This is a genomic window from Pseudomonas sp. PF05 (genome assembly GCF_056521845.1).
This window is the reverse complement of record NZ_JBWLPW010000001.1, coordinates 691255-921940: the sequence shown is the minus strand read 5'-3', so window position 1 is coordinate 921940 and position 230686 is coordinate 691255. Positions and strand designations below refer to the sequence as shown.

General features: G+C 56.6%; 210 protein-coding genes and 8 pseudogenes (1 of these 218 cut by a window edge). 88 read left to right on the top strand and 130 right to left on the bottom strand.

Features of this window, described 5'->3' with window-relative positions; all coding sequences use genetic code 11:
* Positions 1–175: 175 nt before the first annotated feature.
* Together AC09SL_RS04110 and AC09SL_RS04105 are read right to left on the bottom strand one after the other, a co-directional pair.
* The gene (locus AC09SL_RS04110; protein WP_231139223.1) at positions 176–592 is read right to left on the bottom strand and encodes a P-loop nucleotide/nucleoside kinase family protein; all 417 of its coding nucleotides are present in this window, start codon (positions 590–592) and stop codon (positions 176–178) included.
* A 133-nt stretch (positions 593–725) separates the two neighbouring features.
* Positions 726–1502, bottom strand: coding sequence for an EAL domain-containing protein (locus tag AC09SL_RS04105; RefSeq protein ID WP_058542107.1), 777 nt, complete (start codon positions 1500–1502; stop codon positions 726–728).
* Positions 1503–1699: 197 nt separating this feature from the next.
* Here AC09SL_RS04105 and AC09SL_RS04100 point away from each other — a divergent pair, with 197 nt between their 5' ends.
* Positions 1700–2437, top strand: a complete 738-nt coding sequence (locus AC09SL_RS04100) for an NAD-dependent epimerase/dehydratase family protein (protein WP_058542106.1) — start codon at positions 1700–1702, stop codon at positions 2435–2437.
* A gap of 37 nt (positions 2438–2474) precedes the next feature.
* Here the strand turns inward: AC09SL_RS04100 and AC09SL_RS04095 are convergent, their stop codons facing one another.
* From AC09SL_RS04095 to AC09SL_RS04085, 3 genes are read right to left on the bottom strand one after another with little or no spacing between them, the layout of a single operon-like run.
* Positions 2475–3341: an efflux RND transporter periplasmic adaptor subunit gene (locus AC09SL_RS04095; RefSeq protein WP_058542105.1), complete on the bottom strand. Its 867-nt coding sequence runs from the start codon at positions 3339–3341 to the stop codon at positions 2475–2477.
* The gene (locus AC09SL_RS04090) at positions 3338–3553 is read right to left on the bottom strand and encodes a DUF1656 domain-containing protein (protein ID WP_058542104.1); all 216 of its coding nucleotides are present in this window, start codon (positions 3551–3553) and stop codon (positions 3338–3340) included. The genes AC09SL_RS04095 and AC09SL_RS04090 overlap by 4 nt, the downstream gene beginning before the upstream one ends.
* Positions 3543–5552: an FUSC family protein gene (locus AC09SL_RS04085; RefSeq protein WP_479571938.1), complete on the bottom strand. Its 2010-nt coding sequence runs from the start codon at positions 5550–5552 to the stop codon at positions 3543–3545. The genes AC09SL_RS04090 and AC09SL_RS04085 overlap by 11 nt, the downstream gene beginning before the upstream one ends.
* Positions 5553–5731: 179 nt before the next feature.
* On the opposite strand from AC09SL_RS04085, the gene AC09SL_RS04080 reads away from it, so the two are divergent.
* Positions 5732–6634, top strand: a complete 903-nt coding sequence (locus tag AC09SL_RS04080) for an AraC family transcriptional regulator (protein ID WP_081264397.1) — start codon at positions 5732–5734, stop codon at positions 6632–6634.
* Here the strand turns inward: AC09SL_RS04080 and AC09SL_RS04075 are convergent.
* On the bottom strand, positions 6551–7159 hold the full coding sequence (locus AC09SL_RS04075) for a LysE family translocator (protein ID WP_058542101.1): 609 nt from the start codon (positions 7157–7159) through the stop codon (positions 6551–6553). The genes AC09SL_RS04080 and AC09SL_RS04075 overlap by 84 nt on opposite strands.
* Positions 7160–7270: 111 nt before the next feature.
* Here AC09SL_RS04075 and AC09SL_RS04070 point away from each other — a divergent pair, with 111 nt between their 5' ends.
* A complete protein-coding gene (locus AC09SL_RS04070) occupies positions 7271–8134 on the top strand; it encodes a LysR family transcriptional regulator (protein WP_058542100.1) in 864 nt (287 codons plus the stop codon).
* A gap of 132 nt (positions 8135–8266) precedes the next feature.
* Here the strand turns inward: AC09SL_RS04070 and AC09SL_RS04065 are convergent, their stop codons facing one another.
* Together AC09SL_RS04065 and AC09SL_RS04060 are read right to left on the bottom strand one after the other, a co-directional pair.
* Complete coding sequence (locus AC09SL_RS04065) at positions 8267–9376, bottom strand: Acg family FMN-binding oxidoreductase (RefSeq protein ID WP_081264396.1); 1110 nt, start codon at positions 9374–9376, stop codon at positions 8267–8269.
* A 374-nt stretch (positions 9377–9750) separates the two neighbouring features.
* The gene (locus tag AC09SL_RS04060; protein WP_058542099.1) at positions 9751–10206 is read right to left on the bottom strand and encodes a hypothetical protein; all 456 of its coding nucleotides are present in this window, start codon (positions 10204–10206) and stop codon (positions 9751–9753) included.
* A 702-nt stretch (positions 10207–10908) separates the two neighbouring features.
* On the opposite strand from AC09SL_RS04060, the gene AC09SL_RS04055 reads away from it, so the two are divergent.
* Positions 10909–11418, top strand: a complete 510-nt coding sequence (locus AC09SL_RS04055) for a hypothetical protein (RefSeq protein ID WP_196764442.1) — start codon at positions 10909–10911, stop codon at positions 11416–11418.
* A 943-nt stretch (positions 11419–12361) separates the two neighbouring features.
* Here the strand turns inward: AC09SL_RS04055 and AC09SL_RS04050 are convergent.
* The 22 genes from AC09SL_RS04050 to AC09SL_RS03945 all read right to left on the bottom strand — a co-directional run bounded on the left by AC09SL_RS04050 (position 12362) and on the right by AC09SL_RS03945 (position 38796).
* On the bottom strand, positions 12362–13354 hold the full coding sequence (locus tag AC09SL_RS04050; RefSeq protein ID WP_058542097.1) for an SDR family oxidoreductase: 993 nt from the start codon (positions 13352–13354) through the stop codon (positions 12362–12364).
* Between the two features lie 34 nt (positions 13355–13388).
* Positions 13389–14975, bottom strand: a complete 1587-nt coding sequence (locus AC09SL_RS04045) for a vitamin K epoxide reductase family protein (protein ID WP_231139222.1) — start codon at positions 14973–14975, stop codon at positions 13389–13391.
* 43 nt (positions 14976–15018) lie between these two features.
* The gene (locus AC09SL_RS04040; RefSeq protein ID WP_058542096.1) at positions 15019–16812 is read right to left on the bottom strand and encodes a glycoside hydrolase family 15 protein; all 1794 of its coding nucleotides are present in this window, start codon (positions 16810–16812) and stop codon (positions 15019–15021) included.
* Positions 16813–16814: 2 nt separating this feature from the next.
* Complete coding sequence (locus AC09SL_RS04035) at positions 16815–18470, bottom strand: GMC family oxidoreductase (protein ID WP_058542095.1); 1656 nt, start codon at positions 18468–18470, stop codon at positions 16815–16817.
* Complete coding sequence (locus AC09SL_RS04030; RefSeq protein ID WP_064106792.1) at positions 18460–19101, bottom strand: gluconate 2-dehydrogenase subunit 3 family protein; 642 nt, start codon at positions 19099–19101, stop codon at positions 18460–18462. The genes AC09SL_RS04035 and AC09SL_RS04030 overlap by 11 nt, the downstream gene beginning before the upstream one ends.
* A complete protein-coding gene (locus AC09SL_RS04025) occupies positions 19098–20078 on the bottom strand; it encodes a hypothetical protein (RefSeq protein WP_081264395.1) in 981 nt (326 codons plus the stop codon). The genes AC09SL_RS04030 and AC09SL_RS04025 overlap by 4 nt, the downstream gene beginning before the upstream one ends.
* Position 20079: 1 nt before the next feature.
* Positions 20080–21204: an enolase C-terminal domain-like protein gene (locus tag AC09SL_RS04020; RefSeq protein ID WP_058545220.1), complete on the bottom strand. Its 1125-nt coding sequence runs from the start codon at positions 21202–21204 to the stop codon at positions 20080–20082.
* Positions 21201–21413, bottom strand: coding sequence for a hypothetical protein (locus AC09SL_RS04015; RefSeq protein WP_058545219.1), 213 nt, complete (start codon positions 21411–21413; stop codon positions 21201–21203). The genes AC09SL_RS04020 and AC09SL_RS04015 overlap by 4 nt, the downstream gene beginning before the upstream one ends.
* Before the next feature lie 568 nt (positions 21414–21981).
* Positions 21982–22629 carry a cytochrome c oxidase subunit 3 gene (locus tag AC09SL_RS04010; RefSeq protein WP_058545217.1) on the bottom strand — a complete coding sequence of 216 codons (648 nt, stop codon included), beginning with the start codon at positions 22627–22629 and terminating at the stop codon, positions 21982–21984.
* The gene (locus tag AC09SL_RS04005) at positions 22616–24244 is read right to left on the bottom strand and encodes a cytochrome c oxidase subunit I (protein ID WP_058545216.1); all 1629 of its coding nucleotides are present in this window, start codon (positions 24242–24244) and stop codon (positions 22616–22618) included. Before AC09SL_RS04005 ends, AC09SL_RS04010 begins: the two co-directional genes overlap by 14 nt.
* The gene (gene coxB, locus AC09SL_RS04000) at positions 24241–25209 is read right to left on the bottom strand and encodes a cytochrome c oxidase subunit II (RefSeq protein ID WP_058545215.1); all 969 of its coding nucleotides are present in this window, start codon (positions 25207–25209) and stop codon (positions 24241–24243) included. Before coxB ends, AC09SL_RS04005 begins: the two co-directional genes overlap by 4 nt.
* Complete coding sequence (locus tag AC09SL_RS03995) at positions 25206–26033, bottom strand: SCO family protein (RefSeq protein WP_231139221.1); 828 nt, start codon at positions 26031–26033, stop codon at positions 25206–25208. The genes coxB and AC09SL_RS03995 overlap by 4 nt, the downstream gene beginning before the upstream one ends.
* On the bottom strand, positions 26030–26470 hold the full coding sequence (locus AC09SL_RS03990) for a hypothetical protein (RefSeq protein ID WP_058545214.1): 441 nt from the start codon (positions 26468–26470) through the stop codon (positions 26030–26032). The genes AC09SL_RS03995 and AC09SL_RS03990 overlap by 4 nt, the downstream gene beginning before the upstream one ends.
* Complete coding sequence (locus AC09SL_RS03985) at positions 26460–27359, bottom strand: hypothetical protein (RefSeq protein ID WP_155742061.1); 900 nt, start codon at positions 27357–27359, stop codon at positions 26460–26462. Before AC09SL_RS03985 ends, AC09SL_RS03990 begins: the two co-directional genes overlap by 11 nt.
* Before the next feature lie 104 nt (positions 27360–27463).
* Positions 27464–27937, bottom strand: coding sequence for a c-type cytochrome (locus AC09SL_RS03980; protein ID WP_058545212.1), 474 nt, complete (start codon positions 27935–27937; stop codon positions 27464–27466).
* Positions 27938–27999: 62 nt separating this feature from the next.
* Positions 28000–28530, bottom strand: a complete 531-nt coding sequence (locus AC09SL_RS03975; RefSeq protein ID WP_058545211.1) for a DUF3341 domain-containing protein — start codon at positions 28528–28530, stop codon at positions 28000–28002.
* Positions 28523–29878, bottom strand: a complete 1356-nt coding sequence (nrfD, locus tag AC09SL_RS03970) for an NrfD/PsrC family molybdoenzyme membrane anchor subunit (RefSeq protein WP_058545210.1) — start codon at positions 29876–29878, stop codon at positions 28523–28525. Before nrfD ends, AC09SL_RS03975 begins: the two co-directional genes overlap by 8 nt.
* Positions 29879–29930: 52 nt before the next feature.
* Positions 29931–32849 carry a TAT-variant-translocated molybdopterin oxidoreductase gene (locus AC09SL_RS03965; RefSeq protein WP_058545209.1) on the bottom strand — a complete coding sequence of 973 codons (2919 nt, stop codon included), beginning with the start codon at positions 32847–32849 and terminating at the stop codon, positions 29931–29933.
* A 4-nt stretch (positions 32850–32853) separates the two neighbouring features.
* Positions 32854–33510 (bottom strand): cytochrome c3 family protein, encoded by a 657-nt coding sequence (locus AC09SL_RS03960; protein ID WP_058545208.1) that lies wholly within the window; start codon positions 33508–33510, stop codon positions 32854–32856.
* Positions 33511–33580: 70 nt separating this feature from the next.
* Positions 33581–34063 (bottom strand): helical membrane plugin domain-containing protein, encoded by a 483-nt coding sequence (locus tag AC09SL_RS03955; RefSeq protein WP_058545207.1) that lies wholly within the window; start codon positions 34061–34063, stop codon positions 33581–33583.
* Entirely contained in the window at positions 34063–37095 is a 3033-nt protein-coding gene (gene fdhF / locus AC09SL_RS03950; protein WP_231139220.1) for a formate dehydrogenase subunit alpha, read from the bottom strand. The genes AC09SL_RS03955 and fdhF overlap by 1 nt, the downstream gene beginning before the upstream one ends.
* Positions 37096–37554: 459 nt before the next feature.
* Positions 37555–38796 carry a cation:proton antiporter gene (locus AC09SL_RS03945; protein WP_058545206.1) on the bottom strand — a complete coding sequence of 414 codons (1242 nt, stop codon included), beginning with the start codon at positions 38794–38796 and terminating at the stop codon, positions 37555–37557.
* Between the two features lie 1025 nt (positions 38797–39821).
* Here AC09SL_RS03945 and AC09SL_RS03940 point away from each other — a divergent pair.
* Positions 39822–43964: a CheR family methyltransferase gene (locus AC09SL_RS03940; RefSeq protein WP_058545205.1), complete on the top strand. Its 4143-nt coding sequence runs from the start codon at positions 39822–39824 to the stop codon at positions 43962–43964.
* 685 nt (positions 43965–44649) lie between these two features.
* Positions 44650–44952, top strand: a complete 303-nt coding sequence (locus AC09SL_RS03935; protein WP_064106790.1) for a hypothetical protein — start codon at positions 44650–44652, stop codon at positions 44950–44952.
* Positions 44953–46446: 1494 nt separating this feature from the next.
* Here the strand turns inward: AC09SL_RS03935 and AC09SL_RS03930 are convergent.
* The 3 genes from AC09SL_RS03930 to AC09SL_RS03920 form a co-directional block, all read right to left on the bottom strand.
* A complete protein-coding gene (locus tag AC09SL_RS03930; protein WP_058545203.1) occupies positions 46447–46956 on the bottom strand; it encodes a ferritin-like domain-containing protein in 510 nt (169 codons plus the stop codon).
* 79 nt (positions 46957–47035) lie between these two features.
* Entirely contained in the window at positions 47036–47920 is an 885-nt protein-coding gene (locus AC09SL_RS03925) for a manganese catalase family protein (RefSeq protein ID WP_058545202.1), read from the bottom strand.
* A gap of 221 nt (positions 47921–48141) precedes the next feature.
* Entirely contained in the window at positions 48142–48330 is a 189-nt protein-coding gene (locus tag AC09SL_RS03920; protein WP_155742060.1) for a hypothetical protein, read from the bottom strand.
* 156 nt (positions 48331–48486) lie between these two features.
* Here AC09SL_RS03920 and AC09SL_RS03915 point away from each other — a divergent pair, with 156 nt between their 5' ends.
* Positions 48487–48741, top strand: coding sequence for a hypothetical protein (locus AC09SL_RS03915; RefSeq protein WP_058545201.1), 255 nt, complete (start codon positions 48487–48489; stop codon positions 48739–48741).
* Positions 48742–49264: 523 nt separating this feature from the next.
* On the opposite strand, the gene AC09SL_RS03910 is transcribed toward AC09SL_RS03915, so the two are convergent.
* Positions 49265–49435 carry a general stress protein gene (locus AC09SL_RS03910; protein WP_155742059.1) on the bottom strand — a complete coding sequence of 57 codons (171 nt, stop codon included), beginning with the start codon at positions 49433–49435 and terminating at the stop codon, positions 49265–49267.
* A gap of 355 nt (positions 49436–49790) precedes the next feature.
* Between AC09SL_RS03910 and AC09SL_RS03905 the strand changes: the two are divergent.
* The 8 genes and pseudogenes from AC09SL_RS03905 to AC09SL_RS03870 all read left to right on the top strand — a co-directional run.
* Positions 49791–49958: pseudogene (locus tag AC09SL_RS03905) on the top strand (con-10 family general stress protein); the annotation flags it as partial.
* 261 nt (positions 49959–50219) lie between these two features.
* Positions 50220–50573, top strand: a complete 354-nt coding sequence (locus AC09SL_RS03900) for a con-10 family general stress protein (RefSeq protein WP_058545200.1) — start codon at positions 50220–50222, stop codon at positions 50571–50573.
* 147 nt (positions 50574–50720) lie between these two features.
* The gene (locus AC09SL_RS03895; RefSeq protein WP_081264393.1) at positions 50721–50981 is read left to right on the top strand and encodes a metallothionein; all 261 of its coding nucleotides are present in this window, start codon (positions 50721–50723) and stop codon (positions 50979–50981) included.
* 97 nt (positions 50982–51078) lie between these two features.
* Positions 51079–52422, top strand: coding sequence for an SDR family oxidoreductase (locus AC09SL_RS03890; protein ID WP_058545235.1), 1344 nt, complete (start codon positions 51079–51081; stop codon positions 52420–52422).
* 32 nt (positions 52423–52454) lie between these two features.
* Positions 52455–53756, top strand: a complete 1302-nt coding sequence (locus tag AC09SL_RS03885) for an erythromycin esterase family protein (RefSeq protein WP_058545199.1) — start codon at positions 52455–52457, stop codon at positions 53754–53756.
* Between the two features lie 225 nt (positions 53757–53981).
* A complete protein-coding gene (locus tag AC09SL_RS03880; RefSeq protein WP_058545198.1) occupies positions 53982–54206 on the top strand; it encodes a hypothetical protein in 225 nt (74 codons plus the stop codon).
* 471 nt (positions 54207–54677) lie between these two features.
* Positions 54678–54941 (top strand): hypothetical protein, encoded by a 264-nt coding sequence (locus AC09SL_RS03875; RefSeq protein ID WP_155742058.1) that lies wholly within the window; start codon positions 54678–54680, stop codon positions 54939–54941.
* 93 nt (positions 54942–55034) lie between these two features.
* Positions 55035–55586 (top strand): ATP-dependent Clp protease proteolytic subunit, encoded by a 552-nt coding sequence (locus tag AC09SL_RS03870; protein ID WP_058545197.1) that lies wholly within the window; start codon positions 55035–55037, stop codon positions 55584–55586.
* Positions 55587–55924: 338 nt separating this feature from the next.
* On the opposite strand, the gene AC09SL_RS03865 is transcribed toward AC09SL_RS03870, so the two are convergent.
* Complete coding sequence (locus AC09SL_RS03865) at positions 55925–56356, bottom strand: HhH-GDP family DNA glycosylase (protein ID WP_058545196.1); 432 nt, start codon at positions 56354–56356, stop codon at positions 55925–55927.
* Between the two features lie 3 nt (positions 56357–56359).
* A complete protein-coding gene (locus AC09SL_RS03860; RefSeq protein ID WP_058545195.1) occupies positions 56360–57532 on the bottom strand; it encodes a zinc-dependent alcohol dehydrogenase in 1173 nt (390 codons plus the stop codon).
* A gap of 1311 nt (positions 57533–58843) precedes the next feature.
* On the opposite strand from AC09SL_RS03860, the gene AC09SL_RS03855 reads away from it, so the two are divergent.
* The gene (locus AC09SL_RS03855) at positions 58844–58984 is read left to right on the top strand and encodes a hypothetical protein (RefSeq protein WP_155742057.1); all 141 of its coding nucleotides are present in this window, start codon (positions 58844–58846) and stop codon (positions 58982–58984) included.
* Positions 58985–59021: 37 nt separating this feature from the next.
* Here the strand turns inward: AC09SL_RS03855 and AC09SL_RS03850 are convergent, their stop codons facing one another.
* From AC09SL_RS03850 to AC09SL_RS03840, 3 genes are read right to left on the bottom strand one after another with little or no spacing between them, the layout of a single operon-like run.
* A complete protein-coding gene (locus AC09SL_RS03850) occupies positions 59022–59168 on the bottom strand; it encodes a hypothetical protein (protein WP_196764440.1) in 147 nt (48 codons plus the stop codon).
* Between the two features lie 59 nt (positions 59169–59227).
* Positions 59228–61021 carry a thiamine pyrophosphate-requiring protein gene (locus tag AC09SL_RS03845; RefSeq protein ID WP_058545193.1) on the bottom strand — a complete coding sequence of 598 codons (1794 nt, stop codon included), beginning with the start codon at positions 61019–61021 and terminating at the stop codon, positions 59228–59230.
* 17 nt (positions 61022–61038) lie between these two features.
* On the bottom strand, positions 61039–61896 hold the full coding sequence (locus AC09SL_RS03840; RefSeq protein WP_058545192.1) for an SDR family oxidoreductase: 858 nt from the start codon (positions 61894–61896) through the stop codon (positions 61039–61041).
* A 180-nt stretch (positions 61897–62076) separates the two neighbouring features.
* On the opposite strand from AC09SL_RS03840, the pseudogene AC09SL_RS03835 reads away from it, so the two are divergent.
* A pseudogene (locus AC09SL_RS03835) lies at positions 62077–62631 on the top strand (CheR family methyltransferase); the annotation flags it as partial.
* A gap of 182 nt (positions 62632–62813) precedes the next feature.
* On the opposite strand, the pseudogene AC09SL_RS03830 reads toward AC09SL_RS03835, so the two are convergent.
* The 3 genes and pseudogenes from AC09SL_RS03830 to AC09SL_RS03820 all read right to left on the bottom strand — a co-directional run bounded on the left by AC09SL_RS03830 (position 62814) and on the right by AC09SL_RS03820 (position 63991).
* Positions 62814–63258 (bottom strand): annotated as a pseudogene (locus tag AC09SL_RS03830) (DUF421 domain-containing protein).
* A gap of 8 nt (positions 63259–63266) precedes the next feature.
* Positions 63267–63776, bottom strand: coding sequence for a hypothetical protein (locus AC09SL_RS03825; protein ID WP_058545191.1), 510 nt, complete (start codon positions 63774–63776; stop codon positions 63267–63269).
* Between the two features lie 14 nt (positions 63777–63790).
* On the bottom strand, positions 63791–63991 hold the full coding sequence (locus AC09SL_RS03820; RefSeq protein WP_231139230.1) for a PLDc N-terminal domain-containing protein: 201 nt from the start codon (positions 63989–63991) through the stop codon (positions 63791–63793).
* A 327-nt stretch (positions 63992–64318) separates the two neighbouring features.
* On the opposite strand from AC09SL_RS03820, the pseudogene AC09SL_RS03815 reads away from it, so the two are divergent.
* Both AC09SL_RS03815 and AC09SL_RS03810 read left to right on the top strand, forming a co-directional pair.
* Positions 64319–64494: pseudogene (locus tag AC09SL_RS03815) on the top strand (con-10 family general stress protein).
* Positions 64495–64575: 81 nt separating this feature from the next.
* Positions 64576–64788, top strand: coding sequence for a hypothetical protein (locus tag AC09SL_RS03810; protein ID WP_058545190.1), 213 nt, complete (start codon positions 64576–64578; stop codon positions 64786–64788).
* 134 nt (positions 64789–64922) lie between these two features.
* Here the strand turns inward: AC09SL_RS03810 and AC09SL_RS03805 are convergent, their stop codons facing one another.
* The 5 genes from AC09SL_RS03805 to AC09SL_RS03785 form a co-directional block, all read right to left on the bottom strand.
* Positions 64923–65171, bottom strand: coding sequence for a hypothetical protein (locus AC09SL_RS03805; RefSeq protein ID WP_058545189.1), 249 nt, complete (start codon positions 65169–65171; stop codon positions 64923–64925).
* A 247-nt stretch (positions 65172–65418) separates the two neighbouring features.
* A complete protein-coding gene (locus tag AC09SL_RS03800; protein WP_058545188.1) occupies positions 65419–66126 on the bottom strand; it encodes an RES family NAD+ phosphorylase in 708 nt (235 codons plus the stop codon).
* Positions 66119–66691, bottom strand: coding sequence for a hypothetical protein (locus tag AC09SL_RS03795; protein WP_231139217.1), 573 nt, complete (start codon positions 66689–66691; stop codon positions 66119–66121). Before AC09SL_RS03795 ends, AC09SL_RS03800 begins: the two co-directional genes overlap by 8 nt.
* Positions 66692–67168: 477 nt before the next feature.
* Positions 67169–67531, bottom strand: a complete 363-nt coding sequence (locus AC09SL_RS03790; protein ID WP_058545186.1) for a response regulator — start codon at positions 67529–67531, stop codon at positions 67169–67171.
* A gap of 21 nt (positions 67532–67552) precedes the next feature.
* Entirely contained in the window at positions 67553–68995 is a 1443-nt protein-coding gene (locus tag AC09SL_RS03785; protein ID WP_196764446.1) for an ATPase domain-containing protein, read from the bottom strand.
* A gap of 1087 nt (positions 68996–70082) precedes the next feature.
* On the opposite strand from AC09SL_RS03785, the gene AC09SL_RS03780 reads away from it, so the two are divergent.
* Positions 70083–70487, top strand: a complete 405-nt coding sequence (locus AC09SL_RS03780; RefSeq protein ID WP_058545184.1) for a helix-turn-helix domain-containing protein — start codon at positions 70083–70085, stop codon at positions 70485–70487.
* 184 nt (positions 70488–70671) lie between these two features.
* Here the strand turns inward: AC09SL_RS03780 and AC09SL_RS03775 are convergent, their stop codons facing one another.
* From AC09SL_RS03775 to AC09SL_RS03760, 4 genes are all read right to left on the bottom strand, one after another.
* Positions 70672–72240, bottom strand: coding sequence for an L-serine ammonia-lyase, iron-sulfur-dependent, subunit alpha (locus AC09SL_RS03775; RefSeq protein ID WP_058545183.1), 1569 nt, complete (start codon positions 72238–72240; stop codon positions 70672–70674).
* Positions 72237–73592, bottom strand: a complete 1356-nt coding sequence (locus AC09SL_RS03770; protein ID WP_058545182.1) for a spinster family MFS transporter — start codon at positions 73590–73592, stop codon at positions 72237–72239. Before AC09SL_RS03770 ends, AC09SL_RS03775 begins: the two co-directional genes overlap by 4 nt.
* 86 nt (positions 73593–73678) lie before the next feature.
* Positions 73679–74029 (bottom strand): RidA family protein, encoded by a 351-nt coding sequence (locus tag AC09SL_RS03765; protein ID WP_058545181.1) that lies wholly within the window; start codon positions 74027–74029, stop codon positions 73679–73681.
* Positions 74030–74241: 212 nt separating this feature from the next.
* A complete protein-coding gene (locus AC09SL_RS03760; protein WP_058545180.1) occupies positions 74242–74631 on the bottom strand; it encodes a cupin domain-containing protein in 390 nt (129 codons plus the stop codon).
* 433 nt (positions 74632–75064) lie between these two features.
* Between AC09SL_RS03760 and AC09SL_RS03755 the strand changes: the two genes are divergently transcribed.
* Complete coding sequence (locus AC09SL_RS03755) at positions 75065–75850, top strand: IclR family transcriptional regulator (RefSeq protein WP_058545179.1); 786 nt, start codon at positions 75065–75067, stop codon at positions 75848–75850.
* A gap of 126 nt (positions 75851–75976) precedes the next feature.
* Here AC09SL_RS03755 and AC09SL_RS03750 read toward each other — a convergent pair whose 3' ends face one another.
* The 3 genes from AC09SL_RS03750 to AC09SL_RS03740 all read right to left on the bottom strand — a co-directional run bounded on the left by AC09SL_RS03750 (position 75977) and on the right by AC09SL_RS03740 (position 79230).
* Positions 75977–77350, bottom strand: coding sequence for a spinster family MFS transporter (locus AC09SL_RS03750; RefSeq protein WP_058545178.1), 1374 nt, complete (start codon positions 77348–77350; stop codon positions 75977–75979).
* 247 nt (positions 77351–77597) lie between these two features.
* Positions 77598–77990 carry a cupin domain-containing protein gene (locus AC09SL_RS03745; protein ID WP_058545177.1) on the bottom strand — a complete coding sequence of 131 codons (393 nt, stop codon included), beginning with the start codon at positions 77988–77990 and terminating at the stop codon, positions 77598–77600.
* A 331-nt stretch (positions 77991–78321) separates the two neighbouring features.
* Positions 78322–79230, bottom strand: coding sequence for a LysR family transcriptional regulator (locus tag AC09SL_RS03740; protein WP_058545176.1), 909 nt, complete (start codon positions 79228–79230; stop codon positions 78322–78324).
* A gap of 105 nt (positions 79231–79335) precedes the next feature.
* On the opposite strand from AC09SL_RS03740, the gene epsC reads away from it, so the two are divergent.
* From epsC to AC09SL_RS03710, 6 genes are all read left to right on the top strand, one after another.
* Positions 79336–80100 carry a serine O-acetyltransferase EpsC gene (gene epsC / locus AC09SL_RS03735; protein ID WP_058545175.1) on the top strand — a complete coding sequence of 255 codons (765 nt, stop codon included), beginning with the start codon at positions 79336–79338 and terminating at the stop codon, positions 80098–80100.
* 15 nt (positions 80101–80115) lie between these two features.
* Entirely contained in the window at positions 80116–81006 is an 891-nt protein-coding gene (locus tag AC09SL_RS03730) for a VOC family protein (RefSeq protein ID WP_058545174.1), read from the top strand.
* A 14-nt stretch (positions 81007–81020) separates the two neighbouring features.
* Positions 81021–81917, top strand: a complete 897-nt coding sequence (locus AC09SL_RS03725) for an NAD(P)-dependent oxidoreductase (RefSeq protein ID WP_058545173.1) — start codon at positions 81021–81023, stop codon at positions 81915–81917.
* A complete protein-coding gene (locus AC09SL_RS03720; RefSeq protein ID WP_058545172.1) occupies positions 81914–83431 on the top strand; it encodes an aldehyde dehydrogenase family protein in 1518 nt (505 codons plus the stop codon). The genes AC09SL_RS03725 and AC09SL_RS03720 overlap by 4 nt, the downstream gene beginning before the upstream one ends.
* 5 nt (positions 83432–83436) lie before the next feature.
* Positions 83437–84594 carry a M20 aminoacylase family protein gene (locus AC09SL_RS03715; RefSeq protein WP_058545171.1) on the top strand — a complete coding sequence of 386 codons (1158 nt, stop codon included), beginning with the start codon at positions 83437–83439 and terminating at the stop codon, positions 84592–84594.
* 230 nt (positions 84595–84824) lie between these two features.
* Positions 84825–85865, top strand: a complete 1041-nt coding sequence (locus AC09SL_RS03710; protein ID WP_058545170.1) for an amino acid ABC transporter substrate-binding protein — start codon at positions 84825–84827, stop codon at positions 85863–85865.
* 191 nt (positions 85866–86056) lie between these two features.
* Here the strand turns inward: AC09SL_RS03710 and AC09SL_RS03705 are convergent, their stop codons facing one another.
* From AC09SL_RS03705 to AC09SL_RS03690, 4 genes are all read right to left on the bottom strand, one after another.
* Positions 86057–87346, bottom strand: coding sequence for a cation:dicarboxylate symporter family transporter (locus tag AC09SL_RS03705; RefSeq protein WP_058545169.1), 1290 nt, complete (start codon positions 87344–87346; stop codon positions 86057–86059).
* A gap of 72 nt (positions 87347–87418) precedes the next feature.
* A complete protein-coding gene (locus AC09SL_RS03700) occupies positions 87419–88627 on the bottom strand; it encodes an aminotransferase class I/II-fold pyridoxal phosphate-dependent enzyme (RefSeq protein WP_058545168.1) in 1209 nt (402 codons plus the stop codon).
* A gap of 12 nt (positions 88628–88639) precedes the next feature.
* Entirely contained in the window at positions 88640–89305 is a 666-nt protein-coding gene (locus AC09SL_RS03695; protein ID WP_058545167.1) for an RraA family protein, read from the bottom strand.
* A gap of 191 nt (positions 89306–89496) precedes the next feature.
* Positions 89497–90417 (bottom strand): LysR family transcriptional regulator, encoded by a 921-nt coding sequence (locus AC09SL_RS03690; protein ID WP_058545166.1) that lies wholly within the window; start codon positions 90415–90417, stop codon positions 89497–89499.
* 386 nt (positions 90418–90803) lie between these two features.
* Here AC09SL_RS03690 and AC09SL_RS03685 point away from each other — a divergent pair, with 386 nt between their 5' ends.
* The 5 genes from AC09SL_RS03685 (at position 90804) to AC09SL_RS03665 (ending at position 95120) form a co-directional block, all read left to right on the top strand.
* Complete coding sequence (locus AC09SL_RS03685; protein ID WP_064106788.1) at positions 90804–92141, top strand: MFS transporter; 1338 nt, start codon at positions 90804–90806, stop codon at positions 92139–92141.
* Positions 92142–92297: 156 nt separating this feature from the next.
* Positions 92298–92957 (top strand): 5-oxoprolinase subunit PxpB, encoded by a 660-nt coding sequence (gene pxpB / locus AC09SL_RS03680; protein ID WP_058545165.1) that lies wholly within the window; start codon positions 92298–92300, stop codon positions 92955–92957.
* Positions 92954–93898 (top strand): 5-oxoprolinase subunit C family protein, encoded by a 945-nt coding sequence (locus tag AC09SL_RS03675; RefSeq protein WP_058545164.1) that lies wholly within the window; start codon positions 92954–92956, stop codon positions 93896–93898. The genes pxpB and AC09SL_RS03675 overlap by 4 nt, the downstream gene beginning before the upstream one ends.
* Positions 93895–94338, top strand: coding sequence for an acetyl-CoA carboxylase biotin carboxyl carrier protein (locus AC09SL_RS03670; RefSeq protein WP_133247208.1), 444 nt, complete (start codon positions 93895–93897; stop codon positions 94336–94338). The genes AC09SL_RS03675 and AC09SL_RS03670 overlap by 4 nt, the downstream gene beginning before the upstream one ends.
* Positions 94335–95120 carry a LamB/YcsF family protein gene (locus tag AC09SL_RS03665; RefSeq protein WP_058545163.1) on the top strand — a complete coding sequence of 262 codons (786 nt, stop codon included), beginning with the start codon at positions 94335–94337 and terminating at the stop codon, positions 95118–95120. The genes AC09SL_RS03670 and AC09SL_RS03665 overlap by 4 nt, the downstream gene beginning before the upstream one ends.
* Positions 95121–95177: 57 nt before the next feature.
* Here AC09SL_RS03665 and AC09SL_RS03660 read toward each other — a convergent pair whose 3' ends face one another.
* The 6 genes from AC09SL_RS03660 to AC09SL_RS03635 are packed head-to-tail and all read right to left on the bottom strand — an operon-like array spanning position 95178 to position 99847.
* Positions 95178–95528 carry a RidA family protein gene (locus AC09SL_RS03660; protein WP_058545162.1) on the bottom strand — a complete coding sequence of 117 codons (351 nt, stop codon included), beginning with the start codon at positions 95526–95528 and terminating at the stop codon, positions 95178–95180.
* Between the two features lie 11 nt (positions 95529–95539).
* Positions 95540–96814 (bottom strand): NAD(P)/FAD-dependent oxidoreductase, encoded by a 1275-nt coding sequence (locus tag AC09SL_RS03655; protein ID WP_058545161.1) that lies wholly within the window; start codon positions 96812–96814, stop codon positions 95540–95542.
* 10 nt (positions 96815–96824) lie between these two features.
* The gene (locus tag AC09SL_RS03650; RefSeq protein WP_058545160.1) at positions 96825–97553 is read right to left on the bottom strand and encodes an amino acid ABC transporter ATP-binding protein; all 729 of its coding nucleotides are present in this window, start codon (positions 97551–97553) and stop codon (positions 96825–96827) included.
* Positions 97528–98265: an amino acid ABC transporter permease gene (locus AC09SL_RS03645; protein ID WP_058545159.1), complete on the bottom strand. Its 738-nt coding sequence runs from the start codon at positions 98263–98265 to the stop codon at positions 97528–97530. Before AC09SL_RS03645 ends, AC09SL_RS03650 begins: the two co-directional genes overlap by 26 nt.
* Before the next feature lie 2 nt (positions 98266–98267).
* A complete protein-coding gene (locus AC09SL_RS03640) occupies positions 98268–98969 on the bottom strand; it encodes an amino acid ABC transporter permease (RefSeq protein ID WP_081264390.1) in 702 nt (233 codons plus the stop codon).
* A 53-nt stretch (positions 98970–99022) separates the two neighbouring features.
* Complete coding sequence (locus AC09SL_RS03635) at positions 99023–99847, bottom strand: ABC transporter substrate-binding protein (protein WP_058545158.1); 825 nt, start codon at positions 99845–99847, stop codon at positions 99023–99025.
* 155 nt (positions 99848–100002) lie between these two features.
* Here AC09SL_RS03635 and AC09SL_RS03630 point away from each other — a divergent pair, with 155 nt between their 5' ends.
* Complete coding sequence (locus AC09SL_RS03630) at positions 100003–100935, top strand: LysR family transcriptional regulator (RefSeq protein WP_064106787.1); 933 nt, start codon at positions 100003–100005, stop codon at positions 100933–100935.
* Positions 100935–101810, top strand: coding sequence for a LysR family transcriptional regulator (locus tag AC09SL_RS03625; RefSeq protein WP_058545157.1), 876 nt, complete (start codon positions 100935–100937; stop codon positions 101808–101810). Before AC09SL_RS03630 ends, AC09SL_RS03625 begins: the two co-directional genes overlap by 1 nt.
* A 90-nt stretch (positions 101811–101900) precedes the next feature.
* Here the strand turns inward: AC09SL_RS03625 and AC09SL_RS03620 are convergent, their stop codons facing one another.
* The 6 genes and pseudogenes from AC09SL_RS03620 to AC09SL_RS03595 form a co-directional block, all read right to left on the bottom strand.
* Entirely contained in the window at positions 101901–103229 is a 1329-nt protein-coding gene (locus tag AC09SL_RS03620) for a DUF3100 domain-containing protein (RefSeq protein WP_058545156.1), read from the bottom strand.
* Between the two features lie 356 nt (positions 103230–103585).
* On the bottom strand, positions 103586–104992 hold the full coding sequence (locus AC09SL_RS03615) for a M20 family metallopeptidase (protein WP_058545155.1): 1407 nt from the start codon (positions 104990–104992) through the stop codon (positions 103586–103588).
* A 523-nt stretch (positions 104993–105515) separates the two neighbouring features.
* A pseudogene (locus tag AC09SL_RS03610) lies at positions 105516–106278 on the bottom strand (DUF3100 domain-containing protein); the annotation flags it as partial.
* Positions 106279–106437: 159 nt separating this feature from the next.
* Positions 106438–107304, bottom strand: a complete 867-nt coding sequence (locus AC09SL_RS03605) for an NAD(P)-dependent oxidoreductase (RefSeq protein WP_058545153.1) — start codon at positions 107302–107304, stop codon at positions 106438–106440.
* 34 nt (positions 107305–107338) lie between these two features.
* Positions 107339–108826 (bottom strand): aldehyde dehydrogenase family protein, encoded by a 1488-nt coding sequence (locus AC09SL_RS03600; protein WP_196764438.1) that lies wholly within the window; start codon positions 108824–108826, stop codon positions 107339–107341.
* Positions 108827–108878: 52 nt separating this feature from the next.
* Entirely contained in the window at positions 108879–109256 is a 378-nt protein-coding gene (locus tag AC09SL_RS03595) for a carboxymuconolactone decarboxylase family protein (RefSeq protein WP_058545151.1), read from the bottom strand.
* 131 nt (positions 109257–109387) lie between these two features.
* On the opposite strand from AC09SL_RS03595, the gene AC09SL_RS03590 reads away from it, so the two are divergent.
* Positions 109388–110317: a LysR family transcriptional regulator gene (locus AC09SL_RS03590; protein WP_058545150.1), complete on the top strand. Its 930-nt coding sequence runs from the start codon at positions 109388–109390 to the stop codon at positions 110315–110317.
* 310 nt (positions 110318–110627) lie between these two features.
* Complete coding sequence (locus tag AC09SL_RS03585) at positions 110628–111323, top strand: EthD domain-containing protein (protein WP_231139216.1); 696 nt, start codon at positions 110628–110630, stop codon at positions 111321–111323.
* Positions 111324–111369: 46 nt separating this feature from the next.
* Here AC09SL_RS03585 and AC09SL_RS03580 read toward each other — a convergent pair whose 3' ends face one another.
* From AC09SL_RS03580 to AC09SL_RS03485, 20 genes are all read right to left on the bottom strand, one after another.
* A complete protein-coding gene (locus AC09SL_RS03580) occupies positions 111370–112503 on the bottom strand; it encodes an FAD-dependent oxidoreductase (RefSeq protein WP_081264389.1) in 1134 nt (377 codons plus the stop codon).
* Between the two features lie 315 nt (positions 112504–112818).
* Positions 112819–114288, bottom strand: a complete 1470-nt coding sequence (locus AC09SL_RS03575; protein ID WP_058545148.1) for an NAD-dependent succinate-semialdehyde dehydrogenase — start codon at positions 114286–114288, stop codon at positions 112819–112821.
* Positions 114289–114304: 16 nt separating this feature from the next.
* Entirely contained in the window at positions 114305–115321 is a 1017-nt protein-coding gene (locus tag AC09SL_RS03570) for a dihydrodipicolinate synthase family protein (RefSeq protein ID WP_058545147.1), read from the bottom strand.
* Positions 115322–115349: 28 nt separating this feature from the next.
* Positions 115350–116360: an ornithine cyclodeaminase family protein gene (locus AC09SL_RS03565; protein WP_058545146.1), complete on the bottom strand. Its 1011-nt coding sequence runs from the start codon at positions 116358–116360 to the stop codon at positions 115350–115352.
* A 99-nt stretch (positions 116361–116459) separates the two neighbouring features.
* Positions 116460–117410 (bottom strand): LysR family transcriptional regulator, encoded by a 951-nt coding sequence (locus AC09SL_RS03560; protein ID WP_081264388.1) that lies wholly within the window; start codon positions 117408–117410, stop codon positions 116460–116462.
* On the bottom strand, positions 117407–118138 hold the full coding sequence (locus tag AC09SL_RS03555) for a FadR/GntR family transcriptional regulator (RefSeq protein ID WP_058545145.1): 732 nt from the start codon (positions 118136–118138) through the stop codon (positions 117407–117409). Before AC09SL_RS03555 ends, AC09SL_RS03560 begins: the two co-directional genes overlap by 4 nt.
* Positions 118135–118920 (bottom strand): cyclase family protein, encoded by a 786-nt coding sequence (locus AC09SL_RS03550; protein WP_058545144.1) that lies wholly within the window; start codon positions 118918–118920, stop codon positions 118135–118137. Before AC09SL_RS03550 ends, AC09SL_RS03555 begins: the two co-directional genes overlap by 4 nt.
* Positions 118907–119908: an NAD-dependent epimerase/dehydratase family protein gene (locus AC09SL_RS03545; protein WP_058545143.1), complete on the bottom strand. Its 1002-nt coding sequence runs from the start codon at positions 119906–119908 to the stop codon at positions 118907–118909. The genes AC09SL_RS03550 and AC09SL_RS03545 overlap by 14 nt, the downstream gene beginning before the upstream one ends.
* Positions 119899–120891, bottom strand: a complete 993-nt coding sequence (locus AC09SL_RS03540; RefSeq protein WP_058545142.1) for a fumarylacetoacetate hydrolase family protein — start codon at positions 120889–120891, stop codon at positions 119899–119901. Before AC09SL_RS03540 ends, AC09SL_RS03545 begins: the two co-directional genes overlap by 10 nt.
* On the bottom strand, positions 120888–121460 hold the full coding sequence (locus tag AC09SL_RS03535) for a cupin domain-containing protein (protein WP_058545141.1): 573 nt from the start codon (positions 121458–121460) through the stop codon (positions 120888–120890). Before AC09SL_RS03535 ends, AC09SL_RS03540 begins: the two co-directional genes overlap by 4 nt.
* A 63-nt stretch (positions 121461–121523) precedes the next feature.
* A complete protein-coding gene (locus tag AC09SL_RS03530) occupies positions 121524–122477 on the bottom strand; it encodes a PDR/VanB family oxidoreductase (RefSeq protein WP_058545140.1) in 954 nt (317 codons plus the stop codon).
* Positions 122474–123514, bottom strand: a complete 1041-nt coding sequence (locus AC09SL_RS03525; protein ID WP_058545139.1) for an aromatic ring-hydroxylating oxygenase subunit alpha — start codon at positions 123512–123514, stop codon at positions 122474–122476. Before AC09SL_RS03525 ends, AC09SL_RS03530 begins: the two co-directional genes overlap by 4 nt.
* 48 nt (positions 123515–123562) lie before the next feature.
* Complete coding sequence (locus AC09SL_RS03520; protein WP_058545138.1) at positions 123563–124765, bottom strand: MFS transporter; 1203 nt, start codon at positions 124763–124765, stop codon at positions 123563–123565.
* 126 nt (positions 124766–124891) lie between these two features.
* Positions 124892–127420, bottom strand: a complete 2529-nt coding sequence (locus AC09SL_RS03515) for an efflux RND transporter permease subunit (protein ID WP_058545137.1) — start codon at positions 127418–127420, stop codon at positions 124892–124894.
* A 4-nt stretch (positions 127421–127424) separates the two neighbouring features.
* Positions 127425–128528 carry a WD40/YVTN/BNR-like repeat-containing protein gene (locus AC09SL_RS03510; RefSeq protein ID WP_058545136.1) on the bottom strand — a complete coding sequence of 368 codons (1104 nt, stop codon included), beginning with the start codon at positions 128526–128528 and terminating at the stop codon, positions 127425–127427.
* 71 nt (positions 128529–128599) lie between these two features.
* Positions 128600–129964 carry a DUF1329 domain-containing protein gene (locus AC09SL_RS03505; protein WP_058545135.1) on the bottom strand — a complete coding sequence of 455 codons (1365 nt, stop codon included), beginning with the start codon at positions 129962–129964 and terminating at the stop codon, positions 128600–128602.
* A 12-nt stretch (positions 129965–129976) separates the two neighbouring features.
* On the bottom strand, positions 129977–131656 hold the full coding sequence (locus AC09SL_RS03500) for a DUF1302 domain-containing protein (RefSeq protein WP_058545134.1): 1680 nt from the start codon (positions 131654–131656) through the stop codon (positions 129977–129979).
* A 128-nt stretch (positions 131657–131784) separates the two neighbouring features.
* Positions 131785–132909, bottom strand: coding sequence for an FAD-dependent oxidoreductase (locus tag AC09SL_RS03495; RefSeq protein WP_058545133.1), 1125 nt, complete (start codon positions 132907–132909; stop codon positions 131785–131787).
* A gap of 179 nt (positions 132910–133088) precedes the next feature.
* Positions 133089–133451: a Rieske (2Fe-2S) protein gene (locus AC09SL_RS03490; protein ID WP_058545230.1), complete on the bottom strand. Its 363-nt coding sequence runs from the start codon at positions 133449–133451 to the stop codon at positions 133089–133091.
* 15 nt (positions 133452–133466) lie between these two features.
* A complete protein-coding gene (locus tag AC09SL_RS03485) occupies positions 133467–134405 on the bottom strand; it encodes a VOC family protein (RefSeq protein WP_058545132.1) in 939 nt (312 codons plus the stop codon).
* Between the two features lie 326 nt (positions 134406–134731).
* On the opposite strand from AC09SL_RS03485, the gene AC09SL_RS03480 reads away from it, so the two are divergent.
* Positions 134732–135643, top strand: coding sequence for a LysR family transcriptional regulator (locus tag AC09SL_RS03480; protein WP_058545131.1), 912 nt, complete (start codon positions 134732–134734; stop codon positions 135641–135643).
* A gap of 23 nt (positions 135644–135666) precedes the next feature.
* On the opposite strand, the gene AC09SL_RS03475 is transcribed toward AC09SL_RS03480, so the two are convergent.
* Both AC09SL_RS03475 and AC09SL_RS03470 read right to left on the bottom strand, forming a co-directional pair.
* Complete coding sequence (locus AC09SL_RS03475) at positions 135667–136467, bottom strand: methyl-accepting chemotaxis protein (RefSeq protein WP_419555123.1); 801 nt, start codon at positions 136465–136467, stop codon at positions 135667–135669.
* A 57-nt stretch (positions 136468–136524) separates the two neighbouring features.
* Positions 136525–136821: pseudogene (locus AC09SL_RS03470) on the bottom strand (HAMP domain-containing protein); the annotation flags it as partial.
* Between the two features lie 1202 nt (positions 136822–138023).
* On the opposite strand from AC09SL_RS03470, the gene AC09SL_RS03465 reads away from it, so the two are divergent.
* Positions 138024–139181 carry an alpha/beta hydrolase family protein gene (locus AC09SL_RS03465; protein ID WP_058545129.1) on the top strand — a complete coding sequence of 386 codons (1158 nt, stop codon included), beginning with the start codon at positions 138024–138026 and terminating at the stop codon, positions 139179–139181.
* A 946-nt stretch (positions 139182–140127) separates the two neighbouring features.
* Here AC09SL_RS03465 and AC09SL_RS03460 read toward each other — a convergent pair.
* The 9 genes and pseudogenes from AC09SL_RS03460 to AC09SL_RS03420 all read right to left on the bottom strand — a co-directional run bounded on the left by AC09SL_RS03460 (position 140128) and on the right by AC09SL_RS03420 (position 149003).
* Complete coding sequence (locus AC09SL_RS03460) at positions 140128–140349, bottom strand: hypothetical protein (protein ID WP_058545128.1); 222 nt, start codon at positions 140347–140349, stop codon at positions 140128–140130.
* Between the two features lie 319 nt (positions 140350–140668).
* Positions 140669–140876, bottom strand: a pseudogene (locus AC09SL_RS03455) (ATP-binding protein); the annotation flags it as partial.
* Positions 140877–141238: 362 nt separating this feature from the next.
* Positions 141239–142507, bottom strand: coding sequence for a lipase family protein (locus AC09SL_RS03450; RefSeq protein ID WP_058545127.1), 1269 nt, complete (start codon positions 142505–142507; stop codon positions 141239–141241).
* A complete protein-coding gene (locus AC09SL_RS03445) occupies positions 142504–143487 on the bottom strand; it encodes an alpha/beta hydrolase fold domain-containing protein (RefSeq protein WP_058545126.1) in 984 nt (327 codons plus the stop codon). The genes AC09SL_RS03450 and AC09SL_RS03445 overlap by 4 nt, the downstream gene beginning before the upstream one ends.
* Positions 143484–143810: a DUF4387 family protein gene (locus tag AC09SL_RS03440; protein WP_058545125.1), complete on the bottom strand. Its 327-nt coding sequence runs from the start codon at positions 143808–143810 to the stop codon at positions 143484–143486. The genes AC09SL_RS03445 and AC09SL_RS03440 overlap by 4 nt, the downstream gene beginning before the upstream one ends.
* A 1-nt stretch (position 143811) precedes the next feature.
* Positions 143812–145176: an acyclic terpene utilization AtuA family protein gene (locus AC09SL_RS03435; protein ID WP_058545124.1), complete on the bottom strand. Its 1365-nt coding sequence runs from the start codon at positions 145174–145176 to the stop codon at positions 143812–143814.
* Positions 145173–146201, bottom strand: a complete 1029-nt coding sequence (locus AC09SL_RS03430) for a phosphoglycerate dehydrogenase (protein WP_058545123.1) — start codon at positions 146199–146201, stop codon at positions 145173–145175. Before AC09SL_RS03430 ends, AC09SL_RS03435 begins: the two co-directional genes overlap by 4 nt.
* A gap of 30 nt (positions 146202–146231) precedes the next feature.
* Positions 146232–147629, bottom strand: coding sequence for an OprD family outer membrane porin (locus AC09SL_RS03425; RefSeq protein ID WP_058545122.1), 1398 nt, complete (start codon positions 147627–147629; stop codon positions 146232–146234).
* An 84-nt stretch (positions 147630–147713) separates the two neighbouring features.
* Positions 147714–149003 (bottom strand): CitMHS family transporter, encoded by a 1290-nt coding sequence (locus tag AC09SL_RS03420; RefSeq protein ID WP_058545229.1) that lies wholly within the window; start codon positions 149001–149003, stop codon positions 147714–147716.
* A gap of 259 nt (positions 149004–149262) precedes the next feature.
* Here AC09SL_RS03420 and AC09SL_RS03415 point away from each other — a divergent pair, with 259 nt between their 5' ends.
* Positions 149263–150468, top strand: coding sequence for a citrate synthase (locus tag AC09SL_RS03415; protein ID WP_058545121.1), 1206 nt, complete (start codon positions 149263–149265; stop codon positions 150466–150468).
* 49 nt (positions 150469–150517) lie between these two features.
* On the opposite strand, the gene AC09SL_RS03410 is transcribed toward AC09SL_RS03415, so the two are convergent.
* The 3 genes from AC09SL_RS03410 to AC09SL_RS03400 form a co-directional block, all read right to left on the bottom strand.
* Positions 150518–151891, bottom strand: coding sequence for an MmgE/PrpD family protein (locus AC09SL_RS03410; RefSeq protein ID WP_196764437.1), 1374 nt, complete (start codon positions 151889–151891; stop codon positions 150518–150520).
* Between the two features lie 79 nt (positions 151892–151970).
* Positions 151971–152279, bottom strand: a complete 309-nt coding sequence (locus tag AC09SL_RS03405; protein ID WP_058545120.1) for a DUF4387 domain-containing protein — start codon at positions 152277–152279, stop codon at positions 151971–151973.
* Positions 152276–153691 (bottom strand): acyclic terpene utilization AtuA family protein, encoded by a 1416-nt coding sequence (locus tag AC09SL_RS03400; RefSeq protein ID WP_058545119.1) that lies wholly within the window; start codon positions 153689–153691, stop codon positions 152276–152278. Before AC09SL_RS03400 ends, AC09SL_RS03405 begins: the two co-directional genes overlap by 4 nt.
* A 295-nt stretch (positions 153692–153986) precedes the next feature.
* Here AC09SL_RS03400 and AC09SL_RS03395 point away from each other — a divergent pair, with 295 nt between their 5' ends.
* On the top strand, positions 153987–154913 hold the full coding sequence (locus AC09SL_RS03395; protein WP_155742055.1) for a LysR substrate-binding domain-containing protein: 927 nt from the start codon (positions 153987–153989) through the stop codon (positions 154911–154913).
* A 38-nt stretch (positions 154914–154951) separates the two neighbouring features.
* Here the strand turns inward: AC09SL_RS03395 and leuD are convergent, their stop codons facing one another.
* From leuD to AC09SL_RS03350, 9 genes are all read right to left on the bottom strand, one after another.
* Positions 154952–155560: a 3-isopropylmalate dehydratase small subunit gene (gene leuD, locus AC09SL_RS03390; RefSeq protein ID WP_058545117.1), complete on the bottom strand. Its 609-nt coding sequence runs from the start codon at positions 155558–155560 to the stop codon at positions 154952–154954.
* 3 nt (positions 155561–155563) lie between these two features.
* A complete protein-coding gene (leuC, locus tag AC09SL_RS03385) occupies positions 155564–156985 on the bottom strand; it encodes a 3-isopropylmalate dehydratase large subunit (protein ID WP_058545116.1) in 1422 nt (473 codons plus the stop codon).
* A 361-nt stretch (positions 156986–157346) separates the two neighbouring features.
* A complete protein-coding gene (locus tag AC09SL_RS03380) occupies positions 157347–159647 on the bottom strand; it encodes an ammonia-forming cytochrome c nitrite reductase subunit c552 (protein WP_231139214.1) in 2301 nt (766 codons plus the stop codon).
* Positions 159648–159793: 146 nt separating this feature from the next.
* Complete coding sequence (locus AC09SL_RS03375) at positions 159794–161155, bottom strand: DUF1329 domain-containing protein (RefSeq protein WP_058545115.1); 1362 nt, start codon at positions 161153–161155, stop codon at positions 159794–159796.
* Positions 161156–161164: 9 nt separating this feature from the next.
* The gene (locus AC09SL_RS03370) at positions 161165–162994 is read right to left on the bottom strand and encodes a DUF1302 domain-containing protein (protein WP_058545114.1); all 1830 of its coding nucleotides are present in this window, start codon (positions 162992–162994) and stop codon (positions 161165–161167) included.
* 95 nt (positions 162995–163089) lie between these two features.
* Positions 163090–164991 carry an acyl-CoA synthetase gene (locus tag AC09SL_RS03365; RefSeq protein WP_058545113.1) on the bottom strand — a complete coding sequence of 634 codons (1902 nt, stop codon included), beginning with the start codon at positions 164989–164991 and terminating at the stop codon, positions 163090–163092.
* On the bottom strand, positions 164991–165950 hold the full coding sequence (locus AC09SL_RS03360) for a fumarylacetoacetate hydrolase family protein (protein ID WP_058545112.1): 960 nt from the start codon (positions 165948–165950) through the stop codon (positions 164991–164993). The genes AC09SL_RS03365 and AC09SL_RS03360 overlap by 1 nt, the downstream gene beginning before the upstream one ends.
* A gap of 157 nt (positions 165951–166107) precedes the next feature.
* A complete protein-coding gene (locus tag AC09SL_RS03355) occupies positions 166108–167199 on the bottom strand; it encodes a VOC family protein (RefSeq protein WP_058545111.1) in 1092 nt (363 codons plus the stop codon).
* A 79-nt stretch (positions 167200–167278) separates the two neighbouring features.
* A complete protein-coding gene (locus AC09SL_RS03350; protein WP_058545110.1) occupies positions 167279–167884 on the bottom strand; it encodes a TetR/AcrR family transcriptional regulator in 606 nt (201 codons plus the stop codon).
* Between the two features lie 218 nt (positions 167885–168102).
* Here AC09SL_RS03350 and AC09SL_RS03345 point away from each other — a divergent pair, with 218 nt between their 5' ends.
* Complete coding sequence (locus AC09SL_RS03345) at positions 168103–169695, top strand: bifunctional 3-(3-hydroxy-phenyl)propionate/3-hydroxycinnamic acid hydroxylase (RefSeq protein ID WP_081264385.1); 1593 nt, start codon at positions 168103–168105, stop codon at positions 169693–169695.
* A gap of 44 nt (positions 169696–169739) precedes the next feature.
* On the opposite strand, the gene AC09SL_RS03340 is transcribed toward AC09SL_RS03345, so the two are convergent.
* From AC09SL_RS03340 to AC09SL_RS03310, 7 genes are all read right to left on the bottom strand, one after another.
* Positions 169740–170972 (bottom strand): NADH:flavin oxidoreductase/NADH oxidase family protein, encoded by a 1233-nt coding sequence (locus AC09SL_RS03340; RefSeq protein ID WP_058545108.1) that lies wholly within the window; start codon positions 170970–170972, stop codon positions 169740–169742.
* A 5-nt stretch (positions 170973–170977) separates the two neighbouring features.
* On the bottom strand, positions 170978–172165 hold the full coding sequence (locus tag AC09SL_RS03335) for an amidohydrolase family protein (RefSeq protein ID WP_081264384.1): 1188 nt from the start codon (positions 172163–172165) through the stop codon (positions 170978–170980).
* Between the two features lie 24 nt (positions 172166–172189).
* Positions 172190–173251, bottom strand: a complete 1062-nt coding sequence (locus AC09SL_RS03330; protein ID WP_058545107.1) for an amidohydrolase family protein — start codon at positions 173249–173251, stop codon at positions 172190–172192.
* A gap of 136 nt (positions 173252–173387) precedes the next feature.
* Entirely contained in the window at positions 173388–175184 is a 1797-nt protein-coding gene (locus tag AC09SL_RS03325) for an arylsulfatase (protein WP_058545225.1), read from the bottom strand.
* 136 nt (positions 175185–175320) lie between these two features.
* Entirely contained in the window at positions 175321–175923 is a 603-nt protein-coding gene (locus tag AC09SL_RS03320) for a TetR/AcrR family transcriptional regulator (protein WP_058545106.1), read from the bottom strand.
* Complete coding sequence (locus AC09SL_RS03315) at positions 175920–176066, bottom strand: hypothetical protein (protein ID WP_479571937.1); 147 nt, start codon at positions 176064–176066, stop codon at positions 175920–175922. The genes AC09SL_RS03320 and AC09SL_RS03315 overlap by 4 nt, the downstream gene beginning before the upstream one ends.
* Positions 176053–178062: an arylsulfatase gene (locus AC09SL_RS03310; protein WP_058545105.1), complete on the bottom strand. Its 2010-nt coding sequence runs from the start codon at positions 178060–178062 to the stop codon at positions 176053–176055. Before AC09SL_RS03310 ends, AC09SL_RS03315 begins: the two co-directional genes overlap by 14 nt.
* Before the next feature lie 1010 nt (positions 178063–179072).
* On the opposite strand from AC09SL_RS03310, the gene AC09SL_RS03305 reads away from it, so the two are divergent.
* From AC09SL_RS03305 to AC09SL_RS03255, 11 genes are all read left to right on the top strand, one after another.
* Positions 179073–179822: a hypothetical protein gene (locus AC09SL_RS03305; protein WP_058545104.1), complete on the top strand. Its 750-nt coding sequence runs from the start codon at positions 179073–179075 to the stop codon at positions 179820–179822.
* Positions 179823–179937: 115 nt separating this feature from the next.
* Entirely contained in the window at positions 179938–180168 is a 231-nt protein-coding gene (locus AC09SL_RS03300) for an AlpA family phage regulatory protein (RefSeq protein ID WP_058545103.1), read from the top strand.
* 4 nt (positions 180169–180172) lie between these two features.
* Positions 180173–181015 (top strand): ParA family protein, encoded by an 843-nt coding sequence (locus AC09SL_RS03295; RefSeq protein WP_058545102.1) that lies wholly within the window; start codon positions 180173–180175, stop codon positions 181013–181015.
* Positions 181016–181099: 84 nt separating this feature from the next.
* Positions 181100–181309 carry a hypothetical protein gene (locus AC09SL_RS03290; RefSeq protein ID WP_058545101.1) on the top strand — a complete coding sequence of 70 codons (210 nt, stop codon included), beginning with the start codon at positions 181100–181102 and terminating at the stop codon, positions 181307–181309.
* Positions 181310–181323: 14 nt separating this feature from the next.
* On the top strand, positions 181324–182895 hold the full coding sequence (locus AC09SL_RS03285; protein WP_058545100.1) for a ParB family protein: 1572 nt from the start codon (positions 181324–181326) through the stop codon (positions 182893–182895).
* The gene (locus tag AC09SL_RS03280) at positions 182892–183440 is read left to right on the top strand and encodes a DUF2857 domain-containing protein (RefSeq protein WP_058545099.1); all 549 of its coding nucleotides are present in this window, start codon (positions 182892–182894) and stop codon (positions 183438–183440) included. Before AC09SL_RS03285 ends, AC09SL_RS03280 begins: the two co-directional genes overlap by 4 nt.
* Positions 183437–184624, top strand: coding sequence for an STY4528 family pathogenicity island replication protein (locus AC09SL_RS03275; RefSeq protein ID WP_058545098.1), 1188 nt, complete (start codon positions 183437–183439; stop codon positions 184622–184624). The genes AC09SL_RS03280 and AC09SL_RS03275 overlap by 4 nt, the downstream gene beginning before the upstream one ends.
* 144 nt (positions 184625–184768) lie before the next feature.
* Entirely contained in the window at positions 184769–185524 is a 756-nt protein-coding gene (locus AC09SL_RS03270; protein ID WP_058545224.1) for a PFL_4669 family integrating conjugative element protein, read from the top strand.
* A complete protein-coding gene (locus AC09SL_RS03265; RefSeq protein ID WP_058545097.1) occupies positions 185521–186039 on the top strand; it encodes a DUF3158 family protein in 519 nt (172 codons plus the stop codon). The genes AC09SL_RS03270 and AC09SL_RS03265 overlap by 4 nt, the downstream gene beginning before the upstream one ends.
* Positions 186036–186503 carry a single-stranded DNA-binding protein gene (locus AC09SL_RS03260; RefSeq protein WP_231139213.1) on the top strand — a complete coding sequence of 156 codons (468 nt, stop codon included), beginning with the start codon at positions 186036–186038 and terminating at the stop codon, positions 186501–186503. The genes AC09SL_RS03265 and AC09SL_RS03260 overlap by 4 nt, the downstream gene beginning before the upstream one ends.
* Positions 186504–186725: 222 nt before the next feature.
* Entirely contained in the window at positions 186726–188693 is a 1968-nt protein-coding gene (locus AC09SL_RS03255) for a DNA topoisomerase III (protein ID WP_058545096.1), read from the top strand.
* Positions 188694–188732: 39 nt separating this feature from the next.
* Here AC09SL_RS03255 and AC09SL_RS03250 read toward each other — a convergent pair whose 3' ends face one another.
* The gene (locus tag AC09SL_RS03250) at positions 188733–188990 is read right to left on the bottom strand and encodes a hypothetical protein (protein WP_058545095.1); all 258 of its coding nucleotides are present in this window, start codon (positions 188988–188990) and stop codon (positions 188733–188735) included.
* A gap of 208 nt (positions 188991–189198) precedes the next feature.
* On the opposite strand from AC09SL_RS03250, the gene AC09SL_RS03245 reads away from it, so the two are divergent.
* The 12 genes and pseudogenes from AC09SL_RS03245 to AC09SL_RS03190 all read left to right on the top strand — a co-directional run bounded on the left by AC09SL_RS03245 (position 189199) and on the right by AC09SL_RS03190 (position 198730).
* Positions 189199–189540 (top strand): helix-turn-helix domain-containing protein, encoded by a 342-nt coding sequence (locus tag AC09SL_RS03245; protein WP_027912505.1) that lies wholly within the window; start codon positions 189199–189201, stop codon positions 189538–189540.
* 867 nt (positions 189541–190407) lie between these two features.
* Entirely contained in the window at positions 190408–190989 is a 582-nt protein-coding gene (locus AC09SL_RS03240; RefSeq protein ID WP_058545094.1) for an STY4534 family ICE replication protein, read from the top strand.
* Positions 190990–191059: 70 nt separating this feature from the next.
* The gene (locus AC09SL_RS03235; RefSeq protein ID WP_058545093.1) at positions 191060–191317 is read left to right on the top strand and encodes a hypothetical protein; all 258 of its coding nucleotides are present in this window, start codon (positions 191060–191062) and stop codon (positions 191315–191317) included.
* Between the two features lie 100 nt (positions 191318–191417).
* The gene (gene radC, locus AC09SL_RS03230; RefSeq protein ID WP_058545092.1) at positions 191418–191912 is read left to right on the top strand and encodes a RadC family protein; all 495 of its coding nucleotides are present in this window, start codon (positions 191418–191420) and stop codon (positions 191910–191912) included.
* A 54-nt stretch (positions 191913–191966) separates the two neighbouring features.
* Positions 191967–192713, top strand: coding sequence for a DUF5983 family protein (locus tag AC09SL_RS03225; RefSeq protein ID WP_058545091.1), 747 nt, complete (start codon positions 191967–191969; stop codon positions 192711–192713).
* Between the two features lie 106 nt (positions 192714–192819).
* On the top strand, positions 192820–193362 hold the full coding sequence (pilL2, locus tag AC09SL_RS03220) for a PFGI-1 class ICE element type IV pilus protein PilL2 (protein ID WP_058545090.1): 543 nt from the start codon (positions 192820–192822) through the stop codon (positions 193360–193362).
* Positions 193359–194030 (top strand): chemotaxis protein, encoded by a 672-nt coding sequence (locus tag AC09SL_RS03215; protein WP_058545089.1) that lies wholly within the window; start codon positions 193359–193361, stop codon positions 194028–194030. The genes pilL2 and AC09SL_RS03215 overlap by 4 nt, the downstream gene beginning before the upstream one ends.
* Before the next feature lie 9 nt (positions 194031–194039).
* Positions 194040–194759: pseudogene (locus AC09SL_RS03210) on the top strand (TIGR03759 family integrating conjugative element protein).
* Positions 194741–195289 (top strand): lysozyme family protein, encoded by a 549-nt coding sequence (locus AC09SL_RS03205; protein ID WP_081264383.1) that lies wholly within the window; start codon positions 194741–194743, stop codon positions 195287–195289. The pseudogene AC09SL_RS03210 and the gene AC09SL_RS03205 overlap by 19 nt, the downstream one beginning before the upstream one ends.
* Positions 195286–195801 (top strand): integrating conjugative element protein, encoded by a 516-nt coding sequence (locus AC09SL_RS03200; RefSeq protein ID WP_058545087.1) that lies wholly within the window; start codon positions 195286–195288, stop codon positions 195799–195801. Before AC09SL_RS03205 ends, AC09SL_RS03200 begins: the two co-directional genes overlap by 4 nt.
* A gap of 9 nt (positions 195802–195810) precedes the next feature.
* Positions 195811–197916: a type IV conjugative transfer system coupling protein TraD gene (traD, locus tag AC09SL_RS03195; RefSeq protein WP_058545086.1), complete on the top strand. Its 2106-nt coding sequence runs from the start codon at positions 195811–195813 to the stop codon at positions 197914–197916.
* An 82-nt stretch (positions 197917–197998) separates the two neighbouring features.
* Complete coding sequence (locus AC09SL_RS03190; protein ID WP_027912516.1) at positions 197999–198730, top strand: TIGR03747 family integrating conjugative element membrane protein; 732 nt, start codon at positions 197999–198001, stop codon at positions 198728–198730.
* A 94-nt stretch (positions 198731–198824) separates the two neighbouring features.
* Here the strand turns inward: AC09SL_RS03190 and AC09SL_RS03185 are convergent, their stop codons facing one another.
* Positions 198825–199196: a histone-like nucleoid-structuring protein, MvaT/MvaU family gene (locus tag AC09SL_RS03185; protein WP_058545085.1), complete on the bottom strand. Its 372-nt coding sequence runs from the start codon at positions 199194–199196 to the stop codon at positions 198825–198827.
* A 304-nt stretch (positions 199197–199500) separates the two neighbouring features.
* Here AC09SL_RS03185 and AC09SL_RS03180 point away from each other — a divergent pair, with 304 nt between their 5' ends.
* Genes AC09SL_RS03180 through AC09SL_RS03140 form a run of 9 tightly spaced genes read left to right on the top strand, consistent with a single transcriptional unit; the run spans position 199501 to position 206959 of the window.
* Complete coding sequence (locus AC09SL_RS03180; protein WP_058545223.1) at positions 199501–199833, top strand: integrative conjugative element protein, RAQPRD family; 333 nt, start codon at positions 199501–199503, stop codon at positions 199831–199833.
* Positions 199830–200069 (top strand): TIGR03758 family integrating conjugative element protein, encoded by a 240-nt coding sequence (locus tag AC09SL_RS03175; RefSeq protein WP_058545084.1) that lies wholly within the window; start codon positions 199830–199832, stop codon positions 200067–200069. Before AC09SL_RS03180 ends, AC09SL_RS03175 begins: the two co-directional genes overlap by 4 nt.
* A 17-nt stretch (positions 200070–200086) precedes the next feature.
* The gene (locus tag AC09SL_RS03170) at positions 200087–200458 is read left to right on the top strand and encodes a TIGR03745 family integrating conjugative element membrane protein (RefSeq protein WP_046062015.1); all 372 of its coding nucleotides are present in this window, start codon (positions 200087–200089) and stop codon (positions 200456–200458) included.
* 7 nt (positions 200459–200465) lie between these two features.
* Positions 200466–200879 (top strand): TIGR03750 family conjugal transfer protein, encoded by a 414-nt coding sequence (locus AC09SL_RS03165; RefSeq protein ID WP_058545083.1) that lies wholly within the window; start codon positions 200466–200468, stop codon positions 200877–200879.
* Complete coding sequence (locus AC09SL_RS03160) at positions 200876–201517, top strand: PFL_4703 family integrating conjugative element protein (RefSeq protein ID WP_058545082.1); 642 nt, start codon at positions 200876–200878, stop codon at positions 201515–201517. The genes AC09SL_RS03165 and AC09SL_RS03160 overlap by 4 nt, the downstream gene beginning before the upstream one ends.
* Positions 201514–202326 (top strand): TIGR03749 family integrating conjugative element protein, encoded by an 813-nt coding sequence (locus tag AC09SL_RS03155; RefSeq protein ID WP_058545081.1) that lies wholly within the window; start codon positions 201514–201516, stop codon positions 202324–202326. The genes AC09SL_RS03160 and AC09SL_RS03155 overlap by 4 nt, the downstream gene beginning before the upstream one ends.
* Positions 202316–203833, top strand: coding sequence for a TIGR03752 family integrating conjugative element protein (locus tag AC09SL_RS03150; protein WP_058545080.1), 1518 nt, complete (start codon positions 202316–202318; stop codon positions 203831–203833). Before AC09SL_RS03155 ends, AC09SL_RS03150 begins: the two co-directional genes overlap by 11 nt.
* Positions 203796–204212, top strand: coding sequence for a TIGR03751 family conjugal transfer lipoprotein (locus tag AC09SL_RS03145; protein WP_058545079.1), 417 nt, complete (start codon positions 203796–203798; stop codon positions 204210–204212). Before AC09SL_RS03150 ends, AC09SL_RS03145 begins: the two co-directional genes overlap by 38 nt.
* Complete coding sequence (locus AC09SL_RS03140; RefSeq protein ID WP_058545078.1) at positions 204212–206959, top strand: conjugative transfer ATPase; 2748 nt, start codon at positions 204212–204214, stop codon at positions 206957–206959. The genes AC09SL_RS03145 and AC09SL_RS03140 overlap by 1 nt, the downstream gene beginning before the upstream one ends.
* 24 nt (positions 206960–206983) lie before the next feature.
* Here the strand turns inward: AC09SL_RS03140 and AC09SL_RS03135 are convergent, their stop codons facing one another.
* The 3 genes from AC09SL_RS03135 to AC09SL_RS03125 all read right to left on the bottom strand — a co-directional run bounded on the left by AC09SL_RS03135 (position 206984) and on the right by AC09SL_RS03125 (position 208418).
* Positions 206984–207730, bottom strand: coding sequence for an ATPase (locus AC09SL_RS03135; protein ID WP_025214491.1), 747 nt, complete (start codon positions 207728–207730; stop codon positions 206984–206986).
* The gene (locus AC09SL_RS03130; RefSeq protein WP_058545077.1) at positions 207727–207975 is read right to left on the bottom strand and encodes a hypothetical protein; all 249 of its coding nucleotides are present in this window, start codon (positions 207973–207975) and stop codon (positions 207727–207729) included. Before AC09SL_RS03130 ends, AC09SL_RS03135 begins: the two co-directional genes overlap by 4 nt.
* A gap of 185 nt (positions 207976–208160) precedes the next feature.
* Positions 208161–208418: a LasR-specific antiactivator QslA gene (locus tag AC09SL_RS03125; protein ID WP_081264382.1), complete on the bottom strand. Its 258-nt coding sequence runs from the start codon at positions 208416–208418 to the stop codon at positions 208161–208163.
* Positions 208419–208576: 158 nt separating this feature from the next.
* On the opposite strand from AC09SL_RS03125, the gene AC09SL_RS03120 reads away from it, so the two are divergent.
* From AC09SL_RS03120 to AC09SL_RS03100, 5 genes are all read left to right on the top strand, one after another.
* A complete protein-coding gene (locus tag AC09SL_RS03120; protein WP_005787013.1) occupies positions 208577–208831 on the top strand; it encodes a helix-turn-helix domain-containing protein in 255 nt (84 codons plus the stop codon).
* Positions 208832–208946: 115 nt separating this feature from the next.
* Positions 208947–209903, top strand: coding sequence for a TIGR03756 family integrating conjugative element protein (locus AC09SL_RS03115; RefSeq protein ID WP_058545076.1), 957 nt, complete (start codon positions 208947–208949; stop codon positions 209901–209903).
* Positions 209900–211282, top strand: coding sequence for an integrating conjugative element protein (locus AC09SL_RS03110; RefSeq protein WP_058545075.1), 1383 nt, complete (start codon positions 209900–209902; stop codon positions 211280–211282). The genes AC09SL_RS03115 and AC09SL_RS03110 overlap by 4 nt, the downstream gene beginning before the upstream one ends.
* 3 nt (positions 211283–211285) lie before the next feature.
* The gene (locus AC09SL_RS03105; protein ID WP_058545074.1) at positions 211286–211594 is read left to right on the top strand and encodes a hypothetical protein; all 309 of its coding nucleotides are present in this window, start codon (positions 211286–211288) and stop codon (positions 211592–211594) included.
* Positions 211595–211605: 11 nt separating this feature from the next.
* Positions 211606–213162: a conjugal transfer protein TraG N-terminal domain-containing protein gene (locus tag AC09SL_RS03100; RefSeq protein WP_058545073.1), complete on the top strand. Its 1557-nt coding sequence runs from the start codon at positions 211606–211608 to the stop codon at positions 213160–213162.
* Between the two features lie 9 nt (positions 213163–213171).
* Here AC09SL_RS03100 and AC09SL_RS03095 read toward each other — a convergent pair whose 3' ends face one another.
* Positions 213172–213537, bottom strand: coding sequence for a DUF3742 family protein (locus tag AC09SL_RS03095; protein ID WP_081264381.1), 366 nt, complete (start codon positions 213535–213537; stop codon positions 213172–213174).
* Between the two features lie 446 nt (positions 213538–213983).
* Here AC09SL_RS03095 and AC09SL_RS03090 point away from each other — a divergent pair, with 446 nt between their 5' ends.
* Together AC09SL_RS03090 and AC09SL_RS03085 are read left to right on the top strand one after the other, a co-directional pair.
* The gene (locus tag AC09SL_RS03090; RefSeq protein ID WP_058545072.1) at positions 213984–214313 is read left to right on the top strand and encodes a hypothetical protein; all 330 of its coding nucleotides are present in this window, start codon (positions 213984–213986) and stop codon (positions 214311–214313) included.
* A 113-nt stretch (positions 214314–214426) separates the two neighbouring features.
* A complete protein-coding gene (locus AC09SL_RS03085; RefSeq protein ID WP_058545071.1) occupies positions 214427–215389 on the top strand; it encodes an ArdC family protein in 963 nt (320 codons plus the stop codon).
* 134 nt (positions 215390–215523) lie between these two features.
* Here the strand turns inward: AC09SL_RS03085 and AC09SL_RS03080 are convergent, their stop codons facing one another.
* Positions 215524–215718 (bottom strand): DUF7740 domain-containing protein, encoded by a 195-nt coding sequence (locus AC09SL_RS03080; protein WP_025214500.1) that lies wholly within the window; start codon positions 215716–215718, stop codon positions 215524–215526.
* A 231-nt stretch (positions 215719–215949) separates the two neighbouring features.
* Here AC09SL_RS03080 and mobH point away from each other — a divergent pair, with 231 nt between their 5' ends.
* The 8 genes from mobH to AC09SL_RS03040 all read left to right on the top strand — a co-directional run bounded on the left by mobH (position 215950) and on the right by AC09SL_RS03040 (position 228100).
* The gene (gene mobH / locus AC09SL_RS03075) at positions 215950–217671 is read left to right on the top strand and encodes a MobH family relaxase (protein ID WP_058545070.1); all 1722 of its coding nucleotides are present in this window, start codon (positions 215950–215952) and stop codon (positions 217669–217671) included.
* 539 nt (positions 217672–218210) lie between these two features.
* Positions 218211–218420, top strand: coding sequence for a hypothetical protein (locus AC09SL_RS03070; protein ID WP_058545069.1), 210 nt, complete (start codon positions 218211–218213; stop codon positions 218418–218420).
* A gap of 758 nt (positions 218421–219178) precedes the next feature.
* A complete protein-coding gene (locus AC09SL_RS03065; protein WP_155742053.1) occupies positions 219179–221176 on the top strand; it encodes a ParB N-terminal domain-containing protein in 1998 nt (665 codons plus the stop codon).
* Positions 221163–222428 (top strand): hypothetical protein, encoded by a 1266-nt coding sequence (locus tag AC09SL_RS03060; protein ID WP_155742052.1) that lies wholly within the window; start codon positions 221163–221165, stop codon positions 222426–222428. Before AC09SL_RS03065 ends, AC09SL_RS03060 begins: the two co-directional genes overlap by 14 nt.
* 695 nt (positions 222429–223123) lie before the next feature.
* Positions 223124–224206 (top strand): DNA sulfur modification protein DndB, encoded by a 1083-nt coding sequence (gene dndB, locus AC09SL_RS03055; RefSeq protein WP_058545066.1) that lies wholly within the window; start codon positions 223124–223126, stop codon positions 224204–224206.
* Positions 224203–225729: a DNA phosphorothioation system sulfurtransferase DndC gene (gene dndC, locus AC09SL_RS03050; RefSeq protein ID WP_058545065.1), complete on the top strand. Its 1527-nt coding sequence runs from the start codon at positions 224203–224205 to the stop codon at positions 225727–225729. The genes dndB and dndC overlap by 4 nt, the downstream gene beginning before the upstream one ends.
* Positions 225726–227738 carry a DNA sulfur modification protein DndD gene (gene dndD, locus AC09SL_RS03045; RefSeq protein ID WP_058545064.1) on the top strand — a complete coding sequence of 671 codons (2013 nt, stop codon included), beginning with the start codon at positions 225726–225728 and terminating at the stop codon, positions 227736–227738. The genes dndC and dndD overlap by 4 nt, the downstream gene beginning before the upstream one ends.
* Positions 227735–228100 (top strand): DndE family protein, encoded by a 366-nt coding sequence (locus AC09SL_RS03040; protein WP_058545063.1) that lies wholly within the window; start codon positions 227735–227737, stop codon positions 228098–228100. The genes dndD and AC09SL_RS03040 overlap by 4 nt, the downstream gene beginning before the upstream one ends.
* Positions 228101–228209: 109 nt before the next feature.
* Here the strand turns inward: AC09SL_RS03040 and AC09SL_RS03035 are convergent, their stop codons facing one another.
* The 3 genes from AC09SL_RS03035 to AC09SL_RS03025 all read right to left on the bottom strand — a co-directional run.
* Complete coding sequence (locus tag AC09SL_RS03035) at positions 228210–228821, bottom strand: class I SAM-dependent methyltransferase (RefSeq protein ID WP_196764436.1); 612 nt, start codon at positions 228819–228821, stop codon at positions 228210–228212.
* On the bottom strand, positions 228802–229791 hold the full coding sequence (locus AC09SL_RS03030) for a hypothetical protein (protein ID WP_058545061.1): 990 nt from the start codon (positions 229789–229791) through the stop codon (positions 228802–228804). Before AC09SL_RS03030 ends, AC09SL_RS03035 begins: the two co-directional genes overlap by 20 nt.
* Before the next feature lie 809 nt (positions 229792–230600).
* Positions 230601–230686, bottom strand: partial view of a restriction endonuclease gene (locus AC09SL_RS03025; protein WP_081264379.1) — the final stretch only. Its footprint extends 775 nt past the window's final position; the window shows 86 of its 861 coding nt (coding positions 776–861); its start codon lies off the right edge, out of view; the stop codon is at positions 230601–230603.

Below are 230686 nucleotides of genomic sequence, written 5' to 3'. Positions count from 1 at the left end.
GGGCTTTTTGTTGTCTGAAATTCCCGCTGCCCAGCTCGCCACTTCTCGGATGGCGTCGATGAACATGCATGCAAGGTGATCCCGATTTTCAGCGCCCTTTTTAAATTCAATGGCCTGCGGCGGGATGATACCAATCTGCCTGTAGATTTTTTGAGCACCCGTTAAAACGCCCTGCCTACCTGGCTTCAGCGCAGTTATCCACAGACATACTCACGGATTTCTTGGATAACTGGATGGGATCGTGAAGCACTCCTGCCGTAGAACCTATGGATTCGATGCGGTGAGGGACTTTCGCAGTGTCAGCCAGGCTGCGCAGCCAATGACGATCTGCTGGGGTGTTGGCAGGAAAATCGAGAACCACGGGAGTCCCCGTCGAGAGCATGTCGATAACCAGCGGCCCCAGGACATCCCGGATCCGGCGCGCATGCAGGACGTAGTCCGCTACCGATTTGATCTGATCAGGGTAGAGCTTTGAAAGCCAGTGATCTTCGCTCAACAAAATGGCTGAATGTTCAGCCTTTAACGATCGGGCCAGCGTGGATTTTCCCGAAGCAATTTTACCGCACAACAGGTGGAGTACAGGCGTGGGCATGGGACGTGTCCTTATGTCGAGGCCCGATAATGGCCCATCGAATATCATGGACACAATGCGGTGAATGACGAATGGGCAACGGACTAGCAGTGTTCACACCCATCAGGAAACACGAATAAAGAGCTTGGACACATCAACCCAAGTCAAAGCATCCTGCCGGAAGATGACCGACCTCGGGCCTTGCATACAAATATCCCTGCATCAGCTCGATTCCCATGCCTAGAAGCGTCGAGCTTTCTTCACGGGTCTCGACACCTTCGGCGATGATCAGGATATCCAAGCGCCTGGCGACCAGGATGATACCTTCGACGATCGCTTGTTTGACCGGGTCTCGATCGATGCCTCGGGTCAGTGCCATGTCAATCTTCAGCACCTGCGGCTGGAACATGGCCAGCAGGTTCAGGCCCGAATAGCCCGCGCCAAAATCGTCGATGGCGGTAATGAAACCCTGGCGCTGGTACTCCACGAAAATCGATTTGAGGTGCCCAGGGTCGACCACCTTCTCGCCTTCGGTCACTTCGAACATGAGCCTTTCTGGCGGGAAATGCGTCAGGCGCGCCGCTTCCAGGGTGGCCCGGATGCACGTCTCTGGCCGGTATACGGCGTTGGGCAGGAAATTAATGCTCAGCAAGCAATCGGGAATGTCCAGCAGGCCCAGCCTCGCGGATTCCTCGATGGCTTTCACCCGGCAAGCCTGGTCGAATCGGTAGCGGTTGCTGTCGTTCACGAGCCCCAGGATGTAGCCAGCCGATTCGCCATTGACGCCTCTGACCAACGCCTCATAAGCAAACGCAGCGTGTGTCCGGACGTTGAAAATAGGCTGGAAGGCCATGGTGAAATCAAACCCCAACGCCTCGCGGTTGCGGCATTCAGCGCAGCCGAGCGATTGGAGCGGAGGGTGTTTCGTCATGATCAATATTCCGTGGCGGTCGTGATACATTCCTACGGCTACAAGGAACTGTAGCCGACACTACCTGAGTCGGCGCGGGCCGAAGTTTCTGAAATACTATCGGCCGCCCCCCACCGCTCACCTAGATCGGTGCGACATGTATCAGGCACTGCTGATCTCAAATGCTCAATGCAGCTTAACGGTAAGGACACAGACACATGAGCGCGCGAAAAATTTTAGTCACAGGAGCGGCGGGTCGGATTGGCACTGCTTTTTGGACAGCGCAAGCCGATAGATTGGATTTGCGTCTTGCTGATATAGATGTACAGAAATTTCCGAAATCCGCACAAAGTTTCTCTCTTGATGTCAGGGATCAGTCAAGCTGCCTTGAGGCCTGCGAAGGCATCGACACCGTGATTCATCTAGCTGCTGACCCGAGTCCAGACGCTAACTTCATGACTTCCCTCCTGCCTGTAAATATTGTTGGCACCTACAACATGCTGTTCGCCGCGAAGGCACAAGGTTGCAGGCGGTTCATATTTGCGAGCAGTGCCCAGGCCATTGAGGGTTACCCCAAAGACGTCCAGGTACATGAATATATGTCGCCCAGGCCAGGAAATCTTTATGGGGTCAGCAAAGCATTTGGGGAGGCTCTCGCATCGATGTATGCAAACGATGGTCAAATGACAACCATTGCAGTCCGCATTGCAAACGTAGCCGAGTTTCAGCATGGAGAGACCCACAGCCACAGAGATGTAGCTGCATTTATCAGCGAGAGGGATGTCGTAGCTTTACTTAGAAGTTGCGTGGATGCAGAGCTGAACGGGTTCCATGTGATTCATGGCGTATCAGACAATAGATACAAGCGCCTTTCCATTGATAAGACCCGAGAAGTTGTTGGTTACGCCCCCATTGACGACGGATTCGAGATTTTAGAGGGGCATGCCCTGCCCTGATTGATTGGCTGGCTGGCTGGCTGAAAAGCACAACGCCTCAAAGCGGGATGATCTCAACACTCGCGGTCATGCCTGCGACCAACTCAACGCCCGGTGGCACCCTATCGATATGGATACGAACCGGGATCCGCTGCGCGAGACGCACCCAGGTAAATGTCGCCGCCACATTTGGCAGGCCGAGATGACCTGGCGAATCGTTACTGTTCTCGATGCCGCGACCGATGCTTTCGACATGCCCCGATACAGGCTGATCAAAGCCCATCAGCATGATCTGCGCCGGGTTGCCGACGCGGATCTGCCGGATTTTCGTCTCCTCAAAATAACCAGTGATCCAGAAGCTCGCCGCGTCGAGGATAGCAACCGTTGTCGAACCGGCCGTCGCATAGTCACCAGGGCGCAACCTCAGGTTAGTGACATAGCCATCGACCGGCGAGCGGATAGTCGAGCGGGCGAGATTGAGTTTGGCGAGGTCCAGAGCCGCCAGCGCTGCTTGATAGGTGGCGCCCGCCACTGCAGCCGCGCCTCCTGTTTTCTGAATATCTTCTTGAGACACGATATCGCGGAGTTGGCCACGCCGCCGCGCCGCCGCCTGGCGAACGAGCCTATCCTGGCGCTTGGCTTCGACGTCGGCTTCGGCCGACGCCAATGCGAGCCGGTACCGCTGCGGGTCGATCACATAAAGAATGTCACCCCGATGGACATACTGGTTATCAACGATCGGGACGGCACTGACAGTGCCGGAGACTTCCGGTGCAATTTGCACGACATCGGCGCTCACTCGCCCGTCGCGAGTCCAGGGCGTTCGCTCGTGATGGTTCCACGCCCCCAGCGCAATGAGCGTGGCGCCAGCAACGAGGCAAAGAGTCAGGGCATAGCGGCTGAGCAAGGATAGAACAGGCTTCAAGATAAGTGTCCGATTGAGGGCAGGTGCTGCACGAGCAAACCGTAGATGAGCGCGAAAATGGCGAGTTCGACGAGCGGCCAGTGAACGAACAGGCGGTAGATGCCCACGACGCAGAGGACGCGGATTATCGCGATGGTGGCAAAAATGGCGACGAATACCAGCGCCAGTAACCCGGGGATGAGGACGCCACCGACGTCGAGATCAACGATCATGAGGCGCACTCGCCGTATGACTGAGACCTAGGGCAAACCTAAGGTCCATGAGCAGCTCGGCGATCCGCGAGCGGTCGTTGATCGAGCTGTCAGCGATCATCGCCTGCAAGGTCTCGATACGCTGGTCAAAACCGGTCGGATCAACATGATCCTTAAGGTCTCTGGCGCTGAAGCGTGCGGCGATCGCGAAAAGCAGCTCACCCAGTTTTTCGGCGATGTCGCCGTCGACCTGCGGGATGATCTTGCGAAGCGATTTAACAGCGTGGCCGACGCGCAGATGGTGCAAGGTATCGTCGAGAACATCTGAATAACCTTTGTTGGACACCCGTAACCTGGGTAGCAGCAGCGCCGTCCGATCGATCATAAGGTTCGTCCAATGCCGGTCATCGGGTACCTCACCCAGCGCTCGACGGCTGACGCCCCTGCGACTCAATCGAAGCAGCCGGCTGATCGCTGCGTCGACCGGGACGGTCTGGAACAAGGTCATACTGACCGCCCCGAATCCGACCGCCGCGAAGAGCGCAACAACGGTATTGAGGGATGCAGCGAAGTCGCCGGCGTAGGTGGCGCGCAACCCTGAAAGAATCGGAATGGTCAGGGTGATACCGAGCGCCATGAACGTTGTCGGCGGACGCGCTTGCAGTGAACCCGCGAACAGGAACGCCGGTGCCAGCACCGCAACAAGAAGAGCGAAGTCCGTGACCTGGGGAAGAATGACGAAGCTATAGGCAAAGCTGATGACCACTCCATAGATCGAGCCGAGCATATATTTGATGACGTTAGGGGCTGGCGCATCGACATTTCCGAACAGCGTGCAACATACGCCGAAAATCGATACGGCCGTCCCGCCCTCAGGCCAGGCCGACCAGATCCAGAAAGCGCAGCTGATCAGGATGCCGACGATGGCACCCAACGCGGCCCGGCCCGCCATCCAGCGATCGCGGTGATAGATGTAGCCCTTCGCGGGCTTGGGCCAATGAAGCATTGTCGTCTCGCGTGATTGCTCGGCAGTCACGATGTGGCGCCCCAGGTTGTCGCAGTCCTGGAGCAGGCCGATCATTTCGCCAAGATAACCGGCGAGATTAGCGGCGAGCCTGACGCCTGGCGTTGCGTCACCTACGCCGAGACGGTTGTTGATCGCCCGCGCGCGCGCGATTAGACATTTCGCGACGCGCTCCCGGTCGGTCGCCTCGACAGCGCAGGTCCACGTCGCGAGATCATCAAGCAAAGCGACCAGTTCATCGGGTGAGTTGTAGCCGCCCACCCCCAGGGAATGGATCCGGTCTTCGATCTCCGCAGCGAGCGCAAGCAATCGCGCGAGCCGGTCATGGATCAGTTGTACCGACTCGTGCCGCAGCGCAGGGGCCGGATCATAGGGCAGGTGCGAAGCAAGCCCCTGAAGGCCAAGAAGATCCACTGCAAGCTGGGTCCGATCGCGACGATTCTCACTCGGCGTTCCCCTCAAGGCATCGGCTGCCAATTGACGGGCGTCCCGCAGCGCTGCCAACAGCTTGCCAATGAACTGACCCGTCATACGTTTGGGCAGGATGTAGCGATGCACTAGAACGGCACACAGTATCCCGATGGAGATTTCCTGGACCCGCACGGAGGCCGTATCAAACACGGCGCCTGGATCAACGACGCTGGGAAATCCGATCAGGCTCGCGGTATAACCGGCAAGAACGAAAGCATAGGCTCTTGGCGTGCGATCAAGCAGCGAGAAATAAAGACACAAGCCGATCCAGCAGGCGAGCACCACGCTGCATACGATAGGGTCGTTCACGAAATTCGGAATGATTGCCACCGTCGCCGCCGCCCCGACAAGGGTCCCCACGAAGCGATAGACACCGCGACTGAGCGACGCACCCGCCGAGGTCTGCGAGACGATGTAGACGGTCACTATTGCCCAGTAAGGATTGGCAAGTCCTATACGCAGCGAAACATAGTAGGCCAACATCGCTGCGGCAAAGCTCTTCGCCGAAAACAGCACCGCATCCACATCTGCCCTCATGGCAGGAGTTTGCAGGAGAGACACTACCGCGTGCGCTATGCCGACGGCGGCGCGCCCAGGTGGTTTGTTCACAGCAGATAGGATGTTCATGCGAACCATTATTGCTGCGTTGCAAACGCAAATAAATTCAGTATTCTTCCAAAATATCCCTAAAAGCTGCCAACTTGATGCCGCCCACGCAATCAGCCGTTTCCGTCTTCGACCCCGACCTCACGGATCGGCCAGCGGTGGCCCGGCAGCTCGACTTTGCAGATCACCAGGCGGAAGTGCCAACGCATGTGCATCGCAAGGGCCAACTGATCCTTGCATTGCACGGGGCGGTCACTTGTACTGCCGACAACGAGATCTGGATCGTACCGCCCAACTGCGGTGTCTGGATTCCGGGCGGCGTGCCCCATAGCGCACGGGCGACAGCGAATGCCCGGCTCAATTATCTTTTCGTGAACCCCGGAGCGGCGAACCTACCCGAGGATTGCTGCACGCTGTCCATCTCCCCAATGATCCGGGAAATGGTTGATCGGCTGGCACAGGAGCCTGCCGATTATCCTTCGGTTGGCCATGCCGCCAGGCTTGCGAGAGTGATCCTCGACGAACTGGTCGAAATGCCGCGTGAGCGCTTCAACCTCCCCATCTCCAGCCATCCAAAAATTCGTGCGATAGCACATGCACTGACGCTCTCCCCTTCCGACCGCAGTACGTCAGCCGAGTGGGCCAAACGCGTGGCGATGAGCGACAGGTCGCTGTCTCGATTGATGATTCGTGAGACGGGCCTTACGTTTGGACGCTGGCGGCAACAGTTGCACCTTGTCGTGGCACTGCGAGAATTGGCCAGTGGTGCGAAGGTGCAGAACGTTGCAACCGAGCTGGGCTATAACTCGGTCAACGCCTTTATCACCATGTTCAAAAAGGCCCTGGGGAGCACGCCCGCACAGTATTTTGCACAACGCGGGGCGCTGCCGCCGTCGGCTCCAAAACGAAGCATGGCTTCAAGCATGGACGGGCAGAACCAACCCGAAAAGAACAAAAAAACCACCACAAACTTTATTGAATCGCCGCCCGGTTCGGGCTAACCATGGCCTGACCTGGTGTGCAGCGCTGGCCACTAGATACTCAACAACGAACTCCACCACGGCGTAAGTCAATGCGATGACGAACGTCTGCGCGATGATGCTTCTGTGAGGATCCAGGAATGGCGGGATAAATGCGGTGAATAGCAGCAGCGCCTTGGGATTTGAAATGGCCGATACCAACCCCTGGCGGAACAGAGACCGGCCTCGGAAGTTCTTGGTACCCGTCGCATCAAGACTGACGGGTGGGGAACGCCAAAGCCCGAAGCCCAACCAGATCAGATAAAGCCCGCCGATTATCTTCAACGCGGTGAACCAGGTGGCCGACGCCTGGATCAGCGCCCCCAATCCCAATGCGCAAAGTGAAAGCACGACGGCAAAGCCGAGAACGCCACCCGTGATAGTGAACAACGTTTTTCGGCTCCCATGAATGGCTCCATGGGTAAGCACTAAGAGCGCATTGGGTCCTGGCACTATCGCTATGCCGCAGCAGGTAAACAGATAGAGCAACCAAGTCTCAAATGGCATGATCCGATCCCAGTGTGTCGATTCTGATCAGCATCCTGCGAGTGAACAACCGCCATGAAAAGCGCATAATTTACGTCGTAGCCATTCGATTAACGAATAGAGGTGACAGCGATGCCTGCCAGCGATTTGCAGACCGATTGGCTCAAGTGTTTCGTGGCAGTGGTGGATGCAGGTTCGCTATCGGGTGCAGCCCACGAGGTCAATAGATCGCAATCAGCTGTCAGCATGCAGATGAAGAAGCTGGAGGCAGCCCTTGGACGGCCGCTATTGAGTCGTGGCCCGAGGCACCTACACCTGACCGCTGGCGGCCAGACGCTGCTGGGCTACGCCCGTCGCATACTTGCGCTCCACGCAGAAGCCCAAGCGGCATTTCACGGTGAAGAGTTAACCGGACGAATCCGCCTTGGCGTCGCGGAGGACTACGCGGCAAAGTATCTCACGCCCGTTCTGAAGCGCTTTTCGCCGCGCTACGCAGGCGTGGAAATAGAGTTGACCTGTGAACAGTCGACCACGCTGATACCACGTGTGCGAAGCGGCGATCTTGATCTTGCGCTGGTGTCCAGAGACACGCCTCAAAGCGGCACATTCCTCTTCAAAGAACCCATGGTCTGGGTGGGTTCACCCCAATTCGAACTATGGAGGCGAGACCCGGTGCCCATTGCAGTCTACGAAAGAGAGAGCCTGGCTCGACGCTATGCAGTGAACTCACTGACCCAGCAGGGACGTGAATTCAAGGTGGTATACAACAGCTCCAGTCTTGCTGGCCAGGTGGCCGCAGTCGAGGGAGGACTCGCTATCGCCGCGATCACTCAGTGCAGCGTGCAGCCATCGCTTCACGTCTTAAGCAACGAGCACGGCTTAGGAAACATTGAACCTATGGAAGTGTCGATTCTACGTAGCCGAACCTCTCGCGGGTCTAAAGCAGTCAATAGCCTTCATGCTTTTATCATCAGCGCGCTAAGACTTCAGGCGTAGTCAACCGGCTCTGGGGAGGTAATCAGGTGGAAAACCGGATCGCCACCATGCCGGTACCCTACAGCAAGGTGGTCCTGAAATAGGTTCACACCTGTTTCACCCCAACGTCCGCTGGAACGAATGGTCAGGCGTCTACAACAGTACGGTTTCAATTGGGCGCCTCAAGGATCTGGGCATCTGGGGTCCACGACCGAATCGAATGACAAGATCAGGCCTTTGACCCAAGATACCGATTGATTTGGCGAACTGCGGCCTGAGTGACGCGACTTCCACCGGCTGATTAAGGTGAGCGGTTCGAATATCCATCGCCGTTGCCTGCAAAGCAAACCGTTGAAAGGCACGCCCCACCTCGATCCAGTGATGCTTGTCCTCAAGCGCTGAAACAAATACCGCAATGCCGGAGGAGCTCCGAACATGTCGCGCGTACTTGTCATTCTCGGACTCTTCGGAAAAAAAGAAATCAAACATCAGGCCACCAAGCCAACTGGGGACCGTTGGGTTGCCGGAAGAACCTGTAAACAGTCCGTCGCCCTGCCTCGCGGCCTGTCCTCCGTTGAAACGCAACCATTCTTTGAGTTCGCGCACAAATGCCGGATCACGCATCTGTGCGGTGTTTCCCTGAACCACGAAGTCAAGGACATTCTCCATGTCCTGTTTATCCGTGAGCAACTGAACCCGAACGCCATTTCCCGAGCCGGCTATTTCCAGAAGCCGCAGTTCGTCGTTTGAAAGAGGCTTGGCATCAAATTCAGCCCTGGTCGACTGCCGACGCGGGATTGCCTCGAAAAGCGGAGTTCGGACCTGCGCTGCGCGCTCCAAGGAGATGTTCCATGATTCGTTTTTCCCGGTATTGAAAACGGCATCACCCCTAAAGCCCATCGCTGCCGCTGCCTGCACAAGGTTCTCGGCGGCGCAGCCGAGGCTGACAAAAAGGTGGTGATCGTCTGGATCGACAATCGGACATCTGCGTTGATAGTCAGGCCGGATTGAAATCGACTGATCGTCCAGCCCGAACTTCCAGCACTGGGTGTTGTGACTGGATGGCGCTAGGGTTGCGTAGCGCACAAGTTCGCGCAGTACTGCCGGAACGTTACTCGAATCGAGTTCGCTGTGACGCCATATCTGCTTCACGGCATGCTCATATTCCACACTGCCCTTGCTCGAGGTGTGGAACGCAAGGGCCCCTGCGGCACCCACCCCCGTTACTGCTGCAGTAGCGATGAACTTTCTTCTCGTCAACACTGAACTACGCCTCCCATCTTTGAACGCCTAACGTTTGGTTAATGGGCGGGCGTTAGCCCTGAGTGCCGTAGCGCTCTTGAGCTTCTTTATAACTCAACTCGTGTTTTTCGACAGGCACAAAAAAGCCACTCATCTGAGTGGCTTTTTTCTGAATCTTGGAGCGGGGAACGAGACTCGTATCTGGTGTCCGCCCCATTGAATTCTAAGGCTATGATAATACTCGGAACTCACCGAACCAAACACGCATGTGCGGTCTTGGATGAACTGCCTGGCCGGATATTCAATGACCAAGGCTGGGCGCGTCAGAGTGTCTCAGAAGCCATGACTACATAAACCCACCTGACACTTACTTCCAAGCGCCTCGTCGACAGGGCTTACCGTACCTGGTACAGCACCGCAGCCCCTGGCTTGGGTTCGAAAGCCGGCACAGTGCGCTGCTCAAGTGGCATACCCTTGGCATCCCAAACCAAAGTGTCCGAGGGGTACTCGTCCTTGCGGGTCATGGCGTCGATCTGCTTGGCGATCACCTCCGAACTTGCAGGCACTTCGGGGTTCCATCCAAACACGCCAACTCTACCGTAGAACACAGCCGGCGCGCCGACATCGAGGCGCCGATCGGGACACATGACCAAGCCGCGGTCAAGCATAACCCGCAACGCGCCGACAGGCACCGCCTTCACCGTGGGCGTGGTGCGCTCGGTGCTATGGCCTGGGCAGACATTGGCCGAGCGAGTAACCATGTCCTCGACCACTTGACGATCGGATTGGGCCTGCGCCGAAAAGGCAACGGCAGACAGGGCGAGCACTACAAGATTTGACTTCCAGGGCACGCGAAACCTCCTATGGAAAAAATACTCCAGCGTTGCGGACCGCCCCCATGTAAGAACCGTCCGTTGCCAGGGGCACATTTGAAGACTACCACGACATTAGTTTGTTCCACTTGCTGATAGTTGGGTCACCGCTCGGGACGTGCATCTATTGGATCGACTAGTACGTGACCCTGGAGACACCACACGAGCTGCCGATACGCTGACTCCTTCGATATTGATCAATACCCAACTTCCCAATTCTCGAACAAGCAACTCACTGGCTGGAAAGCCGGCTCGCCCAACGCCTGACATGTTCCTGTCAGCCTCCGGTCACTCTGACGTCAGATCCTTCCCCCTAAAGTACCCCCAATGACCGCCCCTACGGTGCCAGCGTTACAGGCACCAAGGACACATCGCTTTAGCTGGACCTCTTGCCATCAACCGGAAGGAGAAATGCAATGAGCCATCCTGATGCGCACGTCAGTGCTCTTGATCCATTCACTTGGCAATCGACCCTCGACAACAATCTGGACAGAAAAGGCCTGTTGCTCCGCCTGTTCGCCGAACAGCGACTCATGGCTGCGCAGGTGCGAGCCTGCAAGCTGGATCACAGGGACTATCTGCTTTCGCTGATTGATCCGGCATCGACAGTGGACGACGGCACTCGGCACTCGGCACTCGGCACTCGGCACTCGGCACTCATCAAGCATCGAGGGCCATCGAATGCGGAACGTCATCACCGAAGCGGCAAAGAAAGCTCATTGGGGCAAACTGCCAAGACATGGTCGGGCGCAAGGCATCGCTGCCCACTATGACGCGCAGACCTGCATGGCGGTCGTTCTCGATATCGAGGTGAGCGACGAAGGCCGCTTGATCATTCATGACGCGGTCGTTGTCGCGGACTTGGGCTTCTTGAAAAATCCTGGCCGCGTGCGCTCGCAGCTCGAAGGCGCTTGCCTGATAGGGATAGCGGTTGTGACATCCTGCGATTTTGATCCGACCACCGCAGATACCCAGCCCAAACCTGCCTATCGCACCCGTTGGCCACTCGTCTCATGGCTGCCAGGACAGATCGCGGTACACCTGATCAATCCCACCGGGGCTCCCGAAGCCGGCCAGCCCAGCCAGACCAGTTACGCACCTGTCGCCCGGGCCCTGTGCAATGCGATTGCCGCACGACAGTCGCGGGCATGCCGAACTGTCACTTCTGAGAGTGCAATCGCGAGTTCCTGAACAGAGTTAGGCCTAGATACTCATCTCGCGGTGCAAACTGCTCCAGCAACAAGCCGATTCAGTGCACGTCCGCATCCTGGACTCGATCCTGGACCTGAATGCACCGGATGGCGCCGAGTTTCGGTGCTTTCCGCCGGAAACGAAAAAAGGACCCGGAGGTCCTTTTTTCGTTCGCTGCATGATTCAGTTGAACTATGCAGCGCTATGTTTGGAGCGGGAAACGAGACTCGCATTTAGCGTCCGACCCTTTGAAATCTAAGGGGTTTATTTTCTTGCCAGAGCAGGAAAAGACTTAATTCTGGACTTGTTTTTAGGGTGTATCAAGAGCAAAAAAAGGGCATCGCGGCTTTGCTCCTTCTGCATGAATTAGGCCCCTTGAGAAGGACACGTGGCCGTTACCGCCCCTTCATCGAGTTCAACCTAATATTTCTGGGTCGCTTCGTCGGTTGGCTCAAGCCGATGCTCGCTTGCAGCAAGACCAACCTCTCAATCACGGTGTCAACCTGCTCCGTTCCGCGCTCATCCCGCTCCTCACTTACCAACGACCCCTTCCGGTAAATTGTTCAGTAAACGGCCGCGAAATAGAACAACCGCAAAGCGTCGGCGATCACGCCAAAAACGTATGGCCCCCGATGTAACTCATGATGGCCAGAACAAAAAACAAAAAGGCTATCGTCACGTAGTTGCTCAGCGCACCAAGAAATTTTGAAGGTGTGACTCTTCACTTCTGAGGTGCTGGATGTTCAGCGAAACTTAAGCTGCGCGACGAAGATGATGATGATGATCCAGGTCGTCATGTTCCCGGTAGCTGCAACTGCCGTTAGCCAGATGAACATCTTAGTGGGTGCCAGATAATTGAGGACCAGCCCAACAACGAGAATCGCTCTCGAACGTGTTCACGAAAGGGGCTAGTCGTCTACGTCGGCGAGCCCCAAGAGCAGGGTCAACCAACTGCCGTTGCGATGACCAAGCCTGTCACCATGACAACGAGCACAACCATGATACAAATCAGTTTACCGGCTGTCTCAGAACTAAGCCCCACAGCCTTGCCGCAGGCCCGCTCCGAGAAACGTCCCGAGGTACGAGCCAGGCCATTCACTGGTCCATAAAGATTGTCTGATCGGTCAGGGTCCTCCTTCTCGTCAGTGAGCTGACCATCCCACGCCCGTTTGGCCATGACCCGGTCAAGCAGACCGGGAAATAACATGCCGCCCAGAATTGCCTCGAATACTGCTTTGCCGAGCCAGAGTTCACGTGGAGCGTCGATGGCTGCGCGCAAAATCGACAGGGCGGCAACCTCCGGCGAGTAGATCGGGGGCACAGGCTTTGGCCGTTTTCCTAGAGTATTGCGGGCCCAGTCAAACTGCGGAGTGTTGTGTCCTGGTAACTGGACCATAGTCAGACGGATGCGGCTTTTATCGTGGATAAGTTCACTGCGCAGAGAGTCGGTGAACCCGCGGATGGCAAACTTGGCGCCGCAATAGGCTGCCTGCATAGGAATCGCGCGATAGGACAGTGCTGAGCCGACCTGGACAATGGTACCGCGGTCGCGTCCACGCATATAACGTAGTGCGGCGAGGGTTCCGTGAACGAACCCTAGATAGGTGACATTAGTCACTTGACCGATATCAGCCGCCTGGAGGGTCGATACGGGTCCAAAAAGCGTAACCATGGCGTTATTGACCCAGACCTCTATAGGCCCCAACTCTTGTTCGACGCGCTCGGCGGCACGATCCACCGCGGTGAAATCGGCCATGTCGCATTGGATCGTGAGTACCTTGGCGCCCATGTCCATCAGTTCATCTCGCGTGGCAGCAAGCCCCTGGCTTCCGCGTGCAAGCACTGCCACGCGATACCCGGCTCGGGCAAAAGCCACTGCGGTAGCGCGACCGACGCCAGCGGTCCCGCCGGTAATGACTGCCGTTGGCTCCTTCATGCAATCAACTCCTGCTTCATGACTCTGGTAAGGCTCAGCGGATGATCCGGTTCCAGCCACCAAAGCGGTGTCGAATCGGCCCCTTTGGTAGACTGAGGCCAATTACGAGTACGCCGACGATTAAACTCCCGACTGTCGAGGCCGTCGAACCGCCATCGAGAAACCAGGGCGCTGCCACAAGCCACAGTCCGATAGGCAGGTTCAGAAAGCGCAGCGACCTGGCTACCTCGGCCATAGCCAATACAGTGACGGTGAGCAGCAGCGAGCCCATCAGGTGATCACTGTTGGCCATAGCGCCTGCTGTGCCAAAAGTCAGCCGAGTGAACATCAGCCAGACGCTGAGTAAACAAAGCAGTAGCAGGTTCCATGGCACGTTGACACCGCGCAATCCCTGCTGCGCCATGTGCGATAGGCTACCGGTGAACTCGGGCGTGTCGTCTTGCCGGCAACCCTCCATCGCATCGCCTTTGAAGAAAGTCCGCCACATTGGCTTACCGCGGCGCTTGGCATCCTTGAGAAACTGCCCCATGGCAACCAGCTCATCGAGCGCATAGGGCATCATGACCAGCATCGCTAAGGCCTGGATAAGACACAGGGTGCACCACGTGCCAATAACGATCGGCTGAACGATGATGAAGAAGATGCTCACCGCGCCCAATGGCACCACCACTATACCGAATGCAGCGACCATCCACGGCATCGTGCGCCAGCGCCGGGCGTCACCCATCACCGCCATGGTCAACTCAATCATGTAGGCAAGCACGCCGACGCCAGCATCGGACACCGGCCAGGCACGCGACATGGGGGATGTAATGATGATCTCGGTGCCATTAGCCTTTACCGTAGGATCAGTGGAGGGCCCCCCAAAAAAAGGATCCCAGGCACTATTGGTATGACCGATCTGGTAGGCAGCGAGATAATGCGCAAGGAGAACCCCGATAAATGCCAGCAGGGCTATTGGCAGGCGTTGCAGCCAAGTCGAGGGATTGTAGTCCCAGCCCGGGGGCACGGAGCCTTTTTGCATCATCCCGCTCATGCTCATACCGGGCATCATTGGCACCAGCACAGAAAAAGCAATAATCAATCCGCCTACCAACAAAGCGTTCCCGTAGCTGGCGGGGGAAGGTGTCCAAAATACCAACGGCGCGCTGATCAACCAAAGCCCCATAACAGTATTGGCCCAATTGGCCCAGCCGACTCGCTTGAGTGAGAACAATGCGAACGTCACGATCAATATGCCACTAACGATATCATTCCAAGTCATCATCCAAGCGCGGGTGGCAACATCCGCAAGTTCTCGCTCGACAGCCAGACGAGGCAGATCAAGGGCGTCCGGCGCAATATTCAGGTAGCCGAAGGTGAAAGGTGCGCTGATTACCCAGAAGCCCAGCAACGCATTGAGGAGATGACACCACAACGTGGCTAAATGCCGACGCTCCATCATTTGCATGTGTTCGTCCATACTCTGGTCGGACTGCATCGCCCCCTGGCGCAAATATTTTCCTTGGTTTTCCATTGATCGAACCTCACTGGAATACGAAAGAAGACGGGCTGGCAGTGCAACAAGCCTACCCACAAATCGACCAAGTAAGCCGCTCGAGCCCAAATCCAAGCCGCTCATGGGCAGTTCTTATGGTCAGCTACTTAGGCCTGAGCGGCGTCCGCTACGGCCTGCTTACGCTGATAGCTGCCCTTATCAAGCCTACATGTGAGTACGCCTGCGGCAGGTTGCCACGCTGATCGCGGGTTGACGGGGCGATCACTTCGGCGAATAGGCCGAACTTACCCTGCAGGATGTGTAATCGCTCAAACAGGGCTTGGGCTTCAGCAAATGCGCCCAGCGCCGCAAGTGCCTCGACCAGCCAGCAACTACAGATAAAAAAGGCCCCCTCTCGGCCCTCCAACCCGTCCGGATCGCACAAGCGGTAGCGACGCAGAAGCCAAGGTTGACCTTCGATTGTCAAGGTCTTGCAGATGGCATGTACAGTGCCGCGATACAGCGCATGGTCGTATTTAATGAAACCGCTACGTGCGATCAAAAGCAGCGCCGCATCCAATTCCCGTTCGCCGTAAGCGCGAACGAAATGACGACCGTCCGCGCTGACGCCTTCTTGCAGCACCTGCTTGTGAATCGTCTCGGCCTCACGCTGCCAAGTCCGTACGTCGGCATTGAGTTGGTGTCGACGCTGCAACCATAGCGCACGCTGCAACCCGGTCCAGGCCATGACCTTCGAGTGCACGAACTGACGTGGCTCGCTCCGTATTTCCCAGATGCCTTGCCCAGGTTCGCGCCAGTGCGCAGCAATGAAATCAGCCACCGTGCGCATGTACGGCCAATGCGCGCGCAGTGCCGGCGCGTTCATTTCGTCACAAATGTACACACATTCGAGCAGCTCGCCGTAAATATCCAGCTGACGTTGCGTATCGGCGGCATTGCCGACCCGCACCGGTGCGGAGCCGCCATAGCCCTCGGCTTCTACGATGATCCGCTCCGTCGGCACAGGCTCGCCATCCACCGTGTAGAAGATCTTCAAGGGCATGCCCTGTCGCTCAACGGTGTCTTGCAGCCATTGCGCCCAGCGGTGTGCCTCTTCATGACAGCCAAGGGTAAATAATGCACCCAGCGTCTGCCCTGCATCGCGGAACCATGTGTAGCGATAGTCCCAGTTGCGCGTCCCCCCGAGTGCCTCGGGCAATGAAGTGGTGCCAGCGGCGATCACCGCCCCGGTCGGCTCGTAGATCAGCAGCTTAAGGGCTATGGCGCTACGCACGATTAACTCGCGATGAAGGACGGGACACTGCAGCCTGGCGCACCAAGCCCGCCAGGCATCAATTGTGGCATCCCGGCGCGCCCAGCATTGTTCCTGCGACAACGGCGTGGGCTGTGCTGAATCGAGCCCCGCGTACAGCGCCACTATAAAACGCTCTCCGACCTTGACCGAGCGCCGGCCGCGCCAGCCCTTGTCGGTGCGCTCCATCTGGAGCTTGGTGTCGAGTCGCAGCGGCGGGCTTTCAGTCTGCAACTGCCCCGACTCATTTGGTTCCCATGTTGCTAGCGACTGCCCGAAGCCTGACGCAGGCTCAAACACCAATTCGAAGTTCAGCTCCCCGGATACGCCTTCTACACACCAGAGCAGGCTCTGTTGCATGTTTTCTGCCGGCCATACCATAAACTGCGTGACGCGCGCCTCGCCTTCGGAATTTTCCCACCGCTGTTCAAGGACTGCGGTATTTTCCAAGTAGCGCATTCGCGGCTTGGCACCGCCGGTCGCTGAAAGATGCATCCGGCCGCCACGGGACCGGTCCAACAACCGCCAGATCACGGGATCAGCGTCAAAGCGGCACGGGCAGAACCATTGCAGCTCTCCATCCTGGCCGACCAGCGCTATCGAACGGCCGTCACCCAGAGCCGCCAACGAGTTGATAGAAGGATATCCATCGTACGCGCCATCGGTCATGGTTACAGTTCTCCGCGACTTGCCAACTGTTTGATTCGGTCAGCCGTACGGCAAGCAATGGCCTGAATAGTCAACGAAGGATTGACGCCCCCCACGGTGGGGAATACCGAGCCATCACAGATCCAAAGATTGGGGATATCCCAGCTGCGACAATCGGCATTGACCACGCTCTCTTCGCGACAGGATCCCATGCGCGCGGTGCCGTTGAGATGACAGGTGTCGTCCGTTTCTCGCCAGATGTCACGGCCTCCTGCCGCTTGCAATCCTTGCTCCATGAAATCCAACGAGTGGCGCACCAGACGCCTGTCGTTATCGCACAACGAAAAATCCAGCTTGGCGACGGGCAGGGACAAGCCATCCAGCCGATCGCTTAACGTTACCTGATTGCTCAATTGAGGCAGGGTTTCGCCAACGATTTTGAGTCCTGCAATGTGGTTGTAGCGCTGCATCTCACGGAGCAACGCTTCCCCCCAAAGCCCTCGTCCCGCTTGCACTGCAGCCCATGCCATCGGCAACGGTCCCTGACTCATGAAGCAGTAGCCACCATGGAAATCCTTGCCGCGATCCTCGTAATTCCAATGTTCGCAGAGGGCGAGAGAGGGTGGCCCCTTGTACGAGCGGACCTCTTCCGGCATCTCCCCCCACACCGCCTGGTTGAGTTGCACCATGAGGTATTTACCCACTAGGCCGGAACTGTTGGCCAAACCATCCGCAAACTTTGAATTGGCCGAGTTCAATAGCAGACGGGGCGTTTCAATTGCGCAACCTGCCACCACCACGTTGCGCGCCCGCTGGAAATGCCATCCCCCCTGACGATGGAAATGCACGCCCGAGGCCAGTCCGCGTGAGTCGGTTTCGATGCGCCCGACCATGGCCAGATCACGAATTTCGGCCCCGGCGTTGAGCGCTTTTGGAATCCAGGTATTGAGCACGCTCTGCTTGGCGTTGGTCGAACAGCCACTGACACAAAAACCGCGATAGACACACGGTGGCGCGTTTTCACGCGGTGCTGACAAAGTTGCCAATGGCGTCGGTGCCCAGGCGACCCCCATCGCTTCGCACGCCCGCGCCAAAACCAGCCCTGCTGCATTCACCTCATGATGACGATAGGGATACCGGGGACGCCGAGGCCCCCACGGGTAACGCACCGGCCCGGAAATTTTCAGCATCCGCTCGACTTCACCGTAGTAATGCCACATCTGCTGCCAGTCGATAGGCCAATCCGCTCCGTAACCTAGCAGCGATCGCGACTTAAACCACTCAGGGCGAAACCTGAGCGAAACCATCGCAAAATGCACCGTGCTGCCCCCGACCGCTCGCCCGCTGTTGTTCGAGCCCAGTTTCAAGGGATTGTTACCCGAGCAAAGGCGATCATCCAGCCAGAACAGTTTCTGTTGGTGCAGTTCATCCGATGCAAACTCTTCCAGCGGTCTCCACCAAGCTCCTGCATCGAACGCCACCACCGAAAAGCCCGCCTGGGCCAACCGACAGGCCAGGGTGCCGCCGCCAGCGCCTGTGCCGACAATGGCGAAGTCCACGGGCTGGTCCTGCGGATATTCGCGCATGGGCACCCATCCGCCCGCCCGGAATACATTCGGCGCCAGGCCATTCAATCCGCGCGGTGTGCGCAGCGCATCGAGCATATCGTTATCTAACATGGCGATTGACCTCAACGATCTGAAGTGCCTGGTCTTCCTTAGCCTCGGCGGGCTCCCAAGGGTCACGTCGATCAGGCCCCAGCCGCACGTAGCCGCGTGGACTGGCCGGGCCACCAAAGCCAATTTCGCTCCAAGCACTGGGATGGCTGTAATACGCTACGACCAGGTCATGCATCAGGCGTGATCGAAAAAGCAGTTGGCTTGGCAGATGGTCCCAACGAGGCGAAGTGACCGTGCCCTGCTCCACCGCGATAATCAATGCATGCTGTTGTTCGCAAGACAATTCATGGAAGGCCACGCCATGACATGACATGGCCTCCTCATCGATGGCGACCAATCCCTGACACCATGCCTCTGGCGCAGGTGGCAGGCGGGTATCGATATAGCCCTCGCGAATCGCATTGTGCAATTTGTGGTCGACCATGGCCGCCACAGGAATAGCAGGACGGTCAGCGGGTTGCGGCAAGACACAGGCGCAGAATGCCAGCAGGGTTCGCCATTGTGTGTCGTTGAAAAATCGAGGCAAGAGCGGCACCGCCAGACGTTGCTCGATAACAGTGCGGGTGGCTTCATTCCACGAGGGGCCACTTCGTTTATCCATTACGTCATAACCGGGATAACGCGTTTTCATGATCGATCTCGACGCAACTTGATATGCGTTTCGGCGTCGAGCAAGCGATGCGCTGCGAGCCCAGCCAGCGCCAGCCCCGTAAAGCCTGGTGGCGCGGGAATCGGGGGGCCGACCTGCAGATTCTGACGCCAGTTCTTCCACCCACCGAAATTGCGGCTCACGCCAAAGCCGTGGAAGCAGCTGCCCATCAGCCCCATGATCGCTGTCATGCGCAGCCCTAATCGAGACATCCAGCGCAGACGCGGTTGCGTTTCGCCTCCCAGTACGGTGGCTACCAGCAGACCAGCGGCCATCGGCGGCAAGCTGACCGGCAGGTACATGACGGGATTCTGAAACGCCCCCCTGAAATGTAACAGCCCAGCCTCCGCCACTGTTCCCAGCAAACCTGCTGCGGTCATCCAGGCGACCGCTTCACCGGCAGGCAGGCCGAATACTTTGGGCAACGTATCCTGGGCGGTATCACGAACCCGCTCACCGTAGACGCCGAGCAAGCCTGACAAAATCAGCGCTGCGGGAGCCCCGAGTGGTGCGGCATAAAACAGATTATCGGCATTGAAGCCACCGGGTTTACGGCTGATGTTGTAGAAGTGAAAAGCCGTGCCTACAAACCCCGTAATCACAGCACCGGTGTAGACGTAATCGCGCAGACGATGCGCTGCCGGCGACTGATCCTGCAAACCATGAGCGCTGGCCACCAGTGCCAGCGTGGAAGTCACCAGCGGCATGTACATGGCTCGATTATGAAAGGCTCCACGATAATGCTCCAGGGCGCTGTCCGCAGCGACGGATAGAGCGAGAATTCCCGCACCACGATTGAGGCGTCGAGCGGCGCAGATATGAGGCGAAGAAGCAGTGTGTGGCCCTTCGCAAGTGTCGTGACGCCGGCCACACTCAAGTTTCTGCCAGGCATACGCGCCCCCCCCAAGTACGCCCAGCGCACCGGCGGCCAGCAGTTTCAGCAAACGGCTTGAGGCCATGTCAACCCTCCCAGACTGCGCAGCATTCAACGTCCCTGTGTTTCAACTCCAGCCCAAGGCCCGGCCGATCCGTTCTCACGCGAATCTCACCTTGCTGAATAACCGGTGCTCCATCGAAAAACATCGATTCGATACGGGCGTGGTCGGCGAACCATTCAATGTGTTCAAGCCCTGTGGTCGTACATCCCAGATGCAGGTGCAGCGCGGGCGCGCAATGGGCCGAACAGACGCGGTGGGCGGCTTGTGTCAAGGCTGCGATACGGCGCCACCCCGTGACACCGCCACAGCGTGTGGCGTCAATTTGCAGCACGTCCACAGCCTCGGCTTGGAGCATCCGCATCGCGTCCTCAGGACACCAGATGTATTCCCCCGCCGCGATGTCGATGGGCAGTCCCGCCGCGCTCATCGCCTGACGCACCTGCGAGAGACCGGCAATATCATCAGAAGTGACCGGCTCTTCGAACCAACCCACGCCTTCATCTGCGACGGCATGGGCGAAGGTGATCGCCGTACGCACCGTATGCGCACCGTTGGCATCGATCATCAACTCAGCGACACCCACGGCCCTCCTTGCTTCCCGCACCCGCTCCAGATCCCGTGCGTGCTGGTTGCCGATCTTGATCTTGATCCGGCAACACCCGTCCCTCTGAGTCCAACCTTCCAGTTGCTCAATCAGCTCGGGCGTGTCGAACGAGGTAAAGCCGCCACTGCCATAGACCGGCACGCCATCACGCACCTTGCCCAGCAGGGTCGCAAGCGGCACGCCAATGGCGCGCGCCTTGAGATCCCAAAGTGCGATATCCACGGCTGAGAGCGCCATTGCCGCCAGCCCCGTACGACCAAGGTTGCGAACTTGCGCCTGAAGGCGATCGAACAGTGCCTCGACAGACCAGGCGTCGGCGCCCAACAGTCGCGGTTTGAGGGTCTCGATCACGAACCGGGCCATCAGCGGATCGGTATAGCTGTAGCCCAGCCCTTCGTGGCCACCTGCCTTTATCTGTACCACCACCATGCCGGTAGAGGACCAGCCAAGCGTGCCATCGGTCTCCGGCTCGTCAGTGGGGATTCTATAAGCCTTGGCAAGGACCGAAGTGATCGGTAGCGTTGGCGAAGCCTGAATACTCATGCGTCTTTCCCCAGGCCGGGCAGGAGTCTGCCGACGACCTGCCTGGCAGTCTGTTTGAGGATAGCTGCCTCGTCCGGATCGCCTTCGATCAGGATGCTGGCAAACTTTTTCGCCTGAACCCCGTTGATATCGTCCCAGGGGTAGCCAAAGATACGTGTCACGCTCCATTGACTGAGTCGCTCGATAAGAAAATCACTCACCGTCGCCATACGCTTTCTCCTTTGCGCCAAGCGTTTGAAAACGAAATTTCGCGAATGAAATTACGACTCGGCATCCGAAGAGGCGTTCAGAGAAATTCCATGAAACATTCAATGGAAAGCAACGAAGGGCTTGGCTCGGTCCCGGCCAGATAGCAGGTTTCGCTCAGGCATTTCGAGCACTGATCGCTGCGAAGCCATGCGCAAGAAAGGAGTGACTTACTGGGCGACTATTCGTCCCGCCATCACCTTTCATCGGGGTTCGAACCGGGTCCCGATCGACCGTAGGGTGGGAGCATCAAAGGGACCACCCTGCGTAAGCTGGCCTAACGAGTCATTATGTCAATGACGGGGCCGGCGAAAAGCAGCAATAGCCAGAACCCGCCCCCCAGCGCAAAAAGACGAACAAGAGCACTTTGGCTCTTGAGCTCGACGAAATACATCAGTATCAGGCACGCCTCGCCCAAGGCACATGTCAAGACGAGAGCGCCCCGATATGGAAAAGACGTCAGGGAACCGAGGATCGCAATGCCTAGCAAGACCAGTGCGCCCAGATAAACAGCGAACAATCGAGACGCAGTCATACGGGCCTCCCGATGAGATAGAGCGAAGGGTATAAAAAGATCCAGATGACATCCACGGTATGCCAGTAGAACGCAAACGTCTCGATTACAGTCACCCGCCCGGGCATCGGCAGGCGTCCCAGGCAAAGCCGCAGCCAAATGCCCAATCCCAGGACACTCGCGACCAGGATATGCAGCGCATGCAGCGCGGTGCTGATCAGATAAAGCCCCATGAACAAGCGTGCCGGCGGTTCTTCGAGGGGAGCCTGGGACGTGAGGACCGGCAATAGGCCTTCTGTGTATTCCCAGTGGTATTCGTAGCCCTTGAGCGCCAGGAAACCAATCGCCAATCCTACCGATACCAACAGCATCACTTTCAGGCGTGCCATTCTCGCCTCACGCGCCGCCAGGATGGCCAGGCTCATGGTAAAACTACTGGTCAGTAACAACGCGCTATTGACCCCACCCAACCCGTAATGCAAATGTTCGACCGCCTGACTGATCTGCGCCTCATAGGCGAAGCGGTAGTATCCGATGATGAACAGCAGGCCGCCGAACATCATGATCTCAGTACTCAGAAACAACCACATCCCCAGATACGCCCCCTCCCGCCGTTGCGCAGCGGTCTGGAACTGGTCGGTGATGGGGCTTCTAAGTCCGGCCATGGGTTGCCTCGGGGGGATAGTCATAGGCCTCGAAATCCACGACCGGAGTTTCCACGAAGTTATGCTTGGGCGGCGGTGAAGGCACGCTCCATTCGAGGCCTGCGGCAAGCCATGGATTGGCAACTGCCCGGGGGCCTTTGAACAGCGACCAGGTCAAATAGATGAACGGCAGCGTATACGCAACGCCGAGTACCGCCGCGCCGGCAGAAGACATGTCATTGAGAAATTGGTATTCGGGGCTGTAGCTATGATAACGGCGCGGCATACCCAGATAACCGAGAATGAACTGTGGAAAGAACGTCAGGTTAAAACCCGCGAACATCATGACCGCCGCCACGCGCGCCCAGAGTTCGGGATACAGCTTGCCAGTGATCTTGGGCCACCAGAAATGCAGCCCGCCGAAGTAGGCCGAGACCGCCGCCCCCACCATGATGTAATGAAAATGCGCCACGACGAAATAGGTGTCATGGACATGGACATCCGCAGCCAATAACGCGACGAACAATCCCGAAGTCCCGCCGAACAGGAACAGCGTCATGAATGTAAGGGTGTAGAGGAATATCGCGTTAATGGTCAGGCGGCTTTTGAAGTAAGTAGCCGTCCAGTTGTATGACTTGATCGCGGACGGGATGGCGATCAGAAAGCTCAACAGTGAGAACAGCATGCTGGCATACATCGACTGGCCCGCGACGAACATATGGTGCCCCCAGACCATGAAACCGAGGATCGCAATTGCCACGCTGGAAAATGCGACGAAGCTATAGCCGAAAATCCGCTTATGCGCCGAAGCGGTGACCAGTTCACTGATCACACCCATGCCCGGCAACAACATGATGTAAACCGCCGGATGGCTGTAGAACCAGAATAAGTGCTGAAACAGCAACGGATCCCCCCCCAGACGGGGGTCGAACACGCCGATGCCGAAAAAGCGCTCAGCAGCCAGCAGCACCAATGTGATTGCCAGCACCGGTGTAGCCAATACCAGGATCACCGAGGTGGCATAGAGAGACCACACGAACAATGGCAAGCGGAACCAGGTCATGCCGGGGGCCCGCAAGGTGTGGACCGTCACGATGATGTTGATGCCGGTGAATATCGACGAAAAACCGGTCACGAAGATGCCTATGATCACAGCAACCACATGACCGTGACTGAACATCGTCGACAATGGGGTATAGAAGGTCCAACCGGTGTCCACCCCGCCAGCAATCAGGGAACTCATGGTGAACAGACCTCCGCCGACCAGCAAATACCAGCTCGCGAGGTTCATGCGGGGCAAAGCCATGTCCTTGGCGCCAATCATCAAGGGGATCAGGAAGTTACCAAGCACCGACGGAATAGACGGAATCAGGAAAAACCAGACCATGATCACCCCGTGCAGCGTGAAGCTGCGGTTGTAGCCATCCGGCGTGAGGAAGTCGCCGGACGGCGTGATCAATTCGATGCGGATAGCGCCCGCCGCCAGGCTGCCCACGAAGAAGAAAAAGGTCACTGCGATCATGAAAAGAACCGCAATACGCTTGTGGTCGGTGGTCAAGAACCATGATTTCAGACCGTGTTCGATGTCCAGGTAACTTGGCTCGGTACTGGACACGTGGCGGATTCGAGAAATCATTGCGCGTCTCCGTTTTGCTGCGGCGTCGCCAGCGACTTGATATAGGCCACCAGGCGAAGCACAGCCTCTTCGTCCAGGACATTGGAAAAGGTCGGCATGATCGGCTCGTACCCGGCGGTGATCTGTTTTTGCGGCAACAGGATGGAGTCCCGAATGTAGCCGCTGTCCGCAATCACTTTGCCACCGTCGGCCAGCGCCACGGCGCGCCCATAAAGCCCCGACAGGGGGGGCGCGTGCACCAGGGCACCGTCGGGACGGTCAACGTGGCAACCGCTGCAACCAAACTGACGAAACAGCCCTTCCCCCTGTCGCGCCAGGCTTTTCGAAGTACCGGACTCCTCCAGCCAGCGCTCGTACTCCTCAGGTTTGAGCACCACCAGTTTGACCCGCATTGTCGAATGATCGGTGCCGCAATATTCCGCACATTTGCCCTCGAAGGTGCCGGGCTTATTGGCCTCGAACCACATGTGCGTATAAGTGCCTGGCAATGCGTCCTGTTTGTTGCGCATGACCGGGAAATAGAGGCTGTGGATCGCATCTTGAGAAATCAGGTTGAGTTTCACCGGCCGCCCCACAGGCACGTGCAGCGCATTGATTTCACGCTGGCCACCCGGGTGTTGGAACTTCCACATCCATTGCTTGGCCACCACATGGATTTCCATCGCGTCCGCCGGTGGTGTACGAGAGACGTAGTAAAGCCGGGAAGACAGGACGAAAAGCACCATGGCCCCCAGGAACGGCAGAGCTATCCAAGTGATCTCGATCTTATGGTTGCCGATGGAGCGATGGTCCCGGGGAACTTTTGTACCCTGGCGGTAGCGAAAGGAAAAGACCAGCAAACAGACAAATACAGGCAACACGAATAACAACATCATCCCGGTAAACGTTGCCACCAGCCAATCCACTTGCCCGGCGTAATGGGAGGCCTGTTCGGGCCAGAACTTGATGAACGTATTCTCGTTCATGGCGTTCTCCCCTTGCGTAGCCAATCGCGACGCAGCGCCCAGCCAATAAAACCGATCAGTAGCAATACCGTCATGACGCCTGCGATTTTCAGCGCGAGCATCACCACGCTGTCATATCCTCCGACTCGGGGGTTGTAGTGGTAGCAAAGCAAAAGCAATTGATCGCCCAACGACCCGACATTGCCCTGGCCCGCCTCGGTGATCGCCAGTCGCATGTCATTGGGTTGATAACCGAGGCCATAGAGCCAGCGAGCCAAGCGCCCTTGCGCCGTCAGCACGGCGATGGCCGACACATGAGCATACTGTTGCACCTTGGGATCGTAGCGATACCGGAAGCCGACCGCGTCGGACAGCGCTTTGGTCGCGACATCATCACCCACCAGGAAATACACACCCTTGGCATCAACCTGTTGTGGCCAACGCTGGCGCAGTTTGTTCATCTCTTTTTGCGCGTCAGCCACTGTTTCAGTTGGGTTGAAGCTATAGGCAATCAGATCGAAATCCTGGCCGACACGGTAATCCAGCGCCTCAAGAACGTTGAACAGACTCGCCAGTTGCGCTCCGCAGACATTCGCACAGGTGTAATACACCGGGGCCAGCACGACCGGCCGCTTGCCCAGCAGATCGCCCAACCGAACGGAACGTCCTCGTTGATCCGTCAATCGCGTCGCCAAAGGAACCGAGGCGCCTGGCTTTTGATCGATGCCGGCCGATCCAAAGGGGTCGAACAGCTCTGCCGCCTGGACATTCAGGCACCCGATGAACAGCACCGCACAGCCAAGCCACCATCGCGCCAGCCGTTTTGTAACGTTTGAGTCGATCACGGTGCACGCTCCTGCTGGCCCTGGCGCAACAGCGGGTAGCGCCGCTCCCCTGGCCGCCATTGCGCCCGGGTCGTCCAGCCTGTTCGCACCAACTCAGCCTTGGCCTGGGCAATCGGAATATGCGCGATGCCACGACGCGGATCGACCCAACCGCTGCCGGCCAGGCGCTCCCGGGCTTGCTGGATAATCCGCGCGCCGTGACTGGATGGATCGGATTCCAAATGGGGTTCAGGCACTGGCTCGCGCTGTGTTTCCAGAGGGGTCAGGGGCGGTTGACGGACCGACGCCCCATAAACGAAAAGGGTCAGCTTGACCACCGTCACACAGAGTGCCAATGCCACCACTAAGCCAATGCCTGTATAAACAATGGCTGCTACGTGAACGTCCCGTTGCTCGAAGCCCTTTTCTTTCGACAATTGTTCGGTATCAATGTCCATCGACCCTCCTTGGAGCCAGAATCGTCCCCACCAGGCCGCCAAACCCCAACCAAGCGGCCAACGCGAACACAAGCGCAATGACCGGGACCAAGCCTTCCAGCGCAGGCAACACCAGCCAAGCGCTTTCAAGCAGGCCCAAGGCCAGCGTGATAAGGCTCAGCGTGGCCAAGACGCCAGGCCGCTCACTCCACGGAAACAACAACGCTAGCGCGACTAACGCACCTTGCCCGAGGGCTATCACCCAAAGCATGTATGCCCAAACGCCAACCGCACGGACCTCATACCAATTGATTTCACGGGGCAAGTCGGCCGACCAGATCAACAGATATTGCATGAAGTGCAGGTACAACCAGGCGTGAACGGCGGCTGCCAACAAACCGCGCAGCACGCCAGGACGTGGTGCGTGCCGTGACAAGGCAAACAGAATCGCCAGCGCAATGCCCGAGAGCATGGACCGTCCAAGGTACAAGAGGCCAAAGATCGAAGAATGGAAATGCCGATCAAGTGTCATGATCCAGTCAATTCCGGCAGCCGAAACGGTCAGGACCATCAGGATGGCACCCACTGCTGCCAGTTCCGGCCGCAGGCGGACAAGAGGCAAGATCCACCGGGCCAGGGCAATCCAGGCCGATGCATACAGGACAGCCCTGAAAATGAAGGACCCAGGGGATAGCCAGGCACCTCGGAACCCTTCGAATTGCTCATGGCTCCAGGCAAAAAGTTGATCGAGCCCCACGAGCATCGGCAGCAACATCACAACGATCATCGGCACGGTTCGCGCGATCGCGGCGGCACCCGGCCAGAGCATGTCTCGCCAACTGCCCGAGACGAGGGCCAGGAGCATGGCCAACGTCAGGCCGCCTAGGGGTAAGGCCGCCACGCCGACCAATCCCACCAGGCAGCCGGCCAGGACTTCGCGATCAGCGAAAAAACTCCCCACAAGCAGGAGGAGTCCGCCCAATAGCACGGCTGAAACAGCCCAACGGCGGACTGTCATGGATGAGCCTGCGTGGCATGCCGCTGGTGAACCGTCAAACGATCCGCCTCGGCATGTCGGCTCAATTGAAGCGCACGAATATAGGCGACGATTGCCCAACGATCAGCCGGCTCCACCCGTGCCGCATAGCTGTACATCTGTCCGTAACCGTAGGTCATTACGTCGACCAAATGCCGGTCTGGCGCCTCGCGCAGCCGCTGCTCGGTAAAGTCCGGCGGTTTGGGAAACCCTCGGGCCACCACGGTCCCATTGCCATCACCCGCCAATCCGTGGCAAGGCGAACAGTAGATATCGAAGCGCTCCTGGCCTCGATCCAGCAACGCCTGGCTCATCGGTGGCCGTTTTTGCAGCACAGCCGCCCGTTCAAGGGCTCCACGGGCAATGGTTCCGGCCGGTGGGCTCTGGTTGACTTTACCGTCGGAAAAAAATTCGCTGCCCCCCTGGTCTTTGGCCTTGCGTTGGCGAGACATATCATCGCAGCCCCCCAGTGCCAGAAGCGCTGCGGCGAGCACCAAGCAACGCCACCTCGGGATCACATCGCCACCCGCGTCACGGAGACTGCGCGGTCGGCAAGCCAAAGTGCCGTCTCGACCCCATCGAAGCGGGGGTCATCGCTGCGTATGCAGAGGAGGAATCGATCATCCATCGCCCGTCTGAACACGTCGGCTTCAAACAGTGGATGGTGCAACCGTGGTAGTCGGCACAGCCAGTACAAACCGAACACCGAAAAAATCGCCCCGAACAGCACCGCCATCAGGAAGGTCACGATCATGAACGCCGGCAGGGCAATCAAGGGGCGCCCGCCGATGTCGATCGGGTAATCCAGACTGGCGTAGACCTGCAGGCCGAAGCCACACAGAGCCCCCAGCAAGGCGCCACCGATGCCGAACCACAGCACGCGACGGTCCTCGAGCCGAAACGGTTTTTCCAGCGCTGCGATGGGGAATGGGCTGTACGCCTCGAGCCGGGAATACCCCGCCGAACGCGCCGCCCTGGAGGCATCGACCAATGCCTGGGGTGTGGCAAAATCGGCCAGCAAGCCGTAGAGGCGTGTCTCATTCATGCTTGTCTCCTCGCGCGTGGAACAACGCTTCCTTTACTTCGAAACAAGACACCATTGGCACGAACCGGATGAACAGCGCGAACGGCATGAGAAACAAGCCAAAGGTCCCGATGAACAACGCCCATTCCCAAAAAGTCGGCCCGTAGGCATTGCTCCACATCGACGGCATGAAATCCCGCGTGACCGGGGTAATGACCAGCATGAATCGTTCAGCCCACATGCCGACCAGCACCGCCATGCTGGTAATGACCAGCAATGACGGACTGCAGCGCACCCGACGCCACCACAGAGCTTGCAGCATGACGACGTTGCAGAAGATCGCCAGCCAAAAGCTCCAGGCGTTCGGCCCGCAGAGTCGGGTCATGGTCACGTGCAGCTCCTGTGGCTCGCCGCTATAGAACGCCGTGAACAGATCGGCTATGTAACCGTACGAAGTGAGCCAGCCGGTTGCCAGAATCAGCCGGCCCAACTGGTCCAGATGCCGCAGGGTGATCAGACGCTCATACCCCAGGAACCTACGCAAGCCACAGGCAATCACTGCCACCAGGGCGAAACCGGAGAACACCGCCCCGGCCACGAAATACGGTGGAAAAACCGTCGAGTGCCAGCCCGGTTCAAGCGCCAGATCCAGCAAAAAGGAGTAACCGCTGGAAACCGAAAACACCAGGGGCACCGCGAGCAACGCGATGAGCCGATAAGCCCGGCGCCAATGCGCCCAATGCGACGCAGCTCCGCGCCAACCAAGCGCCAGGACGCCATAGAACAACTGCTGGCGGCGTGTCCTGGCCCGATCCCGGGCCGTGGCGAAATCCGGTACCGCACCGATATAGACGAACAACAAGGACACCACCAGGTAGGTGACTACTGCAAAAAAGTCCCAGGCGGTAGGGCTTTTGAACTGCGGCCACAGGCCCAGTGTGCTTGGGTACGGCGCGGTGTAGAAAAACAACCAGGGACGCCCCAGGTGCAAGATGGGATAGATGCCGGCACAGACAACTGCCATGACGGTCATCAGTTCCGCCAGCCGGTTCAACGAATTGCGCCAGGGACGGTCCAGCAACAACAGCAGCGCGGAGATGAACGTGCCGGCGTGGCCGATCCCCAGCCACCACATATAGTTGAGGATCGCGAAGGCCCAACTCACCGGAATATTGTTGCCCCATACCCCAACACCTTTGTAGAACAGAACGATGACCGAGACGCCGAACAACAAGAGCAAAGCCATACCGGCACCGAACAAAACCCACCATTGCTGCCGGTGACCAAACACCAGCGGCGTATCGATTATCTGCTCGGACACCCTGCCATAGGCCAGGTTCTTGGGCAGAAAATGCGGAGTGGCGGCCATCAGTGGCGCTCCATGGCCAAACGGCCAGCACGCTCGGTTCCAGGCAAAGATGTCATGTCTGCTCCTCGATATCGCTGTCCCGGATCGCGGCGAGGTAAGTGGTTTTGGGGCCGGTGTTGAGTTCTTGCAGCAACGCGTAGTGGCGAATGCTGTCTCGCGCCTTGTTGACGGCACTGTTCTGTTGGCTCAGGTCACCGAACAGGATGGCTTGCGTCGGACAGGTTTGCTGGCAGGCCGTGAGTACTTCTCCGTCGGCGATTTCACGGTGTTGTTTCTTGGCCTCGATACGTGCCTCGCTGATACGCTGTACGCAGTACGTGCATTTTTCCATGACCCCGCGCGCGCGCACCGTCACGTTGGGGTTGCGTTGGGCCTGGATGGAAGGTTCGTCCTCGGCTGTCCAGTCGTACCAATTGAAACGCCGTACCTTATAAGGGCAGTACGAGGCGCAGGTACGCGTTCCAATGCAGCGGTTGTAGATCATTTCGTTGAGTCCGTCGGGGCCATGGACAGTGGCATTGACCGGACAGCCGACCTCGCAGGGCGCCCGTTCACAATGCATGCAAGGCACCGGTAAGAAGGTCGATTTGGGCGACAGTGGCGAGCCTTCGTAATAATGGTCGACCCTGAGCCAATGCATGATGCGCCCTTTGGCTACCTGTTCCTTGCCAACGACCGCCACATTGTTTTCCGCTTGGCAGGCCACGACACAGGCGTTACAACCAATGCATTGATCGGTGTCTATCAACATGCCCCAGGAAGGATTATGGGTGGCATGTGGCGGATAAAGCGTAGGCTGCGCCTCCTGAAAAACCGCAGGGCCGATAGCCTCCGCGCGCGGCAGGTGCCGGATCAACTCGTGCCCGATCTGGTTGTGCTGCATTTGTGTAAAGGCCAGGTTGGCTTTTTCACCGGTCGGAGCCAGGCTTGCTCCGGTCAGCAGCCACGGTGAATCCCCCCGGCGCAGGGCAGCGTAGTCATAACCCAGGCCGGTGCCGACCCGCCCGTCGCGCTCACGCCCGTAGCCGGCAAACAACGTGATTACCGTCTGCGCCTGGCCCGGCATGACATAGGCCGGTCCTTCCACCCAGCGGTCATTGGCGGTCACCCGGACGATGTCGCCATTGCTCAGCCCTTGCTGCTCGGCGACAAATAATGGCACACCTATGACATTGTCCCAGGTCAGCTTAGTGATCGGCTTGGGCAGTTCCTGCAGCCAACCCAGATTGGAAAAACGTCCGTCCCAGACACAGGGATCCGGTCGAAACTGAACCTCCAGTCCCGTCTGGCCAGAAACCTGCCGGCTCGGTTCGTCAAACCAAACCGGACCGGCCTTTACCTGGACGCAAGGCAGCGCGCTGCCGTCGATGAAGCCCAGGGAAACCGCCTCGCGCCATTGCTGCGTTGATATCATTGACCAGGTTTCCCGGACTTGGCCTTGCGCATCAAGCACAGGATGGGCGGTGAGCATCGCCACAATCTCGCCAGACGAGCGAGTGCTGTAGAACGGCTGTACCAGAGGTTGTGCAATACAGACACTGCCGTCAGCAGCCCGGGCATCACTCCAATTGTCGAGGCGGTGGCTTAAAGGCAAATGCCAATGACTTCGAGCGCCGGTTTCGTCATAGTACAAACCGGCATGAATGCGCAGCGGAACACCTTCCATGGCCTCGCGAAAAGAGAGATCGCCTGGCGCGCTATAGGCTGGGTTGGCATCCAGCACAAGCAATGTCCTGACCTCGCCGGACTGCATCGCCCGGGTCAATGTACGAACGTCCCCCAGCGATTGCTCGCCAACGTCTGTCAGTAAAATTGGATCGGTGTACATCACGGTTCGTCCGACATTACCCAACCGTTCGTTCAGGCGATGCACCGCCGCCTGCAAATCCATGGGCAACTGCGCGCCGGCCATGATCAGGCAATCGCCTCGACGCGCTTGCAGGGCCTGAGCGAGCGAATCGATCCAGCGCTGCTCTTGCTCTGGCAAAGGCAGGGCACTGCCCTCACCCAGCGCGGCGGCCAGCGCTCGGACATATCCACGTAACTGCGAGGGCGCGATGGGGCGGGTTTGCGTGGCTTTGGCGCCGGTCAACGTGGGAGACGCCTGCACCATGACCAGACGAGACTCACCCTCACCCTTGGCTGCGGCCGATCGGCGCCCGGCCCAAGATAGGGCGTGAGCCGTCTGCTTGGGACCGGCCCCGAGGAAATCGTCTTCAAAGCTGAGGATCAACTGCGCCTTATCGAGCACATAGTGGGTCTCCACCGCGCGACCAAACGCACGTTGAGCGGCGCCGTAGCGCTGCCCTTCGAATGGCTCGAATTGATAAAACGCCGTATCGGGCCAGCGCCGTTGCATGAGCTTTAATTGCCGATGCAGCGTGGGCGAGCTGTTGGCACCCATCAGCACATGCATGCCCTTGCCCTTGGAGCGGTCAAGCTGCGGCTGCAGCTCGCTGACCATCCGCTCCACGGCGCTCCAGGTGCTGTTGCTCCCTTTGAAGCGAGGTCCTTTTGAGCGGTCCGGATCGTAGAGTTGCAAAATGGCAGCCTGGGTAAAAGCATCGCAACGCCCGCCGCTGGCCGGGTGTTGAGGGTTGCCCTCCAGCTTGGTCGGTCGTCCCACGTGGGTACGCCCCAGCACGGGTTGAGCGTACCCGGCGAACTCGACGGCCGTGGCGTAGTACAGCGACTTGCCAGGCACGATGATCTCCGGTTGCGCAACGTACGGCACAGCCGTTCCCGGTGTCGGCCCGCAAGCCGCTAATCCGCCCAGTGCCAACGAGGCGCCCATCAGTTGCAGAAAGCGACGCCGGTCCATCGGCTCCGCGCCGGCGGGAAATTCCGCGTCAAGCAAGGCCTGGAAGGTTGGGTCATTAGTCAGTTCTTCCAGGCTGTGCCAGTAATGCGCTCCCCGTTGTTCCTTGAGGTGACGGCGAATGGCGACATAATCGAGCGTTGGACGATCCATTGGCTCACCTATGGCAAATGTAGCAAGAGGTGAGGTCTGAAACGCCAATGTGCTGCTCTCGCATCAGGCGCTCCCCCAACTCTCGACGATTCAACGTTGTGGTCCAGGTCATGTCGGTGACGAACTGTCGGGGCCGCAATCGAGGCGCCGGATCGCGGTGACACTCCAGGCACCATCTCATCTGGAAAGGCTTGTCGCGGCGCATCAAAGCCATGGTTTGCACGGGGCCGTGGCACTCAACGCATCCGACTCCCGCCTGGACGTGGATGTCATGATGGAAATAAACGTAGTCCGGCAAACTGGCAACACGGTTCCACCGGATCGGCGAACGGTTGAGCAGACTCTGGCGGATAGGCTCCAGCACTTGGGCATCGGTCCATATCTGCGAATGGCACGTCATGCAGGTATGGGTAGGCGGAATCGATGCCAGGGCGCTGGTTTCGACTGAGTCGTGACAATAACGGCAATCGATCTTCAATCCGCCCACATGATGTTCGTGAGAGAAGGGGACGGGCTGATTGACTGTCCAGTTAACGCCCGTGACGTAATCGGAGCGCGCCAGCGCAAAGCATACGGCTACCAGCATTGTCGAGCCGCCAAAGATCGCCAGCAACGCCAGGCGAAACCAGGTATCAGCTGATCGCGGGAATATCTGGGGCATCGTAGGGTCGCCCTGGTGACTTTGACTTCACCTTTCGTCCTCATGGCCATTGATGATGACGACACAAGCGTCAGGCATTGCTTGGCTTGCCGCTGAACTCGGAGATGGGCTTGTCCACCTTCTTCCCCAAACCGTCTGCAAACACCTTGAGGACCTCGATCACAGGCATGACTGCCTGCCATAACGCTTCGTCATGAAGCATCTTGTAGGCGCCACTGAGGCCCGGGGCGTCGTTGCTGTCAGGCTGCGGCTCGTAGGCCCCGGCATGAACAAGCGCATCCTTCAAGGCGAACGCTACCTTGTAGAAATGCTCCGGTGGGATACGCGACAAGGCCATCGTAAGTATCGAAAGGTTTTGCAGCGTATTTAAAGTACCTTCCTTATTCAGCCCATCCACAAGCACCTTGGTGACAGGTATGTTGGCGGCGATCAAGTCGTTGGCGAAACGCAAGACTCCGTGTGCGTGCATCGTCTGGAGCAGGCGCTCCAATTCCTCATGGGCATCAGGACCGATCTTGGGTGGTTTGACCTCGTGCTGGATGCGTTCTGCCATTAGAATTTCTCCGGGTTAGGGGCTTGTTCGAGAGGCGGAACATAATCCTCCCTCGCCCACTTGACCTGAACGATCTGAGCGGGCACGCCGTCGATCGGGGTGCGCTTGCCGTGGCGGAAATTGCCGGGCGGTATCGGCTGGTAAAACGGTTCTCTGGACAATACTTCCAGCTTGACCGCCGTCTCCTTGTAAGCCGGTGTGTTGACATCCGGGTCGTGGTGCTCTCCGGTTAGCTTATTGAGACCCGGTTTACCTTGGTGAATAGGCATGAACAACACGTGGCCTTGCACCCGGTCGGTGATCACTACTGGAACCTCCAGCGAGCCACGGCGTGAAGAAAGACGTACCCACGTACCCTCCTCCAGCCCTCTTCGAGCGGCCAGCTCAGGGCTGACCTCAACGAACCCGTTCGGCGAAAGCGAGGTCGTGCGCTTGCCCTTGTCTGTCTGGTTCATGCTTTGGAAATGTTCGAGCATGCGGCCGTTGTCGAGCATCAGATCGAATTCTTCGTCGGTCTCTTCGACAGGCGTTTTCCAGGTCAACGGATACAACACGGCGTTGCCGTCGGGTGTGTGAAAACCATTGGTATAGAGCAAAGGCGTATCGGTGCCATCAGGGTTCATCGGCCAATGCAACGACTGCCACCCTTGCAGCCGCTCATAGCTGACGCCATTGAAGATCGTCGCGATGCTTGCCACTTCATCCATGATCTGTCCGGGATGGGTATACCCCCAGTCATGACCCATCCGGGCGGCAAGATCCGTCAGGATACGCCAGTCTGGACGGCTGTCCCCCAAGGGCGGCATCACCTCATAAAAGCGCTGGATGCGCCGTTCGGTATTGACGAAGGTGCCCTCTTTTTCAACGCTTGGGCATCCAGGCAAAACAACATCGGCAAACTCTGCCGTGCGGCTAAAAAAAATATCCTGGACTACCAGGAAATCCAGCTTGGTAAAGGCCTCATGAACGTTCTTTGAATCGGCATCTGAAAATGCTGTCTCCTCCCCAATGACATACATTGACTTGATCTTGCCCTCGTCGGCTTCCTTGACCATCAGGAAATTGTCCTGTCCAACTTTGTCGCTGAGATGCTGCGGCGGCACCCCCCATGCGTTGGCCCACTTGGCGCGGACCTGCAAGTCCGTCACTTTTTCGTAACCTGGATACATATTCTTCAAGCAACCGAAATCGCTGGCCCCCTGCACATTGTTATGACCACGCATGGGATAACCACCGGTTCCTGGCTTGCCATAGTTACCGGTCACCAGCAATAAATTGGAGAGTGCGGTACTCGTGTCGGCGCCATGGCTGTGCTGGGTAATGCCCATGGCCCAGCAAATGCTGACGGAGTTGGCATCGGCAATCATGTGCGCCGCCTCGACCAACTGCGCCTGGGCAATGCCCGTCATTTGCTCGGCAAACGCCAAGGTAAATGGCTCGAGTGAAAGACGATATTGCTCAACCTGGTTGACCTGACTGGCTAGGAAGGCATCGTCAACACGACCTTGCTCGAACAGGTAGCGAGCTATGGCAGAGGCCCAGATCAGATCGGTTCCAGGCTTTATTCTCAAAAACAGATCGGCGCGCTGGGCCATCTCATGGCATCGTGGATCGACCACCATCAATTTTTGCCCATGGTGTTTTTGAGCGGCTTTGAGCCTGGAAGCGATGACGGGGTGATTCTCAGCCATATTGCTGCCCACGAGGATCACCAGTTCGGCTTTTTGCAGGTCTTCAATGGTCCCTGAATCCCCACCATACCCTACCGTTCGGAACAAACCCTTGGTGGCCGGGTTCTGGCAATAACGAGAAGAGTTATCCACGTTGTTGGTACCGATAATGAGCCGGGCAATTTTCTGCGTCAGGTAGGCCTCTTCATTGCTGGCCTTACTGGAGCCGATAAATCCAATGCTGTCGGGACCATGAGTATCGCGAATGGCCAAAAGTCGACGGGCAATCAAATCCATGGCCTCGTCCCAACCGGCTTCACGGAAGCGTCCGTCTTCGCGGATAAGCGGCATCGTCAGCCGCTGGGGATCATTGACGAAATCCCAAGCGAACTTACCTTTAACGCATGTGGAGATACCGTTGACCGGTGCGTCGACCATCGGCTGGACCTTGAGAATCTGACGGTCACGTGTCCACATCTCAAAAGCACACCCTACCCCGCAATAAGTGCAGACCGTCTTGGTGCGCTTGATTTCTGGTTGGCGCCACTGAATATCCATGACTGAAATAGCGGAGATAGGCGTCGCGCCGATTGTATTCTCCAGGGTTTTGACGGCATTGATCAGGGGCCGCTTAAGCCCTTGCGCCATAGAAGTGAAGGGCCCGGCGTCCGGTTGCATGGTTTTTTCCAGCAGCGCGTTGCATGGACAAACCGTGACGCAATGCCCACAACTCACACAACTGGAACCCGAGATTACCTGCGCGCCATCCCACAGCACCCGCGGATGTTCAGCAGAAAAGTCAATGGACAACGTTTCGTTGACTTCAACGTTCTGACACGCTTCCACACAACGTCCACACAAGATGCACTGGTCCGGATCGTAGGTGTAAAACGGATTGGAGTGATCCTTAGCAAAAGGCTTGGGTCTATATTCATAGCGCTGGATGGGCAGATGCATGTCCACTACGGTGTTGTGCAACGTGCAATCGCCAGTATTGTGCTCGCACACCGTGCAATACAGTTCATGCTTGGCAAGGATGCGATCCACCCCCTCATGCCGCGCCTTGCGCGCCTGGCCCTGGCTGGTCAAGTTCATCGCGTCGGCGGTGCGCAGCGTACATCCACGCACCAGTTGGCCATTGTTTTCAACCCAGCATACGTCACACGTTTGCAAGGCGCCCAAGGAGGGGTGATAGCAGATATGGGGCAGTTGAATGCCATGCGCGGCGAGAAATTCAATCAGTGGGATATCAGCGCTGCCTGACAGTGACTGACCATCAAAGATAATTGTGCATTTGTTCACATGACTCATCAGCAATACCCCGTCATTGAAACGGTAGGACCCCGCCTGGCCTTCGACCATCGCTCTCCATGAGCAAATCCCCGGCCGCAACTTCGGGCACATAACCCGGTAGCGATTGTCAGGGCGCTACCCCCAGGCTGCCGTTATAGTTTTTTTACTGACGTACATCCCCAGCCAATCGTTCCAACAAATTCGCATTGGCTGACTAAAGGCATTCACCTGGCAGCTCAATACAAGCAGGTCGCAGTATTCCAGGCAGTTTCTCTACCTAGGGTTGAGGTAGGAGTTTCGGGCACTTGAGGCCATCCTGCACTCATGTTGGAGGAGTCCGATCTTATGTTCATCGGCTTGCTGGAACTCTGAGAACTCCGTTAAGCAGTGACCAGTTGGCTGGCCATAGCGGGCAAGATTTTGAGCCCGCCTTACCTGGTCCTACGCAGGGGATGAAGCATACGAGCTTAATCATCAGCCAAAGCGCCCCGAGAGAGCCGCCCCAAGGAACGACGGACGGTCGTTTGCTCATCTCCGCGAGCACGGTATTACTCGCTTTACCAAGTTTCCGATCGACATTCCTTGGATGAGGATAGAGAAAATCACGATCATATAAGTGAGTGAAACAACGACATCACGCGCATCACCCGCAGGTAACGACAATGCCAAAGCTACTGATATCCCGCCTCGAAGGCCTCCCCAGGTCAGAACAGCCCACGATCCACTTGGCAAACGAAAGCGTTTTCCAAGTACGGCAACCGGAACCCCGACAGTTAAGGATCGCGACAGCAAAGTCAAAACGATAACAACGAGCCCTGAGACAACCAGAATGCTCGAAAATTCGATCAAGATGACCTCCAGTCCGATAAGCACGAATAATACGGCATTGAGAATCTCGTCTATCAACTCCCAAAACATATTTATTTTTTTCTCCGTTCGCTCAGACATCGCGTACGAGCGACCTTGATTACCTACAATTAACCCCATAACCACCATGGCTAACGGACCGGATATATGCGCATGTATCGCAAGTGCATAGCCGCCAAGCACGGCCGCCAAAGTAATCAATACCTCCTCTTGGTAACTGTCGATGCTTTTTAGCATGAGATATATGAAGCCGCCGACAGCTGCTCCGAGAGCTATCCCTCCTCCTGCCTCTATGAGAAGAAGCTTTGACGCTTCCATGAAGGAAGGTGTTTCACCACTCGCTATCATCGCCAGAATCAAGGAAAACAAGACGACACTCACACCGTCATTGAAAAGTGACTCGCCGGAGATCACCAATTCAACGCTTCGAGGCGCTCCTGCTGACTTGAGGATACCCATCACGGCAATAGGGTCAGTTGGGGAAATCAACGCCCCAAATACCAAACAGTATGCCAGTGGTAGCTTTAGGGATGTCAAAGACAGAAGAGCCCACAATCCATAGCCAATAATCAACGTCGACGCTGTCGTTCCAATCACGGCTAGAGATGCTACCTGCCATCGGTAAGTTCGAAGCTCAAATAAATTGACATGCAAAGCGCCTGCAAATAACAGCAGAGACAGCATCCCCTGCATAAGCAATTCGGAAAAATCGATGGACTCGATCAACGATTGCTCAAGCGTATGCAGGGCATGTAGCCCCATTGCATCAAGCGCCATATTGAACAAAGACATGGTCAACGCGATTCCCATCACGCCTATAGCGGACGGCAACCCTACGAACTTGCGGTTGAGAAAAGCGAGAACTGCTGTGATACAAAGAAATACGGCAACAATATCGAGCATCAACCGAGTCACTCCAGCTGGGGGCATCTGATCTCTGGCAATGGGTCGCAACAGGCAGAAGGTGATCATGCTGCAAGACGGATGATCAGGCTGCAGCCGTTTCTTCATCGACTTACAAAAAGCTTAAAAGGTGCCAAATTTTTTTCGTGACGGGTAAATGGATGTTCGAATCACCACCTAAAAATCGGGTCTCAGTAGCAAAGCCTAGCTTGGCCATCACCTTAAGTGAGCCATCAGAAGGTATGTTGCCCCGGATGCTTAGTGCGCCAATTAAAGCTGGCGCAGGATAGTCGATGAGAGTTCGATACAGTAAGAAATGGCGAATCAACCAGCCCCGGAGTCATGCATGTTGCACCGTGAGGTGCAGGATGAGGCGTTGACAGGGCAAACCGATGGGCTAGCCATTGAGCCGCGAAATCAGAAATCCGGAATGCCGACGCTGTTAAGCGAAGCAGAAGGCATTACCGAGCATGGCGTTATACGCCTGTCATGCTCTGATCCCGCGCGGTCGGAGATCCGAGCCCTGCGGAGACGGTGGAGGAAAGGGGCGTAGCCAAGGGAAACACCGCTCCCCCCGGTACCCCGGACACTGAGCCGGGTCAGTTGCATGTCGATCGGACTTGAAGCTGCACGTGAAGCAGCCCAAAGAAACAAGGGTTCGCTGTTCACCGCTCTGCTATACCACATCACACCGCAGTTTTGGCGCAGAGTTCTATGCCCTGCGCCGCAGTGCCGCAGTGCCGCAGTGCCGCAGTGCCGCAGTGGGGCATAGACGGCATCATGTGGTGGAGAGAATATGACGAAGATCGAATGTTCAACCACTCGTCAAATCGAACAAACCTTAGCGGGGTTTCACGTCTCAACTGAAAGTGTACAGGTTCGCTGGATTTAGCCGGGTGGTATCGAAACATTCTGCCCCAAACACCTTTTCAGCTATATTTCGTCGTTCCGTCATTCTTTTTTTCCTCATCTTCGCTCGCAATCGTGCTTCATTCGTCTTGAGAAGTTAACCAAGGTTAGTGTTTATGAAATCTGCACCTCAGCGGTCCCCCAATGTTCCGCAACGCAAAGATCTGATCCCCAGCCACCTCGCTTTTCCGGTGGTCGGCATTGGTGCATCAGCGGGCGGGCTGCAGGCGGTGAGGTCGTTTTTCGAACACACGCCCCAAGACAGCGGCATGGCTTTTGTGGTGATACTGCACCTGTCGCCCGATCACGAGAGCGTGGCGGACAAGATCATCCAGCAGTCGACTCGCATGCCGGTGCTCCAGGTCAACGCCACCACGTCCATCGAAAAGAATCGGGTCTATGTAATCTCACCCGCCCAGCACTTGACGATGAATGATGGCTATCTGTCCGTCTCACCCTCCGTACGCCAAGGCGGCTCGCATATCGCCATTGATCTATTTTTCCGGGACCTGGCGGACACCCACAAAGATCGCGCGTTCTGCCTAATTTTATCTGGTACAGGCACCGACGGTGCGGTAGGGCTGTCGCGCATCAAGGAGCAAGGCGGCATCACTCTGGTACAAACGCCGGAAGATGCCGAGTTCGATGGCATGCCGCTCGCTGCGATCGAAACTCAGATGGTCGATCTGGTGCTGCCGGTGGTGGAGATGCCACAGAAGCTTTTAGATCTGTGGCGCAACGCTCAGTCGATTATCCTGCCCACGGCTAATGACCCCGAAATCAAAACCCTTTCCCCCGCCACCGAACGCGATGCGGCCGTGGCGGAACAACTACTGCTTGATATTCTGACCCAACTGCGTGCCACTACTGGGCACGACTTCAAGCATTACAAACGCGCCACCGTATTACGCCGCATTGAGCGACGCCTGCAAGTCACCGCCCAGCCGGACCTCACGGCCTACTACAATTACCTTCAAGACCACCCGGAAGAAACCAAGGCCTTGCTCGGCGATATGCTGATCGGGGTGACTAACTTCTTCCGCGACCGAGAGGCCTTCGAAGCGCTTGAGCGTGACGTTATTCCAAACTTGATAAAGTCACTGGAAGACGCAGTTCCACATCGCGAAGAGGTACGCGTATGGTCGGCTGGTTGCTCCACCGGTGAGGAGGCCTATAGCCTCGCAATGCTGGTGACGGATCAATTGGCACAGGATGCCAGCAGCGCAAAGATGCAGGTGTTTGCCACTGACATCGATGAACGCGCGATCTCCCACGGCCGCAACGGCGTATATCCTGAAGCGATCATCACAGACGTGCCACCGACTCGCTTGCGTCAGTACTTCGCTAAGGAAAAAAATCAACACTATCGGGTGCGCAAGGAGATTCGCGAAAAAGTTCTGTTCGCTAAACACAGTTTGTTGGCCGACCCGCCATTCTCGCAAATCGATCTGATCGTGTGCCGGAACCTGTTGATCTATCTGGATCGCGACGTGCAGCGCGATATCCTGCAGATGTTCCATTTTGCGTTGCGACCTGGTGGCTATTTGTTTCTGGGGTCATCGGAATCAGCGGACGGCTGCCTGGATTTATTTGTGCCGGTGGACAAGCGCAACCGCATTTTTCGTGTACGGGCCGGTTCGAGTGCCATGCGCCGAGCGCCCTCCATGCCCCGTAGCGGCTACGTTCGATCTAACGCCCTAACCGTTGCAGCTGAAACCAAGACACCAAACAAGATTTCGTTCGCGGATATTCATCTTCGTGCCTTGGAAAAAGCCGCGCCGCCCAGCGTGATTGTCGATGGCCATGGTGACATTTTGCACATAAGCGAAGGCGCGGGCTTCTTCCTGCGCTATGCGGCAGGGGAAATGACTCGAAGCTTGTTGGCCCTGGCGCACCCCGACTTGCGCCTCGATATCCGCACCACACTATTTCAGGCCCAGCAGTCGGGGGCTGCCGTGACGTCGCGAAAAGTGCGCATCACGCGCGAAGAAAGCCATTACCTGGTTGATATCACGGCCCTTCCTTACCACGATGAAGCGACCGAAAGCGACTATGCACTGATCATCTTCAAAGAGCGGCATATCGACCCGCAACCGCTTGATGACGAAAACACCAGCCATGCCGAAGTCCAAATAATGAGCCATCTGGAGCGCGAACTGCACCGCACCAAGCAGCACCTCCAGGAAACCATCGAGCAATCGGAACTCTCCAGCGAAGAACTCAAAGCCTCGAACGAGGAAATGCAAGCGGTCAACGAAGAGCTTCGCTCCGCTACTGAAGAGCTAGAGACCAGCAAGGAAGAGTTGCAGTCAATCAACGAAGAACTGCTGACAGTCAATTTCGAACTCAAAACCAAGGTTGAAGAGACCGACCAGATCAACGACTATCTGACTAACCTGATAGCCTCCACCGACATCGCCACCGTATTCGTCGATCGCAATATGCGCATTCGCTGGTTTACCCCGCGCGCCACGGACATCTTCAGCATGTTGCCGGTTGATACCGGGCGCTCGCTGATGGACATCACGCACCGTCTCAATTACTTGGAAATGGCCGAAGACGCCACGACGGTATTTGAATCGCTCAGCATGATCGAACGTGAAATCAGCAGCAAGGATGATCGCTGGTACATCGCACGCTTGCTGCCCTATCGCTCGAGCGAAGACCACATTGACGGCACCGTGCTGACATTTATCGACATCACCAAGCGACGCCAAGCCGAAGAAGAGTTGCGCCTGGGTGAAGAACGCATGCGTCTGGTCGCCGAGAGCACCCATGACTTTGCGATTATTATCCTAGATGAGCATGGTGTAATCACCGATTGGAACACCGGGGCCGAACTGATATTTGGCTACACCAAGCAAGAAGTGCTCGGCGCTTACTACGATTTGATTTTCTCTCCGGAAGACCGCGCCGGTGGGGTTCCTGAAAACGAGTTGCGCGCAGCCCGTGAGCATGGACGTGGCGAGGACGAACGTTGGCACGTACGCAAGGATGGAAGCCAGTTTTACTGCAGTGGTGAAGTCACCCAACTCAAGAGCAATAGTTTGCAAGGCTACGTCAAGATTGCCCGCGACCTCACTGGCCATAAGCGCACCCAGGATGAGCAGAACCAGCGGCTGATGGAAACCCAAACCAACAGCCATCTCAAGGATGAGTTTTTCGCGGTGATGTCGCACGAACTCAAACACCCGTTGAACCTGATCCAACTGAACGCTGAATTGCTGCGTCGCTTGCCAGCAACCAAGGCTACAGTCCCAGCGATCAAGGCCGTGAATACCATCTGCGACGCGGTTTCCAGCCAGGCGCGTATCATTGACGACCTGCTCGATGTGGCGCGTATGCGTACCGGCAAGCTCAAGCTGAAAAAACAGCCAGTCGACCTGACCAGCGCACTGCAGGAGATTTACAACGTTGTGCTTACAGCCGGTCACCATTGTCAGGTGACGCTGGAAATTCCAAAGCGCGTGCCGGTCATGGTGGATGCCGACCCCACACGCTTGGAACAGGTAATCTGGAACCTCGTTAACAACGCGCTAAAATTCACCCCTGCCGGAGGGTGCGTGCAATTGGTTGTCAGCCGTGTGGACGGGTATGCCCAATTTGACGTAATCGACAGCGGCACGGGCCTGACTGAAGAAAACATGGAGAAAATTTTCGATCTGTTCGGGCAGGCCGAAAACCAGCACCAGCCCCATCAACGTGAAGGCTTAGGTATCGGATTGTCCCTAGTTCGCCAGTTGGTGGAGGCGCACGGTGGTTCGGTCAGTGTCCGCTCCAAGGGCTTGGGTTATGGATGTACGTTTTCGGTGTTGCTGCCGCTCTGTGAATCCCAAAAACAAAATGAGACCGACAACTCGACAACGACCGCAGATGAGCGCTTGAACGGACTGAAGTTATTACTGGTGGATGACTCCAAAGATGTGCTTGAAGTGTTGCACATGCTGCTGGAGATGGAGGGCGCCGAGGTGAACGCCTTCGGCGATCCACGAGAAGCGCTCAATGCCGCCCGTACTAATGCCTATAACCTGATCATCTCGGACATAGGCATGCCCATTATGAATGGCCATCAATTGATGAAAAAAATTCGTGAGATGGATCATTTACAACAAACCCCGGCCATTGCGCTGACGGGTTATGGGGCCGAAAATCATCGTAATGAAACGGCCGAGTCAGGTTTCAATCACCATGTAAGCAAGCCCGTTTCTCATGATGCCCTGATTGAACTGATTGAGCGGCTATGCCGCTCGAGCGCATGACGCATTGGTGAAAATTCTAGGACGCCGAAAATCAGAATAATCGTCGACGCATTCGAGGTTTGAGACATGATCGATTCGTTCGTCGATCAAGGATCTCAGCGGCAAGGATAGGACGTTCGCTGTGACGCAAATTGCTTTGATAGGTGGACGCCTGCTCAAGCACACGTGCCCTTGGCGCCAGGGGATACGGCGGGCCTCCGCGACAATTTGGTGAGCAGACCGTCCAAGGCCATACCATCGAAGGGAAGAGTCTGAACCTTGCTTTGCAAAGCCGCATCCTCATGCACTGGCTGAACACGATTGTGCGCGTCACTATACTTTAGCTCTGCATATCCATTGTCCTTCCTCCTTGGCTATGTTCCGGCGATAACGGGCCTTGGGCTACACCGCGCGGGCCGTCGCCATTTACATATTGCCAGACTGACAAACGGCAAAAAGCCAACCAGTAGTTTTTTTGAAAGCTGAAACGACTCACCACTTCATGTCCGAGCGCCCATCTAAGAAAGAGATAATTTGCAGCCCTCGCGCTTCGAAAATTATCGATATTTCAAAGATAACAAGTTTGATACCCGTGCCGAGAGTAAGAGTCCCACCTTTATCGGGCTCGTTCCCGTTGCTGGTATCAGGTACAGCTCCCCTGCTGCCCTTGTTAATCCAAAGGAGCTACTCGATAAGGAAGGCCGTGATGCAATTCAAAAACACAGCTGAAAAATTGATGGCCTGCCGTCGCTTGGCGCTTGAGCAGAATGAAAGACTTTTTGATGAGGCGAACGCATACAGCCGACGCGCGTTCGATCTCTTGGAGCATCCCGACTTTGACTGCGAAATGTTTGAAGAGTACCTGCACATACGTCACAAGGCCGAGTCACTGTTTCGTGACGCAATTGAGCATCTCAGCGCCCTCAATGAACATTTCCCCCCACCTTCCTCGCGTTCCGCAACTGGGGTATCGAATAGCACAACAGTTGATAAGGAGATGGCGTGGTGACTAATTCACAGCGAGCCTGGGAACTGGCGATGGTTCTTGTCGCCAGCGGAAAAATCCCTTTCGATCCTGCGAACATAAGCGGCTCAATAAAAATCCTGGAGAGGCATCTAGAGGCCCTTGAAGAGGCGCTTCAGAGTGAGCCAAATCTATCCGAGCACGCGCAGCGCATCAGTAGCTTGCAGCGCCCTAGCAAGCCTCCCGAAGTTGCATAGACCTAATCGTTTTGTGGTCTGGTAGCGCCCGGCCCAAGCACGCAGTCCTTCCCGTTTGTTTTTCTAAGCTTTACTACCGGATGCGCAGGTCGCACCGAATTATTGGAGATCGATTCGCCACGTTCATAGTCACTTCTAGCATGGTCGCACTACTGGGCATGGCGGCTGGGCAAGCCTATGCTAAATCACCTTAATCAGCTGTCGAACATTGTCCATCCAGGTCGCCGACATCCGCTCGACTGAATGACACATTTCCCGCTTAGCGCCAAACTTCGCGGAGATCGAGGGCACCTTGAGTGCCTTCGATCATCTACAACAAATAATGTCGGCACCATTTGCAGGCCTGGCAATGCAGATTGTTCCGCAGGCGGCCCCTTACATACTGGCGCCTGATTCAGTACAGCCGTGTCGGCGAGGACAGTTCTACGGCATCGACCTACCGAATCCTCACCGATGCCTTCAAAGAGGACGGCATCTCTCCAAGGTCCGCAACGTTAGTTCCCGCAGAAGCAAAGCCCCAGCGTACACAACTCATAAATGAGCACCTAGATCTTGTTAAGCTGACGTGGCTGAAAGCTGCCATTTTGTCCCATAGGGCCTCGGCATGGTCTTTGAGTTTCTCGTAGTCCAAGCAGTCATCAGGATTTAGACAGCTGTATGGAGAAGCTAAAGATGACAGCCTCCCACAAATGTGCGGTGCCCCACCGCATGGCCTTGTCAGTGAGCGAACTGCGCGCCATATTTTGTCCGGGCGGAACCGGCCGCTGGACGTCATCCGCCGTTAGCCTTGCAGGAATGGTTGACGCTGAGTCTTATCTTGACCTCAATCCCATCCGACGTGCGAAGTCCATTTGCTTCCTGTGGAAACCCTCCGCGACTGGCACGACAGTAATGTTCAGGTGACGACCGTCGAGATGTCCCATTGCGTGCCGAGCCCCGGTCACGTGTTCATCGAATCGACCCTGCCCTCCGCCAGAATGAGCAACACCTGGTGGACGAAGGCATCGAACGCGGAGCACTCCGGGGCACCTTTCACAAATCATGAAGTCTCACAGGCCGGCCGATTGTTGCGTCGGCGCAAGTCCTTCGATCAAGGACGTTCACAGCGAAGCAGCAGCGCTTTGTCACGGTCGGTTGGCGCTTGCGCGAGATCTAAAACGCTATCATCTTGACCAGTTCAGCCGTTTGCAACCGGTGGCCACTGATCGCAAACAGCTTGATAAGACCCGCGCTTGAGAAAAAGTAGCGTCCGATCACTTGGCGAACGGACGCGCATTGATAGTTATTTCTTGGCTTCTTTGTCTGGGTCTGCCGAACGTGCAAGAAACGCTTCGGTGAGCTGCGGCAAGTGCTTGAGCAGCCAGTCGGCCATGGCGACTTCTTGCGGCAGGATCTTTTCGCAGGCCTGTCGGGTCTGCGTGTCACCGGCCGCTTCCGCCGCCGCGATCAGCACGGTGTAGCTGGCGATTTCCATGTTCTCGAACACATAACCTGCCATCGCGCCTTTGATCACCTCGTCACTCATCAATGACCCGCCGACGGCTTGACCGAACGCCATGAGCTTGCCGCCCAGATCTTTGAGGGTCGACGAATCGCCGCCCAGACGTCGCACACACTCATCGATAAGCTTCTGCTGGCCCAATGTCTCTTCAATGTGCTGATCGATGCGCGCTTTGAGCTGCGGATAATGCTCCAGGCGCTTGGATTGTGCCTTGAGCATCTGCTCGGCCTGTTGCTCCATGGCGTGGGCGTCACGCAGCCAGTCGAGCAGATTTTCCTGTGGAGTAGCCATTGTCGAATCCTCTTCTTGATGATTTCCAGTGATGGGCAAGGCGCGCCGACTACGCGTCGGCGCGTGCGGCTGTGCTTCGTCACGGACCAAGCTTGGCTTGCGCACCGGAGCCAAGGTCGGCACCGGTGACTGGCTCGCTGTTGGGGTCTGACATTGTGCGCATTTTCATGTTTTCCAGCCGCGCTTTGTCGGCGTTGTCCAGTTGCACCGTGGCCAGCCCATCGCCACCGTCGACGGCCGGCGATGGGCTTTCAACGAACTCCCAGTCGTCGCCCTGGTTCCAGGACCCGCGCATGCTTTCCGTGCCCTGCGACATGTTGAAGTAGACGTTGGTGAATTCAGGCATGCCGGGCAGCTTGCCTTGTGGAAAGTTTGGCTGAATCGCGTGCAGGGCTTTTTCGAAGGACAATTGGTGGGCGATTTCACGGGTCATCAGGAAGCCCAACGCTTCTTTTACGCCAGGATCATCTGTCACGTTCATGAGACGTTCGTAAACGATCTTCGCCCGCGCTTCTGCAGCGATGTTCGAGCGCATGTCGGCCGTGGGCTCACCGATGGTGTCGATGTACGCCGCAGTCCAGGGTACACCTGCCGAATTGGTCAGCGGCGAGCCAGCGCCATACAACAAGCTGGTGATGTGCGAATCATTGCCCGCGCCATTCAGCGAGCGGTAAAGCTCACCTTCCTGCTCGACGCCTTCGGCCATCTGTCCCTTTGCGCCTTTATTGAGCATGACGATGATCGAACCGACGATTTCCAGATGGCTGAGTTCTTCGGTGGCGATGTCCATCAACAAATCTTTGCGACCTGGATCGTCCTCGGAAAGAGCCTGAGTGAAGTAGCGCGACGCCGCCGCCAGCTCGCCTTGCGCACCGCCGAATTGCTCCAGTAAAAGGTTGGCTAGACCAGGGTTAGGTTGGGCAACACGCACGGTATATTGAAGTCGCTTGTTATGTAGAAACATCACCAATCTCCTCAGTCTCGATAAGCGCGGCGGCGTTCACGGGTTAAACACTGCCTACTCTTTTGGGAAAGACCGGCGGTGCAGAAATTTCAAAAAAAAATCGACTTTCAGGACAAATGGTTAAAATCGTTAAACAAGCGAAACGGCCAACAAATATTGGCGTGGAGGCTGACTTGCAAAGGCCCGCTTCGCCGACTCGATATTACGGCTTCAGATCCGGATCACGGTTCAAATGTCTCTGATCTATGGCGTCGATATCGGTCGACCGATTCGCCGCTTTCCAGCGGATGCTGCCAATCGGTCGTCGCGTTCGAGGCTTCGTCACGGCCGGCAGTGCGGGACATGGAACTGCCATCATTCGGCCCCAGATCGTTTTCGAGCAATTCGTCCGGGCAGGATGGCTTATTCATGTCTGGCCCAATTAGCGCAAATCGAACTTTTGGAATGGTGCTGAATTCCCGTGTGCGACGATAGAGCGAACGGCGTGCACATCATCTCGTCACTTCGTTTGAACCGCTTTCGACATACACGGCTCCCAGTGAAAACATACGTGGAAGCCAGATGCCATGGATGCTTTCAAGAACCTGCTGACCGTTGCAGAAGAAACCAGACTGCGCGCGCTCGATGTCTGGCACCAAACCTTCGAAAATCAGACGCTTCGCATGGAATGCCCCGACCGTTATCACGAAGAGCTGCTGCGCCAGTGCGATGAGATGGATCGCCGAGGGATCATCACTTGGAACGAATGGCGCGACTTGCGCATCAAGGCCGATCAGGCCTACCTGAACGCCGTAGCCGGCCACGATTATCACCGACACTGACTCCGTCAGCCTGCCTTGCGGGTCCAGTTATGACCCATCCTATGTGGGGTGGCGCGAACTGTGGATCCATGGGTCATAGCCAGGCGGCGTGCGACGAACCATCCATGGGCATGCCGCCGCTGTTCGTTGGCCGACTCGTAAGGATGAACACATCGCTTTGCTTATGCGCATCGTCGCGAACAGCCACGCTGCCGATGCTGGCGGGGCGTCCGGCTGTGGTGCGTTATCCGACTGGAGTTGCGCACGCCCGACGTCTGCCCGCGCATCAAGATGAGCTGACCTTGGCGGCGTGGTTCTGCGTCCTCGTTGCATACGCTCAATAACAATGACTGGCGCACACCGAGCAGCGCCGGCGAAACGGATCACAAGCTGCACATGCCAAAGGTGCTTGCGCGCGCCCGAAAATAATAACCAGCGGTCCCCGCGCCGACCGGCCAGCCTATAACCAAGCGCTGAACCAAAACCAGCGCACCTATTCGGGCTTCGTCTCTGGTGGCGTATATGTCGCTGCCGCAAACCCGCTTCAGCCCTCCTTGCCGGTGCGGGTTCCGCCATGACTGTGCTGTCCTCCCACCCGCGCCTTTTCCGCTCGATCGAGTTTGACGTCGACGGCATTACTGCCCTTCTTACCCGCACCCTTGATTTTCTGTGGATCGTCGGCAAAGGAATGCTCGCTTCGATGTTTCCCGGTCATAGTTCTACTCTCCACTATTGTGAGGTTTATCTTAATAGAGATGCCCAATAAGCTGCAGACACTCCCGAATAAACACTAGCAGTTAAAGTTCTACACACACTTCCCTGGGTGACAAAAGGGCAACTAAGCGAAGCGATTCGCGCGGCTATGGCAATCCAATTCGCCATCATAAACTTATACGAAGCGGCGCTCAATCCGGCCACCTGTATAACTTTTCGGGGGGTCGATGCCGTTCATCGGGTACGCAAAAAATTCTCCAAGCATTTTCCAACTGCGCGATATCGGAGTAAGTGTCCGTGGTGAAAATGGGCAACTAACGAAACTTAAAATGAATTGGAGACCTATCATGACTACAGGTAGTAAAAACCCGGGTAATTTTTCCAACGATCGCGAGAAAGCATCCGAGGCCGGACGAAAAGGTGGGCAGGCATCGGGTGGAAACTTTGCCAACGACCGCGAAAAAGCCTCGGAAGCAGGACGCAAAGGAGGCCAAAACAGCCATGGTGGCGGGCGTAAATCCTAACGATCACTAAGGCAGCCCTGCGGCTCTAAGTATTCGCCAGAGGCAATAGGCGGGATGCGATCATTGAAGGCCTACACCGATGATCCATGAAAGCGTCTCGCAGTTGCAAAACGGCGAGTGTTACTTGGCTGACAAGTGAACAGTAGGTGAAGAAGCAAATCGATACTAGATGAATTCATAGCTATTGCGAGGCTTGAGCATATTCAATATACGAATATGTTTGCCTGCGTGATCGCCTGTGTAAACACGAGGTAAATTGAAATGGCACAAGACAAACAAGGCGGCATGTCTGTAAACGAGGCGGGTAAAAAAGGTGGTGAAGCCACATCGGCTTCCCATGACAAAGAGTTCTATCAAGAGATTGGCAGCAAAGGTGGCCAAAACAGTAGTGGCAACTTTAAAAACGATCCCGAACGTGCAGCAGAGGCCGGAAGCAAGGGCGGCCAGAACAGCGGTGGCAACTTCAAAAACGATCCGCAAAGAGCCGCTGACGCCGGTAGCAAAGGTGGCCAGAACAGTGGCGGTAACTTTGCCAACGATCGGGAAAAGGCCTCTGAGGCTGGTCGCAAGGGTGGCGAAAGCAGCCACGGTGGTGGGCGTGATAGCAACAGCTGATGCGCCAGAGGCAGGGGAGCCTTGCTCCCCTGCCGTTTGTGCACCCGCGGCGACAAACTCTTTTTAACCTGACGTTTGTTTAACGCGATCTGATCACCCCTTAGAAACGACGCTTCCGAATGGAGGACGTCTTTTCCGGAGACATCCATGACGAACGCCAAACCGAACTTCCCGTGCGCATGCCCGGATTGCACCTGCAGTTTAGCCGCCGACAAGGAGGTCGAGCGCGACGGCAAACAGTATTGCAGCGACGCTTGCGCAGACCTTCACCCGAACGGAACACCCTGCCCTTCCTCCGATTGTCACTGCGAACGCAGCATGACGCTGGGAGACCGAAGCGTCAGTGATTCGAAACTGGACGAAGCGGTCGAAGAGACGTTCCCCGCCAGCGATCCGATATCACCCTGAGCGCCGCTTCGACAGGGGCATGCTGTCGTCTTTCTTCAGATGGAAACCCGGTATGCGCGCTGTTTTCTACCCAGAACCAACCGCGGAGGACTTCACCATGATCAACCCAGCAACCGGCATGAAACCGGGTGAGCGCTACGTCATTGAAAGCGTCGAGCGAGCCCCGCAGTTCCTTGGCTTTTTTCTGGATGGTAAATATTACCTGGGCCCCGAATTGCAGACTGCTGTGGGCTGGCTCGAGGAGCAAGATTTCATTTACGACCAGCTCGACCCGTCTGGCGAACCGACTTACCCCAATCGACGTGTCGGCAAAATTGAAAACCTGAAATTGATCCTCGACGACGGCTTGCGCCTCGAACTGACCGAGGTGCCCTTCTTGCCTGATAACGCCACGCCCAAGTCAATGGCCAGCGAGGCGAACTCAACGTCCTCCTCATCCGCCTCTTCATTCGCGCAGCGTCAGACGCGGTCATCGATAGCCGGCAAACTCGTTGTGATTACCGGTGCCTCCAGCGGCATCGGTCGGGCGACAGCACAAGCGTTCGCCAGTGAGGGTGCGCGGCTAGTGCTGGCTGCGCGCGATGACGTTGCGCTGGCCGAGGTCGTCGACGAATGCACTGATCGCGGTGCGGCTGCCGTGGCGGTGCGCACCGACGTCACCGACAGTGAGCAGATGCAAGCGCTGGCCGAGCAGGCCGCCAGCTTCGGTAACGGACGCATCGACGTCTGGATCAATAATGCCGGCGTCGGCGCAGTAGGCAGTTTTGAAGACACACCGCTCGAGATCCATGAGCAAGTGCTGCAAACGGATTTGCTCGGTTACCTGCGCGGCGCCTATGTCGTATGGCCATACTTTAAGGCGCAACGCAGTGGTATTTTGATTAATACACTGTCCCTCGGCAGTTGGGTGGCACAGCCCTATGCCGCAGCTTATTCGGCGAGCAAATATGGTTTACGCGGTTTGACCGAAGCACTGCGCGGCGAACTCGCAGGGTCGCCGAATATTCATGTCTGCGATATTTACCCGGCCGTCATCGACACCCCCGGGTTTCGCGACGGCGCCAATTTCACCGGGCACGCGCTTAAGCCACCGGCCCCCACGTATGATCCGCGCCGTGTTGCCAAGGCTATGGTCGCGTGCGCCATCAATCCCAAACCGACCACGAGCGTGGGGAGTGCCGCTACTGTCGCACGTGTGGCGCATTTTCTCATACCTGGTTTCCCGCAATTGTCTGGCTGGTTGACGCGTTTGGCACTCAAGCGCAGCCCCACGGCGCCAACATCCAGCGGCAATCTGTTCGCGCCACCCGATGGCGAGCGCCTGGTTGAAGGTGGCTGGCGCAAACCTGGGCCGAAATTCCCCGCATTGCTAGTGGCCGGCGCTGCGTTGCTGGTAGGTGGTTGCTTGCTAGCCGTCAATCGCTCGCGGGGAAGCCACTGATCGGCGCCCGAAGTTCGCCAGGAGAAACGACAATGGACAGGTTGATCGAGATTTTGAAGGAACATGCCGAGGCGTTTTCTGACCTCGACAGCACCGGATTTGCCACTCTGTTTGACCGCTATGGCGATGCGCAGGTCGTGTTGATCGGCGAGGCCAGCCACGGAACTCACGAGTTCTATCAGGCGCGTGCAGCGATCACGCGGCAACTGATCGCCCATCACGGTTTTACCGTGGTTGCGGTCGAGGCGGACTGGCCGGACGCCGACCAGATCGACCGTTGCGTCCGCGGGCGCGACAAAGGTCATTGGCATGAGGCTGCGTTCTCCCGGTTTCCGACTTGGATGTGGCGCAACACCGACGTACAGGCGTTCGCGCGCTGGCTGTTGGACTTCAACCAAACCCGGGCAGCCAATCAGCGTGTGGAGTTTCGCGGCCTCGACGTGTACAGCCTGCGTAATTCGATCCGCGAGGTGCTCGGCTATTTACAAGACACCGATCCGGCGATGGCCCGAGAAGCGCGTGAACGGTATGCCTGCCTGATGCCCTGGCACGATGAGCCGGCGCTGTACGGACATTTCACCGAAGTCGGCGGCATGACCACCTGTGAAAGTGCTGTGCTTGAGCAACTGCAGGCCATGCTCAACCGACGCCTGGGCCTCATAGAAAATGACGGTGAGGCATTGTTCAATGCTACCCAGAATGCGCGGGTGGTGCATGCCGCCGAGCAGTATTACCGAGCGATGTATCGCGGCAATCGCGAATCCTGGAACCTGCGCGACCAGCACATGTTCGAAACGCTGCAAGCGCTGCGCTCGCGACAGGAGCGCAACGCGAAAGTGATCGTCTGGGCGCACAACTCTCACGTCGGCGATGCCCGCGCGACCGAGATGGGTGACAGCGGTCAATTGACGCTGGGCCAGTTATGCCGCGAGGCGTTCGGTTCAGACGCGGTACTGATCGGCATGGGGACCGACCACGGCACGGTCGCGGCGGCCGACGGCTGGGATCAACCAATGCGCATCAAAGACGTCACCCCGGCGCTGCCACGCAGTTGGGAGCGCGCCTTTATCGAAGCAGGTATCCCGTGCACCTTTTATGACTGGCGTGATGCCAAGCGCGTCGTGCTGCGTGAGGCGCTGTCCCAGCGCCTGCAGGAGCGCGCCATCGGCGTCATTTACCAACCGCAGACCGAGCGCCAAAGTCATTACTTCGCCGCTACCCTGGGCGAACAATTTGACGCGTGGCTTTGGTTCGCCAATACCCATGCCATCACGGCGCTGAGCACGGTGCCGTCGACCAGCCACGAGGAAGACACCTTCCCCTTCGGCCTGTGACGACGCTGACGGGAAGCCCATCGCTGAACCGCATAACTGATCTTTCCTACAGTCTTGGAGGCACCTGCTGGTTGACATCAAGCTGTTTGTGATCACCACGCCTGTGGCGGTTTCAGCTGAAAATCCGGTGGCGCTCGGACTCATGGGCAATGATGCATTAAGCCGTCTGCCACAGGTCACCAGCCGTTTGCCCAATGGCAGCATCCGTTTCACATAAGGAGTTCCATGTCCACTGAACACCGCTACATCGTCAGTTTCATCGTAAACAATCAGCCGCAGAGCCGCACGCTCCTGCATGACCGGGAGACGCTGGAAACGGCGCTTGCGGCAACCCTGGTCAAGACGACATTTCCTGAACTCAACGATGCCGAGCTCAGCGATATCCAGGTGCAAAAACGCACCAAACCCGAGGAGGAAGACAACATTCCGGGACACTATCAGCAGCCGTGAACCGTCCTAACTGCGCATGGAGGTGCCGACCGAGAGCCGAGCGGCTCAGCCAGTCAAGACTCGGACGGGGCGACTGCCGACAGCGCCCCGTCGCCACTTTGTAGTTTTCGCTTCAGTTGAGCGCTGCCGCATCGCAACGAAAACCGGTGCCAGACCGCCTATCGGGCGACTGTCAAACAATCAAAACGATGTAAGTTTTTAGATTATCCGAGTAAGTGTCTGCTGTATTTAAGGGTATCAGTGAACCTTTATTAAGTGGTGGAGAGTTCTCATGACTAACAGTAATAAAATCACGGGACCTGATAAGGGTTCGTCTAGCGGGCCGCGGCCATGGCAGCGATTTCGCTAATGACCGCGAGAACGTTTGGAAGCCGGTCGCAACGGCGGGCAGTCAGGCCCTAGCGGTGGACGCAAATCTGAGATCCCTAGAGGGCGGCATCGCGGCCCTTCTCCAGGCGCCAGAGGTCGAACATGAAAAACATTGTCGAACACCAGTGCTGCGCGATGCACCCGGAAAAAGCTGAAGAACCAGCCCACGAAACCGAGTCGACGTCCCTACCAGGTGCTGCACTCAACGAGCGCCCAGTCGAGCACAGCATTCGTGCCCCCGAGCTGGGCCGCCACGAGTCCGTCGCCACCTCCAGCCGTTGCTACGAACACCGACAAGGCGTCGCTCAGACGGAGCGCAGTTCAGGAGCGTCGCATACTCGCCCGGTCTGTGAGCGTGGCGGATGACGAATTCGCGCCCCTCTTACATTCAGCTAGCCTTACCAAATCGCAACTCCATTCCATCCTAAGTGAGGCCCCATCCAATTTACGAGGTGACCCATGCCTATCCACGTCATCAATTTCACCGCCCCGATCACGTCGGCTACCTGCGCTCAACTAATCGAAAAAGCGTCGACTGCAGTGCAACAAGGTGCCAGCAGATTGATCGTCAATATCGCGACCATGGGTGGTGAATGCAGTTACGGTTTTACCATGTACAACTTTCTACTGTCCCTGCCTATTCCGGTGCACACCCATAATCTAGGTACTGTCGAATCGATGGGCAATATCGTGTTCTTAGCCGGCGAGCATCGCTCGGCCTGCATTCACAGCAAGTTCCTTTTCCATCCGTTTCACTGGCAGGTACAAGGTTCGGTCGATCATTCGCGCATGTCGGAATACGCCATGAGCCTGGATTACGATCTCATCCTATACGCGCGCATCGTCGCCGAACGCACGGTGGATGCTAGGGAAACACTGGAAACGGAAAAATATCTGACCGCCGCCTCGCGCATTCTCAACCCCCAACAAGCACTTGAGTGCGGGCTGATACAGGCCGTCAAACCGCCGCGAATCGATGCGCAGTCAGTGAGCTCGATCATTCATTCATGAATGGGCCTTCAAGTCATCAGCAGAGCCTCGCTCATTTCTATCGATGGGATTTGCCACCCCCATGCGCTGGATTTCCAGCCAATGACGGGTTCTGTTGATGTCAAAAATCTCACCTTCATAGACAATATCAACTCATCTGAGATCCGACAGCGCCCGCAGTCTGGGCAGTCGCGCTCCTCCCATGGCCCGGAGCATTGAATACGCTGCGCCGCGCGCACACAAATCAGACAATTCATTGCGATCTCTCTGTTCTTGTAATAAGCCTCGACCGCTTTGCACGGCCACTTTGTGTTCATCATACCGATGGTGACACTGCCAATTGGCCCTCGCACAGCCTGTTAAAAAAGGACGGCCGCGGCTTCGCGCATGAAGATTTCCACAGTCTTTGGCCCAATTCCATCAAACGTCTCAAGGCGCGTTTCGAACTCAGTACGATCATTGCTTGCCCGCGCGATGTTGCCGACCTTTCCCGCGTATTCGCCATTTAGCTTGCGCGCCAGAGCAAAAAGGCGTTCGGCGGTCGATTCGTCATAACGCACGTAATGCGCCTCGCCAAGCATGGCGACCAGTTCACGATGGCTGCATTGTGCAAGTTTGACTGGCGTATCGCACCCGTGTTTATCGACGATTACCCGATAGGCATTTGCAGCAATGTCGGCCTGGATGCGTTTGCCCATCAGGTAACTGGCGAGCAACCATTTGAACAACGCAGCCTCATCGCCGAGGCCGAACTCGATCCGCAGGTCTCGCGCGGTGATGGTTCTGGCCATTGTTCAATTTCCCGAGCGCGCAGTGGCCCAGCCGCTGGCGCCCGGTTCAAGCTTAACCTTGATCCAGCCAGCCTGATGTTTGTCGAACGCCTTGAACGCTGAAATGGCATCGATCAGCGGTTCTTGCTGAGTCAGGACTCGCGAGGGATCGACTCGCCCGGCGAGCGTCATTTCAATCAGCTTGGGTATGTATTTGCGATGGTGACAGTTGCCCATATTGAGACGAACGTTCTTGTTCATCGCGGCGCCAATCGGGAAGCTGTCAAAGCCAGCCGGATAGACGCCAATAATGGAAATCGTGCCGGCCTTGGCGACGCACTCGACCGCCCATCGCAAAGCTTGTGAAGGCTCATCACCGGGTTGCCATTGCGCGCGCTCGTGCCCACCGTGATGCGCATGGTCGGCATCGATACCGACCGCATCGATTGCGCAGTCGGTGCCGATGTCTGACGTCAACCGGGCGATCGTTTCGACCGGGTCTTCCTTCTCGAAGTTTATACATTCGGCGCCCAGCTCTCGAGCCCGGGCGAGCCGGTCTTCGAGGCTATCGATGGCAAAGACTCTGCCGGCACCCATCAATCGAGCGCTGTAAATTGCGAACAGCCCGACCGGGCCGCAACCGAATACCGCCACCGTGTCGCCATCTTTGATCTGCGCCATTTCGGCGCCGAACCACGCGGTTGGGAAAATATCCGACATGGCGATGGCCTGGTCGTCGGTGATTTCCTGCGGCAGTTTGACCAGGCCGATGTGAGCAAAAGGGATGCGCGCTTTCTCAGCCTGCAAACCATCGAAGGGGCCGGTGGATTTCGGCCCGCCAAAAAAAGAAGTGCCAGCGGTTTTACCGTTGGGATTGGCAACGTCGCACTGAGCGAAATAACCGGCACGGCAGTATGAGCAATTGCCGCAGGCGATGGTCGATGGTATCAGCACGCGGTCACCAATCTGCAAATTGCGCACGTCCTCGCCAAGCGCTTCGACAATGCCTACGGCCTCATGGCCTAAAATCGTCCCAGGCAGCATGTCTGGCGCACTGCCACGGATGAAGTGCAGGTCTGTTCCACAAATTGCCGACGCAGTCACCCGCACGATTGCATCGGTCGGTTCCTGCAAGATCGGGTCCGGCACTTCGTCCAAGCGGATATCGCCAACGCCGTGAAATACGATTGCTTTCATGGTTCACCTCTGCGCATTGAGTCAAGGGCTCTAACAGAGTTGAAAAGTGAGTGCGGCCCAAGGTTTCATCGAAGACTGTCACGCCGGATAAATGGTCAAACTCAACCGAAGTCTGGGGACTATGCGCTCAGCGACCATCTAACCACTCGTGAAATGCTTTGGATCTTTCTTGGTACCTTGCCCCCGTATCTATTCGGTACGAAGGCCCCTACGACCCCAAGTCAGATACGAACCTTGTCCCCCGGCGTGCTGCAATATCAGATTCCTGCGCGGTGCCCGGCGACACGGTGAGCGCTTATAATGCCAGCCACGGCATCTCGCCCTTTGACTCTCATCTCCAACGGGCTGGATTCGTACCCAACAAGCGCAAACAACTTCGAAGAAGAAGTGCCAATGTAGCACCGGCCTTCTTGTATCCACCTGGCCTGCCCCCTAGCATTAATTTGCCACCATTGGCACCGCACAAGATTGTTCTAGTCTTATCCCCTTTCAGCGAGGAGAAGGAGCAATGTGCCATGGATACGATGAGTAAAAGTGAACTCGAAGCAGTACTTTCGAGCCGCCTACCTCAGTGCTCTATCATTTGCTCGATAAACGCTGATAGTAGCTTATCGGTCGAAGTGACCGGTCCGGACGAGCAACAATTCATGATTGCTAACATCGACCGAACCCAATACCACGGTGAATCCGGGACTAACCGACTAGTGCGCGAGATTTTGGAGGAGATGGTTATGTCTCGCCAGTCGTCGAACTTGACCTGAAGGTATGTGACTAGGCCTAGTTCCGTAAGCGTCCATTTGCAAAATTTTTGCCCGTGAAAAGGTCAGGATCTTGGGTCAGCGTATGACGCTATGTACGTTGTCCAAGGTCCTCTACCGCTTGCCTGTAGTTCACTGTGGCTTTTTCTATCATCCCTTTGCGATCTTCCCGAGTTATAAACCCCTCTTCGAAGTACTCCTCAGCAAGGCGCAGCAATTCATCATACTGCTCGGGAGCGCTCATTCCGCTCGCTGGATGCTCAAGAAGGCGGTGCCAAGTTGTGATTGCATGCACTTTCCTATCTTCGTACACGACAACAATCTCCACAAAGTTAGAATAATAGAGGCGTCGTTAAGCGTGTGTGTTCAAGCATTGCGACGAGTGGAGCCCACGACGCATCTATGAAAGCAGCTATCAGGAATTTTATCTGGAGCGACCCTCAGCTAAGGGTCGTCGATCCAACTGGTCGATGCAACTCGCCGCCGCGGCCTCGCTAGAATTGGCACGCCTCAGATACTGTAGATCCTGACAGATCAGCAAACGACTCCCTCCATGAATTTTGAACAAGCCAAAGCGCCTAGAATCCAGCAATGGCGCGATACGCTGGACGATCACGACTACCGAATTCAAAACGCCGGAGGCGTATGGATCCTGTCTGCTTTCGGCAAGAGCCAGGCCGGCAGTCAATCTTGAGTTTGCCTGCATGGTGGGCATAGCTGAAGGTCAGCGGCTACTCGACCTCCCAGTTACGCCCGGTGCTGTAGTCGGTGTTGTCTAGGGTCAACGCCACAAGCAAGCCTCCCGAGAGGCCCACGATCAGCAGCAACAGTCCCACGTGCAGCCAAGTATCGGCCGAGCGCCTGAAAATCTGCGTCATCGCCGGATTCTCATATCCATGTCCTTACAGCTTTGGCTACGCGGTTGCGCAGGTGTTCGTTATTTTTTTGTGCCTCCCGGCAGTACGTTGGCCAGCACCTGCTTGGCGGTCTGCACAATCACCCCGGCCTCATCCGGGTCGCCCTTGAGCAAGGTGGAGGCGAATTTCTTGGCCTGTTCCAGCTTGATATGCGGTGGTAATGGCGGCACGTTGGGGTCGGTCTTGAACTCGAGCAGCACCGGCACATCCGACGCCAACGCTTGCTCCCAGGCCGCAGCGACATCCTCCTCGCGCTCGACGAAAATCCCCTTGAGCCCCAGCGAAATCGCAAACAGGTGATACGGCACGTCAGGAATGGTTTGCGACGCCTCAAACTTGGGATCGCCTTCCATCACGCGCTGTTCCCAGGTGACCTGGTTCAGGTCTTCGTTGTTGAACACCGCGCAAATCCATTTAGGGCTTTGCCACTGTCGCCAGTATTTGGCGACAGTAATCAGCTCAGCCATGTTGTTCATTTGCATCGCACCGTCGCCCACCAGCGCGATCACCGTGTTCTGCGGATGGGCGAACTTGGCGCCAATCGCATAGGGGACAGCCGCCCCCATGGAAGCCAGACCGCCGGATAATGAACACTGCATACCACGGCGAATCTTCAAGTCGCGGGCATACCAATTGGCACAGGAGCCAGAATCACTGGTAATGATGGCGCCGTCGGGCAAGCGTGGCGACAGCTCGTACACCACCCGCTGTGGGTTGATCGGCTTGGCCTTGGCCAGGGCGCGTTTCTCCAGAGTTTTCTCCCAAGTCGCGCGCCAACCTTCAACCTGCTTGCGCCACTTACGTTGCGTTTTGTGGGTCAGCAACGGCATGAGCGCCGACAGCGTTTCGGCAGCATCGCCCACCAGGTTCACCTCCATGGGATAACGCAGGCTCAACATGTCAGGTTGCAGGTCGATCTGCACGCCACGGGCATCGCCCTCCTTGGGCAGGAACTCGGAATAGGGAAACCCCGAACCGATCATCAACAAGGTGTCGCATTCAGTCATCAGCTTGTAGCTGGGCTCGGTGCCCAATAGGCCAATGCTGCCGGTGACCCAGGGCAAATCGTCGGGGACTGCGGCCTTGCCGAGTAACGCCTTGGCAACACCAGCGCCCAACGCGTCGGCGACAGCGATGACTTCATCGGTGGCCGCCAACGCCCCTGCGCCGACGAGAATCGCGACTTTCTCACCCGCATTCAACACAACTGCGGCGCGCTGTAGATCAGCCGCATAAGGCACCACCCGAGGCTTCGAATAACCAACCCCTGAATGGACAGTGCCATGCGCTCTGGCCGGCGGCTCATAGGCCGCCTCCTGCAAGTCGTTGGGCAGGATGATCGCCGTCACTCGGCGCTCACCCACCGCCGTGCGTACGGCCCTATCCACCAGGTGACGCACCTGGGACGGCACCGAAGCCTCTTGCACGAATACCCCCGCCACATCCTTGAACATCGAGACCAGGTCCAGCTCCTGCTGATAATGGCCACCGAGTGCCGCCCGCGCTTGCTGCCCGACAATCGCCAGCACCGGCATATGGTCCATGCGTGCGTCATACAGCCCAGTGATCAGGTGCGAGGCCCCGGGCCCTGAAGTAGCGATGCACACACCCAGCCCGCCAGTGAATTTGGCATGCGCCGAGGCCATGAACGCGGCCATTTCTTCATGACGGGCCTGGATGAATTCGATCTTGCCCTGCGCCCGGCTCAACGCGCCGAATACGCCGTTGATACCGTCGCCCGGGTAACCAAAGATTCGGGTCACGCCCCATTGGCTGAGCCGCTCAACCAGAAAGTCGCCTACTGTCATCGTCATCAGACTCCTCCCTTAATTCAGAGAATGGGTTTGCCACCCGTCACGCCGTAGCGTTCACCGGAGATATAGCTGCCCTCCTCCGATGCCAGCAGCACATAGATCGGCGCCACTTCAACCGGCTGGCCGGGGCGCCCCAGCGGCGTATTACCACCGAAATCTTTCACCGAGTCCTCGGTCATCGTCGAGACGATCAACGGCGTCCAGATTGGCCCTGGGGCAACGCTGTTGACACGAATACCGCGCTTGCCGAGCATCTGCGCCAGGCCCGCGGTGAAGTTGGCTATCGCGCCTTTGGTCGCCGCATATGGCAACAAGGTGGGGTTGGGCGCGTCGGAATTGACCGAACTGGTATTGATGATTGAACTGCCTTCAACCATGTGCGGCAACGCGGCCTTGCAGATGCGGAACATCGCGGTCACATTGACGTTGAAGGTCTTCAGCCAGTCCTCGTCAGGGATGTCGTCCAGCGTTTCGTAGGTCATCTGGAACGCCGCGTTATTGACCAGCACATCGATGCGTCCAAACTTCTCCACGGTGTCGTTGACGATCGTAGTGCACTGATCCGCGCTGCCCAGGTCGCCGGGCAACAAGAGGCATTGACGACCCGCCGCCTCGACCCACCGTGCGGTTTCCTTGGCGTCTTCATGCTCATCCAGATAGGAGACCGCCACATCCGCGCCTTCACGGGCGAAGGCTATGGCCACCGCACGGCCAATACCGCTGTCGGCGCCGGTGACTAAGGCTATTTTATTGGCGAGGCGGCCCGACCCCTTATAAGTCTGCTCACCACAATCGGGCAGCGGGTCCATCTTGCGCTGTTCACCGGGCACGGGCTGCTGTTGTGTCTTGAAGGGTGGTTTCGGATAACTGTTCATCGGATTTCCTCCTGGCTGTGATTACTTTTGCGAGGCTTGGCGGAGAGGGTAAGTTCAGACGGATTGTGAAAAATCGGATAACCCTCCCGACACAGCGTTTCCATTCGTCAGCCTGAATAAACCCTCTGTATAATGCGCACCTCAACCGAGGTAGAACTTCGCAGAACTAGCGAGGGGACACTGATGTTGGATGGCAGCAGCGCGAAGGCGCAGGTGTTCGCCACCGATCAATGAGCGCGCCATTACCCATGGCCGCAACGGCGTGTATCCGGAAGCGATCATCACTGACGCGCCGCCGTCATCCTTGCGCCAGTACTTCGCCGAAGGAGAAAAACCAGCACTACCGGGTACGTAAGCAGATTCGCGAAAATGTGTAGTCCGCTAAATACAAGTTTGATACCTGATCCGCCGTTTCACAGCTGGACCTGATCGTGTGCCGAAACTTGTTGATCTACCTGGACCGTGAGGTGCAGCGCGATATCTTTTGCAACTGTTGCGTTGCGCCCCGGTGGCTATCTGTTTCTCGGATCTTTAGCATCAGTCGACGGCTGCCTGAAGCTGTTGCGCCGCTGGACAAGCGCAACCGGATCTTTCGCGTGCGAGCCGGCTCCTCCGCGGTGCGCCGTCCGCCCACAACATGCCGCGAAGTGGGTTACGCCCGAACACCACGATCATGACCCTCGCTACGCCTGCCTCAACAAGGCTTCGTTCGTCGATATCCATCTGTGCGCCTTGGCGCAAGATCTGCTATCCGCAGCAGGTTCCGGCCAACGCCCTGCCCGGATACGGCACCAGCAAGGATCAGAAAAAAGACCGCCGAGTCGGGCTTTGACACCCATGTCAGTGAGCCCGTGGCCCATGATTTGTTGATCAACCTAATCGAAATAAACTGTGCCGCTCACAGCGTTAGGCTGGGCTTATTCATAGGGGATAACCGAGATTTTTCGGTTGCGCTCAAGGATCGCGAACTTGATCTGATGGATCTCCAAGATGCCTTGAGCAGAGCGGGCCGCTTCGAGAATATCGCTCTCATCCAGCCGCGCATGCTTGACGCGCTCAGCGAGTATTTTGCCGTCTTCGACCACAATCGTCGGCCCGCCATCCAACACCCGGGAAAACCAGTGTGAGCGCTGCTTGACCAATGAAAAACCAATGTCGATGGCGATCAACGTGACAATGACTAAGATGGCGTTGATCAATGAAAAATCATCGCCCAGCAACGCCTGCTGAGTGGCCTCGCCGATCACCATCAATAGCACCAGATCGAAAGGTAGTGAGCTCCGCCAGGGAGCGCCTCCCGGCGATCTTGAACAGAATCATCAACACCAGATAAATGGCGACTGCGCGCAATACCGAGTCCATGAGCGCCCCTACGGATAAATAAATTGTGAGAAGCGCACGGACGCGCCGGTGGCGAGTGCCACCTGGGTGTCGAAGCGGCCCACACCGTCGCTGCGCAAAGTCAGATACAGCACCGCCTGACCGTTCTTGTCGCTGAGCAGCCAAAGCTTCACACCCTCGCCGGCGGTGCTGGCCATAAGAGGTTGCGGCTGCAGCATTTCAACATTGAAGCCGCGCAACAACTCGCCATTGAGGGTTACCTCCAGGGGCTCGCGCGCTTTGCCCTGCAGACGGATGACCAGCACATCAGAAGATCCATTGCGCAGGAAACGCTGGTGTTCAATGCGCAATAGCCCATCTGCGCTGCGTACTTCTGCAGTGCTGAACGGCCCCTTGGAGAACAGTCCGGCCAATGTCAGCGCAATTAACACACCCAACCCATACCAGCCCCATCGCTCGAAGCGCCAGACCTTGCGCTGCAGGGCCATGTCTTCGTTGACCGGGTAGCGTCGGCTGTGCAGGTCGCCATGGGGTTTCATACGGTGCCTCGGGCTCAGCCTTTGCTATGTTCGGGCGAGGACGGGCCTTTGGTTAGGCCGCGCGGCCCCGTAATACTCCAGATAGCCAGCCCTATAAACGGCAGCAATACGACCAAAGCCGTCCAACCCGCTTTACTGCCCGATGAATTGTCGCTTCGCCAGACACTGTTGATGACCCACAGGTCGAGCAATAACAAGATGAATGCCAGGAAAATTCAGAAATAAGTGAATTGCATGGTGCACCTCCGTTGATATACATTTGATTTTGTAAGGGGGCCGGGGGTTCATTATTTTTTCGATATTTTCAGACAAACGTGTTAACTAAGCGAAGCGGAGAAGTGCTTTCATTCCAACCTCATCAGCCTTATAAACTTAGACGAAGCGGCAGAATTTTGCGCGAGCTATATAAGTTTTTTATTAACCGATATTTAATCGCCCTTTTGCAAACTGTTAAAACGTCTTCGAGACATAGGAGTAAATGCTCGCGGACTCATGGGTAACTAGCTAAACGACAGCCAACTATCCAGGTATGGAAAGAGACTATGACCACAAGTAATAAGAATCTCGGGAATTACGCCAACGATCCCAAAAAAGCGTCTGAGGCCGGCAAAAAGGCGGTCAAGCGTCGGATGGCAACTCTCCCAATGATAGGGAAAAGATCTTCGGGGCTGGACGCAAAGGCGATCAACACAGCCACCGTGGCGGCCGCAAGTCGTAAGTGAGCGAACTGTCGCCCGCGCCTTAGGAAATCCGCCCTCCCTGCTGCTACGCTTTTGACTTCTCAATTGGAGCCAAAACAATGCCCACTGAATATTCACTTTCTGATGTTCTTGAGCGACTGTACCAAAACCAACTCGCCTTAGAGGCGGCCGTGATGGAGTTGACCTTGAGGATTGAGCGCCAGGGTGCGACGGACACTGGAGACAATGTCCGCGGTGCGCTTCAAACGATCGGAGAGAACGCCGGACACATCAAACAGGGCTTGGCTAAGCTGAGATCCCACGGCCAATGATTTAACGCCCCAATGCGGCGGCGAGCTTGTCGGCAACCTCCCCCTGCGCAGCACAAAAACTGACATGCCAAAATGGACAGATTGTTCGCATTGCACGGCGACATCGCCAAGATACGGGCGCGCTCAACCTCTTGTTATGAAAGGCGACGCACCTTGATAGTCCTGTCCGAAGCTACCTTATGCTTGGGCTTGGCCACTCGAATAACCTTGTGCTGACCATCCGCCGTTGTTTCAACGAGCATGCCATTCCTGACCTCCATCACACTAAGTCCGGCCGCCAGCATGTTGATATAAGCAGTTTTGATCGCGCCTTTCGCCATGGCTGGAATTTTCTCTTCCAGCCGGCTCACCAGTTCATCACTTAACATCTGGTTGACCTTCATAACGAGCTCCGCATTCTAGGCCATCACGGAACCAGCCATCGTTGTTGCTGCGCTCTCTGGCAGGCACCGCCCCTTCCTTAGGATGTACGCGAGACGTGTCTGGCCGTCGACACATACAAATTTGTACCAAAATTACCATTAATGCCCCCATCAACGCCCGCCGTCTTCAGCAAGATCTCATGACTGAGGAATGGCAATTCCAGACTCAGAGAGCGGATTCCAGGGGCCACTGTTCGGTCATTTTGACTCAGCTTTTTCCCGCGATGATAACGACCCCAAGCCGCTCTGCCAGATTGAGCACCGTGTCGAACACATTCGAGTCGCCGGTCAAGCTGCGTGACGCCCCCTGCGGGTGGAACGCACCGTCAGGAATCCGGTCACCGAAGAGCACCACCGCACGTGCCGAATCATCTTGTCGCGACACCCAAGACAGTCCTTGGGCATCTGGACACTGACGGTGGATTACCTCGGCCCATTTGCGCGTCGCAGGATATTGATCTTTCTCAGTGTCGATCAGTTGTTTGCGCGTGATGCCCAGTTTCCGCAGGGGCACGCTGGACAGATCAACCAGGTGCAGCGGTTGGCTAACCTGGACGGCAGAATGCACCTGTCCAGTCAGCTTGCCTTTGTCGAAGCTCTTGAAGCCAGCCGTATGGGGAACGTCGTGAAAGACAGTCTCCATCAAGGCGCACTCAACCGTCGTGCCGCCATACAAGGTAGGAATCGCCCGCCCCTGATCATCCTGGATCGGGCTGAAGCGTGCGTTGCCGTGCACACCGGGATTGAATTGATCAGGCTGATACTTATCCTGATGCACACGATGAAGCACATCGCCTTGGGCGATCACGGTAAAAGTGACGTGCAACGTAGCCGCAGGCGCTGGGGTGACGGACGCCGTCAAATCGGTGACAGGCGTCGCCCTATCCTCACTGGACTCGGTACGCTGCTTAGCCATGGACAATGCCCTGGATTTCATCCTGTGCGGCAGCAATCACCCGATCAGGCGCCGATGCCAGCAAGTCCTGGGGCCTTTTGCCGCCCAGAAAACTGTTATCTGAACGGAACCAGTAAGCCATACCCCAGCCGTCCTTGTGGCCAGCGAACGCCTCAATGACTTTGGCTAATGCCTTGAACGGCCGATAGCCCGCGTCCGGGTCCAAGCCGTAGCCAGGGAAATAGTCGACCCCACCGTGGCTGATGGCAAAGATCTGCCCCTGCTTTTTCCATTTGTTGGGCTGGGCACTCGGGTTTCTAGTACTCAACTGGGCCACCTGGGCGATGTCTGCGGCGGTCAGCCAGTCACCGCTTTCCAACACCGCTTTGCGGGCCTGTACCAGCATTGCCGCTTCCTTGAGCAAGCGAGGCGAAGGCGGCTTACGCGTCACAAACACCTCGGCCAGTCGTTCCAGCGACTTCGGGTCCTGACGCTCCTGCAGCACCTCGTACATCGAAGAAGCCACATTGGCGAAGTTTTCCGCCAACACCTCAAATACGCTGAGGTTGATCTGATCAAAAGACACGACCAGCACTCGGTCCGCATGCGAGCGGCTTAAGCTCGCCCGAGCCTCCTTAGGCGTACCGACCAAAGTGGAGACGCCCGACTGCTCTGTAACGCTCATGGAAATCTCCTCACCAGTTATCTGCACTATCAAATACTAGCATATCTTTGATAACCCCAGCCCTGGCCTAGCCTCCATTCATCCGGATGCATAGATAGGTTTGAGGGAGCTCGCCGTGCTGTCGCTCAGCGCATGGCGTTGAGGCGAGAAGCCAAGGACACAACCTTGACATTCAGGTGCTGCGAGCGAACTCGTTCAAGACATGCGTTGGAAACCGCAAGGAGCGGCATAGCAATGTGGCGCCGTCAGCAGACTACAATCTCATCACTGCAAACAAGTCAGCGCACCACGAGCTTGAAAATTTGCATGATGTCAATGTCTAAGGCTGCCCCGGATGCGCTTTTGACTCGATACTCATCACGCCCTACCGTGCACGAGCTACTCCGAAGCCAAGAGCTTTTTAACTTCTGCAATGATGACATCTATGTCGAATGGCTTTGGCAGCACCACATCAAACAAATCGGATCTCTGCATACCGATGTGTGCCTGAGCACCGCTCATTAAGATGATTGGCAAATGGTTGCCGGAAGGAAGAGCTCGCACAGCCGTGGCGAATTCTTGGCCGTCCATAACCGGCATCATGAAGTCGGTAAGAATCAACGCTGGCCGTTCCCTTTCGAGCACCTCGAGTCCTTTTCTACCATTGCTGGCTTTTACGACCATGAAGCCCTCATCCTCCAGCGCGAAGCTGAGAATGTCAGCGATCAGATACTCGTCGTCGACGACCAGGATGGTGGTCATGTTTTCAACCTGCTCAAAGACTTATGAAATTGAACCAGGCAAGGGCTCAGTCGCGACTGAAGGTTCATTTCTCCAAGCCTTTTTCAGGAAAACATCTTGATCACGAATGACCACCTCAAATCGCGAGGGGTCATAGGAACTATCTCGTACTTTAAGAATGGAAAGCGTCCTGCTTAGTTCAGAGCGATTCTCAAAGAAACGCATGAGCATCAAATTATCGACGATGCTTGATAGGTCAGAGTTGGGTGAGCTGATCTCGGAACCGAAAAGGTCACGCATTTCCCAAGAAGCGAATACCGTAACGCCTCTGGAGCGCAGCTCGTTCATTAGGGCGCTGTAGAAGTCTGTAATCCGTCCCGGATTTGTCGAAACGCGCGTCATACCGCTTAGGCTGTCGATGAACAGGCGCTTGATGCCCTTTTCTTTAACGATGCTCAACAGTCTTGAACCGAGTCCATCCAACAAACCTTCAGTGGTGGGCTGCCAGACGATACTCAGCGCACCGCTTTCTTCCATGGCTTCGATGTCGATGCCCAGCGAGAGCCCTTTCAGACGTAACCGCTGTGGACTTTCATAGAATCCAAAATGTAGGCCTGGGGCATCTGCCGTCGACTTAGCCAAAAATTTGAGACCCAGCGTCGTTTTACCGATCCCGGAAGGCCCCATGACCAGAGACACACTAGAGCTGTGTAGGCCCCCGCCCAATATGTCATCCAGTGAATCAATCCCACTGGCTATACGCGTCATGTCTGCACTGTCGGACGACGAAGGACGACTGTACAGGCTTTCCAGACGAGGGTAGACAACTAAGCCGTCATCATTGATTTCGCACTCGTGGAGGCCGGTCAATGCGCTGCTGCCTCGCGTCTTGCGCAGTTGAATACGACGTACCGAACGAGTACCGAATAGCTCCTCTCCCATTTCGATCACACCATCGACCATCGTGTGCTCTGGACTACCATCGTCAAGCCGCGAACTGGTGAGGAACAATACGGTACAACCGGCGAACGCTGCATGTCCCTGCAGCTCTAAGATGAATTTCTTGGTATCGATAGGCGAGTCGGCCTTCGAACGCGCATTGAGCAAACCATCGACGATCATGACGGTCGCCTTCTGCCGACTGATCTCACGCCGAAGCAGTTTTACTACCTCATCCAAGCCTTCATTTTCCAACGTATCAAATGCGCTGACAAATTGGATTTCAGCCCCAACTTTGGATGAGTCGAAAAAGCTCAAAGTAGAGAGAAACTGAAACAGACGGTCATGTGACTCGGCCAGCAGCGTGGCGACTAGAACGCGGCCGCCATTGCGCACGTGATGGAAGCCAAGCTGGTTGGCAAGGATAGTTTTGCCTGAACCTGGGCGGCCTTGGACTATGTATGAAGCGCCCGCGACCAGCCCTCCATTAAGCAGAGCGTCGAGCCCTTCGATTCCGCTTTGAAGGCGTTTGAGCTTTTCCACGATGTGACCCTGATCTGAAAAACAGGCTTTTAAGCCGGATGGATGAAATGCTAACGCCATTTCTAATTCGAGGCTATTCAGGTTGAGTAGAAAGTAGATGAGGAAGATCGTTCGCTTTGGGCGCTAAGTAACCATCCAAAAGCGAATGCTTCTGGACAAAGCTGCCGGATGCAACTCGCCTCCACATCCCCTCCCCCGGAATATGCATGGAGACACGACCGCTGGCCGATGATCGAGCGGATTCCCGGCGGCATAAGCTGACCTCAGAGAGGCATCGGGCCACCGTATTACCAGCTGTATTTCTGACTTACCCTCTGACTCCTACGAACCCGAGACTGCATCATGGATAGACTAAGTAGGGCCGAAATAGAGGCCGCCTTGGGATGCTTACTGCCAGGTTGCACGGTCAAATGTGTCCTTTGCGCCGACGGTACTGCCTCACTCTCGGTGACCGGTGAGACCGGCGAATCATTCGCGGTGGTGGGATTGGTAAGAAGCGACTATCGAGGGGAAGCTGGATTAAAAAGCCTCGCCAAACATATCTTTGGAGACATCCAGCTAGCCCGACAGGGCTTGAAAACTCACAGAGCGCAACCACCTGGCAATCTCAGCAATCAATCCAGCATGACCATTCCACCGCAACATAGAGCCCGCCACTAGACGGGTTTCTGCTTGATATTTGTCGCTAAACTCGTGTACGAAACTTCCGCGATGGATCGGGCGTAGAACGCTACAGCTTCCTCAGCAAGCCCTCGCCATTCAGCGTTATTGATGATTCCCTGCTGCCTATATTCGTCAGCAATTGGTAGGAGAAGGTCATACTGTCTTTCAGCGTCTGCTCGGCCCTTCGGCCTTCGAAGCAGTTCTCTCCATACATTAAGCGCTTGGTCCTTATTCAGTTCAGCCATCTTCCTTTCCCCCAAATATCGTCCTGCGGTGGAGCCTAGCATCACCGGTATGTTCCATACTGAGGATGGATGGAGGATCGTTCAGAACGGATGCGATACCGTGATAGCCTTCGGTTCGTCTAGAATGGCTCTCTCCAGCATATCGACGCTCAAAGAGGCAGGCTCGAATCAGGAACGTGTTTATGTCGCTCAAAAATGCTTTTGCTGCTGTGCTTAAAGCGATGCGCGCCGGCAGAGGATTGACTCAGAGAAATCTCGCCGAAGTCAGCAGTCGAACATACGTCTCAAAATTAGAGCGAGCCCAGTCAAGCCCAACGCTAGAGATGATCACGGCTTTGAGTGGCTCACTCAGTGTGAATCCTCTGACTCTGGTGGCTATTACTCTTTGCGCCGAGTCAGGTCAGTCCGTAAACGCTTTGCTGCGTCGTACCCAAGAGGAACTGGCGGATCTAGCCCACGAGGGTGTTCTTGAGAATCTGGCGATTTCGTCGGGGGCTGAGTCACTAACTCCACGCCCCTCTACTAAGCCCTCAATTCGTCGCTCAGTGATGAAGTCCCAGCAAGTCGAATTCTGCTTCGCTGAATAAACGTTTTTCATTGCCGTGCGATCAGATGGCAGACAGGGTTGCGATTGTGGCACTCATTCGAAAATCAAGAGGTCGAGTAATGCGTAATTTCGATCTTGACCTGAATAGGGTCGCTGTCCCGTCCTGAATAAGATTTACACCTAGAAGGGTCGCGAATTGTGTACCCATGATTTTGGGTACTGCTTTAACCAACCTTTAGGTTTTTGACGTTAACGAGGTGCAAGGCAGACGGAGTGGTTGCGCACCCGCCACGAGCAGTGCAGCGCAAGTCTGGGTGCATCATGGCCCCGATCTTGACCGTCTGCTCCACCAAGTCGTCAAAGGAGATCACTGCGTCAAAACCACCCAAGGCTGCGGTGGAAGCGCTCCAAGCGTGGCCGACACCGGCGATGTTTCGCGCATGGCAGGGAATTTCGACCTCCCCTCCAACCGGGTCACATATCAGTCCCAACGTATTCATCAGGCAAATTGAGGCGGCTGCGATAATTTGTGCAGGCGCACCTCCGAAATAGTGAGTGATGCCCGCCGCCGCCATCGCTGACGACGTACCGGTCTCAACCGAACAGCCGCCGGTTTCGGCCGCGTAAGAACCTCTTACCGCAAAAAGTGCGCCGATCAAAGCCATCACTTTCAAGCTATTGCTCAACTCGACGTCTGATGCTCCCAACTCTCGCAGAGCGTGCAAACAGCCAGGGACAATGCCGGCACTCCCAGCAGTAGGTGCGGCACAAACAACGCCGCGGCTGGTGGTTTCTTCCATGGCCGCAAGTGCCCCGGCAATCGCCGACTTAAGGAAGCTGTTATCGAGCGGCTCTGGAAGCTTTGCCTGGGAAAATCTACGCGCGGTAGGACGCAGGTATTTCATACCGACGCTGTTTTCTTTTGACAGGCCTGCGGCGACCGACGCGGCCATCAAACGAACGCGTTCGATAAAGCGATTATCAATTTCCGCCGGACTCTGATTGAGCCGGTGGCATTCATATTCAAGGGCATAGACCGCGAGGTCGGCGTCGTCCGCTACGAGCTGAAGGAGGTGGCTGGCCCCTTGCAACGTCCGCTCACGATTGCAGACGACTTCCTGCGTTGGCTGCGCGGTACGAACCAATCGTGTGCCCGGCAGGCCACGCAAATCGGCCAACATCTGCGAGGAAGGCGGCGTTGCGATCGAATATAAAGCCGCTCCGTCAAGTCGACGCTGGTCAAACACCCGGACGCCTTCAAGGCATGCATTGATAGAGGCCAGGTCCGGATCGTCCTGCTCCACAATCAACGTGTGCGCACAGCCGTCGACGTTGATGTGTCGCCCATTGAGATGGGTAACGAGGAAGGTCCCGCCTCCGAGTGAAACACCTTCGAAGACATCGCTGCGGGCCCCCTGCGCACCTTCCACACACACATGGAGATCAACCCGGTTCGGATGATCATTACGTTCCAAGGGACAAATCTCGATATTGAATTGAAACGCCTCGCCCCGCTCCAAACGAACCAGCGCCTGAGTGTAAGCTTCAGATGCGATCTCCACACCCGCCAAGCCGGCTGCAAACCCCTCATCGCTGCCTTGGTTGCTGTAGACCTGGGCGAAAGAGCCTGAAGGGTCGAAGCAGATCAGCACCGATTTCAAGCGTTCGCCAGTTGTCAGAGCCAACTCCCTCACGGTTTTGCCGATCATGTAGGGCGCAGCGGAATGCGAGCTTGACGGGCCGCGCATGACGGGGCCGATTACGGTGTTGAGCAGGCTGATGTCTTGGGTCATGGTCGCTTCCACTTCAGTGGTTCGAATTTATGTAAAGGCTCAGGCTTGCAATTCGCCCGAATGATTCGCGCGGCCATCCCGTAGTGAACGGCAGACCATAATCCGCACAAGGCCATGCCTGCCAGCATGATGCGCAGTGACTGAAGGGCATCCACACCTAAAGCCTGCATTACGTCCGAGCCTGCTCCGATGAGCATAGGGGCCGCCGCCAGGCATGCGATATTCGAATTGAACATATAAATGGCGGAACCCTTGGCCCTCATCTCAGGCGGAAGATAATTCTGAATAAGTGCCGTTGTCGGCCCTAGATAAACGTAGATGGCTGGGACGAACACCCAGAGAAAGGCCAGGTAGTTTTCCCGAGTGGCGATAGTGAAGAGCAACACACCAGGAATGGTGGCCAACACCGCCACACTCCCCACGTACACGGATTGCCAGTGGACAGGCTTGGACCTTAGATACGTCATGACGGCAATAGTGATGAACATCAACAAACTACCGCCGATAGCGTGGACGGGGCCCATGGCTTGTCCAGCAGCGCCGGTGGACAACCCATAGGCCCGGTAGAGGTATGCCGGTATCCACCAAACGATCCCCCACCCCCAGAACGAATAGAGTGTGGCACCTTTCATAATGTGCGAAAGCGCAGGGTGTGAGCGTATGTAGCGGACAGTATCCACCAAGCTCGCCTGCGTCGGCGCAATCTGATGCTGATCCAGGTTCCCGCGTACAGGCTCCTGCAGCATTAGCCCAAGCAGGGCAATTGGCAGCCCTGCCAGCCCAAAAAAGATCAGGGTGCTGCGCCATCCAAACTGGTCGTTAAGCAAGCCTGCCCCAGATGATCCAAGCCATGCGCCGCCTGTCGCGCCCAACGCGAATATGGACAAAGCTACTGCGCGAGCGCGCGGGGGAAAATTGTCGGAAATGAGTGCATGACTGGCGGGGGTAGAGCCCGCTTGTCCTAGGCCAACACCGACGCGCGCAGCGAGGATCTGCCAGAATCCTGCGGCAAAGCCACAGGCTACCGTCATCGTGGACCAAAACAGCAGAGATGCGCAGATGACGGTCTTGCGACTGGACCTGTCTGCCAAGGTCGCGAGAGGTAAGCCCGCAACTGTGAATACCAGGGCGAGGGATACGCCGGTTGCGAATCCTACTGCCGAATCACCCCAGCCAAATTCGGTTTTGATGGGTTCCAGCAAAGTGGACATGACATAGCGATCCGCAATGTTCACCGCAAAGATAAGCGTAACAACGCACAATGTGACAACGGGGACAAATGCCTGGGGAAAGGGACGGATATTTCTCCAGGAGCGTATCGCATGCTCACTCAATGAAAGCTCTGATTTCATTCACGAGGCCTGAATATTCTGGATCACCGCATCCATTGCTGAGAGCTGCAAGGGCCGCGTTGCCGCGAGCCTTGCAGAGGGACATCTCAGAGGGCAGCAGTAATCGACATTTCCACCAGAACATCTGGTGAATACAGGGCCGCTTGAACGGTTGCCCGTGCGGGGATCGCTTCGTGGTCAAGCCAGGCATCCCAGGCTTCATTCATGCCGGCGAAATCAGCGTTGATGTCTTTCAGGTAAACCGTAACCGAGAGAATTTTGGATTTATCGGTTCCGGCCTCGGTCAACTTGCGGTCAACATTGGCGAGCGTTTGCCTGGTTTGCTCACGGACGTCGCCAACGAAGTCATCGGCCAGTTGACCAGCCAAATAAACGGTACCGTTGTGGATTACGATTTCGGTCAAGCGCTTTCCGACGTGCTTACGGACAATCGACATATTTTTATATCCCTCGTTTTCGATTACTCGACTCCCCGGCTATCGTCGGGGAGGAAGTGACACCCAGCAACCTCGAACACCGACGTGGTGCTCAAGCATGGCCGGGGCGACTTCTTTGATGTTGGTACGCGGACAGTCCGCTCAGGCGGTCTTCTGATGAACCGAAGGGATGGCGCAACGATCAGGTTGCGCCATCCACGCTCAGTGACTAATCAGGCTGCATTGACATCCATAGTGCCCGGCTCGGCAGGCGAGAAGACTTCCAGCAGTTCCATGTCTTCGGAGTAATCCATGAGGTCGTGTGCAGCCTTTGGAGGGTGATAAACGAAATCCCCCGCATGAAAGGTGAACTCGCCTTCCCCCTCGTACCAGAACTTCACCCAACCCTTGAGCACGTAGACCATCTGGAAGCTCATTGGGTGCCAGTGCCGGCCTGTGGTGTGGCCGAGCTCCCGGGCACGTGTGATCTGGCCACCGTATGCACCATTGGTAGCTTCTGCCAGGCCGAAATCACGCTTGACCAGCCAATCGCGGAAGCCGTCGTCGGTGAAGGGGGCGTTTGCACGGGAAACGCAGAACTTGCCGTCTTGGGAATCACTCATTTGAAAATCTCCGATGTTTTTTTGTAATTCAAGGCCAGTCAAGGCATGGAAGATTGAAATGGCCAGCAGCTAACGCACGCTGGTGCACCAAAGCCCACTAAGAGTGACGAGACCCCCATCTGAACCCAACCCCATTGCACGAAAAGGGTATCAAGCCATTTATAAAGTTCCACCATGTGGACCTTGGAGCTCACATATTGAAACATCGCCTATTTTTTCCGTCAAGCTTCTGCGGACGAAATGCGATGCCTGGCTGGACTGAATTGCTGAACGAGGAAAGTCTTATTCGCTGGCGATTCCTTCGCAGACTCGCTGTAGCGGTCTAATGAAGCTCATGCCTGAAGGCGCTTGGCCTGGAGCGGGCTTAGCGCCTTGTTTTTGCTTGCGAACCACCTCACACTGGCCGGATAAACAGACCAGTTACGGAGTAGGTGTGGCCAGTTCAGAGTCGATTCCAGGGACCCTTGCGCTGACAAAGGGGATTCAGGTTCTTCGCGCAATTTCGGAAGGGGGACGCAACGCTCGCTTTGCGGACCTGATGGCCCAGACAGGGTTTCCCAAACCGACCCTGTATCGAATTATCAAAGCGCTGATGGTTGAAGGGCTCGTTCGCCATGACCCTAAGAGCGGCAGCTACCATCTGGGTGTAGGCTTCCTTAGGCTCGCCTTCCAGGTGCTTGAACAACTTGATATCCGAGAAGTCGCACACGAAGAGCTGAAGCGGCTGAGCCACCACACCAGCGAAGCTGTGCACCTGGCGGTCCTGGATGGACGCGATACGGTTTACATCGATATTGCTGAAAGCAGCCAAGCGATAGGCGCCGTAGGCAAACTCGGTTCAACCTCAGCAACCTATGCAGCTGCCAGCGGCAAGGTGATCGTCGCATTTCTGCCCAATGATGCCCTTCGCCGGCTTGTCGATGGCCTTGAGCTGTCGCCGCTCACAGCCCATACCGTCACGTCCAAGAATAAGTTGCTCGAAGAACTCGCAGCGATTCGAGAGCGCGGCTACGCCCTGAATGAAGAAGAAGAAACACCTGGGATTCATGGCGTAGCGGCCCCCATATTCAACCTCTCTGGGGAGGTCATCGCCTCGATCGGAATCTCGATCCCTAGCTTCCGCTACGATGCAGCCCGCTTGCAGTTCTATGTAGACGGCGCGGTATCGGCGGCACGCGACATTTCAGCAAAGCTGGGCAACATGGCAGCCAAGACCTGATCGTCAACCAATCCTCCGCAGATCCGCACATGCAAGAAAGGCCCGGCGTAAGCCGGGCCTTTCTTTATTGCCGATCATCCAACGGGACGCTTCAGAAACGGAAACCTCAGCAACCTCTCCAGACAATCAGCCGGCAGCAACCACCTTTGGCGAACCTACAATGGTTGTATCCGGTTTGGAGGACGCTCCCGGCTTCATCAGCCGACCCGCCGCCCAGTAGTGATAGGCTGCCCATACACCCGTGAACGAGGTGGCCAGCAGAGCCCAACGCAGCGACTCTTGAGGGGCCGCCAAGTAAGGCTGCATGATGTCAGAACTGAATCCGATCATCAGTGGCGCTAGTGCAAGGCACGGGATGTTCGACATGAACATATAGATCGCCGCACCCTTGGCTCGCATCTGAGGAGGCAGCAAATTCTGCACCAAGGCCGCAGTTGGACCAATGAAGACATAGATGGCGGGAATAAACGCCCACATCATCCATTTGGCAACCTGCAGGTCATGAGTGAGAAACAGCGCGACCGATGGAACCGTCCCGATCAGCGTAAAAATTGCGGTGAAATACGACGGCCAGCTTGTGGGCCGATTCTTGAGCACTGCCATGGCGATGACAGTGACAATCATCAAAGCCGTGCCGCCTATCCCGTAGATCGGGCCGAGCATCGCACCGGCTTCACCAGTGGTCAGACCGAACGAGCGCGAAAGAAACGCAGGAACCCACCAGACAAGCCCCCACCCCCAAAAAGACACCACGCCTGAACCCAGCATCACGTGAAATAGCGCACGGTTCTTCTTGTCGACGATGTAGCGCAGCGTATCGACAAGGCCAGCGCTGGTTGACGCATCTTTAACCTGAACATCACTTTGGCCACGCTTGGGCTCTTTGATCATCAGCGTAATCAATGCGACCGGAAAACCGCACACACCGAAGATGATCAGGGTCTCGCGCCAGCCATAAGCATCATTCAACATGCCTGCGCCTGACGCTCCCAGCCACGCTCCGATACTCGCGCCCAATCCCATGATGGAAAGCGCCAACGGACGGGCTTTATCCTTGAACTTGTCCGCCAACAGCGCATGACTGGATGGAGTCGCACCCGCTTCTCCGATACCCGTGCCAACACGTCCAAGGAGCATGTGCCAGAAGTTTGTGGCTAATCCACAGACAACCGTCATGCTGGACCAGGCAACAATTGAAATCGCAATTAGTTTTTTGCGATTGGTTCTGTCGGCCAGGGCGGCAATTGGAAGGCCGGCCAGGGTATAAACGATGGCAAGCGAGACGCCAGTGAGAATACCCGTGGCTCCGTCACTCAGCTGGAAATCAGCCTTGATCGGCTCCAGCAAGGTGGAGAGGACGTAGCGGTCAGCAATGTTTACTGCATATACCAATGTGAGGATCGCGACTGCGAGCCACGCGCCGGCAACATATTGGTCGGATCCGCTATCTGAAGAACCTGCGGACAGGTCCTCTTTAGGTTGATAGGTCTTCTTGGTCATGAAACGCCTCCTGTTATTTTTTTACTAGGCAGGTCATTTAATTGGGGTGTCGTTATCTATAACGACTGCACCTCAGAATCCACGGTTATGGCTTCTGTAGCATTCCTTCATGGTTGGGTTGCTAAGCATCCCTACAAGCCATGCACGCAATGACATCTGTTTTTATTGGGTGAACCAGAACTTCTTTCGATAAGCGTGGCGCCGGTGTCCGGGCCCAACTGCTTCAGCCGGGCCGGGACATTCGCTGTCAGGCGGCCTTTTCGGTGTCGACCGTGCCAGGGTTGGCAGGAGAGAACACCTCCAGCAACTCCATGTCTTCAGAGTATTCCAGCAAGTCGTGAGCAGCCTTTGGTGGGTGATAAACGAAGTCCCCCGCGTAGAAGGTGAACTCGCCCTCCCCTTCGTACCAGAACTTCACCCAGCCTTTGAGCACGTAAACCATCTGGAAGCTCATCGGATGCCAATGAGCACCCGTGGTGTGGCCAAGTTCACGAGCCCGGGTGATCTGTCCACCGTAAGCACCGTTGGTGGCCTGTTCCAAGCCCAGATCGCGCTTGATCAACCAGTCGCGGAAGCCATCATCAGTGAAGGGTTCATCGGCGCGTGAAATACAGAATTTTCCGTCATTGGAATCGGTCATTTTTCGGGTCTCCACTTTTTTATGGTTATTCAGGCTGTGTAGAGAGCTGGCTGGTACGCGATGAAGCCTCGATTACCAGACGCTACTATATCCTCATCAAGTATCACATTGTGAACCCTTGAGTCCGTATAGTGAAACACCGGTGTTTAAAGGCGTCAAGAGGCCGCTGGTCGCAAAGCACAATGACGATTGGGTGATTTGTTTGGTCAGGGGAGCAACGTCACCGGCGAAGACCGGAACACTCCGGCACAGCTTCTAAACGCTACGGCGGTTCACGAGGAGAGACAGAGGGACGGTACTCGCGACGAACGTCGATCAATAATCGGATGGATCAGCGCGGTTTAAACGCGGACATGTCCTGAAGCAACATGGTGAGTAAGCGACTCGAGCCGACACTCAGTTGCCTTCCCAAGCGGCTGATCAAATGCACTCGCGGGCTGGCAAAAATCTCATTGTGCAGAGCCAAGGTGCAAAGACCACCGGCCTCCACTTCTTCATCCACTACGAACGTGGGCAGGAGCGTCACGCCGCCTTGCATGGAGTAACGCTTGAGCATGGCGATGGTGTTGCAGGTCAAGGTCGGATTTAGCATGACACCTAACTGATGCTCAGCGAGCGTGAGAATCTGCCTGATACCAAAGGAGACACCTGGCAACGCCAATCGATACGAATCCAACCCTTCAAGCGGAATCGGACTTTTGGTTTGGGCCAAGGGGTGCTGTGGATTTACAATTACGCGGACCGGCTGCGGTTGCGAGGCGTGGGAACGTATTTTCGGATCAGCCGCCGGGTTGAAGACCAAGCCTAGATGCGCTTCATCCTCTACAACCTGCCGTATGACCTCGTTACTGCCGCAGACATTCACCTGAATCTCGACCTTTGGATAGAGCGTTGAGAAGTTGCTCAATGGGCCTGCCAACCCATCGATGAATCCTTCTCCCACCGCGAGCACCACGGACCCGCTCTGAAGCCCTCTCAATGCCTGCAGGGAGTCGAGCAACAGTTCTTGATGCGTCAGACGCTGGCGGTAATAACCCAGCACACGATCACCGGCCTCGGTAGGTTTTACCCCTCGCCTATGCCGCTCCAGCAATGGCGCACCGAGTTCCTGCTCGAGCTGGCTTATTTGCCGGCTTACGGCGGACGGCGCAACGTTCAGGAAATCAGCCGCAGCTCGCACGCTGCCGAGCCTCACCGCCTCGAAAAAATAAAGGATTCGACGATCCTGCACCAAGCTCATACCTCTCCTGTGTTGCGCTAAAGGCAACAAAGTTTTGAATTTGTGAATATTGCTGGAGCTTCTGCAGCGTGTCCATACTCGATCCATCAGCAACAGGAGATGGATATGAGCCCCCTTTGGCAGCGCCTTCGCGATCAAGCCCACCAACTGGCCGAGCGCAACCCGGCACTACGCGACTATGCGACAAGCCACCTGCTGGCCTATTCCACCTTCGAGGCTGCGCTCGCCGCGAACCTTGCACGCCAGTTGCAAGCTCAAGCCAGCAACGTGGCATTGGAAAGCTGGTTCAAGTCAATCATTGACGCCTCCCCGTCCATCGCACTGGCCGCCGCTGCCGATATCAATCATTTGGAAGTCGTCAATCCTGCCTGCCTGGACCACCTCACGGCGTTCCTCACGTTCCGTGGCATCCAGGCTGTGCAGGCTTATCGCATTGCCCATGTGCTGTGGACTGAAGGTGACGTGCAAAGCGCCGTGCTTGTGCAGAACTGGGCGGCAAACACCTGGGCTATCGATATCCATCCGGCGGCACGCCTGGGCAAATCGCTATTTGTCGATCACGGCATGGGGCTTGTCATTGGCGAGACCGCTGTAGTCGAGGATGAGGTCAGTCTGTGGCACGGGGTGACGTTGGGCAGCACGCTCAATGAGGCCGGCGACCGACACCCGAAGATCCGCCGAGGCGCACTGATTTGCGCGGGGGCGACCGTGCTCGGAAACATTGAAGTGGGCGCCAACGCGATCGTGGCGGCCAACTCAGTAGTGCTCAAACACGTGGTGGCAGGAACGGTTGTCGCCGGGGCTCCGGCAAAAGTTGTCGGTAATACCCCAGCATCTCTCGCCACCTTCACAACAAAATCCCAAGGCTAACCAGGAGCCACCACCATGACAGCCGTTGCTCAATTCCCGCAGGGTATCGATCACCCCCTGGTCACTGTGCGAAATCACGCCGAGGCTTTGGAGCTTTATCGCAGGATGGGATTCGCTCCTTCTCCAGTCAGCTATCACCCGTGGGGAAGCGTTACTTCTTTGATGATGTTCCCTAGTAATTTCATTGAGTTGATTGGTGTCGATGATCCGTCCCAGTTCGGTACCAACTCGGTGAACGGCTTCTGCTTCGGACGTCAGCTGGGTCAATTCCTTGACCGCGGCGAGGAAGGTGTTTCGTTGGTGGCGCTGCACAGCAAGGACGCCGATGCCGATCATGGGCGGATGGTCGAGGCTGGACTCGAAAGCCAGGGACGTATTGATTTCCGCCGCCGAATGACGCTTCCCGATGGACGCCACGATGAAGCGGTGGTGTCGCTGGCGCTCTTTATCGATCCAGCACTACCCGATGCCTCCAACTTTATCTGCCATCAACATCGTCCTGAGCTGATCTGGGTTCCAGGCTGGCAGAACCATCCAAATGGCGCGGACGGGATTCTCGCCATTACCTATCTGGCAGACCCCAAGCTGCTTGAACCTCGCTGGCGCGCCATCTACGGCGATGCGGTGAAATATAAGGACGCCGTTCTGGAAGCAGATACCCAATGCGGCGTGTTGCGTGCCATCGACGCTGCGACGGCGACCCAAGAGTTTCCAGGCATGGACCTGCCCCAGAGGGCTCAGCAATCCCCTCACGCTGTTGCCATTCGCCTGCACACAAAAAGCCTCATGACATTGCGATCGATCCTCGAACACAACGAGGTCCCCCATCGTGACCTCCCCGGCCGGGTCGTCGTTGAGCCGCAAGCGGCCGGCAACGTCATCCTCGAATTCGTACAGAATAATTAACTGAGACTGTTCAAATGACTATGAAAGTTGGCGTCATTGGTTTGGGCAACATGGGCGGTGGCATGGCCGCGACGCTCGCTGGCAAAGGATTTGATGTGAGTGGCTTCGATCTTTCTGAAGCGGCACTCGCCCAGGCTAAAGAGAAAGGCGTCAAACCGATCACCGACCGTAAGCAGCTGATCAATGAATCGGATGTTTTGATCCTGTCTCTGCCTAAAGCTGAACATGTGGAAGCGGTGTGCCTGGGCCAGGGTGGAATTATCGAATTCGGCCGTGAAGGCCTGATCGTGGTGGATACCACCACCTCCACCCCTGAAACCAGCCGCAAGGTCGCCACAGCACTGGCAAGAATGGGTATCGCCTTCATCGATGCACCGGTCTCCGGCGGACCTAAGGGTGCCGCTACCGGGACCATGTCGATGGTCATCGGCGCAGAGGATGCGGATCTGGCTCGCGCCATGCCGGTGCTGGAAGGCATGAGCGGTACGCGCGTTCACGTGGGTAAATGCGGGGCCGGCAATGTGGCAAAAATCGCCAACAACATGCTCGCCGCGTGTCACTTGATCAGCACCGCGGAAGCCGTCTCGATGGCCGCTAAAGCGGGTGTGGAACCTGAAAAGCTGTTGCAAGGGTTGAACGCAGGTTCGGGCCGCAGCGGTGCGACCCAAATCATGTTCCCGACGTGGGTACTGAACAAAGCGTATGACTCTGGTTTCACCATGGGCTTGATGCGCAAAGACGTAGGCCTTGCCAGTGACCTGGCCGACAGCCTGGATCTCGACCTTCCCCTGTCCAGGATCGTCGCCCTGCTTTGGAAAGCCAGCAGCGAAACGCTGCCAGATAACGAAGACTTTTGCGCGATTGTCCAGCGCACCGATGCCAAGCTTTATGGCCGTGAGAATAATCAATGAGCACTCAAAAAATCCTCGAATTGATGCGCCCATTCTGGGGTGATCGCAGTGTTGTCGGCAGCTTCGTCGGTGGTGAGTTCATCGATGGTCACGGTTCCCCGGTAGAAGTACGAAACGCTCACGATGACAGTGTGTTGCTCACCTTCCCCGACGCTGATGAGACGTTGATTGCGCATACCGACAAAGTGGCAAAGGCAGCACAAGCCCAATGGTGGGCGCTCACTGCGCAAGCGCGTGGTCGCGCGATGTATCAAATTGGCGCACTTATTCGCGAACACACCGACTGCCTTGCACAGATCGAATCGCTGACAGCCAATAAGCCCATCCGTGACGCCAAGGTCGAGGTGTCCAAGGTCGCGGAAATGTTCGAATACTACGCGGGTTGGGCAGACAAACTGCACGGCGAAGTCATCCCTGTCCCGACCTCTCATTTGAACTACGTCACCTATGAGCCCCTGGGCACCGTTCTGCAGATCACGCCCTGGAATGCGCCTATTTTCACCTGCGGCTGGCAGATTGCACCGGCCATCGCCGCTGGCAATGCAGTTATCCTCAAACCCTCTGAGCTGACCGCCCTGTCGTCACTCGTAGTCGGTGTATTAATCGAACGTGCTGGCGTATCTAGAGGGCTGGTCAATATCATCGCGGGCTTTGGCCACACCATCGGCCAAGGCTTTATCGCCAAGGCGGACATCCGTAAGGTTGTCTTCGTGGGCTCGCCAGCAACAGGACAACACATCGCCGTCGCAGCCGCGCAGCGCTGCATCCCTGCGGTGCTGGAGTTGGGTGGCAAATCGGCAAACATCGTGTTCGAGGACGCCGACCTGGACATCGCATTGCGCGGCGCCCAGGCAGCGATTTTCTCGGGCGCCGGCCAGAGTTGCGTATCAGGATCTCGCTTGTTGGTTCAGGCATCGATCTTTGAAAAGTTCACCCAGGCGCTTGCTCAGGCAGCCACGAATTTCAAGGTCGGCGATCCGAGCGATCCCGAAACTCAGATCGGTCCGATCAACAATGCCAAGCAGTACACCCATGTAAAAACCATGGTCGAAGGTGCGTTGAAAGACGGCGCCAGACTGGTCGGCCAGGATGCGGACCCCATTCCGAACAAGCCTGGCTATTACATCAACCCAACCGTGCTGGCAGGTACCAACGACCTGTACTGTGCCCAAGAAGAAATCTTCGGGCCGGTGGTTATCGCAATCCCGTTCAACGACGAAGCCGATGCGATCCGTATTGCCAACGACAGCCGTTTCGGCCTGGCCGGCGGTGTATGGACGAGAGATGTCGGTCGTGCACACCGAGTGGCCAAGCAAGTTCGCGCCGGTACCTTCTGGATCAACGGCTACAAGACTATTCACGTCAGCTCCCCCTTCGGCGGCTACGGCGAGAGCGGCTACGGTCGTTCCTCCGGGCTGGACGCTCTTCGCGAATACAGCGAAGTGAAAAGCGTTTGGGTTGAAACCGCTGCCAAACCTGCCGCCAGCTTCGGCTACGGCGCGAGCCTGGAGTAAGCACCATGTCGATCTCCAAAGCCTTGATAGAAGATGCCATTACCTGGCGCCGCGGATTTCACGCGGCCCCCGAACTCGGCTACGCCGAGCTGCAGACCTCTGACCGTGTCGCACAGCTTCTTGAAAGCTTTGGAATCGAAGTCCATCGCGGATTGGGCGGTACCGGCGTGATCGGCACCTTGAGCAATGGCCAAGGTCCTACGATCGGCATTCGAGCCGACATGGATGCCCTGCCCATCCAAGAGCTGGGACACTGTAGCCACAAATCGACTCATCAAGGCTGCATGCACGCCTGTGGGCATGATGGGCATACGGCAATCCTGTTGGCTACCGCTAGCCATCTAAGTGAAACCCGGCATTTCAGCGGAACCGTCCATTTTGTCTTTCAACCCGCCGAGGAAAGTCTTGCGGGGGCGAAGAAAATGATTGAAGACGGACTGTTCAAGCACTTTCCCATGGATGCCATCTACGGGCTGCACAACTGGCCCGGCGCCCCGGCCGGGCACGTGGTAATCAACCCCGGTCCCATGATGGCGTCTCTGGACACCTTTGAAATCACCCTGACCGGCAAAGGCTGTCATGCCGCTATGCCGGACAAAGGGGCGGACCCCATCATCGCCGCCGCGGAGCTGATTCTCGCGTTGCAGACAATCCCCTCTCGACGGCTATCCCCGCTCGACAGTGCAGTGATCAGTGTCACCCAAATCAACGCAGGCGAAGCGATCAACGTCATTCCTGAAACGGCGGTGATCAAGGGAACAGTACGCTGCTTGCAGTCTCCGGTTCGCGACAAGGTCCAAGCGCTGATAGGTCAGTTCGTAGAACAGTTACCGGGAGCATTCAACATCAAGGGCCAGTTGACGTATCACGTTGGCTATCCCGTCACGGAAAACCATGTGGAAGCAGCCTCAATGGTTCGCCGGGCGGCGGTTGCGGCTGTGGGCGAGTCAAAAGTCCAGTGGGGATGTAACCCTTCAATGGCATCGGAAGACTTCTCTTTCATGCTCCAGGCCTGCCCCGGTGCTTATTTGTGGATGGGGGTTGATGGGGAGAAACCGTCAGCTGCGTTGCACAACCCTTACTACGACTTTAACGACCAGGTTATCGAGCCTGGGGTAGCTGTTTGGACCCAATTGGTAGAGCAGTCGCTACCAATAACTTGATGATCGCTGACGTCCAAATCACTTGAACCCGGTATTCCAGCCGGAATAACAATAAGAAGACGACCATGCCAAATAATAAAAAGAAATACAGTCCTTGCTGGGCGCCCTGACGCCCTGCTCTTGTTTCTGCCCTCCATATTTTGATGTTGAACACTACGCCAGAACCAGGCCGACGGCCTGGCTGCGCGCGGATTTAGCAACTTACCCTTCCCAAACACGAGAGCATCATAATGAAACAAGAAAAAAAGCTATTGAAATTGGCTTCAACCGTAGCGTGCCTGACCCTCGGCACTGTGTTTGCAATCAATGCCCATGCGGGCGCTACGCTTGATAACGTCAAAAAGAAAGGGTTCGTACAATGCGGTATCAGTGACGGCCTTCCTGGCTTTTCGTACGTGGACGCCAAGGGAGAATTTCATGGCTTCGACGTCGATGTCTGTCGTGCTGTTGCCGCCGCCGTATTGGGTGACGCGAAGAAAGTCAAATACACCCAATTGACCGCCAAGGAGCGTTTTACCGCACTTCAATCGGGCGAAGTCGACATGTTGTCTCGAAGCACAACGTGGACCTCGTCTCGAGACGGAGCGATGGGCATCCAGTTCACGAATGTTGCCTACTACGACGGCCAGGGTTTCCTGGTAAACAAAAAGCTGGGTGTTAAGAGTGCCAAGGAGTTGGACGGCGCCACCTTTTGCATTCAGGCGGGTACGGTGACCGAGCTGAACCTGTCGGATTATTTCCGTAGCAACGGCATGAAGTACACCCCCATCACGTTTGATACCTCTGATGAGAGTTTCAAGGCGCTGGAGTCGGGGCGCTGTGATGTGCTGACCTCGGACCAGTCGCAGCTTTACGGCCAGCGCTTGAAGCTCGCTACCCCTGATGACTTCGCGGTTCTCCCCGACGTGATTTCAAAAGAGCCATTGACCCCTGCGGTACGCAGAGGTGATGAAGACTGGTTCACCGTGGTGCGCTGGTCACTCGCTGCGATGCTCAACGCCGAGGAACTGGGCATCACCTCAAAAAACGTCGCTGACATGGTCAAATCGTCCAAGAATCCCGAGATCGCGCGCTTGCTCGGAACCGAAGGTGCACTCGGCAAGGATCTCAATCTGCCCAACGACTGGGCGGCGAAGATTATTGCCCAGGTTGGCAACTACGGTGAGTCCTTTGAACACAATCTGGGGACGGGTAGCGACATGAAAATAAAACGCGGGCTGAACGCGTTGTGGAGCCAAGGCGGCCTCCAATACGCTCCGCCTGTACGCTGACATTCACTGGCCCGGCAGTTAGCTAACTGCCGGGCATTGCCCCTTCGATCGCTTACCTACGCCGACGGTGGGCTCAATCAGTAACTTGTCAGAGCTAGGACCCGGCGGCGTTTATTGAACTGATTCATCCGGCAACGCTATAGCTCTCCCGTGCGCATAGTTACGTTCCCCGCCAGTTTGCAAACACATCCTCAAGCCGACTCGTTCTGCTGGTATGCAGCGGAGCGAGCGTCTGAATGTCGCGATTCAGCTTTTTTCTCTTCCCACTTGGCAATCACCAGCGGTGCCAGTGCATTGCCCAGAACGTTCAGCGCAGTGGTAGGCATGTCCATCAGGCGGTACACACCCGCGATAAATGCGATTCCCTCCAACGGTAACCCCGCGCTCGCCAACGTGGCGGACAGAATGACAAACATGAACCCTGGGACGCCAGCTGCCCCTTTCGAGGTCAAAACCATCGTAACCACCAGCAAGGCCTGGGTGGAAAGGCTCAGGTCAATGCCATAAAGCTGCGCAACGAACAAAGTACCTATACCCAGGAACAGCGACGCCCCGTCCAGATTGAAAGAGTATCCAATCGGCACAACGAAACTGACCAACGACCGCGGTGCGCCAAAGGTTTCCAATTTGGCCATGAGCTGCGGCATGACCGCTGCCGAGCTGGCGCTCGAAAACGCCAGGATCAGTTCATCTTTGAGATGTTTGATCAGACCGATGAAATCAATGCCGGCAAATTTGGCGATCGAACCCAATACGGCGAAAGCGAAGAAAATGATGGCGGCGTAACTGACGAGAATCAGCTTGACCAGCGGAAGGAGTGATCCGAACCCGAAGTTCGCGACGGTCACTGCGATCATGCCGAAAACACCTATGGGTGAATACGCCATGATCATCGACGTTATCTTGAACATCGCCTCGGAAACCCCACGCAGACTGTCGATCAGGGGCTGCTTGCGCTCCTTTGGCAGCTTCGATACGCCAAGCCCGAACATAACGGCAAAGAACAGCACCGGGAGCAGGTTCCCCTTTGCCATTGCATCGACGATGTTATCAGGGATGATATTCACGATTATCTGCGCGAAACCGTGATTGGCGGTACTGGCCGCTGCGATGTTGATATCCGCAGCTTTGAGGCTGGCCAGATCCGTACCTGTTCCCGGCTGCAGTAGATTACCAATGACCAGCCCCACGATAATAGCTGTGGTCGTGACGGCAAAAAAATAGCCCAGGGTTTTCGCACCCACGCGCCCCAAGGATTTGCCGTCACCGCTGCCTGCAATGCCAACAACCATGCAGGCGAAGACAATCGGGACGACGATCATCTTCATCAACCGAATAAAAATATCGCCGGCAGGTTGGAGAACATTACTGATCATCCATGGACGCGACTCTGGGAATTGATGAAGGATCGCGCCAACTACAATACCAGCAGCCAGCCCCAACATTATTTGAATAACTAGGGGTATGCGTGGCTTATTCATGGCTATTCGCCTTTTATTTTAGTAAATGATCTTTCATGCGCGCCTGGAGAGGCGCGCGTGGAGGGGTTAGCTTCAGGACAATTTTTCGCAGGCCATTTGGAACCGTTTACAGCCCTCTTCAATGACGTCCATCGAACTCGCGAAGCTCAGTCGAACATAGGGCGAAAGCCCATATGCTGCTCCGGCCACGGTGGCCACGCCCCCTTCTTCCAACAGGAATTTGACCAGTTCGGTGTCCGATTGGATGCTTACTCCCGCTGGAGTTTTCTTACCTATAAGTCCAGCGACATTGGCATAGATGTAGAAAGCACCGTCGGGCAAAGTGAAAGTCACGCCTCCAACGGGACGCAGCAGATCAGCCATACGCTCCCTGCGCGCCGTGTAGATTTCGCGCATGGACTGGATAGGCGCTTGATCACCGGCAAAGGCTGCGACTGCCGCGGCCTGGCTGATCGAGCTAGGACACGTGGTCGTTTGGGACAACAGTTTGCCGATCGCAGCGATCAGGAATTTGGGACCGGCCCCAAAGCCCAGACGCCAGCCCGTCATCGCGTAGCCTTTCGAGGCGCCATTGAGTATCAGCGTCCGCTCTTTTAGATCGGGCGCCAGCTTGACGAGTGACAGATGAGCGGTTTCTCCGTAAACGAAATGCTCGTAGATTTCGTCGGACATGATCAGCACGTGCGGGTGCTTTCTCAATACCTTGGCCAGGCCTTCCAGCTCTGCCTCACTGTAGACTGCACCACTGGGATTGTTCGGAGTATTGAGGATCACCCACTTCGTTTTCGGGGTGATTGCTGCGTCAAGCTCCGCGGGTTGGAGCTTGAATCCATTCGACTCGCAGCCAGGAATAATGACCGGAGTGGCATCGTTCAGTTTGGCGATATCCGGGTAGGACACCCAGTACGGCGTGTGAACGATCACCTCATCATAACGATTCAGCGTCGCCGCCAGGGCGTGATAAATAATGTGCTTGCCGCCACAACCCGCAACGACTTCGTCCAGGCCATACGAGACACCGTTGTCACGCTGCAATTTCAAGATAATGGCTTCGCGTAAAGCGAGTGTACCTGTGGTGCTCGTGTAATGGGTTTCCCCATGCTCCATCGCATATTGTGCGGCTTTCAGAATGTGCCCCGGGGTATCCAGATCAGGTTCGCCAATGGTAAAGTTGACGATGTCCTTGCCTTCAGCCCTGAGCTTGCCTACTAAAGCGTTAGCTTCGACGCTGGGGGACGGCGCAATACCCAATACGCGTTCGGATAAAAACTGCTGACTCATGGACCTGCCCCCTTATCCAGCCAAACCGTTGTTTTTCAGCACTTTATCAAGCCACGCCTGATAAACCTCACCGCTGGCGATTTCGGCTTTAACTTCTTCTTCATGGGCCTCGTGCTGTTTCGCCTTGCGCAGCACTTCAGGTGCGTCTGCCTGGGAAAAAGCAACGAAGCCATCTTCGTCTCCCACAACGATGTCACCTGGGTTTACGATCATGCCGCCAATAGAAACAGGCACGTTAATCTCACCTGGACCGCTCTTGTACGGACCGCAATGCACGACGCTGCGGGCGTATAGCGGCGTGTTTTCGAAAGCGGCTACATCACGGATCGCCCCGTCTACGATAAAGCCTACGCAGCCCCGTTGTGCTGCGTAGAGCTTGATCAGTTCACCGATGACTGCGTTGGTCTCGTCGCCTTGCGCGTCGATAACTAACACGTGGCCCGGTTCGATCATCGTGAGCGCTTTATAAATGTAAAGGTTGTCGCCCGGTCGGGTTTTAACTGTCAGCGCGGTTCCCACCAGCTTGCCCGTCCGGTTGTATCGATTGAGCCCGCGGGCACCAATGTGACGACCCAGGTTGTCACTGATATGAGGCGTTACAACGCTGCGAAAGGATTCGATCGTTTCTGAAGAAGCGAGCGCAGGAGAAGGAAGAATACGAGTACCTGGCAATGACATGAGAAACCTCCGGATAAGGTGGGAGCCCTAGGGCTGCCCATTAATCTTATGGAAGGCAAACAAATACTTTTAGCGATATTTAGCGATCAAAAAACATCGCTTATAGTGATGAAACATTGCGCCAGTTTGGAAAGAAAATCTCGTTGCGTCGCGCATGGCGAGTCGAAGGACAGGCAGCGCACGCGCTGCTATCAACCCACGACTGAGTGACGCCCCTGCAGAAGCATTGTCCCGAAATCGCAGGTTTGCGCGGCCAGTCGCGCCACCTCCACGCTTAGTCCCAGCAATCGGTCGGCACGGTGCAACGCCGCGTAACGCACTTGCGGCAGCCCTGGCCGTGTCTCGATCACCCTGAGCAGGCCTTGCTCCAATAATGGGGCCAAGCATTCCTTGGGGAGATAGCTGATACCAAGTCCTGACAGCGTGAGCCCCACCTGGGCGACCAGATAGTTACTGGTGATAGCGCGATTGAAGCGCACATTATGCTGGGCAAACCATCGGTCATAGATCAGCCCCGTTCCAGAACTCCCTCCCTGCGTCAGCACAGTGAATGAGGCCAACTCCTGTAAATCGACTGGGCAGGGACGATCGAAGAGGTGTGGAGCACTCATCCAGGCATTTTCTACCGTTTTGAGCGGTGTCGACACAAATCTCGCATCGCTGAAGACGTCCGGGATGATGATGAGGTCGAGTTGATCCGCCTCCAATTTCTTGAACAGTTCCGAGCTAAGTTCGACAGATGGCTCCAGGGCGACCATGGGATATGCATCTCGAATACTCTCGATCAGCGCCGGCAGCCAGGTCAGTGCCGTAAGTTCCGTTACGCCAAGCCTGAAACGCCTGACCAGAACCTGTTTGGAGCTGATGCGCTCCAAAAGATAGTCACGTTGACGGAGCATTTCGGCCGCGTACTCGAAAAGCTCCGTTCCCTTTTCGGTCAGTCGAGCACTGCGTTTCGTTCGGTCAAAAATGGGGGTATCAAAGGCCTCCTCCATCTCCTGTATTCGTTTGGAAATTGCCGACTGAGACATGTTCAGCTTCGTCGACGCAGATTCGAAGCTACCTAACTCAACAATCCAGTAAATGGCCTCGAGCTGCTTGAACGTGATCACTGAAAAACCTCATGAATAAAAGTGAAGATACGAACCTCGAAACTATCTCTAAAGTTCCGTTCCCGCAATGCCGGGTCCTTCTGAATGAGCAAAACGCTTGCTCGCTACCGAACAGCACCGCAACTCCGATGGCAACAGCGCAGCCGCTTTAAAACATGAAAAAAAGTGAATTGGAGCGATCACTAAATATCGCTTAAATGACTCACGACCCCATCGTACTATCCACAAAACAACAAACACTGGCAGGGCAAAAATGCACCACCAGCACCGAACACCGCTCGTTGAGACCCGCGCCGCTGCGACCAACTCAACACATCAAAACTGAATTTTCTGCCGCAACCGGGCGATCGTAAGCAAAGCCCAACCACTCATTGACGAGTAAGCGCATGAAGCATTCCGAGCTCAGTATTGCCAGCAGACTGGATCGACTCCCGGTCGGGCGTTTTCACTACCGGCTGATTTTCATGATCGGCGCGGGCTTGTTTCTCGACTCCTTTGAACTCGCCTTGGCGGGCAGCGTGCTGGGAGCACTTCTGGCGGAACAGTGGAGCACCACGCAGCTGAATGCTTGGTTTATTTCAGCGACCTTCATGGGATTCATTATTGGTGCTTGGACCTCCGGAATCCTTGGCGATCGGATTGGCCGGCGCTATTGCTACCAGATCAACCTGGCGATTTTCGGCCTTGCATCCTTAGCCGCCGCGCTCTCTCCAAACATGTACGTCTTGATCGGCTTGCGTTTTCTGATGGGCATAGGCTTGGGGGGCGAACTGGTTCTGGGGTTTGCCACATTGAGCGAGTTCGTTCCACCCGCGAAGCGCGGCCGGCTCGTTGCATTCTTGTCTTTTATTGCCCAGTCCGCCTTGTTCGTCGCTGGTGCCTGTGCGCTGTGGGTCATACCAAACCTGGGTTGGCGGTGGATGTTTGGCATAGCGGGCGTCGCAGCGCTGATCATCTGGGGACTGCGAAAGTCCATGCCGGAGTCTCCACGCTGGCTCGCATCCAAAGGCAGATTTGACGAAGCGGATGCAATTGTCTCCTCGGTGGAAAAATCGATGAACGTTGCCCCTCTCGCTCCTTCACATCCCACCGGGCCGGCGGCAGCCATCGAGACGGCAACCATCGGGGATCTCTTCCAAAGAGGTCAACGCTCCAAGATGGTGGTGGGCATATCCATCATGATCACTATCCAGATTTGCCTGTACGGTCTCGTCAGTTGGTTGCCTTCGTTCTTTGTTCAGCAGGGGCTTGGCATCGTGAAGTCGCTGCAGTGGAACACAATCATGAGTTTTGGCGGGCCTGTAGGAGGCCTGATCGCTCTACTTTTGGTCGACCGGGTGGGTAGAAAACCCATCCTCGTCTGCGCGGCCATTTGCGCGGCTGTTTTAGCTGCCGTCTACGTATCTTTGACGGATGAAGCCACTCTGATCGGCGTAGGTTTCCTTCTCATATCGTCGATTTATACCGTCGTTGTCGTAGGGCAAGCCATCTACTTGTCCGAACTTTTCCCAACCCGGCTTCGGATGCGAGGAACCGGCACGTGCAGTGCCGTCGCAAGGCTAGTGGCGACAATGATCCCCTTTGCGATCCCCGCGATATTCGCGGCGGGAGGCATTAGGCTGGTGATTGGAATAGTGGGCGCGGTGCTTTTGGCTTTCGCTTTAATCATCGCGTTTGTCGGGAAAGAAACTCGCAAACAACCGCTGGAACATATCAGTTCATGAGCAAGCCGCTTGGCAAGCCTCGGCCAGCGCCATGGGTTTGAATCTCGGTCATGAAATCAACTACCGCTTCTCTCTAAAACAAGTCGCCAGACCGCATCGCCGATGAGGCAATCAAGTGATTGCTCAGCTCAGATCTGGCGCTCAACGCGAGGCACGATGAACGCTCCAAAATATCACCGCATGGGCACGCGAGGGATTCTGATCGAGTCCCAACAAGGTCAGGCTTCTATCGGGATGCAGAGGATCTACTGGTCTTTGGACACAGCCTGCCGCTGCCTCTCAGGCTTGGTCGAAACCGTGTCAGGTATGAACAACCTGCTGCTGATCCTTGACTCCGTAGGCGCAAGGGAAAACGCCCTTCCACTGCTATCAGAGCTTTGGGACCAATGCGCTGAGCAAAACCAGGCACGAATCACCTCTACCGTTACTATCGGTGTCCATTATGGCGGTGACGGCGGAGCTGATCTCGCTCAAGCAGCACATTATGCGGGCCTGCCGATCGACGCATTCGTGAAGCGCCACGCAATGGCCGAGTACACCGTCTTTTGCCTGGGGGCTCATCCAGGTTTTGCTTATCTGGGCGGGCTAGATCCGCAACTGCATATACCCCGTCGCGCGGAGTCAAGAGCCAGTGTCAGCAAGGGCACTGTGGCCATAGGTGGCAGCCAGACCGGGGTCACTGCGGCCACCTTGCCTAGCGGTTGGAATTTGATAGGCACGACCGATACGGTGTTCTTCGATCACCGTATCACGCCTCCGGCGCTGCTTGCTCCGGGCGATACGGTGAGGTTTGAAATCCTGGGTATCACAGCATGATCGAAATTTTGAAGTGCATGCCTGGGTGTAGCGTGCAAGATCTAGGACGATTTGGTCATCGGAAACTGGGGGTGGGTTCTTCAGGTGCGCTTGACGCCCTCGCCTTTCAGGTAGGGAATACGCTGCTGGGAAACGAGGCCAACACGCCGGCCATTGAGATACTGATATTCCCTATCGAGATACGTTTTCTGACGACTCAGGCATTTGCCGTGACGGGCACAACTAGCAAGGCCCTGCTGGATGGCAAAGAACTTCCTCCGTGGTGGAGAACGACTGGTCACGCGGGACAAATACTGCGAATTGAATCTGGGCCTGAAGGTGGTATCGGATACCTCACTTTCGCTGGGAGGCTCGATGTCGAAACAGTATTGAAATCCGCCAGCACTGATCTGAAAGGCGGATTCGGTGGGCATCACGGCCGGACACTTGTAGCCGGTGACCGGCTCGCCATACGGCGCGACCGATCATCTGAGACACACTACAGTTTTGGCGCCTCACCACCGGGGCTGCCTGACAGTAATGTCATCCGGTTTGTACCGGGATTTGAAATGGACCAGTTACCCCAGGCGCATGTGCGTTCCTTTTGCGAGGCAGCCTGGACCATATCCAGACAAAGCAGCAGGATTGGTTTCCGGCTGGAGGGACCGCTGATTCAGTTTGTCAGTCATATCGAACTGCTTTCCTATGGTGTCTTGCCAGGTTTGATCCAGCTACCACCGAGTGGACAACCCATCGTACTGCTTGCTGATGCCCAGACAACTGGTGGATATCCCCGGTTAGGCTCGGTGATATCAAGCGATCTGAGGCTTGTCGCGCAATCCGCGCCCGGCAGAACCATAAAGTTTCGGCATTGCTCCATTGATGAGGCTGCCGAAGCGGAAGCGGATGAACAGGATTACCTGGATCGGCTTTCAATGCTTCGAGGAGCCATGTGCCCATGAGTTTTACGAAGATCAGAGGTCTGTGCCGAACGTTTGCCGCCAGTCACATGAACGAACTCGAACTGCATAGCACGAGGCTCAGCGTTCGGCTTGTCAAAAAGGCAATTCTCCCTCAACAACCATTGCCGGTAACCGCGGCCACACCATCGTCACGGCCACCGCCACCGCAGCTCTCAGAAGCAGCCCCCTCCCCTGTGATTGACAGTCCAGGAATCGGAAGCTTTCTACCCTTTCATCCGGCAAGGCGCTATGACAAATACGGTCAAGGCCGCACTGTGACGGCAGGGGAAACGGTCGGTTTCATTCAAATTGGATTCCTGCTTTTCCCCGTCATCAGCCGTTTTGAGGGGATTATTCAAGAGGTGCTGGTGGAACCAGGCACGACCGTTGATTACGGCGCAGCCTTATTCAAACTGCGTTGCCAAGGAGCGAATGAATGAAATTCATCGATTTAAATTCGGACATGGGGGAAAGCTACGGCCCGTACACCATGGGAAACGACGCCGCGCTTCTAGAGATCGTGACATCAGCCAATGTGGCATGCGGTTTTCACGCGGGTGATCCTCTCGTGATGAGAGATACCGTCACCCAGGCTTTAAAGGAAAACGTCGGCATCGGCGCGCATCCAGGCTTTATGGACTTATGGGGCTTTGGCCGCCGCCAGATCCCTGGGCAATTGCCCGCAGACATCGAGCAGATCATCGCCTACCAAATAGGGGCTCTGCAGGCTGTCACCAAGCTTCATGGGGGCCGGGTGACACACTTCAAAGCGCATGGAGCGCTTGGAAACATGGCGGCGGTGGACGAAGGACTCTCTCAAGCGATTGTTAATGCTGTACAGGCAGTGGATCCTGACATGATCTTCGTCATCCCGCCCTATAGCCTCACGGAGCGTGTGGCCGAACGAGCAGGCCTGAGGGTGGCGCGGGAAATCTTTGCGGATCGTGCTTATGACGAAAGTGGGTACCTTCTGTCTCGCAAGCTGCCTGGGGCGGTAATTCATGATCCGGAGATCGCGGCGCGGCGGGTACTGGAGATGATCGAGACGAATCATATCACCACGGTAACCGGGACCCGCCTGCCGGTAAAAATCGATAGCATTTGTGTGCACGGCGACTCGCCAGAGGCCGTAGAGATGGCCGCTGCGGTCAAGCATTGCCTGCAGGCGAATGGTTGGACACTCCAGCCGCTCACCGAACGAAAAGGCCTGCAGCACAACTAGCACAGTGCAAGGAGCGCTTTATCCTTCAAAGCGCTTTGCGGCGAAGAGCATTAATGGTCAAACCGCGGTGACCGCTATCTCAACCAGCATATCCTCATACCGTAAGTTCGCTTCAACCGTTGCCCGTGCAGGTACGTGTCCCTGTGGTACCCATGCCGCCCAAACCGCGTTCATTGCGTCAAAGTCGCGAGCTATATCCTTCACCCATACCTGAGCCGATACGATCCGGGTCTTATCCAGCCCTACTGATTCAAGATAATGGTCGATCTTTTTCAGCACTTGGACCGTTTGGCCCGCGATATCCTGGGCGAGATCGTCTGGAGTCTGACCGCCAACAAAAACAAAGCCGTTGGCGCGCACGACACGCGCATTAATAGAGTTCTGCTCGAAACGCTCGATAGTAGGCATTTATCAATATCCTAGAAAGCCGAATGGCCGAAGCGGTTATAGTCGAAAGGCCTGAGATCAACAGGCGACTGCTGCCTCAGCACTAGAGACGCTACGCATTGCGCAGTGACGGCGGATGTCGTCAGCCCGTTGTGTGCGTGCCCAAAGGCGTAGAACAGACCCGGCTGCCCAGCCACTTGGCCTATCGCTGGCAGGCCATCCGGCAGCGAGGGCCGTACCCCCATCCACGGTTGCCCCGCGGTACTGGTAAGACTGGGGAGGTATTGCTTCGCCAACTGTTGAAGCATGTATGATCGCTGCATGTCCGGCGGTGCATCCGGACGGCAGAATTCAGCTGTACCCGCGAACCGAAGCCCTCGGTCCATCGGCGTAGCGGCAAAATACGCCTCTCCAAATACGATCGGGCGACTCAGGCTCACGCCTGGATCAGCCAACATCAGATGATATCCGCGCTCAGCAACCAGAGCGGATTTGTAACCAAACCCCTGCAGCAGTTTGTCAGCGGCATGTCCGGTAGAAATAATCACCTTGGCAGCCGTCAGTCGCTGACCCGACAGCACAACCTCAAGCATGCCATTCATGTCCCTTTCCACTCCGAGGTTGGTGGACCGCAGGAACTTCGCGCCCTTCTCGATCAAATACCTGAAATAGTGAAGTCCAAGCTCCTTGGGATCGCTGCACCGACCCGATCGAGGAAAATAAAGGCCGCCGATGACATTGCTCGCAAGAGCGGGCTCCAAGGCGCGCACCTGTGGACCATCCAGAACTTCGACCGGAATACCCTGTTTTTCCCAATTGGGCAGCGCCTTGAGCTTTGCCTTGAGTGCTTCCTCAGAGCGGTATACATGCAGTCCGCCGTTACGGGTAATGAGATGAGCAGCACCCGTAGCACTGGCGAGCTCGTTGATACTGTCCTGAGACCGGGTGATCAAGCTCGAAAGCGCGTTCATCACCTTCGCATAGGGACCGGGTTTCAACACGCTCACCGCGCGCATTGACCAAGGGATCATGCGCCCCAGATAAGCCGGCTTGATCACGAGAGGCCCTTCTTTCGAGAACAGCAGCCGGGGCAATTGAAGAAGGAGATCCGGCGTTGCCGGCGGAAATATATTCGCTTCTGAAAAGTAACCGGCATTCCCCGCAGAACAGCCGGTCATGGGTTCGTTATGGTCAACTATCGTCACCCTACAACCCTCTAGTTGAAGTCTAAGGGCGATGGACAATCCAACAATCCCCGCGCCTACAACCACGACATCTCGCCCGTCTGAATCACATGTGACGCTCATTGGATGACTCTCAGTGGTTGCGCAAATCCGAAATGAAAGCCTGCGCACGCGGGTGTTCAGGCGCTGAGAAGAACACGGCAGGCTTCGCCTCCTCCAAAATCGCTCCCTTGTCCATGAACCAGATTCGGTCTGCAACCTCACGGGCGAAATTCATCTCGTGGGTTACGCACACCATGGTCATCCCATCCCTGGCCAACTCCTTCATCACGGCCAATACCTCCCCTACCATTTCCGGATCGAGCGCACTGGTAGGCTCATCGAACAACATCACAGGGGGATCCATTGCCAGCGCCCTGGCAATGGCGACACGTTGTTGTTGTCCACCAGAAAGTTGTTGTGGGTAAGCCTCAGCCTTATGAGCCAAGCCCACACGCTCCAAAAGCGACATGGCTTTCGATTTAGCCTCTGCTTTGCTTTGATGACGCACCGTTAATGGGGCCAGGCAAATATTCTCCACGACCGATAAGTGCGGAAACAGATTGAATTGCTGGAACACAAAGCCGACTTGGGTTCGAAAGGTATTAAGGTCCAGGCCCTTGGCATGTATATCTTGTCCATTTAAATGAATGCTGCCTTTCTGGATCTCTTCTAATCGATTAACCGTTCTGATCAGTGTCGACTTACCCGAACCCGAGGGACCACATACAACGACAACCTCACCCTGCGCAACTGCGGCGGTCACCTCGACAAGGGCCTGATATTCGCCATACCACTTATTGACTTTCGAGAATTTGATCATTTATTTCACCCCCCTTCGGAGATCTTAAACCTAAACGTTTTTGCGTAGTTCGCCGTTCAGCCCACTTTGCAAGCTGTGTCAGACAGAAGCACAGGATGTAATAGGTAAGCGCCAGGATTGCAAAAACCTCAAATGGCTTCGTGAGCAACTGAGTATTGATTTGGTTGGCCGAGAATGTGATTTCCTGAACGCTGATAACATACCCAATCGAAGTCTCCTTGACGAGAGAGACAAATTGACTGATCAAACTGGGAACCATGTTATATAGCGCTTGGGGAAGAACAACTTTTAGCATTGTCTTCCTGTAACTCATGCCCAGTGAACGTGCGGCCTCGACTTGCCCCTCAGGAATGGATTGAATACCCGCCCTGACCACTTCAGAAAGGTAGGCCGCCTCGTAAATCACCAATGTACAAATTAATGCAGTGAATCCACTTACACTTTGGCCTACCAACACCGGAACAAGAAAATAGCTCCAGAATACAAGCATCACCAACGGTAAGCCGCGGACGACATAAACCAGGATCGTCGCAGGGATATTCAGCACTTTGTAGGGTGATATCCGACAGAACGCCAGCACCACACTCAGCGGGAACGCAATGACGAGCCCGAGTACCGACAGTATCATCGTCAATGCCAAGCCGCCCAATGGCCCTTGAGGATATTGCCCGACCAATAGCTGTTGCCAGTTATTCGCAATAATTTCGAACATACCTACCTCGTCGGAATGCGGGTGCGATGAGCGACGTAGCTTCCCAACGCCATCAGCGCCAGCGACACCACCAAATAAAACAAGGTTGCGATGGAATACGCTTGAAAGGTGAGAAAGGTCTGATTTTCAATATCACGCACTGCATACGTCATTTCCGCAGCCCCTACCGCCATCGCCAAACTGGTGTTCTTAAACAGCAGCACGGTGTGATTGATGAAGGGAGGAGCACATATTCTTAACGCCTGTGGAATTACCACGTAGCGCATGGACTTTAAATAACTCAATCCAAGAGACCGCGATGCCTCATGCTGGCCATGAGGGATGGCTCGCAAGCCACTGCGAATATCTTCGGAATAATAGGCAGCCATGCACAACCCAATGGCGATAGCAGGATAGATGAACTCTGATCCAAAATAATTAAGCGAGTCCTGCATGAACATGGGAAGCACATTCGACACACCAAAATACCAAAGCAGTATATGAACCAACATTGGCACGTTTTGCTGATAGGAAACGTAGGCTGCGACCAGACGCTCGCAAAATGAGTTTCCGGACACCCGCAACATCGCAAGACAGGTTCCTAGTATCACCGCCAGGACGAAGCTAAACAAAGTCAGCCATGTTGTGAGCAGAATTCCCTGAAGTAAAATTTCTCCATAAGGCGCATTGAACAACAATAAGACAGACTTGAAAAAATCAGGCACGGGGGCTTCTCCGAGCACGGGGCTTTCGCCCCGGCTACGCGACCGAAAGGAGATCAGGGCTTGATCGGCTCGATTTTGAAAGTGCGCTCCATATGGTAGACGCTGTCCTTGCCCAACCACTTGTCAAAAATCGCCTGGGCCTCGCCCGACTCTTCCATTTTATTGAGCGCTGTATTGACGGCTGCTAGCAACTGAGGCTCATCCTTCTTGATTCCAAGCCCCCATTGCTCCTGCCCCAAAGGAGCGTCGATAACTTTCAGTGTAGCCTCTGGTCCCAACTTGATGATGAATCGACGAAGCATTGCCTCGGTCAATCCAAACCCATCCACCTTGCGCTGCGTCAGCGCCATAAAGGCTGAGGGTGCATCGTCATAACTGACGATCTTGGCCCCAGGGATGGTTGCCCTCACAAAATTCTGGGTACTGGATCCCTTGATTGAGCTGATCCGCTTATCGTTCAGGTCTGCCAACGCGTTCAAGCCACTGTCTTGCTGCACTGCAAGTTTTTGCAGAGAAAGAAAATAAGCATCGGAAAAGGCAATCTGGCTGGCACGCGCAGGTGTGTACCCCAGTACTGCGGCCAGTACATCGACACGTCCCTGGCTAAGCTCCGGGATACGTGCATCGAGAGACAACTGACGCAGCTCCGGCTTCACGCCCAACTGCTTCGCGACACCCTTGCAGAAATCGACATCGTAGCCGACCACTTCACGCGTGTTCGGATCCATATAGCCAAACGGATCGAGCGTACTTAAAACCCCACATACGAGGGTCCCGCGAGATTTGATTTCAGCAAGCTGATCGGCGTGAGCGGCGGCACTAAAAGACGCTGCGAGCAGCGCGAGTGCTGCAATTGGGCCTAGGGAGGAAAACTTCATGGTGAACCCTCGTATTTATGTGAGCAGATTGAAAATTCTTTCGCTCGAGCTTTCTTGTCGGGGGTGCTCGGTGACTCATTTGTACCGCTTAAAATAAAGTAGACAAAGGGATATTTTATGAACTAAAAACATTCCAAATTCGCATGGATAATCTTATGGCCACGCTCAAACAGCTCCGCGCCTTGGTAGCGATCGTAGACCTGGGTACCTTCGAAGCCGCCGCTCAGCGATTAGGCATCGCACAATCGGCGGTGTCGCGACAGATTCAAGATCTGGAGGAGTGGTTTGGCTTCGCGCTTTTTGACAGGTCGAGCCGAGCGGCAAGAATCACATTCGAGGCAGGCGAGGTCATAGATCAAGCACGCAAAGTGCTCCTGCAATATGACGTGCTGGAAAGCAGCTTGATGAGCAACGAGGTATTAAGCCGACATTTACGCATCGGCATCACCGAACTGAGCGCGCTCACCTGGTTACCTCGATTCGTCGCGACCATGGCGGAAAAATACCCGAGGGTGAGAGTCGAGCCTGAAGTTGAGCTGAGCGTGCGGCTCAAGGACAACCTGATCAATGGCCAGCTGGATCTAATCGTCGTACCTGACGCATTCAGCCACAACGGAGTAATCAAGTCACCTCTCGGCGAAGTCGTCAATGGCTGGTATGCGGCACCCTCGCTGGCGCCGCCTGAAGGCGAGGTAGAGTTGACGGAGCTCAGCCATTTCACCCTATTGGCCCAAGGCAACCTGTCCGGTTCAGGCGTATTGATGGAGGAGTGGCTTTCTACCCAGAACCTGAAACCGGTGAGCTTGATCCCCAGCAATAGCCTGGTTGCCTTGGTCGGTCTCACGATCTCTGGCCTGGGCATCAGCTACCTTCCCCACTGCATTGCTTCCGGGTTCGTTGACGCCGGAAGGCTATGCGAGATCCAGACGGTCCCGCCATTACCCACAGTGAATTACGTTGCCTTGGTTCGGGCAGACACCTATAGCCCTTTCTATCGAGCTGTCGTCCAGATCGCCAAAGCCACGTGTCAATTCACAGAGGCTTTCATGGGGGCGACTGCTGGCCCAGCCCAAAAAAGGAATCAGTAATGGCTAACTTAAAGCAAATCGAAACCTTCTACTGGACCACTAAACTGGGCACGCTGAACCGGGCCGCCAGCAAACTCTTCATCACACAATCCGCCGCGACGAAACGTCTACAAGAACTTGAACGCCAGTCTTCTTCTGCACTTTTTGAGGAGAACGGGCAGAAGAACAATCTCACGGCCAAAGGTAGAGAAGTGCTTGCTACCTCAGAAGACCTGCTGCAAGCCTTCTGGAAACTGGACGAGCTGCGCAAATCCGCCTCCCGCGTGGCTCGCACAGTCCGGATGGGCATCACAGAGCTGGCCACGCTGACGTGGTTCACTTCATTCGTCGAGCGGGTCAAGGCGGTTTACCCCGATGTGGCGGTACATCCGGAGGTCGACATGTCTGCCACTCTTCAGGAAAAGCTTCTCAGTGGCCAGCTTGATATTGTCGTGCTCACGGAGGAGTACTTGACCCCCGCAATGGCCTCACTCTACCTACAGAATGTGGATTTCGCCTGGCTGACCACTCCGGGGAGTCCGATTTCGGGACGGGTAGTCACCATCCCGGAACTGGCGAAGGTGCCTATCATCCTGCAAGGGCCTCTCTCGGCGTTGACCATTCGCTGCGAGGCCATATTTGCCGAAGCCGGTGTGGATTTCGATCGGGTTTACGGCAGCAACAGCCTATTTGCGCTGAAGGGACTTGTCTGTGCCGGCCTGGGAACGAGCTGCATGCCCAAGGAGCTTTTCCAGTCAGAAATCGATTCAGGAAAACTGGAGGTACTCGTAACAGATCCTCCAGCACCATCGGTCAAATACTACGCAGCATTCATGCGACAGAATCACGCGGCGTTAGGCTACGCGATCGCTGATTTGGCGAAGAAATGCTGTTGAGGTCCAATAGCAGCCGGCGTTGCTGCGGTAGAACAGCGCCAGGGCTGCGCGTGGCGCTAGGCAGCGCCACGCCATGCCTAGCGGACACTGCTAATGGAAAAATTCTGCGATCATCACCGCTCCCATGAAAGTACCGAGGTTGGCCAGGAACGACACCAGCACGATCCTCCAACCCAAACGGCGGAAAGCCGGGATATCTTTAGCAATCGAGAGCCCTGCGAAGGTCAGCATCGGAGTGATGACGGCCAGGATGTTGATCGAGCTGGTAAGGCGAGCAATCTCCGTAGCCCAGGGGCATAGCGGAGAGGTCATGAACATCGCCACCAGCGAGACGATGCATACAGCAGGAATCTTGCGGCGCAACAGGCTACATACCCCCTCACCGACAAACGCTGCAAACAACATGAGCGCCACGCCCACGAACGCGTCCCCCGACAGCGTCTTGTAGCCCACGTAGTTGGCGATCAATGCCAGCGCGCAGGCGGCCACCCATGCGCTGACCTTGCCAAGCCAACCCAGCTCGACAGTCTCGAGTGAGACTTCATCGTGCATCGGCCCATGCTGAGCGGTAGACGCCTTGGTGGTCCGCCCAATCATCGGCTCAAGGACACGGTAACCCCACACGGCCAAAGGCAGCGAAATGAATAGCGTGAAATAGGTGCCGATCGTCGTGGTGATCAAGTTAGACGCTGCTGCCAGCGTCATGACTTCCTTAGCCACCTCAGGGGTTTGTTGGGCGGCGATCGCACCCGCTGCCGCTGCCATCATACTGCCTGAGCCGATACCCGAGCCCATGGCCAGGGAGTTCGGGTGGAAGATGCCCAGGCTGGTGACGAAGCCGGCAACAATGGCAATGAACAACGCCCCGAACAACGTACCGGTCAGGTACTCAGCGAGCACGCCACGCCCCTCGGGAGAGTCCATGCCGTAGCGCTCGCCAATAATTGCGAGGCTTGGCTCACGCCCCACAGAGAACGTCGCGCCTACCGCCTCTCGCTTGATCCCGAGCAGCAGGGCGACCGGCAAACCAAGGAGTACCGTGCCGACAAAGTGGCCGAACTCCTGAAAGACCAGGGCCCAACCGGACGCAAATACCACCGGCAAAGACCCGCCCACCACCAAGCCGAGCTTGGCGATGAAAATCAGCAGAGCCGGCTGCAAGATTGAGGCGGAGCGCACCTGAGCGCGGGTATCGATACCAATCGTTCCGGGCATGCGCTTGCTGGCAATCCCTACGGCAGCGCCAAGCAGCAAGGCCCATACCATAGGAAGAAGCACGACCTTCCCGGGGCCCAAGGGAATGCTGACCGAACCGATCAGTTCGGCGCAGAGGAGAATAACGGCGGCCCAGATATAAAGTTTTGTTGTAGCGGACACGGCTCGGTTATCACCGAGCGCCACGGTTTGGGTATGTTGCATATTATTCCCCTGGCCTGCTGATGGCCGTGGCGGCCGAATCAAGAGTTATTGTGTTTTCAGGGGGTGTCGACGACACCCAGGGCAGATGCAAATCGATCTAGTCGATGATCAAACGTAAGCGGGCGTTGTGTTGCAGCGCGAGGTTTATGCGAGATTCGCTAGCTCGCCGTACTGGGGCGAGATAAGGAATCACCTATTTTTTTTAACACCAGACTCACTAGCCTGCCTCGAGTATGTCGCCCGTATAACGTCCAACCAATACCAAGAATTTTGTTTATCGTTGCCGCAGAATGAACGCTCAAAAGACCAACGCTGGCATGATCGCGGATTGCGGCACTTCAGGAAGCCGCAAAACACTACGTGGTTACTCCGCGAGTCCGCGATGTGAATTCAAATGTTCCCAAGTCCCACCACAGCCCTGCCATTATCCTCAGCCCCTCTTGAACAATATCGGTCAACAGGTGCTCATCCGGCGCATGCTGAGCACAGGCTGCATAGGAATGAGGTATCCACAGCGTCGGTAACCCGAGGGAATGGGCAAACATATCGTTAGGGATAGACCCACCGATATTGGGCAGAACTACGGGCGCACGTCCAACCGAGCGAGAAATTGAAGCCACCGCAAAGTCTACCCAGGGATCATTGGGATTTAGTCGAGTGGCGGCCGAGGAATCCGCCATATGAATCTCAACGCCATCGAAGCCATGGTTATCCAAATGTTCTCTGAGAATTGTCTCGATTGACTGGTACGCAGTTCCTACGACAAATCGCATGTGGCAGTGAGCGATGGCAGAGCGAGGAATCGCATTGACTGGAGCCTCAGCGTCAGCACAACCGATCGCCAGGATTTCAAAAGTGTTCCATGCGTATAGCTTTTCCGCTGTGCTCAGCCCGGGCTGCCCCCACCCTGTCGCGATAGCCGGACCGTCCACCGTAGCCCTGATCTCAATGCTGGCAAGGGTGTCCCTGACCTCTTGAGGAATGGCGGGAGGTAACAACTTTTCGACTTTGATGGCGCCGTTGCTATCGACTATCGAAGCCAGCGCATTGGTCAATATCACCGCTGGATTACTTAACAATCCACCCCAATTGCCGGAATGGTAGCTCTTGGCTCGCGAGTGAACGCTCAAGCTGAAGTTTGCATAGCCTCGAGATCCAAGGGAGAGGGTCGGTTTGTCTGACGACAATCGAGGGCCATCGGACGCAATAAAGAGATCCGCGCGCAACGCCTGCTTTTTCAGCTCAACAATGTCCGCCAAACCCGGTGAGCCTACCTCCTCGCCCATTTCCATCAACAGTTTGATGTTGAATCCCAACTTCCCGGCCCGAGTCCCTATCACGGCCGCTAGAGAGCCGATATTGATCGTGTGCTGGCCCTTATTGTCAGCCGATCCACGACCGTAGATACGGTCTCCCTTGACGAGGGCCTTCCAAGGATCAAGACCTTCGGTCCAATTGACCCTATCGCCCCGGACAACATCCCCATGCGCATACATCAAAACAGTCAGTGAGTTGCCTGGTTCTGAACGTTCGGCAAAAAGGAATGGCGGCCCTTCAGCAATAGGGTTTTCCCAAAGGCGGTAGCTGAATCCGATTTCGGCTAGAGCCACTCCTATTTCGTCCTCAAGATAACGTCTCAACACCGGACGCTGGCTGAACTCTTGGCTCTCGGTCGCAAAGGCAATTCGTCGTGACAGGTCTCCGATGAAGGAGCCGTTTCCGTAGTAGCGCTGCGCAGCTTCGAGTGCATTCTTTCTATTCATCAGTCTCACGCCTTGACGCGCCCGGCAAAGCACCTTCGCCGGGCGACCATTCATTGGATTCAATGGAAAATTTGGGCAACGATACTGGCTACGATAAAACTGCCGGCATTCGCCACCAGCGAGACCAGAACGATTCTCCAACCCAATCGCTTGAATGCTGGAATATCCTTTGCCAGTGACAATCCAGCGATGGACAGCATGGCGGGGGTAATTGCCAGAAAGTTCAGTTTGTTCGAAAGGTGTATGACCATTTCCGATATGGGGTTCCAAGGCATCGTTAGTACCATCGCGACAATGGATACGACACATACGGAAGGCACTCGTTTGCCCACGACCTTCATGACCAAGTCATTTGCGAACAACACCCCCAAAAGTATCAGCGCGCAAGGAACAGCCTCGGGGATGCTTGCGCCGTACAGAATCCAATTACTCACCAATGAGAGTCCAGCGACAGCTACCCAGGTGATCCACTTTTCAAAAAATGTATGCGTTCCTTCGTCTGGGACATCCTTGCGATCAACGCTAGTCGTTGAAGCTACGGTAGTGCGACCAATCCGAGGTTCGAGAAAATTGTAGGCCCACACAGCACAAGGCAAGGATATGAACAGTGTGAAATACACGCCGACCGAGCTTGTGATCAGGTTGCTGGCCGCTGCGAATGTAATGACCTCTTTCGCCACCTCGGCGGTTTGTTGAGCAGCAATCGCACCCGAGGCCGCAGCCATCATACTGCCTGAGCCGACGCCTGCTCCCATGGCCAATGCACGCGGATCGAAGATACCCAGCGAAGTAACAAATCCCGCGAATATGGCAATGAAAACCGCTCCCAGAATTGTCCCTGTGAGGTACTCGGCCAATACACCGGATCCTTCCGGTGAATTCATGCCGTACTTATCGGCAATAATCGCCAAACTTGGCTCACGCCCAACCGAAAATGTAGCACCAATGGCTTCGCGCTTAATGCCAAGCAGCAAAGCAACCGGCAGGCCGAGCATGATAGTTCCCAGAAAGTGCCCGAATTCCTGAAAGGCAAGAGCCCAACCGGCATCGACCACTTGAGGTAAATGCTCACCGACCATGAGGCCCAGTTTCGCGGTAAAAAGCAGCAATGCCGGTTGTAATAGAGCACTCGCTTTAAATTGCAACGCCCGGTTCACGCTAAGAAAGCCCGTTCGGCGGGCACCTAGTGAAGCTACAATCGCCCCAAGTAAGATGGCCCAAACCATAGGTAAAAGGGTAACTTGAGCGAAACCGAGATTGATTTTGATTGCACCTATAAAATCAGCCCCAACCGTTACCGCCGACACAAGCACGATCAATTTGAGCAATATGTGCCCGTGACTCTGGGAATAGGTACCCGCAATAGAAGTGTCCATATTATCTCCTGTGCCGCTTATTTATTGTTTAAATGGGTAAACAGGGCAGATTAAAAAATACAACGATTATTATTTTGCGGGGATATACTCGACAATTCTGTTGAAATCCTCGAAATCAGGAATTTCCTTAGAACTTTCCGACCAAAAATCACCCACCAGTCCACTTACAGGCAAATTAACGCCCACTGCTTCGGCCAAACTCATTGCCAGTCGCACATCTTTACGCATTAACTGCATGGTAAAGCCTGAGTCAAAAGCGCCATTCAGGATTCGTGCCGGGAAGTTGTATAGGGTTACACCACTACGCCCGGAGCCAGTATTGATGGCATCCAGGACCGCCAAAGGCTCCACACCTGCCGCACGACCTAACCTGAAAGCCTCACCGGCGATGATCAAATGCGAGGCGCAAAGAAGATTATTGAGGATTTTTCCGACATTCCCGGCGCCCGACGCGCCAATGTGGAAGCGCTTTGTCCCCATCGCTTTCAAAACACCTTCAGCAGCCTCGACATCATTGGTGCTGCCTCCGATGAACATGGTCAGTTCCCCAGCCAGTGCCCCTTTCGCCCCTCCACTCACGGGAGCGTCAATAAATCCAAGGCCCAGCGGCGATAGTTCAGCCGCGAGCCGTCGAGTCGTTTGAGGATCCGATGTCGAAGTATCGATGACCAAAGACCCGTTTCGGGCAAAACTTTTTATCCCTTTATCGCCACTGACAACCGCTTCAACGATAGCGGCATTTGGCAACGACAGTACGTAGACGACTACTTCAGAGGCGACTTCCGACAATTCATGAATAACATCGATGCCGCTTTCTAATGCAACACGCGCTGCCATTTCGTTTTTATCGTAACCGTACACGTAATAACCTGCTCGCTGAATCGACAGGGCCATACCAAGGCCCATTTTACCTAACCCGACCACGACGATTTTCATAAAGCTCTCCAACTAGAAGTTAAATAACTCGCAATCAGCTATTCTTGAACGGAAGCCAGACACTTTTGATTTTCGTGTACTCATGGAGACAATCGGCACCGCTGGAGCGTCCAAAACCGCTGGAGTCATTACCACCAAAGGGTGACGAAACATGCATCTCCCGATACATGTTTATCCATAGAAGACCTGCATTGATTTTCGAGGCAACACGGTGCCCTTTAGCGATGTCATTGGTCCATACACCACCGGCAAGTGCAAACTCGCTGTCGTTGGCGATTTCAATTGCTTGGTCTTCGGAGTCAAACGGAATCACGCAAATAACGGGGCCAAAAATTTCATTCCGCGCTACCTCCATGGCGTTATTAACGTTGACCAAAATGGTCGGTTCTACGAAATAGCCTGATAAAGACGGGATACTCCCACCCCCGACGAGCACTTCGGCACCTTCCTCAATTCCGGAGGCGATTTTCTCCACAATCCTGTGCTGTTGACTCGCGCTGACCACGGGCCCGATGTCAGTTCTCGCGTCCATCGGAGACCCTATGACATAGCGTGCTGAAGCGACTTTCAGTAGCTTCTGAAACTGCCTGTACACCGCACGCTCAACCAAAAGCCGCGATCCCGCTGCGCAGTTTTGTCCCGTGTTGGCATACCCAGCCATGACGGCGGCCTCTGCTGCCTTTTCCAGATCAGCATCTGCAAACACGATATTGGCGGATTTACCACCAAGCTCCAGCATGCAAGGAATCGGTCGAGCGGCAGCGTCCGCAGCGACAATCCGCCCTATCACAGTGGAACCGACGAAAACGACTTTTTTGATTCTATGATCCGCCACGGCCGGTGGAACTGTCGTTTGGCCGTATCCGCAAATGATATTGACAAGGCCCGCTGGTAAACCAACCTGTATTGCGAGGTGAGCCAGAGCAAGGGCCGTCAGCGGTGTGAGCTCAGACGGCTTGATCACCACTGCGTTGCCCATGGCCAAGGCTGGCGCAGCATTCCAGGCAGCCAAGTAGAGCGGGGAATTCCAAGGTACAACCTGAAGTACCGTTCCGAGGGGCTCGTGGACGGTGTAGTTGAGTTGGCCGCCAGGCACCGGGATGACATCTCCGGTGAACTTATCAGTCCATCCGGCATAGTAATCAAACATGTCGGCGACTAACTCGACCTGGGCGAGCGATCCCTTCAATACCTTTCCACACGAGATCGATTCCAATTGCGCCAAAGCCTGCCCATGGTCTCGAACAGCCGCACCCAACGCACGTAGCGCCTTGGATTTCTCACGAGCCGGGAACTGGGCCCAGAGCTTCTGGGCGTGGTGAGATGACTCAATCGCCCGGCGGACCACATCAGGAGTTGCATCAGCGTAAGTGAAGGCGACCTGGCCGCTGCCGGCATCATTGATGACAATACTTTCACCGCCGCCTTCGATTAACGCCCCTCCTACAAAAGACCCTACGAAGTCATAAGGCCCTACCAGCTCGCTGAACAGTGTTTTTAAACTTGAGTTGAGAATTGCCACGATATTTCCTCACTGTTGCTCGACGATCAACACGGGCTATGCGGGAAATAAATCAGCCATCAAGCTCAGCGAACAATTGTTTGGCCACTCGCGTACTTTCACTGCCCGCAGGGATGCCGCAGTAAAGAGCGCACTGCAAAAAAACCTCGGAAATTTCTTCGCGAGTCAGACCATTGTTCAGCGCTGCACGAATATGAATTTTCAGTTCAGTGGGACGATTCATTGCTGTCATCAACGCCAGGTTAATGATGCTCCGGCTGCGGCGATCCAGGCCGGGACGATCCCAGATGTCCCCCCAGAGGTGTTTGATGGCAAACGCACGTACAGGCTCGCTGAATGCATCAGTGGCTGCGGTGGAGTTCTTCACATATTCCTCGCCCAGTACCTCGCGGCGAATACGCTCACCATTTTCATAAAGAAAGTCGCTCATAACGCACCTGCCCTCAATGCGGCGGCAATGGTTGCCGCCGTCCCTGTGTGGGTTGAATTTATGGCAGGTAGTGGTTATCCGTAAGATACGGACGGTATGATCACGATCACAAATTATGATCGGAGAACGCCATGACACTCGATCAACTGAGGGCATTCGTAGCGGTAGTGGAACATGGCAGTATCCGCTCTGCGGCCCGTGATCTCGGGCTCGCACAAAGTGGCCTCACGCAGCAGATCAAAAGACTTGAGTCCGCTGTGAATGTTGAGCTGTTCATTCGAGGTAATAGCGGGATCACTTTAAGTGCTCCCGGCGAAGCGTTTTTGCCCAGAGCAAGGCTGATTTTGCGAGAGTGTGACTACGCACAGCTTGAAGCCAAGAGCAGCGGGCAGGACGTCTTCGGAGCGCTGGCAGTAGGTGCCTCGTCCGAAGCATTCTCGGAGATTCTCTTGCCCGTTCTGGGACAATTTCGCGAACAGTACAAGCGCGTTTCGGTGCATATTGCGAGTGGCCCGTCCAACGTACTGCTGTCACGTGTGAGGGAGGCCAAGCTCGATTTCGCAATCACGCTGGTCGCTACCACGGCAGACATGAGCGACTTGACGCAAACTCCGCTGGATCTGGCACGCCCCGCGGTCATCTGCCGTGCGGGCCACCCTCTCGTAAAATGCACCTCCCTATCGCAACTGCGCGAAGCAGAGTGGATTAGCACTGGTCCCTATGCTCGGCAGGGCTCACCGTCAAATCGGCTGTACGACCTGTTCGATGCCGAAGGGTACGACCGACCGAATGTCATTCTGACAGTCGAATCATTATTCGACTCGCTCAGCCTGCTGCTGGAAAGCGATCTGCTATTCCTTGCGCCATCGTTTGTCCTAGATACCGCGGGGTACAGTCGGTTCCTCGCACAGATCCCTATAAGAGAAGCAATCCCAAATACAAATCTGAGCCTTGTCCAACGAAGCGATGTCCCCCTGCCCCCACAAGCGAGAGCCTTAAGCTCCATGGCCGTTTCCTTCGCAAGCATGCGAAGAAGGATACATAGAAATAAACCTGCTTGAGGATACAGGCTGGAAGGAGGAGCAGCCGATGCTTAGTTTAGGCAAACGATCATAGGAGCCAGCCGCCTAGCGCCCAGACGCGAGCCCCCCTCAAGCAATTGAGGCTTCGAGCATGTTATTGCGCGATACCTACCAACACGAATACCGATTGGTTTGCGAGACAAGCCTGGCCTTATATTTTGGTGTTGAAAAACAATCAGATGAATAACAACCGCACCAAGTGCATATAAGGTTCAAGACCCGTTAATCCTGCCAAAAGCGAGAACGCCTCATGATAAAAATCCTAGCCGCTGTACGCCGAAAACCCGGAATGACCCATGCCGAGTTTTTAAACTATGTAGAGCACACCCACGGAGCAATCGCTAAAGCCAAACCGTTAGGCGTCAAACGGTACGTGCAGAACCATGTCATCGACGCAGCTTTCGGGGTTGACGCCGACAATGCCTACGCACAGTCCTTTCACAAAGACTCCATTACGGAGCTGTTTTTTGAAGACGCGCCAGGTTTGATTCGCACCTTCAGCGATCCCTATACGCAACAAACCGTAGGCCCTGATGCAAAGAACTTCGCTGACCTTTCCGAGCAGCTCGCTCAATTGATGGATGAAGTGGAGACGGCTAGCACTGCTACAGTGCCTCACCCATGGAAGGTGATGATCCTGCTGAAGAAGAATCCAGCCATGGAGCTCGATCGTTTTTTCGACGCTTGGGACGCAGCTCACGAGAGCATTACCCGGGAACAACCTGACTTCCAGAACGCCTTACGCCGGTATGTTCGCTCCCGGTACTTACCCGAGGGTGACAAGGTGACGGCCTATTTCGGGCCGAACATCAACGTATACGAAGGTGCCTCTAGCCTGTGGTTTGAAAATGAAACGGATTTTTCGACCTTTCGGCAGTATCAGCGTGCGCTGTTTCAAAAACTTGCCGAGGACGGCGTGGCGCTGACATCGGCGTCTTTTTTTGCCTACGTCAAAGAGGTCGTTATTTTCGATCACTGCTCCTGAAGACCAGCAGCGCGACCCTTCCCCCATTCAGAAGGGTCGCTATCACTCAGATAGGCTCAGCCAACGTCGCAGTGGACTCACGCATGATCTGCGCATGCTCTTCCTTGTCCCCACCACTTTTCTCTATCTCGCACAGCCGTGCGGAGTTCTCGACCACGAGTTGGCAACGCTCCCAGCGCCGCGTTTCGAACCGGCTCAGGGCCGTCTGTAGATTGCTATTGGCGAGCAACTCTTCGGCAAGCACGATGGCGCTCTCAATACCGATGCCAGCCCCGGAAGCCAGGTGCGGCGTGGTGGCATGCACCGTGTCGCCGATCAGCACGATACGACCCTTGTGCCAGGGCAGCGGCACCAACAGATTGGCCAGCGGACGATAGTCGATATTGGCGCCCGCCTCGTACAGTTGCGGCACCAGCGTTTGCAGGATCGGGGCTGGAAACTCACTCAGCAGGCGCGCCATTTCACCCGGCCAACTGGCCGGATCGATCCACTCGGAAAACTCGCGGTTTTCCATGAGGAACATGTACATGTGCGTTTCGGAGATCGGATTGACGCCAACCTTGGTGCGTCCCAGCCAATGACTGGGACGCACGATTTCCGGCGGACGCTTCAGCACCGCGCGCCAGACGCTCTGATGAATGGGTTTTGGCGAGGGTGCTTGCGGGAAAAAGTCCTTTCGCGTTCGCGAATGCACGCCATCAGCGGCAACGACCAGGTCATAGCGTTCAGTGGTCCCGTCGGTGAAAGACACGTCAATGCCATCGTCATGCTCGATGACGCTGTCGTAGGTGATGCCCAGGCGCACACGGGTGCCCACTTCCCGCGTCCTGTCGGCGAAGATTCGAGCCAGTACCGGGCGCAGGATGCCGCCACCACAGGGGATCGGTTTATCGCTGACCGGCGGTCGAAGCGCCAATTGCACGATCAGGTCGCCCGCTGGTGAAAACACATCGAAATTGGTCGACAGGTACCCTTCCCCGGCGACCCGTTCCAGAATCCCAACCGTATCAAGCGCTCGCAGCGTGGGCCCACTGAGCGTAATCCCCGCCCCCAAAGGACACCACAACGGATCGATTTCGACGAGGTCCACTTCGACGCCCTGGCGGGCGAGCTGGATAGCCGCGGTCATACCGGAAAACCCTCCCCCGATCACCAGGACCTTACTGACTGCTGCAATCATCACGCTCTCCTAATTATTCTTATTCACTCGGGCAGACATTGCATGGCGCACCGACGAGCTCTGCGGCGTCATCGCATCAACGCCGCAGAAATAGGGAATGCCGACGTAAAACGCCGGATCAGCCACGAGACTATCGAATCGAATACCAGCGCTGAAATCGCTTTGCACAATCCGAGGTATCGCTGGCGGCGATGGGTCTCGCAGGTAAGCCGAGGGCATTGCTCGGAGTGCCTGCCTTTGCGGCAGAACAAATACAAAAGCCGATGAACGACGGCTCACACGAACCGCCGTCCACCGGCCTTTAACGACGGTTGTTTACACGCTTTCCAAGCCATCCCAGCAGAGGTATTTAACCTCTAGGAACTCGTCTATTCCCAGGTGAGATCCCTCTCGCCCAAGACCGCTCTGCTTCACGCCACCGAAAGGTGCGACCTCATTTGAAATCAAGCCACAGTTGATGCCCACCATGCCCGACTCGATGCGCGCGGCGTTGCGCCAGATACGCGCCGCGTCACGGCTGAACAGGTACGCCGCCAGGCCAAACTCGCTGTCGTTGGCCATGGCAATGGCTTGGTCATCAGTGTCGAAACGCACTAATGGCATGACCGGGCCGAAGATCTCTTCGCGAGCGACCCTCATTCCATGGGTCACATCAGCCAACAAGGTGGGCTCGAAGAAACACCCGCCCAGCGCATGGGGCTTGCCCCCAGACAGCAGTCGAGCGCCTTGCGCCAGCGCATCATCAACCAGCGTCTGGGATTTTCGTACCGCTGCGTCATCGATCAGCGGCCCGACCTGTACACCCGGCTCCAGGCCATTGCCCACCTTCAGGCGTGCCAGGCGCTCGACGATGCGCTCGGCCAATGCGTCATAAACCCCTGACTGCACCAGCACCCGGTTCGCGCCGATACAGGACTGCCCACCGTTGCGAAACTTGGCCAACATCACCCCGTCAGCGGCAGCATCCAGATCAGCATCATCGAAGACAATGAACGGGGCGTTGCCGCCCAGCTCCATGGAGCATTTCTTGACCGTCTGTGCCGCTTGCGCCAGCAGCAGCCGGCCCACTTCCGTGGACCCCGTGAACGTGAGCTTGCGCACCAACGGGTTGGCCGTGAGTTCACCGGCAATATCGCGCGTGTCATTGCCGGTGATCACACTGAAAACACCCGCCGGCACACCCGCGCGCTGAGCGAGTTCGGCGAGCGCCAGTGCGGTCAGGGGTGTCTGGCTGGCCGGCTTCACGACCATGGTGCAACCGGCCGCGAGGGCCGGAGCGGCCTTGCGTGTAATCATCGCAGCGGGGAAATTCCAGGGCGTGATCGCGGCGCAGACGCCGATGGGTTCGCGCAGGACCACAATGCGCTGAGTGTCCTTCACCCCCGGGATCAGATCACCACGCACCCGTGTGGCTTCCTCGCCAAACCAGCGCACAAAAGACGCCGCGTAATCGACTTCACCCCGCGCCTCCTCCAGGGGCTTGCCCTCCTCCAGGGTAATCAGCGTGGCAATGTCCTCGCGATGCTCAACCATCAGCTCATACCAACGACGCAACACCTCGCCACGGCGTTTGGCCGTCAGGCGACGCCATGGGCCAAAGGCCTCATGCGCCGCGTCGATGGCGTGCCGAACTTCAGCTTCGCGACAGCGCGGCAACTCGGCCAGCACCGTTTGATCCACCGGATTACGCAGAGTGTAGTGACCGTGCGGCGTCTCGGCCAGCCACTCACCGGCGATATAGGCACCGTCGCGCCACAGCGTAGGATCCTGAAGTAAATGTTTCACTGTGCAATCCTCCCGATCAGCACGGATGACGCCCGATCATGAAGGAGCTGTCAGGGTCCGAAGTCACCGGCAGGCCCGACGCAACCAAGCCTTGGCGCAGCGACTTCATGAAGCGATCCGGCACGCGCATCGCCGGGGCTCGCAATGGGCCGCCGTTGAAGCCGGCGAGCCAGTCCTGGTATTTCCACATCGTGCGATTGAGCACCCCGGTGCCGCCGGCATAGCTTTGCGCAGCAGCGCCGTTGGCACTGCGGGCCGGATTGACCTTCCAGTACAGTTCCATCGCCTCTTCAAAGCGGCCCGTGCGGGCCAGTTCGAACGCTTTCGGGTAGTAGTCACTCATCCAGGCGGTGTTGCTGGTGCCGGAAAACTGCAACTTCATCAGGCTCATCAAGGGGATTGCGTCGCCTTCGATCGGGCAACTGATCACCACCTGATCGCGGAAGTGGTGATACATCTCACAAATGCCCGCTGGCAGCGGGAACCCTTGCTCGGACTTGATGGCCGCGATATTCGGACAATCGGCCAACAGCCGACGAACCAACTCCAGCGACATCCCCGCCGGGTGCACGCGCTCGAAGCCCCAGAGCGGGATCGGGAAGAGCATGACGGCGAGGTCCGTCGCGTCGCAGAACGACTTGGTGTAGTCGTAGATTTCCTGCTCGTTGGTCGGCCAGAACTGCGGTGGATAGGACAGCAGAACAATATCCGCACCGGCATTCTCGGCGAGCTTCACCGCCTCGATATTCTCGGCAAGCGTGCCAAAGGCCGCGTGGAAGAACAGGATCAGGTTTTTCCCCGACTCGCGGGCCCAGGCCGTGAACTGCGCGTTCTCCTGGGGAGAGATCGCCAGTTCGCTGCACAGCAACGTGGCGCTGTAGCCCAGGCCAACCGTATGTTCGATGTCGTGGCGGATGCCACGCTCATTGAGACGCTTCAGATCAGCACTGAAACTCGGGATGGTGACAGCCGAGCAGCCCACCAGGTTTTCCCGCGCCCAGGCACGGGCATCTGCTTTCTTGTATGTGGCCATGATGATTTTCCTTCGAACAGTGGAGGGGTTATTTCGAGACAGGGACAATGCTGGCGGGCAACTCGATGCCGAGGCCTTGTTGCCGGGCGCGCTCATACAGCGCTTGGGCGATGACTACGTCCTGCAGCGCCGAGCCCACCGATTTGTAGAGGACGATGTCGCTTGCGTGCTGGCGCGGGGTGACACGACCCGCGACGAGGTCCGACAGCGCGACCAATTTGTCGGCGACATACACGCCGGCACTGATCGCAGCAATGGCATCGCCGGTATCGTGGAGCACCTCTTGCGGCATATCGGCGACGATGCAGACGGCTCGTTCCATCGTGACCGGGTCAACTTCCCTTTGCTCAGGCAAGGTGGACCCCAACGACACAACCGTGGCTCCCGGGCAAAGCCAGGCGCCTTGCAGTACCGGAGATTCGTCACGACTGCGGGCGGCACAAATCACCACATCACAATCCTGCACGGCTTCTTGCGCGCTGTTCACCGCCTGGATGTCCAGCCCCGGCCTGAAGCTCTCGGCAAAGCGCTCGCGGCTAGCGGGCGTTGGACTGAATACCCGGACATGCGCCACATCGCGCACGGACTTGAGGCAGTCCAATGCGCCACGGGCCTCAAACCCCGAGCCAATCACCCCCACCCGCAGCGCACGCTTGGGCGCCAGCAAATCGACTGCCAGCGCAGCGGTTGCCGCGGTGCGCAAACCCGTCACCCGGTTGCCATCGATCAGAGCACTGAGCGCCATGGTTTGCTGGTTGAACAACGCGATCAGGTAGCTGGCACAGCGCGACCGCATGGAGGCCGCGATCAACTTGCAGCCCATATGGCCGCCAGCCGGAGGTACAGCAGTCAAACTGCGCAGCCAGATACCGTCGCCCCGGGCCATGGAGCGAGGCGGTACCATGGCGTCCGATGCGGGACTTGCATACGCCTCGGCGAGCGCGGCCACGGCGACGCTCCAGTCGGCGAGCGAGGCCACATCGGCGTCGCTGAGAAAAAGCGTCGGAGCAATGACTTGGAACTCTTGGGCGTGATGCATAGCGCTAACCTCGCAATCGGGGATCAGTCGTTGATTGACTGACACCCTACGAGGCGCGCCCCCCATCGAATACTGCTGGGGACGCAAAGCAGCTATCGCTTAAATCGATGGCATGGACAGATTGCAAATCAGCCGTCGCACTTCACGGGAAGCACGGGTCAAAGGGCGACGGGGCGATTCGACCAGCACGACAAAGCGCTCCAGCACAGGCTCGATAATGCGCGATGAAATCAGTCGTTGATCCAGCGAGCCCGGCAACACCGAGGCAATCGCATAGCCTCCGCCTGCCGCGACGACTTCGTACTGGAGCTGGACCGAGTCGGCTTCCACGGCCACGCACAGTTCCACGCCTTGCTCCGCAGCCAAATGATCGAGCCTGGCCCTCAGCAGATGCGGCCGCCCAGGCACGACCAATGGCAACCCCGATAGATTTTCCAGCGCAATATCTCGATTCCCGAACAGAGGATCGGCGGCGGGTCCTACCAGATGCAGCGGTAGCCTGGCCAACAGATGAGCTTGCCCGATGCTCGCCTCGCTCTCGCGCAGCACCAGCGCCATATCCAGACGACCATCGTGCAACTGCTCTTCGAGTTGAGCACTGGCGCCCTCGATCAGGTGCAATCTCACCCCGGGCATCTGCGCGCGCACCGCAGAAAAGAGCGTCCCCGCAAACCGGCGCACCGCGGAAGGCAACATGCCCACGACCACCTCCCCCACAGGTTTTCCACGCAGGTTGCGAATGTCATCGGCAAGGCTTTCAGCGTTCGCCAGAAGATCCGATATACAGGGCAACAACTGCTCGCCAAATTCGGTCAGGACCACCCCGCGCCCGGTGCGATGGAACAGACGTTCGCCACATTGCGACTCGAGCAGGGCAATATTGCGACTCACCATGGACTGCGGCATGTCCAGCAGTACGGCTGCTTTGCTGAGACTGCCAGCCGCCACGACACGTACGAACAAGGTCCAGCGAGGATCGATGATGGTGAGCGCCGTGGCAGGAGGCTGGGTGGCCGTGGCCGGCACCGGGTAGCTCTGGCTATCCGTCATGTCATCAACTCTTGGCGGGCCTGGTCCAGGTACTCGCGACTGTCCTGAAGGTGCAGGCGCATCGCAGCACGCGCACACTCAGTCTCCTGATTGAAGATTGCCTGGTAAATCTGTTCGTGCTCGCTTTGCATCCGCTGCTCGTAGTGCAAAGGCTCAGCGTGAAACAGCCGCGCGGAATCCAGTCGGCTGCGCGGGATGATGACCTCCCCCAGGTTGAGCAGCGTGTCGGCGATGTAGTGATTGCCGGTCGCCTGGGCAATGCCCAAATGGAACTGGAAATCCAGCGCGACCCGATCATTGACGCTGACTGCAGGCTGGCCGAGCTGATCGAGCAGCGCCCGCAACCCAGCCAACTGATCCGGGCTACGTCGCTGGGCGGCGAGCCCGGCGGCTTCGACCTCAAGACCGATCCGAAACTCCATGATCGCCAGCGAGTCAGTGATGATGCCGAGGGTAGCCGGGTCGATGAAGGCCCCCAGCGACAGGGTGCTGCCGCGCACAAACGTGCCGATGCCGTGGCGTGTCTCAACCATTCCAGCGGCCTGTAGACGCGACATGGCCTCACGCACCACGGTTCTGCTGACGCCATGCTCAAGCATGAGGGCCGACTCGGTGGGCAACTGCTCACCGCCACGCAGCCGGCCCTCAAGAATACGCTCTGACAGCAGCGCCTCAAGCCCCTGGGAGAGGCTAGCGCGCTTTTTCCCACCGGCTGCTGGCACGTTCATTCCTCGAAAATCGCTACGGCGCGGACGAAGCCGGCCGAAGCGTGCCTGATCTTGTAGGGGAAGCAGGACACCTGGAATCCATGGGCCGGCAAGCATTCCAGGTTGGCCAGTTTTTCCATCTGACCGTAGCCGATGTCACGTCCGGCCTTGTGGCCTTCCCAGATGATCGAGGCATCGCCCGTGGCGGCGAAGCGTTCACGTGTGTACTTGAACGGCGCATCCCAACTCCAGGCATCGGTGCCGACCACGCGCACGCCGCGTTCCAGCAAGTACAACGTGGCCTCACGGCCGATGCCGACCCCGGCGTCCAGGTACCCTGGCTGGCCGAATAGCGCGCCGGCACGGGTGTTGACCAGGACAATGTCCAGCGGCCGCAGCACATGGCCAATACGCTCCAGCTCAGCTTGCACTTGGCCGGCGTTGACCACATGGCCATCCGGTAAATGACGAAAGTCCAGCTTCACGCCCGGTTGCAAGCACCAATCCAGCGGCAGCTCATCGATGCCGAAAGCCGGCTTGCCGCCGTCCGTCGTCGAGGCGTAATGCCAAGGGGCGTCCATGTGCGTACCGCTGTGCGTGGTGATCTGCAGGCGCTCGGCCGCCCAGGATTCGTTGCCGGGCAATTGCGCCTTGGACAGGCCGGGAAACATCGCGGCCATTTCCGGCCAGCCTTGCTGATGGTCCATGTAGTCGATTTTCGGCAGCAATGGCGGCGGATCGGTGTAGGGGTTGTTGTCCAGGGTGACGGACAGGTCCACCAGGCGGCGTTTAGTTGATTGCATTTTTGCTCACTCCAAGCGCCACCCGCGCACGACGCGTCGGGGTAGCAGCGGTCAAACTGTTACGTATCAAGGCGCCGGCAGAGCCGTCATGACGAAAGCCAAGGGCACGGGACTGGGGCGTTTTCATTGCAGGGAAATTGCCGAACAACGCTTGCAGTTCAGCGTCCGGTGCGAAGCTGACCAGCGCGCGACGTTCCTGGCCATAGGCCGCGGCCAAGGCATCGATGACCTGGGCAATGGACAGGTGCAACAGCGGTAATTGCCAGACACGTGACTCGCCGATTTCGTCGGCCGACAGTTCGGCGGCCCGTAGCAGGTTGTCCACGCAACAGCGCACGGACATCCACCAGGCCTGCGCCTGCGGCGAGACCGGGCAGCAATACGGTTCACCTTGAGCAAAGGCGTGCAGGAGATCGCTCATGAACGCCGAGCGCAGCCCATTGGGTTCATGTGGACGGGCGACGATGCCGGGCAGGCGCACGGCACGACCGTCCACCTCGCCCCGTCGGGCAAGGTCGTTGATCGCCATTTCCACCATTGCCTTATGCGCCCCGTAACTCAACTGTGGGCGCGGCACGGCACGCTCATCCATGCGGGCCGGCAGGTCGCCGCCGTACACTGCCACGCTGCTGGCGTACACCAGCACCGGCCGGCCAGGCTGCTCGCGCAACTGGTCAAGCAACTCCAGACTTGCCAACAGGTTGACCTGATAGCCCAGTGAATAATGCTGCTCGGCCGCGCCACCCGGGATGCTCACCAAGTGAAAAACAACATCGATGCCGTCGGCCAGCGCACGGCGCAATAACGCGGCGTCGGTGACACTGCCGCAATGCCGGCGCAGGCGCTTATCCTCAGCGAACCCCACCAGTTCTTTATCCAGCAAGATCAATGCGCTGATCGACCGGCCTTGCAGCTCATTGGTTTGGAGCAATCGTTTGACCAGCGCCCGGCCGACAAAACCATTGGCCCCGGTAATCATCACGCGCATGGGAGGCCTCCGCGCACAACGCGCTGGTCTATCGCCCCGAACACCGATCGCTCTTGCATATCCAGGACTTCCATGCGCACGCGATCACCGAAGCGCATGAAGGACGTCTGTGGCGCGCCGTGCTCGATCATCTCAACGGCACGACGTTCGGCGATACAGGCCGCGCCCACCGTGGGATCAGCATTGGAAACCGTGCCGGAACCGATCAGGCAGCCCGCCCTGAGGCGCCGGGTCAGCGCCGCGTGAGCAATCAACTGATGAAAGCCGAAATGCATGGCACCGCCCTGGGCATGACCGAACCACTGGCCGTTCCATTCAACCTTCAACGGCAAGTGCACACGCCCGTCGCGCCAGGCCTCTCCTAATTCATCGGGGGTGATCGCCACCGGGGCGAAACTGGACGAGGACTTGGCCTGGATAAAACCGAATCCGGTCTTCATTTCACGGGGGGCGAGCGCACGCAAGCTGACATCGTTGACCTGAACGATGAGCCGAATATGGTCGATGGCGTCTTGCGCCGAGCAACCCATGGGAACCTCATCGACCACCACGGCGAATTCACCTTCGAAGTCTATGCCATGGGTTTCACTGGGCAGCACGATGTCGTCGTGAGCCCCCAGAAAGTCATCGCCACAGCCCTGATACATCAGCGGCGTGTGTTCAACACCTTCGATCGGATCCAGCCCAAAAGCCTTCTGCATCCGCTCGCCATGGCTGAGAAAAGACGAGGCGTCCAGCCACTGCCAGGCACGTGGCAAGGGTGCGGCGGCTTGTTGCGGATCAAAGGCGAAGGCCCCGGCCAGCGAGCCTTCGTTCAGGGCGTCATAGCGAGCGCGCAAAGCGGCTTCAACGCTCGGCCAATGCTCGATAGCCTCCTGCAGCGTCGCGACGATATCGCTGGCCTCCACCGCCCAGGCCAGGTCGCGCGACACCACCAGCAGGCGTCCGTCGCGACTGTAGTTCTTGAGGGTACTGAGCTTCATGCCTGTTCTCCTTGCAGTTCAGGAGCGAAGCGACCATCAAGCAGCACGAAGAGCATGCGCGCCATCTGCTCGGTGCGATTGCTCCAGGCGTGGTTGGTGCCGCGCTGCACGACGATGTCACCGCGCTTGAGATGCACTTCCTCGCCATCGAGCACCAGCCACACCTCGCCCTCCGTGACAACGCCGTAGTCAAGCGTTTCGGTGCGGTGCATCAGCTTGTGTTTGGAATCCGCCTGTCCCGTACCGGCATGGGCCTGGCCAATTTCGGCGAAGGCCGCCGTAGCATCCTCGGCGCTGACCTGGTTCTGCACGCTGTCGGGCGGAATATCCACCACGCGGATCACACTGCCCAATGGTGCGGGGCTCAGTTGAAGCGGCTTGTTGGTGGGGTCGTCGCCGTTATCCAGCACGGCCGGGCTCGCGCCACTGTTCCAGATCTCATGGAAGACCGTGCCGGGCACGGCCTTGAGCGGAAAGCTGTTGGGCGTTGGTCCGCTGAGCGCGACCAACGCCAAGCCCTGGGCATCGTGCCCGGTGACCACGCGTTTGAAACCAGGAAGCTGTTGCATGTTCGAGTCCTCAATCAGTTGGCGAAACGCGCCAGCGGGTAACGATGAATCTGTGTAAAAACCTTAAAGATCCAGCACCAGCCGCGCGCTTTTCGCGCGCGAGCAGCAAGGCGTGAACTGGTCGTTGCGGGCCCGCTCGGCATCGGTCAAGAACATGTCACGATGGTCCGGCTCGCCTTCCAGTACGCGCGTGAGGCAGGTGCCACAGATGCCCTGTTCGCAAGACAACGGGATGTCGATGCCGGCCTCCAGCAACACCTGGGCAACGCTGAGCGTGGCCGGCACTTGGAAACACTGTCCGGTGCTAGCCAGTTGCACCTCGAAACCGCCCGCCTCGCTGACCGGCGCAGCGGCGGCGGTAAAGTACTCGCGGTGCAGTTGCGCCTCGGCCCAGCCCTGCGCGCGCGCCGTGCCCAACACGTGCTCCATGAAACCGTTGGGGCCACAGACATACAGGTGACGGTCGGCGGCGGGCCCGGATAAAACCCGAGCGGCGTCAAGACGCTGGACCTCCTCGCCATCGTCCACATGAACCTGCACGCAATCGGCAAATGTCGAACGGCGGATGTACTCGATAAAGGCCATGCGCCCGGCCGAGCGACCGCAATAGTGCAGCTCGAAAGGCGCGCCGACCCGCGCCAGGCGCTCGGCCATGCAGAGGATCGGCGTGATGCCGATGCCGCCCGCGAGCAGCACGCTGTACCCTGCCCCATGCTCCAGAGGGAACAGGTTTCGTGGCTCGCTGATCCGCAGCCGGCTGCCTTCGTGCACTTGTTCGTGCATGGCCTGCGAGCCGCCGCGAGACGCCGGGTCGAGCAACACGCCCAGCAGGTAGCGGTGGCGTTCTTCGGGGTGATTGCACAGCGAGTACTGGCGCACCAAGCCATTGGGCAAGTGCACGTCGATATGCGAGCCGGCACTGAAAGCAGGCAGCATGGGACCCTCGGCCGGGGCCAGTTCAAAGCTGTAGATGCCTTCAGCTTCGAGGCGCTTGCGGGTCACAACGACGTCAATCATTGCGAAACACCTACGGGCTGCTCAGCGGCAATCAATCGACGCAAAACCCGTCGGCAACGCACCGCCCCAGCATCGACGGGCAGCAACACAGGGTTAAGGCCAAGCAGTTCAACCTCGCCAATCTGGCGCTGTTGAGCCTCGACCATGGGTTTGTCCTCACCGGCAAAAATACCGATCAACATGTCCTGGACGAAGGCATTCAACTGCGCATTGTCCTGCTCGAAACTGCGCGTGTTGGCAAAGAAGTAATGGGTATTCATCGCGTCCTGCGGGGTCATCAGGTGCAGGTTCCAAGTCACCGGTCCCTCTTCCCTGGGGCGTCCTAGAGGCGTGGCACCACTGCCCAGCAACATCAGACCGGGCGCGTGCCAGATGACTTCAGCCCAGACGTCTGCCCGGGTCGGATCCTCAAGGTGCGCGCCGAATGCCGGCGGTGGGACATCATCGGGTGCCCACCAACTGATGCGCACGCGATCGTTGGGCAACTCCTCAATGGTGGGGCGGGTGCGTGACAACGCTCCGCCACCGAGCGTGTCGGGGTGCAGGAAATCGACATGGCTCAAGTCCATGATGTTGTCGGCCAGCAGCTCGTAGTGCGCAAGGGTGGGCAAATACCCATTGCCCTTGGCATGAGTGGGCGCCTGCTCAAAAAAGGAAAAATCGGGAATCAGCGCATCGCTGGCCAGTGCCGGATCGCCAGGCCAGACCCAGATCGCCCCATGGCGTTCAACGGCAGGGAACGAGCGAACACAGGCGGCCTTGGGGATACTCCCATCGCCATGGGGATTGTGCGTACATTGACCACTGCCATCGAAACGCAAGCCGTGGTACGGGCACTGAACGCTGTCGCCGACAATTTTGCCCATGTGCAGCGGGGCAAAACGGTGCGGGCAACGATCGGCGAGCGCCTGAATCACACCCTGGCTATTGCGAAAGAACACGATGGGTTGCTCGACGATAGTTCTGCCAAGCATCCCACCCTGCGCCAGCTCGTCCGCCCATGCAGCGAGGTACCAGGTGTTGAGCAAATAACTCATGATGTTCTCCTCATTGTTCTTATTTTGTTGAAACGTCGAATGGGCAGGTCAGTGCTCAGGGTCTGCGGCCACCGCAGTGGGAAAAGCAGACCCGCTGCCACGCAACCGAAGACAGGCCAGGGCCACCACGAGTTGAACGCCCGCGACGATTCCCAATGCAGCGGGCAAGGCGCCGATTACCCCACCGGTGATCGCCAGCACCACCAGCGGGCTGGCGAACTCACCGGCGAAGAACATCGCCGTGAAGCCGCCGGCCGCGCGGCCGCGCTGCTGGAAGTCGACCTGGCTCATGATCCAGGTGAGCAGGGTCGGCATCATCAGGCCGATGCCCAGGCCGTTGATCAGGACGGCGATCACCACCAGCCCGTGACTGTCGGCCACCGCCAGCAGCCCGCCACCGATACCGGCCGCGGCGAAGGCCAAGAGCATCTGCCGGTGCGCAGGGACACCACGAAACAGACGGAAACTCAGGGCGCCGACCAGTACGCCGAACTGACTGGCGCCCATGGTCAGGCCGATCTGCTGCGAGCCTTCGACATGCAGCAGGTTGAGCAGGTAACCGACTTGTACCGGCACGATGAACAGGCTCAAGCCCGCCAGGAATGCCAGGGCATACAACGGCGCCAGGGGGCGCCAAGGGAATACCCTGCTCACCGCGGTTGTCGCGGTGACGACCTGCGCCCGCGGCTCCCACAGCAACCAGACCATCAGTGGCAGAAACACCAGCCCCAGCCCATACAGGGCAAACGGCGTGCGCCAGCCGTGCTCGCCGAGCACGCCACCGACGGCAATGAAAATCGCCGCCGACAGCGAGGTCGCGACCATTTGCAGGGCGAACATCCGTTCACGCCGTGCGCCGCTGTAGTAGTCGCCCATCATCGTCGTGCAACAGGTCATGATCGCTGCCTCGGCCACACCGATGCCGGCTCGGCTGATGACGATGACCTCTAGCGACTCCAGCCATAGCGGCAGCACCCCACAGACGGTGTAGAGAAACATCGCACCGATCAGCAATGGTTTGCGCCCGAGCCGGTCGGCGATGATCCCGGCCACGGGTGCCAACAGTGCAATCATCAACGCCGGCAGCGTAAGGGCAATGGGCACCAGCACGGCCACACCCGGCGTGTCGGCGAAGTGCTCCTGCATATGCGGCAGGATGGGGGCCAGCAGCACCGCACCGAGCACCGGCAGGCAACTACCGAGTAGCAGCAACAACGACTGTGGCAAACCTGCCTGGCGCTCAACGCTCATCGTGCACCTCCGCGGGTTGGGCCGCGCAAAACGCCATGCCGAAGGCACTCAGGCCGGCGATAAGGTCAAGCCATAGAGACTGCTGGAACTGCGACACACAAGGCATGGGAAAGTCCTTTCTTGTTGTTATGACGCGACGGGATTGGCGGATGTTGTCGTTTGATCGTGTCCCGAAGTCAGGCGTAGCGAGTGCTTCACGCAGGCCCCCTCCTCGGCTACGGCCGGCATCAGCAACAGGCTCTTCGGGTGGTTGGGTCTGGCCTCGGCCGGTCCCGTGCTGACACGCTTGCTCGGCAACAGGAAGTGAGCCAGAGCCGGCAACAGGACCAGCGCACCGACCATGTTCCAGACGAACATGAACGCCAGCAGCACGCCCATGTCGGCCTGGAACTTGATCGGCGAAAACATCCAGGTGGCCACGCCGATCGCCAGGGTCACACCGGTCAGCATCACCACCTTGCCGGTGGACAGCAGCGCCCGGTAATACGCCTCCGACAAGCTGGTGCCCTGACGCATATGGCCGAGCAGGATGCTCATCACATACAGCGCGTAGTCGACGCCGATGCCCACGCCGAGGGCGATCACCGGCAGGGTCGCGACCTTGACGCCGATATTCAGCCAGACCATCAGCGCCTCACAGAGGATCGACGTGAGCATCAGCGGAATCACCGCGCAAATCGTGGCGCGCCAGGAACGGAAGGTAATCAGGCACAGCAGGATCACCGCGCCGTAGACCCAGAACAGCATTTCGCGATTGGCCTGCTTGACGACGATGTTGGTCGCGGCCTCGATCCCGGCATTGCCAGCGGCCAGGAGGAACTGGACGTCGTCAGTATTGTTCGCCGCGGCGAATTGCTCGACGTGATCCACCAGGCGGCTCAGGGTTTGCGCCTTATGGTCGGAGAGGTAGACGTACAGCGTCAGCAGGCTGCAGTCTTCGTTGTACAGCCCGCGCGGCGCCCCGGCGGTGACCATGTTGAGCATCGCCTGGTTGTTCTGCAGCTCATACCATTTCGGGCTGCCCTCGCTCAGGCCCACCAGCATGCGGCGGTTGAGCAACGCCAGGGAATTGGTCGAGTCGACACCCGGCAAGGTGCGCAACTGCCAGTCGAGGGCATCGACTTTGTTCAGGATGTCATAACGCGAACAGGCGCTGGCAGGTGTCTTGATCATCACCGCGAACAGGTCGCTGCTCGCGCCGTAATGCCGGGTCAGGAAGGCGTCATCCTGGTTGTAACGCGAGTCAGCCCGCAGTTCGGGTGCGCCCGCATCGAGATCGCCGACTTTCAACTGCAGGCTGACGATGAAACCGAGCGTCGCCAACGCCAGGCTTAGGGCAATGCACAACGCCGCCCACCGGCGCTGGGTGAACAGGTCGAGAAAGCGCCAGAATCCGTGGCGATGCTGGCCCGCTTGTTCGGCGTGCTCGCTTTTCAGGCTCAGTTGCGCCGCGCGGCCGCTGACCCCGACATAGGAAAGCAATATCGGCAGCAGGATCAAGTTGGTGAAGATCAGCACCGCGACGCCGATGCTGGCGATCATTGCCAGGTCCTGGATCACCTGGATCTTGATGATCATCAGCACCGCGAAACCCACCGCATCACACAGCAGTGCGGTGAGACCGGCAAGGAACAGACGGCGGAAGGTAAAGCGTGCGGCGACGACCCGGTGCATGCCCCGCCCGATGTCCTGCATGATGCCGTTCATCTTCTGCGCCCCATGGCTCATGCCAATGGCAAACACCAGGAACGGCACCAGCACCGAATAGGGGTCCAGTTGATAATCCAGCAGCGGCAGCAAGCCGAGCTGCCAGACCACCGCCACCAATGAACAGAACACCACCAACAGGGTGCTGCGAATGCAGCGGGTGTACCAATAAAGCACCACCGTGGTGATCAGGATCGCCACGGCGAAAAAGATCAGGATCTGCCGCAGGCCGGCAATCAGGTCACCGACTTTCTTGGCGAAACCGGTGATGCGGATATCAATGGTTTCGCTCTGGTATTGGCTGCGCAACGACTCCAACTGTTGCGACAGCCGGGTGTAGTCCAACGGCTGGCCATCGGGCGTTCGCTGCAACAGCGGTACCTGGATAATGCTCGAGGCCTGGTCGAACGCCACCAACTGGCCGATTTCGTTGGACAGCTGCACATTGCGCCGCAATGCTGCAAGGCTCGCAGCGCCGCCATCATAGTTATCCGGAATGACCGGCCCACCCTCCAGGCCCGCCTCTGTCACCGCCACCCAGCGTGTGGCCGGCGTCCAGAGCGACTTCATGTACGCACGGTCGACACCGGGCAGCAGGTAGATCTTGTCGCTTAATGCTTGCAGGGTCTTGAGGTAGGCGCTGTCGTAGATATCGCCCCGCTTGTTGACCACGGCAATGCGCACCGCATTACCCAACCCGCTCAACTCCTTCTGGTGCTCAAGGTAGTTGGCGATGTAGGGGTGATGGGTGGGGATCATTTTTTCGAAACTGGCATTGAGCTCAACACGGCTGGACTGCCAACCCAGCACCAGCGTCGTCGCCAGGCACAGCAGCAACACCCACAGCCGATGGTTGAACAATGCTCGTTCGAGCACCGAGCCGGAGCGCGGATCAAAATCATCGAGCGCATTGGCAGGGGACTGGAAAAACTTACCAGGGGACGTCATAACCTCACTCCGAAGCGGCAGTGGCTGGCTGCGCAAGACGCTGCAGCCCGGTGAAACCGGCAACGATCAGGCTGCCGTCGGCGGCCTCGATCACACTTGAAACAGGTTTGCCCAAGGGCGTTCCCAACGGCAGCAGCGCCGCACCGGCCTGCTCGCTGTTGCGAAACAGCGCACCGCCCTGGTTGACCAGCAGCAGTTGGCCGTCGGCCAGGCGGGTGGAGTCGTTGAAGGAGATGGGTACGGGAACCGACAGACGCTGGAAACTTGCACCAGCGTCTTGGGAGACAAAGGCATTGCCCTTCAGGCCGGCAACCACCAGCGCGCCATCGGCACGACTCTGCAGGGTGAAGAAACTGCCTTCATAAGGGCTATCCAACTGACTGAACGACATCGCGTTGTCGTCCGAGCGCGCCAGGTAACCCTGCTCGCCAGCCAGGAACCAGCGGGTGCCCAGGTGATTGATGGCGTACAAGTGCATCCCGTTCGGGTTGGCGATATGCCCCATCAGCGAGTGCCAGGTGGCGCCACCATCGGTGGTCTGCAGCGCCAAACCGTAGGCACCGACGATCAATCCGCGATGTGCATCGACGAACTCCAGCGCCAGAAAGGGTTTGTCTGGACCATCGGCGACAAGACGCTCAGCATTTTGTACCCGTATCAGGGCGGCATCCGGGTCGGCAGCGGTGGCTTGGTCCGCCTTGGCGGCGTCCAGCTCCAGCTGTGCCACGCGCACGCCGTCGAGCTGCAGCGTCCAGTGCTCACCACCATCCACAGTTGCCAGCACCACGCCCGCGTGACCGACGGCCCAGCCCTTTTGCGCATCGACGAACCGCACCGCCGTCAGGCTGACCGAAACCGGTACCCAAGCCTGATGCCAGCTTTGCCCATTGTCGTCGGAGAACAGCACCAGGCCGCGCTCGCCCACGGCTACCAGACGTGTGCCGGCCCGCGCCAGATCGATCAATACGGCGTTCTGCGCAGCCGGTACCCGCATGGCCGGGGTATTGAGCGGCGCGCCCACCGCAGCCGACCCGGCCAGGCACTCGCTCGTGGCGAAGGGCAAATACAGGGCCAAGAGCAACGCGCCCGCCTGACTGATTCTGTTCATAACCTACCTCGGACAAACACTCGTATCCCAAGGGCAGACCGACAGGCCTGCCCTTCACTTTCGGCTCAGGTCTAACGCACGCCGCGCCCGGCCATCGCCGCTGGCGAGAACTCCGAGGCCTTGTAGCGATCAACCGCGTGATACTGTTCCGGCAACCCGGCGTAAAGGTTCTGGATAAACCACGCACCGGAGGTCAGGTCATAAAAACCGGCAGACAATTGCACCAGGCCTGGCAGGTCGGGCAATACGGAAGGCAGCGACCAGAGGGTCTTGGCCAGTTGGCCGCTGGCATCCCAACGGTCACCGAGCAGGGCTTGCCAGGTGTCTTCGTCGAGGTAGTAACGGCCTTTGGGCAACTGGTGGCGCTTGCCGGCGGCCAACGTCGACTCGACCACCCAGACGCGGTGCAATTCCCAACGCACGTAATCCGGGTTCAGATGGTGTTTGCCTAACAGGTCCTGCGGCTGGCCAGCGTTCTGCGCCTTGTTGGTGTTGTAGGGGACATACATTTCCTGCTTGCCCACCAGTTTCCAGTCGAACCGGTCCGTGCGCCCGCCCCACACAAACAGTTCATCAAAAGACATGACCCCGGCGGTGGACGGCGTCGGTGTATCGCAGCAGGCGTTGGGCAGCGTGCGCACCCGGCGCTGACCGCTCAGATAGACATGAGCCTGGGATTTTTCGCCGTTGATGTTCTCACGCCCCAGGATCTGCTCGCCGGCACGAATCGCCGGGCCGGAATTGACAAAGTGCACCTGCCAGTAGTCACCCGAGTAGTTTTCAGGGCCGCCCTCCTCGAAGTAGTAGGGCATTTCCTGGGTCAAAAGGCCGTCGCTGGTCATCACCTGGTTGCCGTCGGCCGTGATCAGATAGTGGCGAAAATGCGCCGCCACCGAGGTGCCGCGCCAGTTCAGCAGGTGGTTCCAGATGGCTTCGGTACCGTTCTGTGGAATCGGAAACGGGATCCCGCCATAGGCACCGTCGGGGATCAGGCCGGCGCTGCTATTGACCAGTTTGGCGCGGGTCGCATTCTTGAACGTGTTGTCATAGACCCATTGCGGCGCGGCCGCCGTGCGTCGGGTCGGATACACGTCGATGCGATAGGTCTCCGGGAAGCGTTTGAACAGCTCCTTGGTGCCGTCGCTGAGTTTATCGGCGTACTTGGCCAGGTTCTGGGTCGTGATGCTGTACAACGGTTTGTCGGCGGCAAAAGGATCGCCACGCTTGCCGCCCGGAACATAGGCCGGATCGACCTTGGTGTAGCCACCGTCCCAGGCCGGAATACTGCCATCGGCATTGCCGGCCTTCTCGGCACCGAAGGGCGTCAGGGTCTTACCCAGCTCAGCCGCTTGTTCGGCGCTGGCAGCCAGGGTCATCGGTGCGGTAGCGGCCAACAGGGTCAAGCACAAGGCCTTTAGAGTGAACTGAATGGTCATGCGCAAATCCTCTTAGAACGTGGTCTTGACGGAGAAAGCCAGGTAATCCCGGTCCTTCAGCGACTGCTTGTAGTTGAACTGGTTGGCGGCGTTGAGGCTGGTGTCCTCGGGGCCATAGAAGCGGGTGTAGGTCAGCCCCAGGGTCACTTGGTCCAGGTAGGTGGCGGAGACGCCGATGTTCATGTCCCCTCCTCTATCGGGGCCGAACCCGCTGATGACCGCCGATTTGCCCATGGGGAAATAGCTGATGCCCACCGGCACGCTGATATCCACGCCAGGGAAGAACTGGCGATAGGTGGGCGTGTACACCAACTTCAAGCCCAAGCCGTCATCGGTGGCGTTAGGGTCCAGGGCGGCGCGGTTCTTGGTCACGGCCAGCAAGCGGTTCCAGGCGATCTCCCCTAACAGACTGGCTTCATTGGCGACAAAGGAAGGGCCCAGCGATGCCAGGACGTTGAGGTTGACGTGAGCCGTGCGGCCGACGGCATAAAGGGCGTCATCGTTGTTGTCCGCGTCGATGCCCGGCAGGACGGTCTGGGCGTTGGACACCAACGGCATGTTCCAGCGCATCGATGCCTCGCCGGCAAAGCTGTACTCGTCTACGGAAGTCGCGAAACTGCCCCCCAGGACACGGATATCTTCCGGGTAGACCCAGGAGTACTCGCCGATTTTTCCGGTACTGAAATCCGGCCCGGTGGCATTCGGTTTCAAGTACAACGTGGGGGTTTTCTCGTGATATTGGAGTGCGTACAGTCCGTAATCCGTCGTCCCAGTGTTGTACTTGAGCTGCAGACCGCCTTGGCCGGAGCTCCTGGCTTTCTTGTCTTTACCGTGGAAGAACGCCGCCGGGCTGTTGGCATTACCGCCGAGGAAATCCGGAAATGGCCCGCCAGTGATCAACCGTTCATTGCCTTCACCGATGGTATCGCTGGTGGAGAAGTAGCTGCCGGCACCAGGCAGTCGTGTCTCTTCCCACTCCAACTGATAGAAAGCGCCCAATGACAGGTCATCGGTCAGTTGGTAGGCGGTCGAGAGTTGATTGACCGGCCGGGTGATTTCCTTGAATTGGGTGTTGGGTACCGATTGCGCCTTGACCACGTCCACTGGCGCCATGGCACCGGCAATGCCGTTGCCGCCAAAGAACAGGCTCTCACCCCAGATCAGACCATGGCGCCCCGCGCGAACCGATAAGGCACGGTCGGCCAGCTCGCCGTTCCAGTAGACAAAGGCATCCAGCAGCTCGCCATCGCCACCATGCAGATGACGTGTGTCATTGGTGAACTCGTCGAAGCCCACCGACCGTTGGTTGGCACTGGCCGCATCGTTATTGTCGTTGCGGTCCTGGTAGACAGTGTCATACCAGGCTGCACCGCTCAGACGAGCGCCGAAGTCGTGATATCCGATGTCCAGCTCAGAAAGAATATCCAGACGATTGGAGATCAGCCCCTTTTTGAAGTTGTGATCACCGTCATTCTGGTTCAACGCCGTTTGCCCTTGGCTGAGCTTGCTGCTGGGGTCCTTCAGGCGCCAGGCCGCGCTGTACTTCAGCGTATTGTCCCAGCGCAAGCTGAGATCGGGATTGCCGGTATCGATCTGAAACGCCTGGGCAACCGAAGCGCCAAGCCCCAGGCTGGCCGCAAGGGTCAGGGTGAAGGGGACGCGCCGAGACGCAGCGAACTTGCAAGTAGCCATCGAAGTAACCCTCTTTATTGTTGTTGTATGTCAGCTCTTCTGGTGAAACCGCGCCCGCAATCCAACCGGGCCAAGCCTGCACAGGCATGAAACATTCATGGGAAAGCGAATTTGGTTTTGTCGGCGCCTCAGATAGGCTGTGCCGTGACCTCGAGCATCCGCCTGACCAGGCCGATCCGGTCGAAGCTGCTGTCGTGGGCCATTTCCTTGTCACCGGCAAGCACCGAGCTTTCGCTGATGAATTTGCAGCGTTCATAACGGCGCGCCATAAAGCGTTCGAGCTGCTGTTCGACACTGCCGCCGGCGACCAACTCTTCGCCAAGCACCACGGCATCCTCGATGGCCATACCGGCACCCTGACCCAGGTGCGGCGTCGTGGCGTGAACCGCATCGCCAATCAGCACAACTCGGCCGCGGTACCAGGGCTCACTGACGAACACCACCTCCAGTGGCTTGTAGACCACCTGTTCGCTGTTGATTATTTGCTCGCGCAGCTCGCCGATCAGCCCGGTGAAGCCACTCAGGCGCTGGCGCATCTGGGTCGCCAGCGTGGCGGCATCCATTCTGGGGTTGGCGGGCTCGTGGGAGGTCATGAACAGGTACATCTGGTCGTGGCCCAACGGCACCAACCCGGCATTGCCAGCGGGTCCCTGGAAGGTGGCCAGATGATCGATTCCAGCGGCGCGTGGAAGGTTGTAGCGCCACACCGCCTGGCCGGTGAAGCGCGGCAGGTACTGCTCGCCGAACAGCAAGCCGCGCATGTGGGAGTACAGGCCATCGGCGCCCACGACCAGATCGTAATGGCCGCGATTGCCATCGGTGAACAGCACCTCCACACCCTCGCCCACCTGCTCTAGCATCTCGACGCTCAGGCCCAGACGAATCGAGGCACCCAGGGCCATGGTGGTTTCGCTGAGGACTTGATGCAGGGCCAGGCGCGAGATACCGACGTTGGCCGGATACTCGGGACCAGCCAGGCGCTGACCGGGGATTCGTACCAACTGCTCACCAGCCGTGGTATTGATGGTCAGATCCTCGAACGCGTAGGCAGCATCCAGGTAGCTATCCAACACACCCAACTTGGCCATCTCACGGACGACGTTACTCTGCTGGATGATGCCAACACCGTAGACGGTCCACTGCGTCTTGAGCTCGACAAGATCGACGACAATACCTTTGCGACGCAAAGCGATTGCGGCACACAGGCCACCGATACCACCACCGACGATAAGCACCTTTTTCACTGCGTTCATGCTCGTCTCACTCTTATTCTTGTTATTCACGCAAGCGTTCTGCCGGAGCGATCCCAGGCTTCAGAACCCGCTGTGTTTGCACGCATTCGGTACCGCTTTGTGCCCCACTTTCTCGGCAAAGCAGGCGTTTGACTAATCGCATGTAGGGATACGATGTATCAGCTACCGCAATACCTTAATTAAGGTCCACACGCCTCCAACTGACCCGCTTCGAGCACCAGCCAATCGGCTTCTGCATGCCATTGCAGCGCACTCAGGCTTTCCCCCAGGCACGGGCCGTACACGCACAGACCCGTGTCAGGAAGGAACCGCGCACCATGCGCATAACAGACAATCTGGCGGCCATCGACGCTGAGAAAACGGTCCTTGCGATACTCCAGGCGCACCGCCAAGTGTGGGCAACTGTTGCGATAGACGCGCACCTCTGCGTCATGGCGCAGGGCAAACACGCTGTCCTTGCCCGTACCCAGAGGATCGAAGCCGCGGGCCTGCCCTTCGACCAATTCATCCAGTCGACAGAGAACAATTGCGTCGTGGCTCATGGACGAAATCCGCATTCAGGCCTGCTTGGGCGGCGGGCCGCTCGGAAACCACTTTTCCCGGGAGGTGAACAGGAACAACTGCGAGTTATCCGCCGACAACGGCGCTTGGCGCGCTTGCCAGGCGTCATCGTGCTTGTCCATGTCGGCGTCGTATTCGATGTGGCAACCCAACGGGCTATTGAAGTACCAGAACCAGTTAGAACCGAAGAGATGACGGCCCGGCCCCCAGAAGCTGGTCCAGCCTTGCTGTTCGAAGCGACGACCGGCCAGCAGTACTTCCGTGCCGCTGCCCATGTGAAAGGTGAAGTGCTCACAGCCCTTCATATGCGGCGGCGTCTGGATCATGAACAGGCAGTGATGGTCATCGGAACCGGCCGGCCGCATGAACGGGCCGGCGCCGACAAAGGTGTCGGTGGTCACGAAGCCCAAGCGCTTGTAAAAAGCTTCGGCCTTGGCTGCGTCCGGCACGAAATACACCACATGGGACAGGGTCCGCGGCAGGGCCTGCATGTCGGGATTGATGCCAGGTTGGTTAACCGGGCGTTGAGGCGCATGACCCGGCGCATTGGTCAGATCGGCTGGTGCGCTGTACGCACGCCGCACACTGATCTGGAAACCAATGGCAAAGCCCATATCGTCCACGCTGTGCACGGAGCCATCGGCACCGCGGGTCACCGGGCGGTCGCGCCCCAGCTCATCGGCGATGGCCTCAAGATCAGCCATGCTTGCCACGCCATAGACGGTTTCACGAATCGAGGGCGCAGGCCCGATGGCCGCCGGCAGACTGGCATCGTCTGCCCGACGGATAATCACGGAGGTGCCGTCGAGGGCTTCAAAACGACCGCCCTCGCTGTCGACATCGACAGGCAGCAGGCCGTAGTCACGCAGGCAATGAGTACAGGCTTGAATGTCGTCGACACCGAAAATAAGGGCGTCAAGGCCAATGATGTTCATTGAGTTACCACTCCATTGTAATTATTCAGCGCAGGCCAGCACCCCGCTTACGGGAGCAGTGCCAGGCGGTACGCTGCCGAGGCGGGTCTTGGAGTCGATAAAGCGTCACGGCCAACCGACTGTGAGTTGATAGTGAAGGGGTAAAAACTCACTGACTAATCGCTTGTCAGGATGTGACCTATCGGTAAACGCGATACCTGGCTGCGCAGCACAAGCGCTCTGGAAAATCCAACTGGCATCGCACGATTCGCCAACTCACGGCACTTGACGCCGCGATAGGAAGGTCGGAAGGTATTTACAAAATAAATACAAAAATCGAGACCGCCATGCGTTTTAACCACTTGGATCTCAACCTCCTGGTGGCGCTGGATGTGTTGCTGGAAGAGCAGAACATCACCCGCGCCGCCGAACGCCTGCACATGACACAATCCGCCACCAGCGGCGTACTGGGCAGGCTGCGCCTCTACTTCGAAGATGAGCTGCTGGCGCAGGTCGGACGCAAGATGCAGCCCACGCCTTATGCCCGCGAACTGGCGGCGCCGGTGCGCCAGGTGCTGCTGACGATCCAGTCCTCGATCACCGTCAAACCGGTGTTCGACCCCGCCACCAGCAAGCGTCATTTTCGCCTGATCACGTCGGACTATCTGATCAGCGTCCTGTTTGCCCGGGTGATCCAGAAGATCTCCCTGGAAGCACCGCATATCACCTTTGAACTGCTCGGCCCTGGCGACACGTCCACCGAGATGCTGATGCGCGGTGAGGCCGACATGATGATCGTGCCTGAACACTACCTGATCGAAGGCCACCCCTCGCAGCTACTGTTTGAAGAAGAACACGTCTGCGTAGTGTGGGACGGCAACACGTTGGTGGGCGACAGCATCAGCCTCGACCAGTACATCGAAATGGGCCATGTCTCGGTGATTTTTGGTCGCAACCGGCAACTGAGCGTCGAAGAATGGCTGATGAGCCAGTATGGTTTCACCCGCCGCATGGAAGTGGTGACCCATGACTTCAACACTCTGCCGCAGTTGATCGTCGGTACTCAACGCGTCGCCACCATGCTCCAGCGCATGGCCAGGCTCTACGCCAACTACCTGCCGCTACGCATCATGCAGCCACCAGTTAAAATCCCGGTGATGCGTGAGTTCATGCTCTGGCATCGGACCATGGAGGGGGATCCGATGCACCGCTGGCTGCGGGCGAAAATCAGCCAGATCATCAACGAACTGGAGCAGTAGTTACAGCCCTAGCCAAAGGCGAGTCAGGTACGAAAGTGCCCGACGGCCGCTTTGAGCTCGCCGCCAACCCGTTGCAAGTCGGCCGTTGAGCCTTGCAGTTGCAGGCTTTCCCTGGCGCTGCCCTCGGCCACTTCGCGCACCCGCGTCATACTCTGGTTGACTTGCTCGGCCACCACGCTCTGCTGTTCGGCGGCCGCGGCAATCTGCTGGTTCATCTGCTCGATACTGGACACCGCCCGGGTGATCCGCGCCAGCGCCTGGGAGGCTTGCGCCGCAAGCACCACCGTTTCATCGCTCAGCACATGGCTGCCTTGCAAACGCTCAGCGGCGTGTTGGGCCACAGCGCTCAGACGAACGATCAACCCTTCGATTTCCGTGGTCGAACGCTGTGTACGCCGTGCCAGACCGCGAACCTCATCGGCGACCACGGCGAAGCCACGCCCCTGCTCGCCTGCGCGTGCGGCCTCAATGGCGGCGTTGAGCGCCAGCAAGTTGGTCTGCTCGGCCACCGTTTTGATCACATCGAGCACGCCTCCAATCGCCGCGCTCTCCACCAATAGCGACCGCATGGCTTCAGCGCAACCGCCCATTTCCAAAGCCAAATGGTCAATCTTGTCACTCGCCTGACGCACCAACTCATCGCCCTCACGCGCCTGTTGGTCGGCATGCGCCACCGCTTCGCTGGCTTGAGCCGCGTTGCGCGCGACTTCCTGCGCTGTGGCGGCCATCTGCTGCATGGCGGTGGCGGCCAGCTCGGTTTCCTGGCGTTGGTGTTCGACACCACGGCTGTTGCTCAGGGTCACTTCGGCCAGGCTGCCGGCCATGCCGTTGAGCGATCCAACACCGCGGTCGATGCGTCCGACCAAACCGCGCAGGCTGCCCAGCATGTTGCCCACGGTACCCAACAGTTGACCCAGCTCATCACGACGAGCACTGCCTGCCGGCGGATCACTCAGGTCCCCCGCCGCCACGCACTGGACTAGTTGCACAGCCTGGCGCAACGGCTGCACAATCAAGTGACGGATCAGCAGACTAGCGCCAATGCCCAAGGCGAGCGCCAGAACGGTGATCAAACCCAATTGGCGATCGGCATCGCGATTATCGTCCAGGACCGCCTGCCTTTGCTGCTCATCGGCCTGGGCCAGCAGCTGGTTGACCTGCTCGGTTTGCGTACTCATCGCCGCACTGCTTTGCGCACTTTGCTCACGGCTGCCGACAAACTCGAGGAAGGCTTTGCGGTAGTCGCCCAAGGCAGTGTTCGCCTCCTGCAGCGACGCACCTTGCTGCTCGTCAAGATCGAGCGCCTGCATGGCGGCCAGCAGGTCACTCATGCTCATTTCCCAGTCGCTGCGGTATCGCTCCTCGCCATCGAGCGAGTAGTACAGCTCGCTGTCACGCAGCTTGGCGAGCTTGTCCCGCAACGCGGCCGTCTGCTCAAGCAATACCATCTGATCGCTGCTCGGCGGCGTCCCCTGCCCTAACCGAGCATTAAGCGCATCCAGTTGGTCGAGAAACAGCAGGGTAAAACTGTCGCCAGCGGTCTGCGCCCGTGCCTGCATGCGCAGGCGCGTTTCGCGAGCCCGACGCAACGAATCGGCATAGCTGAGGAACTGCTCCAGGTAAGCGCTGACGGCTGTGCGAATCGTGGTGTGCGTTGCGCTGTTGATCGGGTGATCATCGAGTTGCTGATTCAGTTTTCCAATCGTCTCGCGGACTTGCTCCAGGCGCTGCGGGGCCAGATCCAGGGCGAACGCTTTCTCGTCGATACGCGCACGCAGAATCAGGGCCTGAACCGCTGACTCCTGGCGCGATTGCTCACCGCGCTGCTGCAACACACCCAGGGAACGAAAAGCAGTCGCCGCTACCGCCAACGTCACCAGCAGCACCAGGCCAAAACCCAGCGATAGCTTGGCACCCACCGACAGGTTTCCGAGTACGCGATTCAGTACGAGCATGTCCAGCTCCTCGCACTGTCGTGGAAAAACAGCATGCCCTTGGCGCACCTGATCGCTGTGCCGGATTTGAACTCACTCATCTGCCGATACCTTTTTCTTGTTGTTGTGTGCGCCCGAACTCCAACCAACGGCGCGGTGCAGCGCAAACACTAATGAGTCGCACCTCAACGACACCAATCGCATCCTGTGCTATGAGCCATCGCAAAGTACGATGGTAGGTATCCGGATTTGCAGCTTGAACGGTGAGTAGAAAACTCTTAGACCGACGGTGCGCCTGGCTCTATCTCCGTTCGCAATACCTCCCATCCCGACTCGCGATTGGCCAAACAATCCGCCTCCCCTTAGCCTGCTTCGAACCGTCAGGTCTGGCGATCCCCGCTCCGGACCTGGTCGCCCGCTTTGCTTGCACAAGGACAATAACAATCATGTTTCGCTACTTCCCGACCAACTACGTGTGGAATCTTTCCGTCGACCTGGCCATTGAAATGGGCGCCCGCATCGGCGAAATCGAAGAAATGTGCGCGCCGCTGCAGGAAGCCGCCAAGCAACCGGACGCCGCCGGCAGCAAGGCTTTTCGTGAGACCTGGGCGAACATGGCCGACAAGCTGTGCGGCCTGGCTGAGGAAGACGAAGGCAAGGGTCGAATGCTGTCAGCCGGTGAAAAATACAACCGCGCCGCGACCTATTACCTGAGCTGCGAACGCCTGCAGGCCCACGGCGCCCCGGGCCGCACGGAGCTGTACCAGCGCTTTCTGCACACATTCCAACGCGGTATCGAACTGGCACGAGAAAACTGCGAGCGCGTTGAAATCCCTTACGAAGGCAAACACATTTCCGGTCTGCTGGTCCGTGCCGAAGGTGTCAGCGGCCCAGCGCCGATCCTGGTGCAGGTTAATGGACTGGACTCCACCAAAGAAATGAAATACCGCGTCGGCCTGCCGGCCTGGTTGGCCAAACGGGGCGTTTCTTCCTTGATCATCGACCAACCCGGCACCGGCGAAGCATTGCGTCTGCACAACCTGACCGCGCGCTTCGACAGCGAACATTGGGCCAGTCGCGTGGTGGATTGGCTGGAAACCCGCGACGATGTCGACGCCAAACGCATTGGCCTGGAAGGCGTATCGCTCGGCGGCTATTACTGCCCGCGCGCGGTAGCCTTCGAGCCGCGCTTCGCTTGCGGCGTGGTGTGGGGTGCCAACCATGACTGGCGTGATGTACAGAAACGTCGCCTGGAAAAGGAAGGCAGCTTCCCGGTGCCGCATTACTGGTCGCATGTGTCTTGGGTCTGGGGGGCCAAGGACACGGACGAGTTCATGACCATCGCCGAGAACGTTCATCTGGACGGCATCCTGGACCGCATCAATGTCCCCTTCCTGGTCACCCACGGTGAAAAGGATTCGCAGATTCCATTGAAGTGGGCCCACCGCACCTACGAGCAGTTGGTCAACAGTCCAAAACGCGAGCTGAAAATTTTCACCGAACGTGAGGGAGGCGTGCAGCATTCGAGCTTCGACAACAGTATCAATGCCGGTCAATACATTGCCGACTGGGTCGCTGAGGTACTCGGCGGGCGTACTGCATGACGGGCATGAAGTTGATGTTCCGGCAACCTGCGAGCGCTTGAGCTTTGCGGTGCGACTGCGCAATCGGGCGATGGGCGTCAATGAACGCCTATCGCGCTGACGAGCGCCAACCGCGCTTTTAAAGTTACTCACCCTCAATCATTCCCAACATCTGCCACTACGATACTCCTGCACTAGTAGTACTTTTCCCTGTATGGCGATCAACGCTACATTAGCAATGTATCCTCGCAGGGCGGTGAGCGCTTACGGCAATACCCAAGCTGGAATTGGCTCGAACATGCTGATGGGTCAATCCGTCCGCCGGCTCAATCCTGGCCAACTAAGGTTGGGCATTACTGACGTGTTGATGATTGAATAATTGACAGGGTTATGGTGCTAAAGAGGGCGAAACAACCGTGCCCCGATAAACCGTCGCGTCAATACCAACGCGTGAATCTTTCGTGATGGCCTCGAGCTCTAGAGTGTGAGCTGCTCAACCGCTGAATATGATGAATTGTTCGCTGAGGAAATGCTCAAACATCTAGCGCAGTCCGACCCATTGAACTTTAAGGAATTTGCTTTCTTGCCGACGCAGAAAAAGATTCAATTCTGGACTCGCTTTCGGGGAGTATCAAGGGCCAAGAAGGCAGGATTCCGGGCTGTTCCATTTCCTTCTACCCTAGCCAGCCAACCGGACGGGAAACGTCAGGTCTGGACAGCTAGGCGCAGCGACCGAAGACTGCCTTCAGCCGCCACGCCAGCAGCGAGCAAAGTCCGCTATGGATCAGTAGGTTTCCAGCTTAAACGGCGCATCCGCAGTAGCGGCATTGCCGGTGCTGAGGAGCCCTGCCGTATCTGGTCGCTTCAGGACCGTGTCATGGATCTGTATCTCCACCTCAATACTGTCGTCGTCAATCGTCGAGTTATCGGCGTTGGGTGGAAGCTTGAAGGTGGCCTTAGCTTCCAGTTACGTCTGGCAGTCCATGCAACCTTCGACGTGTAAACGGCTGAGTATTAGCCGGGTACCAAGGTACTCGCGATTGCCGTCGACCTTGGCGTAGGCCGAGATCAGGAACAAACCACGGATTTTCGCTCGGTTGATACGCCTTATCCGCAATGCCTTGCCAGTTGGCCACGGTGCCTCGGCCTTGAACAGCAACTGCTTGGCGGTTTGGGCATAGGCATCCAAGGAACCGGCGCCATAGACGTAGCCCAGTTATTTCTCGATATTGATGCAATCACGGGAGGTGAAGGGATTGCCGTCGGCCTTAACGGAAGGGGCCAATACAATATTTTCTATCGCCTGCTCCTACCAGCGTTGTATGGCTTGCTAGGTAGCTGCGTGTTTGTGTTGCGCTCCGTCAGCTTTCAATTGGAGACACCTTCACGTTCACCTGGGCACGGCGCCTGCTTGGGTCAGCGCAATTGGCCTCCAGATCGGTGTGGCCCGAACGCCAGGGCGGCGGGTTGGAAGCGGTGGTGATATTGCCGGTGTGAGATTGACCGCATCAGGTATGCGAGTTTTCCATCACCTTTGGTACCGTAAACAGAAACTCACTGCCCCCGCCCCATTTCAATCTCGGCAACGATCTTGCCGCCATGGGCCTGGAGGATGCCTTGGGTGATGTACAGCCTCAGGCCGCTGCCGGTGGGATGGTTTTTTGGTCTGGACCCAGTAACGATCAAACCCATGGGCAATTGCTCTAGCGCAATACCTGGTTCAGCGCGCGGAAGTACTCGTTGTAGGGACTGCCCCGCTTGCCCGGACGCAACAGCGGCCCCGCGCCAGCCATCAATGCCTCCCGCTCAAGCGGTGCCGTGCATAAAGGTTCTACAGCTCATCAGGACGCTCCTCTGCGTCGCAGTCAGGTACACGTTACGGCAGCGGTGCGCCATGGTTAAGGTTACGCGGGGCCAGAAAGGGAATTTAGCGACCACGCTTCGCCAACCGTCGAAAATGCCCGCCATTGGGCCGTACCCGGATCAATATGTGAGCGAATTTGCTAACGATGAGGCCTCCCTGCCAACACTTCATGGCTCACCCACCGCCCTCGCGAGCAAGCTCCCACAAGCGCACTTCAGTCGTCGTTGAATGGCTCTTCTGCATCTCGCTCACCCGGCGGACCGGGCCGCTGCAAGGCGGAGCAATTCGAACCATGGCCCTGACCGTCGGGCCGGGCCCCCAAGAAGGCAAATGCATCGTCCAATGAACCATGTAGCACCCCGTCATGCCCCAGGCCTTCGTAGGTCCGCCAGGTGACTTGATTACCAGCGGCACACAGAGCCGCCGCGACCGCATACTGCCGCATAGGTGTAATCGTTTGATCGGCCAGGCCGGTGGCAATGAATAACGGGAAGGCAATCGATGCCTGGGGCACGTCGGTCGTTGGGATACGCATAGCATTCAACGCTTCGGGGGTCATGGTCAAAAGCTCGGCAAACGAACCGATCTGCATCGCTTTGGACTTGAGCGCAATGTCACGGGTACAGCCCTGCCGGGCAACACTCAGCAGTTCAAGCCCTTTGGCCGTCAGGATATCCTCTATCCGAGGCCCGTCCTCCCGCAGGCCACCGGACGCCAGCGCCAGGAATACCGTATTGGACTGGCGCGGCGCCAGTGCAATGGGGCCCTGGGGAAATGTGCTGTTCGGGGCCGTGATTACCGCGCCGCGGATAGGCAGCTCCGGCGCGTAGTCACTGGCAAGGATCGCCGCGCCCAACGCCGCCCCGCCCCCTTGGGATTGCCCGGCCAGGATCGTGTAATTGGCAATCAACCCCGGCCTGATCGAACGGGCCGCGCGAATCGCGTCCAGGACAGAGCGTCCCTCGGCCTGCCAGAATGTATAGGGATGCGGTCCGGGCCCTCCCAGGCCTTGATAATCGGTGGCGACAACAGCAAAGCCACGGGCCAGCCAGCGGTTGATGTACGCCGCATCACGGTCTCGCAAGCCGGTCCAGGACGGTGCGCAGGCATCGGCAATCCCCAGCGTACCGTGGGCCCAGGCCAGCAGCGGCCAGCCGTGCGGGGGTGGATTTCCAGCCGGCAGGTACAACGCCCCGCTGACTGCAATGAGTCCGGAGTGCCAGCGCTCGTCGGTTGAACTGTAGAGCAGGCGCAAAGCCTGCGCGGCCGCGGGCATCTGCGGCTGCACCGCCAGTGTCTCGCTCCGCAGCAGGGCACCGGGCAACGCGGGCATTGCCTCAGGCCAGCGGTAAAACGCCGACGGCGCCCTGTCTCCTGCATCTGGGCCGAGGGGAAGCGTGCCTGCCGCCAGGGCATTGGCCGCCATCACGACGAATGAGCCAATGCAGATTCGTGCAAGGCCCGCGATTCGCAGCAGGTTCATGGGCAGTTCACCTGAGCGCAAAGTGCCTTGCGCAAAGCGCTGCCCTGCGCAGCAATGACATTGCCCACGACAGGGGCCACCTCATTGAAGCGGATAAATCCGTGGGTCATGTTCGCGAGCACGTGCAAGCTCGTCTCCACGCCCGCGCTTTCCAACCGGTGCGCCAACTCACGGTTTTCATCCAGCAACGGGTCCAGCGCACCAACCACCAATCGCACCGGTGGCAGGCCGACCAGATCAGCGATGATCGGCTGCACCCGCCAGTCATCCTCGTCATTGGGCAGGTAGCTCGCCCAGTAGGCACTCATGGTCTCGACCGACAGATTCTGTCCCCCGTATCCACCCAACCTTTGCCACGAATCGGAGCTCATGTCGCGCGAGTAGCTGCCGTAGAACAGTAACAACTGCTGCAGCACATCAAATCCCGCATCGCGTAAGGCAATCGCAGCCCCCAAGGCCAGGTTGGCGCCTGCCGAATCCCCGCCCAGGGCATAACCGCGTACCGGGCAATCGGTGATCGCCCCCAGCTTGATGATCCGGCTGACGATCGACACCACTTCGTTGAACGCCACCGGAAAACGATATTCCGGCGACAACGCATAGTCGATGGACAGCACCGCCAGGCCACTGTCACGCACCAGCTGGCGCAGCGGCGCGTCCCAGCCGGCAAGCGAACCGTGGCGAAATCCACCGCCGTGGCAATAGAACATCAAGCAAGGCGTCTCATCGCCCTCCGGCCAATAGAGCTTGCAGGGCACCGTTCGACCATCGACGACAAACCCCAAGGTGCGCTCATAGGACAACGGCACGCTGCGGTGTGCCGCCCAGGCATTGATCCGTTCCAGTTGCGCGCGGACACTGTGTATGTCCCCATGGACAACCGGCAGCAACCCTTTTTCGCGCAGCGTCGTGGCCACGGCTATCAGGTCTGGGTGAACCGACGGGCAAGAATCCGCCGACACTCTTTCAACGCCACTCATGGCCGGTCGTCCTCGCCGGCGCCAAGCGCGTCCAGCAGGATGAACGCCCATTGAGCCCCGTGCATGTCCCGATCCTGCAAGGCGCCCTGCACCACCGGACGCGGCAGGCTGATCTTGATCACATTCAACGCCTCGATGGGGAAAACGCTGATTGACTCCGCGGGCCTGTGGAACAGCTCGGCGATGGTCGACGCTTGCAATTTCGGCTCCGCGGCCAATCGCGCGAAGGTGTCCGAGTCCTTGCAGAACACATCGATGGTCAGGGAGAACGGCCCGGCGTTCTTTGAACGGATCTCATAACCCAATGCTTGCAGAGTGTTCATGTCATGCGCCCTCGACTGTCTTGATAGCAAACCGGAAAGGTGCCAACGGGTCCACGACCATCACGTGGCTGAGCACGAACTCATGCACCACGCCCCGGTCCATCGAGGCCGGCGAGAAAGGAAATGCATGGGTGGGCAGGTCCTTGTCGCCGGGCAACGGAAAGTGCAACAGGTAGGGATTGAGCAACGCGACCATGTCCTGGGTGCGCTCGGCGGTCGCCGACGTGGCTATCGCCATGACGCCGATTTCCACAGGCGTCCCCGTCCGTGACTCAAGCGCCCCCAAGGCCGAGTTCTTGCCGATGGCGCGCAACTGCAAGTCGTAGTCCTTGGCGCCAATGCCCAAGTGCTTTTCGATTCGCTGACGCATGACCGAATCCAGGGAGGCAAGCCACTCATCGAAGCGCTCGACGTATTCCGGATCGCGGACAATGCTCATGACCACCGATTGGAAACCGCACGGCGCCGCCCCCTCCAACTTGACGGTGTAGTCTTCGCTGGGCGTCCAGACCGCCCCCTCGACGCGCACGGTCTGTTCGTCCAACGCGGTGTAGACCGCCCCTTCCACGTGCAATACACCACCGGGCTCGACGAGTACGTAGGGGTTGCTGTTTTCATAAAGCATGTGGGCCATGACCGATCGTGGCGTAAGCCGGGCGCCCTCGCCGATGGCCTTGATGGTGAATCCCGTGTCGTCGATCGTTGCCATCACCACTGCGTTGGCGGGCGTCGTCGTGCATGACGCACCACACTCCAGAATCTTCCCGGCATGCCACGCCGCGCCCTGATGGGCTCCGCGCAGAATGGGCAGCGAAGCCATCACCGCCGTGTCGGTGGAGCGTCCCGCCAAGATAATATCCGCGCCGTCTTCAAGCGCATGAATGAAGGGTTCTACGCCCATCAGCGCGACAATGCGCGAGCAGCGCTCAATCAGTGCATCGTCGATATGATCCAGCTGCAAGGGCCTGATGCGACCCTGCGCCAGCGCTTGTTTCACGACGCTTGCCGGTTGCTCGCTGTAGAGGCTCGCGATGCGTACGACCTGACCGAGTTCGGCGGCGATGTCCTCGCACAACCCGCGCATCAGGTCGACGCCCGCGTCGGAACCACAGGTGCCGCAGCTGCCGATGATCAGCGGGATGCCCAGTTGCGCCCGAGCCTGCATGAACACGCGCAACTCGGCCCGCAGTATCGAGGCCGAAGCCTTGGTCGTGCCGGTGCCCAGGTAATGAGGACCGGAGTCGGTGGACCCCGCGTCCATTGCAATCACGTCCGGTCGTTCCAGCAGCGCCTGGTCAAACGCCGCACGAGGAAAACCGGTGCCAATGGCACCCGTGGGCGTCAGTACTTTAATCGGGGTATTCATGGATTCTCCTTCGAGCCTGTAGAGCGACGTCCGTCAGCGATGACGCAATGGCCAGGCGGGCTACGCCCTTCCAGAACGGCCACGGCACATTGAGCGGCAATCAGATTGGTACGATTGAGCCCCTCGACCGTCGAGGCGCCGACATGGGGTGTCACGATCACGTTGGGGAGCTGGATGAGTTGTTCGGTCACGGCCCAAAGCACCGGATCCGACTCGCTCTCGAACACATCGAGCCCTGCCCCGGCCAATTGGTTTTCCTGCAGGGCCCACAGCAGATCCGCATCACGCACCAGCCCACCCCTCGCGGTATTGATCAGCACCGCGGACGGTTTCATCCGCTTGAATGCACGGCTATCGATCAGCCCGTGGGTGTGTGGGTTGAGTGGTGCATGAAGGGTGATGAAGTCGCTTTCCTCGAGTAGCGTTTCCAGGTCGACAAAGCAACTTCGAGGGAGGCCGTCAACCTGTGCGCTGTCTGGATGAGGGGTGTAGACCAGCGGCTTCACTTCGAACCCGGACAAGCGCTGCAGCACGCCCCGGCCAATCCGGCCCAAGCCGACCACGCCAACGGTCTTGCGGTACAGATCGCCCCCAAGAGGAATCGACCAGTCATTGGCGGACAACCCCAACTGGCACTGCTTGAGCTGGCGACACACGGCGAGCATCAACGCAACGGTGTGGTCAGCGACGCTTGCATCGTTGCCGCCGATGGCGATGGTCGCCACCTTCCCCGCTGCGGCCACCGCAGCGGTATCGACCCGCTCATAACCCACGCCACGCCGGGCAATGACTTGCAGACGCGGGAGCGCGCTCAACAGGCTCACGGTGACATTCGCGTGCCCAACGATCCAGCCGTCGGCGTCTTCCAGGAGATCAATCAACTGGCGTTCGCTCAGGTCACCATCCCCTTGCCCCTGAGCCAATTGCGCGACAACAACATTACAGCCATGGCTCTGCAGCAAGTGCACGGCTTCTGAATCGAAGAATCGCTGTGTAACCACTATGGTGTGGCGAGGTTTAAACATCACTGGCCTCTCGATAAGTTTGCCCGGCGATCAAAATGCATAATCCAGGTACACCCGAGCTTCCGAGCCGCTCACCACGTTGTCGGGTTGAGCGGACACAAGGGCGACGAAGTCTTGGTCGATTCGGTAATCGATATAAATCAAGCCCACTGAAAGTCCGGCGTATTCCTTTTCGTCGAAGCGATAATAGAGACGATATTCATTCTGCCGTTCGTGTACGTCAGTGCGCCGGCCGCTGAGAGGATCGGTGGCGTCGAACTTGCCCTGCTTGTAAATGGTCATGACTTTGAAGCCGTCCAGCGAAGTCCCTAACAACGAATGCCCGCTCAAGTCATATTCAGCGCCTATTTGCCAGGTGCGCTCACCGTGGTTATTGAAGTCGTTACCAGAGCGTGTCCAGGCTTCCATCTTGCCGTCGACATTGTCAGCATGATCAAAATAGGCATAGCCGAGTTGCCCATTGCTCAACTCGGCTTTTGTCTCGGAATAGGAAAGGCCCAGGCGAAGTTTATCGAGCAATAAACCCAAGTTTATATTCAGCCAGGTCGCGTCATCATCATAAGCGGCCTCGCCGGCCAGCCAATCGCGCTCCCAGATTCGCCCGGCTTTTTGAAACTCATAGTATTGAGTGTCGAATACAATGCCGGCTTTATCGCCAAGAGGTGCTTTTAGCGTCAGCCCATAACGAGTGTTTTCATTGAAATCCCGCGACACGCCACGGTCGTACCCCAGTTCGATGGCATTCAAATCGTATTTGACGCCGTAGGTGTACAGGTCTTTTATTTCTTCGCCCGACTGGCTCAATAGGGGTTCGAAGTCTTCCCGATCGCGCGGAGACGTGCGATTGATGTAGGCCGTTTCAAACCCCAACGTACCGGGCAGCGGACCGATGCCCATCTCGGTAAAGTTCAGGTGGGCCCGGCCTCCTTGATAGGAGCCCGGAACGATCCGAGTGTCGAGCGTGACCAACGTCCCTGCATCGAACCGGCCCCGGCCTATTTGCGAATCGGTGTTCCAGCCGTCGCCCTCGTAACGCAACTTGAGATAACTCTGCCCGACTTTTGCGAAGCCGCCGTTAGTGCCATCGGTATCGTCAAACAGGTTCCGGCCATTATCTTTCGAATCAATCATCGCCACGCCATACAACGAGGCATCAAACCCTACAACGCCGGCCCAATAGCTGGAGTTATAGTCCAGGATCGCGCCAACCCCTGTCCCGCCCAATTCTGCACCGTCCGGGAAACCACCAAAACGATCCTCGATCAAGTCATTGGATATCCGTGTATTGATGTACATCGATCGAAGATAAGCATTCAGCTTTCCTTCATGTTGGAACCTGTCCGGATTACTGATCGTTGCCGAAAGACAAACTTCAGACACACACAATGTCGTCAGCAACGTCATTGCGACGGCGTTAATCGATTTCATCGACCACCTCATCTATTATTTTTATTTTGACGTGAGCAGACGCGACTTGGCGTCCTTCAAACTTTGACGCAGCGAATTAATTGATCAGATAATCGCCCGTGTAACAACGGCTGTCACAATCAGGACAAGGCTGCTGCCGATGGCCCAGAGCAGGCAATAGCGCTGCATATCACCCATGTCGCGCTTGATGATCCCACTGATGAGATAAACCGCGGCAACCAACGGGCTGAGTGCATGGACCGGCTGCCCCAAAACCGACGCACGGGCAACGTGCATGGGATCGATGCCGTATTCGGCACCCGCCGCCCCCAGCACCGGCAAGAGGCCGAAGAAGAACGCGTCGTTGGATAACAGGAAGTTGAGCGGCAAGGCCACAAGGGCGGTAATGATGCTGAAGTATTGTCCGCCGCCGTCGGGAATCAGCTGGACGATTTTCGCTGACATGCCATCGATCATTCCGGTGCCTGACAAAATCCCGGTAAACGCACCTGACGCGAATATCAGGGCGATGACCATCAGGACACTTTCAGAGTGAGCCGCGACCCGCGCCTTCTGTTCCGACAAGCGCGGATAGTTGATCAGCAGCGCCAGGGAAAAACCCACCATCATCAACACGGGCAAAGGTGCCAGGCCCGTGGCCATGGCGTACATGAGCCCCGCGGTGAGCGCCAGGTTGACCCAGAAAAGCTTCGGCCGCTGCGTTTCGGATTGCAGCGTGGGCAAAGCGAGCTCCTGCGGTGCAACGTCCTGGGTACCGGGCTTCCAACCCAAGCGGCGCCGCTCCTTGTGGCCGATCCAGAACGCCACGACGAAGGCATAGGCAAGCCCCGCGAACATGGCCGGCACCAAGCCCAGGAACATATCCGCCACATCCAGGTGAAGGGCACTGGCGGCGCGGGCAACCGGCCCTCCCCAGGGAATCAGGTTCACGACGGTGTTGGTCAGCAGGAGCATCAACGCCAGAATGAGCGGGTTCATCCCGAGGCGAAGGTAGAGCGGCAGGAACGCGGTCGTGACGATCAGGACCGTCGTTGCACCATCGCCATCGAACGAGATAACAGCGGCCAACAGTGCGGTGCCCAGCACGACTCGCAGCGGATCATTGCCCACGTACCGCAGAATTCGCCGTACCGCGGGTTCAAAGAGCCCTGCGTCAAACATGATCGCGAAATACAGGATTGCAAACATCAACATCAGAGCAGTGGGCGCCACTTGCTTGACGCCGTCCATCACCATCGCGCCCAGTTCCGGTCCTGCCCCACTGGCCAGCCCAAAAGCAACCGGAATGAGGATGAGCGCCGTCACAGCAGAAAGTCGCTTGCTTATGATCAATGCCATAAACGTGACGACCATTGCGAAACCTAACCAAGCCATGCGTTTCACCTTTTCGTTTTTATTTTTATCGATGCCATCGAAAATCAATGTGAACAACTTTTGCGCAATCGAAATCTACATAGGGGGTGAAAGGCTGTAAATCTTGATTTTTTTCGTCAACATCACTCAGTAAATGCGCCGTTTTGGACGGACGGCTCAGGCGCAGAATTGAGTGAGAATGGCACCTTGTAAACATTGACGAAATCACGCTATATCTAATAAACATGTACGCCATTCAATCAATCTGACCGGACCTGTCATGCCAGAACAAGAAGACCTCTACCTGTCGGCAGAAGAGGCGGCAGCCATACTCGGGATCAGCCTGCCGACGCTGTACGCCTACGTCAGCCGCAAAAATATTCGTTCCCTCAAGATCCCAGGTACGCCCAAGCGCCGCTATTGGGCCGAAGACATCCAGCGCCTGGTCAAGCGCCCGGCGGGAGAGAAACCTGCGTCCAAGCGCTCGTCACCGTCGGACAGCGCGATTACGCTGATCACCGATGATGGCCTGTTTTATCGGGGCCATGACGTCGTCGAGCTTGCTGACCGCGCAACGGTTGAAGAAGTCGCCGAGTTGATCTGGCAAGTGCCTTCGGCGTTTGGCGCGTCACTGCCTCGTGTACCGAGGGACAGCGTCAAGCTGCTGAAAATCTACGAACACATGTCCGCACAGGAAAAAGCCATCGCGCTTTTCCCCTTGGTGCAAAGAGAAAATCCCAAGGCCTTCGACCTTTCCCCTGACAGTTACGCCCGTACGGGCGCCGATGTCGTGAGATGGTTTGCCGCCCTGGTGGTGGGCGCGACCGAGCCGAGCACGCAACCCTTGCACGAGTTCATCACCCAGGCCTGCGGCGCCCGGCCTGAGCATGCAGACCTGATCCGCCGCCTGCTGATCCTCAGTATCGACCATGAACTGGATCACACCACCCATAGCGTGCGCGTCGCCGCCACGACCGGCGCTACCCCCTATTACGCGGCCATCGCCGGACTTGCCGCGGCCCGGGGCCACAAAATCGCCTATGGAAGAAATGAAGCCGCCAGCAGGATGATCGAGGAAATCTGCACGGCAGCAGACCCCGCGCGACCTATTGTGCAGCGCTACAGCCAGGACGGACATATTGTCGGGTTCGGCCCCAATGTCCATTCCATCAATGATCCGCGCGCCACTCATCTCATGGCGGCGTTGACCGCGGCGTTCGAGGGCGACAGCGACTTTGCAAAACTGCAAAAAGCTTTTGCGGTGGCTTCGGAGCTCGTGGCGTACCCACCGGAATTCATCCTTCTGGTGAGCTTCATCGGTCAGAAGTTCGGGCTGCATGGACAGGAAATTTCATTGGCGGGCGTTGGCCGCCTGATCGGCTGGATAGCCCACGCCAGCGAGCAATACAACCAGCACCATGACGCCCGCCCTCGCGCCCGTTACGTAGGGACCTTGCCTACGGCAACCGAGACCGGCCGCCGTTAAGCCCCACTCGGCCGCTCCTTTGGCGAAAACCACTGGAGCGGCCGATCTGTCATGAGACAGCCATCGCCGCAAACAGCGACCTGAACTCGGTCTGCTGCTCGAGGCCAGCAACGAACCCGAGTACTTTGGCCTGTGCCGAGGCATCGATATGCGCCATGGCCATGCGCCGGAATTTACCTTCGAAATCGTGATCGGTCATCGGCGTTTCGACTGACCCGGGCCCGGTGATCATCTCACTCACGACTTGCTCGCCGGACATCAGAGTCACGCTGACACGGTTGGCAAGATGCCGTGGGAACAGTGCGGTCAACGCCGGGTCCTCGACGACGCTGACCTTTTCCATCAAGGCAATCGCCGCAGGATCGGCAATCTTTTCAGGGCAATACGAGCCCACCGTGATGTCGCCATCGAGCAAGGCCCGCGCCACGTTATAAGGCAGGCTGTGATCTGCCGTTTCCCTGGTCTTCGGCAACCATTTTTCGGGCGTATCGGCCAGTACCCGGCGGTTGAATTCAGACGTTTCGATCGTAATGGCGGTAATGTCTTCTACGCCATCGATGCGTTTGCGAATATCAAGCGCGGCCCAGACAGCGGTATGCAGCTCGCCATTGGTGGGGAATGTCTTGGTCAGGGAGCGCCGTATGGCGTAATCACCATTGCCAGGCGTAGCAAAACGATCCGTATCCAGGTCGAACGGTCCCGAGACCAGCTTGAAGAACCCCATCTCACCTTCAAACACTGGCGACGGCCCTGTCATGCCATGGCGCGCCAACTGGGCGGCGAAAATGGCGTTGCGCGCGGCGTTGGCCGCAGAGCAGCCCTTCCAGTCGGACAAAGCCCCACTGCGCACCTGACGCATGGCCAAGTGACCACTCACGGCGATGTTGATCGCTTGCTCCGTCTGCGCCACGTCCAGTTTCATCAGGTTGGAAGCCGCTGCCGCCATCGCGACGTTGATGTAATTGACGTGGTCCCAGCCACGCTTGTTCAAGCTCGCCGCATCCTGCAGGCGCATCTGGATTTCATAGGCCAGGACGATGGCCGAAATCAGTTCGGCGCCGGTTGCGTTTTCGGCTTGCGCCACGGCGAGGCAAGCTGGAATGTTGTCACTGGGATGACCCGGCTCCAGGCCCATGTAGCCGTCGTTATAGTCCAGGAAACGAACCATCAGGCCATTGGTGAAGGCCGCGATTTCCGGGGTTGTTTGCAGGTTCGTACCAAATACGCCGGACGATTTCGCGGTATTGGCGGCGGCGTAACCCACGGCGGCCTTTACCGGATCAGCCCCATAGGCACCCAGCACGCACGCCAGGCTGTCGATGAAACGCTGGCGTACGAGGTGGATGATCGCTTCGGGCAGGTGCTGTTTTCTGAATGCGTGGGCATAGCGTGCAAGCCGCATCGCAACGGTCGAGTCCGTCATAACTACCTCGGGTTGAATAGGTGGGTCAGTCCTCGTCCCTGAGGCGAACAGATCAAGGCGCGACGTGGCGCCCGCTGTCTCAGTCGATGACCACGTCAAGCAGGCGGACGTATTGCTGGCCGGCGTGCATGTCACGCTCGACCATGCCGCCTTGTGGCGTCGCACGGGGATAGGAAATCTTGACCATTTCCAGGTTGGGCACCGCGATGCGCTTGACCCGTTCGGGATCGGTGCCGTAGAGCCTGGCAAATTGCGCCGGGGACAGTGCGGCACAATCGCAATAACGCTCGAAATTCTCGCGCCCGTTGAAAAAAATATCGAACGTAATCCAGAACGGCCCCGCTTGTTTGGATCGAACATGCCGACAAACATCACGCAACTTAATCATTGTGCAAGCTCCTTCATCACCATCGACGTGTCCGACAAATCAATCCATTCAAGACGGACCAACTCCATGGGATTCTCAAGTTGCACCACGTGATTCAACTTGAACTCATAAATCTGGCCTCGGGGTATATCCGCAGGTGTAAAGGCGAATCCGTACGAAGGCAATTCCTTGCCCATGACACTGGGATAATGAAAGAAGTAGGGATTACAGGCATGAGCAATTGTATTGGCCATGTCCTGAGTGGCGGCAGTCGCGACAAACAACATACCTATTTCAGGTGGCGGTAATGTTCCAACAGGCGGCGTTACTCCGGTGACGCCATTCCACCCATACATTCGCAGGGAAATATGAAACTCGCCCAACTCTTGCGCTGGAATGGACTGGCGTGTTCTTGTGTAAAGCGCTTCCAGCAAACGATCGTGAAACCCATCGACATCATTGAGCACATCCGGGTCCTGAATGCCCACCAACATGATTGTTTGATATAAACCGGCGGCGGCCCCTTCCAACTTCATCGTGTAGGGCATCGTCTCCCAGCGCGAGCCTTCTACCCGGACGGCGCGTCCATTCAAATCGGCATATCGCGCTTGGGCAACATTCAAGATGCCGCCGGGCTCTACCAACCGGAATGGATCACTGTTCTCGTAGAGCATATGGGCCGAGACGCTATGGGGCGTGCACTGGTTGTCCTGGCTCAACGGCTCGACTTCGAAGCCGTTCGCATCAACACTCAGCAAGATACCCGAACCTAGCGTGGGGTTTACGGCACATTGCACGCCGCATTCGCCCGTCTTGCCGGCATGCCAGGACGGGCCCCACGGTGCGCCTTTCCAGATGGGATAACAGGCGATGACGGCGGTATCGGTCGCACGGCCGGCCAGTATGATATTGGCACCGCCGTCCAGGGCGGCGATAAAGGGTTCCACCCCCAGTGCCGCGACAATGTGTTCACAACTGTCCACCGTCGCGTCTTCCAGCTCGCCATGTGGTGGAAGCGGCGTGATACGACCTTCTGCGTTCAGCTTCTTGATGGTGTCCTTGTCTTGCTCGCAATAGATGAGTGCAATCTTCGGCGTCACCCCCAACTCTTTGGCGATTTCCAGGGCAATATCGCGCGTCCACTCCAGATTGAGATTACCGCCCGCCTGTCCAGCGGTACCCACAATGATCGGCACACCGGATCGTGCCTGCGCTTTCATCAATATCTTCAGGTCACGTTTTACCGCGCCTCGGTTATTCTTGGACTTGCCCAGTGCAAGATAGGCCGCGCCGCTGTCCGTTGAACCTGCGTCCGTGGCGATTACTTGCGCACCCGCCGCCAACCCATAAGCAATTTCTTCTTCTCGAACACCCGCCCCCAAAGAACCACAGGGCACGATCACTTTTACGCAACCTTCAAATAACTGCACCATAACAACCTCTTCTAGACCACTCAGTGGGCCAATAATAAAGACTCCAATTGCGCTGACAAGTGGACAGAATTTATCCATATATCATTAACGAACACACTACGATTCGGCCATTCCAGGCATAACCCGATCAATATCGCGCCAAGACTCCGGAGTTATTTTTATTTCCAGGCGGGTGTGTTAAAAGCTGGTCTCCGGGGGCGTGCTCGATGAGCACTTACATTGCAATGGGTTGCATGAACTTTTAGCGCATCCCTTGCAAACTGACTCCGATAACATGATTGGAATAATCCAGGCCATGAGACGCAAGCCTACCCATCGAGAACAATCCCTGCTGCCTGAGGACCTGCGCGTGTTCCTCACCGTTATCCGCAAAAACGGCTTTGGCAATGCCGCCGAGGCACTGGGATTTTCGCCAGCGTATGTCAGCAAGCGGATCTCCGTCCTTGAGGCCGCGTTGGGCGCGAAGCTGTTGCACCGCACAACCCGACGTGTCGCATTGACCGACGACGGCGAGCGTGTCCGCATCTTCGCGACTCGACTGCTGGGGGATATGGATGACTTCATCAGCGAGCTGACCGACTCTCGCCAGCAACTGCAGGGAAGCCTGCATATCTGCAGCTCTTTCGGTTTTGGCCGCAACCATGTCGCGCCCGCGATCGCCGCGCTTTCGCAGCGGTACCCTCGACTGGAGATTCGCCTGGACGTGTTTGATCGCATGGTCGATATCGTCAATGAAGGCTTCGATCTCGAAATCAGGGTGGGCTACGACCTCCCCCAACAACTTCTGGGAAAAAAACTCGTGAGTAACCGCAGGGTGCTCTGTGCAACCCCTGGGTACCTGGAAAAGCGCGGCATGCCAACGTCCCTGGATGATCTGGCTAGCCATGATTGTCTGGTACTCAAGGAGCGTAACAACGTCTTGGGCATCTGGAACCTGACTAAGGACGGCATTGAAGAGTCCGTCCGCGTCAACGGTCCGCTTTCATCGAACAATGGCGAGATTGTGTTGCGCTGGGCCTTGAGCGGCGCAGGCATCATCCTGCGCTCCTTGTGGGACGTGAAGCCCCTGCTTGAAAGCGGACAACTGGTCCACGTGCTGCCTGACTATGCCCAGAGCGCCGATGTCTGGGCCATCTACCCGACACGGGTCAGCCAGTCAGCCAAGCTAAGGGCCTGTATCGAGTTCTTAGAGGCGCATTTCAAGACGCTCGCCGTCGCTTGAGCGCTCGACGGCCGCGGCTGGCAAGCGCTCCTGTGGACTCAGTTCAGCCACGGATTTTCTGAGTAGTGTCGCGCTTCGAAATCACGAATCTGCGCCGCCCGCTGCAAGGTGGCGCCGATAGCGTCCAGCCCCGATAACAACGATTGCTTGCGCAGCGCGTCGAGGGTGAACTCGATGACCGACCCCTCGCTTAGCCAAATCTTCTGGTTAGGCAGATCGACGCTAATCGTCGCGGTGGCCCCATTGTTCACCACGCGAACCAATCTCTGTAGCTGCGCTTCGCAAAGCTGTATCGCGAGCACGCCGTTGCGCTGGCAGTTGTCGTAGAAGATGCCGGCAAAGCTGGTTCCGATCAGTGCACAAATCCCCCATTGCTTGAGCCCCCATACCGCATGCTCGCGGCTGGAACCACAACCAAAGTTGGGCCCGGTCACCAGGAAACGGGCCCCGGTCCACGCCGGTTGATTGAGGATGAAGTCTGGATTCGGCTCGCCAGACTCAAGGAAACGCAGGTCGAAGAACACCCCTTTATCCAAACCACTTCGATCGATCCCCTTCAAAAACTGCTTGGGCATGATGACGTCGGTATCGATGTTGGGCGCGAGCAAAGGCGCGGCTTTTCCAGTCACTATCTCAAAAGGTTGCATGGTTCAAACCTCCTCGGCCAATAGGCGGACATCTGTCAGGCAACCACGGATGGCCGCAGCGGCAACCATCGCCGGGCTCATGAGGTGGGTCCGTGAACCCGCCCCCTGGCGACCTTCAAAATTTCGGTTGGTGCTGGATGCGCAACGGTCACCCGGAGCGAGCACGTCATCGTTCATGGCCAGGCACATCGAGCATCCGGACTGGCGCCATTCAAAACCGGCATCGAGGAAGATCCTGGCCAAACCTTCCTCCTCCGCCTGGGCACGCACCAACGTCGATCCGGGGACAATCATCGCCCGCACTGTCGAGGCGACTTTCCTGCCCTTCACCACCCGTGCGACATCACGCAGGTCTTCGATGCGCGCGTTGGTGCACGAGCCGATGAAGGCATGGCTGATCTGCACGTCACTCAACGCCATGCCGGCTTCCAGCCCCATGTAGGTCAAGGCGCGCTGCATGCCCTGACGCAAGATCGGATCGGCGATAGCCGCCGGGTCTGGAACGCTGCCACCGACAGACGATGCCTGGTCCGGGCTGGTTCCCCAGGTCACCATCGGCTCCAGAGCATCCACGTCCAGCAGGATTTCGCGGTCGAACACCGCGCCTTCGTCGGTGAACAGCTCGCGCCACTTTTCTTCGGCGACATTCCAATGTTCGCCTTGAGGGGCTCGAGGCTTGGATTTGACGTAGGCAAACACTTTTTCATCAGGCGCCATGAATGCACCCCGTGCGCCGGCCTCCACAGCCATGTTGCAAATGGTCATCCGCGCCTCGACACTCAATGCGTTGATGACAGGACCTGCGAATTCAATGGCGTAACCGGTTGCTCCCGACGCGCCGATCTTTTCGATCAAGGCCATGATGATGTCCTTTGAGGTGACGCCCATGCCCAGCTTGCCAGTGACCGTGGCACGCATAGTTTTCAGGCGCTTGTAGACCAGCGTCTGGGTCGCCAGCAGATGCTCGATTTCGGAGGTACCAATACCAAAACCAAACGCACCCAGGGCCCCGTAGGTCGTGGTATGGCTGTCGCCCGCGGCCACCACCATACCCGGCAAGATAAAGCCCTGCTCCGGCGCGACCACATGCTCAATCCCCTGACGCTTGTCCAGCACATCGAAAAGCTCGATGCCGAAGTCCCGACAGTTTTCTTCGAAATACGCGACCTGCAAGGCACCACCGGCGTCGGGCATGGCCGCGATACGGTTCGGGCTGGTCGGGTTGACATGGTCGACGACCGCCAGCGTCGCACGAGGACGCCAGACGCCACGCTTCGCCTCGCGGAGCCCGCTGAAGGCTTGAGGGCTGGTGTATTCGTTGGCCACCTGGCGGTCGATGTAGAGCAATACATGCCCTTGATCATCCAGGGTAGCGACGGTGTGGCTATCGATATGCTTCTGGTAGAGGGTACGAGGGCTGGTCATTGCGATGCGCTCTGTTGTGCCGGGTCACGGATGAACAAAGGATATTCGCAATGAAAAGCCCATCAACCACGTTCAAGTGATGGTATGGAACACGATTCGTGAACAATCAGCGTGCTCCATGACGTGTGTTTCCGACAGCGTCAAGCAGTCGTCATTGAATTAGAACGCCGCCCTATGGGCAAGGTTTGCGTTAAGACTATAGCTCTGCGCTACGCTGTCAACTGAGGCCCCGGGCTGGGCACACTTTGAATGACCCGGACCTTGAAGGACTTGAAGTAGGAACGGCGTTGTGGCTGCATGGGAAAACCTCAAATGGAAAAATGTTGGTGGCCTGAGTAACAACAGAGTGTTAAGCCGAAAATCACTGCCCATAACGCTCCAACCCGTTTAAGCGGGGATCATCTGGGGCTACGTCTCGCATATGCCTGATGTATCCGACGGCGTGGGTCCTCTCGCCCTGTTTGAGATACAAATAAATCAGCGCGTAGAGCAGATCGGGATCATTCGGCGATCGTTTCAGTCCCTCATGCAACACTCCAATAGCTTCGCTGCGACGATGCATACTTGAAAGCAAGAGCGCTTGGTTGTAACGAATGCGCGGACTCTCGGGTATCGCCGAGGCAGCCTTATCCATCCAGGGAAGCGCCTCCCTTTCGCTTCCTTTTTCCACGAGCAACAGGGCAAGCATGTACGCCAAATTGCCATGATCAGTGACTGGCATCTTCTCCAGACTTAAGCCTTCGCGCAGTAATCGCTCAGCCTCATCCTGACGATGATGTGTATTAACGAGCGTTACAAGCTTGATCCGCGCCGGGGAAAAATACGGATCCAACTTCAATGCTTGGCGATATTCATTCATTGCCTGATCAGCATTCCCTTGACGGGATAGGAGTTCTGCCAGATTGAAGCGCCCCCCAGGCAGATCGGCGTTACCACGCAAACGACGCTCATAATCGGCTAACACGAACCTGAATAGATCTCTCTGTGCCTCAGGGATTTGTGCTAAAGGCAGATCTGATAGCGCACGCACGGCTTCGTCACGCACGGCCAAGGCAGAGTCGCTGATCAGCGGCAGGAGGGATTTCACACGCGCTGTAGGTGGCATGCCGGTAAAGCCGGAAGCCGCATAAGCTCTGACGAACGCCGTCTCGTCCTTGAGGGCCTCAGCTACATTCGGGAGCGCCATGGCGCCAATTTTCGAGATCTGCTGCACAGCGGTTGCCCGGACAATGGGCGGATTGCTCTTATCCCGAATGACCTTCCCTAGCATACTCAGGGCGTTGATATTTCCTTCGTGCACGTCACGAAACACTTCCCCATATTGAGCTGGGCGCCGGGGCTTACCGAACCAGTTCTCAACGGCCCCGGCCGCCCACTCCGGTGAGCGGCCCTGGTGGCAAGCCGTACAAGCGTCGGGACTTCCCGTCTTGCGGTTCAGATCAGGGCGAGGAATCCGAACAGCATGGTCACGCCGCAGGTCCACCGACATGTAGATAGTCGCTGGCATATGGCAGTTGACACATTGGGCTCCTGGTGAGCCCGACGGGTGATGATGATGCGATTCGCTGTCGTAGTCCCCGGCCTTGAGCATTGAAAATCTGCTGGTAGGAGGACGAGCATTATGGCATTGGAGGCAGAGAGCGTTTCCTTCTTGCCGAACCTTGGTGGTATGTGGGTCATGGCAGTCCGTGCACGCCACTCCGGCGGCGTACATTTTGCTCTGGGTGAAGGAGCCATACTCGTAGACTTCGCCCCGAATCTGCCCATCAGCGTGATACATATCAGCGCCTAAGGTGACTGGCAGACTCTGATCCAACTGAGGATGGCCGGGCAATTGCCCAACACCAAGCGTCTGGCGACGACTATGGCAGAAGGCACATTGCTCAACCTGCTCCCGACCGTCCATCGATTTGAAATCCACCTGCAGTCCAAGGCCACTGATCGAAGTGTCCTGTCCAGAAGTTCGTTTGCGTTGCATCCAATCAACATGAGTTTGCCCTGGCCCATGGCATCCCTGGCAACCCACACTCTGCTCCTGCCAGGTGCTGGCGAAACTGTCTTTCTGCTCGTTATAGCCTTTGAGCAGGCGGGTTGAATGACAATCCGCGCACATGGCATTCCAGTTTTGATAGCGACCAGTCCAGTGCAAAGGGTCGTTAGGCATAAAGCGTTGCCCCGGATAGAGAGAAAACCAGCGCTGTCCCCCTTCTTCTCGTGAACGGCTATCCCAAGCGACGGTTAGCGCCTGTAAGCGACCGCCGGGAAAGGCAACCAAATACTGCTGTAGCGGGTAGTAACCAAAAGTGTAGCGAATAGGAAAATCTTCCGGTGACCCATCTTCGCCTTCAATATTTACGAAGTAGTCCTGGCCTTTGCGAAAAAAGCGGGCTTGGACACCCCCCTCTTCGAAGATGACGTCATCGAATTTACCCAACACATTGCCAGGAGTGGCATCGCGCATGGCCCAGCCGTGGTCCGATCCCTTCCATTGCTCCGCCTGTGTGGCATGACAGCCCGTGCAGCTATCAGCGGAAGCATATCCTTCACGCTCTGTCGCCAATGCAGGAGGAAGTCCACCGCTGTGGGCGCTTTCCCCGCTTGTGCAGACGAAGGCTAAAATCAAGATAAAAGCATCTGAGCGTATCCAGCGCAGGACGCTCAACCACACAGCTCGGCACCCCACTTTTCTGTTCAATGTATACGTCGCGCTCTTCTAAAGGTGCTCGCTCTAGCAGTACGCCTGCCACCCGGAGAAATCCATCCGCGGATGGCGGGACCTTGTGCGTGTACCGTTAACCAGACAATGGATTAACGAATGCCAACCTGGCGCAATGCCGAGGGCGTGTAATCCGAAGAGGATGAAACGGTGCCGAAGTCCATCCGCGAGCGCTCTTCGTTGCGCAAACCGGAAACCACGTAACGGCCGTTGTGCAGGTCATAAAGAGCTTCAACACTCAACCAGGGGATCTGCTTGTCGTAGATTTGGGTGATGAATCCTTCGCCGACCCTCCACAAGTCCCCCCGCGCGTCGTAATGTTCAGCAACTACTATTTGCCAACTGTCCTCGTCGATGTACAACTTCCGCTTCGCGTAGACATGCCGCTCACCTTCCTTCAACTTCGCCTCAACGACCCATACACGGTGGAGTTCATAGCGGGTCAGATTCGAGTTGATATGGCCGGGCTTGATGATTTCGTCGTATTTTAATTCAGGGGATTGAAGCTTGTAGGCATTGTAAGGGATATACAACTCTTGCTTGCCTATCAGCGTCCATTCATAGCGGTCTGGGGAGCCATTGTACATGTCGGTATTGTCAGCTACTCGCTGCCCCTCCGCGCCAGGCGAGGGGCCGTCATAGGCCACCTGGGGCGCCCGGCGCACCCGGCGCTGGCCTGCGGTATAAATCCACGCTTTGCGAGGTTCTTTTACTTGGTCGAGGGTCTCGTGTACTAGAAGTACGTTACCCGATAGGCGTGCCGGCGAGGTAATCGCTTGCATGTAGTAAAAAAGCACGTTGCCGGGATTTGCAGGATCGAAGTCTTTGACATTGTCACGGTAGGTGAACCACTGGCTCATCGTAACAGGTACGTAACTTCCGTCGACAAGCGGAGCCGTCTGCATAATGGTTCGCTGAACGCTACCTCCACGATAACGCGCGATATGGTTCCACACGACCTCGATGCCGTTCTGTGGGATGGGAAAAGGAATCGCCGTCGAAAACCCTTTCAGGCCGTTCCCCCCCTCCATCAATGACGCGGATGTGGCGTTCTGCCTGATCGATTGTGCAACCGGCTCTGGAACGCTTGCGGTACGGTGGGTGGGGTACACTGGCATCTGGAAGGAGTTCGGGTAGCGCTTGAACAGGGCCAATTGACCCTCGCTCAGCTTATCCCGATACTGTTCGACATTCTTAGCGGTGATGATAAACAAAGGCGACTCCGATGCGAACGGATCACTGAGATGCCCGAACGCATCGACGGTTCCGGCCTTGCCCTTCAGGCCACCGCTCCAAGAAGGGATACTGCCGTTCTGGTTTGCGGAGCGCTCAGCGCCTACCGGAGTCAAGCTACTCTCTAACCTTGCTGCCTGATCCGCAGGCACCGCCGCGTGAAGACTCAAAGCAACAAGCGCCAGGGCTATGCCCGAAAGGGAGATCGATAAATTTTTCATGGGGAGTCCTCAGAAGGTAACGCCAAAGCTAAGGGCGACGAAGTCACGGTCGGCGCTCATGTTGTAGTCGCCACCGAAATAGTTTGTGTAGGAGAGATTGGCGTTGTAAGTACTTCGATAGGTTGCATCCAATCCCACGCTGACGGCCTTAGATCCCTCACCAAACCCCGGCTCGGGGCCATAGCCGTCGACGTCATGCGACCAGGCCAAACTTGGGCGGAACTGGACAGCGGGAATCAGGTTGTCGTATTCCCAGATTGCACGGGCGCGATAACCCCAAGAGGTGGTGGTTACAAAACCAGAATTGTTGCAGTACTCACCACGGCATAGACCGTTATCGGGATACAGCTCGCCTTGGCCGAATACCGATGCTCTGCCATAGCGTAGGCCTCCTCGCCCCTCCAGCCCGCCCACATGAGTCACGCCGACCTCTCCCACTAACGTCATCCGACTTGCCCCCATGATGCTTTCAAACAGATGTACACCAGTAACCTGGGCCTGAGTTACCTCCTTGCGCTGATAACCATTGGAGGGTGCACCATCACTTATCGGATAAGCTCCCGAGGAGTAGATGGGGGTAGTAGCGGGATTACCTACGGCAGCTGCCGTCAGGTCAGGTGAGTTCAGTTGTAGAGGCAAGTTCGGTCGGTAGCTTACCTCTCCTGAAAGAGTTGTTCCTGTACTCAGCATGGTGCTGAAGCTGAGGCCATAGAGGCGGATGTCCTCTGGATAGTCTACGTAATACTGAGACGTTCCCAAGCGGTAGGCCGAGACCAGTTGCCTGCCAGCTGCGCTAGATAGAAAGCCGGCGCAACCACCAGCAGGAATACCCAGGTTGGAGCAAAGCTGCGGGGCAAAGGCCAGGTTTGTGGTGTTGGGGCTGGAGATGGAACTGACGTAAGGTTGGCGACTGTGGTAGTTAGCCGCATACGCACCAAACTCAGTATCCAATGCTGATGAAAACCAATGAAGGGCGACACCCCACTGGCCATCGTCCCGAGGCTCATTATTTTTCGCCCGTTTGATCTCGACACCTTCGCCGGTCAGGTTGACTCCGAAGGGGCTGAGAGCCTGTTGCGCAAACGCGTTTTGATCGAGCACCGGTCCGACTGTGGCTCCTCCGCATCCATCTGCCACGAAGTCGTTCTGCGAGAAAAAGGTGCCACAATTTTCGACAACGGTCTTCTCCCAATCCAGCTGATAGAACATGTCCATGCTGAATTCTTCGCTCAACGTTTGCGACAGGTAAATCATATTGACCGGAATCAAGCCTTCTTTAACCTCGGCTCCTGGTTGGCGAAGCGCGGAAACATCGATGGTGTTCATAGAATTGATACCACCGCGAATAAAGGTGCTTTCTCCCCAGTTAACGACCTGCCTGCCGACTCGGACGGTACCTGCGAGGTCATCCATTAACATATAGTTGTGGTACAAAAAGGCATCTAAAAACTGCGCGCCAGAAGCTTTAGCCATTGGATCACGACCACCTTCCTCAATATCCTTGAAAGGCCGGCTTTCATCTTTCAATTCAAAGTCGTACCAATACTTCCCACGTACGAATATGCCGCTATCGCCATACTTCAGCTCCAGATCATGGATCCCCTTGAAGACCTTGGAAAAAGTTTCACCAGAATCGAAATTTCGGCGTCCATCATCCCCGCTGCCTCCCCAGAGATCTTTGTCAGGAGACTGCGTGGACCAGCTTGCTCCCACAGAAAGAGAAGAGTCGAACTGTCCTTCAATTTCGCCTATTTTGAATGACACAGCATGTGCAGAAATTGGCATAAAGCCACATATGCCCAGCACGATGGGCAGACGAGTAGAACGGTTATTTATCATTGTTATTATCTCTCGGCATTCGCACTAATACAGGTGAGAACTACGGGTGTATCTACACGGCATCCTCCCTAGATAACTGCTCCAAAAAACTTAAATCACTGGACCCACTCGATCGGAAACGTGAATTTTCCAAGCCGTTCCTCTAGTCGCGGGCGGAAACTCCCAGCCTGTATATGCGCGACGAGTCCTCGACGACTGTCTTGTTGCATGTCGATCGAAACGCCAGAAATACCTGCCAGTTCAGATTCTTGCTGAATAACCCAGGCAATTTCGCGCTGTAACAGGGCCGGCTTGAAAATCTTACCGACAGGTGTCAGCGGCAGGGCGTCCATAATCTCGATACGCTTCGGCAATGCGGCGCGCTCGTGAATGGTCCTTGAGGCGAATTCGATAAGTTCCTCATGGGTGCATAGCATCCCGGGCTTGAGTTGCACATAAGCGACGGGGACTTCTCCCGCGTGGGCATCTGGACTACCTATAGCTGCTGAAAGCGCCACCGCCGGGTGGGTCTGCAAGGCGTCTTCAATCTGTTTCGGGTCAATGTTGTGACCACCGCGAATAATCAGCTCCTTCTTGCGCCCGGTCAGCCAGAAATACCCCTGGGCGTCTTGACGCCCAAGGTCCCCGGTGTTTAACCATCGTTTACCGTCGATGGTGAGCCAGATACCTTTGTTGTGGCTGTCATCCAAATAGCCGGCAAATACATTGGGGCCATGAATCGCGATAACACCTACTTCATCATCCTCTGCGTTACGCACGTACTGGCCGTCGTCGTTCAGAACTACAGCACGCATTTGTTGGTACGGCAGGCGCAGGCCAATTGAGCCCACCCGGCGCTCGCCGCCCGCCGGGTTAATAGAAGACACACAAGCGCCCTCGGTCAGACCGTAGCCCTCTAGAATTCGAACACCTATTCGCTCCTCGAACTGGCGGAACAGCTCCACTGGCATAGGCGCCGCGCCGCACAATGCGTATTGCAGGCTGGAAAGGTCGCGTCCCTCGACCGGCCACTGGAGAAGCGCCGAAAACACTGTGGGCACACCAGAAAAGAAGTTGATACCAAAATGCTCGACCATATCCCAGAAGCGCTTGATCACACCCTCGCCGCGATATCCCTGGGGAGTGCCTATGACTACTCGATCACCGTGGGTCCAAGGCATCAGGCCGGTCACCAGTTGGCCGTTTACGTGAAACAGGGGTAAGCCACAGAAAATCACCTGCCCCTTTGCCTTGGGCTGCATATTGGCCGCCATTGCCCAAGCGTTGAAGACTTCCGCTCCATGGGTACGAATAGCAATCTTCGGCAGTCCCGTAGTGCCTCCTGTGCAAAAATAAGACGAAGGTTCGTCGGGATGAATCTGTCGACCGCTTTTCAGATAATGACCTGGCTGCTTGCTCATCAACTTGCGCAAGCCGTGAATCTTTCGTTCCGGATGAAGACGCCGTTCTCTCATCGCCATCCAACGCAAAACGCCACCGGGGACGATGCCCACATAGGTTTCCATGCCAACCCAAACGATATGTTCGATGCAGGGCAGACTGTGCAACTGGCTGGAGACTTTCTGCCAAAGGTCCGCTCCGGGAGTCGGAGCCAACGTCACGACCACCTTCGCGGTGGCTGCGCGTAACAACTCAGCAATCTGAGCTGACTCAAGCAGCGGATTGATTGCCAGGACAACGCCTGCTGCCTCCCCGCCCCAGATGGTGAAATGGGTTTCCGGCAGGTTCGGCAAGAGAAAAGCCACTACATCCCGAGGTCCGATGCCCAGATGATGAAAAACGTTGGCTGCCCGAGTAATGTCAGCGAACAGCTCGTCATAGGTCCAATCGTGGGTCTGCTGGTAGGCCTTGGCGTCGAGGAAAAAACTGAGCGCCAGCGCGTGACCGTTGGCCTCTGCACACTGTTGCAAGGCCGTGTAGCTGCTATGCGGAAGCTCCCGTGCAGCGAGCGGATTCCGCTCCATGGTTTCAATATCCGCGAGATTTTCGACGGCCATCAGGCTCCCTCCACCACGACATTGCGCTGGGCTCCCAAGTCGATCACACCATCGGCGCTACGAATCGTGGCCTCTACTACATCCCCCACTTTGAGGTAGAAATCCTTTCGTGCTTCCTGGGCTTTCGAGAACGCCTTCCACTTCACCGACTCAGACAACAACGCAGCGGCCAGGCGTTGCTTCGTCGGCGATGGGATCGAGAGTGCGCAGCCAGCCGGTGTCCCCGTGGCGATCAAGTCGCCGGCGAAAAAGTCATGCACACTTGAGAGTTCGGTCAACGTCTCCGCAGCCCCATAAACCAAGTTGGCGGTACTGTCAGATTGACGAACCTCACCATTGACCGTCAGGCGCAGCTCCAATTGCTGCAGATATCTCATGTCTTTTGCGTCCAGCAAACACAGGTGCGGTCCGATGGGACCGAAAGTGCGGAAGCTTTTACCTTTATAAAATTGCATCTGGGGAATCTGGACGTCACGGGCCGAGTAATCGTTAACGATGACCAGGCCAGCCACATACTCGTGCAGATTGTGCGCCCCAACGTTCACAGAACCCGTGATCTCCCGGGCGAGGATGAGCCCAAGCTCGATTTCATAGTCCAGAAACCGCACTTGTCTCGGTTTTATCAGTTCGCTGTCGGCCGCGACGATACAACTCGTGGCCTTGGTGAAGATCATGTTGTAGAGCTTCACATCGGGGTCCATGCCCGATTCAATCATGTGCTGTCGATAATTGGCTCCCTGACAAACGAACTGCTGGTTGCGTGTCACCGGAGATAGCAGCCGTACCTGGCTCAGCTCCAGCTCAGCGCCCTGAAGGCGAAATAGTTGCTCCAGCGAGACCTGCCGGACCAGATCACCTGTGGTTTCGAAATTACCGGGAATGGGCGTAATACGCCCCAGGCGTATCACCCCCCAGAGGTTTTCGTTCTGATACTCGAAGCGGACTACGTTGACGGACATGGATGCAGCTCCTGGTGCAACAAGGCGCCGCACGCTGGCGGCAATTTTCGGTTGTTGTTCTGCTTTGGCCCTGTGTTGTGGCAGCAGGCTCACCCCTCCCAGAACGATCCCGGCTTTGAGAAGGAGTCGGCGGTTCAGTGAAGTCATTGCATCACCCTCAGCCGAACAGTCGCTTCAGCAACAATAATTTTCGCCACGTTAGATCTGGGCTGTACCTGAGGTTGCGCAGCAGAGCCTTGAAGTTCGCCAAATTCATCGCTGGCTTGGTGAAGCTCCTCGGCATCCGTTGCCCCCATTGCGACATTGCCTCGGCACTGACCTTATGCAGTCCCATGGGATGGTCCGACGTAAAAAGGTCGCCGTCGCAGTAGTGCTCATGCTTATTGCCCCAAGGGTCTTGCCAATAGTCGAAAATCTGGCTGCCGAGAATGTGTCGGCCAATGCCCCAGGCATGCTTCCAGCCGCGCTCCTGCAGAATTCGCTGCCCCATTCCAACCGCATCGGCATCCACCACCTCGAACGCGCTATGGCTGTAGGCAGCCATAAATCCCTGGGCCAGCGCCAAGGTGTGGTGGTCGGCGGGCTCATCCCCCAGATCAAGACGCATGAATGCCACCACCGGAGATCCATCCGGAAGAACCTGGACGTCGCTGGGAATGAAGCCAAAATGGCGCGTATACCAAGCACATGTCGCCTGGTAGTCGGCGAGCTCAAGCACGATATGGCCAAGCCTGACCACTTCAGGTGGAGCAACTGGAGGCCGTTGGGTCGTGTTGATGCGTGGGGACACATCCACGAGATTCACCGGCAAGGCAGAGCGACGGACAATAGGCTCACAAGGAAGACGGCCATGAACCGCTTCAACCAGAAACCCGGACGGATCAGTCAGACGGACGCACAGCCCTCCGCCGGGACCTTCCAGCATTTCTATCTCTGAGGCACCAGGTAACCGAGCTACCCGTTCAAGATCTTCGCGTGATGACAACTCCAGCGCGAAGCCCATGAAGCGCGCCTGACGTGCACGCTCCACCCGGTAACAGTAAGGAGTCGCCTCAGTACCTCGCATGTAGAGCCGTTCAGCATCGCGATGCGCGGTCTGCAAGCCGAAATCAAGTAAAAAGCGCTCGGCCAGATCCAGGTCAGGACGTGCAAAGATCAAATAGGCAAGCGCCCGCGCCCTCACCATTGGGGAAGGATGGCGGGCAGGCTGCTTCGTCACGAGACATAGCTGATGGCTGCCTTGTTTCATTATTGTTTTTCTCCACGACTCTTATCAGCAAAACCGACGCCGCCCCGCTCACTTGAGCCTCAGCGAACTCATTGAAAATTCATTCCTCGCAGAACAAAGCAGGCAACTTTCTGGTTGCCAGCTCTCGAGCCTCCAACTCGGAAACCCCCAGCGCCCGCAAAAGCAGCTCAGCTGTTTCGCTACCCGCTCCTCGCCAGGTATCCACACCTTCCCGAACCATGAACATCGCTCCCAGGGTTGCCCCGGCGATCAACGAAATTACACTGGAGCTCTGAGACCGACCGAACTCATAACGCCCCTCCTCCAATCCCCTACGCACATCCACCGAAACATGGCTTAGGAACAGCTCACGCAGCGATGCATCGCCCAGGGCGAACCGACTTATGAAAGAGCCCCACTGCCGGTCAACGTGGGCGCGATGAATGAAGACCCGAACGCAATTGGCCAGACACTCCGCCGGATCCTTCGGCGCTAAAAAATCGCTGCTGAGGTGCTTCTGCATCTCTCGACCCTGCTGACTGGCGACCCGCTCGAACAGGCCTTCTACTCCCCCCACCTGACTGTAAACGGTCGCCCTCGAAACACCTGCCGCACGGGCAAGATCGCTGATGCCGATCTGGGTAATCCCCTTTTCTGCGAATAAACAAGCAGCAGCTTTGTAGATGCGACGTTGTATCGGGCTCATCTGTACCAAAGCCTCTTGATTTCAACCAGTCAACGCACAAATTGAACATCAATGTTCATTTATCGTCAACATGTTTTTATTTTCGCCACAACTGTCGCATAATCTTGGAAACTGAACACCTGTGTTCAGTATTGTCCGGATCAGGCCTCAATGACCGCGATCCTTCTGTCCATCGAAAACATAGGCCCCGTATCTCGGGGTAATAAAAAAGGACCGGCATGAACCTTCCCCTCGCTCATTCCCTACCCGCTACAGTCGATGTCCTCATCGTCGGTAATGGCCCAGTTGGCGCTTCGCTTGCAGCGCTGCTAGGCCGGTATGGCGTCAATACTCTGGTGGTTGACAAGATCCATGACGTACTGCTGATGCCACGCGCCATCGCCCTGGACAACGAAGCGTTGCGAATTTTGCAGTTGGCCGGTCTGGAGGAAGGCGCTTTCGAAAAGATTGTGATTGCGCAAGTGCGCATGCACTGCCCGTTTGTTGGCCAGTTTGGTCAGGCCAACACCAGGGGTAGCCTCGATGGACATCCAAAGCTGGTGACCTTCTACCAGCCGGATCTGGAGCGCACCGTACGCGACCAATACCAACGCTTCGAAAACGTGACCAGCGTCGGTGGGCTGGAGCTACTTAACCTGATACAGGATGCGGAAGGCGTCGAAGCCGAATTGCTCGCCGAGGACGGACACATCCGACGAATAAAAGCGCGATACCTGGTTGGCGCGGATGGGGCAAGTTCGAAAGTCCGCAGCTTGATTGGGCAAGATTTCCAAGGTCGTAGCTACGCCGAAGATTGGTTGATCATTGATACGCGAGGACGAGAAAACGTCGCAATCGATCATGTCGAATTCCTTTGCGATCATCGCAGACCAACACCCCATATGCCTGCGCCGGGAGGGCGTGAGCGTTGGGAGTTCATGCTCAAAGGGGGGGAAACCCGCGAGCAGATGGAGGACGCTGGACGCATCGCCAGGCTGTTGGAAAAGTGGATCAAGCCTGATCAATTGGAGATTGAGCGCAAGGCGGTCTATCGCTTTCATGCCAGATGCTGCGAGCGCTTTCAGAAGGATCGGGTTTTCCTGATCGGCGATGCCGCGCATATTACTCCCCCCTTTGTTGGCCAGGGCCTGGTTGCTGGCCTACGGGACGCCGCCAACCTGGCCTGGAAGCTGGCGTGGGTGCTTAAGGGGCGCGCCGGGCCGGGCATTTTGGACAGCTATGATCAAGAACGCCGCCCCCACGCCAAGGAAATGATTGCCCTTGCCAAGCTGATGGGGCGCCTGGTGATGCCGGGCAACGCACCCACCGCTATGCTGGTGCATGGCCTGATGCGCTTGACGCGTCTAATCCCGCCGCTGCGGCGCCACCTCGAGGAGCTCGATATAAAGCCAAAGAACATTTTCAAGCGCGGTTTGTTCATGCCGGCCGGACGAGGTCGACGCTTGCGCCGTGGAGGGTTGTTTCCACAGGGGCTGGTACGCCAGATGGACGGTTCGATCACTCTCAGCGATGCTGTACTAGGCGACAATCTGGTGTTGATTGGATTAGGCATCGACCCCCGCGCCAGCCTGACGCCAGATATCTGCCAACGATGGGAAAAGCATGGAGGCAGCTACCTGCAGATCGGCCTGCACGGTCAGAAGAGCACCAGCGCAACGCATTTTGTAGAGGATATCGGCCAGGTACTATTGGCCAGCGCCGCTCCAGACTCGTTGGCCGTGGTGCGCCCGGATCGCATTGTGATGCACGAAGGTCCACAGGCTATGGCCCAGCAACTCGTTCAGGAAACCTTGAAACTCTTGGAATCCTGAACTCACCGAAGATGCCGACACGAGGTGTCGGCATCAGCCAAACTTTATTCAGCCCTGGCTAGCCAGCGCCTGTAGGCTCGCGATTGCCGGCGAGTCTTCAATTGGCTGCCCAGCAATGCCAGCAACGGTGACGCTTTAGGGTCGGTTGGCCGCCCGCTACCGAGCAGCGCGAGTTGTTTCTTGACGATGGCCTGAATGGCGGCAGAAGCATAGGACTTGTTCTTCCAGGATACGGTTACCGGTGCCACGCTCTGATCACCTCCCTGTCGCCACTGCCTTGGCAAAGTAGGATCGATGGCCAATGCCGTCGCCATGCCCACCATAGCTACACGTCCCGCCACTACGCGCTCCGCTACACCGCGGCGCCGAATCCCGCCAGTCACCATCAGCGGCATCGTCGCCTTGGTCGCAATACGCTCGGCGAACTCGAGGAAGTACGCCTCCCGGGCGAGAGAGCTGCCGTCACGCGCGCGCCCCTGCATGGCGGGGCTTTCGTAGCTTCCACCGGACAACTCGACCAGATCGACACCCAGATCCTCCAGCATGGCCAACACTTGCGCGGCGTCCTCACTGTCGAAACCACCGCGCTGGAAGTCCGCCGAGTTGAGCTTGACTGCCACGCAGAACGACGCACCCACTCTGGCGCGTACCCCCTCAACGGTGCGCAACAGGATCCGAGCTCGGTTTTCAAGACTGCCTCCCCAATGATCCGAGCGGCGATTGGAGAGCGGAGAGAGGAACTGGCTGAACAGGTAGCCGTGAGCAGCATGGATCTGGACTCCGGTGAATCCAGCCTGCTCGGCCAGTTCGGCGGAACGCACATAGCGTTGGATCAAGGATTCGATTTCGGCGCAATCAAGTGCTCTTGGTTTGGCAAACAGCTTGCCCAGCCCCGGCAGCTCGACAGCCACCTGCGAAGGCGCAACGGCCATCTGTCCGAGGGCCGCCATGAGTTGACGGCCTGGATGATTGATCTGCATCCAGGCCTGAGCGCCATGACTACGACAGGCGTCGGCCCAGCGACGGAATCGATCCAGATGACGGTCACTCTCAAGCACGACGCCACAAGGCCCTGTCAGGGCATTGCGGTCCACCATCACATTGCCGGTGATAATCAATCCGGCCCCTCCCTCGGCCCAGGTGCGATACAAACGAATCAGCTGTTCGCCAGGAGCATGGTCGAGATCAGCAAGATTCTCTTCCATTGCGGCCTTGGCAATCCGGTTGGGGATCTCCACGCCATTGGGCAACTGCATCGGACTGAAGAGCACACTCATCAGAATCAATCCTTAAGCCGCTGCGCGGCAGCTGAAAGTGGTTTGGTGGCGGTTCGCGCCAGCCATTGCAGGGTGCTTTCCGGCTCGTACACAGGCGCGGCGACCACCGCCTCACCGGAAAGCGCATGGCGCGAAAATAAACGCAACGAATTACCTCGAGTGATGGCTGAATACTCGGCCTTTGACCAGATAGAAGAAGTGGCCAGCGCCTCAAGTTCTTGCCGCATCACCTTCTCCGGGACAGCGAGAAAACCGCTGCCGAACAATACTTGCGAAGGATCAACCAACTCCTTGAGTACCGCCATAGTGGGGGCACCGGCGGCCAGCGTGGTATCAAAATAAAACCGCCGCAAATAGGTCATAACACCCAGCGGGGCCTTCTCCTGGAATTCTGGCAACGCATTGGCCAGCGAAATTCGCCAGGCGGCATAAGGCAAAAATCCTCCGCCATTGGCCAGAATCCAGCGAATACGCGGATATCGTTCAATGGTACCGGAGAGGATCAGGTTGACCGCAGCCCTCGCGACATCACAAGCGAACTCAAGCATGACCCCCGGTGCCTCCAAGTCCAACAACTCGCTGTACGGATGCAGGTTCGGCTGCACGAAGACAGTAGCCTGACGACTGTCCAGCTCGGCCATCAATTCATCGAACTGTGGATCACCTAAAAACTTCCCATCATTGCTGGCAAGCAGCATCACACCATCCGCCTTGAGCGTATCCAGCGCATAAACCGCCTCTGCACAGGCCTGGCCTGTAGCCGGTAGCGGCACTGAGGCGAAGCTTCCATATCTTCCCGGATGACGCTGCTCCAACTCCGCACTGTACTCATTAGCCCGACGAGCCAACTGCGTGGCGGCGCGCGACTCTCCTCGCCATACCCCTGGGGAAGGAAGAGAGAGGATCGCAGTATGAATGCTGCGCTGATCCATCATGGCCAAGGAGTGCGCCTCGGACCATTTCGTCAGGCTCTGGCCGGCATAGCCATTTGGCCATGAGGCTTCGAGGGAGGGTGGCAATACATGGTGATGCACATCAATGATCCGGGCCGCACTTTCTCGTTTCGCGGCCACAGAGCTGGCCAATCGAATCTCCCTTGTCGCACCATCGCTCGTAGCCCCCGGCCGACCCAGCGACAGCCAGGATGCTCCGGTAAGAAGACCGGCTCCGATCACAAAGTTTCGACGCTTCATTTTTTCTTCTCTCAGTCATGCCGATCAGCGGCTTCTCATGCGCTCGACAATCGCGCCCATAGGACCGGAGAGCGTTCGCCTCATCCGATTCGAAAAGGGCTCATCGACGTAGATGGTCTCGGGGACGGCCTGCTCGCCTTGCTGGCGGTAATGGGGAAACAGTTCAAGCGCATTTCCACGATGGATGGCGTAGAGCTGTTGCGCGGACCACATCGGATTTTCCTCAAGGGTCTGGCACTGCAGGGTAGTGATCGGGGCCGGAGCGAAGGGGAAGTCGCTGCCGAAAAGAATGTGTGACGGCTCAACCAGAGCCTTCAGGGCAGCCATGGAATAGCGCGACGGTGATAGCGCGGTATCGAAGTAGAAGCGTCTAACGCCGGCCATCACATCCACCGACAGACTCTGGATGGTGGCCAGCTGCACCAACCGCCAAGCGACATAGGGCAGGAAACCGCCGCTGTGAGCAAGAATCCAGCGTATCCGCGGGTATCTGTCCAGCGTTCCTGTGAGGAGAAGATTCACGGCCGCACGAGTAGTGTCGCAAAGGAATTCGACCAAGAACCCCGGTACCTGCATATCCAACTGCTCACTGGTCTTGTGCAGGTTAGGGTGAACGAAGATGACTGCGTCACGATTGTTCAACTCGACCATCAACTCATCGAAACGGGGATCCCCCAGAAATACGCCATCTGAACTGCCAAAAACCACGACGCCATCAGCCCCTAGCCGGTCCAGGGCATAAGCAGCCTCGATACATGACGCCTCGGTGAACGGCAGCGGCAACAGTGCGAAGCTGCCAAAACGATCAGGATGGCGCGCCGTAAGATCAGCGGCGTACTCGTTGCAAGCGCGAGCCAGTGATGCGGCCTGCCCATCCCCTCCTCCCAGATGAGCCCCAGGTGTCGTTAGCGACGTTATTGCTCTCTGGATACCATTGACATCCATCACGTCCAAAGACTTCTGGGCGGTCCACTTCGGCAGTTGAGCACCGGCATGAGCTTCAAGCCCGTGCCGGTATAGGGCGTCAGAATAGACAGGGGGAATGATATGGTGGTGAACGTCGATTCGGCCTTGCTTGATGGTCATTGTTCTTATCCTGAGCATGCAATCATTTAGTTCAGAGAAGGCATCGAGAATCGCTGTCGTAGTAGCCAAAATCCCGCATCTGGATGCCGCCCCGTTATCCTGAGACTGGTTCGACTCCGCGATCCCCCACACACCATCACTGCGCCTGAAACCGACGCTTGCGATGCCTGGCCCAGAGCCAACGGAGGAACAGTGCCAGCGCTAAGAAGCTCAGAAGAAGCAGCGCTAGACGCGGCATATAGAAGAACACCATCGAGTTGATCTGCACCTGGCGCTTGTAGTCGTAGCCTTCCGGCATCGGCAGAACACCGACTTCCGCGCTGTACTTGCGGTATTCATCCTGTAGCTGCGTGTAGAGCTCCGGCAACTGGTCACGCAGATCTTTCGTCTCACCTGGGTCCCGGCTCAAGTCATAGAGATGCCACTGGTTGTCACCGGCGGGGGGGAGATTGCGTAGCAACTTGTAGTGGCCTTTGAAGACTGCCGAATTGCCAGCAAGCTCATATCCGATGGCTTCATCAGCGGCGTGCACTGATGCACCTTCACCGCGTAACAACGTCAACAAGCTGCTGCCGCGCATAACTTCAACTGCTCGTCCGGCATAGGTGCCATCGGATAGCTTGATACCCGCAGCATCGAGGATGGTCGGCACTATGTCGGCGATATGAGCAAGGGCGCGGGTGGTATGAGGACGAAGACCTGGCACGGCCCCGCCGATGATCAACGGCACACGGAGCCCCCCTTCACTCGCCATGAACTTGTGGCCCGCCAGGGGAGCGTTGGCGACGCTGGCCCAGTTGGGACCGATGGCCGTCCAGGTGCCTTTGTCACCCATCCGCTCATAGCTTTGGTCGTACTGCCAGTCCAACCATTTTCGGACAATTGCACTGGCATAGGGATCGGTGGCGGACCCACCGTTGTCGGAGAGAAACACAAAAAGGGTATTATCGTATTGCCCGGTGCGTCGGAGGTAATCGATGAGCCGGCCAATCTCATGATCCATCGCCGATGCCATCCCAGCATAGACCTCCATCTTGCGGGCCTCGTAGGCTCGCTGCTGATCCGACAAAATATTCCAGGCAGGAAGCACTTCTCCACCGGCCTTCGCCTCGCCAGGCAGTAGTCCTAGCGCATTCACTTTTTGTCGCCGCTCATTACGGAGCACATCCCACCCTTGGTCATACCGCCCTTGGTAATGATCGCGGAACTGCCTCGGAACCTGGACAGGTGAGTGATTGGCCTGAAAGGCCACATAGGCGAAGAACGGCTTGCCGCTACCCTGTCCTTCTCGAAGGTAGTCAATGGTCTTGTCGACAAAGAAACGGGACGAATAAAAGTCGTCCGGCAGTGATCTCATCTCCCGGCCGTCCTCGTACCAGTAGGCCCGGGTTTTCGTAGGAAGGTAGGGTCGCATTTCGAAGTTGTCCGAGCCGCTGTCGGCCTGGATGACCGAACGGTCGAATCCTCTGGCGGGTGGCAGATTTTCGGACGCGTCGCCCAAATGCCATTTACCTGTGACCGAGGTCCGATAGCCCGCATCCTGCAATAACTGGGCAATGGTTACGACTCGCTCATTCAGCACCCCCTGATACCTGGGATTCCACTTCTGCGACAACGGGGTGGTATCCACCATGTTACCGACACCTGCCAGATGGTGATCCACACCGGTCAGCAAAGTGGCGCGAGTTGGAGCGCAGGAGCCCGTTGCATGGAAATTGCTGAAGCGAACCCCTCCAGAAGCCAACGAATCGATGCTGGGAGTTTCGATCTCGGAACCGAACGCGCCGATATCAGAAAATCCCATATCATCGACCACCAGCAAAACGATATTCGGCGGCCGGGATACTGAAGTGTCAGAGTGGGCTGCTATGCAGTAGACCAGGGAAAAGCAGCAAGCAAGCAGACGCAGTGATGCGAGGGAGAGCAAGGGCATGGCGTTTTCCAACCAACAGTCGAACCGCAAGAATGCGGAGGTGTTGAAAGTAAACACCAAGGAATAAATGAACACAAGTGTTCATTTATTGCCTTTATAGAACATTATCTAAATCCCTTCTTTCATGACAACCCCTTCAGACCGGAGCAAGTGGAGGCAGCTCGACGGTCGCCAGTGCCTGCGCCTCATCCTTGGAGAGTCCTAAAGCTCGCAGCGTCAATTCAGCGATGTCACTGCCGGCATCACGCCAGGTTCGGTGGCCATCACGCACCAGAGTAATGGCTGTGAGTACTGAACCACCAATCATTGCCAGCACCGACATCAACTGTTCCTGACGAACGTCGTAGCGTTTTTGACCTAACCCAGTCATCAGATCCGCCAGCGGCTGTCCAGCCCACATTCCGCGCAAGGATTGTGAGCTCATAGCGTAACGCACGATGAACTTGCCCCAACTTGGCTCTTCATGGGCGCGCCGGATGTAGTAGCGAATACCATTGGCCAGACGCAGCGCAGGATCTACATCCTCCGGTGAGCTGCGCGCAATACGCTGGTCCATTTCTTCACTTAGACGGGCGGCAACATCCCTGAATAGCCCTTCAACGCTGTCCAGGTGCTTATAAATCGTCCCTCTCGCCACACCTGCGGCCTCGGCGAGCTCACTGATGCTGATTTCTCCAGCACCCTTTTCGGCGAATAGCCGCATAGCGGCTTCATGTATGCGGCGTTGTGCAGCGGTCATAAGGCGATGGCTTCTTCAGAATAACGAGGAACGAAATTGAACACTTCCGTCCAAAATAAATCAACTGAATGAGGCTTGAACAGACAAATAATCGCAAGTGGCGCGAAACCAATGCGCTCTTTCCGTTGATCAAGAGCATTCACGCAAGAAGATCCGCAATCCCAGTCCCGTACTCAGCAACCAGATCACAGCCAGCACTACTAACAGCGCTAACGCCATCCCTAAGCGCCAGCGGCGTCGCTCGCCCCGTAACGCAAAAGCTATCTCCAGCCCACCCAAGCCCATCAACAGCATCAGCGCCGGGTTACGCCACGCCGTAAATGTCAGCCCGAGCAGAGCAAGCTTGCTTATCCACAGCCCGGCTGAAGTTAGATGGCCATATTTCCCCGTACTCCCCCGACCTTTCAGCCCTACGGCGAACTGCCAGGTTATTATCGCGAAAGCCAGCAGCACCAACCCTTTAAATAAAGTATGAGCAACCGCAATGGCACCCGGCGGACTATAGATAATTCCGTGGTCTTGCTCATAAACGGCATGGGCATTTCGCAACTCCGCCAGAATATCAGGATGCTCCCGTGAAAGATCCCGGGTCTCCCCCGGGTCGGACCGCAGGTCGAACAACTGCCACAACCCCGAGCCAAGCGGCATCGGCGTCTGGACCGCCTTCCAGTCTCCGTCGATATAAGCGCGCGAACCGTGCATCTCGTAGCCCACCCCATTAAGAGGCTGCAACCGGGCAGACTGGTCATACAGCAGGGGTAACAGTGACCGCCCTTCAAGAGGTGCGAGCGTATTATTCTCAAGAGCGGGGTGCGAGATGCCCAGCATTGCCAACACCGTCGGTACGATGTCTCGCACATGGGTAAATGCCGAGACATTGCGTCCCATAACGGGAGCGCCTACAGGTTTGATGATAGCGGGCGTTCGGATACCCCCCTCGTAGACGAAGAACTTGAACATACTGAAAGCCGCGGTACTTGCCGTAGCCCAGCCAGCACCTTGGGAAATGAAGGAACCACTCGCACCACGATGCTCCAGGGAATTGTCGAAGGATTCGTGATAGCTGCGTGTGTGCGTTGAATACACCTTGGTCGGAGCCCCGTTGGCCCCGTTATCGCTCATGAACAGAATCAGCGTATTGTCTAACTCGCCTTGGCGCTCCAACAGATCTAGAACTCTGCCAATTTGCTCATCCATGAAATCGATCATCGCTGCGTAGACCTCCATGTCTCTGCGGCTATTGGCCCGCTCGCTCTCACTCAGCGAATCCCATCGTGCCACCACTTCGGGCCAGGGGGCCAGCGTGCGCTCCTTGTCAATTAGGCCTAGAGCCTTCAGCTGATTAAAGCGTTTTTCCCGTAAGACCTCGTAGCCTGCATCGTAGACGCCTCGATACTTGGCGATGTAATCGGACGGCGCTTGAAGCGGATCGTGGGGCGCCGTGTAGGCTAGATAGGCAAAGAACGGTTTCTGGCTGTCCCGATCCCTCTCCAACCATCGAACCAACCAATTCGTGTAATCACGCGTTGAATAAAAGTCCTCCGGCAACTTGTCGACTACTTCGCCATTTCGCACATACACCGTAGGTTCGGCAGGATGCAGCGGTCTGGCGTCCGAGTAATGACTCGCCCCACCAGGCAGGAGTGCAAAAGACTCCTGGAAGCCCCGATGCGAAGGGCCATAACGAGGCTCGTCTCCCAGATGCCACTTACCAGACTGATACGTGCGGTACCCATGCCGTGCGAGAATTTCCGCGAGCGTCACGACTCGCTGATTCAAATGTCCTTCATAACCCGGTCGCCCGACCTGATCGTCCGACAGCACCTGCGAGCCTATGCCTGATAAGTGATTGTCTACGCCAGTCAGAAGCACGGAGCGCGTGGGTGCGCATGTCGGCAGCGTGTGAAAGTTGTTCAGGCTTACGCCAGAGGATGCCAGACGATCAATATTAGGCGTATGGATATCGCTGCCACCAAACGCCCCTATATCCGTATAGCCCATGTCATCGGCTACGATGACCAAAACGTTGGGTGGTCTCACACCAACCGGTTCGGCGTGCGCCATCCCAGCCACAAAAACAAAAGCTGCGCCCCCACAAATCTGCAGGCATAGATTCATGCCACGTCTGGTGATGAACATCAAAAAGCCCCTTGTTGGAATTTTTCTTTAGCCCACAGCACGTCATCTGTGGACCTTTAGGCCACAACGAGATTATGAGCGACAATGTTCATTTAGTCACACAGATAGATAAAAAGAACACTAATGACAGGTTTGCATATCAAATCCAAAGGGGCACCGCGTCGTCGGGATGCTTCATCTAGAGCACGGCGCTACGATTGAATCTCCGAAAATGCACTTGGAAAGGAAAGAACCCGAGGCAGATTATTGGCGTAAAGGTTGGGGGGTAAAAAGCTGGGCAAGGCAGAGAACCCGTAGATAACTCTAACGCGGACGGCGGTTTCAGTCGCATTAGTGCGACTGAAATGTGTTCGGTCCGGCACAGCGAATGGGCCACCTCAGCCCGAAGTCGCTGCCTCGTAGACAGAGCATAGATTCGCGCGGCATACCCCCATTATCCGGCTGGACTTCCGTCTGGGTTACTGGCCCAGATACGCCTGCGAGCAAATAGGGATGATCCCAGATGCGGTGGTCCTAAATGCAATCTGGTGACCGGAGCGGCGCACGAGGAGATACGATCAAATAACGACCATCCAGCCAGACCGTGAAATTTCCCGCTGCGCGGCGTTGTTGTTTCTATGGCATCAGGTTCGTGTGGACCGTCTCGCTGCGCTGAAAAGCCCTAAATGACGAGCTCCCAACAGCAATCTTGACAATTGAACAGTACTGTTCAAAAATTACATAAGGATCAATATTCGGACCCTACTTAAAGCCTGCGTAAAAAATATGCGTAATCGTCCTGACCATCCCTGAGCATTCTCGGAACTAACGACATCTCCATGTTTTTCAGCAGCTATGGCGTAATTCAGGAAGCACCCACCCTTTGCGGCTTACCCGGCTGAGGGAGGATAAATGGATGACCTCACCGCAAAAAACTGAGTAACTCAGCCACTGTAGCCGTTGTCAGCAGGGGCGCGATGTAGATGTATCCACGGGAGGCCCTTCCAACAGAAATGGAGGTCCCCCCGTACATGTTCGTTCATACCTTCAATCCGCATACCAAAATCTTCTACCGCCCGATAGATGCAGCATTGCGCTGGTGCAACCTCATTCGTTACGAGGCGCAAATTGTCCAAGCCGCTTGGTCCAGCCCCGAAAAACTTGCCACTTTGTTCCCTCAATGGCCCAGCCTTCACGCGGCCACTGAAAAAATATACGACGCAATACGCAATGGAGAGTTGCCCTATGGCTGCCTCGGCATTTCTGTTCCTGCAGGAAGTTACGTGGAGCCGCATCTGCTGACAATCCGCCACTCAGACTTGCGTAACTGGATGGAGATTTATTATCCGGATCAAAAACCTAGCTTTTTGTTCGAGTCCAGCCAAGATACCCGCGAAAAGATCAGCCTAGGTGCTTTTCTCTCATTGCAAGCAGACCGGGATACCCTGATGCGGGAACTCAACGCGCTACAACATCAGTTTCAAGGTGTTTTAGCCGATCTCCAGGCAATCGGACTTGAACGGGATGATCTCAAAGCCATCGTCAAAACACATGGTCAGCTCAGCGAACGTAGTGAACTCACTTATCAAAATATCATCGGCGTTCTAGTGAACCTCTTCCTGGACCATTCACCTGCTGGAAAGCCTCTCTCCGTATTCAAGAATCAAGCAGCGATCGTTGATGCCATTATCGCACGCTACAAAGATGTGCCCGGCCTAAGCAAACGGACACTGGACGAGAAGTTCGCCGCAGCCAATCGCAGCCTGAAAAACTGGGAGTAGGCTGGCGTATTGCGCTGCTGTCCTAACTATTGCAGTGCAATGATTTTTCCCCAGCTCTGCTATTCACTAGGCGTCACTTCCCACTACGCGCCAGCCGGCGCCAGGAGTGACCACTATGACCAGCCAATACTTCCCTATCGTTGGGGCAGATCAACCGCAGATCGAACGTCACATCATGCGGCGTGACGAGGTGGAGCGAAAAACCGGATTCAAGCGCGCGCACATCTACAAATTGATGAAGGAAGGTAAATTCCCTCTAGCCAAACGCATTGGGCTGCGCGCAGTTGGCTGGGACTCGCTGGAGATTGAACGATGGCTCGTTGAGCGCTTGGACCAACAGGCCTGACGTCATGCTTGTGGTCACGGTGCTTTCCACCAAAGGTGGGGTCGGCAAAACAACAGTAGCAGCCAATCTCGGCGGTCTGCTGGCGGATGCGGGTCTACGCGTCTTACTGCTCGATCTGGATAGCCAACCCACCCTCTCCAGCTATTACACCTTGAGCCTAAAAGCTGTTGCTGGCGCGTACGAGCTCATTGCACTCAACTTAACAACGCCGGCACAGATTATTTCCAGGACAGTGATCGCTGGGCTCGACCTGATCATCTCCAACGACGCTCAAGGCCAGTTGAATACGTTGCTACTACACGCCCCTGACGGGCGATTACGGCTGCGCAACTTGCTCGACGATTTCCGCCCCCGTTATGACCTGCTTTTGATCGACACCCAAGGCGCACGTAGCGTGATGCTGGAGATGGCTATCCTCGCCTGCGATATCGCCCTCTCTCCCATCACACCGGAGATGCTAGCCGCCCGTGAACTACGCCGCGGTACTTTGAAGCTGTTCAGTGAGCTCGAACCGTTTCGGCACCTGGGTATTACGCTGCCACCGTTGCGGCTGCTGCTGAACCAGGTAAATGGCATCAGAGTAGACACACGAATGATCATCCGTGGCCTGCACGAGGCCTTCGCTGAGGCTCCCAACATCACAGTTCTAGGCACCGTAATTCCAGACCGAGTGGCTTACCTCAATGCCGCCTCCCTAGGCCTACCAGCCCACCGAATCGAGACTCGCCAGTCACGTGAACGACGCATGCAATCAGCGTTGGAAACCATGCAAGCGCTGGCCATCGAGTTGTTTCCGGAATGGCGCGAAGCGATTTCTAGGGTGGGCAGTTACGCAGAGGTTCGATGAGACGGATTCCGAAGCCGGTATTCCCGCCAAGTCATTTCATTTGTTCAACCTTGAGGCCAACAGTGTTTGGCGAGGAGTCTTTTGATGTTGGATCAGCTTCCCATCATCGTTCAGCCATCCATTCGACAAGATCATCCACCTAGCGAGGAATACTGCACTGTGGTCTTTCGCCTGCAGCATGGGCGCTCGGCCATGGGTTGGTTTCTCACGGAACTGTGTCGGTATTTCGAAGGTTCGGGTACAGCCGAGATCGTTAAGTTCGAGATCGGTGACCATTTGCGTAACCGGCGTTAACTGAGGCTGTTCAAATGAAGAAGCTTAGTCAGGAGGAGATCACCGACAAACTACACCAGGACCATTTTTCTAGGGGCCCAGAGCTGGAACGACTGTCCGATCCAGTCATCGACACCCCCATGCTGGTCACGCTGGAGCAGTTACGGCCCTACGAACACAACCCGCGCTTCATCCGTAATCCGCTTTATGACGATATTAAAGCCTCGATCCGTGAACGCGGGCTAGATCAACCACCGCCGATTACCCGCCGCCCGGGTGAAACCTATTTCATTATCCGCAACGGCGGTAATACGCGATTGGCGATTCTCGGCGAGCTGTGGCAAGAAACCCGCGACGAACGCTTCTTTCGTATTCATTGCCTGTTCCGGCCCTGGAGCAATGAAATCACCACCCTGCTCGGCCATCTAGCCGAAAGCGATCTGCACGGCCAACTCACCTTCATCGAACGTGCTCTGGCGGTAGCCAAACTCAAGACCATGCTCGAACCAGATGGAGCAACCCTCTCGCAACGCGAGCTGGCACGACGTCTTGCCGCTGGGGGCTACCCCATTTCACAGTCGCACATCAGCCGGATGCTCGACACCCTCGAATACCTACTCCCCGCCATTCCCCAAACCCTGTATGCCGGATTGGGCAAACCCAAAATTGAACGCCTGATCGTCCTGCGTAGCCAGGCTGAACAAACCTGGAATCGTTATCCAACCGACGCCACCGCGTTCCCCGAGTTTTGGCTCGACACCTTGGGCCAATTTGATACCGCCCCCGATTCCCTCGATCTTGAGCAAGTCCAGGATGAATTGCTCGAACGCATGAGCCGCTTACTCGGACAGACCTACCGCATGTTGTACCTAGAGCTGAGCGACACACAGCGGGGCATCCGGACGCCCGGTGTTGTCGTTACGCCCTCGGAGAACAGCCATCGGCCAGGGGCTGAAGAAGCTACCGCAAGCCGTCTCTCACCCAAATCAACTGAGATCAGAACCCAGACTGAAACAGCGCAAGAGGAGCTGCTCACGCTACCCGAAGTGAATGCCCCACCAGCAGTTAACCCTCCGCCACGTGTCCAACAGATTCGCGACCAGATTGATCGCGACACTGCCCCCGAACCAGCACCGACCGTCGATACCTGCACGATCGACGACATCTGGATCATCGCACCAGCACTGGATACCCCCGAACAACTACGTTTAGCCATCGCCGGACTGGCTCGGGAAATGGCGGCCTATGCCGGACATCCCGAGAGCATCATCGATCAGAAGTATGGTTTGGGCTTCACCTTGAACATCGACCAACTTGATCTTGCAGATTCTCGTGCGGCCGGCGTTTACCTATTGCTCCTGGCTCTGTTACGAGCTCAAGACGAAGTGAACTGGGAGGATCGCAAGCAATTGCCCTCAGCCCTATTCGGGCAACTGTTATTGGGGATCTATCAACTCCCGCTGACAGAGCGTCCCGCCGTAGAGGTAGGACTGGAGCGACTACCCGACGGTGTACTGATCAAACTATATCGCCTTATTCGCTTAGCCCGACGCCTGATCGACTTAACGCTTACCCCTGAAGACGACTCACCAAGGGAGCTGCCATGAACCTGTCCTTCAATGTGCTCAACCAGGCCATGCTGACCCAGGTCCTTCACGAGTTGCGCCTGGGTAATCTGCAACGCTGCAAGGCACTCGGACTGGGTGAAGAGGACATCTACCTGCTGCAATCCCTACCACCCACCACACTGTCACGCCTGGCCCATGCCTCCGTCCCCTGGGTTGAGGTCAAGATTGATTCGCCGGTGCTGCATCGCTTGATCGACCAGGCAGAACGCGACGAACAGAACGAGCGCCTGATCAACCGAGCGCTCAAGCTCGGTGCCAGCAGTACTATCATGTATCAGTGCTTCGGCTTGGCGCATTCGGAAACCGCCCTGCGCCGACGTCTGCTCAAGATAGAAACCCGCAAGGGACGCCCCCAGAACTTGAGTGAAGCGCAGGAACACGCGCTCTGGCAGCGTTGGTGCCAATTGCGCGCTCAGGACGGTGCCGAGGATCAGCTCGATGCCATGATGATGTTGGCGGAGGAACAACAGATCAGCTTGACCATCGTTTGGCAGCAGATCGACCATTACAGCAACGGAAAATGAACACTGCCGCTTCCGGTCGCTGGCAGGTTGTTCTGCAGCAATGCACCCAGCAGTTGAGTGAACGTTGGCCCGCACGTCCTACCACTGAACAACCCTCCAACCAGGCTCTACAGGCTGGCTTTCTGTTCAGTGGCCAATCACGCGAAATCGTGCCGCGTCGCCTGCTACTGGATAATCGGTTGACGCCATTGGAGCGTAACGCCTGGCAGGTATTTCGACTCATGCTGCAAGACCAGGGCGTGGTCACACCGCGCTATGAAGATCTGCAACCTTACCTGTCGAGCGTGCCCTATGGTGTATCAGCCTCCCGTGAAACCATCGCTCGCGCCTTGACGATGCTCAGGTTGACGCGCTGGCTTAGCTTGGTGAGTCGTGGCCGCGATCAGCTCAGCGGGCGCCTACAAGGCTCTCTGTATGTCCTGCACGATGAACCGTTAACACCCGCCGAAGCCATGGAGCTGGATCAAGATTACCTAGAGCTAGTCGGACACGCCCTTGATCACGCGACCAAGGCTGTGCGTATTGTCGCGCAGCACATTGTGGAAGAAATCCGCCAAGACACGGATATCGATCTGGGTCGACTCCCCACCCGGCTCGACAGTTGGAGCGAACATTGGACAGAGCAAGAATTGGATCAGGTAACAGATGAAGCGTTACACGATTCCGAACTGGGTGGCGATCACCGCGTTCGGAATCGTTTGGGACCTAGTTCGGATTCCGAACCGGGCCTGAACGCCCATGCTTCCGGCAGCGTTCGGAATCCAAACGCTGCCTGTACTGTATTAAAAGAAAGTATTTGTACGGTACCGCGCGCGACCCCTGTGGTGGATAACTTGCACTGGCCTGATCCGCTGCACCTGAGTCCAAGCGAGCGGCAGGCCGTCACCGTAACGCTGAACAAGCTAAAACCAGGAGATCGGCAGGCGGTGCTCAACGAAGCGGGCGCGCGATGTGCGGCAGGAAGCGTCCGCAAACCCGCGGCGTATCTGATGGGCCTGATCCAGCGGGCGCTGAAAGGCGATTTCCGCCCTTGGGCAGGTCAGGCTGAATCGCTACCCATTGCAGAACCGCCACCCGCTCCCCCGCGCCAGCTTAGGAAAAAGGGCGAGCCCGCCTCTGCCCTCGCCCAGGCGTGCCTGGATGAACTGCGCCAGCTGCGCAGCAAACGCTCTGGACATCAGTAGATTTGATGCCACTGGCATCATTGTCGAGCGTCTCGAAAATTGGCCGTTTCGAACCAAACCGAACAGACCGCATTCAGCTTTTTGGCTGTCCTTGACCATCATCTGTCGCAACGTTCCCGTCCAAGCCTATGCGAGGACAACACCGTGGCCGATCACTATCAGCTCAACTTGGGTTCTTTGCGCAGCAGCATCACGCTGACCCTGCACACGCACCACGCCGCCAGGATCTGGCAAGGCCGAACCGCACGCGAAGGCGTCCACTCGATCATGGGTATGGCGGGCTACATCAGCGTCACCAACCTGATCAAACAAGCCGCAGCGCAGGACGATCCTTATGCCGACTGGGCGATCGTGCAGCTCGAAGAAAAATTGATGCAGGCCAAGGCTGGGATGCTGGAACTGACCCAGCAGTTGGACCGGATCAGACAGGACCTGCCGACGCAGATCGACATGGGCGATAACCTCAATATCCACCCCGTCACCTTACCCTTGTACATCGGCAGCCAACTGGGGTTTCTCGCCGTCTACCTGCTGACTGACTACGACACGCTGGTGCGGCATACCCTGTTGGCCCATCACACCGCCTTGATCGGTCGCCGAGACATGGAAGCCTGGATCGACGACGGCGCCCACCTGTTGCGCAGCCTGTTCGGTCAGGCGCAGCGCTATCGGCATGCAGGCGTCACCCGTGACGACATGGCGGCGAACAACGCTCGTGCTCTGGCGGCCATGGAGAAGTTTGGACTCCTCCCTATGGACATCCTTGAGGGGCATCGCCGCTCCCAGTTCGCGCCACCCATCATTCGTCGTGGCGCTGTGACAGTGGATGGCGCTGACGCGTTGGCAGAGGAAGCAGTAGAGCCATCTGCGACAGTCGATGAGCCGGAGGACGAAGTATGAAGTCCCTAATCCCGACTCAACCAATGCCCCTCGAAACACTAACAGCGGATGCCTATCGACAGCTCGAACACGCTGCCTCCCTAAAAGGCCTTTTAAAACCTTTTAAGGGTAAGGGGGAACTGGAATACCTGGCGCAGGTGGCGAGGGAAACCGAGGCGCAGTTACGTCGTCTGATAGAGGCTGTGGCGCAGCTGGCCGGACAACCGCCCTACTCGCTGCTGGATATTCGATTGGTGCTACAGAACACCAGTGCGGGCAGCACCTTTTTGCGATGGCGCACCCGTGATTTCGCGCGTATGGGCGTTGCGGTCTGGGAACGCCAGGCCTCCAACAAGGCCTTGCCGCAAGCCGTACGCGAGGGGTTACACCGTTTCGAATGCGAGCGCATTGCACTGAACTTGCAGATGAGCGTGGTGCATTCGCTCTACCGTCAGGCTTCAACCTGCGCGATCAAAATGGCCAGCGCCGAACGGCTGCTGCGCCAGTTCACACCAGCAGCGGAGATATCACGATGAGTACTTTTTTCGTCGGCGAAGGCAACATCGGCAGTGCGCCAGAATTCCAGGAATTTCCATCAGGCAATGACGAGCCACGGCGTTTGCTGCGCCTGAATGTGTACTTTGACAACCCCGTGCCACGCGATGGCAGCTATGAGGATCGAGGCGGCTATTGGGCGCCGGTTGAGCTCTGGCACCGCGAGGCTGAACACTGGAGCACGCTGTATCAGAAAGGCATGCGCGTGTTGGTAGAGGGCCGCACTGTGCGCTTTGAGTGGAAGGACAGTGAAGACAATGCGCGGGTCACCTTCAAGATCGAGGCGCGTCGTGTCGGCATCCTGCCTCATCGCATGCAGAACGTGGTCATGCGGGAGCGCTCAAGTGAATCAGCCTCGTCTGCGGCTCCAGTCGGGCTACAGTCCAAGCCAGCTCGCCTGCGGCGAAGTCCAAAAAGCGCAGAGAGCAAGCCACCACCGGCATGACTGACTTGAGGCATAAAAATTGCTTCCTTGCACGAAGTCCCCGGCCTGTCATTACTCGTTGCTCGTGAAGCACTGTGGTCCACGTGACTACAAGGTAGTAGCCTCACCCCCATTCAAGACCGCCCTCACCGACTAATATGAGGAACCTGCCATTCAGGTTTCTCATAGCTCGCCACTGCTGTTTCCAACAACGCTGCTCCGAACTCAACCCGGAGCAGTTCTATGCGTCTCTTTCTCTGCGAGAAACCCTCCCAAGGTCGTGACATCGCCAAGGTTCTCGGAGCCAGCCGACGTGGCGATGGTTGCTTGATCGGTCCCGAAACAACCGTCACCTGGTGTATCGGTCACCTGCTGGAAACGGCCCCACCTGAAGCCTATGGCGATCAGTACAAAACCTGGTCGCTGGATCATCTACCGATCATTCCCGCGCAGTGGAGGGTTGAGGTCAAACCCAAGACTGTCGCGCAGTTCAAAATCATCAAACAGCTGCTCAGCGAAGCTACCACCGTCGTCATCGCCACCGACGCCGATCGCGAAGGTGAAATGATTGCCCGCGAATTACTAGAGCTCTGCAACTATCGTGGCGCTGTTGAGCGCCTCTGGTTATCCGCACTCAACGAGGCGTCGATTCGCAAAGCACTGTCCTCGCTGAAGTCTAGTCAGGAGACCGTCCCGCTCTATCACTCAGCCCTCGCCCGCAGCCGCGCCGATTGGCTGATTGGTATGAACCTCAGTCGTTTGTTTACCCTCCTAGGACGGCGGGCGGGCTATGACGGCGTGCTGTCGGTTGGACGCGTCCAAACGCCCACTTTGCGCTTGGTGGTTGATCGAGATCGCGCGATTGCCAGCTTCGTCTCAGTGCCGTACTGGGTGGTGGAGGTGCACCTGTCCTCAATGGGGCAGCCATTCATCGCATCGTGGATACCGCCAAGTTCAGGACGTGACGAAGCCGGTCGCTGCCTGCAGCAGGCGCTTGCCAGTCAGACCGTCCAAGCGATTTTTAGCAGCAAGACCGCCACCATAGTCTCGCTGCAGACTGAGCATTTGCGTGAAGCGCCACCCCTGCCCTTCGACCTGAGCACACTGCAAGAAGTTTGTTCACGCAAGTTGGGACTCGGCGCTCAGGAAACCCTGAACATCGCCCAAGCCTTATATGAAACTCACAAAGCCACCAGCTATCCGCGCAGCGATTGCCGCTATTTGCCAGAGAGCATGTTCAACGAGGTCGCCGCGGTATTCGCTGCCCTGCTCAGAATGGATCCCGCGTTACGCCCAGCGCTCGCAAACGTCGATCGATCATTGCGCTCACGAGCATGGAACGATGCCAAGATCACCGCGCACCACGCCATCATCCCCACCACCGAGCCGGCGAACCTTGGGCGGATGTCAGAACAAGAGCGCCAAGTCTACGAACTGATTCGTAGCCACTACCTCGCGCAATTCCTGCCGCATCACGAGTTTGATCGAACCGAGGTCGAACTGGAGTGCGGCGCCGAGTGTTTGACTGCTGTTGGCAAACAGATCCTCGTCCAAGGCTGGAAAGGCTTGCTCTCCGACAGCGCCGAAGACGATGAACCCAGTCAAAAATCTCAGGTGCTGCCCGCCCTACAACAGGGTACGCGGTGCGCAGTGGACGATCTCGAACTCAAGTCCATGCGCACCGCTGCGCCCAAATCGCTCACCGAGGGCGATCTGATCAAGGCGATGAAAAACGTGTCCAAGCTGGTCAACGACCCGCGCCTTAAACAGAAACTTCGGGACACCACCGGTATCGGCACCGAAGCCACACGAGCTGGCATCATCAAGGGGTTGATTGATCGCGGTTACTTGCTGAAGAAAAAACGTGCATTAACGGCCTCCGCAGCGGCCCATACCCTGATCGAAGCGGTACCCGCAGCAGTCGCAGATCCGGGTATGACTGCGATCTGGGAGCAAGCGCTGGATGAAATCGAAGCGGGACGTCTGACCTTGGATGCATTCGTTGCCAAGCAGGCGCACTGGATTACGCAGCTGGTCGAGCACTCCGGAGCGCTTACCTTGTCGGTACCGGTCGAAGCCGGGCCTGTCTGCCCCATTTGCAACGCCTCAATGCTCAGGAGGAAGGGAAAATCAGGGCCGTTCTGGTCATGCTCCCACTACCCGGACTGCAAAGGCACTGTGCCGATCAGTAAAGGTATACGTCGTCGATGAGGCACCATTTGGCGCTCACATGAACCTCGGGGGATGTCGTCAGTGCATCATCAACGGCGCCTGATCCTTCTCCAAATTGTCTAGCGGTTGTCCGATTTCACGGGCTAAGGCGATGCCTGTCGCGATCCATATCTGCCCCAGTTCGTTGAACGCTTTCAGGTGAGCAGGATCTTTGTTTAGCCAATGAACAAGGCTATCGAGATGTTCGGGATTATCAGGGCAGTCATGGATCTTGATGAACAGCTCCAGTGTTCGATCCCAGATCAGGTCCATGACGTTCTCGCGCTGCTCATCCATGCTCAACCTTCCTCCCTTTGGCCCTATCAGACCGCTCAGTCTCGCTGGTCACTTCGACCTCTAATTCCTGGAGGAGTAGATGTCACATCGCGACAAACAGCTATTTCAGTCAATATAACAACCTTATAAGTCGATACTCAACCGTTAAGGATGTTCATGTCAATGGGTCTTTGCTCAACCATTCGGGTTGAATTGGAGAGCTCATCACTTGGCACATAAACATCCAACCCAAGCCCAAATTGGGCGCATGATCGCGAAGCACCGCACTCAGCGTAATCTGACCCAGGAAGAGGTGGCTGAACGCCTGGGGATCGGCAGCGAAGCCATTTCGCGCCTTGAGCGGGGTGTGGTGGAGCTTTCCGTGGTCAAGCTGATGCAACTGGCGGACATCTTCGACTGCCGGATGGATGAACTGCTGACGGAGTCGAGCAGTCGCCCCAACGACCAGGGCCAGATGATCGCGGGCCTGCTGAGCGGCCTTCAAGAAAGCGACCGTGCCTTTATCCTGACGACCGTCGAACAGTTGGCCGCTCATCTCAGTAGCAAATGACCGCTTCGCCCACTGGCTTGACGTCGTCACACCCGCTCTGCTGTAGTGCCTCAGGATCATCGCTTACGGCGACCCAAGACCGATTCGCTCCGGGTAGCTCGGTCGGACTCCCTGAGTTCGGAGCCTTCTCTTCTGCGGAATTTCATTCCCGCTTTGTGCTCGACCGGATCAATGTGGCGGATGACCACTGTTGCCTCTGTCAGGCAGCAGCGGTCATCCGCTACCGCGATCGCATTCAGTCCCGGAGCCCGCCGGGGAAACACTGGGCACCCTTTGTGCGCGGATGCGTGCCAGCATGTTCCGACCCAGGCCACGACAAGGGTCGGTTGGCGAATCACCGCGGAGTTAAAACAAGTTTTGCGAGGAGCTTGTCGACTACGTAAGTTCGCTAAAGGTGGTTTTTCTCTTCCTCGCCTGGCGCCCCGCCAGGCCCACTCTTCACTTTTTTCCATCCAGTGACTGCCACTGAATTCCGGCCATAAAAAATCGGCTTGCGGCGTCTTGACGCTCCCCTATGACAGGCTTATACAAAGGGCGTGGTTCGCTGTCGTTGACAGCCCAGCCCAGGTAGCTTGAACCTTCAAGGCTACGCCACGCTTGTGGTGGTTTACCCAAGTGCGATCAGCATTCGGAGGCTCGCACGATTACCGCTTCAGCGGTGATGAATGCCCACTCCCCAGGTCCACAGACCACTGCTGCGGATTTCTCCTCGGCTGCACCGCTATTCCCCAGGCGCATCGATCTGATGCTCATCGGCTTGCCGGTGCCGTGTCGTTCATCGCTTGCCTTCACCTTACCCACCCTGACGGGGCTCACTTCCCCCTCAGGGGCTGTGCGTCGCCGTTTTCCCTTGAAAGGAGAATCACCATGGCCCACGCCAACCAATCCCAAGAAGCGACCACTTACTTCAATCTGCACACCGTCGGTATCGGCTACCTCAACCGTGTCCGCGAAGTACAAGTCCGTCGCGGCCAACCGTTCATGGCCTGCGATATCGCGGGTCTGCATGGCGCCACTGATGCAGTCGAGTACACCCGCTTCGACTGCAAGGTCGCTGGCGGCGAAGCTGAACGTTTGATTCGCCTCTATATGGATGCCGTCAATGCCGAGAAAAAGGTCTTGCTGTCATTCCGTATCGGCGACCTGTGGATTGACCCATTTCTCTATGAGAAAGGCGCTAAACAAGGCCAACCGGGCGCCAGCCTGAAAGGTCGTTTGCTCTTCATCGACTGGATCAAGGTCAACGGCGTATTCGAGTACAAAGCGCCTGCCAGGCAGGAGGCAACAGCACCTGCTGAGCAAGCGCCAAACAGTGAGCCTTCTCCAACGTCGGCTGATGCCGAAGCTGAGGATACCGACAACCCAACAGAATCCAGGATTGAACCTGAATCTGCACCCACTCCCCGCACGGCTCGCCGTCTTGCCACACGTACTGTTCAGTCCGCCTGAACGATCCACGACATTTACATCAAGGCGCTCAATCGAGCGCCTTTTCTTCAATCAGCACAGGAGAACCAACATGGAATCCTTCTGGCTTTGCGACGATTGCCTGTTCGCTGCGGCTTACGAGGACTACAGCACGTTATCGCTCTACTACACGACGGAAGAGATCGAGAAACGCATCGCCGGCCTCCATCTTGGGGTGGTTCGATTAATGCCCATCAGTGCCGACTTCGACCCCGAAACTGGCCGTGGAATAAGAACCCTCTCTCAAATGCCCTGCGACGGTTGTGATTCACACCTGCACGGACAACGCCACCGATTCACTCGGCTGTAAACAGCGCGTCAACGGGCAATGCCCGTGACTCTATATCCACCTCGGGGAAACCACTCCCCTCGGGTGTGTACCCCCGGATTGTTCCCTTCGGAGGTACCTCATGAACACCCAGCTCATCCTGATTGAAGCCTCGGATGTCGAGGCAGATCGTATCGCCCAGGAAAACCAGCTGATCGACGAAGCGCTGCACATTTTGGATCGTCGGCTGTTCACCCGCGGCCCCAGCCTGACGTCACCTGACGCCGTGGCTTCATATCTAAAACTGCATGTTGCCCCCCAAGAACATGAGGTTTTCGGTGTGATTTTTCTCGATGCCCGCCATCGCGCTCTGGCATTCGAAATCCTCTTTCACGGAAGCATCGATGGCGCCCGTGTCCACCCGCGCCAAGTCGTCAAGCGCTCCCTAGCACATAACGCGGCAGCTGCCATTGTCGTTCACAACCACCCCTCCGGTTGCACGGAACCCAGCCTGGCGGATCGCGCCTTGACCGCACGGTTGAAAGAGGCGTTGGACTTGATCGAAGTGCGCGTACTGGATCACTTCATCGTAGGCGAAGGTCGTCCTCTCTCCCTTGCCGAGCATGGCTGGCTTTAACCCCCCCAATAGGCGTCTTCGGACGCCTTGTTTATTTCCTTCTGGAGAACCCTTATGAGCCCTTCACCCCAACCCCCAGCTCTGCTGAAAACCTCAAACCCATTTGCTCGCGGCTACGACAACTTGCATATCGAACGACTGCTACAGATCACCTACGCAAATGACTGCCCTCCGTGCTTTCGCCCCGTACACGACGCAGAAGCGCATCTGTCCGATGATGCGTTAGAACTGTTTCCCTGCCTGTTCAATGACGACTTCGCTCTGATCAGCGAGGGCCAATCCATCCCAGATGAATTGATTGAATACTTCCAGTCCACCGGGCTGGTGCGGCAAGTGATCTATGCCGTGACGGGCGAAATGCTCAACGAGCGACATCACGTCGGTGACCTGTACTCCCTGGAAGAAGCCCAAGCCATGGTCCATCGTTTAAGCTTCGACACAGGACACTACAGTCGAGCCTGGGAAATCAGTACCGCACACCTCACTGACGAAGCACTCCGCCACTTGGAAAGCCGGGTTGGCAATGTCGACTCCAGACCAACCGGACTGCTGTTTGAACCCTTTGCCCTGCCAGACTGCAGCGGCATCGGGTGTAAGCTGATCGGCACGCCCTGGACCGACGATAACTTGGTGAAGATCGAGGGCAACCCTTACTCGTCGCTGAGGCAAGAGCAGCTTGACGCCGGTACGCCGGAGGCCTTGGTCAACGTACTGTATCTGGCGGCGTTGGCGGATGTGAGGTTGTTGATTTTCGACCCCGACGCTGCCGTCTTGGATGGGCTTGCGATTTTTGATGAATAGCAACGAGTTCAGCGTTAACACGATCCACCTTGAATCAACTTCCTCACTGAATCGCTCCTTCACCTCATGTCAGGTTCTGCACTGAATCTGACATGAGGTTTTTTCCATGGAGCGTTTTTTCACGCCTGTCTGCCTGCTGGGTTTGTTGAGTGCCTGCACCGCACAAATCCAATACCCATTGCCGACTAATCCAGAGATTGACGGTAGTTCCAATCGGCCCCAGTTACCGAGGAGCCCGGCCGACGAAAGCCATCCGTCAGAACTCCGCTATGGCCGCTATACACTGGTCAGCACCGAGCCCACCACGGAACAACTTGATCTTCTCGCTCAAATCGTTGACGTGAGCATTCCGTCCAACCTGAATCCTTCGGTACAGGAAGCGATGCACTACGTGCTGCAGCGCTCGGGTTATTCGCTCTGCCCTGCCGCCGAACCAGTAAAAATGCTGTTTACCCGGCCTCTGCCCGCCGCCCATTACCGGCTCGGCCCGATCTCACTGCGCAACGCGCTACAAGCGCTGGCTGGCCCCGCATGGCAACTCACGACCGATGAGGTCAGCCGTTCGGTCTGCTTCGAACGGGAGAAAAATGATGCTAGCGCGGTGCGGGTCACGCCAACCTCATCCCATCAGTCGGAGGCACGCCCATGAAAGCCTCGACATTCCAAACTCTCATTGTCGGCTCACTTTGCCTGGCGGTCTGCGGGCTGAGTGGTGGTTTGTATAACCAGTATCAACGCGTGACCGAGCTGAAAAATGCGAACACCCAACGCTTGCAGACTCTGGACGCCCTGCAACGTGACTCAAACACGCTCATGGACGCACAGGAAAAGCTGCAGTACGCACTGAAAGACCTGAAGCAAATGGTCGATACCGGTGAGCAACAGGCCAATACCCTGGATCCGATGTTGGATCAATGGGCGCATGAGATACAGGAGCTACGCGATGGTCTGGCAGCCCGTGCCACCGCAGCCGATATGATCGCGCTACGCGCACGACTTGAGCATGTCGAGCAGCGACTCCTGGACCTCAAGACCCAGTCATCACTCCCATCACGGACGCCCTCCTCAGCCAAGCCGAAAAAAGCCGCTCGCGCCAAGCCTGCCCCGCTCCTGCCGCCATTTTCAGTGTTGAGCGTCGAATACCGCGGTGGCGAGCGCTTCCTGGCCGTGGCTCCTCCTGATAGTCGCTCACTCAAGGATATCCAGTTGCTGCACAACGGCGAGCAGCTCGGCGCATGGCAGCTGAAGGCGCTGGAGCCGAACGCGGCCATCTTCGCGGTGACCGCTCAGCCAGACCAGACCGTGCAACTCCCTTGAGAAACGATCATGAACCGAGCGCTACTGTCCCCCGTCGTCTGTCTCGTTTCATTGCTTAGCATGGGCGCTGCGATGGGCAACCTTGTCACGACACCGTCACGGACCCAGGACACACAGTCCACTCCGCTGGGGCGCTCGCACCCTGAACAGGCGGCAAGCTGGGGTCTCACGGAGCAGGAGTGGACACGCTTCGAACAGATCCAAGCCAGCCCACGTGGTTTCTGGAGCCCGAATATCGATCCGCTGACTGCGCTCGGCGTCGAGGCAGAGACCGACCAAGAGCGCCAGCGCTATGCCGAATTGCAGGTAGCGCTGGAAGCCAAACGCGCCGAGCGCGAGTTGGCTTACCAAAACGCTTACACCGCGGCTTGGGCCAAGCTGTTTCCTGGGCTGTTGCCGATTCAGGGTATGGCCTCCCCGCCCACCGCTACCTCATCGGTAGAGCCGCGCCGAGCTTTGTTTGTCGAGGACCATTGCCCAGCGTGCACCGCCGAAGCGCAACGTTTGCAAAGCAGTGATACGGCGTTTGATATTTACCTGGTGGGCAGCCAAGGCGAGGACGAACGCGTCCGTCGCTGGGCTAGGCAAGCGGACATCGATCCGGCCAAGGTTCAGCGCCGGTAGATTACCCTGAACCATGACCGAGGTCGCTGGTTCAGCCTGGGTGCTGCGGGGCCATTGCCCGCCACATTTCAACAGGTGAACGGACAATGGCAACGCCTGGACTGAGTGGACTTGCGCTCATGCTGACGATGCTCGCAGCCCAGGCTGACGGACTTCCGCCGCCTGCCTATCAACTAGCGGCGCATGACGCCAGCATCCCTTCAACGGTGCTGTTCGCGATTGCGCTGCAGGAGAGTGGTTTCCGCATCCGTGACCAACTGCTGCCCTGGCCCTGGACCCTGAATATCGCAGGAATACCTTACCGATTCACCACCCGAGCGGCCGCCTGTCACGCCTTGCTTCAAGCACTCGCCCGGCATGACGCCAAGCGAGTTGATGTCGGTCTTGGACAAACCAACCTGGGTTACCACGGACAACGTTTCCCCAGCCCTTGCGAAGCCCTCGATCCCTACCGAAATCTCGCCGTGACTGCCGCGCTGTTGCAGGAGCATCACGCCGCTACCGGTGATTGGGTGTCAGCTGCCGGCCGATATCACCGCCCGGCAGGAGGAACGCCGGCCGCGCGTTACCGCGCCGGCTTTTCCCGACAACTCGAACGATTGCAGGTTTCCTTCAAGCAGGGCACACCACCATGAAGCGAATACCCCTTATCTGCTATTTCATCCTGCTCTTGGCTCCTTTCGCCCAGCCGGAACGGACCGTAGCCGGGGATCAGCCTAGCGACTTCAGCCGCCTCCATTTTCAGGTCGCCAGGCCGCCAATAAACAACGAGATCCAGCCTAATCGGACCATGCATGCGGACCTGTCCACTTTTGCCGATGAAGCCTGGATACTACCCGTCCGCAGCTCTCACTTGAGCCCCGGCCAAATCACGTCTCGCGCCCTGAACATGCCGGACTTATGGCCATTTTTCCTGGTGGGTGAGGATCCCCAGTCACTGGCTTGGTTGCGTCAACGCGCGACTGAACTACAGGAAATAGGCGCGGCCGGTCTGGCGGTTGAAGTAACCGATACCGAAGCTTTGGCCCGAATTCGCGCAGCCGCTCCCGGTATCACAATCCTGCCGGTCAACGGCAACGACATCGCCACCCGCCTGAAGATTGAGCACTACCCTGTATTGATCACTGCCACCTCACTGGAACAGTGAGCCCACGTCATGGCCGAGCATGCGATGGAATCCAAGCTCCGGCCCGCAGTGGAGCTGTACACCGTAGCAATTTGCATCGCGGCCGCGGTGTTGTGCGTGTACTCGCCCTGGGCTGTGGCCCTCTCGCCCGAGATCGGCCTGGCTGCGGCGCTGGCCTATACCCTGTTCGGCCTTATCCGCCTGCGACAAGCCTGGGAGGTGCTGCGCTATCGGCGCAATATCCGCCGGCTGCCCCGCTACGAACTGACCAGCAAGCAGATTCCGGTCAGCCGTACGCGTTTGTTTATGGGGCGCGGCTTTCGCTGGACCCGCCTGCACACCCAGCGCTTGGTCGAGGCCCAGGATCCGGCGGTCGCCCACTATGTCGATCAACCGACCCGCTACCGCTTGGCCCGTGAACTCGAACGACGCCTGGAACATGCACCGTTTCCGCTCTCGACATTGGCCCAAGTCACGGCTTGGAACAGTGCCTTCAATCCGTTGCGCCCTTTGCCCCCGGTCGGTGGCTCTTCGCTGTTGCATGGAGTCGAGCCCGACGAAATGGAAGTCAGTCTGCCGCTGGGCGAACGGGTCGGACACACCCTAGTGCTGGGCACGACCCGTGTCGGCAAGACGCGACTCGCCGAGGTGTACATCACTCAGGACATTCACCGCATCGAACATGAGGTGGTCATCGTCTTCGATCCGAAGGGCGATGCCGACCTGCTCAAACGGATGTACGTCGAAGCCAAACGCGCCGGTCGGGAAAAGGAGTTTTATGTTTTCCATCTGGGCTGGCCGGAGATCTCCGCGCGTTACAACGCCGTAGGACGTTTCGGGCGCATTTCAGAAGTGGCGTCGCGCATTGCTGGGCAACTCAGCGGTGAAGGGAACTCTGCGGCGTTCCGTGAGTTCGCCTGGCGCTTCGTCAACATCATTGCCCGGGCACTGATCGAGCTGGGCCGACGTCCGGACTACCTGCAGATCCAACGCCATGTGGTCAACATCGACGCACTGTTCATCGAATACGCCCAGCAGTTTTTCTCCAAGACCGACCCGAAGGCGTGGGAAGTGATTGTCCAGCTTGAAGGCAAGCTCACCGAGAAGAACATCCCCCGACACATGGTGGGACGCGAAAAGCGGGTAGTGGCTATCGAGCAATACCTGGCGGCAAAACGGGTATTTGATCCGGTGCTGGACGGATTGCGATCGGCGGTACGATATGACCGTACTTACTTCGACAAAATCGTTGCCTCGCTACTGCCACTGTTGGAGAAACTCACCACCGGCAAGACCGCCCAACTACTGGCGCCCAACTACACCGATTTAGATGATCCGCGGCCAATCTTCGACTGGGTGCAGATCATCCGAAAACGCGGCATCGTTTATGTCGGTCTGGATGCACTGACCGACGCCGAGGTGGCCGCCGCGGTGGGCAACTCCATGTTCGCCGACTTGGTCTCGGTTGCGGGCCACATCTACAAACATGGCATTAACCACGGCCTGCCCGCATCACGCAGCGGCAGTGACAAGCTCCCGATTAACCTGCATGCCGATGAGTTCAACGAGTTGATGGGTGATGAGTTCATTCCGCTAATCAACAAAGGCGGTGGCGCCGGCATCCAGCTGACGGCCTACACCCAAACCCTCAGTGATATCGAAGCACGCATTGGTAACCGCGCCAAAGCCGGCCAGGTGATTGGTAACTTCAATACCTTGCAGATGCTCCGCGTACGCGAAACCGCCACCGCGGAGCTGCTCACCCAGCAGTTGCCCAAGGTCAACGTGCTAACCAGAACCCTGGTATCGGGTGCAACCGACACCTCCGATCCAGAAGCCAATACCGACTTCACGTCCTCCTCGCAGGACCGCGTCAGTAGCGCCAGCGTGCCGTTGATCGAACCGGCTCACATCGTCAGTTTGCCCAAGGGCCAAATGTTCTCCTTCCACGCCGGTGGCCAGCTCTGGAAAGTCCGCATGCCGTTGCCAAAATCCTCCAACGACGACGCAATGCCCAAGGACCTGCAGGAGCTTACTCAACGGATGCGGGCGGTTTACAACGAGCAGGCGGGGCAATGGTGGAGCGCAAGCGGTGGTGCGCCAACAATTGACTTCGATTTAGACCAGGTGGGGTAATCCTGACTTAGGTTCAAATTCAGCAACCACACCGGAAAGCGCCATGACGGCATTAACTCGGCGGTATGCAATGGAGTGAACGATGGCGACTTCCGCCCAAAACATGCCACCACAACCGATCCAGCGTACCGGACTGATCATCTCGACGATCAGCCTGGTATTGCGCGTCATCGGTTTGCTAATCGCCTCTTTGCTATTCTCGATCCTGATCGAGTTCGCTGGTTTGCTGCTGTTCTGGGGTGATCAGGGCTGGCGGCATAGTCAGGCCATGCTAAACAGTGAGTTAGGCTGGCTCAGCGAGCACTTCAAATGTTCACTGCTCATCCAACAGCCTGGGCCAACGATTATCCAGTGGCTGGATTTAATCAATCAGTGGCTACTGGTCAAAACTGGCTTTGCAGATTTTGCCCAGCAGGCGCGGGTATCGAGCATGGGTAACAGCTTCTGGGGGTGGATCAACCAGCTATACGTGAGCATTGAAGATTTCGTGCTGGCGGCGGTGTATGTGACCTTTACCTTCGTGGTGCGCCTGACCATTCTGGTTCTGGCCACACCCTTGTTTCTGCTGGCCTCTCTCACCGGTTTTATCGATGGCCTGATGCGTCGCGACCTGCGCAAATTTGGTGCTGGACGAGAGAGTAGCTTCGTCTATCACCGCGCTAAACGAGGAGTGATACCGCTATTGCTTGTGCCCTGGATTATCTACCTATCCCTGCCCTTTTCGCTCAATCCTATGGTTGTATTTTTGCCTTGTGCCGTAATGCTTGGCATTACAGTAGCAATCACGGCAACGACATTTAAGAAGTATCTCTGAGGATGGGTGCAGAAGTGGGACCAAGATTCGCACTGAGGATTCAGCATCCTCAGTAGCAAAAAAGGGCCCTTGCAAAGCCCTGATCAAGCCAATCTTACTGAGTACGCCACGACTCTACGACGTCCGCGCCAAACTCGACTTTCCATCCTTTCAACTGGCGATGGTTACCTCCCTTGGTTTGGATCAGCTCACCAGAGTTCGGATTTTTGTAAATTTTTACATCGCGAGCTTTACGAGCTGGCTTTACAGGGGCTGCTATCGGTGCCGAGGAACGACGGCCAGCCTCTGGGTCCAGGATGCTAATGATGTTCTTCAAGCTGAAGCCGTACTCGCCAAGCAATGCCCGCAATTTACTCTCAAACTCCATTTCTTTTTTCAAGCCGGAATCACTTTTCATCGACTCAAGCTCTGCGAGCTGTTCGGCGAGTTGTTGCTCAAGCTTACGAAATTCAGCCAAACGAGACATATGAAAACTTCCTTCAGGTGAGAGTAATGAGAAACGAACATTCCAATGCTAAGCGATGATTCGCTCTTCGTCACCCATATTGCTTATGCATGAGCCGACCCACTCATTGCCTCATGAAAAACACATCTTTTTTGGACTGAGAGCTGTCTGAGCCTTCTTTTGTGCCGAATCGATTGCCGATGTATGTGCGTGTAAACCTATTCGGTTCTCCCCCCAAAAAAGCGATACATCCTACCTCGCGTTTAATGCTGAATAATTCGCCCCCTGACTTGATTCTGCTCCCAGCTCCATGCGGGACAGGATCATGTCGACTACCATCTTTCGCTGCTTACTACTCTCGCTAGCTATCGTTCACGGCAGTAGCTATGCCGACTCGGCTCATGAGCAGGATCAACTCAGCCTTATCCAGCGGCAACTCGACACGCTCGAACATCTTGCAACGCGAGCTGAGGTAGCCAGCACGGCTGAACCCGACGATCGCTATCGCTTCGACTATCCCCGCCTAATTCAAGACATCCAGCGCATCCGCCAAGGTGTTCGGAACTACCTATCCCCGTCCCGTGCTCAGCCCCGCGAGCCCGATGAGCTGGTCGGCGATTACCGCCTCGACACTCCGATTGCGGAGCCCTCGCCATGAGCATGACTGACGCTCAGATCGCAGCATTCCAAAACGCCGCGGGCTTCGCACCGCAGAGCAGTTCGACGCTGTGGCTGTCCATGGTTCTGGTTCCGGCTTTGCTGTGGTGCGCCTGGGTGATGTGGACGGCCTACCGGGGTTGGGCGGCTGGCAGTGTGCGTTTCGGAGCCTTCGGCGGTAGCACCGTCCGCGTTTTGCTCGCCCTACTCGTTCTGATGTTCTTCACCCTGTCCTAATCCAGGAGATCCCCGCCATGCTCAAGTGCTTTGCCCCTCTGAAAAACAACCTGCGTGATCGTGCGACCCAACGCTTGATCGGACTGCTGCTGGTGCTCGGTCCAAGCCTGGCTTTCGCCGAACTCCCCACCATGGAAGCGCCTTCGCGCGGGGAAGGATCCGGGTTGATCGAGACGATCAAAAACTATGCCTACGACGGCGGCATCCTGCTTGGTCTGCTGATCGCTCTGCTCGCGTTTCTCGGCGTGGCCTGGCACTCCCTGACCGTCTATGCCGACGTGCAGAACCAACGCAAGACCTGGAAAGACTTAGGTGCGGTGGTCGGTATCGGCGCCCTGCTGGTGGTGATCATCATCTGGTTCCTGACCAAGGCAGCCGCGATTCTGTGAGATCGACATGAACGACACTATCGAACACCTTGCCGACGGCACCTTGGTCTTTCTGCCCGAGCGACTCAATCGTGATCCCGCCGTGTTGCGCGGTTTAACCAATGATGAGATGTGGGTGGCGCTCGGTGCCGGCGCACTCGTCGGCCTGGTGCTGGGTGTTCCTCTGGCGATTGCCACCACCTCCATTGCCGTGGCACCGACCATCATGATTGGAGGCATGGCGGTGGTGTTATTGGCCGGTGGCACGCTATTGCGCCGGGCCAAACGGGCTCGTCCTGAGACCTGGTTGTACCGCAAGCTCGAATGGATACTCGCCAGCCACTGGCGCGTGGGTCGCGGCAGTCTGATTCTCCACTCCGGCGCCTGGACGGTTCGCCGTTCGCGTCGACTGCGCCATGCCCTGTCTCGGTGGCAGTCATGAGCCGATTTCGAAACAAGGTCGATGCCCAACAGGCCCACATTTTCAGCCTACGTCTGGCGGTAATGGTCCTTGCCCTGCTCTGTGCCGGGCTCTGGTACGGCTGGCGCTCGGCACCGACCGATCTGACTGTGCATGTCCCCCCGGATCTGCGCTCGGGCAGCACTCGCAAGTGGTGGGATATCCCTTCAGAGAATGTATATGCCTTTGCTCTGTACATCTTTGGTCAGCTCAACCGCTGGCCCTCGGATGGCGAAAAAGACTATCGCCGCGCCATCTATGGCTTGCAGTCTTATCTGACACCCTCCTGCAAGACCTTCCTCGACGGTGACTACGAATACCGCAAGGCCGCCGGCGAACTCCGCCAGCGGGTGCGTGGCGTCTACGAAATTTTGGGCCGAGGCTATAGCGAAGATCCGGAACTCAGGGTCAAGCAACTCGACCGCGACAGCTGGCTGGTCAAACTCGACCTCAACGCCGATGAGTATTACGCCGCCGAACCGGTGAAACGGGTGGTGGTGCGTTATCCATTGCGTGTGGTGCGTTTTGATCTGGACCCCGAACGCAATAAGTGGGGGCTGGCACTGGATTGTTATCAGGGCACTCCGCAAAAGCTCTCCCTGCCTGGAGGTGAGCCATGAAGCGGATGTCTACACTGGGACTCACCGTCGCACTGATGCTATGGGGAGCGGCAACGCAGGCCGTCGAACTGATGCACTGGGAACGCCTCCCCCTCGCGGTCCCACTGGTGATCAATCAGGAGCGGGTGATCTTTTTCGATGAGGCTGTTCGCGTCGGTGTGCCCTCAACCCTGACGGGCAAGCTACGCGTGCAATCAGCCGGTGGCACGCTGTACCTGCGGGCGTCGGAAGCCATTGCACCGACCCGACTGCAACTGCAATCAGTCGCGACGGGCGAGATCATCCTGCTGGACATCGCGGCCACACCTGGCGATCAACCGTTGGAGCCCGTGCGTATTCTCAAGAATGCTCAGGGGCAAGCTAACGAGGCTGAATCTAGCACCGCCCCTGTTCAAGAACGCACGCCGATCCCGGTCGCGTTGACGCGCTACGCCGCACAGAGCCTGTACGCGCCGTTGCGCACCGTGGAGTCCCTGCCCGGTGTACGCCGCGTCCCGCTCAAGCTGCGCACCGAACTGCCAAACCTGCTGCCGACCGAAAACGTGTCCGGCACACCCATCGCCGCCTGGCGACTCGGGGAGTACTGGGTGACGGCGGTGAAGTTGCGCAACCGTGGTTCAGTGAAGGTGCAACTCGATCCGCGCCAGCTTCAGGCCAAGTTGTTCGCCGCGACCTTCCAACATGATTTCCTTGGGCCTATCGGCAGCCCTGAAGACACCACGGTTGTCTACCTTGTCACCCACGGTGCCGGCCTCGAACGCGCCGTGCTGCCTCCGCCCATCGCGCGAGGTGCTGACGATGAAAGCTAACGCCTTGCTCAAATGGCTGGTACCGGCTGTGCTGCTCGGCGTGGTGTTCATCATCCTGAAATCTTGGGTCGCGGGTGGTACCACGCCTTCGCCAGAAAGTCCGACGGCTCAGGACAACCTCCAATTATCCGCCGAGCAGGCCAAGTCGCTCGGTATTGCGGGTGATACCCCACGCGACACGGTTGCCACCTTGGTCGGTCAGGTGAAGGCCATGCGCAGCGACATGCTCGGCCTGAAAAAACACAACGATTCGCTGCAGGCGGAGAACAACCGCCTTCGCGAGCGGGAAAGCAGCGTCGATTCGCGTATCCAGACGGCGCTTGGCAGCGTGACCCAGCAGGTCGACGAAGGCCGTCGCCAAGCCAACGAGGCCCGGCTCAAAGCGGAACAAGACAGTCGCCAGGCCCGTGGTTTGCTGACGCAATTGCAGGAACAGCTGTCGGGGCTGACCGGCAAAGGCAAGGAAATGCCGATCGGATTGGGGCTTGAGCCGGGCGACGGTGCTCAGTTCGAAAGGCAGCATTCTGCTAATGATGTACTGCAGTGGATTGAGCCCTCGGATGCTCTGCCCACCGATGCCCAGGACAAAACCAAAACCGCGTCCGCCCTGAGTCTGCCTGCTGCCTTCAACTCACTGGAGGATTTGAAGGACAATGCCATCGACCGCAGCCAGAAGCAGTTACGCGAGGTCACCAAGGGTGAACGTGACCTGACACGCTCAGCTGATCGTACCGAAGGCGCGAAGCCGGTCTACACCATCCCCGAAAACGCAACATTGATGGGTTCGGTCGCCATGACCGCGCTGATCGGCCGAGTCCCCGTCGACGGCACCGTGAATGATCCCTACCCCTTCAAGGTGCTGGTTGGGCCCGAGAATCTGACGGCCAACGGCATCGATCTGCCGGACGTTGCGGGTGCCGTAATGAGCGGCACGGCGTCCGGTGACTGGACCCTGTCGTGCGTACGCGGACAGGTCGAGTCAATCACCTTTGTGTTTACCGACGGCACCATCCGCACGGTGCCTCAGCCGAAGGCGGTAGCCAGCCGCAACGCCTCCACCGCCCAGAGCTCGAACACCGACAAGATTCGTGGCGGACTCGGTTACCTGTCCGATCCGTTTGGCGTTCCTTGCATTGCCGGTGAGCGCCGCTCAAACGCTCAACAGTACCTCGGCAGCCAGAGCTTGATCACTGCCGCCGGCGCCGGTGTCGCCGCCTTGCTTGGGGATGAGCAGAACAACAGCAGCGTGATCAGTTCGGGCGGCAGTACGCTCGGGGTCACTAGCAGCAGTGGCAATAGCGCGCTGAATTCAATTCTCAGCGGTGGGGTCAGCGACATCCGGGAGTGGATCAACAAACTCTATGGCGAGACCTTCGCTGCCGTGTACGTGCCACCGGCCGCCCAAGTCGCGCTGCACCTCGACCATGAGATCACCATCGACTACGAGCCCAAGGGCCGGAGTGTTCGCCATGAAAAAGATCATGCCTCCCTACCTAATCTGGATTAGCGTGTTCTGCTGGGGCCTGGCAGGGTGTTCCACCGACAAGGACACGCTTCTGCCCCATGGCGAGCAAACCATGCTGGACATCTGGAACGGCGCCGGGTCGCAAGGCACTCAGCAGCAACTGCTGGATGCTCGGCAGCAGTTACGCCGCCCGCTGACCCAGGCAGATTTCTCCGTTGCTCTCCAGGAGCCGTACACGCGCACAGCGGCGAACGAGATCCGCAACCTGTTCCCTCGCTTGCCTAATCCCGATCTGGTGCTGTACGTGTATCCGCATTTGAGTGGTACCGAGCAGGCACCGGTCCCGGGTTACTCGACCGTATTTCCGTTCTACCAACGCGTGCAGTACGCATTGCCGGGTGAACGTCAGGAAGACTTTTAGTGCGTACCGGCGATTCGGGCAACCGCACTTCTGCGTGGAAAGCCTGGCGCCACCCATTGCGCCCCCGCGCCACCTTGGCCGATGACGCGGCACTGTATGCGCACAACCCCAGCTTCACCGATCATCTGCCTTGGGTCGAATATCTCGACGCCGAACAGTGTTTTCTGCTCGATGACAATTGCTCGGTGGGCGCGGTGTTCGAGTTGCTGCCCATCGGCACCGAAGGGCGCGAACCCGATTGGTTGATGGCCGCTCGCGATGCCCTCGAGGATGCCCTGCAGGATAGCTTTGACGAGCTGGACCAAGCGCCGTGGGTGGCGCAGTTTTTCTGCCAGGACGATAACGACTTCACCCCCTACCTGACGCGGCTCACCGATTATATTCAAGACAGCGCGCGAGGCACGGTCTTCACCGAGGCGTATTTGGAGCTCAGCCGCCGTCATCTGAAGGCCATCGCCAAACCCGGTGGTCTGTTTGAGGATCAGGTGGTGACGCGCCTGCCCTGGCGTGGCAATAACCGTCGGGTACGTTTGGTGGTCTATCGCTGGCTTGAGTCTGACGCTGAAGAAACAGGACTCACCCCGGTGCAATCCCTGCAACAGGCTTGCGAACGTATCGTGGCTTCGTTGCAGGCATGCGGGGTGCAATCGGCGCGAGTCGATGGCCACGGTCTGTATGCTTGGTTGTTGCCCTGGTTCAATCCGGCGCCCAGGCTCACGGATGTAGCGCCCGAGGATTTCTACCAATGCGTGGCCTATCCGGAGTCAAGTGATGGCGAGTCGCTGGAGTTACCCTTCGATCACGACTTCGCCGAGCGGCTGTTTTTCAACGAACCGCGTTCGGATGTGCAACAGGGACTTTGGTACTTCGATGGACAACCCCATCGGGTCATGGTGGTGGACAAACTGCGACGCGCACCGTCGATTGGTCAACTCACCGGAGAAACCCGTAAGGGTGATGCAGTCAATGCCCTGTTCGACCAGTTACCTGAAAGCACGGTGATGAGCCTGACCCTGGTGGTGAAGCCGCAGGATGTGCTCGAGGATCAGTTGAACCGTCTGGCGCGCAAAGCCATCGGTGAAAACCTGGCCTCGACCCAGACCCGCCAAGATGTCGAGGAGGCTCGTGCGATCATCGGCCGCCAGCACAAGCTGTACCGGGGCACCCTGGCGTTCTACGTACGCGGTCACGATGAACATCAATTGCACCAACGCTCGGTCAGCCTGGTCAACGCGCTGTTGGGAGCGGGGCTGCAACCGGTACGCGAAGGCGATGAAGTCGCCGCCTGCAATAGCTATCTGCGTTGGCTGCCGATGGCTTACAACCCGGCCCGCGACACACGCAACTGGTACACCCGCCTGATGTTCGCCCAGCATCTGGCAAACCTGGTTCCGGTGTGGGGCCGTAGCACTGGCACCGGCCACCCGGGCATTACTCTGTTCAATCGTGGTGGCTCGCCGTTGATCTTTGATCCGTTGTCTCGACTAGACCGGGCTATGAACGGCCATCTGCTGCTGTTCGGTCCGACCGGCGCCGGTAAGTCGGCCACCCTGGTCACCCTGCTGATGCAGGTCATGGCGGTGTACCGCCCTCGCCTGTTCATCGTTGAGGCCGGTAACTCATTCGGTTTACAGGGCGACTACTTCGCAACGCAAGGCCTGTCGGTCAACAAGGTCCAATTGAAACCTGGTACCGCGGTCAGCCTCGCCCCGTTCGCCGATGCCTGGCGCCTGGTCGAGCAGCCGGATCAGGTGGCGAGTCTATCGATCGATGAGTGGGACGATGAGGTGGTAACCAGTCGCGAAGACCAGCGTGATGTTCTCGGCGAACTGGAAATCACCGCCCGCCTGATGATCACCGGCGGCGAAGCCAAGGAAGAAGCGCGCCTGAGTCGAGCCGATCGCAGCTTGATCCGCGAGTGCATCCTCGATGCGGCACAGACCTGTGTCGCAGCGGAGCGCCAGGTACTGACCCGCGACGTGCGCGACGCGTTGCTGCGCGTCGCCGCCGACCCGCACTTGCCAGAGAAACGTCGCGAGCGTGCCCAGGAAATGGGCGAGTCCATGGACCTGTTTTGCCAGGGTTTCGAGGGTGAACTGTTCGATCGTGAAGGCACGCCTTGGCCCGAGAGCGATGTGACCATTGTCGATCTGGCCACCTACGCTCGCGAAGGCTACGAGGCACAGATGTCCATCAGCTACATCAGCCTGATGAACACCGTGAATAACCTTGCCGAACGAGACCAGTACCTGGGCCGACCGATCATCATGGTCACCGACGAGGGCCATATCATCACCAAGAACCCGCTGCTGGCACCCTTCGTGGTCAAGGGCACGAAGATGTGGCGCAAGCTCGGCGCGTGGTTCTGGCTGGCGACGCAAAACCTTGCCGACTTCCCCACCGCCGCGCAGACCATGCTCAACATGATCGAATGGTGGATTTGCTTGAACATGCCGCCCGCGGAAATCGAAGAAATCGCACGGTTCAAGAAACTCACGCCGGCACAGAAAGCCTTGCTGCTCTCCGCCAGCAAGGAGCCGGGTAAGTACACCGAAGGAGTGGTGTTGTCGAAGAAGCTGGAAACGCTGTTTCGGGCCGTGCCGCCCAGTCTTTATCTCGCCCTGGCCATGACGGAGCCCGAGGAAAAAGCCGAACGCTGGACACTGATGCAGAGCACCGGCTGCTCGGAACTGGAGGCGGCTTACCGGGTAGCTGAACGGATCGATAGGATGCGAGGAATTAAGTGAAACGGAGCTGATCCTAGGTTTCGATCAACCCGGCAGCAAATCCTTGAACACCTTCTCCACGTAGGCTTGCATGAACCAGTCAGGGATCTCATCAGCCCTGAATTCAAGGTCAGTCCCGTCTGTTACTTCAGCGAGCAGCACCAGATCAGCGCCGGAGTTATCAAAGATATAAGCCCGGTTCGAGGCTGCGATGGCTGCTGGCAATAGGTTCAGGCAACGACCGTAGCGCTGCACAATTTTTTCCGTGGGGACTGGGTGCCCACCTGCCGCGACACGGTTCTTGACCCTGTTGATATTGATGTCAGGATCTTCAGTGGCGACAAAGTAGAGGTAGGTTCGATATCCCGACGCTTTTGCCTTAAGCATAAAAGCGACTTTGTCCTCGCTAGACATCACCGTTTCGAAGGTGAAAGACAACTGGGCTTCAAGGAGCTTGTGCCGCATGAAATCAGAGAGCACGGAAGCAAAATAGGAATTCATCGCGACGGACTGGAAATTCAGGCCGTTATTGCTGAAGTCTATATTGGATGCCTCTTCAACGAGCTGGGTCGACCGAATCAGTCGGTGCGCCTTGATAAAGCCGAGAACCTCGTCGCCTTCGACTTCCAGTTGAAAATCGCTGAATTCCAGGCGTCCGCCCTCTTTGGCCGCCTTTTCGATTTCATCCGGGTTGATGTAGATCCCGATCAGGTGGGAAGGGACGGCACTTTTCATTGTGCTTTTACCGGAACCATTAGGGCCGGCAAACACCCTCAGCCGAGGGACGGTCATGAGCAGCGGTGCACCTTGATAATCCCGCCCAAGGTCACTTTATGCTTGGGCTTGGCCACTCGAATAACCTTGTGCTTACCGTCAGCAGTCGTCTCAACGAGCTGGCCGTCCATGACTTCCATCACGCTGCGTCCGGCCGCCAGCGCGTTGATATAGGCCGTATTGATCGCACCTTCAGCCATGGCTGGGATTTTACCCTCCAGCCGGCTCACCAGATCATCACTCAACACTTGATCGGCTTTCATATCGCGCTCCACGTTCTCAGAGCGTGCAGAATCTGCACTTATCAGAATCCTAGCTACGTAAATCTGTTTGTCACAGACCAACGCCACTTCTGTCAGATCTCCATTCTAGAGGAATGGAGCCTGGAACCATACCTTCCAGTAAATTTTCCCGTGTAAGCCATATTGTCAGGGTTGGAGCCGCACGGCTACGGTGAAACGCTTTGAAGCCGTTGCTGAATTCTCAATAAAAATCCTGCTTCGAAAGCATCCTGAGAATCTCCTGCCGGACAAGTCTTCCGTGCCTGCGCCAGTTCCCACCACAGCGGTACGTCACCGGGTGTATTAAGCCAGGCCAGGGCGCATTGCACGCCACGTTCGATCATAGGCGCAAATTCGCTGCCCCACGGTGTCAAAAGGCTCGAGCAGCCGTCCGCCGCCGGAATTGAAACGTAATTTTCGTCCATAGACACCTTAGCTTTCGATTATTTATTAATGCTCGGTCTGTTCTAAGCAGCATAGAAACAAAATTGACACTCGGCTTAAGCATCAAAAAAGCCCGAATCAGAGTCAATGTAGACTATATCCCGTGGATTGAGAGTCCCTCAAGGCGCAGTTTGCGCGCATGACTCAAGACTACGAACAGCTCCGTCTGCAACTAGCGGAAAATATCCGCTCGATGCGACGCGTGAAGAACCTTACCCAGGAGCAATTGGCGCTCATGGCCGAGGTGGATCGTACCTACGTGAGTCAAATCGAACGAGGGGTAGGCAACCCATCGTTATTGGTCCTCTGCAAACTCGCCAACATTTTCGAAATCAAAACGGATCAGTTGCTCATCGAGTCTGACGCGCTTGCTCGTACGCTGAACGCTGAATGACTATCTGCTGATCTAGAAGGTCGCTGTAAACCGACTATCCTGCGTTCGGCTTTCTCACTGACACCCCTCTCTCAATTATTGAACCTGTCCAGGCCATACACTCAGAGCCTGGATCATGTTTGCTGCCTGCCCGCACATTTCGCCCCAGAAGCTACATCCTTTGGTGCTGAGCTTTCTGCTGGCATCCGGGCCAAGCGTAGCGTTGGATACCGGCAGCATTACCGCCTCCGTACTTTTTCCAGACTGCCTCGAGTACAAAGTCGTCGGCATCTGCTTCTGGTTACTCTGTACCCCCTTCGGCTGCACGGTTAAAACCTCAACCAAGATTCGTCACTTCATTCCTGAGCTGGTGGTCTCGAGCTATGCCACCACCGGTGCCAATCCTTGGACCGAGATGGCCACCCTATCCTCTCCTATCAGTGGTGCGGAAGGAGGCGGTAACCTGATCACGCCGAACACCCAGCGCGATAATCTGCCTCGTTTCAAAAACGTTGATGCCATCGGTCATCCAGGTGGCTGGGCCGCCACGCAACTTGCCTCGCAATCCGGCTACGCCTGCGCCAGCGGTGCCACGGCGTTCATACCCTACTACCTGAGCACTTGGGACTCACTGGCCTGGCGTCATGGCATCCCGGAAAGCCTCTACCCCGAGTCACTCGTGCCGGGAATCCGTGAAATCGGTCGTCAGCTCGCGGGAAACATGTGGGGCAACGTCTATCCACGGCAAGGTTTTTTGGTGCAACCCGACGACTTCAAAGCCGCTGCGGTGATGGCGCAGCGGGCGGGTGATGTCATTACCCGCAACTGGCAACCGCACGTGTATGTCCCGCTCACACCCGTACCACGCGAGGGTTATTGGCCGCCTGGCCCAATCGTTGAAAACGACGCTTCGACCCACAAATGGCAATTGCTCTCCCCCGTGGTTCAACCCACATGTGCCATCTTCCCCAGCGATTCGGTGCAGAGCGCGGATGGCGGCTACGCCTGGTCGCTGTGGCGTCCCTATAGCTGCTGCAAGCGTGAAGGACAGACCTTTTTGTTCAGCATCGACTTCGAAGGCGGTGCTTCATGAGCCTGCTTCTCACACGATCCTCGTTCGACGCGATGAGTCTGTTGCTCTGTGGACTGCTCGCAGTGGCCACTCATGCTCATGCAGTCGAGGACGATTACCGCCTAGGGACTCAAGGTGAAGTGCTCGACGATCGGGTGATGTACACCATTGGTGGCGGCTCGGCAGCGGGCTCGCCGAGCTCGCTCTATCGCCCCAACGGACTCGGTGTCGGCGGGTCCTGGCAGGCGAACATGATGTGCGGAAACATGAGCCTCACTAACACCTTGCAAAACCAGTTGAACGGCGCCACCGAAGGATTCCAGCAGATCATGGGCAGCATTGTGCAGAACGCGACCCAAGCGGTGATGTCGCTGCCTGCGCTGATCATCCAGCGCGCCAACCCTGGGCTTTATGAGTTGTTGAGTAACGGGGTGCTGCAAGGGCGTATCGATTTCGACCGCTCCAAGCTGACCTGCCAGGCCATGGCCGAGAAGATGGCGGACAAGGTCGGTCAAGCCGGCTGGGGCGCATTGGCCAAGAACCAGGAGATGCAGCGCAATCTCGAACAAACCGGCGGTGATGCGGTGGCTGCAGTGAAAAACACCGAGACTCGTAACGGCAATAATGGGGTCTCTTGGGTCGGAGGGCAGAAGGCTGGAGGTAGCGGACAAACACCTATCCGGGCAACCTCCGATGTGGTGCGGGCGGGCTACAACCTGCTGCATAACCGGTCGGTGGATGACAGCGCCTCGATCAGTAGCAGTGATTGCCTGGGCGGCGCTATTTGCCAGGCATGGACCTCACCCCAAGAGGAATCCGAATGGGCTGTTCGAGTGTTGGGCGAGAGCGAAGTCGCGACCTGCGACACCTGCGAGACTCTACGGGCTACCGCTGGCAGCGGACTGACGCCGCTGATCCAGGAGGCCTACAGTGAACACCTCAAGACCTTGCAAGGATTGCTGTCCGGTTCTCTGCCGCCTACCCCTGACAATCTGAGCAAAGCCTCCAGCCCGATGCTGCCAGTGACCCGTGGTGTGATCGAAGCCCTGCGCGACGATCCTGATCAGGAACTCCTGGCGCGGCGCCTGGCCAGTGAGACGGCCCTATCCAGCGTGCTCGACAAAGCGCTCCTGCTATTGCGCACGCTGCTGGCGGGCAGCCACGAACCAAACATCGCTTCTGCCGAGCCGGCCCAAACGGCCTTGACGAAAAACATCAACACGCTGGAGCGTGAAATACGCCTGCTGCAGACCGAGCTGCAGGTACGGCAAATGTTGGCTACCAATACCGCCAGCCTCGTGCTTGATCGGCATGCAGGAGGTGCCGATGCGTCACGCACCGTCGAGCAAGGCGACCCCGAACCTGGCCGACTCAACGACGCTGACGCCAGGCGTAGGTAAGGCATGAGACGCTCACCGCTATTCACTTTGCTTTCAAGTCTAGGGATCGCCGCAGGGATGATTCTGACCGCCGCACTGATCGCCTGGATCGGCTGCACTGCGCTGGGCAGTTTCGGGGTCTGGCAGCAAGCCTTGGATTCGATACGGCCTTATCTGCGGTGGTGGCGTGTCCTGCTCTACGGCGTCCTCTTTGCACTCTGGTGGGACCTGCTGAGGCGCTACCGACATCGACCACAGGACCGACTGCGGGTGAAACGCGCCGGGACATTAGGGCTCTTGCTCTTTACCTGCGTCGAGCTCACTCGGTTGTGAGGTCACTACCAATGCTCATGAGCACCAACAGCTACCTGGAGTTTTACCTCTCCTTGCTGGCCTGGATCATCAACAACGGTATCTGGAACGTCATGTCCGATACTGGACTATTCGCTGCGCCCTTCGGCGCGATCATCTTGCAAGAGTGGTTGTCGGCCCGTCAGCAAGGCGCGGATGAAGGCAACAAAGGATTGCTCTCGGTACCTCGAATCGAGAACCGGCTTTGGCTGGCCTACATTGTCGTATTGTTCGGCTGCGCGCCGGTCTTTCCACTAAACCTCGCTTCAATGGCGTTTGATGATGCAGCGAGCCAACGCTGCGGTGTCAGCGTGGCCAAGCCAGCAGACACTGCCTGGGGTACCACTTTCAACACCATCGGCGAACGCTCTGCCAATGTGCCAATCTGGTGGTTTCTGGTGCACGCCTTGAGTAAAGGAGTGACCGCAGCGGCCACCGCCTCCATTCCCTGCGCACCGGACATCCGACAGATGCGCATGGAGATCGACAGTTCTCGCATCGATAACCAGGTACTGCTACAGGAAGTCGCCGACTTCACTCGCGACTGCTACGGCTATTCCCGATCTCGGCTGTTCACCAACCGTCCTCAGCTGGACAAGGAACAAAGTCATGATGCGTCCTGGATCGGCTCACGCTATTTTCTCTACACTCCCGGCTACTACGACACCGATCGCTCACGGACACCACGAGTCAGTTGGCCCTACGATGAAACCCGCGATATTTCCTTGCCACGGTTGGAGAATGGCGCAGGCTACCCCACTTGCAAACAATGGTGGAGTGACAGCGGTATCGGGTTGCGAGCACGATTGGTCGAGCAAGTTGACCCTTCGCTGCTGACTCAGCTGAAAGGCTGGTTGACTGGTCGCTCAAGCAACGAGATCGAGGATGCCACACTGCGCGAACTGGTCAGCCCACGCCAACAATCGATGTCCATGTCGCCCGGACAGGTGTACCAGGACTATGGCTCCAGTGCTCGCGGTGGGTCGATCAATCAGGGGCTCAATAACCTGGCCACCAACACTGGGCTCGCCCTCGGCTCCTTCAGCAATTTCCCAGCGATGAACGCGCTACGCGCCGCTCTGCCGATGGTGCAGGCCTTCCTGATCATGGGCGTCATCATCAGCCTGCCACTGATCCTTCTGGTCAGTACCTACCAGCTAAAGACCGTCATGACGGTGACGTTCGCGCTGTTCACGCTGCACATGCTGACCTTCTGGTGGGAGTTGGCCCGTTGGGTCGACTCCAGCATGCTCGATACCTTGTACAACCAAGTGTCGGCGTCCAATCAGGTGCTGTTGTCGCTGCCGACATCCGGATTTATGGATGGAACCGTCACGGCGCAAGTGATTGAGTATGTGATGGGGGCGATGTTCATCGTACTGCCGATGGTCTTTCTAGCCGGAATGAGCTGGGCTGGGTATAGCGTAGGTTCGGGTGTAGAAGGAATGCTCAGCCGGGGAACCCAGGCTGCGCAGACAGCGAGTTCTAACGGGACCTCTCAGTTGATGAGCGGAGCAAGAATGGTTTCAGGTAAATCGGGCTCAAAATAACCAGGGAGGTTACTTCAGTGAACCCCATTTATCGTACCGCTCAGGCCAAGACGCTCTGTGAATTGGATCATCGAGATCATCAATATCTGGAGTGTCTGAATCTTGAATTGGGATAGCTGCCAATGCGACGAATGTGCACACCAGCAGAAACAACCAAAAGCTAACAAAAAGAAGTGCACCGAACAGGGCCACCTGGGCAAGCAGAAAGATCCCGCGAACGAGTAAATTAGCCACAGGAAAACCTGCCGTCACTGCACGCTTGGCCACACGAGACTCAAACCCTTTCAACCTGCGATAACCACGTTTGGCGAACATACCGCATGCATATGCCCAGCGGTGTGCGCGGGAGATTTGAACTGGCTGCTGAGCCGGCATGATTGCGCCCTCTTCTGAGCGTATTCCTGTGGAAATCTAGATTACAGCCTACTACTGAAAACCGCCCATGCTTAACCGTTTATCAGCTTATTCGGTCGAAAACTCTTCACTGGAAGACAGAAGACGCACCTCGTACAACAGCGTCTCTAAGGCCGTTGACCCATCCAAATCATCCAGCTACATAGAGGATACGGATCGCTGTTATCGACAGCACCTTCCCAGGTAGCCAGAGCCTTTGAGGCTACGTCACTCCAGTGATGGTTCCCCCAAGTGCGATTAGCGTTCGGTAGCTCGCACGATCACCGTCTCTACGATGATGAACGCCTACTGCTCCCCGAGCGCCTTAAGGCTCAGCTCATCCCAAATTTTTAGTTTTTCTTCAACCCACCGCGGGGAAACTCTTCCCCATGGGACAGGTTTCTTCGCGCTCTCAACGGAGGCACACCATGTCCGACTCACTCACATCCGAAGCACTGAATAGCCTGCGCTTGCCCGTTGTGTTCACTCCAGACGCGTGGCAACGCGCAGTACTTCTCGACGGTTCAAATTATCCTGAAAAGCTGCAGCTTGATAGGCTGAGCAACGTGGTACGCGCAGCCTTAAAAGCTCACCTGGCCGATCCAAACGCACCCTACGTGGTGTTCGAGGTAACCAAAATTGCCTCAGCGAGTGACACGAGTCATGAACCGTTGCTGCAACTGAGCCTCAGCCTGCTTCAGGCACCGGATCAGCCTGATGCCTTATTGATAGCGCTTGCAGAAGAACATCAACGCTAAACGCATACACACTCAGACTGCGCGCAGTCCTGCATCAATCCAACCCAACACCCACCGGGGAACCCTTTCCCGACGGGCAAGGCGTTCCTCCGCTTTCTCTCGAGGAAAATGCCATGCGTAATATCTACCAAGACGTGACAGATAAGATCGTTACCGCGTTAGGCCAAGGCATAGCCCCTTGGATCAAACCCTGGTCCTCAAGTGGCTCAGCCGACGTCCGTCAACACCAACCCTACCCGCTTAACGCCGTCACGCAGCGTCCCTATTCGGGCATCAATTTACCGCTGCTCTGGACCGAGGCTAGATTGCAGGGGTTCACTCAAGATCGCTGGCTGACTTTCAACCAAGCCAAAGAAGCCGGCGGGCACATCCGTAAGGGTGAGCACAGCACCCTGGCAGTGCTCTACAAACCGATGGAACGCGAGGAACAGACCGAATCAGGCCAACCCGTACTGGATGAAAACGGTCAGCCCAAGGTCGCTCACTTCGGCATTCTCAGGACACATTTTCTGTTCAACATCGAGCAAACGGAAAGGCTCGAAACGCTCAACGAAACTTTAATCGAGACGGAACCGAGCGATCCCTTCTTCCCCAACGCTGCTGCAGAAAGTTTGTTGCGAAGTTCGGGCGCAAATATCATTCATCGATTTTCCGACGAAGCCTTTTACCACCCGATCAGGGATCTCATCCAACTGCCGACAAAAGCGCAGTTTCACGATCAAGATGGATACTACGCCACCGCGCTTCACGAGCTGACGCACTGGACCGGACACTACTCTAGATTGCAGCGCGAAGGCGTAACCTCTCCGTGTCCATTTGGCTCGCCAGACTATGCATTTGAAGAGTTGATCGCCGAAATGGGGGCCGCTTTTTTATGTGCCTACGCCGGTATACGGGGAGAGCTTCGGCACGACGGCTATATCGACTACTGGCTCGGCCTGCTCAAGGCTGACAACCGCGCGATTTTCCGCGCCAGTGGCCAGGCCCGATGCGCTTCGGAGTATGTGCTCAACCTGGAGCAGCAACGGAAGCAGACGGTAATGGATGACTCGCGATGCATGAAAGATGGAGCTTGATCGTCACCTCACCGCTGCAAACGCTTCATAGGGTCCAACACGAGTTGGACCTTTTTTCTATGCCCAGAAAAATCCCCACACTGCGGAGCTCTGACGCAAAGAACATGAGGTAATCCCGTAACCGCAGTACACCGTTACGTATCCAGATTCTCAGCCAGGTAATCCACCAGCTCGAGCGGACTCCGACTGTCGATCACCTTGTAGATCAGATCGCGTTTGCTGCGCGGCAACTTCTTAACCACGCTCTTCGCCGAGGCCCTGACGGCTTCGTCTGTCCCATGGATACGTGCCGCGAGCAGCAGCACGAGCGTGGCGTCAGTGAGGTTCATGGCAAGGCCCGATAAAATTCGCACCGCAGTGTACCGACACTTTCCTTTTTCGTACCAGCACGCGCATCCAACAAAACGGCACCAGGACAAATCGATATTACGATTGCCGCACAAAGGGAAACACGTCAAAAGGACCAGTAAGGGTTGGAAGGGAATGGGAAATCAAGGGTAAGAGCCCTATCCGAAAAGGCTAAAAGGCCACTGACTCTGCCAGTTCCCGGGAGGACCATGATGCTCAGTCTGTTTCGGCACAAAAGGCAAAAGCCTCCTCCGCCACCAACCGTAAACGTCGCCGATGGGTACCTGCCCATCGAATCGTCCCAGAGCTTGTTAGCAGCCGAGCATCGCCGCCAGTTGCTTGATCGCATTTGGCAGTACACCGCCCTCTCCCATCCGCAATTCAGCCAGCTCTATTTAAATCCGATCCATCGCTACGCCGAGCTGGTCCAGCAGCTTCCAGCCAGCGAGACGCACCACCATGCTTATCTTGGCGGCATGCTAGACCATGGGTTGGAGCTGGTCGCTTGTAGTTTGAAATTGCGTCAGTCGTATCTGCTGCCGACCGGCGCCGCGCCCGAAGACCAAGCCGCCCAGACCGACGCTTGGTCCGCTGGCATCGCCTATGGCGCGTTGCTGCATGACATCGGCAAGATTGCCGTGGACCTGCTGGTCGAACGCCAGGATGGCCGTGTTTGGCATCCTTGGCAGGGTTCCTTGGATCAGCCGTATCGTTTTCGCTACCTCAAGGGTCGCGACTATCACCTGCACGGCGCGGCCGCAGGCTTGCTCTACATGCAGATTCTCGACCGCCCAATCCTCGATTGGCTCAGTGGATTTCCATCGCTCTGGGCTAGCCTGCTATATGTCCTGGCGGGGCAGTATGAACGTGCCGGCGTGCTCGGTGAGCTGGTGATGCAGGCAGACCGTGTTTCCACCGCACAGAACATCGGTGGCAACCCGAGCAAGGCGCTGCAAGCGCCGATTCATTCGCTGCAACATCACTTGATCAGCGGGCTGCGTCATCTGGTTCAGCACGAACTGAAACTCAACCAGCCAGGTGCCGCAGGATGGCTGACCCAGGACGCGCTCTGGCTGGTCAGCAAGACGGTCACAGACAAGCTGCGAGCCTATCTGCTGTCGCAATCGATTGAGGGCATTCCCTCGTCCAACCTCGCGGTGTTCGATGAGCTGCAATCGCATGGATTGGTGGAGTCCACGCCGGAAGGCAAAGCCATCTGGACCGCGCTCGTCGCACAGGGAAATTGGCAGCAGAGTTTCACCTTTCTGCGCCTTCAACCCGCACTGATTTGGGGAAACGAAGACCGGCCCAAAATTTTCAGCGGAACAGTGACCATGGTAGTCGATGACCACCCGACTGACGCTCCGGTATCACCACCAGTGCCCAAGGCAGGCGGAACAGGATCACATCAAAACCAATCGCTGGAAGATTCACTAGCGATGGATGCCGATTACCTCGGAACGTTGCTGAATATGTTCGAATTGGCAGAGCCCGAGACTCCTGAATCACCACCCGAAAGAGCTCTTGAAATCCGAAGCTCCCCTTCGGACAACCCCGGTCGGGCATTCCTGAAATGGGTCAAGGAAGGCATCCAGAGCCACAAGCTGATCATCAACGACAGCAAGGCTAAAATCCACACGGTGAGCGGCAGCGTGCTATTGGTCACACCAGGTCTCTTCCAACGCTATGTGCAGGAGTTTCCTGGTATCTCACAGGATTTCGATCAAGAGATTGAAGAATGGCGTTGGGTGCAGAAGCAGTTCGAAAAACTGAAGGTCCACAGGAAACGAGACGATGGCTTGAACATCTGGATCTGTCATGTCGAAGGTCCTCGGAAGAAAGCAAATCTTAAAGGTTATTTGCTCGAGACCCCGGCGTTGTTGTTCAATATTGTGCCGGCCGATAATCCTTTTCTTAAAATCGTAAATGCTTAGATTCCCATAGAAATCTATTGGATCCTACGACATTCTGCACCGCGAGTATTAGGACTGCCGAACTCATGGCCAGCCACAATACTGTGACGCCGTTGCAGTTTGAGAGACCGCACACTACAGCCTACACCGACGCGGTGAAATTATGACAGCGTGCCCCGGTTTGACACAGGGTCCGCCAGGGGGGCTCCGTCTCTCTTCGCCCCCTTTCTATCTCATCCCTGAACCCGCAGATGATCACTAGTAAGGATGTTTGTCCACGCAGTCCTGAAGTCTCGCAACGCCTTGGATCGACTGGGCTCGCAAGCAGGCTGATCTCTTGGATCCTTTGCAGGGGAATCTGGCATTAATAACCACGTTGGACGTAGAGCTAGAAAGCTGGTTCAGTGGCTCACACTACGGACAGCCAGAGAAAGGTTGGTGGTCTGAGTAGTCGGCAACGATGTAGATCTCAGGAAACACGACTTTGAATGGCAACGTTTAGACAATTGGTCATCGCAAATTTCCCTACTGCTATGCTGTCCTCACACGGAGAATAACCAATGACCAATTCAGACCTGCTCCCTTCCCTGCTTTTCAAGATCAATCAAAACCAACTCGCCCTCGAAGCTGCCATCATGGAGCTAACACTTTGGGTAGAGCATCGCGGTTCTGCTGACGTCGCCGAGAATGTTCGCGGTGCGCTAGACACAATCAGCCAAAACGAAGAGTTCATCAGAATGACGCTCGCGGTACTTATGACCCCGGAGTGACCTCATATTAAGCTAACAGCGAGAACGGGCGTCATACTTTCAGCCGCAACAATCATCCTTATTGCAGCGATAAAACTAATACATTGAGCCACCACTAACAACAACCCTTCTCGCGAAGGGCGAATACTTCATGCAAGTCAAATCTAAATACCCACAAACTGTCACAACTAGCGAACCGCGATTCCCTCACTCACCTTCATGCCACTTAAGATACAGTCATTAGAGAAAGATATTAAAATGCTTGAAGTCAAATTGTTTTTCCCAACATAGGCCTCCGTAATTGGGGGTCTGCTCGCGTTCAATGAGTAACCACTAGGCGCTGGTCTAGCTATTTTCAATCGTTACCCGGTCAGGTAGCATAATGAAGCCAGATGCATGCAAACCTGATGAAGGCTTACGCGCCTTTGATTGTCAGGTATGATGTCGATAATCGACATGGATTGCTAGAGAAAAGAGGGGATAGGGATTGAACCAAAGGCTTACAAAAAATGCCTACATGGGCCTCCATCCTGACTCCAATGGCACGCCTCGCTCCTGCGTGTCACTTAATCGGTTCGAGAAACACACACGCAGTATTACCGTCTCCGGCTACCGATAATGCTGGAATCTCGGACAGCCCTAATCGCAGTTGAACTCCTGTACATCAGCATGAACGCCATAAAAAATTTACTTTTGAACAATACAGCGCTCAACACAGCTACCAGCTTTTCGTCTGTGGCATATCTCCCACAAATACCTAACCATTTTGAGGCGTACAAATGAGCAGAAGACAAACTGCCGCACCTTTCCGGTATGAATTTGAGAAAGATGGTGCATTCGGTGTATTTAAAACCAACGGATCCGTCCCCATTGAATACTTCATGACATCTTTTAAGGTGGATGAACTATCCTATCTATCTTATGCAAAAGATGTGAACACTGACCTTAATTTTGATTATTTAATCCAGCGCGATATTGACGAAGATCGAGCAATCGCTGAAATTAGCCAATATCTAGCAAAAGAAGACGGAATCCAAAAAGATATTGTATTTTTACCTCCGCTACTCGTCGGCGTAGTTTTCGTAGACCAAGACAAACGTCTTGAGGACTACTACCCAAACTCCACTTACAGCTCGGGCAACGATGATTTAGGCAAGCTCCATATCCGTGAATGGCCGGGCGTACTAAAAGTTACCAATTACCATGTTGAGCAAGAAGACCCTCGGATCTTCTACTGCGGAGATGGAGATCACCCAGCAACTATCACGATAAATAACGCAAAGGTAGAAGTTAATATCACGCCTAACGGAATTAAAGGGGCTCGACTGGTTGTCATAGATGGCCAGCATCGACTATTTGCACTGAATGCGTTGCGTTCCAGTCATCGAGAATTAGTTAAAGACCTTACCCTGCCTATTTGTCTTGTATACCCTCCAAATTCCATTGAAAAAAACAACGACACACAACCTAAAGTACCAGAAGTACTTCGCCATCTTTTTGTTGATGTTAACTCCACTGTTGAGCGTGTCAGTGGGCACTTCCTCACCTTGCTTTCAGATCAAACCTTAGGTTCTATTATCTGTCGAGAATTTTGCAAAACAGTACTAGACCAGAAAAAAGGTGAGGGGCTCGGGCTTATCGAATGGAACACGAAAAACCACAAGCAATCATTGGAAATCTCTCGCGAGCACACATTAACAAGCATTGGGGTCATCAACAGCGCATTCGAGGAAATCTTCAAAACAAAAAATGGCGTTAAGCTATTAGCGGCAATTCTTGGGATTGACAGACAATCTAGTGATTTTGATTTTGACATTGATGAGTATGAAGAGATCCGTGGCGCACCGGAATACTTCCCTTGGCGTGATTTCCTTTCTCGCCATCGAGCCAAGCTTATACATTTGGTTAACGAGACCATCACGCCAGCTTTGATCGATATTTTTTTCAACACTCCATTCTATTCCGAATACTGCACTAAATTCAGAAATTACTTTATCGATCTCGAAGAAGAAACCAAGCGGGAGCGCCGAAACGAACAAGACGTATTCTCTCTTGTTAAAGGCCATATCCTTTTCAATGACATTCTTTTAAAACCCGGGCACGCAATGCATGCGAAGGTGAGAGAGGATTTGAAGTCCTTAGTGGACAGCACAATACCCGACTTTTCCCGCAAGGCCATATTCCAAAAAGCAATGATTGAGGCATGGTCATTACTCTGTGCAAAATTTATCGCCAATAATATCTCTATCTCGCGTGCTTCTTATTACGTGACTGTTTTTGTCGCAAACTCGTTCCCCCCAAAATCAGATTTATTTGATGAGCGTCACTTATACCTTCAAGATACAATATTTAGTGGCTCTCGCATAAAAGTAACTAAATCAGCAAAGCGCCAGATTGTTAGATTACTACTCTCGAACGCGGGCAAGGTAGTAGCTGAAAGCTCGAAAGAGGCACAAGTTATTTCTGAGCTTGCTAAAGAAGAGGTCGGAAGTTTTATCAATCAAATGCGCGAAGACAAGCGTAAAGTGTTTGAAAAATCTTACCGTACAAATTTTAACCTCCCTGCCTTTGAGCGCGAACGCTTGTACTCCGCTGAGCTCGATAAGCCGCGCCAGATGAAAGAATTTGGTGGTGACTCCTCAAGGACCGAATTTGACCGGGAGGTCGGACGATTAATATCTGAAAACCTTACCAACTCATTTGATGATCTGGCTCGCACCCTAAAGGCTAAAGACTTCATCTATTCGAAGAGCGAAGAGTTTGATGAAGAATTGTAATACGGTATATTTCTCCATACTGGATTGCGCTAACGCTGACGCAGCTCTAATCGAGCTGCTATGCGCCGCGACACTTGAGTATTCTGATTTTCTGATTATTTCAAATTCTCGCACCCTACTGATCGATACTGCTGAACAGATTTACAGTACTGTACAAATCCGGCCTCAAGGCTTGCTAGTACCTGCCGGTAGTGTGCTGGCAACGGCTGAGCACTTTCTAAAATATTCCTGTCGAACAACATATACCGAAAGACGCTTTGTAAAATTTGATCCGTATACGGGACTTACCTCGGAATCCATCCAGTTCTGCTCTAAAGATCTGACAATAGACGCGCACAACCCTGTTTATCATTATAAAAATACAAATAAATTTCACCCTATTGTTAAGCATACGATTGAAACTGCCTGCGCGGAGCAAAATGAACTCAACCGCCATATCAGTCAACTGCTCACCGGGTGTAGCTTTTTGCCCGATTCTTTTTTAAAGAGCAAGAGTCTTGGCACTGATTTCGATGGATTACAACTACATGAACTTAAAGCTTTCACCGACATTTTAATTACACTAAAACCAAACCTCAGAGTTCTCAACACAGAAGTTGACGACCTTATACAGTACTGCAATACCTTGATGGCTGTGCGCCCAATAACTTCTACTGATTTATCCAACGCATACCCTACTGCCGCACTACAGAATGGCTTCCCTTGCGTCTACAAAGTAATCTCAATATTTCATTATTTGGCATACGAGCTTTCTCTTCGCCGCAAACTATACAACAAAGCATTTATGCATATTTTTAGAACTTACGAATGCTATGCTTCGGGCGCACTGTTTTTACGCAATGCAACAATTGCTAGCTACACAACGAAAAAAGGAACATTTCCCGACTCGTATATACTTGACGGGGACCGCGTATTTGGCTTTTCAAGCATTTATAAAGGGCTTGGAGTTCACTTCAATTTAACTCACAACTCAGATTACTCACTGTGCCAGCTCTATATTGACCTCCGCAACAAGTTTCATTACACACACGGTGATTTGAAACCAAGTCAGCACCTTACCCTCCAATTCGCACGAGCGATTATAAAGCAGATACTTAAAATTGAAAAATCTGAGGGTCAACTAAACTTTCGTTGGATAAAGGTTTATCGTCAGACCGCCCGTATGTTTCTGAATGATGATCATGCAAAAATTGCAAACGCTATCGTACGCCACCTTGGAATGCCGCCGCATACGTCCTTCTCAGAAGTGTGAAAAATCAATCCGTTCCACTCTCGGCTGAATACCAACGCTCAGTGAGCTTTGCACGAAGCCCCTTTGAAAACGTCCAAAGGACTCTAGAGCGATGAGATTTTTAGAGTTTGCACCTATCGAAGAAGAGAAATTCATTGATGGCACAGCTGTATGATCTCTCCGATGCGGCCAGGGATTTGGTGCGCATCTGCAAGGGGCCTCACGCCAAGTTGAACGGTCAACGGTGACGCCTGAACGATAGACCCCACGGCGTAGGTGCGACCCGCGCTCTGCAAGTGCCGGTAAAAAGGGAGCCTGAAGCGCCGCCAGTTCATGCATTCGAGCATAACCTGGGATGGCTCACGACGAAGATCCATATTTATTGGCATGTCGGATTGACAAGCCACCGACATCGCCTAAGCCCGATCGCTGCTGGAAGCGGTCTATATCCCCACCGCGCGCGAAGTCGCCCCAAAAACTCACCGATGGCTGTCGGCAGACAGATTAAAGTGAACCGCCGCATCGTCACGCACTTCGATAAATCTCGCGAAAATTTATGCGGCGCAGGTCTAGCTGGCCTGTGCCAGTCGATGTTTTCGACAGTACCTTTCGTACGACGCGTAGACGTTATCAGGGAGGTAAATACCAAGGTTTTATTGCGTGTACGTTAAAAATATGCAAAATGACGTACTCACAGTAAAAACACGTTCTTAGCCATGAATATTTTCGTCCACTCCTTCCCATGCGTCAGGGGCATCCAGGCCGGACGGCCTTGCTACATTGCGATGTGCCCCATGCGTCTTGTGCCCAAAATATTCATTTTTAACGAGGAAAATGTGCCAGCCGATCTGCGCGCGCAGCGCACATTAAACCTCGCCAGAGTCCCAGAGATCTCAGCCTATTTGCTCGACAATCGCGACGATTACACTCTATCCGCGATCACGGCATCAGTGGATGGTGTTGTCCAATTCACCCCTGCTTCCGACACTGGTCTAGGGCAGAGCATCGGCACGCTTACAATACCAATGGAAGCTCCGATACTGATCAACGACGGTCAGCATCGCCGTGCAGCCATCGAGCAGGCGATTCGTGAGAACCCAGAGCTTGGCCACGACAACATCCCGGTCCTTTTCTTTATTGATGAAGGACTCAATCGCAGCCAGCAAATGTTCGCTGATCTCAACAAGCATGCCGTTCGTCCGAGCAATTCAATCAGCACCCTGTACGATCTCAGAGACCAGATTTCTGATTTGGCCAGGTATCTGGCAAAAAATGTAGAAGTCTTCTCCAGGATGACTGAGCTGGAGAAGTCCAGCCTCTCTCCTCGCAGCTCCAAGCTCTTTACCCTCAGCGCCATCAAGAATGCGTCCCGCGTCCTGTTGAAAAAGGGAAAAGGTGACCTCATCGCGCAAAACGAGAGAGAACTCGCGAAGTCTTTCTGGGAAGAGGTCTCTCTACAGATGCCCGATTGGATCAGGGCAAAAAACAAAGAGCTGTCGACGTCTGAACTGCGAGACAACTACATCCATGCCCACGGCGTGATGCTGCAAGCGATGGGGCTCGTCGGTGCTGAGCTGATTATCCGCAAAGAGTCCGAATGGAAAAAAACCATCAGTCAGTTGCGAGGCATCGACTGGTCCAGAGCCAATCCTGAATGGGAAGGCCGCGCCATGGTTCACGGCAGGATCTCCAAAGCCACAACGAACGTTGCACTCACCGCCAGTCTCATCAAGAAGAAGCTTGGTGTCCCGCTGTCCACGGTTGAACTAGAGTTAGAAAACAGGTTTCTTCAAAAATGAGTAATGATCAATTTCTCTATCCATCACACGATGACTTCGTCCAAGAAGCGATTATTGCTGGTAGACCATTAGCGGACGCTGTCCGCGAGCTTCAGAGCATTTACAAGGCTGATAATCGCCCTTGGGTAGTGGGGTTCAGCGGCGGCAAAGATTCGACCGTGATTCTTTCGCTCACTTACTACGCCTTGAAGATGTTGCCGCCTGAGGAACGCCATAAGCACGTGTACGTGGTCTCCTCCGACACTCGAGTGGAAACCCCTGTAGTCGTCGACATGATCCGCCAGGTGCTTGATTCGGTGAACGCTCAGGCGATTCAGGATCAGCTGCCCATGACAGCGCACTCTGTCACTCCTAAAGTCGGCGAGACGTTTTGGGCCAACCTCTTGGGTAAAGGCTACCCTGCCCCAACCAAAGCATTCCGCTGGTGTACTGAGCGGATGAAAATCGACCCTGTGAGCGAGTTCATCAAGGACAAGGTAGCTCGCTTCGGTGAAGTAGTGGTTGTGCTTGGCTCCAGACGAGAAGAAAGCTCCACGCGTGCCCAGGTAATCACACGCCACAAAATCGACGGTTCTGCATTGGGTCGACACACGACATTGCCCAATGCCTATACCTACATGCCTATTGAGCTGTGGCACGCGGATGACGTCTGGGAATACCTCATGAGCGCTGCTAGGCCATGGGGCGGCTCTAACCGAGTACTGTTTGAGCTCTACAAAGACTCCAATGCTGGAGAATGCCCACTCGTTATCGACACCAATACACCATCGTGCGGCAACTCGCGTTTCGGCTGCTGGACCTGCACAGTCGTGACACACGACAAAGCGATCGAGGGGCTCGTAGACAGCGGAGAGGACTGGATGCTACCGCTACTCCAGTTCCGTAACCAACTGCACGCCAGCTCCCTGCCCGAAAATAAAACTGAATTCCGTAATTATAAACGTCGTACCGGCAAAGTAACCTTCGCAAGAGGGGCTATCGATGACGACTCCAATGCCGCCACCAAGCACGTACCTGGTCCGTATTGGATGAAATATCGCCGTGAGTGGCTGAAGCTACTTTTGGAAATTGAGAAAGGCATACGTGAAACCGATCGCGAGATTGAGCTGATCGGTCGTGATGAGTTGCAAGTGATCCGCCAGCAGTGGCTGAAGGATCCAAATGAACCGGACTGGATTGATTCACTTCCTAAAATCTACGGTGAGGTTTACCCCGAAGATACGGTCGAATGGATCAAAAATGATGCCGGCGCGTTTACTGAACCTGATGCTGCCATTCTCAACGCACTCGAGGCTGAGCGCGGCGTTCCAGCAGTTCTGATCATGAAACTCATAGATACAGAGTTGTCGTTCTCCGGGCTCTCGCGCCGAAAAGGAATTCTGGACGAGCTGCAGAAAGTCCTGGAGCAAGACTGGGGTGGATTGGACGAAGCAATGGAACGACGCGCCATCCCTAAAGTTACCGACACGTACAAGACTGCTTTCGAATCTCTGAAAGCCGACCTAGATGGCTTGCTGCAATGATTATTGACTCCCTTTCAGTACTAGATTTCCGAGTGTTTAGCGGCGCCCATAACTTTGACCTGGCTCCCAAGATCAAAAGAGGCAAAAACGCGCCTATCGTTTTGTTTGGCGGCCTAAACGGCGGCGGCAAAACAACCATCCTGAGCGCGCTGAAGCTTGCCTTGTACGGTAAAGGTGTACTGGGCTCCGGCGCAACGGTTGCCGAGTACCATCAGTACCTCCGTGAATGCATACATAGAGCTCACAACAGCATCGCCAAGCCTACGCGTGCATCCGTTGAGCTGACCTTTCGCTATGCACAATACGGCGTTATATCGAGCTATCAACTGATACGCGATTGGTTTGTTGACCCTTCTGGGAAGGTAAAAGAAGGTCTGATCATTTCAAGGGACGGACAACCTCTGACCGAGCTTTCCTATGATCAGGCACAGGCGTTTCTCAACGAGCTGATCCCGATTGGCGTTTCCGAGCTGTTTTTCTTCGACGGTGAAAAAATCGCGAGCCTTGCCGAAGAAACATCCGGGGATGCGTTGCGAGAGTCGATCAACAAGCTTTTGGGCTTGGACCTAATCGATAGGTTGCACTCCGACCTCTCCGTTATCATCAGAGGGCGCTCGGTCAAAAAGGCTTCTGAAGATCGCAAGCAAAAAATTGCCAATGCAGAACGGGCGTATGATGATCTGAAGAAGCAGCTTGCAGAAATACGCGAAAAGCTTCTCCTCATGCGCGTGAATACTGTCGAGGCCAACAAAAACCTCAGCCACGTAGAGGCGAGCATCAATGCTCGGGGCGGCGCTTGGAGCGCCTCAAGGCAAGAGGAAACGGTTAATCTCGATTCGTTGGTTGGCGAAAAAAAGGCAATAGAACACACCCTGCATGACATGCTCAGCGGACTGCTGCCTTTTGCAATCACCCAAAGCCTCAACGAAAAGCTGCTTGCACAGCTAGACAATGAGCAGCGTGCGCAAAAAGCGCAGGTACTCTCCGAATACCTGCAACGTCAGCAAAGCAATTTTCTAGCAGAAGTTGAATCTACCTTTGCTATGACAAAGGAACAGCTCCCTGCCCTCCAGGATATTTTTCTTAGGACATTCGGCTCAGAAGTCGCGAGCAGCTTCCAGCACCAATCGCCAGTTCACGAGCTCTCCGACACTCAACGATTCAGCATCACTCATCGCCTACAGAACGATGTTGGCTCACTCCAACAACGAGCCGCTGGCTTGGTGATGACGCTTCAGGAAGCTGATAGCCAGATTGAATCCGCCCGGGAAAATATCGCTAGGGCACCTGACGAAAAAGTACTGATCCCACTGTTTAACGAACAGGGGCAGCTACAGGGACGGTTGTCCGCCCTAAAGGAGCAAAGATCTGTAATGGTCGAGGAAGCTAAAGCCCTTCTCAACTGTTTGTCGATGGCCGCGCGCCAATTAGACGATCTCTACACTGAAATTGCTGAGTCCCAGGAAGAGGAGCGCCTGACCGGACTCGCACAAAACGCCAGAGATGTTCTTAAAGAGTTCTCTATACGCGCCCGAATTGAAAAACTCAAAGAACTTGAGTCGCAGTTTTACACCTCCTTCAATGGCCTTGCCCGCAAAGAAAATCGGAATCTCAGCATTCAGATTGATCCGAACTCCTTCGAGGTCGTTCTTATCGACGATGAAGGCGTAATACTCCGCAAGGAAGAGCTGTCGGCCGGCGAGAAGCAGATCTTTGCGATCTCTATTTTGGAAGCGTTGGCCCGGACTTCAGGGCGAAGCCTGCCAGTTGTGATCGACACGCCTCTTGGACGATTGGACTCGATTCATCGGAAAAAACTCGTAGAAAACTATTTCCCAAAAACGAGTCACCAAGTCATCATTCTCTCGACGGATACAGAAATTGACTACGCCTTTTATGAAGGCCTACAAGGAAGCATTTCGCACTCTTATCATCTTGTATACAGCCCAGAAACTCGCTCCACACAAGCAGAGGAAGGCTATTTCTGGCGGTGGGCACAAAACGCATGAATGTATTTCCGCATAAATTCAAAATATCCGCCTCGTCCACTGCGAAGATGAAGTACCTAAAATCAAAGACCGGGCTTACGCCTAATATTTTGAGTAGGTTTGCGATCGCACTTGCACTAGCTGACGAGAATGGTCTTGGCAATGCCAGTGTATCGGACTTGGATGGGCAAGAGTTCAATGCGCCGACCTTATTTGGTGAGCACTTGGATATCTACGAAGCGCTGCTCAGGCAGTTCACTTATCAAAGTTCCCTGGAGTGGGATCCCGTCAGACATGTCGCCTCTCTAATCGAGGTGGGTCTGCATAAAATGGGGCATGTACGTTCTCTGAAAGACGTAGCATTGCTGATAGCAAGCAAATAAAAAGAGCCCACCATCAGAGGTGGGCTCTACCGTTAACGAATCTGTATGGCGTTAATTTCAATTGAAAAGTACTAAGACTACATTCTAATGGTTGTTTTCCAAATATCTTTTATGATTCTGATTTTTTGACTATCGTGTTTACCCACTGCGTTTCACTTCGCCCAGCCAAATCTTTTGAAACCCATTGTTTAACAATCTGCGTATTCGCAATGAGCGAGAATAGGTCGGTAATTTCATCCATCTTATAAAAGCTGAACAACCTACCATCAGTGTTGCGTGCTTCGCCAACACCCTGCTTCAGCGAGAAGTACAAATGCCCACCAGTCTTGAGCGACCTCACGATTTTAGGCAAAGTGTCAAAAAATGCAGGCTTACACAGATGCATTAGGGACGCACAGGCCCAGATGCCGTCATATTCCTCTACAAATGCAATTTGCTCGGCAGCCAGATCAAATATCTTAGCGCCCGTCTTCAAACGTGCGCAATTAGCCATCGCAAGAGAAGGTTCTAAACCTTCCACGATAAAGCCCATTTCGAGAAAATGTTTTATATCTCGTCCGGTCCCACACCCCAAATCCAAAACTCTGCCTCCAGGAGGCAGCATGCTTTCAAATGACTTCCACTGCTCGCTCATGTCAATTGAGGAGCTAAATCTATCATATTCCTGATAGGTATCTTCATAGTACTTAAGCGTCGCAACATCAGGCACTAGTATTTTCAACTCCACTCCCGGCAGGTGCTTTCGCCTCTGACTCCCACTCTTCGATCTGCCTATTGATTTCATCATAATCTGCTTTGACCAATTCTTGAATCCTTCTCGGGAAGACAGCCGTATGGATCCGCGTAGAACCATCGGGATTTTCTTGCTCTGCTTGCTTGTATGCGTCAGTAAGCGCTGTGAGGTGAGCAAGGTATTTCCCCAGGCAACCACTCAACTCAGCGTTTTTAGGATTCGCGAGTCCAGAGGATTTTTCAATGAGCGCGGCCATTCGATCACCCACTGCAATAATAACAAAAACTTGAGGAAGCACGGCCTTGATATGTTGACCGAGATAGGGGAGCTCCTCAATAAGTCGCAACGGACGCTTATCAGTGCCTTCGTGAATAAACAACGTTAGCTTAACAACTCCCGGACTACTATCACTTTCAAACTTATAGCGAGACGGGTCAAACTTAGACAATTGTTCATGCAACTGAGTGCTTAACTCTTTGCTCTGAGCAAGGAGAACAAGTAACGGCCCATAAAATTCATTATTTTGTTTATTACGATACTCGAATAATTTTTGTCTAGCATCGAAAGAAAATTTCTCTTTGCGCTCACTTTCATTATGAGTCATCTGACGAGCTTGTAGAAAATAGTTTACCAACCCTGCAATCGCCACCCCCAAAACTCCAAATAATGCTGGATAAAGCCTCTCCCAGAAAGACTGCTTCAATGCGAATACTTGAGAGCTGATACTCGTTAAACTCTCATTAGCATCGTCTACTTTCTGGCTGACACGCAGAATTTTATCATTTTGGTCTAACACATATGCCGGGAATGCCACGCCAGCTACCGCCATAGGCAAAGCTGACTGAGGCACCGCTTCCGGCATAACCACCGCCTCCGAATCCGTAGAGCCTGCTGCAATCGCGCTCACGGACAAGGTGCTGAAACAGATTAGCAATAGCGTTACTGGGATCTGCCTCATGAGAGCCTCCTATAAGCTTGTAAGATGCTCTCGCATTTTGGGCACAACCGCAACAATTTATTGGACCAACACGCTGTAAGTATTGGAAGCACTACACAAGATCTGATTGGTTTTGCATATAACTATGTAAGCAGCTCTCGAGAGATGAGCTTTTGGCTTTTAGAGTTCAACTTAAGAAATCTTTTTTGCTTAGGCAACCATATCTATTATTTAGCACTGGGCCACCTAGATACAAATCCTCGGCAAGAATTTTTTATCAATGTATTTATTTCAACACTACCGAGCTCCACCCCTCAGATTATTATGTCATTTTATAAATCCCAACCCGCTGGCCTAATAAAAGGTGGCCACCGTCATAACCACCTCTGCAATCAGACACTAACGCCTTATTACCCCAAACTTTTTCAACTCAGGACAATACTTTAATGTGTATTCAAAAAACTCCACCGCCAACTGCAGAACGCCCTCATTACCCTTAAAACGGTAGCGATCCAACTGGAAAATTTTTCTCCAAGCTTATAAAGCACAACTTTTTGAACATTATCAATAAATACTGACGATTGAGGTAATGCTTACGCCGTCCCTAACCGGTCCTGTGTTAAAGGAAATGTTGTTTTCGCTAAACCGAGGGTACTCGCCAGACTCGATCAGCACTCTGGTCAAACAAGCAGAAATACAATCTTCATCCAACGATGATAATTGCAACTTTACTTACAAGTTTTGCCTTTTTATTTAGACTGTAAAAGCCTCTAGATCTAATTCTCCCATCTAGAGTGTTCGAGTGAGCAAAAAAAATGACACTGATTAAATCACGACCTACCGCCTCCTTTTTGTAAATCCCAGTTCTGCACACTCTCGTACTCACCCAGAGCAAGATCAAGTGCATAAGATGGAA

Coding starts and splice junctions, on each gene's coding strand:
- AC09SL_RS04110 (WP_231139223.1), bottom strand. CDS start 592: ATGCCCACGCCTGTACTCCACCTGTTGTGCGGTAAAATTGCTTCGGGA.
- AC09SL_RS04105 (WP_058542107.1), bottom strand. CDS start 1,502: ATGACGAAACACCCTCCGCTCCAATCGCTCGGCTGCGCTGAATGCCGC.
- AC09SL_RS04100 (WP_058542106.1), top strand. CDS start 1,700: ATGAGCGCGCGAAAAATTTTAGTCACAGGAGCGGCGGGTCGGATTGGC.
- AC09SL_RS04090 (WP_058542104.1), bottom strand. CDS start 3,553: ATGATCGTTGATCTCGACGTCGGTGGCGTCCTCATCCCCGGGTTACTG.
- AC09SL_RS04080 (WP_081264397.1), top strand. CDS start 5,732: ATGCCGCCCACGCAATCAGCCGTTTCCGTCTTCGACCCCGACCTCACG.
- AC09SL_RS04075 (WP_058542101.1), bottom strand. CDS start 7,159: ATGCCATTTGAGACTTGGTTGCTCTATCTGTTTACCTGCTGCGGCATA.
- AC09SL_RS04070 (WP_058542100.1), top strand. CDS start 7,271: ATGCCTGCCAGCGATTTGCAGACCGATTGGCTCAAGTGTTTCGTGGCA.
- AC09SL_RS04055 (WP_196764442.1), top strand. CDS start 10,909: ATGCGGAACGTCATCACCGAAGCGGCAAAGAAAGCTCATTGGGGCAAA.
- AC09SL_RS04050 (WP_058542097.1), bottom strand. CDS start 13,354: ATGAAGGAGCCAACGGCAGTCATTACCGGCGGGACCGCTGGCGTCGGT.
- AC09SL_RS04045 (WP_231139222.1), bottom strand. CDS start 14,975: ATGAGCGGCTTGGATTTGGGCTCGAGCGGCTTACTTGGTCGATTTGTG.
- AC09SL_RS04040 (WP_058542096.1), bottom strand. CDS start 16,812: ATGACCGATGGCGCGTACGATGGATATCCTTCTATCAACTCGTTGGCG.
- AC09SL_RS04035 (WP_058542095.1), bottom strand. CDS start 18,470: ATGTTAGATAACGATATGCTCGATGCGCTGCGCACACCGCGCGGATTG.
- AC09SL_RS04030 (WP_064106792.1), bottom strand. CDS start 19,101: ATGAAAACGCGTTATCCCGGTTATGACGTAATGGATAAACGAAGTGGC.
- AC09SL_RS04025 (WP_081264395.1), bottom strand. CDS start 20,078: ATGGCCTCAAGCCGTTTGCTGAAACTGCTGGCCGCCGGTGCGCTGGGC.
- AC09SL_RS04020 (WP_058545220.1), bottom strand. CDS start 21,204: ATGAGTATTCAGGCTTCGCCAACGCTACCGATCACTTCGGTCCTTGCC.
- AC09SL_RS04015 (WP_058545219.1), bottom strand. CDS start 21,413: ATGGCGACGGTGAGTGATTTTCTTATCGAGCGACTCAGTCAATGGAGC.
- AC09SL_RS04010 (WP_058545217.1), bottom strand. CDS start 22,629: ATGGCCGGACTTAGAAGCCCCATCACCGACCAGTTCCAGACCGCTGCG.
- AC09SL_RS04005 (WP_058545216.1), bottom strand. CDS start 24,244: ATGATTTCTCGAATCCGCCACGTGTCCAGTACCGAGCCAAGTTACCTG.
- coxB (WP_058545215.1), bottom strand. CDS start 25,209: ATGAACGAGAATACGTTCATCAAGTTCTGGCCCGAACAGGCCTCCCAT.
- AC09SL_RS03990 (WP_058545214.1), bottom strand. CDS start 26,470: ATGGACATTGATACCGAACAATTGTCGAAAGAAAAGGGCTTCGAGCAA.
- AC09SL_RS03980 (WP_058545212.1), bottom strand. CDS start 27,937: ATGTCTCGCCAACGCAAGGCCAAAGACCAGGGGGGCAGCGAATTTTTT.
- AC09SL_RS03975 (WP_058545211.1), bottom strand. CDS start 28,530: ATGAATGAGACACGCCTCTACGGCTTGCTGGCCGATTTTGCCACACCC.
- nrfD (WP_058545210.1), bottom strand. CDS start 29,878: ATGGCCGCCACTCCGCATTTTCTGCCCAAGAACCTGGCCTATGGCAGG.
- AC09SL_RS03965 (WP_058545209.1), bottom strand. CDS start 32,849: ATGGATCGTCCAACGCTCGATTATGTCGCCATTCGCCGTCACCTCAAG.
- AC09SL_RS03960 (WP_058545208.1), bottom strand. CDS start 33,510: ATGCCCCAGATATTCCCGCGATCAGCTGATACCTGGTTTCGCCTGGCG.
- AC09SL_RS03955 (WP_058545207.1), bottom strand. CDS start 34,063: ATGGCAGAACGCATCCAGCACGAGGTCAAACCACCCAAGATCGGTCCT.
- fdhF (WP_231139220.1), bottom strand. CDS start 37,095: ATGGTCGAAGGCCAGGCGGGGTCCTACCGTTTCAATGACGGGGTATTG.
- AC09SL_RS03945 (WP_058545206.1), bottom strand. CDS start 38,796: ATGCTCGATATTGTTGCCGTATTTCTTTGTATCACAGCAGTTCTCGCT.
- AC09SL_RS03940 (WP_058545205.1), top strand. CDS start 39,822: ATGAAATCTGCACCTCAGCGGTCCCCCAATGTTCCGCAACGCAAAGAT.
- AC09SL_RS03935 (WP_064106790.1), top strand. CDS start 44,650: ATGCAATTCAAAAACACAGCTGAAAAATTGATGGCCTGCCGTCGCTTG.
- AC09SL_RS03930 (WP_058545203.1), bottom strand. CDS start 46,956: ATGGCTACTCCACAGGAAAATCTGCTCGACTGGCTGCGTGACGCCCAC.
- AC09SL_RS03925 (WP_058545202.1), bottom strand. CDS start 47,920: ATGTTTCTACATAACAAGCGACTTCAATATACCGTGCGTGTTGCCCAA.
- AC09SL_RS03920 (WP_155742060.1), bottom strand. CDS start 48,330: ATGAATAAGCCATCCTGCCCGGACGAATTGCTCGAAAACGATCTGGGG.
- AC09SL_RS03915 (WP_058545201.1), top strand. CDS start 48,487: ATGGATGCTTTCAAGAACCTGCTGACCGTTGCAGAAGAAACCAGACTG.
- AC09SL_RS03910 (WP_155742059.1), bottom strand. CDS start 49,435: ATGACCGGGAAACATCGAAGCGAGCATTCCTTTGCCGACGATCCACAG.
- AC09SL_RS03900 (WP_058545200.1), top strand. CDS start 50,220: ATGGCACAAGACAAACAAGGCGGCATGTCTGTAAACGAGGCGGGTAAA.
- AC09SL_RS03895 (WP_081264393.1), top strand. CDS start 50,721: ATGACGAACGCCAAACCGAACTTCCCGTGCGCATGCCCGGATTGCACC.
- AC09SL_RS03890 (WP_058545235.1), top strand. CDS start 51,079: ATGATCAACCCAGCAACCGGCATGAAACCGGGTGAGCGCTACGTCATT.
- AC09SL_RS03885 (WP_058545199.1), top strand. CDS start 52,455: ATGGACAGGTTGATCGAGATTTTGAAGGAACATGCCGAGGCGTTTTCT.
- AC09SL_RS03880 (WP_058545198.1), top strand. CDS start 53,982: ATGTCCACTGAACACCGCTACATCGTCAGTTTCATCGTAAACAATCAG.
- AC09SL_RS03875 (WP_155742058.1), top strand. CDS start 54,678: ATGAAAAACATTGTCGAACACCAGTGCTGCGCGATGCACCCGGAAAAA.
- AC09SL_RS03870 (WP_058545197.1), top strand. CDS start 55,035: ATGCCTATCCACGTCATCAATTTCACCGCCCCGATCACGTCGGCTACC.
- AC09SL_RS03865 (WP_058545196.1), bottom strand. CDS start 56,356: ATGGCCAGAACCATCACCGCGCGAGACCTGCGGATCGAGTTCGGCCTC.
- AC09SL_RS03860 (WP_058545195.1), bottom strand. CDS start 57,532: ATGAAAGCAATCGTATTTCACGGCGTTGGCGATATCCGCTTGGACGAA.
- AC09SL_RS03855 (WP_155742057.1), top strand. CDS start 58,844: ATGAATTTTGAACAAGCCAAAGCGCCTAGAATCCAGCAATGGCGCGAT.
- AC09SL_RS03850 (WP_196764440.1), bottom strand. CDS start 59,168: ATGACGCAGATTTTCAGGCGCTCGGCCGATACTTGGCTGCACGTGGGA.
- AC09SL_RS03845 (WP_058545193.1), bottom strand. CDS start 61,021: ATGACGATGACAGTAGGCGACTTTCTGGTTGAGCGGCTCAGCCAATGG.
- AC09SL_RS03840 (WP_058545192.1), bottom strand. CDS start 61,896: ATGAACAGTTATCCGAAACCACCCTTCAAGACACAACAGCAGCCCGTG.
- AC09SL_RS03825 (WP_058545191.1), bottom strand. CDS start 63,776: ATGAAACCCCATGGCGACCTGCACAGCCGACGCTACCCGGTCAACGAA.
- AC09SL_RS03810 (WP_058545190.1), top strand. CDS start 64,576: ATGCCCACTGAATATTCACTTTCTGATGTTCTTGAGCGACTGTACCAA.
- AC09SL_RS03805 (WP_058545189.1), bottom strand. CDS start 65,171: ATGAAGGTCAACCAGATGTTAAGTGATGAACTGGTGAGCCGGCTGGAA.
- AC09SL_RS03800 (WP_058545188.1), bottom strand. CDS start 66,126: ATGGCTAAGCAGCGTACCGAGTCCAGTGAGGATAGGGCGACGCCTGTC.
- AC09SL_RS03790 (WP_058545186.1), bottom strand. CDS start 67,531: ATGACCACCATCCTGGTCGTCGACGACGAGTATCTGATCGCTGACATT.
- AC09SL_RS03780 (WP_058545184.1), top strand. CDS start 70,083: ATGTCGCTCAAAAATGCTTTTGCTGCTGTGCTTAAAGCGATGCGCGCC.
- AC09SL_RS03775 (WP_058545183.1), bottom strand. CDS start 72,240: ATGACCCAAGACATCAGCCTGCTCAACACCGTAATCGGCCCCGTCATG.
- AC09SL_RS03770 (WP_058545182.1), bottom strand. CDS start 73,592: ATGAAATCAGAGCTTTCATTGAGTGAGCATGCGATACGCTCCTGGAGA.
- AC09SL_RS03765 (WP_058545181.1), bottom strand. CDS start 74,029: ATGTCGATTGTCCGTAAGCACGTCGGAAAGCGCTTGACCGAAATCGTA.
- AC09SL_RS03760 (WP_058545180.1), bottom strand. CDS start 74,631: ATGAGTGATTCCCAAGACGGCAAGTTCTGCGTTTCCCGTGCAAACGCC.
- AC09SL_RS03750 (WP_058545178.1), bottom strand. CDS start 77,350: ATGACCAAGAAGACCTATCAACCTAAAGAGGACCTGTCCGCAGGTTCT.
- AC09SL_RS03745 (WP_058545177.1), bottom strand. CDS start 77,990: ATGACCGATTCCAATGACGGAAAATTCTGTATTTCACGCGCCGATGAA.
- AC09SL_RS03740 (WP_058545176.1), bottom strand. CDS start 79,230: ATGAGCTTGGTGCAGGATCGTCGAATCCTTTATTTTTTCGAGGCGGTG.
- epsC (WP_058545175.1), top strand. CDS start 79,336: ATGAGCCCCCTTTGGCAGCGCCTTCGCGATCAAGCCCACCAACTGGCC.
- AC09SL_RS03730 (WP_058545174.1), top strand. CDS start 80,116: ATGACAGCCGTTGCTCAATTCCCGCAGGGTATCGATCACCCCCTGGTC.
- AC09SL_RS03725 (WP_058545173.1), top strand. CDS start 81,021: ATGACTATGAAAGTTGGCGTCATTGGTTTGGGCAACATGGGCGGTGGC.
- AC09SL_RS03720 (WP_058545172.1), top strand. CDS start 81,914: ATGAGCACTCAAAAAATCCTCGAATTGATGCGCCCATTCTGGGGTGAT.
- AC09SL_RS03715 (WP_058545171.1), top strand. CDS start 83,437: ATGTCGATCTCCAAAGCCTTGATAGAAGATGCCATTACCTGGCGCCGC.
- AC09SL_RS03710 (WP_058545170.1), top strand. CDS start 84,825: ATGAAACAAGAAAAAAAGCTATTGAAATTGGCTTCAACCGTAGCGTGC.
- AC09SL_RS03705 (WP_058545169.1), bottom strand. CDS start 87,346: ATGAATAAGCCACGCATACCCCTAGTTATTCAAATAATGTTGGGGCTG.
- AC09SL_RS03700 (WP_058545168.1), bottom strand. CDS start 88,627: ATGAGTCAGCAGTTTTTATCCGAACGCGTATTGGGTATTGCGCCGTCC.
- AC09SL_RS03695 (WP_058545167.1), bottom strand. CDS start 89,305: ATGTCATTGCCAGGTACTCGTATTCTTCCTTCTCCTGCGCTCGCTTCT.
- AC09SL_RS03685 (WP_064106788.1), top strand. CDS start 90,804: ATGAAGCATTCCGAGCTCAGTATTGCCAGCAGACTGGATCGACTCCCG.
- pxpB (WP_058545165.1), top strand. CDS start 92,298: ATGAACGCTCCAAAATATCACCGCATGGGCACGCGAGGGATTCTGATC.
- AC09SL_RS03675 (WP_058545164.1), top strand. CDS start 92,954: ATGATCGAAATTTTGAAGTGCATGCCTGGGTGTAGCGTGCAAGATCTA.
- AC09SL_RS03670 (WP_133247208.1), top strand. CDS start 93,895: ATGAGTTTTACGAAGATCAGAGGTCTGTGCCGAACGTTTGCCGCCAGT.
- AC09SL_RS03665 (WP_058545163.1), top strand. CDS start 94,335: ATGAAATTCATCGATTTAAATTCGGACATGGGGGAAAGCTACGGCCCG.
- AC09SL_RS03660 (WP_058545162.1), bottom strand. CDS start 95,528: ATGCCTACTATCGAGCGTTTCGAGCAGAACTCTATTAATGCGCGTGTC.
- AC09SL_RS03655 (WP_058545161.1), bottom strand. CDS start 96,814: ATGAGCGTCACATGTGATTCAGACGGGCGAGATGTCGTGGTTGTAGGC.
- AC09SL_RS03650 (WP_058545160.1), bottom strand. CDS start 97,553: ATGATCAAATTCTCGAAAGTCAATAAGTGGTATGGCGAATATCAGGCC.
- AC09SL_RS03645 (WP_058545159.1), bottom strand. CDS start 98,265: ATGTTCGAAATTATTGCGAATAACTGGCAACAGCTATTGGTCGGGCAA.
- AC09SL_RS03635 (WP_058545158.1), bottom strand. CDS start 99,847: ATGAAGTTTTCCTCCCTAGGCCCAATTGCAGCACTCGCGCTGCTCGCA.
- AC09SL_RS03630 (WP_064106787.1), top strand. CDS start 100,003: ATGGCCACGCTCAAACAGCTCCGCGCCTTGGTAGCGATCGTAGACCTG.
- AC09SL_RS03625 (WP_058545157.1), top strand. CDS start 100,935: ATGGCTAACTTAAAGCAAATCGAAACCTTCTACTGGACCACTAAACTG.
- AC09SL_RS03620 (WP_058545156.1), bottom strand. CDS start 103,229: ATGCAACATACCCAAACCGTGGCGCTCGGTGATAACCGAGCCGTGTCC.
- AC09SL_RS03615 (WP_058545155.1), bottom strand. CDS start 104,992: ATGAATAGAAAGAATGCACTCGAAGCTGCGCAGCGCTACTACGGAAAC.
- AC09SL_RS03605 (WP_058545153.1), bottom strand. CDS start 107,304: ATGAAAATCGTCGTGGTCGGGTTAGGTAAAATGGGCCTTGGTATGGCC.
- AC09SL_RS03595 (WP_058545151.1), bottom strand. CDS start 109,256: ATGAGCGACTTTCTTTATGAAAATGGTGAGCGTATTCGCCGCGAGGTA.
- AC09SL_RS03590 (WP_058545150.1), top strand. CDS start 109,388: ATGACACTCGATCAACTGAGGGCATTCGTAGCGGTAGTGGAACATGGC.
- AC09SL_RS03585 (WP_231139216.1), top strand. CDS start 110,628: ATGACCCATGCCGAGTTTTTAAACTATGTAGAGCACACCCACGGAGCA.
- AC09SL_RS03580 (WP_081264389.1), bottom strand. CDS start 112,503: ATGATTGCAGCAGTCAGTAAGGTCCTGGTGATCGGGGGAGGGTTTTCC.
- AC09SL_RS03570 (WP_058545147.1), bottom strand. CDS start 115,321: ATGGCCACATACAAGAAAGCAGATGCCCGTGCCTGGGCGCGGGAAAAC.
- AC09SL_RS03565 (WP_058545146.1), bottom strand. CDS start 116,360: ATGCATCACGCCCAAGAGTTCCAAGTCATTGCTCCGACGCTTTTTCTC.
- AC09SL_RS03560 (WP_081264388.1), bottom strand. CDS start 117,410: ATGACGGATAGCCAGAGCTACCCGGTGCCGGCCACGGCCACCCAGCCT.
- AC09SL_RS03555 (WP_058545145.1), bottom strand. CDS start 118,138: ATGAACGTGCCAGCAGCCGGTGGGAAAAAGCGCGCTAGCCTCTCCCAG.
- AC09SL_RS03550 (WP_058545144.1), bottom strand. CDS start 118,920: ATGCAATCAACTAAACGCCGCCTGGTGGACCTGTCCGTCACCCTGGAC.
- AC09SL_RS03545 (WP_058545143.1), bottom strand. CDS start 119,908: ATGCGCGTGATGATTACCGGGGCCAATGGTTTTGTCGGCCGGGCGCTG.
- AC09SL_RS03540 (WP_058545142.1), bottom strand. CDS start 120,891: ATGAAGCTCAGTACCCTCAAGAACTACAGTCGCGACGGACGCCTGCTG.
- AC09SL_RS03535 (WP_058545141.1), bottom strand. CDS start 121,460: ATGCAACAGCTTCCTGGTTTCAAACGCGTGGTCACCGGGCACGATGCC.
- AC09SL_RS03530 (WP_058545140.1), bottom strand. CDS start 122,477: ATGATTGACGTCGTTGTGACCCGCAAGCGCCTCGAAGCTGAAGGCATC.
- AC09SL_RS03525 (WP_058545139.1), bottom strand. CDS start 123,514: ATGAGTTATTTGCTCAACACCTGGTACCTCGCTGCATGGGCGGACGAG.
- AC09SL_RS03520 (WP_058545138.1), bottom strand. CDS start 124,765: ATGAGCGTTGAGCGCCAGGCAGGTTTGCCACAGTCGTTGTTGCTGCTA.
- AC09SL_RS03515 (WP_058545137.1), bottom strand. CDS start 127,420: ATGACGTCCCCTGGTAAGTTTTTCCAGTCCCCTGCCAATGCGCTCGAT.
- AC09SL_RS03510 (WP_058545136.1), bottom strand. CDS start 128,528: ATGAACAGAATCAGTCAGGCGGGCGCGTTGCTCTTGGCCCTGTATTTG.
- AC09SL_RS03505 (WP_058545135.1), bottom strand. CDS start 129,964: ATGACCATTCAGTTCACTCTAAAGGCCTTGTGCTTGACCCTGTTGGCC.
- AC09SL_RS03500 (WP_058545134.1), bottom strand. CDS start 131,656: ATGGCTACTTGCAAGTTCGCTGCGTCTCGGCGCGTCCCCTTCACCCTG.
- AC09SL_RS03495 (WP_058545133.1), bottom strand. CDS start 132,909: ATGAACGCAGTGAAAAAGGTGCTTATCGTCGGTGGTGGTATCGGTGGC.
- AC09SL_RS03490 (WP_058545230.1), bottom strand. CDS start 133,451: ATGAGCCACGACGCAATTGTTCTCTGTCGACTGGATGAATTGGTCGAA.
- AC09SL_RS03485 (WP_058545132.1), bottom strand. CDS start 134,405: ATGAACATCATTGGCCTTGACGCCCTTATTTTCGGTGTCGACGACATT.
- AC09SL_RS03480 (WP_058545131.1), top strand. CDS start 134,732: ATGCGTTTTAACCACTTGGATCTCAACCTCCTGGTGGCGCTGGATGTG.
- AC09SL_RS03475 (WP_419555123.1), bottom strand. CDS start 136,467: ATGGCCGGCAGCCTGGCCGAAGTGACCCTGAGCAACAGCCGTGGTGTC.
- AC09SL_RS03465 (WP_058545129.1), top strand. CDS start 138,024: ATGTTTCGCTACTTCCCGACCAACTACGTGTGGAATCTTTCCGTCGAC.
- AC09SL_RS03450 (WP_058545127.1), bottom strand. CDS start 142,507: ATGAACCTGCTGCGAATCGCGGGCCTTGCACGAATCTGCATTGGCTCA.
- AC09SL_RS03445 (WP_058545126.1), bottom strand. CDS start 143,487: ATGAGTGGCGTTGAAAGAGTGTCGGCGGATTCTTGCCCGTCGGTTCAC.
- AC09SL_RS03440 (WP_058545125.1), bottom strand. CDS start 143,810: ATGAACACTCTGCAAGCATTGGGTTATGAGATCCGTTCAAAGAACGCC.
- AC09SL_RS03435 (WP_058545124.1), bottom strand. CDS start 145,176: ATGAATACCCCGATTAAAGTACTGACGCCCACGGGTGCCATTGGCACC.
- AC09SL_RS03430 (WP_058545123.1), bottom strand. CDS start 146,201: ATGTTTAAACCTCGCCACACCATAGTGGTTACACAGCGATTCTTCGAT.
- AC09SL_RS03425 (WP_058545122.1), bottom strand. CDS start 147,629: ATGAAATCGATTAACGCCGTCGCAATGACGTTGCTGACGACATTGTGT.
- AC09SL_RS03420 (WP_058545229.1), bottom strand. CDS start 149,003: ATGGCTTGGTTAGGTTTCGCAATGGTCGTCACGTTTATGGCATTGATC.
- AC09SL_RS03415 (WP_058545121.1), top strand. CDS start 149,263: ATGCCAGAACAAGAAGACCTCTACCTGTCGGCAGAAGAGGCGGCAGCC.
- AC09SL_RS03410 (WP_196764437.1), bottom strand. CDS start 151,891: ATGACGGACTCGACCGTTGCGATGCGGCTTGCACGCTATGCCCACGCA.
- AC09SL_RS03405 (WP_058545120.1), bottom strand. CDS start 152,279: ATGATTAAGTTGCGTGATGTTTGTCGGCATGTTCGATCCAAACAAGCG.
- AC09SL_RS03400 (WP_058545119.1), bottom strand. CDS start 153,691: ATGGTGCAGTTATTTGAAGGTTGCGTAAAAGTGATCGTGCCCTGTGGT.
- AC09SL_RS03395 (WP_155742055.1), top strand. CDS start 153,987: ATGAGACGCAAGCCTACCCATCGAGAACAATCCCTGCTGCCTGAGGAC.
- leuD (WP_058545117.1), bottom strand. CDS start 155,560: ATGCAACCTTTTGAGATAGTGACTGGAAAAGCCGCGCCTTTGCTCGCG.
- leuC (WP_058545116.1), bottom strand. CDS start 156,985: ATGACCAGCCCTCGTACCCTCTACCAGAAGCATATCGATAGCCACACC.
- AC09SL_RS03375 (WP_058545115.1), bottom strand. CDS start 161,155: ATGAAAAATTTATCGATCTCCCTTTCGGGCATAGCCCTGGCGCTTGTT.
- AC09SL_RS03370 (WP_058545114.1), bottom strand. CDS start 162,994: ATGATAAATAACCGTTCTACTCGTCTGCCCATCGTGCTGGGCATATGT.
- AC09SL_RS03365 (WP_058545113.1), bottom strand. CDS start 164,991: ATGGCCGTCGAAAATCTCGCGGATATTGAAACCATGGAGCGGAATCCG.
- AC09SL_RS03360 (WP_058545112.1), bottom strand. CDS start 165,950: ATGTCCGTCAACGTAGTCCGCTTCGAGTATCAGAACGAAAACCTCTGG.
- AC09SL_RS03355 (WP_058545111.1), bottom strand. CDS start 167,199: ATGAAACAAGGCAGCCATCAGCTATGTCTCGTGACGAAGCAGCCTGCC.
- AC09SL_RS03350 (WP_058545110.1), bottom strand. CDS start 167,884: ATGAGCCCGATACAACGTCGCATCTACAAAGCTGCTGCTTGTTTATTC.
- AC09SL_RS03345 (WP_081264385.1), top strand. CDS start 168,103: ATGAACCTTCCCCTCGCTCATTCCCTACCCGCTACAGTCGATGTCCTC.
- AC09SL_RS03340 (WP_058545108.1), bottom strand. CDS start 170,972: ATGAGTGTGCTCTTCAGTCCGATGCAGTTGCCCAATGGCGTGGAGATC.
- AC09SL_RS03335 (WP_081264384.1), bottom strand. CDS start 172,165: ATGAAGCGTCGAAACTTTGTGATCGGAGCCGGTCTTCTTACCGGAGCA.
- AC09SL_RS03330 (WP_058545107.1), bottom strand. CDS start 173,251: ATGACCATCAAGCAAGGCCGAATCGACGTTCACCACCATATCATTCCC.
- AC09SL_RS03325 (WP_058545225.1), bottom strand. CDS start 175,184: ATGCCCTTGCTCTCCCTCGCATCACTGCGTCTGCTTGCTTGCTGCTTT.
- AC09SL_RS03320 (WP_058545106.1), bottom strand. CDS start 175,923: ATGACCGCTGCACAACGCCGCATACATGAAGCCGCTATGCGGCTATTC.
- AC09SL_RS03310 (WP_058545105.1), bottom strand. CDS start 178,062: ATGTTCATCACCAGACGTGGCATGAATCTATGCCTGCAGATTTGTGGG.
- AC09SL_RS03305 (WP_058545104.1), top strand. CDS start 179,073: ATGTTCGTTCATACCTTCAATCCGCATACCAAAATCTTCTACCGCCCG.
- AC09SL_RS03300 (WP_058545103.1), top strand. CDS start 179,938: ATGACCAGCCAATACTTCCCTATCGTTGGGGCAGATCAACCGCAGATC.
- AC09SL_RS03295 (WP_058545102.1), top strand. CDS start 180,173: ATGCTTGTGGTCACGGTGCTTTCCACCAAAGGTGGGGTCGGCAAAACA.
- AC09SL_RS03290 (WP_058545101.1), top strand. CDS start 181,100: ATGTTGGATCAGCTTCCCATCATCGTTCAGCCATCCATTCGACAAGAT.
- AC09SL_RS03285 (WP_058545100.1), top strand. CDS start 181,324: ATGAAGAAGCTTAGTCAGGAGGAGATCACCGACAAACTACACCAGGAC.
- AC09SL_RS03280 (WP_058545099.1), top strand. CDS start 182,892: ATGAACCTGTCCTTCAATGTGCTCAACCAGGCCATGCTGACCCAGGTC.
- AC09SL_RS03275 (WP_058545098.1), top strand. CDS start 183,437: ATGAACACTGCCGCTTCCGGTCGCTGGCAGGTTGTTCTGCAGCAATGC.
- AC09SL_RS03265 (WP_058545097.1), top strand. CDS start 185,521: ATGAAGTCCCTAATCCCGACTCAACCAATGCCCCTCGAAACACTAACA.
- AC09SL_RS03260 (WP_231139213.1), top strand. CDS start 186,036: ATGAGTACTTTTTTCGTCGGCGAAGGCAACATCGGCAGTGCGCCAGAA.
- AC09SL_RS03255 (WP_058545096.1), top strand. CDS start 186,726: ATGCGTCTCTTTCTCTGCGAGAAACCCTCCCAAGGTCGTGACATCGCC.
- AC09SL_RS03250 (WP_058545095.1), bottom strand. CDS start 188,990: ATGGATGAGCAGCGCGAGAACGTCATGGACCTGATCTGGGATCGAACA.
- AC09SL_RS03240 (WP_058545094.1), top strand. CDS start 190,408: ATGGCCCACGCCAACCAATCCCAAGAAGCGACCACTTACTTCAATCTG.
- AC09SL_RS03235 (WP_058545093.1), top strand. CDS start 191,060: ATGGAATCCTTCTGGCTTTGCGACGATTGCCTGTTCGCTGCGGCTTAC.
- radC (WP_058545092.1), top strand. CDS start 191,418: ATGAACACCCAGCTCATCCTGATTGAAGCCTCGGATGTCGAGGCAGAT.
- AC09SL_RS03225 (WP_058545091.1), top strand. CDS start 191,967: ATGAGCCCTTCACCCCAACCCCCAGCTCTGCTGAAAACCTCAAACCCA.
- pilL2 (WP_058545090.1), top strand. CDS start 192,820: ATGGAGCGTTTTTTCACGCCTGTCTGCCTGCTGGGTTTGTTGAGTGCC.
- AC09SL_RS03215 (WP_058545089.1), top strand. CDS start 193,359: ATGAAAGCCTCGACATTCCAAACTCTCATTGTCGGCTCACTTTGCCTG.
- AC09SL_RS03205 (WP_081264383.1), top strand. CDS start 194,741: ATGGCAACGCCTGGACTGAGTGGACTTGCGCTCATGCTGACGATGCTC.
- AC09SL_RS03200 (WP_058545087.1), top strand. CDS start 195,286: ATGAAGCGAATACCCCTTATCTGCTATTTCATCCTGCTCTTGGCTCCT.
- traD (WP_058545086.1), top strand. CDS start 195,811: ATGGCCGAGCATGCGATGGAATCCAAGCTCCGGCCCGCAGTGGAGCTG.
- AC09SL_RS03190 (WP_027912516.1), top strand. CDS start 197,999: ATGGCGACTTCCGCCCAAAACATGCCACCACAACCGATCCAGCGTACC.
- AC09SL_RS03185 (WP_058545085.1), bottom strand. CDS start 199,196: ATGTCTCGTTTGGCTGAATTTCGTAAGCTTGAGCAACAACTCGCCGAA.
- AC09SL_RS03180 (WP_058545223.1), top strand. CDS start 199,501: ATGTCGACTACCATCTTTCGCTGCTTACTACTCTCGCTAGCTATCGTT.
- AC09SL_RS03175 (WP_058545084.1), top strand. CDS start 199,830: ATGAGCATGACTGACGCTCAGATCGCAGCATTCCAAAACGCCGCGGGC.
- AC09SL_RS03170 (WP_046062015.1), top strand. CDS start 200,087: ATGCTCAAGTGCTTTGCCCCTCTGAAAAACAACCTGCGTGATCGTGCG.
- AC09SL_RS03165 (WP_058545083.1), top strand. CDS start 200,466: ATGAACGACACTATCGAACACCTTGCCGACGGCACCTTGGTCTTTCTG.
- AC09SL_RS03160 (WP_058545082.1), top strand. CDS start 200,876: ATGAGCCGATTTCGAAACAAGGTCGATGCCCAACAGGCCCACATTTTC.
- AC09SL_RS03155 (WP_058545081.1), top strand. CDS start 201,514: ATGAAGCGGATGTCTACACTGGGACTCACCGTCGCACTGATGCTATGG.
- AC09SL_RS03150 (WP_058545080.1), top strand. CDS start 202,316: ATGAAAGCTAACGCCTTGCTCAAATGGCTGGTACCGGCTGTGCTGCTC.
- AC09SL_RS03145 (WP_058545079.1), top strand. CDS start 203,796: ATGAAAAAGATCATGCCTCCCTACCTAATCTGGATTAGCGTGTTCTGC.
- AC09SL_RS03135 (WP_025214491.1), bottom strand. CDS start 207,730: ATGACCGTCCCTCGGCTGAGGGTGTTTGCCGGCCCTAATGGTTCCGGT.
- AC09SL_RS03130 (WP_058545077.1), bottom strand. CDS start 207,975: ATGAAAGCCGATCAAGTGTTGAGTGATGATCTGGTGAGCCGGCTGGAG.
- AC09SL_RS03125 (WP_081264382.1), bottom strand. CDS start 208,418: ATGGACGAAAATTACGTTTCAATTCCGGCGGCGGACGGCTGCTCGAGC.
- AC09SL_RS03120 (WP_005787013.1), top strand. CDS start 208,577: ATGACTCAAGACTACGAACAGCTCCGTCTGCAACTAGCGGAAAATATC.
- AC09SL_RS03115 (WP_058545076.1), top strand. CDS start 208,947: ATGTTTGCTGCCTGCCCGCACATTTCGCCCCAGAAGCTACATCCTTTG.
- AC09SL_RS03110 (WP_058545075.1), top strand. CDS start 209,900: ATGAGCCTGCTTCTCACACGATCCTCGTTCGACGCGATGAGTCTGTTG.
- AC09SL_RS03105 (WP_058545074.1), top strand. CDS start 211,286: ATGAGACGCTCACCGCTATTCACTTTGCTTTCAAGTCTAGGGATCGCC.
- AC09SL_RS03100 (WP_058545073.1), top strand. CDS start 211,606: ATGCTCATGAGCACCAACAGCTACCTGGAGTTTTACCTCTCCTTGCTG.
- AC09SL_RS03095 (WP_081264381.1), bottom strand. CDS start 213,537: ATGCCGGCTCAGCAGCCAGTTCAAATCTCCCGCGCACACCGCTGGGCA.
- AC09SL_RS03090 (WP_058545072.1), top strand. CDS start 213,984: ATGTCCGACTCACTCACATCCGAAGCACTGAATAGCCTGCGCTTGCCC.
- AC09SL_RS03085 (WP_058545071.1), top strand. CDS start 214,427: ATGCGTAATATCTACCAAGACGTGACAGATAAGATCGTTACCGCGTTA.
- AC09SL_RS03080 (WP_025214500.1), bottom strand. CDS start 215,718: ATGAACCTCACTGACGCCACGCTCGTGCTGCTGCTCGCGGCACGTATC.
- mobH (WP_058545070.1), top strand. CDS start 215,950: ATGCTCAGTCTGTTTCGGCACAAAAGGCAAAAGCCTCCTCCGCCACCA.
- AC09SL_RS03070 (WP_058545069.1), top strand. CDS start 218,211: ATGACCAATTCAGACCTGCTCCCTTCCCTGCTTTTCAAGATCAATCAA.
- AC09SL_RS03065 (WP_155742053.1), top strand. CDS start 219,179: ATGAGCAGAAGACAAACTGCCGCACCTTTCCGGTATGAATTTGAGAAA.
- AC09SL_RS03060 (WP_155742052.1), top strand. CDS start 221,163: ATGAAGAATTGTAATACGGTATATTTCTCCATACTGGATTGCGCTAAC.
- dndB (WP_058545066.1), top strand. CDS start 223,124: ATGAATATTTTCGTCCACTCCTTCCCATGCGTCAGGGGCATCCAGGCC.
- dndC (WP_058545065.1), top strand. CDS start 224,203: ATGAGTAATGATCAATTTCTCTATCCATCACACGATGACTTCGTCCAA.
- dndD (WP_058545064.1), top strand. CDS start 225,726: ATGATTATTGACTCCCTTTCAGTACTAGATTTCCGAGTGTTTAGCGGC.
- AC09SL_RS03040 (WP_058545063.1), top strand. CDS start 227,735: ATGAATGTATTTCCGCATAAATTCAAAATATCCGCCTCGTCCACTGCG.
- AC09SL_RS03030 (WP_058545061.1), bottom strand. CDS start 229,791: ATGAGGCAGATCCCAGTAACGCTATTGCTAATCTGTTTCAGCACCTTG.